A 228486-nucleotide genomic window follows, 5' to 3' on the forward strand; every position below is an offset into this window, starting at 1 on the left:
TCCGCGAACCCGGCCGCCACTCGCGCAGCCCCGCTCTCCACCGCGTCCAGCCCCGAGCAACACAATCGCGAAACCACCGCGCCGGGCACCGAATCCGGCCACCCCGCCCAGAGCAGCGAGGCCCGCGCGATATCACCGCCTTGCTCACCGACAGCGGTGGAGACTCCCACGATTACGTCGTCGACCGCCGCGGGCGGGCATCCCCGTGCCTGGAGCGCCCCCAACAACTGCCCGAGCAATTCGTACGGCGGCACCTCCGCCAATGTCCCCCCGCCCTTGCGTACCCGTCCACGCGGCGACCGCACCGCGTCGTAGACGAATGCCTCACTCACCGGCGTCATCCCGCCGCTCGGCGCGTAGTCCGGCCAGGGCGTCCAGCGTTCGATGTCCCGCCGGGTCCTCGGCAGTGGTCACGGGGACGATGACGACCTCGTCGGCACCGGCCTCGGCGTATTCGGCCAGTCGGGCCGTCACCGTCGGGAGGTCGCCGAACATGCCTACTGCCGAGGGCAATTCGTTCGGGATCGCGGCGAGCACGTCGCGGGGGTGTGCGCCGCTGTGTGCCAGTTGTACTACGTCGCCGAATCCGGCCTCGGTGAACATGGTGTCGTAGCCCGGGGCACGCAGGTAGCCCACGATCCCTTGGCGAACCGTGGTGAACGCGTCGTCATCGGGGTCGACGGCCGCGATCACCCATACCGAGACGGGTGGGGCATCGCACCCCGCCTCAGCGGCGAATTCTCGTATGGCGCTTACACATCGGGCTACCTGAGCCGGTGTCACCAAGTTGAGGACAACGCGGTCGGCGCATCGTGCGGCCACCTCGAGTGCCTTGTCGCCGAAGGCCGCCACGATGATCTCGCCACCGCTGACGGGTGCGGTCGCATGGTCGGGTGCATTACCTGCGGCATCGCCTCGGCCGTGAATCGCTCCGACGCTTTCGATTCCGGCGCTTCCCACCGTCGTTCCGAGCACCGCGGTGGACAGGGTCGCGCGCAGGGCGGGTAGTCGGAGGCGGAAGCCGCGCACCCGCTCGATCAGGCCGTCGTATTCGACCTTCTCCCCGGCCAGCAGGGCTCGGACGATGCGGGTCGTCTCGTCCAAATGTCTTGCGGTGCGGTGTCGTCGGCGGCCGTGCCAGTCACGCACGACAACGGTGCTCGAGGTGCCGATCGCGATATCGACCGGCCGCCCGGTGAGAGCGGCGACGCTGGCCGCCCCCATGGCGATGGTCGCCGGGCTGCGCACGCCGATCGGAACCGGGCCTATACACAACGGGATTCGGCCCGGCGATTGCCCGATGGCGGTGGCGAGGGCGAAGGCGTCGAAGGTGGCCATCTCGCCGATCCAGAGCCGGTGATAGCCGAGTTTGTCGGCGGCCTCGGCCACCTGAAGGGCGTCGAGGGGTTCGCGGCTCTGCCAATAGGGAAGACTGACACTCACTGTGGGAAAGGTCACTCGGACAACCTATTTCACGAGACGGGGCGGGCGGCAGCCCTCATTCGATCGCCACTGACCCAGGTGGCATGGAAACCGAGGGGAACCCGAACCGGCAGACCGAGGCGGCAGACCGGACCGGCGGTGAGGTCGGCGGCGTCGTAGATCCAGACTTCACCCAGGCCGGTGTGATTGTTGTGGGCGAACATGGTGAGCCAGGCGTCGTCCTCGGCGGTGCCGCCGGGGCGCGGCACCACGGTGAGTTCACTGCCGAAGATGCCGTCGCCGAAGGGCGCGGTTTCCTTTGCGCCGGTGAGGATGTCGTACTTGATGACGGCGTCGAAGATCATGGTGCGATCCACGGACAGCCGCATTTGATACGAATACCGCCCGCGTCGACCGGTGCCGCCCTGGTCGATGGCCGGGAATTCGGTGTTCACGTCATCCATGACCTCCTCGACGGTCGCACCGGTGCGCAGGTTGAAGCGGTACTTGTGCAGCTTCGCCTCGGGCCGCAGATAGGCCAGCAGCTGGGCGAGCGGGTGGGCACGGTCGGAGACGGGGCTGGGCTCGGAGACCCGGCAGACCACCAGGACGATCTCCTCGCCCTCCTCCCAGGAGTTGACGGTGTGATAGATGTAGCCCGACTCCGCCTCGAACCACTTCGCCTGCGCCCCTTCGCCATAACGCGGCAGCACCGCAAATCGACTGGGCAGGCTCCGATCGAAGTGGATCTTGAACCGTCCGGCGGCCGCGGCGCGCGGATCGTTGTACAGCGGTAGATCCATGAGAATCGAATGGTTCTCGGTGATCGCCATATCGTGCGGCAGGCGCGGGCCGGGCAGTTCGACGCCGGTGAAGTGCGTGACCGTGCCGTCCGGGTCCGCGACACCGTAGCGCAGGTACGGCGAGTGAATGCCGTAGTCGAAGAACAGCAGCTCCTCGGTGTGCTCGTCGACCTTCGCGTGCGCCGAAACTTCCCCGCGCAGAGTGCCATTGAAGGTATCGACGCCCCGGGTCTCCAGGCTGATCGGATCCAGCGCGTACGGCTTTCCCGCGCGGTACCACAGGGCCAGCAGATTGCCGTGGTGGTAGACGAGATCGGTATTGGCGGAGTTGCGTTCGCGGCGGTCGCCGGGCGGATTGTCGTCCCACGGTTCGATCACCCCGCGCCACAAGGCCGTTCCCGCCGCGTGTTCGGCCTCGAATTCGGCGGTGCGGATGAATCGATTCCGGTAGGTCGCCCGTCCGTCCTCGAAGTGGACCGCGTGCAGCATGCCGTCGCCGTCGAACCAGTGGTAGCGGCCGAGCGGCACGAACTGCGGATTCGGTCCGTTGCGCACGTACACGCCGTCGAGATCGACAGGCAATTCCCCCTGCAGCACAGTCAGATTCGCGGCGGTTGTCTCCTCCGCCACCGGCGAGTACGGACCTTCGAGATAGGGGTTGGTGAGCGCCTGTGCGGCGGGCGCGATGAGTTCTTCATTGAGCGGCATGACAAGCCTCCAGCGACCGGGCAGGCCGCACCCGGCATCAAATCACTACAGTTAATGAAGTGATACGCGTCTCAGTCGAAGCTGTCAAGAGCCCGGCCGGTCACTGGCGGCTCGAAGCGGACGTCACGCCGGGCCAGCGTCGAGTCGCATCCGCGACAGCGCAGCGCCGGGACCAGCACCGCACCACATTCCTTGTGCCGGATGAGCAATCCCGACTCCGGCGTCTCCGGATGCGCGCGCCGCGACCACGCCAGCAGAAAGGCGAAGACCCCGAACAGCGCTCGCCCGCGCGGGGTCAATCGGTAGTCGCGCCCGCCCGCGTCCGGCCGCCGCAGAATGCCCGCCTCGACCAGCCGCGACAGCCGCTCGGTGAGGGTGGTCGGCGACATGTTCAGCGCCGCACGGAAATCCGAGAACCGCCGCACCCCGGCCAGCGCCAACCCGGTGACCGCCGCACTCCACCGGTCGCCGATGGCCTCCATGATCTCGTCGAAGCGGGCGTCACCCCGGGCGGGTCCGGCCGTGCGGCCGGAACGCCGCCGCCCGGAGGTGAGGTGCCACAACGCATCCCGATCCAGCTCCACCTCGGTGTCGTGGGTGGTGACATCGCGCCCGCAGGCCCGGCACATGACCGTCGGCGGACCGCGATGCCCGCAGTCGGTGTGGGTGAACTCCGGGAGCAGCGCCCACTCACCGGTCCACTCGCGCTGCCACGACCAGACGCAGACCAGAATCTCCCAGCTGGCCAATCCCAGGTCGGTGAGCCGATATTCGTACCGCTCCCCCGTCCCCGGCCGCGGCACCCGCTCGAGTACCCCCGCATCGACGAGCGCCGCCAGCCGCGCGGTGAGCACGGCGGGCGGCGCTCCGGTGCGGTCGGCCCACTGGGTGAACCGGCGCGCGTGGTCGACGAAGGCGTGCCGCAGGATCGTCAGCGTCAGTCGATCACCGAGCAGATCGAAGGTCGCGGCCACCGGATTCGTCACTTCAATAACTGTACTTCATCCGGGTGGTCCGGCTCCCCCGCCATGGCCGCCAGCTCACGCTGCACCGCCGCGTCGTGCTCGGCCGCCTCCTGCGCCGCCTTCTTCGGGCTCCAGTGTCCGGCCATGATGAACACGAACGGAATGAACACGATCTGCGCGATCAGGCAGATCCACCACCAGCGCTTCCACTGCTTGGGCGAATCCGCCTGCGCCTGCTGCACTTCCTGACCGTGCGCGGACAGGTAGGCCAGATCGTCGGTGGGAATGGCGCTGACGGCCTTGAGCTTCGCGCTCGCGGTGGTCAGCGCCGGGCCGGTCTGCGAGGCGATCGCCAGCTGATCGACGGGCACCTTCTCCGCGGCGGTGATGCGGGCAACGGCCTGATCGGGCGGAATCTTGAACTTTTGCGCGACCTGCCCGACCGCGCTGGCCGCGGCGGCCTGATCGTTCGGATTGGTCAGCAGCTTCACCAGCGTCGACTGATCGATGGACTGCAAGGTGGCCAACTCGTCGGGGTACTTGGCATTCAGCTCGACCGTGGTCTTCACATTCGCCGCCGACTCACCGGTCAGCTTGACCAGCGCGTCGACCTGCGCCGCCTCGTCGTTCGGATTCTTCCCCAACGCCGTCAAGGTATCCGCGCCCACGGTTTGAATCGTCTGAATCTCGTTGTGGTACTTGGCATTGATGGTCTGCAACCGAGGCCCGTAGTTCACCAGCGTGCCCGCGGCCGTCACCACGAACAGCAGTCCCAGCAACACGAACGTCACCACGGTCCGCAACGTGCCACCCCACACCGCGAGCCCGACGGCCGTCGCGGCCGGATTCCGCTTCTCCACCGTCTCGGTGAAGCTGGCCATCCAGGTGGAGTAGGCGATGCCGCTGCCGACGGCGGTGAAGCTCATGACCACCGCGAAGGTGTAGTAGTCGGTGCCGGGGTGATCGGTGTAGCTGAGGAAGACGTAGCCGCCGATGATGCTGATGACCGCGCCGAACACCATGAACGGTTTGCGCACCTTCAGCGCGTCGGACACGATCCCGGTCAGCACCAACGAGATCGCGCTCGCGATCCAATACCAGTTGCCCAGCGCGTTGGCCTGCGCGGCGGTGAAGCCGAAGTTCGTCGCCATGTAGACCGGCAGGAACGACACGATGGTGTAGAAGAACGCCAGGAAGATGGAGATGGCCAGCGCCGACCCGAGGATGTCGAGGTGCATCATCTGCCGCCACTGATTGCGTTCCAGCGCATCCACATCCAGCCCGCGCGCCCGCGCCTCCACCAGCGCCTTGTCCCGCAGCGAGACCATGATCTGATCGCGCAGCTTGGGACTCAGCTCGCGCAGCCCGATCAGGCCGACGATCGAGATCACCGTGCAGATCACACCGGAGAGCCGGTAGTGGTACTGCCAGTCGGGGTGCGCGTCGAGGGTGTGCGTGGAGATCTCGGTGGTGACCAGTGCGCCGAGCACCGGCCCGAGGGTCCAGAAACCCATGGCGGAGGCGCGATCCAGCTGCGGCGAGAAGTCGCGCACCAGCGCGGGCGTGGCCACCAGCACCGCGCCCTCGACAATGCTGATCGCGCAGTACACCGCCAGGAACGCCTCCTTGGACGTGCACTGCGGTTGCGCGAACAGCGTGAGCAGCGAGGTGATGACCGTCCCGTACGCGACGATGTTCGCCCGCCCCCACCGGTCCAGCGCCCCGGTGATCACCGAGGCCACCGCCCCGAAGGCCGCGCCGATGATGAAGATCATGACGAACCAGCGGAAGGTCAGGTGGAAGTAGGCGATCAGCTGATTGCCCACCGCGCCCGAAACGAACAGCTGGTAGTACAACGCGATCGACACGACGACAACGAGGAACAGATACCAGGAGCGTGCCGGAGTCTCCGGATAGTGCGGCAGCTTGCGCTGCCACAGCCCGGTGACCAGCGTCGGCGGGGGAAATTCCGCGGCCGGTCTGGCCGCTGTCGGAGTGCTACTCATGTCGAGACGCCTTTCTCTCCACGGCATTTCGTGCGCCCTCGACTACCCTTCGCGTCAATCGCACGAGCAACCGGGTGAAAATAGGGTAGCGGGCATGAGTGATCCGAATCACTGTTACCGAAATCAGGACTAGATGTCCGCTACTACTCCGGATTGCGGAAATAGAGAATGTTCGAGCCGTGGGCGGCCAGCGGGCCCGCTTCGGCGGCCTGGCGGATGCCGCTGCCGGGGAGGCAGGTGAGTTTGGTGAACATGGTGGTGTTGCCGAAGGCGGAGCGGACCTGGGTTTCGGAGGCGTAGTCCGCGCCGTAGTCGGAGAGGGCCTTGAAATCCAGGGGGGCCAAGGGCTTTTCGAGGGGGATTTGGGCGGCGGGGAGACCCAGGGCGGCGTATTGGGTGGCCGCGCCGCTCTCGTACCAGCACAGTTCGTAGGCCATGTTCTCGGTGGTGGTCACGCTGACCACCGGCCATTCCTGGGACAGGCGCAGGGCCAGGGGGTGGCGGCCGACCGGGGCCACCTCCCAGTTCAGGCTCTTGACCGAGACCCAGTGTTCGCAGACCTTCTCGATGAGGACCACGTCCTCGCCGAGCCGTTCGGCGGTATTGACCTCGGGTTCGGGTGTGCTCCAATGCTTTTCGGAGACACCGAGGTAGGCCGAACTCGGGACCGGCTCGGCGCCGTCGGCGGTGTAGGCGGCCAGAATGGCGGCGCGCACCAGGGTGACGGCATTGCGCGAGGAGCAGCGGACGGCCAACGCTCCGAAGGAGTTGTTGATCTCCACCGGCTTCGACGGCTGATCGGGTAGCGCGCCCGCGGCGATCGGCTTGAGGCCGACCAGCGCGAGCTGCCAGTTGATCTCCTCGATGGTGGCCAGGTCACCGGCCGTCTGATAGAGGATCTGCTGCTGGGTCAGGTAGCCCGCGCGCTCGAGGGTGGCGCATTCCAGTTTCCGCAGCGCGGTGACGGTCTTGCTGGTGAATCCGATGTCCTCGACGCGGATTTCGCGCAGCCGCTGCGTCATGCCCGGGGAGGTGACGCTCGCATAGCACTCGCGGTACATGGCCAGCGCCTGCTTGCGCTGACGGCCCACCATCAGGGTCCGCAGCAGCGTGTTCAGCGAGGCGAGGTAGCGGTTGGCCTGGTCCGGGTCGGCGGCGAAGAGTCCGGCGCGAATGCGCACGGCGTCCTCACCGGCGGCGACGGCGGCCTTGGGATCCAGGCGGCACAGCCACACGCTGCACTTGGACAGTGCGTCGGCCGACGCGCCCGCCGCCAACGGATAGTTCTGCGCCACATGCCGATACGCCTGGCAGGCATTGCGGATCGTGGAGGTCGCCAGCTCGCGATGACCGATGGTGCGGGCCGCCTGCTCGAACAGCCGCAGCGCCTCGGTCACCTCGGCCGCGAACGGCGCGGTGACGTGTCCGGCGGTGAGCCAGCGCAGTCGGATGAGCACGGCCTCCTGCGCGGGTTCGAGCGCCGAGGCCGATCGATCACGCTGTGCCGGATCGGATTTGGTGGCCATGAGGGCGCGGGCCAGTTCGCACAGCGAGGTCGCCAGGGCGAGCTCCGCTTCGGGCGTACGGTCCCGCGCGGCCCCGCGCTCCGCGGCCACCCGACGCTCGATGGCGCTGAGATCCATTGCGACCTTCAAACTCCCGTGCCCGATATCCGAACGGACGCTGTCCAACCGGACCGTGCCCGACGCTGCTCACTCACCGCACCGATCGATGGACTCCGCCATGGATCGGCCAGCTTTGTGTTTGCGCCGAGTCTGCCACAAATTGGGAGCGCGGGTCACCCGGACGGCGGTATGCCCGGATTTACGATCACCGCCGCAACTGGGGAGCGATCAACTCGATTGGGTGTAGCGCAACTGCCGGGGTTTGCTGCGGTCGTAGTCGGCGCGTCCCGAGAGGTATTGCGGCACACCCACTTCCCACCAGGCTCCGGCCTCGGTCCAGGTCGACGGGCGGGTGCGCACGACGACCACGGCGGGCCGCTGTTCGGCGGTGGCCGCGGTGCGGGCGCGGGCGTAGGCGTCGCGGAACTCGGCGAGTTCGCCCGCGGTGAACACCGAGCAGCCCAGTGCCCGGGCGTGGGCGGCGAAGTCGACGCGGGGCGGGTCGGCGTGATTGGTGCGGCAGTCGGCGTAGAAGTTGTTGAACGGGTCCGCGCCCTGGCCCTCCTGCAGGCGGGCGATGACCGCGTAACCGTCGTTGTCGCACACCACGGCGACGAAGGGGTGCCCGGCGAAGGCGGCGGAGAACAGTTCGGAATTGAGCATGAGGTACGAGCCGTCGCCGAGCAGGGTGGTGACCAGGCCGCGGGGGTGGGCCATGGCGGCACCCCAGGCTCCGGCCAGTTCGTAACCCATACAGGAGAAGCCGTATTCGACGTCCATGGTGGGCGCGCCGCCGTGGGCGCGCCAGCCGCCGACGAGTTCGCCGGGCAGGCCGCCGGAGGCGGTCATGACGTAGTCGGTGGGGCCGCTGATGTCGTTGACGACGCCGACGATCTGGGCATAGCTGGGCGGGCCGGGGGTGGGGGCGCGCAGTTTGTCGATGTGGGCGTCCCACTCGGCGCGGACCGCGGTGGCGCGGGCCGTCCAGTCGGAATCGGCCAGCCAGTCCCCTAGTTCGGGTGCGAGGTCGTGCAGGGTCGCTTCGAGGTCGTGCAGGGTTGCTTCGGCATCGCCGACGAGTGCGAGCGCACCGTGTTTGACCGCGTCGAAGCGGGCCGTATTGATATGGACGATGCGGACTTCCGGGGAGAAGACCGTCCAGGACGCTGTGGTGAAGTCCTGCAGGCGAGTGCCGATGGCGAGGACCACGTCGGCCTCGGCGGCCAGGGTGTTGGCCGAGGCCGCGCCGGTAATGCCGAGCGGGCCCGCGTACAGCGCGTGGTCGTGCGGGATGAGCGTGCGGCCCGCGGTCGTTTCGGTCACCGGGATGCCATGACGCACGGCGAATTCCAGCGCGCTGTCACCCGCGCCGGAGTAGCGGACTCCGCCGCCGAGTACGAGCAGTGGGCGTTCGGCCTCGCGCAGTATCTGTGCGGCCTCGGCGAGGGTGCGCCGATCGGGTCGCGGGCGTGGGACTCGATGCACCACCGGTTCGAACAGGGCGTCGGGGAAGTCGTAGGTCTCGGCCTGCACATCCTGTGGCAGCGCGAGCACCACGGGCCCCGCGTCGGCGGGATCGGTCAGCACCCGGGCGACCTGCGGCAGGGTCGCGATGAGTTGCTCGGGCCGGGTGATGCGGTCGAAATACCGGCTCACCGCGCGGAATGCGTCGTTCACGGTGCGCGTCGGATCGTCGAAGTGCTCGACCTGTTGCAGCACCGGATCGGGTGCGCGGCTGACGAACGTGTCGCCGGGCAACAGCAGCAGCGGCAGCCGATTCGCGTGTGCCACACCGGCGGCCGTCACCATGTTCAACGCGCCCGGACCGATGGAGGAGGTCGCGATGCCGACCTGTCGCCGCTGGGTGGCCTTGGCCAGGCCGACCGCCGCGAGGGCCATGCCCTCCTCGGTGTGCCCACGCCACACCGGGATCTCGGCGCGGCGCTCGGACAGGGCGGTGCCGAGGCCGAGCACATTGCCGTGCCCGAAGATGCCGAAAACCGCTGGGAACAACGGGACTTCGCGGCTGTCGAGGGTTTCCGCCCGCTGCGCGATCAGCCAGGACACCAGCGCTTGCGCGGTCGTGAGCTTCATACGAGCCGTCCTTCATGGGAGGTGACCGGGCACCGCGGGTCCAATGGCTCCTCCGCCCAGCCCGCCCGTACCCAGGCGTGTGCGGGGTCGTCGCAGAAGGCCATGGATCGCTGCGGCGCGGGACCGGCCAAGACGTTCAGGTAGTACATGGGGTAACCGGGGGCCGCGATACAGGGCCCGTGGTATCCGTGCGGGACAAGGAAGACGTCGCCGTCCCTCACCGCGACATTCTCATCCAGTGCGCCATCGGCGGTGTAGGTGCGATGCATGCCGAATCCCTCACGGTCCGGCGTGATTCCGTCCCGCCCCGCGATCCGGAAGTAGTAGATCTCCTCGTTCACGACCTCGCACTCGGACGCCTCGTCATGCTTGTGTGGCGGATACGAGGACCAATTCCCGTCCGGTGTAATGAGTTCGCATGCATTGAGCTTGTCGGCGTGGTCCCATACCCCCGGCGTTCCGAAGTTCGTCACCTGCCGCGTCGCCCGGCCCGCACCCCGAACCTCGACCGGAACCTCCTCGGCCGGGCCATATTTCGCCTCCAGCCGTCTCCCGCAGCGCGCCATCGGCAACGCCACCTCGATCCCACCCGCGCTGGACAACTCCACCTCGGCATCGCGCGGCACATACGCGAAATCGGTCACCCGCGTGAAAACTGAGTCCCTACCGGCAAGTTCGAACACTGCTCCATCGACCCGAACTGTGCAGGCCCCGGCCAGCGGCAAGACGAACGCCTCGAACTCCCCAGTCTCTACGATCCGCCGCTCCCCCGCTTCGAGCCGCAACACCCGCAGCCCGGTATACGCCCAGCCCGCATCCTCCGGCGTCAGCAGCACCGGATCACGCGAATCCGCCAGCGTCCCGGCGGGCCGATGCAGATCCTTCATCGCGCCGCCTCCAATACTTGCGCCGCCGCCTGTACCGCGCCCGCGACGTCGCCGTCGGGTGGGTAGAGGAGGCTGCGGCCGACCACCAGGCCGCGGGCGACGTCGTGGCGGAGCGCGCCGCCCCAGGAGGCGAGGTCGGCGTCGGGGTCGCCGGAGGGTGCGCCGCCGAGGATGAGGACCGGGAGGGTGGTGGCGTCGAGGACCGAGACCTCCTCCGGCGCGGGGATTTTCAGCCAGGTGTAGGCCGAGGTGACGCCCAGACCGGAGGCCACGGTAATGGCGCGTTGGAGGGAGGCGGCGTCCTTGTGCATGATCAGTTGGCCGGAGGTGTCGCGGGCGTAGGGCAGGGGTTCGACCATGGCCATGAGGCCGTGCTCGGCGAGTTCGGAGACGGCGCGGGCGCAGGCTTCCAGCGTGGCGATGGTGCCGGGATCCGAATCCACCAGGCGGAGCAGCATTTTGCCGCCGTCGAGGCGGTATTTGACCAGGGATTCGGCGTCGTAGCCGGTGAAGCGGTCGTCGATCTCCCAGTCGGCCCCGGCCAGGCCACCGCGGTTCATGGAGCCGATGACGATCTTGTCGTGGACGGCGTCGAGCAGCAGCAGTTCCTCGACAATGTCCGGGGAACCGAGGACCCCGTCCACGGCCGGATTGGCCAGGGCAATGAGCAGGCGTTCCAGCAGGGTGCGCCGGTCGGCCATGGCGGTGCGGTCCGCGCCGACCCCGAGCGCCCCGCGCGCCGGGTGGTCGGCGGCGACGAGGAACAGTGTTCCCCTGTCCGACAGCAGGTTCGGCCGCCGACGCCGGTCGGCGTAAGCCCGCCGCACGGCCTCGGGGTCGGTGGCGCGGGTGTGGAGCAGGTCGTACCAGCGCGCGTCGGTCAGCTGCACAGCATCTCCTCGATCTCGGCATCGGTCGGCATGGCGTCGGCGCAGGCCAGCCGCGAGGCCACCAGCGCCCCGGCGGCATTGGCGTAACTGGCCAGCCGGTGCGGGTCCCAGCCCGACAGCAGCCCGTGAATGAGCGCGCCGCCGAAACCATCGCCCGCACCGAGCCCGCACACCACTTCGACGGGGCAGGGCGGCACGGTCCAGCGCTCGGATTCGGTGGCGATGAGCACGCCCTCCGCACCGCGCTTGACCACCGCCAGCCGCACACCGCGCGCCAGCAGCCGATCCGCGGCCTCGTCCGGATCGGCGGTGCCCACGGCCACCTGCACCTCGGTGCGATTGCCCACCACCACATTCACGTGATCGACCATCCAGCCGATCTCGGCGCGCGCGGTCTCCACATCCGGCCAGAACATGGGCCGATAGTCCAGATCCAGCACGGTGTGCCCGCGCCGGGCGCGGCGTTCCAGGATCGCCCGCTGGGTGGAGCGGCCGGGCTCGGCGCTGACGCCGGTCCCGGTCACCCACAGCAGCGGCACGGAATCCACCACATCCCAGGGTGTTTCGTCCTCGGTCAGCGTGAGGTCCGGTGCGATGGGCAGCCGATAGAACAGCAGCGGCGGATCCGCCGGTGGCTTCAATTCGCAGAAGACCACCGGCGTCTGCAGCTGCGCCGCCGTGCCCACGTACCGCGCCGAAACCCCGAACCCTTCCAATGCCTCCCGCACGAAGTCCCCGAACCCGTCCGGCCCCACCTTGGTGAGCACCGCGGCGCGCCGACCCAACCGCGCCGCCGCCACCGCCACATTGGTGGCCGTCCCGCCAAGGGATTTCGCGAACGTCCGCACCTCGGCGAGCGACACCCCGCTCTGCTCGGGATAGAGATCGACACCGACCCGGCCGATCGTCAACACCTCCAACGAATTCATTTACGACACAACCCGTTCCAGTTCGTGTTGCAGCGCCTCGAGTTCCGCGCCGCCGGACATTTGGCGGGTCAGTTCGGTGAGGTCGATCTGGGATTTCTCGTAGCTGCCGAGCATGGCTCCCCGTTTGAGCAGGAGGAAGCGGTCGCCGACCGGGTAGGCGTGATGCGGGTTGTGGGTGATCAGGACGACGCCCAGGCCGCGATCGCGTGCCTGGACTACGTAGCGCAGGACCACACCGGCTTGCTTCACGCCCAGGGCCGCGGTCGGTTCGTCGAGGATGAGCACCTTGGCCCCGTAGTGCACCGCCCGGGCGATCGCCACGCACTGGCGTTGGCCGCCGGAGAGCGTGCCCACCGGCTGCTCCAGGTCGGCGATGTCGATACCCATGTCCACCAGCCCTTTTCGGGTGATGTCCTGGGCCTGCCTGCGGTCCAGCAGCTTGATCGGGCCGTAGTTCTTGGTGGGTTCCGAGCCGAGCACGAAATTGCGCCAGACGCTCATCAGCGGCACCACGGCGAGGTCCTGGTACACCGTGGCGATGCCCAGGTCCAAAGCCTCACGCGGCGAGGACAATCGCCGTGTTTCGCCCTCGATGCGCAGTTCTCCGCTGTCGTGCTGATGCACACCCGCCAGGATCTTGATCAGGGTGGATTTGCCCGCGCCGTTATCGCCGAGGACGCAGGTGACCTCGCCCGGATTCACGACCGTCGACACGTCCCGCAGCGCCACCACGCCGCCGTAACTCTTTCCGATGCCGATCGTTTCGATCAGCGGCTGTGCCTTCTGCCCGGTCTGCTCGGTCATCGGCGTACCCTTTCCGCCCGCTTCTTGAATGCGTTGTTGACCAGCACGGCCGAGAACAGCAGCACGCCCAGGAACAGCATGAACCAGTCACTGTTCCAGCCCGCCAACACGATTCCCTGCCGCGCCATGCCGAAGATGAGCGCGCCGATGGCCGCACCCACCACCGAGCCGAACCCGCCGGTGAGCAGACAGCCGCCGATCACCGCGGCGATGATGTACTGGAATTCCAGTCCCACACCCTGATTGGCCTGCACGCTGGCGAAGCGCAGCAGATTGCAGGCGCCCACGATCCAGCCCGCGAAGGCCGTCGTCATGAACAGCAGGATCTTGGTGCGGTTGGCGGGCACGCCCACCGCCCGGGCCGTGGGCAGCGAACCGCCGACCGCGAAGATCCAGTTGCCGAACCTGGTGCGCACCAACACGATCGCGGCTATGGCGGTCACCACGATCCACCACACCACCGATGCCTGGATGCTCGCGCCGCCGATCTTGGTGGTGGAGGCGAAAACCCAACCGGCGGACTGATATCCCGAAGCGCTGCGCACACCCGACACCTGCACGGTGCCGGTGGCCCAGCGGGTCACGCCCAGGTTCAAACCCTGCAAAGCCAGGAAGGTGCCCAGGGTGACGATGAAGCTCGGCAGCCCGGTCCGCATCACCACCCAGCCGTTGAGCGCGCCGACCGTGAGGGCGAAGACCAGCGAAACCGCCAGTCCCAGCCACACATTCCAGCCCGCGTGCACCGCCAGTAGTCCGGTGATCAGCGCCGTCGAGGCGGTCATGACACCGGTGGACAGGTCGAACTCGCCGCCGATCATGAGCAGCGCCACGGCCACCGCCATGATGCCCAGCGTCGAGGCGTCGTCCAACCAGGTCGAAATGCCCAGCGGCTTCACGAATTTCGAGGTGATGATGGTGAAGAAGACGAACACCACCACCGCGCCCAGCAGCGCGCCCACCTCGGGGCGGGCCACCAGCCGATTGAGAATGGCCAGCCGGTCCGGCGGCGTCGGCGTCGGTGTCGTCTCGGATGTCGTTGTCGTAGCAGTCATGTCATTCACTCCCGGCCGCTCACCGTGTGCCCTGGCCGACCAGCGCGGCAATGGCTTCCACATTGGACTTGTCCACGAACGCCGGACCCGTCTGCACCGGATGGCCGCCGCCCACGATGTTCAGGTTCGACTTGTAGAGCTTCAACATGACCACCGGCAGATACCCCTGCTCGTACTGCTGCTGATCCACCGCGAACAACAGCGATCCGGCCCGAATCGCGTTCACCACATCGGAATTCAGGTCGAAGGTGGCCACGGTGGCCTGCGAGGTGGACTCCTTCACCGCGTCCACCGCGCGGGCGGCGATCTGCGAATTGAGGGTGAGCACGGCGTCGATGGAGCGATCCGCCTCGAGCGCGCCCTTGATGCGGGACTGCACATCGGTGGGGTTGTTGATATCGACCTGCAGGGTGGTCGCGGTGCCGAAGCCCTGGGTGGCACCGGCGCAGCGCTCGTTCGCGCCGACATTCCCGGCCTCGTGAATCACGCACAGCATCTTGTGTTTTCCGGCGTCGGCGAGGCGCTTACCGGCGGATTCACCGGCCATGCGCTCACTCTGACCGACATGGCCGATGGCGCCGAACTGCACGGATTCGGCCTCGCCGGAGTTGATGGTCACCACGGGAATGCCCGCGGCGACGGCCTTTTCGACCGACGGCTTCAGCGCATCCGGATTGGCCATGGACACCACCAGGCCGTCGACGCCCTGGGCCACGGCATTGTCGATGAGCTTGGCCTGCTGGGTCGGATCGCCCGAGGAGTTGTACTCGACCCGGACGCCGAGATCCTTCCCGGCGGCCTCCGCACCGTTCTTGACCACATTCCAGAAGGCATCACCGGGCGATCCGTGGGTCACCACGGCCACGGATTTCAGGGTGCCGACCGCGGCCGGGGCAGCCTGGCCGGGTCCGGTGACATCGGCGCCCGGGCCGCTACAGGCGGACAGCACCGCCGCCGCGGCCAGCCAGGGCGCGAAGCGCAACCACCGGGGGCGGCGCGCGTGGGGATTCGCGGACATCGTCGTCTTCACCTCCCCACTAAATCCGAGCCGAGGCGAGACCGGCGTCGATCTCGGCCAGGTGTCGCAGACTTTCTCGAGCATTCGCGGTGGGAACCTCGGCGGAATCGCCGGGGGCCAGCGCGGTGTCCTGCTCGATGACGTACCAGCCGCGATAGCCGCCCGCGTGCACCTCGCGGACCAGGGCGGCGATATCGACATCGCCCGCGCCGAGCGGGACGTAGATGCCGCGGCGCACGGCCTCGCTGTATTCGATACCGCCGCTGCGCACTTCGGCGGCCAGGGCCGCGCGGACATCCTTGAGGTGAATGTGGCCGATGCGATCGGCGTGGCGGCGGGCCAGCTCGACGGGGTCGGTGCCGCCGATCAGCAGATGCCCGGTATCGAGGCAGAGGTCCAGATCGGAGTCGGCGAGGAAGCGGTCCACCTCCGCGGCCGTCTCGACATGGGTGCCCACGTGCGGGTGCAGGGCAACGCGCAGACCGTGTTCGGCGGCGATATCGCCGACCGAGGCGGCGGTGTCCACGAGGGTTCGCCATTCGTGATCGGTGAGCGGGGTGCGGGTGTCGTAGCCGTCGTGTCCGGTCGCGGCGGCCAGCACCACGATCTCGGCACCGGCGGCGGCGAACAGCGCGGCGGCGGTGCGGGCCGCGGCCAGCGCGGCGCTCGGCGCACGATGCAGCGCGAGGGCGAGGAAACCGCCGATCGGTGCAATCGCGAAGGCGCTCAGCGCTTTTCGTAGCTCGACCCGGTCCTCGGGTAGATACCCCGGGGGCCCGAATTCGGTGGCCGTGATGCCGAGGCCCGCCATCTCGGCCAGGACCGTATTCGGCTCGAGCACGTGTCCCCACCCGGGGACTTCGCAGACTCCCCAGGAGATCGGCGCGGCAGCGATACGCAGTGAATGGAGCTGTTCGGTCATCGGCACTTCCCAGACCCGTCGTTTGCCCTCTTGCGAGGCGCCCGTCATTGGAGCGCTCCAACAATGTAACCTGGCTCACTCCGGTGTCAAGAGTCCAACATGCGTTGAAAAGTGCTGCGTATTCACGGAAAACACTGCCTTCCAGCGCAAATGACAGCCCGAAGTGGCGTCCTGAATATCCGATTAGAGCGCTCTATTGCTTCGCCGCATGGCAACGCTGTAGCGTGCGACACACACCGATCCGATCACCCCGACAGCCGCGCGGAGGCGAGCATGACCCGACCGACCATGGAGGATGTCGCCGCTCGGGCGGGCGTCTCCCGGGCCCTGGTCTCGCTGGTCATGCGCAATTCGCCCAAGGTGAGCGAGCATCGGCGGCGCGCGGTGCTGGCCGCGGCCGCCGAACTCGGTTATCAGCCGCACGCCATGGCCCGCTCGTTGGCCAGCCGCACCTCCAACATTGTCGGGGTGATGGTTTCGGACCTGCGCAATCCCTTCTTCGCCGATGTCGTCGAAGGCATGGACGAGGCGGCGCAGGAGGCGGGGCTGGAACTCATCCTCAATACCGGACGCCGCAGTGCCACAAGGGAACGCACCGCCTTGGAAAGTCTGCTGGCGTTCCGGCCCGGTGGGATCATCCTGCTCTCCCCGGTGCTGCCCGCCGCCGCGATTCGCGACGCCGCCAGCCGGTGCCCGATCGTGCTGGTCTCGCGGACCTCCACCAGCCCGGCGGTCGACACCGTCAATGACGATGGCGAGCTCGGCGCCGCGCTGGCCGTGGATCACCTTGTGGCCCTGGGACATCGGCGCATCGTGCACCTCGACGGCGGCGCGGCCTTCGCGGCACCGCCGCGGCGCAAGGGCTACACCGCCGCCATGACCCGATACGGCCTCGAGCCCATGGTGATTCCGAGCGAGCACACCGACGAGGCGGGTGCGGCGGCGGTGCGCAAACTGCTGAACATCTTCTCCCCCAGCAACTTTCCCACCGCACTCGTGTGCGGCAACGATTTCAATGCCGTGGGCGCGATGGCCGCGCTCGAAGAGGCGGGTTTGCGGGTGCCGGACGATGTCTCGGTCGTCGGCTACGACAACACCTCGCTGGCGGCGCTGCGGCACGTCGCCCTCACCACCATCGATCAACCGCGGAAACGCATCGGCGCCTTGGCCGTCGAGGCGCTGAACGAACGGCTACGCGCAGAGCGCACCGATCCGCTGCGCAAACGCCTGGAGCCGTCCCTGGTCGTCCGCTCGACCACCGCCCCACCCCGCGACTGACAGGAGCCACACCATGTCCTCGACCTCGGCCGCCCCGGTCACACCCTCGGTTTGGCCGGTACCGGCCGCATCGGTACCTCCCACGCCGAAACGTTGAAAGCCCTGCCCGGCGTGGGCCGGGTCATCGTCACCGACGCCGACGCCGAACGCGCCCGCGCCACCGCCGACAAGCTGGAGGTGGAGTTCGCGCCGGATATCGAAGCGGTGTTCGCGGCCGACATCGACGGGCTGGTCATCACCACCGCCACCGACTCGCATCCGGCGCTCATCACCGCGGCCGTGGATCGCGGTATTCCGGTGTTCTGCGAGAAGCCGATCGCCGCGGACATTCTCGGGACGCTGCGGGTGGTGCAGCATGTCGAGCGGTCGAATGTGCCGGTGCAGATCGGTTTCCAGCGCCGGTTCGATGCCGGGTATCGCGCGGCGCGGGCCGCCGTCGCCGCCGGTGATCTGGGGTGGATTCACACCCTGCGTGCGACCACGCTCGATCCCGCGCCGCCGCCCCCCGAATACATTCCGCGGTCGGGCGGGCTGTTCCGGGATTGCGGTGTGCACGATTTCGACATCATTCGGTGGGTCACCGGGCGGGAGGTGGTCGAGGTGTACGCGACCGGGGCCAATCGCGGGGAGCAGTTCTTCGCCGACGCGGGGGATGTCGATACCGCCGCGGTCATTCTGCGGATGGACGACGGCTGCCTGGCCACGGTCTCGCTGACCCGCTACAACGGCGCGGGTTATGACGTGCGGCTGGAAGTGTTGGGCTCCACCGGTAATGCGATCGTCGGTCTGGACGAGCGGGCCCCGCTGCATTCGGTCGAGCCCGGCTATCCGCCCTCGGCGCTGCCCGCCTACCCGGGGTTCATGGATCGCTTCCACGGGGCCTACACCGAAGAACTCGTCACCTTCCTGGGTGTCATCACCGGTGAGATGGCCAATCCGTGCCCGCCCGCCGACGCCCTCGAGGCCTTCTACATCGCCGAAGCCTGCGAACTGTCGCGGCATCGGGGCACACCGGTTCGGCTCTCCGACATCCGCCGCTGAAACTTCGGCTACCGCGGGGCGGCCTCCGCGTTTATTCTCCGATGGCCCGGTGATCACAGCGGGACCGCCGAACGAGAGCTATTGGGATGAACGGGAATTCGATACCTCCGGGCTATCGACCGAACGATCGGCTGTGGACGCAGGACACCGAGGTGTTCGAGGCGATTCGCGACGACGAGCCGGAAATCGACGGCGGTCGCCGAAAAGGCTCGCAGGCCAGCAAATACGCCATCATCGGACTGAGCGCGACCATTGTCGTGGCGGTGCTGGCCATCGGTTTCCTGCTCGTCTCCGGCCACGGTGGCTGGAACGCCGCCCCCAACGCCACCGGCCCCACCACGCCCCGCGTCGTCCTGACCCCGCCGCCGAGCTCGGCGCACGTCACCACCACGCCGAAATCCTCCGACTCCGGCTCCACCTCCGACCCCACCACCTCGGCCTCCCCCAGCTCGACCACGACAACCACCACCACGTCAATAGCCGCCCAAGCCGCCTGCGACCAACCCGGCCAAACCTCCGTCACCCCCGACGGCACCGTCCTCACCTGCGACGTGGCCGGAGACTCCCACACCCGCTGGCTCCCCGTCAGCCGCCCCTCGGTCGGCCTCCCCTGCAATACCGCCGAAGCCGGAACCTTCGCCTACTCCCCCACCGGCACCCAACTCGTCTGCACCCGCAAAGCCGGATCCACCACCCCCACCTACATCTGGGACACCCCCGCCACCCTGACGACCGGCACCCACGACCCCGGCTCCCTCTGCAACCTCAAAAAAGACGTGATCGCCAAGTCCTCCACCGGCCGAGCCGTCTACTGCCTCCCCACCTCGGGCACCAACGCCAGCAACTACCTCGGAGCCTGGCAATACGGCTCCTAACCCAAGTTGAACCCCCACCGCCCCAACAGCTTCCAGCCGCTCAGGGAGTGTCGCGCCGAGCAAGTCGAATGATCGGGATGCTGCGCCCCGCCAGCGCCGCCTGTCGCCGATAGGAGCTGTAGGCCGGAAACACCCGTTCGGCGACCGCCCAGAGCCGCCGCCGCTCGGCCTCGTCCTCTACCACGGTCGCCCGCATGGGTGTCCCGCCGAAAACGACGTCGGGATTGGCCCGAAGGTTGTAGTACCAGCCAGGATTGGTCGGACTCCCCGCATGGGATGCCACGATGACAACCCGATCGCCATCCTTGAAATAAATGACGGCGTTCCGCCGCCGAGCCTTCGTCTTGGCCCCCTCGGTCTCCAATACCGCGGTCGGAAAGACCACCGTCGTCGCCAGACGCCCACGTGTGACCCGCAACAGCACCGGATCGAGCTTCCACGCGAGGTGCCGAGAAACAAGCCGCGACCCCCGAGTAGTCGCCAACCTCGCAAACCCCCGCACAAACCAACCGGGCTGCTCGCCCCCACCGCGCTTCATTGCGCCCATCGTACGACCCACTCGAGCCGGGCATTGGAATCGCGGGATCAGCTGAGCAGTAGGCCGATTGCTAGGGCTGTCATTACCAGGGCGATGGTGGAGTCGAGGATTTTCCAGGCCTTTGGGTTGGCGAAGATGGGGGCTAGGAGGCGGGCGCCGAAGCCTAGGGAGAGGAACCAGATGAGGCTGCCTGCAATGGCTCCGGCGGTGAGGAACCAGCGGTCGGGGGTGGCGTAGGTGTTGGCGAAGGAGCCTAGGAGGACGACGGTGTCGAGGTAGGCGTGGGGGTTGAGCCAGGTGACGGCCAGGCAGGTGGCGATGGCCGCGCCGAGGGCGATGGGGGTGCCGCCGCCCGCGGAAAGGCCGGAGGCGGAGAAGGCGCGTTTGGCGGCGAGGAAGGCGTAGCCGAGGAGGAAGGCCGCGCCCGCGTATTTGGCGATGGTCATGATCATCGGGGCGGAGCCGACGATCGCGCCGAAGCCCGCGACACCCAGCGTCATCAGGATCACGTCGGAGGCGATGCAGACCGCGACCACCGGCAGGACGTGCTCACCTCGTATCCCTTGGCGCAGCACGAAGGCGTTCTGCGCGCCGATCGCCACGATGAGGGAGAGTCCGAAGCCGAGTCCTGAGATGGCCGCCAGGGCCGCCGATGATGCGTTCACCCGTCAGAAGTTAGGACAACCGTCCAGGACCAGGCCAGCTAAAGATTCTGAGGCACCATTACGATTTCTTAATATGGACCTGCAGCTCGACCAACTCCGCGCCCTCGACGCCGTCATCAGCGAGGGCACGTTCGACGCGGCCGCCCGCAAGCTCAGCGTGACCCCCTCGGCAATCAGCCAGCGCATCAAGGCGCTCGAGGATGCCGCGGGCCGGATTCTGGTGCAGCGCACCAAGCCGGTGCAGCCCACCGAATCGGGCCTCACCGTGCTGCGCCTGGCCCGCCAGATTCAGCTGCTCACCAGCGACACCGCCCGCGAACTCGGCGACGTGCATCAGCCCACCGATCGCCCGGTCGTGATTCCCATTGCCGTCAATGCGGATTCACTACAGACCTGGGTCATCGACGCCCTCGGTCGCGCGGCCGGTGGCGTCTGCTTCGAGGTCCATCGCGAGGACGAGGAGCACACCACCCGCCTGCTGCGCGACGGCACCGTCATGGCCGCCATCACCTCCACCGCGGCCCCGGTCCAGGGCTGCACGGTGCGCCGTTTGGGTGCGATGCGCTATCGACCCATGGCCGCACCGGAATTCGCGCGCACCTGGTTTCCCGACGGCGCGAACGCGAAATCCTTCGCGCACGCGCCGGTCGTCCTCTTCGACCGCAAGGATGACCTGCAGTTTCGGCTGATGCGCCACTACACCCGCAAGCCGGTCGATCCGCCGCGCCATTACATTCCCTCCTCGGCGGGATTCAATGACGCGGTCCGCGTCGGCATGGGCTGGGGCATGATCCCGGACGCCATGATTCGCCCCGAGGACAACCTGGTTCCCTTGGACGAGAAGGTATTCGTCGACGTCCCCCTCTACTGGCAGCAGTGGAAGCTGGATTCGCCCGCGCTGAGCCTGGTCGCCACGACCATTGCCGAGGCCGCCGCGCAAGCCCTCTTGTGATAGCCCACAAGCGGATTCGTTCCCTGTGACCGAAGGTAATAGATGACGTGGGCGGAGTCGGATGCCATAGTCGAGGCATTGCGGTCGGCCAGGAAGGAAATTCGTTGTCCCAAATCGTGCGCGGCGTCATCGCACGCTCCAAGAACGCTCCCGTGGAAGTCACCGATATCGTGATCCCGGACCCGGGCCCGGGGGAAGCCGTGGTGCAGGTGCAGGCCTGCGGGGTCTGCCACACCGATCTGCATTACCGCGAGGGCGGCATCAACGACGAATTCCCGTTCCTGCTCGGGCACGAGGCCGCGGGCATCGTGGAATCGGTGGGCGAGGGCGTCACCGATGTGGAGCCCGGGGATTTCGTCATTCTCAATTGGCGGGCGGTGTGCGGCTCGTGTCGCGCCTGTCGCAAGGGCAAGCCCTGGTACTGCTTCTCCACTTTCAATGCGGCACAGCCGATGACGCTGACCGACGGCACGCCGCTGACCCCGGCCCTGGGCATCGGCGCGTTCGCCGAGAAGACCCTCGTGCACGCCGGGCAGTGCACCAAGGTGGATCCGAGCGTCTCGCCCGCCGCGGCGGGTCTGCTGGGCTGCGGTGTGATGGCCGGTCTGGGTGCGGCCATCAATACCGGTGGCGTGAGCCGCGGTGACAGCGTCGCGGTGATCGGCTGCGGCGGCGTCGGCAATGCGGCCATCGCGGGCGCGAAGTTGGCGGGCGCGACCACCATCATCGCCGTCGATATCGATGAGCGAAAGCTGGAGTGGGCCACCGGATTCGGGGCCACCCACACCGTGAACGCCGCGAAAGAGGATGCGGTGGAACGGGTTCAGGAACTCACCGACGGCTTCGGCGCGGATGTGGTGATCGATGCCGTGGGCTGCCCGGAGACCTGGAAGCAGGCCTTCTACGCGCGGGACCTGGCAGGCACCGTGGTGCTGGTCGGCGTGCCGACGCCGGACATGAAGCTCGATATGCCGCTCATCGACTTCTTCTCGCGCGGTGGCGCTTTGAAGTCCTCGTGGTACGGCGACTGCCTCCCCTCGCGCGATTTCCCGTACCTCGTCGAGCTGTACAAGCAGGGCCGCCTGGATCTCGACGGATTCGTTTCCGAGACCATCGAATTGGGCGAGGTCGAACAGTCCTTCACCAAGATGCATCACGGTGATGTGCTGCGTTCGGTGGTGGTGTTCTGATGGCGCACATCGATCATGCCGTCACCGTCGGCACCTTCAGCCTCGACAACGAGACCTTCGACGTCGACAACAATGTCTGGGTCGTGGGCGACGATCTGGAGTGCGTCGTCATCGACGCCCCGCACAATGTCGAGGCCATTCTCGATGTCGTCGGCAATCGCACCGTCAAGGCCATCCTGGTGACGCACGCGCACGACGATCACATTCGGGTCGCCCCCGAATTGTCCAGGGCCACAGGCGCTCCCGTACTCATGCACCCGGACGACATGGTGCTGTGGCGGCATACGCATCCGGAGGTCGACCCGGACGGTGAGTTGGCGGACAAGCAGGTGATCGCGGTCGGCGGGACCGAATTGCACGTGCTGCACACCCCCGGGCACGCGCCGGGAGCGGTCTGCTTCTATTCGCCCGATATGGGTGCGGTCTTCACCGGCGACACGCTGTTCCAGGGCGGGCCGGGGGCGACCGGTCGGTCCTATTCCAATTACGGCACCATTGTCGAGTCGATTGCCGACCGGCTGCTCACCCTCCCACCGGAGACGCTGGTGCACACCGGCCACGGCGAATCCACCACCATCGGCGATGAGTCGCCGCAGTTGGACGAGTGGCGCAGCCGCGCCAGTTGAGGCCCTGAGCGTGGTCCGGTCCGGGGATTCGCCCCGGACCGGACCACTGTCAAATTCCCCAATCAACCCCCAAATACGGCGTGCCAGTGTCGGACACGCCGGGTTCGCCGGGTTTGCACGCTCATTCCGGGGATTTTCCCAGCGCACCCGCGCCTAGAGTTGTTCATGAAAAAGCTGACAGCCGCTCTGGCTTTGTTGTGTGTCCCCCTGCTCGCCGCGGGTTGCTCCTCGTCCAGTACCGGGTCGGTGAGCAAGAGCGACGTGCAGACCAAGGTCGGAAGCTTCTACAAGGACAAATCACACGAGGACGCCAAGAGCGTGTCCTGCGACGGGGATCTGCCCGCCAAGGTGGACGCCACCCAGACCTGCAGCGCCACCGCCGCCGACGGGCAGACGTGGCCGATCACCGCGAAGGTCACCAAGGTGGACGGCAAGGACGTCTACTACGACCTGAACTTCACCGACGACTTCGTCGCACCCGATGACGTGGCCTCCAACGTCTCGAACTTCTATCAGCAGAAGGTGGGTTCGGCCCCGAAGTCCTCCACCTGCAACGGCCTGCTGCGCGGGGCCACCGGTGCAAGCATTCGCTGTGTGATCACCGAAACCGACGGCACCCGTTGGGGTGTCACCGCCAAGACCACCAATGTCGAGGGCACGAAGGTCAATTACGACATGATCGTCGACGATCAGCCGATGCCGTAATCCCAGATGCTGGACGGGCGTCCCGGCTGGAATCTGCGGTTGTCACGGTGATGTGTTTCAATACGGCGGTTTCCAGCTTCACCCCAGGGGGATTTTCGGCCTTGTCCATGCAGGCTAATGGCATCTATTGCCGCTATTGCGGTTCCACGCCCGCGGTCGATCTCGATTTTCGCGCACACCGCGGCATGGTCTTCATCATGCAGTTCCGGAAACTGCCGGGGCCCTACTGCCGCGACTGCGGTCTGGCCTCGTTCCGGAAGATGACCGGCGACAGCCTGGTCCAGGGTTGGTGGGGTCCCATCTCCGGGTTCATCGCCAATCCGGTCACCCTGCTGATCAACCTGATCAATCGCGCGCGCCTGCAGCAGGTGGGGCCGCCGATTCCGGGTGCACCCTCGCTGCCGATGAATCCGGGGCGTCCCCTGTGGCAGCGGCCCGCGATCATCGGACTGTTCCTGCCCTTCCTCGTGCTCGGTCTGATCATCTACAGCGGCACGCACGGCAGTGGCAGCAGTTCGGCGAACAACTACCACTACTCGGGTCTGCCCTCGACCACCTACACCGTGCCGAATGTGCCGGTGATTCCGTCGATTCCGTCCGTGCCGACCACCCAGCCCGCGCACGACGCCAAGTCGGCCAAGGTCGGTGACTGCGTGTGGGACAAGAACGGTGATATCGCCAAGGACGACCACCCGAAGGTCGAGGTGGTGGCGTGCGGCGATCAGCGTGCGCAGGCGACCGTGCTGGCCAAGCCCACCGGCCCGACCGGCGATACCGAGTGCGACAACAAGTACCCGGCCACCGATGTGATCATCACGCACAAGACCAGCTTCAACGGCGGTCCGGAGATCGAGGATTTCGCGCTCTGCCTGCAACTCAAGTAGCGCTGCCGACAGCTCGAGTGATTACCGGCAGGAGGACACCGTCGCCTCGGCGAGCTCGCCGACCACATCGCCGAGCTCGCCGCGGGCCCTGAAGGCATTGAGCTGGCGTCGTGCCCCATTGCCCCGGCTCAGCAGCGCGGCCACGCCGTCGATGACGAAGTCGAGATCGTCCAATTGCTTCAGGGCGGGCCGGATTCGGTCGATGAGCCGGGTCAGCAGATCCTCGACCGGGACGGTGCTGCCGTCCACCGGGTCGATGGCGTCCCCGTCTATGCCCTGCTGCGCGGCCTTCCAATAGGCCGCGCGCAGTGTGCCGTCCGCGATGACCGGCACGGAATCGGTTGTGCGAGCGGTCATTGCGCAGGCACGCACCAGAGTGGCCAGCAGTGCGGATTCCTCCACCGTGGCGGGCACGTCGCTGACGCGCACCTCCACGGTCGGAAAAGTGTTGGAGGGCCGCACATCCCAGTAGACCATCTTGCGATCCAGGATGACGCCCAGCGACAGCATGGACTCCACGGCCGACTCGAACTCGTGCACCGACTCGAAATGCGGCGGCGGCCCCGCGCTGGGCCAGCGTCGCCAGAGAATGTTTCGCCAACTGGCATAACCGGTTTCGCCGCCGCGATAGATGGCCGAATTCGCGGTCAAGGCCAGCAGCAGCGGCAACCACGGCCGCAGGAAGTTGCTCACCCGCAGCGCGGCCGCCCGATTCGGCACCGAGACGTGCACATGGCACCCGCACAGCCCTTGCTCCCGCGCCAGCCGCCCGAAGTTCTCGGCGATCCGCTGATAGCGCGGCGTACGCGTGATCGAGAGCTCCTCGGGAACGTTCGGCGGCACCGCCGCGGCCAACAGCAGCGCGTCGTTCTTCTCCGCCGAGGCCGCCGCACCGCGCCGCAACTCCCGCAATTCCCGAAGCAGATCACCGGTATTCGTGTGCACCCGAGTATTGGTCTCGACCTGACACCGCATGATCTCCAACTGCAGATCCATGCCGAAATCCGCGGCCGTCCGCACCACATCGGCGTTTCTCCCGACAGGCGCACCGGTGCGCGGATCCACGAGGAGAAACTCCTCTTCGACACCCACGGTCGGCGGGGCTTCCACCCATCCTGTGTACCTCAAACGCCCCCGTCCAACACCTCCCGGAATGGTCTCTCCGCCTACCTCAGACGATCGCCTGTCCAATAGGCTCCGGTCGTGACTTCCGGTTCCACCTTCCGGTGCTCCTGCTGCGCGCAACCCCACGACGGACCACCGCTCGGCTATGCGGCTCCCGCGCCCGCGTATTGGCACGCCGATCTCGCACATCAGCCGGACAACATGCTCGAAGGCGAGCGGTGTGTGATTGCCGGAACGCATTTCTTCGTCCGCGCACGCCTGGTCCTGCCGATCGTGGAGACCGGTGGCGAGTTCGAGTGGGGCGTCTGGGTATCGGTCAGCGAGCAGAGCTTCGGTCGAATGTCGCAGCTGTGGGACAGGCCGGAACGAGTCGAGGAGCCACCGTATTTCGGATGGCTGGCCACCGAGCTAGCGCCCTACGAACCAACGACGTTGAACCTGAAAACCAACCTGCACACCCAACCCGTCGGCATCAGGCCACTCGTCGAACTGGAGCCGACCGACCACCCATTGGCAATCGAGCAACGCCACGGAATCACCCTCCCCCGCATCCAATCGATCGCCGAACGCCTCCTCCAACCGCCCATCCGATAGGACCGACACCAGGACGGGGACGAGGCTGGTCGTCGGCGAATACTTAATGCGGGTAGCCGATTTCGGCTATGTCCGGGTCCAGCGCGATGAGATCGACGTCAGGGTTTAGTTCAGCGACGACCGTGGGGGTCAGGGGGAGCAGGGCGTACACGTGGTGGACGGCCGCCAGGGTCGTCTCGATCTCGTAGTACTCCTGGGCCCATTCCCGGTAGGCCTCGGGCGTGCCGTCGATCAGCAGGTCGAACAAGCTATGTGCGCCGAGGTCGACGGTGGATACGGACCAGTTGGGGTCGCGGGATTCACGCCAGAAGCACACTGTGGCAAGGGGGGAACCGTCGTGGGCTGCGAAGGCGGGCTCGGTGACATAGGTGTCGAAGACGGCGGGTACGGCATCGAGTAGCTGTGGAGCATTGGGGGTTTCGTGGTTGAAACCACGGCCGTAGACACCGGCGGTGGAGAAGACGATGAACCAGTCGTCGCCAGAGCCGTTTCGCATCGAAGCCATCTCTTCGCCCTCACCCCAGCGGCAGTTGAACGAGTAGTAGCGGGCCTCCCAGTCCGGGCTGAGCACGGCATCGAGCATTGCCATTGCCCGGCACCGGTTGCGAAGGGTCGAAATGTCAGGGAGACGGTGCAGTTCGTTCACAGCGCCATCCAACACACCGCCACCGACACAGACCGCGATCTATCCGGCACCTGGGCAGGCCTCCACCCCACGAGCATGCAATTCAGCAGGCAAACGTCGAGAAGGGGCCTGCTGGAACGCATGTTCGTGGGCTTGGGTTATGCGGCCTCGGATAGGACGGTGAGGGTGGCTGCGGAGAGGGCGGTGGGGGTGGTTCCCGCCTTGTTCAGGATTTGGGATACCAGTTCGTCGTCGAGGCGCAGTAGGGCGAGGACCAGGTGTGCGGGGTGGACGCGGCGGTGGTGTAGTTCGGTCGAAACGCGTAGGGAGAGTTCGAGGGCGAGCTTGGCGGCATCGGTGAAGGGGGGTCGCTGATTGGCGGTCGAGGAGGCGCGTCGGTCGGGGGCCGAGTCCAGGGCGCCTACGCCGAAGGTTTCTTCGGCGGCTGCGCGGACCTGGTCGTAGTCGATGCCCACTGCGCGTAGTGCTTCGGGGTCGATGCCTGCAGGTGTCTGTCGGGGCGGATGGGGTAGCAGGGTGCGGATGAGCGCGGAGGTGATGCCGAGCTTGCGCAGGGCCGCGGCGGTTTCGGTTCGGACCTCGGCACATCCGAAGAGGAGGTGGCCTACGCCGATTTCGTTGGTGCCCAGTTCCTGTGCGAGATCTTGGGCCTCGACGAGGATCGCTCGTGAGGGCTCGGTGAAGAGTTCGTACATGTCCTCAGCCTCTTTTCGCTGCGGTGTCGCGCCCACCGTGCTTCTGGTGAACGGATTGTTTGGTTACGCCCAGCTCCGCTGCGATGCGAGACCATGACCAGCCCAGCTCGCGGGCTCGAGCCACCTGTAGCGCCTCCAGCTGTTCGGCGAGGCGGCGCAACGACGCCACCGCGCGCAGCCCGACAGCCGGGTCGGAGCTCCCGGCACCCGTTGCGAGATCCATCGACGAAGCCATATCGTCAGTCTATCCTGACGCACCGGATCGTCAAGACACCCTGACGAATCAACCGGCATCAGCTCGTGGGTCAGGGGTTTAGGGCGGCGGTGAGGGTGGAGAGGCAGGTGGTGCGGACTTGGTCTCGGGTGAGGGTGTTGTGTTCGAGCCATTCCAGGCAGAGGGTGTGGACGAACATGAGCCAGGCGGTCAGGATCGCGGACAGGGCTTTGCGGTCGGGGCCGGTGAGGTTGGTGGCGGCCAGCATGAGGTCGCGCATGGCGGCGTGATCGCCTAAGACGATCGCCTGGACGACCGGGTCACCGGCGAGGGCTCGGTTGGCCGCGAGGACGGTATTGCGATTCGCGGCGAAGTATTCGAGGTGGGCGTCGAGACCGGTCGCGACGAGTTCGGCCAGGGGGAGTTCGGGGTCGAGTTGGATCTGGGCCTGTAGCTGTTCGGCGGCGCGCTGGTAGATGGCGGCGAAGAGGGCGCTCTTCTTGGGGAAATGGCGGTAGAGGAGGGTTCGGGAGACTCCGGCGCGGTCGGCGACCTGGTCCATCTGCACCTGTTCGTAGGGCAGTTCGGCGAAGAGCTTCGCGCCGATGTCGAGGAGTTCGGCGCGGCGCAGTTCGGGGGTGAGGCGGCGGCGCGGTGGCATCGCTCCACGATAGTTGACGCGTGTGCACTAGCGGGCTTACGCTCGCAGGTGCCTAGTTGACACACGTACACTAGGCTCCGTCGAGCACAGTGAGGGGCCGGTTGTGAAAGCCGTATTGCGTTGGTACCTCATCATTTTCGGCATAGCCGACATCCTCATCGCCCTGGCGCATATCCTCATCGGCCCGAGCACGATCATCGGAGCGAACACCCCGAACGCGACGCTGGACGGTGACGTCCGCTTCTCGATGGTCCTGTTCCTGGCCTACGGCATCGCATGCCTGTGGGCCGCACGGGATCTGGACCGCCACGCCGGACTGATCCACCTATTGATGCTGATCTTCTTCCTCGGCGGCGTGGTGCGCCTGCTGACCGTCGCCTACGTCGGCTGGCCGCACTGGTTCTACATCGCCATGATCGCCGTCGAACTAGCGACGCCCCTGATCTATTCGGCCCTGCTGCAGAAGGTCACCGGCCGATCCATCCGCGCCGACCTGACCGAACTGACCCGCCAACCGACCCACAGCCCAACCCCAACCTCAGCAACGCACTGACCCCGCCTCCCGGCCAGATTGTCGGTGGGCTGGGTCACAATGCCGGGTATGGCATATGACGAGAAGCTGGCCGACCGGATTCGGGATGCGCTGGGCCCCGACTTGCCGCACGTGGTCGAGAAGAAGATGTTCGGGGGCTTGGCGTTCCTGGTGGGCGGAAACATGGCGGTGGCAGCCAGCGGGCAGGGCGGGTTAATGGTGCGGACGGACCCGAACACCTCCGCACCGCTCCTACGGGCAGGAGCGGTCGAACCCATGGAGATGCGCGGCAGAAAAATGCCGGGCTGGCTGCGAGTCACCAGCGAAACCGTCGCCGACGACGACGCCCTCGACGAGTGGGTCCAACGCGGCGTCGACTACGCCAAGTCCCTACCACCCAAGTAGCCAATTCGTCGCCACACGAACACGATCCCATCACCGCCCACGACGCCATCTCCGCCGGAGGCGAAGTCGTGGCGGACACTTGTTCATGATTCCGGCCGCCGGTTTGAGCACCGCTCCGGTGCAGTCGTGCCGCGATACTCGGTGGTCGGCGCGGTGCCCTCATAGATCAGCGTCGCTCTCGCGATGGTCTTTACGGTCCGTGGCCGAAGTAGGCGCAGGTGGGGCGGTAGAGATGCGGCAAATGGGTGTGGGGTGGGACACAGGGTGGGCGGGGTGTGGTTGGGTTCACTGAATAACCAAGGGGCGCAGGGGGTTTGTCGGGATCTGTCATGGCTTCTTTACGTGGCAGCACAGGGGGGGAAATGTGGGGCGGGCAGGGTGGTGAATATGAGGCAAACCGAGGTGCATGCGCTGGCGTGTGAGGTGTGTGGTCGTCTGCCCCACCCGAAGCGGACGCGGATGGCGTTGGCGAAGCTCGGGGCGGTGCTGCCGGTCGAGTTGGGGTTGCACGCGCTCGTCATTCATCTTGAATTGTCTTTTTGGGCAACGGTTTCGATTCTTGCCATTACGTCCACGATTCTCGTTATCTGGGTGGTCGAGCCCGGGGCCATGCGGTATCTGGCGCGGTGGTTGCACGGTCCGGAGTTGCGGCGTCGGCATCGGCTCGACAGTGCGGAGCAGTTGTGGCGGATTCGGGTGCGGCTGGACAACAAGCCGGGGCGGTTGGAATTGCTCGCGAAGCATTTGGCGGATCGGCGGGCCAATATTCTCGCCGTGCATGTGCATCATCTGGAGAATGGCGTGCTCGACGAGCTGGTGGTGTCCACGCCCGCCCAGGTCACCCCGCCGCGGCTGACCCATGCCATCTCCCGGGCCGGTGGCATCGCGGTCGGCATCTGGCCCGCCTCCGCGATGACACTGGTCGACGGCCAGACCCGGGCGCTGGGATTGGCGGCACGGGTGGCCGCCGATCCCGAGGAGTTGCCGCTGGTGATCGCCGAACTGCTGGGCGCGCAATATGTTCCGGACCCCGATCCCGACCGGGTCCCGGGCGGCACCCTGCTCGAGATCACCCTGCCCGACGGACCCATGACCTTCCTCCGCACCGGTGAGCCCTTCACCCCCGCCGAGATCGCCCGCGCCCATCGCCTCACCGACCTGGCCCTGGTCGCCGCCACTCAGCCCTGACCACCGGCTTCACCTCGCGTATCCCATTATTCGAGACCGCGTACCGAGACGTACAGTTTTTCGTACCGCAGAGTTTCACTTCGTGGCAGACTCCCTGATGCGCATGTCGACCGGTGCGCGCGCACAAGGGGTTGGTTGATCGATGAGTCTTCGGCGCGGCGGTGCCCGACGGGGGGATGGGGACGCGGGCGGAAATCCGCCCGCCCGCAAGGCAGTTCGTTCCGCGAAACTGGCGTCGGTGCCGCTGGCCTTCGCCGGACGGCAGGTCGCCGGGGCGAGCAAGCGGGCACTGGGACGACCGGCGGACGAGGTCGACCGCGAGATCCAGCTGCGCACCGCCGAGCACATGGCCGAGGTGCTGGGCGAATTGAAGGGCTGCGCCGCCAAACTGGGCCAGATCCTCGGCATCTACGAGCTGGGTCTGCCGCCCGACCTGGCCGAACCGTATCGAATCGCCTTGAGCCGCCTCCAGGATGCCGCCCCGCCCATGCTGCCGTGCACCGTGCACGGCGTGCTCGCGGAGTCGCTCGGCCCGGACTGGCGTGCCCACTTCCGCGAGTTCGACGACCGGCGCGCCGCCGCGGCCACCATCGGTCAGGTGCACCGGGCGATCTGGCACGACGGCCGCCCGGTGGCGGTCAAGGTCATGTACCCGGGCGCGCGGGCCGCGGTCGACAGCGATCTGCGCCAACTGCGCGGATTGGCCTGGCTGGCACCGGTCTTCCTGCCTCACGCCGACGGCCCCGCGGTGGTGGACGAACTGGCCGAATGCCTGCGCGCGGAACTCGATTTCGAGGCCGAGGCGCAGAACCAGCGCCGAATCGCCGAGGCCTATGCCGACGATCCCGATTTCCGAGTGCCGCGGGTCGTGGCGCAGCACGGCGACGTGATCGTCAGCGAATGGCTCGACGGCATCCCGCTCTCGCGCGTGATCGCCACGGGCGCACAGCAGGAACGGGACCGAGTCGGCATGCAGGTGATCCGATTCTTCTGGTCCTGCGCACCCCGCACCGGACTGCTCTACGGCGACCCGCACCCGGGCAACTTCCGCGTGCTCCCCGACGGTCGGCTGGGCGTGGTCGATTTCGGCGCCTGTCCCGCGTGGCCCCCGGCCCAGTTCCCGCTCCTGGTGCACGATATCGCCGACGCCCTGATCAATGGCGGCCCGGCAGAGCTGGACGCGGTCGCGCGCAGGCACGGATTCATCGACGGGAAGCGCGGATTGGACAGCGCCGGGCTGGCCGCCAAGCTCATGCCGTTCACCGAGATCCTGCGCGCGGACACCTTCCGCGTGGACAGCGCGTGGCTGCGCGGCCGCACGCTGGATGCCGTGAGCCCCAAGCTGAGCAATGCCTATCGACAGCTGGACGTGCCCCCGTATCTCATGCCGTTCCAGCGCGCGCTGGTCACCCTGCTCGGCCTGATCGCCCAACTCGGCACGACCGGACCCATGCGTGACGAGATCCTGCGCTGGTCACCGGAATTCCGCGAGGTCATGGAGCGCCATCGCGTCCGCACCGGCCAGCCCACGGATCTCAATGCCGTCCGCCTGCGCCGAGCGAGCACCCCGGCCAAGGGTTTCGCGGCGGGCTGACCCGCACTGAGATCACCGTTGCCCCACGGGTCTTGATCACTGTCCCAGACAGAACTACTCTGGTGGAGCGGGCGCAGCGCAGCGCCGGAATCCGCCCGGGAGGGTCCCCCGTCGTGACCAGTGCATCCAGAAACACATCGGCAGCGAAGCTTTCGGCTCCGGACCACGAGGTCGCCGTCATTGGCGCGGGACCCGGCGGAATCGCCGCCGGGGTCAAATTGAAACGAGCCGGGGTCGCCGATTTCGTCATACTGGAGCGGGCCGACGAGGTCGGCGGCAGCTGGCAGGAAAACCATTATCCGGGGCTGGAAGTCGATATTCCCTCGCTGGCCTACCAGTACTCGTTCGCGCGAAATCCCAACTGGAGCAGGCTCTTCGCGGCCGGAGCCGAAGTTCAGCGCTATCACGTGGCGGTGGCCCGGCGCTTCGGTCTGTATCCGCACATTCGATTCGGGACCGAGGTGGTCAGCGAGGAATGGGACGAGGATCAGCATTGCTGGCGACTGCATCTGGCCGACGGCACGGTCACGAGCGCACGGTTCGTGATCAGCGCGGTGGGTGCGTTCATCAGCCCGAAGCAGGATCCCGGAATTCCCGGACTCGCCGAGTATCAAGGCACAATTCAGCGTCCTTCGGACTGGGACGACGGCTATGACCTGACCGGTCGACGGGTCGCGATCATCGGGACCGGCGCGAGTTCGGTGCAGATCACCCCGTCCATCGCCGGAAAGGTCGGCCATCTGACGGTCTTCCAACGCACCCCGGTGTGGTGCCTGCCCAAGCCGAATCCGCGAATTCCCCGCGCGGTGCGCCTTGCCCTGCACGTCCCCGGTCTGACCGCCACCGTGCACGGCGCGGCCCTCGTGGCCGTCGACGCCGCGCTGCGGACCATGTCGGCCGCGCCGATGCCGGTGGTCCGACCGACCCTGCGCGCCCTGGACGCCGCGGCCATCCGCGGCTACCGCACCCTGCTGCGACTCATGGTGCGGGACCCGGAGATTCGGGAGGGCCTCACGCCCAATTACGGCCCCATCGCCAAGCGCCCGACCCTCAATACCGGCTACCTGCTGGCCTTCAACCGCGAGAACGTGGACCTGGTCACCACCCCCATCGAGCGATTCACCGCCACCGGCATCCGCACCACCGACGGCACCGAACGCGACTTCGACATGATCGTGCTGGCCACCGGCTATCACGTCTTCTCCGACCCGGAGACCTACACCCCGGGCATGGTGGTCGGACGCGAGGGCATGGATCTCGGCAAATACTTCGCCGAACAAGGTTTACAGGCCTATGAGAGCGTCGCGCTGCCCGGACTGCCGAATCGATGGACCCTGGTCGGCCCGTATTCGTGGACCGGCAGCGGCTGGCACGCCTTCGTGGAGATGACGGCCGACCATGCGGTGCGCGCGATTTCGGAGGCGCGGCGGCGCGGGGCCACCTTCGTGGCGGTCCGGCAGGAGGTGCACGACGCCTACCACCGCCGCATCTACCGCAATGGCGCGGCCATGCGCTATTACCTGAGCGAATTGAACGCGCACGTGCCGACGTACTACCGCAATTCGCAGGGCGACAGCACGTATATCCGGCCCACCGGATTCTTCTCGGCCCGCCGCGCGCATCACCGATTCCCGTTCTCGGACTACGAATTCGACCGCGTCACTGCTTGACCCCTTCCGCTCGACAAAGGAGTTGAGCCCATGTTCGAATTACCGAAATCGGTCCGCGTCGCACTGGGCGCGGCCGGATACGGCATTGGCGACCGACGCCTGGCACCGGCCGTGACGGGCAAGATCATTCTCGTGACCGGGGCGTCCTCGGGCGTCGGCCGGGCCACGGCGTGGCGATTGGCCGCCAATGGCGCGACCGTCATCGCGGTGGCCCGGCGCGCGGCTCTGCTCGAGGAATTGCGTTCCGAGACAGCCGATTTCCCGGGTTCCGTCCACCCCTATCCCACGGATCTCTCCGATCCCGACGCCTGCGCCGCGCTGATCCGGCGAGTGCTGGCCGACCACGGCCACGTCGATGTGTTCGTCAACAACGCGGGCAAATCCATACGCCGCTGGCTCTCCGACTCGCTGGACCGCTGGGACAACTTCGAGGACACCGCGCGCATCAACTATCTCGGCCCGGTGCGCCTGGTGCTGAGCCTGCTGCCGTCCATGCGGGCGCGACGGCAAGGCCACATCGTCAATATCAGCACCGCCGGTGTACATGGCCCGCCCGTCGGCTGGACGGCCTACATCGCCTCCAAGTCTGCGTTCAACTCCTGGATGCGCGGTGCCGCACCGGAATTGCGCGCCGACGGCATCACGGCAACGACAATCCACCTGCAACTCGTGCGCTCGGACATGCTGGGCCCGTACCGGATCTACCGCTATATGCCGAGCATGTCCACCGAGGAAGCCGCGAGCATGGTGTGCCGCGCGATCGTGGACCGCCCCTTGGCGATTCGGCCGTGGTGGGAGCGGGCGGCCGCGCCACTCTCGTACGCACTCGACAATTTCCCTGCGGCGCAACGCATGCTGACGCTGTACGCCCAGGCCGGGAATTGGAACAACCGGCCCGTCGACTGGGCCGGACCGATCGGGCGGGTGGAGCGCACGGCCAATCTGCTCGACGACGCGGTGACGGTCGCGGGGTGGATTCCCGCCAGTGGGGCACTGAACCTCTTGCCGCCCAGCAGGATTCCGCACCGGGCCTGGGCGCTCCGGAGCGGGATCGGGCTGTCGACCGCGCTGTCGAGCTTCGCGGCACGGTTTCCGGATCGCCCCGCCATGATCGACGACGACGGCTCCATCACCGCGGCCGAACTGGATCGGCAGGTCCTTCGTCTGGCCGCGGCGCTGCGCGCCCGCTGGGATGTGCGGCGCGGTCGGCGGGTCGGGGTGCTGTGCCGCAACCATCGCGGCTTCGTGATCGCCGCCTATGCCGCCGCGCGGCTGTCGGCGGATCTGGTCCCCTTGAACTACGGTTTCGCGGGCCCGCAGATCGGCGAGGTCCTCACCCGCGAGCGAGTGGAGGTACTGCTCTACGACGGTGAATTCCACACGCAGATAGAGAAGTCCGGCTACACCGGTCACCGCGTCGTGGTGCGGGGCGCGGCGGGCGGCCTGCCCACCGTGGCCGAATTGGTCGCGGCGGGCGGCCCGCCGGTGCGCGAGCCCGCCTCGGGCGGTTCGCTCATTCTGTTGACCGGTGGCACCACCGGCGTCCCGAAGGGCGCGCCGCGACAGTTGGGCGCGGCGGGACTCGCGCTGTCCGGACTGCATCCGCGCATGCTGTTGGCCCTCGAGGAGCTGGCCAAGGTCGAGCCCATTCCCCGGCTCGGGCATCCCATGGTCATCGCCCCGCCGCTGCATCACACCTACGGCTTCTTCGCACTGGCCGGAGCCTTCCTGCTCGGGTCGACCGCGCTGGTGCACGACAGGTTCGACGCCGAAACCGTTCTCGCCGACATCGAACGGCACAGCGTGCACATCGCCTGCCTGGTGCCGACCATGCTCAAGCGGATCATGGATCTGCCACCCCGGGATCGGCGCGGATATCACCTGGAAAGCCTGCAGATGGTGGTGTGCGGTGCCGCTCCCCTGCCGCCGTGGCTGGCCACCGCGTTCATGGACGAGTTCGGCGATGTGCTGTTCAACGGCTACGCCTCCACCGAAACCGGGGCCGGAACCATGGCCACGCCCGCGGATCTGCGCGCCGCGCCCGGAACCGTCGGGCGACCGCTCACCGGGATCGTGGACATCCGCATTGTCGACGCCGACGGCCGTCAGCTCCCGCCCGGCGTCACCGGCCGCATCATCAACAGAAACCCCAGCATGTTCCACGGCTACAGCGACGGCCGCACCAAGGACATGGTCGGAAAGTACATGGACTCCGGCGATCTCGGGCATTTCGACGCCGAGGGACGGCTGTTCGTCGACGGCCGCTCCGACGACATGATCGTCTCCGGTGGCGAGAACGTCTTCCCGCAGGAGGTCGAGGAGGCCTTGCTGGCGCATCCGGCGGTGGCCGACGCGGGGGCCATCGGGGTGCCCGACCCGGACTTCGGGCAGCGGCTGGCCGCGGCCGTGGTGCTCAAGGCCGGGTCGCGCACGAGTGCTGCCGCGCTGCAACGGCATATCAAATCCACCCTCGCCAACTACAAGGTGCCGCGCGATATCGCGTTCGTGCCCGAGTTGCCGCGCACCACCGCGGGCAAGCTGCGGCGGCAGCAACTTCCCGAGGTCATCGCGCAGGCCGTCGCGGCGACCACCGCCTTCGACACTGCGACGACCGCCGCCCTCGACAGTGATCAATCCCGGAAATGAGGCCAATCATGCCTTCCACCAATGGTTCTCGACCCGTACCGGCCCATGAGGTGGTGATTGTCGGCGCGGGTCTCGGCGGGATCGGGGCCGGTGTCGCGTTGCGGCGCATCGGGGTCGAGGATTTCGTCATCATCGACAAATGGCCCCGGGTCGGCGGGACGTGGCTGGCGAACACGTATCCCGGTGTGGCCGTGGATGTTCCGTCGCCGGTGTACAACTTCTCGTTCCAGCCGCGGTCGCGGTGGTCGCGGTTCTTCGCGCCCGGGGCGGAATTGCAGCGGTACGCCGAGGAGGTCGTGGATCGGCAGGGATTGCGGGGCAAGCTGCGTCTCGGGTCCGGGGCGGTGCGGGGCGATTTCGACGAGGAGCACGACCTGTGGCGGATCCGGCTCGAGGACGGCTCGGAGATCACGGCGCGCTATGTGATCGGCGCGGTGGGCGGGCTGGAGCAGCCGCACAATCCGGAGATTCCGGGATTCGACGACTACACCGGCAAGGTGATGCACAGTTCGCGGTGGGATCACGACTACGACTATGGCGGCAAGCGGGTGGCGGTGATCGGGACCGGGGCCACGGCGCTGCAGCTCATTCCCGAACTGGCCAAGGACGTTTCACATCTGACGGTGTATCAACGACGGGCCATCTGGATCGGACCCAAGGTGGACTTTCCCATGGGTCCGGTCGCCAACGCGATGCTGAATTTTGCGCCCTTGCAGCGGACGGTGCGGTTCCTCGGGAATGTCGGCGTGAACGCGGGATTAGGGGCCGGGCTGGCGATTTCCGACTATCCGCGGGTGACGTCGCTGGGAATGTCGGTGGCCGAGAATGCCATGAAGGCTTGGCTTTTCACCCAGGTGCGCGATCCCGAGCTGCGCAGCAAACTCACCCCCGACTATCGATTCGGATGCAAACGGCCCTCCATCTCGAACACCTATTTCAAGACCTTCACCAGGCCACACGTGGAGCTGGTGACCGATGCCATCGAGCATTTCACGCCGACCGGCATCGTCAGTGCCGACGGACGGGAGCGAGAATTCGATATGGTGGTGTGCGCCACCGGATTCAAGGTCATGGAGAAGGGCTATACGCCGCCGTACCCGATCTACGGCCGCGACGGGCTCGAGCTCGGCGAGTTCTGGGACGCCCATCGATTCCAGGCGTATCAGGGCGTCTCGGTGCCGAAGTTCCCGAACGCCTTCCTCATTGTCGGGCCCTACGCCTTCGCGCCCGGCTCCTATATTCCGCTGATCGAATCGACCTCGGCGCATGCCGCGCGGGTGATCAAGGAGGCGCGTCGCCGGGGCGCGACCCGTGTCGAGGTGCGGCAGGAGCCGCACGATCGGTATTTCGCGCGCATGGACGAGCGGGCCAAGAAGACCCACCTGTTCACCCAGGGCTGCATCACCTCGAACACCTATTACATCAACTACCAGGGCGACGGCGCGGCGTTCCGCCCCTCGACGCAACTCGAAATGTACTGGGAGAACCGGCATTTCCCCTTGGACGACTACCGGTTCACCACCGCCTCAGTCCGCGAGCTTCAGGAGGCGACCTCCTGAGAGCCGCCGAATTCGGGGACCCATTTCTCGACCAGTTCGAGGAATGGGCCCTCGGCGTCGAGTTGCGCGCAAATGCCGACAATGCCGCCGAAAACCCGGGTGAGCATGGCGTATTCGGGTTGGTCGGCCGGGGCCCGCAGGGCGCGGGCATTGACGAGGGAGATGTTCTCCGGCTCCAGTGATCGGGCCACTTCCCGCTGCAGGAATTCGCGGGTGAAGTGGAAACTATTGCCGTCGATGCGGGCGAGCACGGGATCGATGCGGCGCACAATGGGTCCCAGGTCGATGGGCGCGCCCGGCTTGACGAATCCTTCCTCCCGCAGGACCGTTTCCAGGCCGTCGTAATCCCGCGCGAGCGCGCAACGGGCCAGGCGGCCGACCGCGCGCGGAATACCGTGCGGGGTCTCGATGCACGCGCCGAAATCGATGACGCCCAACCGATTGTCGGGCCGCAGCTGGAAATTGCCCGGATGCGGGTCGCTGTGCAGGCAGCCGACGCGACTGGGTGAGCACAGGGCGAATTCGGCCAGCAGCAGCCCGGCACGATCGCGGTCGGCGCGGGCACCGTGGGCGATGATGCGGGACAGCGGGATGCCGTCCATCCACTCGGTGACCATGACCTTCGGGGCGGCGGCCACCACGCGGGGCACGAAGAATTGCGGATCGCCGCTGAATTCCTTGGCGAAGCGGCGCTGATAGGCGGCCTCGATGCGATAGTCCAGCTCGTCCTCGGTGCGGGCCAGGAATTCCTCGATGAGCTGACGGGCGTTGCTGCCCGCGAGCAGCGTATTGAACGCGCCCGAAACCATGTGCAGCATCTTCAGATCCGCGCGCAGCGATTCCTCGGCCTCGGGATACTGAACCTTCACCGCGACCTCGCGGCCGTCGTGCCAGATCGCCTTGTGCACCTGGCCGATGCTGGCGGCGGCGATCGGCTCGTCCTCGAAGCGCGCGAAACGCTTGCGCCAGCCGGTGCCCAATTGCAGGTCCAGCATGCGGTGGGTCTCGGCCACCGGCATCGGCGGGGCTTCCTGCTGCAGCCGGGTCAGGGCGTCGCGGAAGGGGTCGGCGTAGCGCGGCGGGACCCCGGCCTCGGCGACGCTGAGCGCCTGCCCGAGTTTCATGGCCCCGCCCTTGAGTTCGCCCAAGACCGCGAAGACCTGGTCGGCGGCATTGTCGAGCATCTCGTCGGTAATGGATCCGCGGTCGGCTCCGGACAGCAGGCTCTTACCGGTGGCGGCCACCCGTTGCGCCATGAGGTTCGCCGGAATGCTGGCCACCTTCGCCATGCGGGCGATGCCTTTTCTCCTGAGTCCGGCCACGTCGCCGTTCCTTCCTGCCGCGCCCCGACTGCGCTCGACCCCGTCCCAGACAGTCTAGGCGGGTTTGTGGGCGAGGTCGATCACACCGAGATCCCGATCAGGAGCGCGCGGAAGATCAGTCCTTTTCGGCCAGTGCCGCAAGCCGATCGACGGAAGCCATCAGTTTGTCCGCGGTGGTGGCGCGTGCCCGCTGCATGCGCTTCTCGTCGCGCAGGTTGGTCCAGTCGTAGGTGTGGGTGACCCGAGTCAGGTTCTCCCCCAAGGGTTCCAGCTCCCAGCGCCACAGATGCCCCGGCGGCTGCCCGCCGGGTTCCGAAGGCAGCCAGGCGATTCGCCGACCCTCCTCGAACTCCACCACGTGATTCTCGCGCACCGTGCCCTTGGTGAGCGTCATCCGAAACACGTCCCCGACCCCGCGCACCCGCTGACCCGCCTCCGCGCTGGCGAGATTGTCATTGCCGTCCCAGCTCGGCTGCTGCGCCGGATCGGCGATCAACTCGAATATCCGGTCCGCCCCCGCGGCAATCTCCCGCCCCGCCGTCGCCACCCGATCCGATTCCTCACTTTGGCTCATACCACCGATCGAACCATCCCGTCCTGCGATCGCGCTACGACCACACCCCACCTCGACCCCCGAAAACCAGGGTCCCCGAAACTCCTTGTGAAACATGGACGATTCAAAAATACTTCTCGGCCATGAACACCAAAAAGACCGTTCGCTACGCGGCGTTCGGGGCGGCACTCGCGGCGGCCGCCATCCCCTTGTCGTCCGGAACGGCCGCGGCCGCGGGCAGTATCGAGATCTGGGTGGGTCCGGGCGGCGGCGCGTACGGCTGCGAGGTCACCACGGTGGCGTGCAGCCTGACCGCCTATGTCGATGACATGTCGACCCCGGTCACCATCAGCGTCGACGGCAAAGCGCTGGCCACCGGCTCGCCCATCACGGGCCCGACCTCCCGCGGACAGTTCACGACGACGTGGACGCCGCAGGTCGCCGGTGCGCACACGGTGAGCGCGCAGCAGGGCAGCCTGAACCAGACGGTCAGCGTCCGAATCCTCGACACCAACTCGCCGGAAATGTGGATCAAGCGGGTCCAGGACTACCTGCGCGAACTCGCCTGTCAGCAGGGTGGTTCCGGCAGCGGAACCCTGCTCGGGTCCGGGGGCTGCATGAGCGGAGGCATCCATTGAGCACGATCACTCGCCGCGCCGCGATCGGCACCGCGGTGCTGGCCGCCGCGATCCCGCTGTCGAGCGGATCCGCCGACGCCGAAGCCGCCGGATTCGCCATCACCGCCATGAGCGCCAGCGCCGACATCTACGGCTGCGAACTGACCACCGAGTCCTGCCGCATCGACGTCGTCAAGCTGACCGACCTCACCACACCGATCAGCATCCAGGCCAACGGCACCATCCTCGGCACCGTCACCCCGCTCGGCACCTGCTGTTCCAGTACCGAATTGATCTGGACCCCACAGCAAGCGGGCCGCTACACCCTCTACGCCACCCAGGGCAAACAGACCGCCACCCTGGACGTCAACATCATCGACTACAACTCCACCGCGGGCGTTCTGAAGCGCTACTTCGGTATCAACACCGGCAGCTGACTCACCCGGCGGCTCGCCGAGCCGCCAATCCCGCTGCGCCGCAAGTCCGTTCAGGTTCGGCGGGAGATGATCATGAGGTATTCGCAGGGGGAGTTCGTTCGGTTGGCGAAGCCGTGGGGGGTGTCGGCTCGGAAGTAGAGGGAGTCGCCGGGGTGCAGGGTCTCGGTGACGCCGCCGATCAAGACCGTGAGGGTGCCTTTCAGGGCTATGAGTTGTTTCTCGGTGCCGGGGGGATACGCGGGCAGCAGGCCGGTGGAGATCTGCGCCGGGAGGTAGTGGAAGACCATTTCGCCCGATCCCGCGCCCGGAGCGGGTGAGACCATGTGCCGCTCGAAACCCGTTTCCGGGTCACGGAAGACGGGGCGTTCGGCCTTGCGCATGACGACGGCCGTGCCGGAGGCGGCGGCCGGTCCACCGATCAGATCCGAGAGGGATGTCTCGAGGGCGTGGGCGATTCTGGAGGCGACGCCGATGGTCGGACTCTTCTCGCCGCGTTCGACTTTGGACAGCATCGCCCGGCTGACCGACGACTGGGTCGACAGCTGTTCGAGCGTCAAACCGGCCTCCTCGCGGCGTCGCCGCACATTGCTGCCGAACGCACCGATCGTGTCGTCGCCGTGCTCTGGTTCATCCATGCCTGGAATTCTACTAAAGAAGATGTAGTCTTCTATCGGAGACGCGCGAGGCGTGTCCGCACCCGATGGAGGTTTCATGCGTTTGATCTCGAGCGGCCAGCACCACGCCCGGTTCGAATTCGGTGAGCTGCAGGTGATCTCGTTGCGCGACGGGTACATCGACATGCCGCCGACGCGACTGCGCGACGAGGCGGGGCGCGTGCTGTACCAACTGCCCGCGGTCGTGCCGCTGGTCGACGACAACCTGCGGCTGTCGGTCAACGCCTTCTACGTCACCGATGGCACGCGGTCGGTGCTCATCGACACCGGTTGTTCCGACAACTGGCACGAGCCCACCATGGGATTGATCTACGACGCGCTCGACGAAGCGGGCGTCGACCGCGCGCACATCACCGATGTGGCCATTACCCACAACCACGAAGACCATGTGAGCGGACTGATCGCGCCGGACGGTGCGCAGGCCTTCCCGAAACTCGAGCGCGTGTGGATCGGCGCGGGCGACACCTCGGTGTTCACCGGGCGGCTCGAACCGATCCGCGACCGCGTCGTACCCATCTCGGAGCGGACCGCGATCTACGACTGGACCACCGCTGTCCCGACGCCGGGCCACACACCCGGTCACACCGTCTACGAGATCGCCAGCGGCACCGGCCGTCTCCTGGTCTGGGGCGATACCGTTCACGTTCCCACGCTCCAATTCGAAAAGCCGGATGTGGCTTGGGAATTCGACAGCGACCAGTCCCAGGCCCGTGCCGCGCGAGCCGTTCTCCTCGAACAACTGGTCCAACCGGACCACTTCGTCGCCGGTGCGCACCTCGACTCCCCGGGCATTGCCCGCGTGACGCCGTCCGGCAATGGTTATGCGCTGGAATATCTCTCGTCGCCGATCGGTTGACCGGCGGTCCGGCGGGGTAGAGCGAGGATCAGCAGGGCTGCGAGGACCATGGCGGTGGCGGGCCAGAGGACGGTGAGGGGGCCGTACCGGTTGACCACCGCACCGCCGACGAGCGCGCCGAGCGCTATGGAGAGATTGAAGGTGGAGACGAACAGGGAGGAGGCGGGTTCCGGAGTAGCGGGGGCGGCGCGGAGGATGCGGGTTTGGAAGGTGACGGGGACCGCGCCGTAGCCGAGGCCCCACAGGACGAGGAGGGCGGCGGCGGTGACCGTCGAGGTGTCGAGAAGAACCAAGGATGTCGTGGCGGTGATCAGGGCGACGCCGATCGCGATCGTGGTGCCGCGCAAGGATTTCGCGACCAGGCTGCCCGCCAGGAAATTGCCGCAGATGCCCGCCACACCGAAGATCAGCAGGAGCGCGCCGGTGGCATGCTCGTCGATGCCGTGGGCGTGCAGGATCGGGCGCACGAAGGTGTAGGCCAGGAAATGGCCGGTGATCATCAGGAACGTCAGCGCGAGGGCCAGGCGCAGGGCGGCATTCGAGCGGAAAACCGTTGGGAGCTCACGGAGTTCGATTGATTGCTCGGCGGGCAGAGGTGGGAGCAGGAACACCATGCAGACCACCGACAGCAGGCCCAGCGCACCGACCGCCGCGAACGCGACACGCCAGCCGCTCAGGTCGCCGAGCAGGGTTCCGGCGGGAATGCCCAGCACCGAGGCGGTTTCGACGCCGCCGAAGATGACCGCGGTGGCCCGGCCGACCTGCCGCTCGGGCACCAGGCGAACCGCGATGCCACCGGCAATGGACCAGAAGCCACCGACGCTGAGACCGATCAGAAAACGAGCGACGAGAACCACCGCGAAACTCGTGGCGAAACCGGAGGCCAGATTGGCCGCGCCCATCAGCCCGATGAGGACGGCCAGCACGATCCGGCGATCGATGCGTCCGGTCACCACGGTAACGATCGGCGCGGAAAACGCGGCCACCAGCCCGGGAACGGTAACCATCAGCCCCGCAACGCCTTCGGACACGTGCAGCGCCGAGCCGACGGGAGTGAGCAGACCGACGGGCAACAATTCGGAGGTCATCAACGAGAAGATGCCGAGCGTCACCGCCAGGACGCCCAGCCAACCCTTGACCGGCGACCGTGCGGGAGCGATCGCGACTGAAGTAGACATGCCATGACCGTACGAGCCAAAAGACCCACTGTTATGGTGCATTTCCATGGCAGAAACATGGGCCAATTCCGAATTCGACGCGATGAAGGACGCCGCCCCCGAGGGACCGGTGGGTGCGGAGGGTGGGGCGGCGGGGGTCGATTTGTATTTGGCGGTCGCGAGCAGCGGTGGGCGGCGTGCGCAGGTGATGTCGGCGTTGCGCGAGGCCATTCGTTCTGGGCGGCTTGCGCCTGGGACGCGGTTGCCGCCGTATCGGAGTTTGGCCGCGGATCTCGGGATTGCGCGGAATACCGTGGCGGCCGCGTATGCCGAATTGGTGGAAGAGGGTTGGCTGACGGCACGGCAGGGGTCGGGCACGCGGGTGGCTCAGCGTGCGGCTGCCATGCCGGTCGAGCGCGGTGCCCCGATGCAGGTCGAGCGCACGGCCGCTATGTCGGTCGAGCGCAGTACCCCGATGCCGGTCGAGCGCACGGCCGCCATGCATGCCGATCGCAGTACCCCGAAACCGGTCGAGCGCGGCCCCTTTTCGGCGCGGCGCGGTTCGGGCCGGGTCCTGCACGATCTGCAACCCAGTTCTCCTAATGCCGCGGCCTTTCCGCGTGCCGACTGGGTTGCTTCGACCCGCCGGGCGATGGCGGCGGCTCCCAATGAGGCCTTCGGGGTGGGTGATCCGCGTGGGCGGCCGGAGTTGCGGGGCGCGGTGGCCGAATATCTGAGCCGAGCGCGCGGCGTCCGCGCCGATCCCGGGCGGATTGTGATTACGACCGGGTTCGCTCACGGGCTGCACCTCCTTGCCGACGCCCTCGACGGGCCGATCGCCATGGAGGCGTATAGCCTTCCCTATCACCGAGAGCTGCTGCGCGACAAGGGTGTTCGAACGGTTTCGATCGGCGTGGATACGCACGGGGCGGTGGTCGAGGAGCTGCGGGACAGCCCCGCCCGAGCGGTCCTCCTGACTCCCGCCCATCAGTACCCTACCGGTGGCCCCCTGCATCCGGAACGCCGTGTGGCCGTGGTCGATTGGATTCGCTCCACCGGGGCGTTCCTGCTCGAGGACGACTACGACGGCGAATTCCGTTACGACCGTGAGCCGGTGGGAGCCTTGCAGGGCTTGGATCCCGATCGCATCGTCTATCTCGGCTCCGTCAGCAAGAGCCTCTCCCCCGCCCTGCGCGTGGGCTGGATGGTGTTGCCCGACACGCTGATCGACCGGGTGCTCGCCGTCAAGGAGGACCGGGAGATGTGGGTCAGCGTGATTGCCGAGCTGACCCTCGCCGACTTCCTCTGCCGCGGGGCCTACGATCGCCACCTGCGCCGCACCCGAACCACCTACCGCCGTCGCCGCGCCCTGCTGGTCGAGACCCTCGCCCGCCGAGCGCCGCACATCCGGATCACCGGCATTGCCGCCGGATTGCACGCGGTCCTCGAACTCCCCACGGGCACAGAGGAATCCACCCTACGCGCGGCCCGCCGACTCGGCCTGGCCCTCGACGGCCTGCACCGCTACCGCCATCCGGACGCCACCGTGCCCGCACGCGACGGTCTGGTCATCGGCTACGGCACCCCGGCCGACCACGCCTTCGGCCCGGCACTCGAAGCACTCTGTCTGGCCCTCCCGCAACCCGATCGCTAATAGAATTGCTCCCCCGCCCGGGCTGTGCAGAATTAGCCCGGTGACGAATCGACAGAATGTTTCCTCGGGTGCGGTATGGGAGCCCATTGTGGGCTATTCGCGGGCGGTCCGGGTCGGGCAATGGGTGTCGGTCGCCGGGACCACCGCCGCGGCACCGGACGGCGGGGCCGTGGGCGGGGACGATATCGCCGAACAGACACGGGAGGCGCTGCGGCGGATCGCGGCGGCGCTCGCCGAGGTGGGAGCCGGTGTCGAGAACGTGGTGCGGACACGGATTTTCGTCACCGACATCAGCCGATGGGAAGAGGTCGGGAAGGCGCACGGTGAGGTGTTCGCCGACATCCGTCCCGCCGCGTCGATGATCGGCGTCAGTCAATTGATCGATCCGGCCCTGCTGGTCGAGATCGAAGCCGATGCGGTCGTGCCCGAAATCGATTAATCAGTGGGCCTGCGCGCGTAGCGATTCGATGCGATAGCGGAGGTGGTCGAGGAGCTTTTCGGGATCGTCGAAATCGGCGGGATCGATGGGCGTGCCGAAGTGCACGATGACCGGATGGCGGCGGTTGAAGGCGGGTCCGTCGCCCCGGGCGCGGCGCGGCGGGAGGACTCCGTCGGTGCCGGTGGTGGCGACGGGAACGATGGGAACGCCGGTCGCCAAGGCGAGTGTGGCCACGCCGGGTTTGTACGGCTCGGATTCGCCCGGGGCGACCAGGCGGCCCTCGGGGTAGATGATCAGGACGCCGCCGTGCCGGAGGACCTGTTCGGCCTGTGTCAGTGCGGTGCGGCCGGATTCGGGGTCGCGGCGGATTACCGGGATTTGGCCCAGGCGACGGACCAGCCAGCCGACGACCGGCCAGGTCCACAGTTCGGCCATGGCGATGGCGATCGCGCGGCGGCGCAGCGCACCCCAGAGGAAAACGGCGTCGAGCATGGAGATGTGGTTGCTCGCCACAATGACCGGGCCGGTCGCGGGAACGCGATCACGCCCGATGACGGTGACATCCACAAAATTGGACCAGGCCAGCGTGCGCAGCAGGCGGCGGACCAGGTGGGTTGTCAACCAAGCTCGCTTGCCCAGACCCCTTGGGCGGCGGGTGGATTCGGTCATCATGCTCCATTCGGCGGTGCGGCAACGGGATTCATCTTCGTCGCGCGTCCGCCGATCCGGCAGCGCAAAACTACTCGAGCCTACGAAGGTTCGAGAGCGTGGTGCCCGAGAGCGGTTAGTCCGCTTCGGGTTCGGGGGCGGTTCGGGTCCACGGGCCGCCCCGGGACTCACGGGTCGCGTGCTCGCCGGGTTGCAGATTCGCGACATCCATGAGGGTGGGGTCCTCGTCAATGGCGTGATACAGGTGGCCGATGTGGCCTTCACTACCGGCGTCGGTAGGCCCGATCAGCTGCCACAGGTCGTCGTCATCGTCATTGCTGACCAACAGGATCGGCTCCTGCTGCTCGAAGACCTCGGGCGTCTGAATACACCGGGTTCCCAGCAGCCAGTGGCGCATCCACCACGCGCGCGGATCGTTCTGCATCACATTGTCGACCACCCACCAGATGAATGGGAGATCCTGGTGCGCGCGGGCTTCGTCACGGGTCAGGTCGGGTCCGCCCTGCGGCACCTGCTCGAACGGATCGTCTACCAGCGAGAATGCATGCGCGTCGTCATGCTCGAACACCACGGCGTGGAAGGTCGCACCACCCGGATTCCCCACCCCGATACCCACACTGAACCGCCCAACATGCGGATCCCCGCCCGTCGTCCAGCCGAACGCGTACGACGCGAGTTCCCCATTCGGCCCGATGAACTCACCGAAAGCCCGCCTGTCCATCCCGGTCACGTCCGCCGTCGGAACCTCGATCAGCTTGCCCGGAATCACTTGCACATCCACCAGCGAACCCTAACCGAGACAACGCCGTGGGTCCCCGCGTCGGGGTCGGCGCGGGGACCCGGGGGCGGGGCGGCTACTCGCAGAGTGGGGCGGGATCGGTGGAGCTGTTGGGCAAGCCGTTCTGGTCAACGCCGCCTTGACCGTGCGGGCCGAGGGTGCCGTCGGGGTTGGCACCGGTGCCGCCCGACGAGCCGCCGACCCCCTTCCCGGCCCCGACACCGCCACCTCCATTGGTTTGGCAGCCGCCGGTTGGGGTGTAGCCGTCCTGACCGAAGCCCGCGAGCGCGGGCGCCGCACCACTGAATGTGGCGGCGAGGACGACCGCCAGTCCGATGGCGAATTTGCGAATCATGATGTCCGCCTTCCTGGGACCGTGGACATCTCCGAGCGAGATGCGCCCGGATCACGAGACCCAATCCACCCCCGGTTCGCCACCCCGCCCCGCCGTCATCCTTCCGTCACACCTGATCGAGAATGCGACCGCCGACGCCACCACGGGCTAACGGTTCCGTCGCCCGGCTCGTTGTCGCGCGGCCATCCGCACCCGACGTGTGCGGCCCTGGTCAGCGAGCAGGTCGAGAACGACCGAGGAGTCCAGGTCCCGATTGACGCTCCGGTAAGGAAAACAAGATCGCGCCATCCGAATTCTCGGTATGGATACCCATGTCCGCCAAGATTTTTGCGGCGCGATCGACGTGTGCTTCCGTTGGCACCACGCCCGCCCGGCCGTCGATGTCTTCGCAGGAGCAGACGGTGTCGCAGCCGTGCTCCCATAGCGCGGTGACGATGTCGGCGAGGGCGGTGTCGACGCAGGCTTGTTTGTCGGCTACGCGGATGTGCTGTTGGTGGTGGCGCACGGCTACCAGGCCGCCGTTGACGAGTTCGCAATGGGCGCAGAGGGGATAGGGACCCAGGACCACCTTTCCGGCCTGCTCCAATCGGTCCAGGAACAAGTCTCGGTTGTTGGTCGCCGCGCGCACGTGCTCGACGAACGAGCCTGGCCGTTCGTCCTCGAGGCGCTGGTAGAGCTGCAGGGCTTCGTCGGTGGCGCGCAAGGCGTCCGTGAGGCGGTCCGCGTCGTCGGCGTAGACGCCCAGCTGGTGCATCGCCGCGGCCAAGGAGCGGTTGTAGTCGGGCCGACGGGCGGTGAGACGCCGCAGGATTCGTACGAGTTCCATGCCGAGCGATAGGGCCTCGTGCGGGTTGCCGTGGGCGTTGAGGGCTCGGGCGAGGGTGTCGAGTGCGACCAGCAGGGCGGGCCCGAATCGCCGCGGGTTGTCCGTGAGATGGTCGCGGCACAGTGCGAGTGCCTCGCGTGCGCTGGCCAGGGCCTCGGGTTCGCTGCCCAGGCTTTGCAGGATGTCGGCGCGCACGCAGAGGGCGATCACCAACTCGGCGCGGTAGCGGCCGCGCCGGGCCGAGATTCGGCGGCGACAGATCCGCACCGACTCGTCGACGGCGGCCAGGGCTTCCGTTTGCTGTCCCGCTTCGAGCTGACAGCGCGCCAAGATTCGCAGCGCCCCGGCCAGACTCGCTCGAGTGCCGGGTGTGACCGCGCCCAGACTCCGGATGATTTGGACGGTGTACGTCATGGTTTCCAGATCGCTCTTACTCTCACGAATGAGGCTCGTGATCCAGAGAGTTCGTCGGCGCATCACGGTGCTCCCCCCTTTGTTCCCATTGTGCCCGCGCCGGATGAGGATTTCGTGAGGCGCTGGACAAGGCGGCGAACCAGGCCATATAGCTGATAGCTATCGCGACATTTCGGGCGTAGCGTTGGTGTTGCCACGGTCGTGGCGAACCCGGAGAACAATAGATAAAGGCTCGTGTGCTGCCATGTCTGGACGCTGGTGGCGTAATACCGTATTGCAACAACTGTTTCGATCGCCCGGAAGCGCGGCGGTCGTCTTTCTGGCCCTCGACGACGGCGATGAGGTCATTACCTTTCCCAGACTCAACTGGGGCGTGGTGGCGACCGCCTTCGCCCTGATCCTCGGTCTGGCCATCGGACTCATGGTGTTGGTGAGCTCGGCGCATTTCGATGCGCCGCAGACGCCGACACCGACCCCACCGGCGGCGTGTGACCCGTTCTGCCCGACGCCGACCTAGCCGCGACTCGGGAACGTGAGGGTGAAAGTGGTGCCGCCCGCGGTCGATTCGACCGTGGGGGTGGCGTCGTGGAGCGCGGCGACCTGGGACACGATCGCGAGTCCCAGGCCGTGCCCGGGAGTCGAGCGCGCCGAGGGGGAACGGTAGAAGCGGTCGAAGATGTGCGGGAGATCCTCGGCCGAGATGCCCGGGCCCGCATCGCGCACGGCGAGCTCGTGGTCGGCGACGGTGACGTGGACCGTGCCCTCGGCCGGGCTGAATTTCGCGGCATTGTCGAGCAGATTGGTGATCGCCCGCGACAATCGGGCCGGTGCGCCCGCCACGGTGACGGGGTGCAGATCGGCGTCGAAGGTGATTGCGGGCCAATGCCTTCGGGCGACGGCCAGGCATTCGGCGGCGAGCAGATCCAGGCGCAGATCCTCGAGGGATTCCCGCGCCGCGTCCGGCTCGTCGGCGCGCGCGAGGTCGATGAGATCGGTCACCAAACCCGACAACTCCTCGGACTGCACGCGCAACGCCGACACCGTCTCATCGAGGTCTGCGGCCGACATCCGATCGGCGCGGCGCAGCAGATCGATATTGGTGCGCAATGCCGTGAGCGGCGTACGCAATTCGTGCGAGGCGTCGGCGACCAGACGCTGCTGGGCGGCGCGGGAATCCCGTTCGGCGGTGAGCGCCGCGTCGAGTTCATCGAGCATGGTGTTGACGCTGACCGCGAGCCGCGCCACTTCATCGGATCCGGTGACGGTGATGTGTTGTTTGGGATCCCTTGTGCGGGCGACCCTTTCGGCCGCCTCGGTGAGCGTCGCCACGGGCGCGAGGGCACGCCGAGCCAGCACGGTGCTGAGGAGCGCGGCGAGCACCAGCCCCGCGCCCGCCGCCGCGAGCAGCGCGATGCCGACCCGGCGCTGTCCGGTGTCGACGGTGTCGGAGCGCTGGGCCACCTGCACCGCGCTGCCCGGCCGCAACTGCGTCGTGTACATCCGCATGCGATACCCGTCGAGGGTGAAGTCGGTGAAGAAGGCGTCGGTGGATCCCGCTGCCACAGCGCGGGTTTCGGCATCGACGGGCAGGGAGTAGTCGGGCAGATGCTCGGATTCGATGCGGCCGTCCGCCGCCACCACCTGCACACAGCTGGGCGCGGCCAGATATTGACACGGCCCCGAGATCGCCGCGACCGACGGCTCCGCCGGAAACTGCCGGGCGATCCGCGTGGCCTGGCGACGCAAACCCAGATCGAGGCTGCTGTTCAGTTCGTGCCCGACCACCACGTAGGCGGCCGTCGCCATCCCGGCCAATGCCAAACCCATTGCCAGCACAAAGAATACGGCGATCCGCCCGCGCAATCCGAGACGATCCCACACCCGCCTCACGACGGCCCCAACCGATATCCCACCCCGCGCACGGTGTGAATCAGCGCCGTCTCCCCCTCCACTTCGAGCTTGCGCCGCAAATACCGGATGTACACCTCCAGCGAATTCGACGTCTGCTGACCCCACACCCGCTCGATCAGCGTCTCGCGCGGCAAGGCCTGCCCGGCATTGCGCAACAGCACCTCCAGCAGCGCGAATTCGGTTCGGCTGAGGTCGATCTCGCGGTTCCCGCGCCGCACGGTGTGCGCGGTGGTGTCCAGCACCAGATCTCCGGCCGAGAGCACCGCCCCGTCCTCGGGGTAGGTGCGCCGCACCAGCGCGCGCACGCGGGCCAGCAACTCGTCGAGATCGAATGGCTTGACCAGATAGTCGTCGGCCCCGGCGTCGAGCCCCTCGATCCGATCGGCCACCGCGTCGCGCGCGGTGAGCATGAGGATCGGCGTGCGGTCGCCGCGCCCGCGCAGGGTGCGGCAGGTGGCCAGCCCGTCCATGAACGGCATGAGCACATCGAGCACCACGACCTCCGGCTGCCAGCGGGCAACCTCGGTGAGCGCGGTCGCGCCATCGCCGACGCCCCGGGTCTCATAGCCCTCGGTGGCGAGGGCGCGCACCACTGCGTCCCGCACCGCGGCTTCGTCGTCGACTACCAGTACACGCACCACACGGATCATACGGACGACACCACCTGGGATTTCTCATCCAACTCTCATATCGGTCCGCGAGCGTGGCGGCCATGAGACTTCGGATACCGCATCGCACCCCGGCCGTCCTGGCCATTCTCGGGGTGGCCGCCGCCGGACTCACGGCCTGCGGGAAGGACGCGACCGCACCGACGCCGACCATTGACGGCAATTACGTGGCTATCCCGATGGGCGGCGGCACGGCTCGGGTCGACACCAAAACCCTGGGTGTCACCGCGAACGCCGACGGCAAGTCCTATGAGCTCTCCGCACCGGCGGGCGACGCTCTCGGCGCGACCGGCCCGGTGCGCGTCACCGGCGCGACGGCGACCTGGTCGTATCCGGATCGGGCGCTGACCGTCTCCGCCACCGCGGAGGACGGTCGTCTGCGCGTCACCGTCCACAGCGACCGCGACGGCTCCCTGCGATGGCCCGTCACCGGCACCGACGCGGCGAGCTCGGCCCTGCAACTCCCGCGCGGCGAGGGCCTGTCCCTCCCGGTCCGCGACCCGTTCTGGAATGGCCCCGACACCGGTCTGATCGGCGAATCCCTTCCGCTCTCCTCCGCTTTGACCATGCCGTTCTGGGGTTACCGCGTGGGCGATCGCGGCGTCGGCTACATCGTGCCCACCGATATCGGCAGCAGCGTCACGGTGAATTCGGAGGGCGGCAGGCTGATCGCCGACGCCACCCACGATTTCGCCGCTCGCGCGGGCACCAGCGACTACACCGTCGACTTCGCCCTCACCGACGCCTCCCCCGTCGCGGCCGCCAAGGATTACCGCGCCTGGCTCATCCGGCACGGCGAATTCCGTTCCCTGCACGACAAGATCGACCAGAACCCCGAGATCGCCCGGCTCCTCGGCGCTTTCCACGCGTACCTGTGGGGCGAGGCTCGCACTCCCGAGGCCATCGCGCAGATGAAGACTCTCGGCCTGTCGAAGATGTGGCTCGGCTACGACTCCGGCAACGACCCGATGTCCGAGGCGGCCGTCACCGCGGCGAAGAACGCGGGATACCTTGCGGGCCCCTACGATTCGTGGGCCAATGCCCAGGATCCCGCCACCGCGGACAATCCGTCCTCCCGCTGGCTGGGCACCGTGTGGCCCGACGGCTGCGTCCACGACGCGAAGGGCACCCCGGAGACCGGCTTCGGCAATCGCGGCTGCTACCTGAGTTCTCAAGCGCTGAACCAGGATCCGGCGCTCTACCGGGACCGCTACGCCGCCATGACCGCCAATGGCGCGAACAGCTACTTCCTCGACGTCGACGCCGCGGGCGAGTTCTTCGACGACGCCACCCCCGCCCATCCCATGACGCAGCGGCAAGACCGCGACAATCGCCTGGCCCGCATGCGCTGGCTGTCCGAGGACCGCAAGACGGTCCTGGGTTCGGAGGCCGCGGGCTCCTGGGCGGCCCCGGTCCTGGCCTTCGATCACGGTGCCCAGAACCCGATTTCGGATCGCCTGTGGACGCTGCAGCGCGACCGTCAGGCCTGGGGTGCCTGGTATCCCGATACCGCGCCCAAGGTGTTCTTCCAGCCGGTGGATCTGCCCGCCGATCTGATCACCGCCATGTTCGATCCGGTGTACCGGGTGCCGCTCTACGAGACCGTCCTGCACGACTCGCTGGTCAATGTCGATCGCTGGGAGCTGTCGTATTACAAACTGCCGCAGCAGGAGACGATGCGGGCGCTGACCGCCATGCTCAACAACACCCCGCTCAACTTCGTGTTGGACGGCAAGACGCTGCAAGAGCACGGCCCCGAAATGGCCCGGCTGCAACAGTTCTTCGCACCCCTGCACGAGCGGGCGGCCACCCTGCCCATGAGCGATTTCCGCTGGCTCAGCGACGATCACCTGGTGCAGCGCAGCGTCTTCGGCGACGGTGAGCTCACGGTCACGGCCAACTTCGGCACCGCCGACTACCACGGCCTGCCCGGCGGCTGCGTCGACGCCCAGTTGAAGGGCGACGCCAGCCCCCGACGCCTCTGCCCCGCCCAATGAAATCCGGCACTCTCGTATTCGTCGCCGCCGCAGCACTTCTCACGGTGCTGCTGGCCGCGCACGACCGGATACCCGATGCCTTCGGCCTGGGTGTCGCCCTCGATACCGCCGCGCCGTGGCTCATCGCCCCGGTCCCGGTCCTCGCGGTGGTGGCGGTGCTGTGTCGCCGCCCGGCGGGTGCCGCGGCGTTCATCGCACCGCTGCTGGTGTGGGCCTACACCTTCGGTTCCTGGTGGGCGCCGACGGCCGCGGCCACCGCACCGTCGTCGTCGGGCACAGTGAAGGTCGTCTCGCAGAACCTCTTCGCCGACAACCCTTCCCCCGTGTCCACCGCCCGTGCCCTCGTGGCCACCAACGCGGACCTGATTGCCGTCCAGGAGTTCGCCGGTGCCGACCGCCCGCCGATTCAGCGCATCCTCGATGCCGCCTACCCCTATCACGAGGAGCGCGGCACGGTGGCCCTGTGGAGCCGCTATCCGACCTCCGACACCACCACCGCCGATGTCGGCATCGGCTGGCAGCGCGGGCTGCGCACCCACGTCGATACCCCGTACGGCGATCTGGTGGTCTACGTGGTGCACCTGCCCTCGATCCGCCCGGCCGACACCGCCACCCGCAACGAGGGCCTGAAAGTCCTATCGCGCCAACTGAGCACCGAGCGGGCACCGCACGTGCTCGTGGCGGGCGACTTCAATACCGCGACCACCGACCGCCACTGGGCATCGTTCGCCCCCGGCTACACCGACGCCCAGCTCATCCCGGGTTCGGGACCCGGATTCACCTGGCCCAGCACCTTTCCCCTCGCCCGCCTGGATCACCTGCTCGTGCGCGGTCTGCACCCCGTGACGGCCTCGGTTCAGCGCGTCCCCGGCCCGGATCACCGCGCCCCGACCGCGACCGTCGCCTTCCCGCGACGCTGACCCCGGCGCATACTCCCGTAGGTAGTGAAAACGGCGGTATGAAGAACAGGGTGGTGCGAGATGGCTCAGTGCGACTTGGTCATTCGCGGCGGCACGGTATTCGACGGGACCGGGAGACCGGGCGTGCGGGCCGATGTCGGGGTCAGCGACGGCAAGGTCGCCGCCATCGGCGCGGACCTGCCCGAGGGGGTGCGCACGATCGACGCCGTCGACAAGTGGGTGCTGCCCGGCATGCTCGATGTGCACACCCACTACGACGCCGAAGTGCTCGGCAATCCCGGCCTGGGCGAATCCGTCCGGCACGGTGTGACCTCGGTGGTGCTGGGCAACTGCTCGCTGTCCACGGTGTACTCCGAGGCCGAGGACTGCGCCGACCTGTTCGCGCGCGTGGAGGCCCTGCCGTGGGACGCGGTGCACGGGGCGGTCAAGGAGCACAAGGATTGGGACGGCCCGCACACCTACGCGAAGGCCATCGCCGATCGCCCGCTCGGCGCGAATGTGGCCGCGTTCCTGGGCCATTCGGACATGCGCGTCACGGTCATGGGCCTGGCCCGCGCCGTCGACGCCCACGCCGCGCCGACCGACGCCGAGCTGAAACGCATGTGCGCCATGCTCGAGGAGGCCCTCGACGCCGGATTCCTCGGCCTGTCCACCATCCGCAGCTCGTTCTCCAAGCTGGAGGGCGTGCGTTTCCCGACCCGCCAGCTGCCGTCCACGTACGCGACCTGGCGCGAATACCGGGCCCTCAACGCGATTCTGCGCCGCCGCGGCCGGGTGCATCAGAGCACCCCGAACCTGACCTCCCGCGCCGAGATCGGCCGCTACTTCGCCGAGAGCGCCGGGCGAATCCGCAAGCCGCTCAAGACAACTCTCATCGCGGGCATGGACGTCAAGGCCGATCGCACCACCGCGCGGGCCGCGACCGCGGCCGCCTGGATCGCGAATACCGTTGGCGGAGCCCAGTTCCGGTGGCAGCATCTGCCGGTGCCGTTCGAGGTGTACGCCGACGGCGTCGATCTGGTGGTGTTCGAGGAATTCGGCTCCGGTGTCGCCGCGCTCAATATTCGCGATGTCATGAAGCGCGGCGAACTGCTGGCCGACGAGGGCTACCGCCGACAGTTCCGCAAGGACCTGGCCAAGAAATACGGTCCGCGCGTATGGAATCGGGACCTCTACGACGCGGTCATCGTGTCCTGCCCGGAAAAGGAGGTCGAGGGCAAGTCGTTCGGGGCGGTCGCCGACGAGCGCGGCATCGATCCGGCCGACGCCCTGCTGGATCTGGCCGTCGCGCACGGTGCGCGGCTGCGCTGGCGCACGGTCATCGCCAATGACCGCGAGGAGGTCCTGGACCGGCTCCAGCGCTCACCGGTCATGCAGGTCGGTTTCGCCGATTCCGGTGCGCACCTGCGCAATATGGCCTTCTACAACTTCGGCCTGCGGCTGCTCGAACGCGCGCACCGGCGCGGGTTCCTGCCGATCGAGGCCGCCATTCACCGTGTCACCGGCGAACTCGCCGACTGGTACGGCCTGGACGCGGGCCGACTCGCGGTCGGGGCGCGCGCCGATATCGCCGTGGTCGACCCCGCGGGTTTCGACGGATCCAGCAGCGAATACGCCGAAGCCCCGTTCCCGGGTGTCCCGGGCCTGAATCGGATGGTCAATCGCAATGATCGCGCGGTGGCCGCCACCGTTGTGGGCGGCCACCCGGTCTACGAATACGGTGAATTCACACCGGGATTCGGCACCACACTGCACGCAGGCACGTTCCTGACCGCCACCAGTTGATCACACCGGTTCCGGCACCCGGGCCCGCAGCCCGCGGGCCCGGTATTCCTGTGGCGGACAACCCTTCCACCGCCGGAACGCGCGAATGAAGGAGGCGGCCTCGGCGTACCCGAGCCGGGCCGCCACCTGCTCGGTGGTCATATCGGTGTGGTCGAGCAATTCCTCCGACAGGGCCTGGCGCACCTCGTCCAGCAGCGCCCGGAACGAGGTGCCCTCCTCGTGCAACCGCCGCGACAGGGTGCGCGGGCTCACGAAAAGCTCGGCCGCGACCTCGGATTGATCGGGAATCTCCCCCGGATTGCGCACCAGCAGATCCCGCACCGCACCCGCCACCCCCGAGCGGGCGTGCCGCCGCGCCAACAGATCCCGGCACATCTGCTCGCAATTGCGCCGCGCCCACTCATTGGCCTGCGGCAGCGGCACATCCAGATACGCGGCGTCGAAGACCAGTTCGTGCTCGACCGCGCCGAAGCACGGTTCGAGCCCGAACACCGACCGGTAGCGCGCGGTATCGGTCGGCGACGCGTGCCGGAAACTCAAGCGCCGCACGGGAACTCCCACCGAGAACAGCTCCCGCCCGATCATCTGGATGCCGGTCATGACCCGCTCGGCCAGGAAGGCCCGCACGTCCTCGGGCACTTCGTGATCATCGAAGCGCAGCACCCCTTCGCCGCCGACCTCCACGAAACTCAACTGCCCGAACGCGAAGGCCAGCTCCACGTACCGCAGTGCCACCTCCACCGCGTCGCGCAGCGTCCGGCTGGCCAGCAGCGCCAATCCCCACGGCCCGTACACCGAAATGTGATACCGACTGCCCGCCTCCACCCCGAGCCCCGGCTCATCCCCGAAGCGCGCGAGCAGATTCCGCACCACGGCGAGTTCCTGCCGGGCGGTGACTTCGGTATTCGCGTCGGCCACGGCCGACGGCGAGAGTCCGGCCCCCGCCAGACAATCCCCCGTCCGCATTCCCCGTTCCTCCGCGAGCTGCGTCATGATGTGCACGCTGGAGGTATTCCTGGCTAGATCCCAGTCGAACATGTACGCGGTCCTCTTCGACTTCTCCCGACCCTCATCTGTTCCCCATCGGGTTGGCGAAACATATCAACGGCAGACCACCCGGTGTGGCGCATCGGACAGATTCGTCACGTAACGGCCGCGCGGTCAGCGCGATTCATGTAGGTCGGCCCGGACGACCAGCAATCGAGGTCACGCCACCATGAGTTCCACCGCCTTCCTGCTCATTCCCGCATTGGCGGTGCCCGCGTTCGGCCTCGGCATCTGGCTCGGCGTCCGCTCGGTAACCAGCGAATCCGCGGCCGAACGCCGACAGGCACGCTGCACCCCCGCGGCACCCGCACGCCGCACCCGATAACGTGCTGCCATGAGCAGTACAACGACTCGCACCGTTCTGGTCACCGGCGCGTCCTCCGGCATCGGCAAGGCCACCGCCGCCGCCTTCGCCGCCGCAGGCCACAAGGTGATCGGCACCAGCCGCAATCCCGACTCGCTGGCCGCGGCCGACCGCGTGCCCGGCGTCGACTATCGCGCCCTCGATCTGACGGACGCGGAGTCCATTCAACGGTTCGTCGCCGACCTCGGCCCGGTCGATGTGCTGGTCAACAATGCGGGTGAGAGCCAGGCCGGGCCGCTGGCGGAGCTGCCCGGCGAGGCCATCGAAAGACTGTTCCGGCTCAATGTGTTCGGGGCGATCACCCTCACCCAGGCCGTGCTGCCCGGCATGCGCGAGCGCGGGTACGGACGGGTCGTCATGGTCGGGTCCATGCTCGGCAGCTTCCCCATGGCCTACCGCTCGTCCTATGTGGCGACCAAGGCCGCCCTGCGCGGATTCGCCACCGCCGCACGGTTCGAGGAATCCCCGTTCGGGGTGTGGATCACCACCGTGGAGCCGGGACAGATCAATACCGGTCTGAGCGAACGCCGCAGCAAATACCTCGACGAGGGTTCGCCGCACACCGCCGAATTCACCAAGTTCATGGCCGTGCTCGACGAACGGATGAGCAAGGGCATCGCACCGGAGCAAGTGGCCGAAACGATTGTCGCGGCGGCGAACTCGCAGCGACCCAGGCCGCTGTACGCGGTGGGCAGCAACGCACCGGTCATGTTCGCGATTCGCCGCCTCCTGCCGCGCACGGTCATGGAGCGTCTCATCGCGTCCGCGCATGGCCTGAAACGCTGAACCGTACTGTCCTTTCGCTGGCAGCACTGTCCTTCCGGCTGGCGACACTGTACTTTTGCTGCCCCTTCGCGTGGTGGACGTAGCGAATCGCGTTCTCGTGACGAGAGGTTGGTCATGAGGGCACAAGCGATTGCCTTGACCTACATCGACCCCGACGTCTCGGGACGCGCGCTGGCCTGGGATATGGCGCAATGCCGCAGACTGGCGCGCACGCTCGGATACACCCTGCTGACCCCCTCGGAACTACCGGCGCTAGGGCTGCTCGCCCTGGTTCGCCAGACGCACGTGGACGCGGTGCTGGTGCCGACTCCCGAGCATGTGAGCCCGCACATCGTGTCGCTGCTCGCCGAGCTGGTGGACATCGAGTCGGTGCGACCGCGCCGGTCGATCACCCGGACGCGGGCGAGGCAGGCATGAGGTCCGGTCTCGCCGCGGAATACGCGGTGCTCGGCGTGCTCGCCCCGGGCGGGCTGCTCACCGTCGACCAGCTGGCGTCCAATGCCGGGATCACCACGTGGGCGGCGCGCGCGGCGGTGGCCCGGCTGGAGCGGCGCGGGTTGATCGTGGACGCGGGTCGCCGGGGTCGGTGGTCGATCACGGTGCGCGGGCGCGGGGCGTGGGTCGCGAAGGGCTCCCGGTTCACGCCGTAGCGGCGAATCACCGAGTGGCCGGGGCGAATTCCGCGCGGCCAGGGCGAATCTCCGCACGCCCGAGGCGAATTCCGCACGCCCAGAGCAAATCTCCGCACGCCCGAGGCGGACTGCCGCGACCGGGCTGAATTCCCGGCGGCCACAGGGCAATTATCGCGGCCCGTCGAGTTTCAGATCGCGTCCGATGATTTCGCGCATGATCTCGGAGGTGCCGCCGTAGACGCGGGTGATCCGGGCGTCGGCGGCGGCGCGGGCGATCGGGTATTCGCGCATGTAGCCGTAGCCGCCGAAGAGCTGTTGGCAGCGGTCGATACAGCGGAATTCCATTTCCGAGGCCCACAGTTTGGCCTTGGCCGCATCGGCGGGAGTCAACCGACCGGCATTGAGCTCGAGCACACACTTGTCGATGAAGGCCTCCGTCACGGCGATCTCCGTCGATACGTCCGCGAGGGTGAACTTCGTGTTCTGAAACGCCCCGACGGGCTGGCCGAAAGCCCGACGCGCACCGACGTATTCGATCGTGAGCTCCAGGGCGACGCGCGCCCGCGCCAGGCAGGCGACCGCGATCTGCATGCGCTCCTGCGGCAGATTGCCCATCAGGTATTCGAACCCCCGGCCCACCTCGCCCAGCACATTCGCCTTGGGGACACGGACGTCGGTGAAGGTCAGCTCGGCGGTGTCCTGCGACTTCAGACCCAGCTTCTCGAGATTGCGGCCGCGTTCGAAGCCCGCCATGCCGCGCTCGAGCACCAGCAGGCTCAGTCCGCGATGCCGTTCGGGCGAGGTGCGGACGGCGGTGATGACCAGATCGGCGTTGATGCCATTGGTAATGAACGTCTTCGCGCCGTTGACCAGGAAGTGATCACCCATATCGACCGCGGCAGTGCGGATTCCGGCCACATCCGAACCCGCGCCCGGCTCGGTCATGCCGATGGCGGCGATCGAGGTCCCGGCGACGAAGCCGGGCAGCCACCGCTCGCGCTGTTCCTCGGTGGTCAGGTTCACCAGGTAGGGCGTGCAAATGTCGTTGTGCAGCGCGAAATTCAGCCCGACCCCGGCGCAGTCGCCCGCCATGAATTCCTCGATGAGGATCTGATTGAACCGGAAGTCGTCGACCCCGAGCCCGCCGTAGTCCCGCGGCACCGCGAAGCCGAGCAGCCCCAACTCCCCCGCCCGCGCGAAGACCGAGCGCGGCACGATCCCGGCCGCCTCGAATTCCAGATAGTGCGGCGCGACCTCCTTGCGCACGAATCCCCGCGCCAATTCGGCGAATGCCCGATGATCGTCACCGTAGTGCCCGCGTTCCATGGACCCCATGGTCCGGGATCGTCGGCGTCCCGGACCAGAGAATCCCGGCCATGCTCAGCTGGCGGGCGGGGCCATGCTCAGCTGGTCGGCGGGTTCTTCAACAGCTGCTCGGCGACGGTCTTGCCCAGGGTGTACTGGTTCTCCAAGGCGATCTTGAAGCCGCCGCTGATCTGGTCCAGATGCTGGACCACGGACTGGCCCGGGTAGGGCTGGTCGAAATTGCTCATGGTGCGCAGCGACAGATAGCGGTTCAGGTAGCCGTGCGCCTTCAGGGCCGTGGCGGTGGCGTTGTCCTCCATCTGCGTGGTGCAGTAGGTGCCCGCGCCCTTGGTGCGGTCCTTCATGATGTAGCCCGCGGTGTCGGAGAGGAACTTGCCGGAGAAGAAGTCGTCGCCGGTCATGGTGTCGCACTTCATGACCGAAGGCGTGCGGCCCTCCTGCCCCGGGTACTGGGCGCGCTCGGCGGCCGCGTCCGGGCTATCGGCGAGCTTCGCGTCCTTGGTCCATTCGTACGCCTTGTCCACCAGCGCCCCGTCGAGTTCATAGGCGGCGGTGTTGTAGTCCTCCACCGGGCGGAAGCCGAACGGAACATCCGGTGCCGCGGCCGGTTCGAGGTGGTTGCCCAGATCGAAGTCCACCACCCACCGCGCCCACGCCGCACCGCCGAGAGTGCCCTGCTCGGGCGGCGTTCCGGCGATTCCGGCGGTGACGAAATAGGCCTTGGAGAAGTCGAACTTGTCACTGCCCAGAATGGCCATCATGGTGGTGGCCGCATTGGCCTTCCCCTGCCCGGTCTCGGCCACACACAGCTTGTCGGCATTGCACCGCACCGGCTTGAACGCCCCCGGCACATCCACGGTCGTGGGCAACTGCTCACGCTGCAACCACACCTCGTTCTCCGGGTCGAACATGGTGATGACCAGGACTCCAACATCGATCTTGTCCGAATCGCTCTTCGAATTCGAGGAGCAACCGGCGAGGGCCAGGGCGGCCACTCCCACAGCGACAGCGATCTTCTGGCAACGGGTGGTCATGGCGAAACAATAGCGACATTCCGCCCAAAACCCGGTATCCCGGCCCGAGCGCACGGCTCGGACCGGGATCGATTCGGCGGTACCGGCGGCGGGCTAGCCGACGGTGAGCACGGTGCCCGCGGCGACCGTGAGGTTGCCCTCGCGGACCGCGAAGCCGAGGCCCGGCTCCAGTGGGACCGCGCGGTCGAGGGTGACCGACAGCTCGACGGTGTCGCCCGGGTTCGCGCGGCCCTCCGGGAGGACCACGTGGCCGGAGACGTCACCGGTGCGCAGGAAGAACTGCGGGCGGTAACCGGTGGCGATGGGGGTGCGGCGGCCGCCCTGCGAGGCCGTCAGCAGGTGTACGCGGGCGGTGAACCCGGCGTGCACGGCGATGCTGCCGACCGCCGCGACCACCTGGCCGCGGGCCACCTGACCGCGTTGTACGCCGCGGAGCAGCAGGGCGACATTGTCGCCCGCCTCGGCCGATTCCATTGTGCGGCCGAAGGTCTCGACGCTGGTGACCACCGACTCCAGTTCGCCGCCGAAGCCCAGTACCGAGACGCGGTCACCGGCGCGGACGCGCCCGCGCTCCACCGCACCGGTCACGACGGTGCCGCGGCCGGTGATGGTGAGTACGTTCTCCACCGGCATGAGGAACGGGGCGTCCGTGTAGCGGACCGGCATCGGGACGTACTCGTCGACCGCGTCGAGCAGCCGCAGCAGCTGTCCGGCCCAGTGCTCGTCGCCGTGCAGCGCCCGCAGCCCGGAGACCGGGATCACGGGTGCGCCCTCGCCGTCGAAGCCATTGGCGGACAGCAGCTCTCGCACCTCGAGTTCGATGAGCTCGAGCAGCTCGCCGTCGGCGACGTCGGCCTTGTTGAGCGCGACCACGATGTGCTCGACACCCACCTGCTTGGCCAGCAGCACGTGCTCGCTGGTCTGCGGCATGACGCCGTCGTCGGCCGACACCACCAGGATCGCGCCGTCCAGCTGGGCCGCGCCGGTGATCATGTTCTTCACGAAGTCGGCGTGGCCCGGCATGTCCACGTGCGCGTAATGCCTTGTGGCCGTTTCGTATTCGACGTGCGCGATATTGATGGTAATGCTGCGCTCGATCTCCTCCGGGGCCCGGTCGATGCGGTCGAACGGGACGAAGGCGGTGCCGCCGCGCTCGGCCAGGACCTTGGTGATGGCGGCGGTGAGGGTGGTCTTGCCGTGGTCGACATGACCCATGGTGCCGATATTGACGTGCGGCTTGGTGCGGACATAGGCCTGCTTGGCCATGAGGAATCTCCGTCTGGGAGTCGGGGTTTCGAGGGACCTCAGCGGTGAGCCGACCTTCCCCGTCTGAGGTCCGGGACGTCCCGGAGAAGGTCAGCGTCGTGCGCCGTCGAACGCGGCGACCACAGCGGCGGCCGCGACACCCAGGGCAGCCGCCATCGCGCCCGCGACTGCGGGCGAAGCGACGATGGGCTGCGCGAACATGTCCGACATGCTGCCGGGACGAACCCGGCTCGCGCCACTTATTTTTCGGCGGGGACGGCCTCGGTATCGCGTCGGCCGCCGGTCGCCCAGGTGTGGATCAGCTCGGCCGCGAACAGCAGCCACACCACCGCGGCCACCACGAGCAGCGCCTTGCCCAGGGTCGCGATCCCGCCCAAATCCAGTGCGGCACCGGTGGACAGCGCGGCGACGGCCGTCATGCCGAGCGGGAACACCGTGGCCCAGCGGCGGACGTTGTAGCCGGGCCGGAATCGCACCACCTCGGCGATCAGGAGGATCACGTAGAAGGTGAGGTTGATGCCGACGAGCACCACGGTCAGTACACGCAGGGTCGAATGCGCCGTGCCCGTCCACCCGTGCCAGCCGACGAGTTTCGAGGCGGCCAGCGCGGAAATGGCGATCGAGCCGGTCATGACCCACTGGTCTCCGGCCCCGCGCCAGATCTGGGTGAGGTCGAAATGCGCGAAGGCCGCCAGATACAACAGCAATCCGAGCACGAAGCAGACCAGGGCCGCCGTGGCGAGCCAGTCGCCCACACCTGCTTGGGCGAGGGTGACACCGAGCACGGCCAGTCCCTCGGTAGCCACACAGACCAGGAACACCGCGCCGGGCATACGCCGATTCCAGTGGGCGATCACCAGCGTGAGCAGGACCGGCCAGAGGATAACCGCGATCACCAACAACGCGGTCGCCACGAAATCCCAACCGAGCAAGGCTATTCGGGCCCCGAGGACACAGGTGGCGGACACCGCCATGAGCGCGGGCGGCGTATCCGCCTCGGTCTCCCACCGGGTGTGCGTCCACAGCAGCCGGGACACGAAGTCGGTGGCCAGGGCCAGCCACACCATGGCGGCCAGCGCGAGCCCGGCCCGCGACAGCAGCTCGAATCCGGTGAGATGCAGTCCCACCGAGATGATTCCGGTCGCCATGACGAAAGCGCCCATGGCGGGCGGCAATTCGCGCCACCACCGTCCCGAATCACCCGAATCGCTGAGGGTGAGCACGGACAGTACCGCCGCCGCGAGGATCATGAGCGCCGAAACCACCAGGGCCACATCGAGTCCGTGGTGGAAGGCCACCGTCCCGGTCGCCAAGACCTCGGGCACCTTCGACGCGTATTTCAGCATGGTCCCCAGATCCACCCCGGAGGGAATGCGGCCCCGCTCCACCGCGTCGACGGCGATGGGCTGCAACTCCTTCGGCAAACCCAGCTCGGTCAGCTTCTGGTCCAAATCGGCGGTGAGGAAGCCGTTCACCAGCGAGCCGAGCACCGCCACGCCGACCGCGGCACCGACCTGTCGCATGGTGTTCGTCGCCGCGGCCGCCATGCCCGAATGCTCGGCGGGCACACCGGTCAGCACCGCGGAGGTCAAGGGCACCACGGCGATCCCGAAGCCGAGTCCGGCCAGCGCGAGCGTGGCCGACAGTTCGGCGAATCCGATCGAACCGGTCAGCGCGTGGCGGGTCAGCAGGATCCCGGCCGCGCTCAGCACGCACCCGATGATCATCGGGGTCCGCGCGTCGGTGCGCGCCACCCAGAATCCGGCCGCCAGCGAGCCCAGCATGATGGCCACGGCCATCGGCGCGAACACCCCGGCCGTGCGCGCGGCCGAATAGTGAATCATCACCTGCAGATACAGCGCGGTGAAGAAGAAGATCGAGAACACCCCGAAGTAGACGGCGAACGCCACCCCCAGCGCACTGCGCACCGGCGGCAGCCGCAGATAGCGGAAATCGAAGACCGGATTGCGCACTCGCGTCTCGACGGCCACGAATCCCAGGAACGCGAGCCCGCCGACCACGAACAGCGCCACCACCGAGGCCGCGCCGTAGCCGCGATGCTCGCCGCTGATGGCCGCGTAGATGATCGCGGCGAGACTGACCGCACCGAGCAGGGATCCGGCCCAATCCATCGGCCCCGGTTGTGGATCGGAGCTCTCCGGCACGAACCACAGCGCGGCCGCGCCCACCACCACGCCGATGATCAGGTTGAACCAGAAGATCGAACGCCACCCGTAGGCATCGACCAGCACCCCGCCCAGCACCGGACCGGCGGCCAGGGCCAGACCCGACACCGCCGACCACACGCCCAGCGCCTTGGCCCGCCGCCGAGCGTCCGGAAAGACCTGCCGCAGTATCGACAATGTCCCCGGCTCCGAGGCCGCCGCGCCCAGACCCATGACCGCGCGCCCGGCAATCAGCAGGGGCACGCTGGTCGCCAGCGCCGAAAGCACCGATCCCACACAGAAGATCGCCAATCCGGCGACCATCACGCGCTTGCGGCCCCACCGGTCGCCCAGTGATCCGGCGGCCAGCATGAGGCTGGCGAACACCAGCGTGTAGGCATTGACGACCCATTGCAGCAGCACCACATCGGTGCTCAGCTCCGAGCGAATATCGGCCAGCGCGACGCTGACGACGGTGGTGTCGAGGAAGGTGACGAACAGGACCGCGGTGACGGTGGCCAGGGCGATTCCCGGTCGCGCCGTGCCCTTTCCGCCCGCGCCCCCGGCCAGCGCCGCACCGCCGATCACCGCCACGACCTCAGGTTACGTCCCGAGTTGAACCGGCCTTCCGGTTTCCCGGCGTGGTGCGGCCGTGTCGCGCTCAACTCGACAGCACCGCGAGCATGCCGGGCTTCAACTGCGCCTGCAGCACGGTCCACGGAATGACGATGTCGACCGATCCGGCGGCCTGCGCAGCCACCTGCCCCTGCGGGAAATACACGTGCATCCCCTCGGGTATGGCGGTCCAGGCCTGGAAATTCTCGGGGGTGGGCGTGATTCCGGCCTTGATGAACGCCGCACCGGCGCGCGTGTCCGGGAGCAGCTTCGCCGACTGCTCCGACAGCAGTTGCAGACCCTTGGTCTCGTCGGCGAAGACATCCTTCAGGGTGAGCAGACTCGAGGTGTCGGCATTGATCACACAGGTGGCTTCCTTGTCGAACGGGTGCGCGCCACCGCTGTAGATCTGCACCGACAGCAGACCGCTCAGCACGTGCTGGCCGATGCGCTCGACCCGTGAGTTCTTGCCCTCGTCGCGCACCCACTGCGCGTCCTTGTAAGTGGTCAGGTACTTGTCGGCCACCATCGCCATGCAGTCGTTGAATCCCCGTGCCGCCTCGTAGTTCACGGCCTTGCTCGCGACGCCGAGGCCCGGGACCGGGAGATCGTAGGTCAGGGTTCCCCGGGTGCCCTTCAGCTCTTCCTGGGTGATGGCAACGAATCCGGGATTGGGCGGATACGGGGTGGTCAGCACCGTCGACCCCGCGGTGACCGGAGTCGCCGCGGCGGTCGTGGTGGTGGTCGCCGGAGCCGTGGGCGAAAAGGCCGGAGCCGTGGGCGTAATGGTCGGAGCCGTGGGCGTAATGGTCGGACCGGCCGGTGTTTTCGGCGCATTGCAGGCGGCCAGGCCGAAAGAGACGGCGCAGAGCGCCAGGACGGCGGTGGACTTGACCCGCATGGCTGCCTCCGGAGGATCGGGGGCATCCAATTCGGCCGGATGCCCGCGATCAGAGTCGGTCGGGCCCCTTGGAATTCACCAATGACCGGCCAATCGGCGGCCGCGCGGGTGCGAGGGTCGGAGGATCCTTCAGCGCAATCGATTGATGCTGCCGGACATCCGGGACGATCCTCCAGTGTGAGGGGTGGGGATCGGTGCAGGATAGTCGACGAGTCAATGCGAGATAGTCGACGAGTCGGTGCGGGCTCCGTCCCTCTACACTGCCGAACGGGGAGGTCGGTTTGTTGAGGTTTGCAGTACTGGGCGAGGTCCGTGCGTGGCGCGGGGACACGCCCTTGGATTTGGGTCCGCCCCAGCGGCGTGCCGTGCTCGCGGCGCTGTTGCTGCGCGAGGGCAAGGCGGTCACCGCCGCCGAACTCGTGGAGGGCATCTGGGGTGAGGACCCGGTCCTGCGCGCGGTCCCGGCCCTGCGCACCCACGTCGCCAAGCTGCGCCGCGAACTCGAACCCGAACGCGTCAATCGCGGGCCCTCCACCCTGCTGATCTCCATCGGCGACGGTTACGCGCTGCGGCTGCCCCAGGGCCACACCGATATCGACGAGGTCCACGAGCAGGTCGCCGCCGCCGAACGGCTGCGCCACGAGGACCCGGCCACCGCCCGCGAGACCCTGGAATCGGCGCTGGGCCGCTGGGAGGGCGCGGCCCTGGGCGGACTGCCCGGCCCGTACGCCGAACGCCAGCGCGCCCGACTCGAGGAGTGGCGGTTGTCCATTCTCGAGGACCGGCTCGCCCTCGATATCGAAACCGGCCGCAGCGCCGAGGCGGTCGCCGAACTCGGGCCCCTCATCGAGGAGCACCCGCTGCGGGAACGCTTCCGCGCCCTGCTCATGACCGCGCTGTATCACTGCGGCCGCCAGGCCGAGGCGCTCGAGGAATACGGCCGCGCCCGCCGCGCCCTGGTCGACGGGGTCGGTGTCGAGCCCGGCCCGGAATTGAGCGAGGTGCACGCGCGCATCCTGCGCGCCGAACTGCCGCCGGTGCTGCGACCGGCCCGCACCGTGGCCACCCCGGCCCAATTGCCGCCCGATATCGCCGATTTCACCGGTCGGTCCCAGGTCGCCGAGGAACTCGCCGCCCAGCTCACCGGCGGCGGGCCCGCGGTGGCCATCTCGGCGGTCGGCGGCATGGGCGGGGTCGGCAAGACCACTCTCGCCCTGCATGTCGCCCATCGGGTGCGCGACCGGTTTCCCGACGGGCAGCTGTATGTGAACCTGCGCGGGGTGGACCCGGAGCCGGTGACCACCGGGGACGCCCTGGGCGGATTCCTGCGCGGGCTCGGGGTGCCCGAGGGCGATATTCCCTCGACCGTCGACGATCGGGCCGCGCAACTGCGAACGCTGTTGAGCGACAAGCGGATTCTCGTGGTGCTCGACAACGCTCGCGACAGCGCCCAGGTGTCGCAGCTGCTGCCGGGCACGCCCGGGACGGCCGTGTTGATCACCAGTCGCTCCGCGCTGACCGAGCTGCCCGCCGTGCGGCGCACTCGGCTCGATGTGCTCGAGCGTGAGGAGGCCATGGCGCTGCTGACCCGTATTCTCGGTGCCGAACGCGTTGCGGCCGAACGGGATGCGGCCTACGCGGTGATCGATCAGTGCGCCTGCCTGCCGCTGGCCGTGCGCATTGTCGGGGCGCGACTGGCGGTGCGGCCGCAGTGGACGATCGCCTCACTGGTGGAACGGCTCGCCGACGAAGGCCGCCGACTGGAGGTGCTGCAGACCGGCGATCTCACCCTGGACGCCGCCTTCCGCCTCGGCTACGGACAGCTGAACACCGAGCAGGCCAGGGCATTTCGCACCCTCGCGCGCGCCGATGTCCCGGACTTTCCGGTGGACGGGGCGGCGGCGCTGCTGGGTGTGCCGGTGCCGCAGGCCGAGCTGGTGTGCGAGTCGCTGGTGGATCTGAGCCTGCTCGAGACGCCCGCGCCGGGCCGGTACCGCTTCCACGATCTGCTGCGCCTGTTCGGCGCGCGGCTGGCCGGGACGGCGTCCACGCGCAATGTCGCCGAGCGGGAGGCCGAGGTCGTCATCCGCCTGCTCGACTACTACCTGGCCAGCACCAAGAACCTGCTCGGCACACTGGATTACAGCAATACCACCCTGCTGCTGGTGCCGACCACCGTGCCCGGGCACACCTTCGCCGACGGCGCGGAGGGGCAGTGCTGGAACGATATCGAGCGGCCGGTGATCATCGCCCTGCACCGGCAGGCGGCGCGGCTGGGCGGGCGGGCCGTCGCGCTGGCCGCCGACCTGGCCTGGGTGATGGCCGAGCTCATGGACACCGGCAGCCGCGCCCGCGAGCTCGCCGACGCCCTGAAGGGCCTGCTGGACACCGCGATTCGCGGCGGCGATCACGCCAGTGCGCGGCGGATTCGGGTGGCGCTGGGCGCGATGATGCAGATCGGGCTCGGCGAGGTGGAGGCGAGTCTGGAGTTCCTGCAGCCGATTTCGCAGCCCGCCGACGACGCCGAACGCCGATTGCAGGTGCTGGCGGAGGTGCTGCTCGGGGTGGCGGATCGCCGGGTGGGCAATACGAAGGATTCGCACCGGCATTACGCCAATGCCATCGCCTGGACCCGCGCGCTCGACGATCGGTCGCTCGAGGCGTGGATCCTCGCGCTGGCCACCCGGACGCTGTGCGAGTCGGGCCAGTACGCCGAGGCGATCGCGGTGGCCGAACGCGCCATCGAACTGGCCAAGGAGTGCGCGAACGCGGTCGCCCTGGGCTGGGCCACCCATGAACTGGCCGCCACCCGATCCATGCTCGGCGAGCACGAGCGCGCGCTGGAATTGGCCGAGGAATCCGTGCGCATGGCCCATCGCAATGGGGTGCGGCTGTGGGAGGGCTGGGCCCGGACGCGGCTGGCGCAGATCCATTTGCGCGCCGGGCACGACACGGCCGCGGAATGCGAAGCGACCCAGGCGCTGCGCCTGCTCAGCAAGGCGGCCGATCCACTCGACCGGGCGCGGGCGCTGGCGGTGCGCGCCACCGCTCACGCCGCCCTCGGCGACACCGAGACCGCGGCCCGCGAGCACGCCGACGCCGCCGAAATCTTCCGCCGCGCCGGACTGCCCCCACCGACCCTCGCGACCCTCTTCGCGCCCGGACCCGCCGCCCAATAGCGAACGTTTATTCGCTTTTTATCGCCCCGTGGCACTGTGCGTCCACGTGGGTGCCCCGGGGCTGCAACACCCGGGGCATTCGCGTGAGGAGGCAAGACCCGCGTGCATACGAGGGGTGTGCACACGGCTCGTGCAGGTCCGGATGACCGTCGCCGCCGAAGGCGACGGTATCCGGCACTCACCCCCATTCACGACATTTGCCCGCGGATTCACTGTGCGCGACCACAATTCACGGCGCGCGCGACCATGAGTCACGGTGCGCGACCACAATTCACGGTGCGACCACATCCAGCCGGTCACCGAGGCGGCGGAGCTGGTCGGTCGCGCTGCCCGATTCGAATTCGGCCCGCTTGGCGGCGGTGAAGTAGCGCTGCATCGGATAGTCCAGATAGATGCCGGTGCTCGCGTGCACGTGCACGGCCGTGTGGGCGACCCGGTGCCCGGCCTGTGCGGCCCAGAACTTCGCGACGGCGATCTCCGATTCGGCGGGCAGGGCGTGGGCTTCGCGCCAGGCGGCCTGCCACAGGGTCAGACGCACGGCCTCGACGTCGATGTAGGCGTCGGCCAGGCGCTGCCGTACAGCCTGGAAGGTGCCGATCGGCTTGTCGAATTGCTTTCTCTCGCAGGCATATTCGCAGGTCATCTGCAGCGCGCGCTCCAGAATGCCCAGCTGCAGGGCACAGGTGGCCAGGGTTGCGCGGCGGCCAGCCCACGCCGCCGCCCCGGCTACCGCGATCACATCGTCGTCGGGGACGGCCGCGGCGCGCAGTTCGACCAGCGCCGCGTCGGTACCGTTCACCACCCGCTGTGCGGTGACCGCGAGGCCCTCGGTGTCGCGATCCACCAGCAGCAGTAGTGAATTCGCGCCCGCGCGGGCCTCGATCAGGAATCCGTCGGCGAAGGCCGCCGCCGCGACGGCCGACTGCGCACCGTCGACCCGCCAGCCCCGCCCGTCGCGACGGGCGTCGAAGGCGGCACTACCACCCGTCAGCACCGGGGTCACCCGCGACAGCACCGGAGCCACGGTGGTCTCACCGCGCAGCAGCGGTTGCACCCGGCGTTCGACCTGATGGTCGTCGCCGAATTCGGCGATGGTGGCCGCGGCGACGGCGATGCTCGTGGAATACGGTGCGGGAGCGAGGGTTCGGCCGATCTCGGTCAGGATGGCGCACTGTTCGAGCAGCCCGTAGCCGCCTCCGCCCGCCCGTTCCGGCAGCGCCGCCTCCAGTAACCCGCTGCCCGCCAGGGCCTTCCACAGCCCCGAGTCGAAGCCGCTGTCGTCGGGTCGGGGATGGCGGGCGGACCAGTCGGTGAGCAGTTCGCGGGCCAGCCCGGACAGTTCCCGCTGTGCCTCGGTGTAATCGAAATCCATTGTGCTACTCCTTGCTTCAGCGGGTGACGGGCAGTCCGAGCGCGGTCTTGGCGATGATGTCGCGCTGCACCTCGTTGACCCCGCCACCGAAGGTGAGAATGAGCGCGGAGCGGTGGAAGCGTTCGATCCGCCCCAGCAGCAGTGCGCCCGGCGAATCCGCGCGGATCACCGATTCCGCGCCGAGCACCTCCATGAGCAGCCGGTATCCCTCGAGGGCGAACTCGGTGCCGAAGACCTTGGTGGCGGAGGCTTCCGCGGGTCCGAGGTCACCGCGATCGGCCGCCCACGCGGTGCGCCAGTTGCGCAGCTTCAGGTATTCGGCGTGCGCGTGCACGCGGGCCAGATGCATGCGCACCCATTCGGCGTCCATGACGCGGGAGCCATTGGGCAGCACCGTATTCCGTGCCCATGCGGTCACTTGGCGCAGCGACTCCCGCAGCGGTGCGGCCGAGGCCAGCGCCACGCGTTCGTGATTGAGCTGATTGGTGATCAGCACCCAGCCCCGATTCTCGCCGCCGACCAGATTCGCGGCGGGCACCCGGACCTCGGAGTAGTAGGTGGCGCTGGTGCCGACTCCGGCCATGGTGTGCACCTTGGTCCACGAAAACCCCGGTGCCGCAGTCGGAACGATGAAGATGGACAGTCCGGCGTGCTTGCCCGCGCCCGGATCGGTGCGGGCGGCCAGCCAGATGTAGTCGGCGTATTCGATGAGGCTGGTCCACATCTTCTCGCCGGTGATCACGTAGTCGTCGCCGTCGCGGACCGCGCGGGTGCGCAGCGAGGCGAGATCGGTCCCGGCGCTCGGCTCGGAATAGCCGATGGAGAAGTGCAGGTCGCCGCAGGCGATCCTGGGCAGGAAGTGCGCCCGCTGCTCCGCGGTGCCGTAGCGCATGATGGTCGGCCCGACCGTGTTCACCGTCAGATACGGCAGGGGCACGCCCGCGGCGGCGGCCTCGTCCAGGAAGATCAGCTGGTCCAGCATCGATCGGCCCTGTCCGCCATGTTCTTCCGGCCAGCCCAGCACCAGCCAGCCGTCGCGGCCCAGTTGCCGGACGATGTCCTTGTAGACGGTTCCCTCGCCGTGTTCGCCGCCGGGTCCCGGCCGCAGGCTCGCGCGGACCTCCGGTGTGACGAGGTCGGCGAAGTACTCGCGCAGTCGCTTGCGCAGGCGGTCCTGGTCTTCGCTAAAACTGAGGTGCATGGGCCGAACGTACGGAGCGGCGGGGCTGTGGGCGGGCGGGTGGCAGGAAGCTGCCAGATTCGCCGGAGGGTGGCGGTTCGGGTGTCACGATCGGAGAAGTGATGGAGCACAAGCGGTTCGGGAGGCTTGCCACCGGGATTGTCCGGTTCAGTCAGGACGGGCATTGGGATCAGGATGTGCAACAACTGCTGCGGTTTGCGCGGCGGGAAGCGGTGGTGGCGGTGTCCAATCCGGCCAATTCGGTGGATCATTTGCGGCTCGGGCAGGTGGTGGTCGACGATCTGCTCAGTGCCGGGAAGCAGGTGCGGCTGCTGTACTCCCCCGACTATCTCGAACTGCGGGATCGGCGGCCGCTGCTGCGGCACTCCTCGCGCGGGGCGCAGATTCGGGTCACGGACAACGACTTCCACAATGCGCTGATCATCGATCGGCGGGTCGCGGTGCTGTGGAGTGGCGCGGGGGCCGATCAGCCGTATGCGTATCTGGTGCGGGAACCGGCGCTGCTGCGCGCATTGCACCAATTCGCGCTGTTGAGCTGGCAATCCGGGCACGGGCTGAGTGAACCCGCGGGGGGCCGAATCGTGCTCGACGACACCGCCCGCGCGGTACTGAACACCCTGAACCTCGGTCTCATCGACGAGGCGGCCGCGCGCCGCCTGGGTGTCTCGCTGCGCACCTATCGCCGTCACATCGCCGACCTCATGGCCCGCCTCGAGGTCCGGAGCCGATTCCAAATCGGCGTCCGCGCAGCCCAACTCGGCATGCTCGACGACAGCTCGGGCACGCACGGCATGTCCGGTTTCTAGGTCGACGGCGGCCGTTGCCGGGTCCTCCGCCCCCGGTGTGGTTAGATTGCGCGCAGTTTCGCCTGATGTTTGCTGTGCATCGAACCTATGTGGCTGTGATCAGCGGTGGAGGCGGGCCCGAAGTGACATTCCTGCGCGAGCGCAAAATCCTGGTGGCGAATCTGGCTCTCGTGGTGCTGCTCCTAATGGGCGCGGCCTATCTGGCCATCGACATCGCACGGGTGCAGCGGCCCGGCAGCAGCTACGCGGTGACCGTCCAACTGAATCAGTCGGGTGGTTTGCAGGCCGGTAACGACGTCACCTGGCGCGGGTATCGGGTGGGGTCGATCACCTCGATCGACCTCATCGACGGCGGGGCCGCGGTGTCGGCGACCGCCAAGATCGACGACCGCTGGAAGATCCCCGCCGACACCGATATCCATGTCGGCGCGCTGTCGGCCGCGGGTGAGCAGTACCTCGATTTCCGGCCGCGCACCGACAACCCGCCGTTCCTGCACGACGGTCAGGTCATCGCGTTCAATCCCGACCGCATCACCACGCCGGTCCCCGTCTGGGAGGCGCTGTCCAATAGCAACGAGATGCTCGCGCAGATCGATCCGGACAAAATCGGGGTCATTCTCGACAATCTGAACACCGCGCTGAGCGGCGGGCCCGATCAACTGCGCGGCCTCATCGACGGGTTGAGCCTGGCCACCACCGGTTTGGACAATCGGCTCCCACAGACCATCAGCCTCATCGAGAGTCTGCAGGTCATCGCGAGCACCAGTTCCCACGCGCAACCGGATCTCGGGACGCTGACCCGCAATTCGCAGTTGCTGGTCACCCAGGCCCGCAATGCCGACGGCGAACTGCGGCGCTTACTCGACAACGCGCCCGAGCAGTTGGCCGTCGCCAATGCCACGCTCGACCGGAACATGGATCCGATTCAGAGCCTGGTCACCACCATGAGCGCGATCGTTCGGGCCGCGCTGCTGCGACTGCCCGCGCTGCGGGCGCTGTTCCCGGCGCTGGTGATCGGCACCTCCGCCATGGGTGTGCCCGCGCACGACGGCGAGTTCTACACGATTGTCGATGCCTGGCCCCGGCCGTGGTGCCAGTACCGGACCCGGGCGCTCGCGGCGTACATCGTGACGATCCCGACCTTCTTCCGCTGGAATTACTGCGATGATCCGCAGGCCGACCAGCAGATTCGCGGTTCGGCCAACGCGCCGCGCCCGGATGTGCCCAACAATGGCGCGCACATGCCGACCGGCGTCGACCCGAACGAGCGCACCCTGCCGCCGGTTCGATGAGATGCCGCCTCGCCACGCCCGGGCGCGCGGTGATACCGGCGTGCCCATCGGATTCGGTGGGCGTGTCGGCGCGTCCGAGGCTGTTTATCCCGCGAATCTCCATTCACACCAGTCAGAATGATCTCCGGTACCCAGTGGTCCCATGCTCGTTCCAACAGAGAACTGTCCCTTCGCCCTGATAGGCGCATCGAACAGGGTGGCGGGCCAAGGCTAGGAGAGGGTCGAGAGTCGATGATGAGCAGAAGTTCCCTCGGCTTGGCGGCGAAATCGGCGGTCTTCGCCGGTGTCGCGGTCGCAGGACTCGCGGCGGTGCCCGCGCAAGCCGAACCATTGTGGCCCGGTGGCCCGGATGTTCCCGGTGTCCCGGCGATCGTCCCCGGCATCGCCCCCAGCGATGTCAACGCGCCGTGCACCACCGCGGGCGCACGCGCCTGCCTGAAGCTCGGCACCAATGAGGCGTGGCTGATGGACAACGGCAAGGTCGTCTTCGGCCCCACCCCGATCTCGCACGGCATGCCCGGCTTCGAGACCCCGCCGGGAGTGTTCCACGTGTCGTTCAAGAAGCCGTTCCACTGGAGCACCATGCACAACGCTCCCATGGAATACGCGGTGTTCTTCAACGGGGACATCGCCTTCCACATCGGGCCGGTGGACAAGAAGTCGCACGGCTGCATCCGGATGACACCGGACGGGGCGCGCGAATTCTTCAACTACCTGAACCCCGGCGACACCGTCGAGGTCGTGCCGTAGGCGAGGCAACCGCGGTACGAGCCCCGCGAGGGCGATTTCACGCGATCGTCGCAACACTCTCGATTCGAGAGGTTGCGGCGATCGCGTCGTTTTCGGTCTCGTTGGGCCGCACAGACATCAGGTCATACGCCCGGATGGGTTTCGAAGAACGGTCGCACTTCGACTCGGCCGCCGTGTTGCAGGACCGGACAGGCCTTGGCCAACTCGGCTGCGGCATCCAGCGTGTCGGCCTGCACGTTCAGGTAACCGCGGACGACGTCTGTACCTTCCACCAGCGGGCCGTCGGTGACGGTGTTGTCGGCGTTGATGACGCGCCCTTCGGTCTTCAGGGCCTTGCTCGCGTCGAGCATCCAGCCTTCCCGTGCGCCTTGCGCCCACCATTCCTGCCACTTCTGATTGAACATCCGAATCTGTTCGGGCGACATGGTGTCGAAGGTGTCCTTGTGGCTGCGGAAGACGATCAGGAACTTGGCCATGCGCTCACTCCCTTCGCGGTCACTGGGGGTTATGACCGCACCGGCCACGCCCAAACTTCAACCTCGTTCAGTTCGCGCGTGGGAACTCCCAGAACGCGCGCGGGGTGAGACCGACTGTGTAGGTTTTCAGTTGGCCGACAACACAGAGTTCGACGGTATCACCGGTGAGGTCCGATCGCGGGCCCGCGGCCTCGAGGAGCACGCGGTGATCCGATCCGGGTTCGCATTCCCGACCGCCCGCGGCGGCGATGTAGAGCAACCAATCGCGGTAGAGGCGGCGGTGCGCAACGGCCAACGTGACGTGCGTGGCAGGGCCGTCGGTGCGAATGTCGCCTATTTCGGTGTGAACCTTCGTCGAGACATGGTCGCCATCCGGGACATGGCCGCTGCCGCCGTACGAACTGACCTCTCCGCTGGCGAGATTGGTGACGATGGGTGAATCGATCGACGTGCCGTCGCCGATGTACGCACTGACCTGGCTCCACATCCGATCCGATCCGTATCGGGATGTGTTGATCGGCAAGCACACTCGCCCGGTCGTTTCGGCGCCGGGCGCGATCAGTCCGGTCCGGGGTAACGCGGGGACATCGCGGGCCGCGCAGTCCAGGCTGGTTTGCTTGTTCACATCCGTGAAGCCGTTGCGGTTGGTGGAGCCGCCGAAGAACCTCAGCCCGGCCAGATCCGCGGGGTCATAACTTTCATTGCGCGCGTTCACCGTTACCTCGTAGTGGTCCCCGGCGAGTGTGTAGTCGGACATAGTCAGCCGCCAGGGGCCCACCGGTGCAGAACTGCCGCTGGCCAACCCGGTAGGAATCTCAGGGTCCGGTGCGGCGGGGGTTCCCATCGCCAACTGGTAGGTGATGACATCGATGATGAGGAGCACCCCCATAATCAGCACTGCAACCCTGGACGGTTGTTCGGTCATCACGGCCCAACCTCAGCTGCTGCGAACGTCGATCCGCTCACCCGGACCTCTCACGTTCATCGTCAGCCGCGCAGCCCTATTACTATCCCTCCGAAGTCGGACCCGCGGCGGGCTCCGGGGCAGGCAGTGTCAGCGGAGGTAGGAGGCGCCGTTCGCGTCCAGGACTGTGCCTGAGCTCCAGATGGCTTCGGGGGAGGCGAGATAGCGGACGGCGGCGGCGATTTCGGCGGGGTCGGCTACTCGGCCGAAGGGGCTTTGGGCGCGGACGGCGTCGGTGACGCGGTCGGCTACCCGTTCGGTGGCGACGAATCCCGGTGCGACGGAGGCTACTCCGATTCCATAGGGGGCCAGCGAGACCGCGAGGGATTGCGAGAGTGCTTGGGCTGCGGCCTTGGTCGCGCCGTAGGCGGGATGGTCGGGCTCGCCTCGGAACGCGCCGCGCGAGCCGATGTTCACGATGCGGCCGGGCAGTGCGTTGTCGATCATGTGGCGGGCCGCGCAGTAGGAGACGTTGGCGGTGCCGAGCAGGTTCACGTCGACGGTCTGTCGCCAAACCCGTTGCCACTCCTTGTAATCGGTCGACGGCAGCGGATGTGGCAGATTAACGGCCGCATTGTTCACCAGCACGTGCACCTGCCCCAGGGCGGCGATCGCCTCGTCGACGATCCGCGCGGCCTCGTCGGCGTCGGACACGTCGCCGCCGATCAGCACATGGCCCGCACCGACCAACTCGCTCAGCGTTCGCTCCGCCTCCGCCCGCCGCGACGAATAATGCACCGCTACCCGATCCCCGTTGTCGGCGAACGCCTTCGCGATCGCGCGACCGATCCCCCGCGACGCCCCCGTCACCAGTACACCCCGACTCGTCTGCTTCTCCATGGGCTCCACTCTGCCATCGAGCAAGATCGGCTCAGCCATCGAGCCGTCGAACACCGCGGCGGCTGGCGCTGCGGTGCTCGACGGTTGCCGGGCTAGGCGGGGCAGGTATGGAAGGCGGTGAGCAGCCAGCGGCCGTCGCGACGAATCATGGTCCAGGTGGAGCGGACCCAGCGATCCTGCGGGGGCTCGGATTCGCCCGCCATGAGGATCGCGTCGCGGCTGACGACAATGGCGGTGTCGGGGATCGGGAAGCGGACCTGTTGCGGATTGCTCAGCACCTTCGAGCCCTCGAGCGGGCCTTCGAAACCGGCGGCCATGTGGGCACGGACCTCGTCGCGGCCGGAACGGAACTCGCCGGGCAACACGGAGGTGGAGTCCGGGTCGTAGTCGGCGATGAAGGCGTCGGCGTCATTGGCGGCCCACGCGTCGTAGACGCCGGTGAGGATGCCGAGGACGGCTTCGCGGTCGGCGGTCTGTACGGCGGTGTCGGACATGGTTTCCTCCTCGGGTGACGGCCGCGGGGTGCGGCTCGTGAGTACCTACCGGCGGGGCGTGCCGGATTCATCGGCGTCGGTGTAGAAAGTTCGGCAGGGTCGTTTCGAGGAGCTGAGCGCATGGCGGACGTGGACTTCGCGGCAAGCACCGACCGGTATCGGCGGGAGTTGCTCGCGCACTGCTACCGCATGCTCGGGTCGGTGCAGGATGCCGAGGATCTGGTGCAGGAGACGTTCCTACGGGCCTGGCGGGCGCGCGACAGCTACGACGAGAGCCGGGCGGGAATGCGGACGTGGCTGTATCGGATCGCCACCAACGCGTGTTTGACCGCGTTGGAGCAGCGGGGGCGGCGACCGATGCCGTCCGGACTCGGGCACGCGCCGGGAGACGATCCGCGCGAGGGCTTGCTGCACGGCGGGGAAATCCCTTGGCTGCAACCGATTCCGGATTCGCTGATCGCCGATCCGTCGGAAGCCGCACTGTCGCAGGGCAGTCTGCGGTTGGCGTTCGTGGCGGCCATGCAGCAGCTGCCTGCGCGGCAGCGGGCGGTGCTGGTGTTGCGCGAGGTGCTCGACTGGCCCGCCGCACAGGTGGCGCAGGCGCTGGACATGACTCCGGCCGGGGTCAACAGCGCGCTGCAGCGGGCGCGGAAAACATTGAACCAGAGCGGGATCCGGGAGGACGATGTCTCGGAGAGCGCCGAGCAACGCACCGTGGTGGACAGCTATGTCACCGCTTTCCGCAACGCGGACCTCGCGGCGTTGGAGAAGCTGCTGTCCGACGACGTGATTCTCGAGATGCCGCCCATGCTCAATTGGTACGTGGGGCGGGAGAATTACGCCGGATTCATCGGGCGGGTGTTCGACACGTCGGGCAGCGATTGGCGGATGCTGCCGGTGGGGGCGAACGGGCAGCCCGCGCTGGCGGCCTACGTCCGCGACGGCGAGGGCGGGTACCGGCTGCACAGCCTGCAGGTCTTCACCGTTAGAGACGGTCTGATCACCCACATGATCACGTACTTCCAATTCGAGGAGCTGTTTCGGATCTTCGGACTGGAACCCCGATTGCCTTGACGTTCAGTCCCTTTCGGCGGACTCACCGAGCAGCCCGTGCTGGTGAGCGAAGGCGGCCGCCTCGGTGCGGCTGGCCACGCCCAGCTTGGTGAGGATGCGCGAGACGTGGACACCGGCGGTATTCGCGCTGATGAACAGCTCCGCCGCCAAGCCCCGATTGCTCAGACCCTTGGCCACCAGCCGCAGCACATCGAGTTCACGCGGGGTGAGACCGAAGCTGCCGGAAGCATTGCCGCCCTGGGCTTTCGACGGCTGTCCCGCGGGATCGGCGAGCGGAATGCGCGCCCGCTCCGACACCGCCTCGGCGGCCCGGCGCAGCGGGACGGCTCCGAGTCGCGTGGCGATCTCGATCAGCTCCCACAGAGCCGAGGCGGACTGGGGTCGATTCCCCTCGGCCGCAGCGGATTCCGCCACACCGAGCAGGGCGATGGCCGTGTCGTAGGGCCGCTCGATCGCACGCCACGCGGTCGCCGCCGCGAGCCACCGGGCTGCCGAACCCGTCAAACGCGCGGTGAACACCGCCCGATGCGCGGAATCCACCGGCGAGGCCGTGGGCAGCGCATCACCCAGTGCGAGCAATTCCGCTGGCGCTCCGGCGGTTCGGGCCGCCAATACCACCAGCGGCCACGCCTCGTGCGGATGCGCGAACAGGGTCGCCGCGCCGTTCGGATCCGCGAACAGGCCCGCGAGATCGGCTGCCGCCACTTCCTCCGCACCCGCCTCGAGTGCCAACGCGCAACGCAAGGCGACGAGCTCCAGACGATACTGCGCGGCCCATCGACTGTCCCCCAAAAGCCGGGCAACCTCTTCGGCCGCATCCCGAGCCGCCCCGGAATCACCCTCCGCCAAGGAAATTCGCGCGAAGCACAGCATCATCGCCGCCCGACTCAACGGCGGCAACTCCCCGAACTGCGCCTCATCCACAACCGCCCGCGCCTCACCCCACCGCCCCAACGCGGCCAAGGCCTGCGCCCACTTCACATACAGAATCGGCGCGGATTCCCCGAACCGAAACGACTCGTGTGCCGCCCGCAACCCCTGGCGCACCGCCGCAATGGCGGCCTCGTACCGCCCCGCCGCCACCAGCAGGGCCGATTCCCACGTGGCCACATCCACCACGACCCGCGCATCCCCCGCCCCCGCCGCGGCCCGATGCGCCTGAGCGAAATGTGCCAGTGCCCAGTCGATTTCGCTCGGTCTCGTCACCACCGCCCGGCTCGCCGCCGACGTAGCCGCCGTGGCGGCCCCGGTGGCCGACACCCGACCTACCGCAGCCGTCTCGGCCGCCGCACTCGCCGCCGCCACCTCGGCCGCCGCCGCGCCCGCCAACCCCAAGTGTGCGTGCGCGCGTGCGACCAACGCGTCGACACCCAGTCGCTGCGCGATAGCCAGCGCTGCACGCGCATCCGCCGCCGACCCCACCGCGTCCCCTCGGAAGATCCGCGCCGCCGCCGACTGCACCAACGCTTCCGCCCGCTCCGCGCTCGGCGGCTCCACCGGCAGCAATTCCAGCGCCCGCACCAAATCCTTCCCCGGCCCGGCCCCGGTGGTCGCCCGCAAATACGCCCGCCGCCGATACAGTCGCGCCACCCGCTCGGGTTCGAATTCCCCGGCGTCGACCGCTCCTTCACCGCTCGGGTCGAGGAGGGTGAGGGCGGTGTCGGCGGCGGCGAGGCCGCGTTCGGTCGCGCCGGTGGCCAGGGCCACTTCGACGATCTGGTCGAGGATGGCGAGTTTCGTTGTGGGCACGAGGGATTCGGGGGTGGGGACGCGGTCCCAGAGGGTGAGGAGTTGTTCGAGTAGGCGTAGGCGTTCGGGGTGAGTGGGCGGGGCCATGGATGCGGCGGACCAGGTGGCGGTCAGGGCCGTGACGAGATCGCCTGCGGCATGGGAGTGGTAGGCCAGTTCGGCGAGGGTGTCGGCGGTGGGAAGGACGGTTTCGGCGCGGAGGGCCGCTACCACGCGGGCGTGGAGGCGGGTGCGCTCGACGGGGAGCAGGTCGTCGTGGATGGCTTGGCGGATGAGGACGTGGCGGAATTCGTAGCCGGTGTCGGTGGGGAGCAGCAGGTGGCGGTCGATCAATTCCCTTAGGGCACGGTGTAATTCGCCGGGCGGGAGGTCGGCCGTGGCGGCGAGCAGTTCGTGGCGGACCGGGGAGCCGATCACGGCGGCCAGCCGGACGGTGGCGTAGGCGTCCGGGGCGAGGCCGGACTGGAAGCCGAGCAGCAGATCCGACAGTTCGGCGGGCAGTTCCTCGGGCGATTGGCCGAGTGCCTCGACGAAGAGTGGATTGCCGCCGCTGCGTTCGAAAGCCTTTGTGATCAGCCGTGGTTCGGGCTCGCGCCCGAGCAGCGCGGCGAGCTGGCGACCGACCTCGTGCCGGGTCAGGGGAGCCAGGTCCAGCACCCGGACGCCCGGGTTGCGGCGCAGTTCGGCGACCAGCCCGCGCAGCGGCCCGGCCTCACCGGGCCGGTAGGTGCCGACCATCAGCGCGTCGGCGTCGGTCAGGTTGGCCACCAGGAAGGTGAGCAGATCCCGGCTGGCGTCATCGGCCCAGTGCAGATCCTCGAGGATCACCACCACCGGCCGGGCCAGTGCCAATTGCTCCAGCACCGTGAGGATTTCACCGAACAGCCGAATCCGATCGGCCTCGACCGCCGCTCCGCCGGTGTGCACGGCCAACTGCGGCAACCAGTTCGCCAGCGCCGGTCGCGGCGGCAGCAGCTCGGCCACCGCGGCCACCCCGAGCTGGCGCACCAGTCCGCGCAGCACCGCCAGAAACGGCGCGAACGCCACGCCACCGGTCCCGAGCTCGGGGCACCGCCCGACCACCACGAGCGATCCCGGGTCGAGCCGTCCGGTGAACTCCCCCATCAGCCGCGATTTCCCGATCCCCGCCTCACCGGCGATCAGCACCGCGTGCGTGCCCGCATCACCCACCGCCGTCACGAGCGCGGACACCTCAGCGGCCCGACCGACCAGGGCACTGCTGCCGGGAAAACTCACCACTCCACGATCATGCCGTGATCCCGGTCAAGCGCCCAGCCAAGCCGTCGAATAATGAATTCTCGTGATGTGGGGGCGGGGTCTTTATCGGAAAACTCGAGGTCATGAGCAGCAATGAGATCCGCCCCTTCCGCATCGACATTCCGCAGGCCGACCTGGACGATCTGCGTCAGCGCCTGATCCGCACCCGCTGGATCGATGAGGTCCCCGGCGTCGGGTGGGAGCGCGGGGTGCCCACGGCGTACCTGCGTGAGCTGGCCACCTATTGGGCCGAGAAGTTCGATTGGCGTGCCGTCGAGGCCAAGCTGAACGAGTACCCCCAGTTCACGACCACCATCGACGGCCAGAATCTGCACTTCCTGCACATCCGGTCCGAGCGCGCGGACGCCGTGCCGCTCGTGCTGATTCACGGCTGGCCCGGGACCCCCGCCGATTTCCTGGACCTGATCGGCCCGCTGACCGACCCGGCCGCCCACGGCGAGCCCGAGGCTCCGGCCTTTCACCTGGTGATTCCGACCCTGCCCGGGCACGGTTTCTCCGGGCCGATCACCGAAACCGGCTGGAACGACGGCACAGTCGCGGCGGCGCTGGGGAAGCTCATGGCGCGGCTGGGGTATGAGCGCTACGGCGTGCAGGGCGGGGATCACGGCGCGTTCGTGGCCCCGCGGCTGGGGCGCGCCGACAGCGAGCATGTGATCGGCGTGCACGTCAACGCCCTGGTCACCTTCCCGACCGGTGATCCGGCCGATATGGCCGCGTTGACCGAGGCCGAGCGGCAGCGGCTGGCGGCCATGAAGGAGTTCCAGGACAACGGGTCGGCCTATATGAAACTGGCCGGGTCGCGCCCGAATACACTCGCGCAGTTGCTGGCGGATTCGCCCGCGGGTCAGCTGGGTTGGATCGTGGAGAAGTACCACGAATGGACCGACCTGAGCCGTGAGCTGGAGCAGGCCATCGATCGGGACAGGGTTTTGACCACCGTGGCCATCTATTGGCTCACCGATACCGCGCGCAGCGTGGCGAACTACTACTACGAGCGATTCCACGACTACACGATGTTCGCACCCCAGCCGCGGGGCACGGTGCCGACCGGCGTCGCGGTTTTCACCACCGCGGACTTCGCCATCCGGCGCTTCGCGGAAAAGGCGCACAATGTCGTGCACTGGTCGGAGTTCTACTCCGGCGGGCATTTTCCGGCCTTGGAGGTTCCGGAGTTGCTGGTCGGGGATATTCGGGAATTCTTCGCCGCACTGAATCGCTGAGCTGGCCCCTATCGCCTAGTAGGCCTGGCCGCTCCTTGTTCAAGGGGCGGCCAGGAAACCCTCCACTACTCGGCGCACCTTCGATACCGCCTCGCTATCCCCCAGTCGCAGTGCGGTATTCGCCGCCCGGAGCACCGCGTCGATCTGGAATGCCGCCAAATCAGTATCCAGGTCGGCGATTTCGCCGTTTTCGACGGCATACGCCAATTCCCCCGCGACCAACTCGAGCCAGGCGCGCTGATTCTCCGCCAGCGCGTCGCGCACCGGCCCGGGGCGAGAGTCGAATTCGGCGAGATTGGCGGACTGGAAACAACCGCCCTCGAACATGGGTTGCGCGGCGTAGTCGATCCAATGCTCGATCAGGGCGCGCAGCCGCCGCACCCCACGGGGTTTCGCCAGGGCCGGGCGGGTGACGGTGTCGATGAACACCTCGCGGAAATAGTCGATGGTGGCCAGTTGCAGCGCTTCCTTATTGCGGAACAGCGTCTGGATTCCGGCCTTGCTCAGGCCGGTGTCGGTGGCCAAGCGGCCGAAGCTCAAGCCCTCCAGGCTGTCCAGCGAGGCGATGTCGACCGCCCGGCCGAGCACCAGCCGACGGGTGCGCGAACCGCGCAGCAGTCGCTTGTCGGTGATCTCGGATTCCGCACTCTCCATACGACCGATCGTACTCGTGGCCGCCCGCGACCGGCGCGAATGTATGGAGCATATTGCCGCGCAGGGTGACCCAGGCTACAGTTACGGGCCAGTAGGAACTCTGGCGTTCCCAGACGGCTGTGGAGGATTCGCGCATGATCAAGGCAACGCAACCCCTCACGGCCGCACCGATTTCCGGTCCGCTGCGCGATGTGCGCGGGCTGTCGACCGCCCTGGTCGCGCATTTCGCCGAGCACGTGGCACGCTGCGGCACGCTGCCCGGGGACGCGCTGCGCGGCGAGGTCACCACCGTCACCCGTACCTGTCTCGAGCTGGCCGCCGGGGTCCTCGAGGGCCGGGACGTGTCGGGCAAGATCGAACGGCTGCAACGGGCGGGCGCGGATTGGGCGCGCGAGGGCATTCCCATCGGGACCATTCACCGGGCCGTGCACGACGGGTTCGCCCTGGGCTTCGACCTCATCGTGGACGCCACGGGTCCGGAGGACTACGCCCGGCTCGCGGTGACCGCCCGCCGCTTGCTCGAAATTCTGGCCATGGTCGACTCCGCGTTCGCGGTCGCCTATGTGCGCGAACATCGCGCGGTGGTGGCCGAGCATCACACCGCCGTGCACACGGTGGCCTCGGCGCTGCTGGCCGGGCACCCCACCTCGACCATGGCGCGCGCCGGGGGCATCGAGATCGACGAGTCGTATTACATTCTGGCGCTGAGCATTCCGCCGCATCCGGGCGAGAGCGATCCCCGGGTGGACGGCGAGGTGGTGGCGCGGCGCAAGCTGCGGCGCACGCAGTCGGAACTGGCGCGCCGCGCGGAGGGCCGGGCGCTGTCCCTGCTCAGCGCCGACGGCGGGACGGTGCTGCTGCCCGCTCGCGACGTGCGCGCCGAGGACCTCGACCAGCTGGTGGCCGGATTGTCCATGGCCGCACAGGTTTCCATCACCGCGACGGTGATCCACGCGGAGACGCAACGCATTCCGGAGTCCGCCGAGCAGGCGCACGAGCTGCTGGACATGGTGCAGCGGCTGGAGTGCGCGCCCGGGCTGCACCGCTTCGACGAGCTGGCCATGGAATACCAGCTGACCCGCCCGGGCCCGGGCCGCGAATACCTTGGGACACTGCTGGATCCGCTGGACGAATATCCGGAACTGCTGGAGACGCTGCGCCGCCATATCGGCAACGACCTGAGCCGACGGCATACCGCGCGCCTGTTGGGCGTGCACACCAATACCGTCGACAATCGGCTCAAACGCATCGGACAGCTGACCGGATTCGATCCGGCGCAGCCGTCCGGGCTGTGGTATCTGCGCTCGGCGCTGGTGGCGCGCAGTTATCGGAAGGCCGACCGGGTGCGGATCGGGCGGCCCGACAGCATGGTCACCAGCAGCGCGATCGAGTGAGCGTGTTCGACGAGCGCGCGCGGTGAGACGGCGACCGACCACACCGTGCGCACCTCCGACGGGGGCAGCGGGCGGCCCGCGAGGCGATCGGCGAGCCAGTCGACCATGACCGGAATCGCCAAGAACTGCAACGGCAGATGCGTGCTGAGGCGGTCGCGCAGGTAGCGGACGTGCGCGCCGCGGTCGCGGTAGCGCTGGACGTGGGCGTCGACGTCGGCGACCGCGATCACCTCGTCATTGACGCCCTGCACGACGAACATCGGCATGGCGGGAGCCGTCGCGCCGGGCTCGATGTCGGCGAGGACGGTCCGCATTTCGGGTCGGGTCAGCAGCGCCCCGAGCCCACCGTGGATGTGCCGGTTGGCATTTCGACCGGCGAAGCGGGCCAGCAGCGGGAAGGTGGCAATGTGCTCGGCGCGGTCGAGCAGCTCCAGGTATTCGGCGGAGACGACGGCGCGGAGGGCCTCGTCCAGGCGCGGGTAGGCGCGGCGGAGTCCGGCGGTGAAGACCATGGCGAAACCCGCGAAGGGCGAACCGTTCAGGCGGACGAAGGCGGCGGCCGGATCGCCGACCGGTGAGCCCGCGACCGCGCCGACGATATCGAGTTCGGGGGCGTACTCGGCCGCGAGTTCGGCCGACCACGCGGTGGCCAGGCCGCCACCCGAGTAGCCCCACAGGCCGATTCGGGTGCGCGGGTGCAGGCCCAGGGGTGCGAACCGCAGGGCCGCGCGCAGGCCGTCGAGGGCGCGGTGACCCGGCTCCCGGGCCGCGCCGAAGTGTCCGTTGATGCCTCCGTGGTCGGGCACCGAGACCGCCCAGCCGCGCGCCAGCGCCGCGACGATGAGCGGGAATTCGATCTGCGGGATCGCGCCCAGTGCGCGCGAGCGGTGCTGTAAAGCGTAGGAGGGGAAGCATTTCGGCGCGACGGCGTCGATGGCGCACTGGAACGAGACGAGCGGGCGCTCCCGCGCCGGATCGGCGTCCCAGGGCAGCAGAACCGTGGTGACGGTCGCCTCGGGCCTGCCCTCCAGATCGGTGCTGCGGTACAGCAGCTGCCAGGCCCGCACGCGCTGCGGAATGCGTCCGAGCAGGGACACCGTCACCGGCCGGGAACGCAGGATCGTGCCCGGCGCGACCGATCCCGGGTCGATCGGCGATCGATAGAACGGGTCCATTCCGGGCAGCAGCGGAATCGTGCCCCGCGTGGCGAAATCCTCTGCGTAACCGCCGGTCTCGACCGCTTCGCTGATCGTCATCGTGTTCCTTCCAGGGCCTTCAATGATGGGAAACCGAAATTCGAGGCATCGCTAGATGTGGCCGCTGCCGCCAATGACCCAGGGGTTGAAGGTGCAGACCAGGGTGGGGTGGGCGGCCGGGTCCAGCGCGCGCAGGGCGATGGAGGCCGCGCGCGGCGAGTACATGATGGTCAGATGGTCGGAGAGATCCTCCGGGCAATCCTGTTGCAGCGTAATGTTTTCCACCGTCGCATCGGGTCCCGGCGTGAGAAAGGTCCAGTCGTAAGGGTTGGAGATCTCGTCGTGCGTAGTGCCGATCGCGGTGTACTCGACGCCCGGCACGGTATCGCCACCGGCATTGAGCTTGGCGTAGAACTCCGAGCCGACGACCTGCTCGGTATTGGCCTGGCCGATCAGCGGCTCATAGAAGCCGAGAATATCCAGGCCCAGATTGGTGATGAACCGGCCCAGGCTCGCGAGGCCGAGCAGCGAGGTGCCGTGGGTGGTCGCGCCGAAGCTGATCACCTTGCGCACCTTCCCCTGTCCGCCTTCGAATTTCAGGTACTGGCTGGTGACCGGGCCGCCCTGGGAGTGCGCGAGCACATCGACCGCGGGCGCGCCGGTGGCCGCCAGCACCCGATCCACGAACTGCGCCAACTGCTTCGCGGAATCCTCGAGCGATCCGACGCCGTAGCGTCCCGGCAGGATCGGGCCGATGCCGCCGCCGCCCAGCGGGGTCTCGCGGCCGAAATTGAAGGCGAACACACAGAATCCGGCGCGGGCGACCTGCGGGGACAGGAACGAGAAGCTGTCGTAGGTGTTCAGCCAGGTCCCGTGCACCAGCACCACCGGGCGCGGATGCTCGGCGCTCGGCTTGCAGTTCCAGTCATTGGAGCCCGGCGGCGCGGCATCCGGGTGCGCGAGTCCGAAGCCGAAAGCGGCCAGGAAGGCCGACATTTCGGGGCCGACGCCGACCGTGTCCGAGGCGGTGCTCACGATCGCCGAGCCCGAACTGCTTCCGGAATCGGCCGGTTCGGACGCGGCCACGCCGGTCGAACAGGCCACGGCCAGGGCGGTCGCACCGGCGAAGACGGCGCTGCCGAGCCTGCGGTTGGTCGAGCTCATGAAATCTCCTACTGCCTCACGCGGTCCGACCGAATGCGTCGAATCCGATTGCGACCGTAGGAGCCGGTTGTGGCCTGTGTCACCGGTGCTGTGTCAGGTGACAGTGGTCAAAGCCGTGTGCGCCGAGTAGTTGTGGCGACCAACAGCGGTCAGGTGGCGGGCGTGCTCGCGATGGCGATGGCGGTGCGGGTGAACAGCGGCACCAGTTCCGGCAGCGCCTGCGCGCCCTTCTGGTGCAGGCAGGCGCGCACCCGGTCGTCGATGCCGCCGAGCAACATGTCGATGAGTTGCCGGTCGGGCTCGGCGGGCAGATCGCCGTCGCGCACGCCGACCCGGGCCACCGCCATGATGTAGTCGGCGAACCGCTCGTGCACGCGCAGCCGGTGTTCCACCAATCCCGGTCCGGCCGCGAGCGTTTCGACATACAGCGCCCGTGCCGCCGCCGGTTGCAGGGCGAGCACATTGAGATAGATCTCGAAGGAAATCCGCACCCGCTCCGCGAAATTCACACCCTCCAAACCGGTGACGGTTTCCCGGAGTTGATCGAGGGCCGCGCCGACCGCGAGATCGTATGCGGCGGCAAAACATTCATCCTTGCCGCCGAAAACGGCGTAGAAGGTCCGCCGCGCCACCTGGGCGCGGCTCACGATATCGGCGACCGTGGTGGCCGCGAAGCCCAGCTCCCCCACCGCCTCCAGCACGGCGGTACACAGCCGCCGATACTGCGAAGCCTCCACCTGCTCGCGAGTCAGCCCGTGCCGCCCACGCGGCAACGGGCCCTGCTCACCGACAGTTTCCACACTCACGCCCCCAGAATAGGTTTCCACGTCACCGAGCGACTAACGGTCCGGCCAATACCATGGCGGTTCATCCAATAAACCCTGTCCCGCCACCGTCGTGGCGCCCTCCTGTTTCACCAATTCGATCATGGTCGGGGAATCGGCGTACTCCTCGATGACGCCGATCAATTCATCGGAATGAGTGACCACGACGACCTGGGTGTCCTCGGCGGCGCGGGCGATCAGGCGGCCCAGCGGGTCCAGGAGTTCGGGGTGCAGGCTGGTTTCGGGCTCGTTGAGGACCAGCAGCTGCGGCGGGCGCGGGGACAGCAGGGCGGCGGTGAGCAGCAGGTAGCGCAGGGTGCCGTCGGAGAGTTCGGGGGCGGCCAGCGGGCGGAAGAGTTTGGGCTGGCGCAGCAGCAGCTCGAAGCGGCCGTCGTGGTCGGCGATCTCGATGCGACTGCCCGGGAAGGCGTGGTCGACCGCCTCGGCCAGGGCCTTGGCATCACCGATTTCGACAATGGTGCGCAGGGCCGAGGCCACGTCCGCGCCGTCGTGCGCGAGAGCCATGGTGCGCGTGCCGATCTGGGGCGCGCGGGCCGGGGCGGCGACATCGGTGCGCAAATGGTCGTAGAAACGCCAGGAGCGCATGCGTTCCCGCAGCACCAGCAGGTCCGGGGCGCGCTGCGGGTCGGCGAGTTCGGAGAGCATGGAGTCGAAGGCCTTCACGGTGTGCGGCACCAGGCCCCAGCCGCCACCCTCGTCCCGCAGTCGCACCACCGGGCCGCTGCGTTCGGCGAGGACCGTGGAGGGCCGCAGCACCGGTCCGGCCCAGACGGCCTCGGTCTTGATCTCCGGATCGCGGCCGAACATGGTCTGGTCCGGGGGCAGCGGGCCGAGCTCGGCGGCGTACCCGAAGTCCTCGCCCGCGAAGCCGACACGCAGCAGCAAGGGCACGTTCGGGCCCGAGCGGCCGGGACCGGCGAACAGTGTCGATCCGAGTCCGCCTTCCCTTGCCAGCCCCGCGACCGCGCCGTTGCGGGAGAAGTCGGCCAGCAGCCGCAGCACGCGATACAGACTGGATTTGCCGCTGCCGTTCGCGCCGGTGATCACGTTCGTGCGGCCGAGGCGTACCCGCAGATTGCGCAGGGACCGGTAGTTCTCCACGGCCAACGTGGTCAGCATGGGGTCCAGGGTATAGCGACCAACTGGTCCGTATTAGTTGGTGTGGTGGGCACGCCACGCACGATAGGCGCTGCGCGAGCACACCGCGCACGGGCGATACCCGGTCGCTATGGCGGTGGCCTCGTCGGCGAAGAACACCCGATGCGGTGTATAGCCGCCGCGGGCGAGGGCGCGCAGGGCGGCCGGGCAGTCCAGGCGGCCGTAGATGCGCAGGCGGCGGTGACCGCCGAGGGTGCCCGGAGTCCGGCTGCGGTACGGGCCATCCGGGCCGAGCAGGGTGTACATGGCGTCAGGCGTCGTGGAAGACGAGGCCCAGGGTGTGGCGCTGGCCCGACCGGACGACGCTCACCCCGTGCCGCATGGGTGCGGCCGACCAGCCGCGGGCACCGCGCACCGGGCGGTCGCGGGTGGTGAAGATCAGGCCGTGGCCCTGCGGCAATGGCATTGCCGCGCCGCGGGATTGGGCGCGCGGGCGCTGCTCGACCATGAGGAATTCACCGCCGGTGTAGTCGACTCCGGGGGCGTCCAGGCCGATGACGACCTGGAGCGGGAAAACCATGTCGCCGAACAGGTCTCGGTGCAGGGCGTTCCAGTCTCCCGGGCCGTAGCGCAGCAGGATCTGTGAACTCTTCACCTGTCCCGCCCGGTGGCATCGGGCGATCCACTCGTCGAGACTCTCCGGCCAGGTGCCCGGGCGTCCGAGCCGTTCGGCCCAATCCCGGGCAATGGGCAGCAGTTTCGGATACAACGCGGCCCGCAGTTCGGCCACGAGGTCGGGGAGCTCATGCGTGAAGTACCGATACTCCCCCGAGCCGAACCGATGCCGGGCCATGTCGATCGTCGACCGAAACCTGTCTTCCTCGTCGTAAAGCCCTGCGAGCGCGCGGCATTCGTCGGCGGTGAGCAACGGCCCCATGAGTGCGTGCCCGTGCTCGTCGAGCTCGCGAGCCAGGGCCGCCCAGTCCTGCTGGGCGACCCGCCCGGCCCACACCGACAGGGTGGGGGCGCTCATCACGCGATCCGTTCCAGTTCCAGCAACCGCTGCTTGCGTTCCACGCCCCCGGCGTACCCGGTGAGCGAGCCATCGGCCCCGATCACCCGATGGCAGGGCCGCACGATCAGCAACGGATTCGCCCCGATCGCCGACCCCACCGCCCGCACGGCCGCCCGCGACGCGCCAATCCTGCGCGCGATCTCCCCGTAGGTAGTGGTGCCGCCATACGGGATCTCATCGATCGCCCGCCACACGCGCCGCTGGAATTCCGTTCCGCCGTCACCGAATCGAAGATCGAACCCGGTGCGCTCACCGGCGAAGTACGCCGCTAACTGCGGCACCACCGCCGCGAACGCCTCCGCATCGGCAACCCAGTCCGGTTCCACCAGCACGGCTTTCCCACCGGCCATCGACACGGCGGTCAACACCGTCTCGCCGTCGCGAATCTCCCCCACCAACAGCAGTTCCCCGACCGGGCTGGCCATGGTCGTGTAGACGGTCATCACTTCCTCCTTGATCGTTCCGTCTTCGTTCCCCACCCACTCTGCTCGCCCACCGACCCAATGCCCGGCGGAAATCGGCCATGGCATTAGCGGCATTCAGCCACCCGCGCCGACGAGCATGCAATCCAGCAGCGACACACCGAGAGACACCTGCTGGAATGCATGCTCGTGAGCTAGGAGATGCGCCAGGAGGGGGAGCGACCTAGGGCGGAGACCAGGCGGTCGGTGGGGGTGGCGGTTGGGGAGGTGGGGAGGGGGGCGGCGTAGCCGTGTGGGCCGCGTAGGGGGCCCTCGTTCGGGATGGCGGTGGCGATTGGGAGGGCTACGGCGAGAAGGTCTTCTGGCAGGGCGGGGTCTGCGGCGAGTGCTTTTGCGAGGTCCCAGCGGTGGGTCAGCATGTCGATGAAATGGACCTGGAGGAGGGACTGCGCGGGGAGTTCGGTGTCGAACTTCGGAAGGCGAACCAGCTGGTCGGCGGCGAGGCCGCCGAAGGCTTCGATCCATCGAGAAGCGGCTTGGGCGCACGCCTTCCTGGGATCCGCCTCGAGCACGACCTCAGCCTTCAGAATGACCTCACTGATCGCCTCATGTTCGGAATTCATGTGCCGCAACAAATCCCGAACCGCCCATCCCGCACACGGTGTAGGCCAATCGAGATCGGCATCGGTCACCCCATCGACCAGCGTGACGAGATCAGTAAGGGCACGGCGGTCGAGCTCGAAGATATCCACAACTCGACACTATACGCACGATCGTTCGTGCAGTTGTAGAACAAGTGTCGCCCATCCAACCTAATTCGACAGGCAAACTTGCAAGTTTGCCTGTGTTGATGGCATGCTGGGTGGGTGAGTTCGAATGGGAGGGGTCGGTCGGCGGCCGAGGTGGCGATTGCGGCGGGTGAGCTGCGGGTTGTTACCAGTCGGCTGTTGCGGCACTTGCGGGCGGCTCGGGGTGAGATCGACATGACGCCTTCGCAGGCAGTGGTTATCAGTCGGCTGGGGAGCGAGGGGGCGATGTCGGTGGCGGATCTCGCTCGGGCGGAGCGGGTTCGGCCGCAGTCGATGCGGACTACGTTGGCGGCGCTCGAGGAGCGGGGGCTGGTTTCGCGGGCGGCGCATCCGAGCGATCAGCGGCAGGTGCTCATGTCGCTGACGGCGGAGGGGCGGCGACTATTGCGGGTTGCGCACGACGCTAAAGAGGATTGGCTGGTTTCGGCCATTCGGACCAAATTGACGGCCGCCGAGCAGGATTCGTTGATCGCGGCGATTCCGCTGTTGGCTCGGCTGGTTGAGGACTGATGGAATCACTACTCTCAGAAAAGGATTGCCACTTGACGTCGAATTTGCTGGATCCCACGACAGCGCTGGTGCTCATCGATCTGCAGCGGGGAATCACGGCCGCGCCTACCGTTCCGCACACCGCCGACGAGGTGGTGGGGCGGGGTGCACAGTTGGCCAAGGCATTTCGCGAGCGGGGGCTGCCCGTTGTGCTGGTGCGGGTCTCCTTCGCCGCGGACGGCGGCGATATGCCGCCGGGTCGGACCATGCAGCCGGGCGGACAGTTCACTCCGCCGCAGGGGTGGGACGAACTCGTGAGCGAACTCGACGTGCAGCCCTCCGATATTCGAATCACCAAGCGCCAGTGGGGCGCGTTCCACGGCACCGACCTCGACGTGCAACTGCGCCGCCGGGGCATCACCACGATCGTGCTGGGCGGCATAGCCACCAGCATCGGCGTCGAATCCACCGCCCGCGCCGCCTACGAGCACGGCTACCACGTGGTCATTGCCACCGATGCCAGCGCCGACCGCGAGGCCGCCTCTCACACCCACTCGGTCGAAAAGATCTTCCCCCGCCTGGGTGTCACCGCCACCACCGACGAGATCCTCACCGCCCTCGACACTCTCGACACCCAAGGCTGACCGCCCGACGCCGCCGAATGCATCTCCCCCGGCGAGATGCATCGCCCGCCTCCGTCCGACCACCCCCAAGCTCCTCGGCCGAATGCCCATGTCGCCCATCCCCGCCGGGCGGCAGTGGGTTTCGGCCCCAAAGCTCAGGGAGCACCTGCTCGCGGCCTCGCGCCGACGCGGCCTCGAGTTCGTCAATCGAATGAGTGCGCGGGCGTGGGCAGTACATCGCGGATCCGCTTGCGCCCATGGCGCTCACCGCGGTCCGCCGCACAGCTATTTCGTATGGGCTCGGGACCAGAGGGTGGGCCAGCCGCCCGAGCCCAGCCAGGCGGCGGGGATGAGGAGGCCGTGGGTGGCTATGTGAGACCAGAAGACCTCTCGGTCTGTGTCGAGCAGGCCGAGGTCGTGGGCGGCGGGCCAGGCGGATTGCCAGGGGCCGTGGTGGTCGGAGAGGTCGGTAATGGGGAAGCCGGGGACGGTGACCGCGTGGGGGTCGCTGATCGAGGCGACGGGGACGGCGTGCGTGGGGGCGCACGTCGTCATCAGGATCAACGGGCACAACAGGTCGGCGGTGGGGTGGTGGGTGAGGGCGTGGGTGAAGGACCGGTCGCCGTGGCGGGCGAGACGGCCCAGGGCGGCGCGGACGCGCTGGGCCACCAGATCCATGGAACGGGCCGTGGCGATATCCGGATCTTTCACCAACACGCGCAGCACCTTCGACGGGAGTGGCGCGTCGGTCGGCAGGGTGCGCAGGCGCGGGTAGCGGTCCAGGAGGGTGGGTGCGAGAGTATCGAGGGCGGCGGCGAGCGGCCGGGTACCGGTGGCCGACCAGAGGCTCGGCAGTGCGGCGGGATAGGCCTCGAGGTGGTCCGCGCACAACCGGGTCAGCCGATCGGCGGTCGAACGGCGCAGGGCGGTCAGGGTTTTCGGGTCACCGTCGGTGTCACCGGCCAGGGCCACCAGCGTGCGCAGCGCGGGCTCGGAGTCGACCATCGCCTTGCGCGCGGCTTCGCGCAGCACCGGTTCGAGGTCACGAACCGGATTGTGGGTCCCCCGCCGAGCCCGCGCGGGCGGTGCGACGGTGTCCAGCTCGGCCGGTTCGGCCTCCGGCTCCTCGGCGCGCAGCGTCTCGACCCACACCCGAAACGCCTGTCGCAGTGCGGCATCCGGCTGATTGTTGAACCGTCCGGCGATCTCGCTCATGGCGTAACCGCCTGCCGCCCGGCGCAGTTCGGCATTGGCCGCGATCACGCCCGATTCGTCGCGCACCGCCACCAGAATGCTGAGCCCGCGCACCGCCTGGTCCTGATACCACGGTCCGGCAATGCAATTGCCCATGTAATCCGACCACTCCGCGAGATGCGCCGCGTTCCGGGCGATCTGGACGCGCAGGCTCGTCCCGGGCAGCACCTCGCCGTCGTGGGCGAGCACGCTCTCGGCCACCTCGAATTCGCTCGACAGCGCGGCGGCGACGGCACCGCTGCCCATCAGCGCACCGCACAGCTCGTCCCAGTCCCGGCACCGCGGCGGCGCGATCGCACCGAGCGCGAGCAACTGCGCCGCCCCGGCCACCGCGAGCGGAATCGACTCCGAGCGCGGGGTCAGCGGATGCGGTCGCGGCCGTGCCGGATCGGTGTCGAACTCGGGTACCCGGTAGTAGCCCTCGGCCGCCGCGGCCGCGTGCCCGCGCGCCTGGGCCATGGCATCGGCCAGTTCCGCGATCCAGACCAGATCGCACGCCCGCTCGACGGCGTCGGCACCCGCGGCCAGCCGGTCGGCCAGGCTCGGCCGACCGCGCCGCACCAGCGGCTCGTACCGCCAGTCGGTCGGCGCGATCCGCGCGGTGTGACCGGCCACCGCCCGCCACTCCCGCAGCGCGTCCGAATCCCACGCCTCGGGCAGCACTTCGCGCGGGATCTCCTGCCCCAGCAGCGTCTGGCAACGGTCCGCGATGATCAGCGCGTAGGCGAGTGCGGTGCGCAACCGGGTGCGCACGAATCGCTCGAAGGCGGCACCCTGCGCCTGCTGCCGCAGCCGGGCGTCGATCTCACGCACGTGGACGCCGGGCCGCGCGGGCAGGAGCCCCGAGGGATCGGACTGCGAGACGCTCCGCTGTGCCCGCTTGATCTCGCCCTTGGTGTACAGCGCCGAGACCGCCGCGATCTCCTCGCGCACCCGATCCAGGCCCGCGACCACGCCGAGCTCGTGCACCGCGACCGCCGCGCGCAACAGCACCGTCGCCGACACCGCGTCCTGGATCAGGCGCTCGACGGAGTGCCTCCAGAGGCCGCGCCACGTCGGCCGGAAGCGGATCGCCGACACCATCGTGAGCGGCCCGGCGTTCGCATCCTGGACGAGCTTGACGATTTCCGCCTCGTCGTACTCCCGATACCGTTCGCGCAGCGCGTCCAGCACCGTCAGATCGTGGCTCGCGATCAGACGATCCCGCCGCAGCTCGGCGACCTGCCACGCGCACACCCGCCGCCACAGATCCAGCACCAGCTCCAGGCGCCGCGGCCGCGAATACCGCTCGAGCACCTGCCGTAGGTTCGCGGCGAGCACCGACGGCACGACCTCGGGCACCGGGTCGACGCACTCGGGGGCCCGCAACTCCAGCACCCGCACCAGTTGCTCGGGACCCAGCAGCTCCGCGGCGGCCGACGCCAGAACCACGGCGGCCCAGCGGCCTTCGCCGATGGCCTGTTCCGCGGCGGCCCCGACCGGCTTGGTCGCGGTCACCCCGAACAGCGCGACCAGGGTGGCCGTGCGCTCCCCCAGCCGCCACGCGCCCCCGAGCTTGAGCACCCGCAGCGCGGCCAGCACCGCGTCGCGCCGGTCGCCGCTCGCCCCGGCCAGGCGGGCGGAGACGAAACCCTCCCCCAGATCGATTCCGGCACCGGCGATTACCGTGCCGCCGTGCTCGATGAGTCCGGCCAGGTCCGCGCAGGCGATCGCCACGCGGGCCGGATCGCTGTCGCGGTCCCCCAGCACGACGGCAGCGCCCTCGGGCCCGTCGTGGTCGATTTCCTCGCCGGTCTCGACCAGCCAGGCCCGCCGATTCCGATCGGCGACCACACCGAAGGCCAACAGCACTGCCAAACTCGAACTCCCACCGATTGATTCGCCCGATTCGCCGCCCGATCGCCAGGCGACACGACTCCCGCCCCGACCTTACGATCGAGGCGGGAGCTCGGCAACGAGTTTTCGAAGGTTCGAGGTTTTCGAGGATTCGGAGTCTTCGTGGGTTCGGTTCACAACCGCCGGGCGTCGATCATCCAGATCTGAATATTGGACGCCCGGTGGTTGGAGCCGATGCTCGCGATCATGCGGACCAGATCGGTGACATCCTCGGTGCGGGCCAGCAGCTCGACCCGCAGCCCGGCGGAGACATCGGTCTCGAAACGCTGTCCGCGATAGTTCTCGACGCGATTGTCCCGGTCGTCCACCCGATAGACCTGGGTGACCACCATGCGGCGGACCCCGAAGGCGGCCAGGGCCTGTTTGATCTGATCGAACAGGCCGGGCGGCACCACCAGCGTCAACAACTTCGCATCGGCGCCGCCGCCCGGGTCCGTCTCGTGGTCACCGACCATGCCGCCCAACTGCAGCGGCGACGACATCAGGATTCCTTGGCCGGAATCTCCGCTCCGTCCTGTTCCACCGGTGCCTGCGCGCGCACCGGCGGTTTCCGCAGCACGGGTGACTGCGCGTGCACGAGCGTGTCGTCCGGGTACGCCTCCTCCTCGTGCGCCCCGACATCGCCGGTCTCGAGCACCTCGTCCGGCATGCGCAGACTCATGAACAGGCTCAATATCTTCAGGATCGCGAAGGTGATGAACGCATCCCAGACGATGACCGTCCCGGCCGCGCCCGCCTGCCACAGCAGCAGTTTCGGATTGTGCCCGTAGAGCCAGCCGCCGTAGGTGGCGTCGGCCGCGCCACCGGTGCCCAAATACACCTTGATGTTCGGGTCGGCGAGCACACCGACCAGCATGCCGCCCGCCAGACCGGCCACGCCGTGCGTGTGCACCACGCCGAGGGTGTCGTCGACCTTGCGGAACAACCGCGTGCGCCCGAGCTTGTTCCACGACAGCCACACCAGCGTCGAGGCGATCAGGCCGATCACCATGGCGCCGAAGCTGTTCACGAAGCCCGCCGCCGGGGTGATGGCGACCAGACCGGCGATCATGCCGTTGACCGCGCCCAGGAAGTTGGGCCGCCGTGCCGGACCGGCCAGCATGTCCCAGATCACCCAGGTCAGCACCGCGACCGCGGTCGCCAGATTCGTATTGATCACCGCGAGTGAGGCATCCGAGCCCGAGAAGTACGGGTCGCCGCCATTGAAGCCGTTCCAGCCCAGCCACAGGATGCCCGCCCCGGCCGCGGCCATGGGCAGATTGTTGGGCACCGCGCGTTCCCGGTCGCGCGCGAGTCGCGGTCCGATCACCGCCGCCGCCACGAAACCCGTGGTGCCCGCGGCCAAGTGGATGACGTAGCCGCCGGAGTAGTCCAGCGCGCCCATCTGCGACCACCAGCCGCCGCCCCAGATGAGGAAGGCGTTGACCGAGTAGGCCAGCGTCGACCACAGCGGCACGAAGATCAGCCACACCTTGAAATTGATGCGTCCGATCACGCTGCCCAGGAACAACAATGGCGTGATCGCCGCGAACACGAACTGGAAGTAGGCCAGCGTGGTCTCGGAGAAGCGGAACTTCGGCATGAGTCCGTCGAGCAACGGAATCACGGCCTGCTCTTGATTGTTCGAGCTCAGAATTGTGTGCGGTTTGCCGATTGCGGCCCGCAGGATTCCTGGCCCTATTTTGATGGGCTCGCCGAACCCCATCTTGAAGCCCCACAGCACCCACACCACCAGGACCAGCGAGAATCCGGTGAATGCCATGAGCATGGTATTGACGGCCCATTTGCGTTGCACCAGACCGCCATACAAGATCGCGATTCCGGGTATGCTCATGAGTCCGACGAGAGTCGCGGCCACCAACTGCCAGGCATTATCGCCCGGGTTCAGCCAATCGGGATACGGTGACATGGTTCAGCGCTACCTCACCGCGAAGCGAGCAGGCACCAGACCCGCTTCAGCACTAAATTCTGTTGTGGCATAAGGTGTCTAGCGTCACATTGGGTGAACCAAGTGTTGTGCCGTAAGGTTTCCCGACGATTACGCGCGGTTAAATCTGGATTTCGCACTCCGCCTCGCGAATGCGCGTGCATTCGAAATGAACGGCTCACCAATAAATTCCGACCGGTTGGAACTCGATCGACAGCCCGCCATCGCTCCCGTACGATCTGGCTACGGGGAGCACCGGCCGGTTCGAAACGGGGGAATGGAGTTGAGGAGTCGTCTTCCGGCGACCATGCGCAATGCCGCGCAGTGGACGCGACGCTTCGCGCGCACCGCGCCCGGCGTCATCGGTGCGACGGGCGCCGCCCTCGCACTGCTCGCTCTGATCGCCGGACTGGTGTCGGCGAATGCCCAGGGCGCCAGGATCTCTCGCCACGACACCGTGCTGGCGCACACCGAGCCACTCGCCAACGCCGCGCAACGACTCTATGTCGCACTCTCCACCGCCGACGCCGCGGCCTCGACCGCCTATCTGTCCGGCGGCATCGAATCGGCCGAGGTGCGCACCCGCTACGAGAACGCGCTCACCGACGCCGCGGCCGCGCTGGCCGAGGCCACCACCGGCGCGTCGGACACCGAGACACGCGAGATCCTCGGCCGGATCTCGGCCGAATTGCCCAGCTACACCGGCGATGTGGAGGCGGCGCGGGCCAATAACCGCCAAGGCCTGCCGGTCGGTTCGGCCTATCTGCGGCAGGCCTCGGCGCTCATGCAGAGCTCGATCCTGAAGAACGCGGCCGAGCTCGAGAAGATCCGCCTGAACCAGTTGCACGATGACCAGAACGCCATCAAGGGCCTGCCGCTGTGGACCACGGGTCTGCTGCTGGTGCTGCTGCTCGCCTGCGGCGCGGGCTCCTGGATCCTGCTGCGCCGCACCAACCGCTGGGTCAACGCGGGCGTCGCCGCGGCGGCGGGATTGACCGTGCTCGCGCTGCTGTGGATCGCCGCCACCACGATCGCCGCATCGGCCGCCATCGACACCGGGGCCACCGCCCGCTTCGAAAAGCTCGCGCAGGCACGGATTCTCGCCCAGCAGGCCCGCACCGAGGAGACGCTGCAACTCATCACCCGCGGCAACCTCGACGACAGCGAGAAGCGCTTCGCCGCCAGCAGCGCGCAGCTGCGCTCGGACCTGAGCGGACTGCTGAGCACCGACTCGCCCGCCACCAAGGCCTTCTCCGGCTGGCAGGACGGGCATCAGAAGGAAGTGGCGGCCTACCTGTCCAACAACTATCGAGGCGCGGTCGACCAGTCGATCAAGACCGACGGCGCGGGGTCGGCGGCACAGTTCACCGCCCTGGACACCGCCCTGAAGACCGAACTCGAGCGCACGCGCCAGGAAGTGCGCGACGATGTGAACACGGCCGGAAATGCCCTCACCCTGAGCCCCATTGGCACGCTGGCGCTGCTGTTGGCCGCGGCGGCCGCCATTGTCGTCGGGGTGTGGCCGCGGTTGAAGGAGTTCCTGTGAAGACGCGCATGCGGATGCTGCTGCTGGGGGCGGTGGCGCTGCTGGCCGCGGCCTGCGGATCGACGCCGGACGCCGCGCCCTTCCAGCTGCCGAGCGAGAATCGGCTGCCGCCCGGCGCGACCGTGCTGCAACCCGGGCCCAGTGAACGCGGCGACCAATCCTGTAATCCGACCGCGAGCTTGCGGCCGGGGCCGCAGCCGCAACCCGGGGCCATGCCCGCCGGGTCGACAATGGCGGCGATCGTGGCCACCGGCAAATTGCGAGTGGGCGTCGACCAGAACCAGACCCACTTCGGCTACCGGAATCCCGCGACCGGGCAGATCGAGGGCTTCGACATCGACATCGCCCGGGAGGTCGCCCGCGATTTGTTCGGCGATCCCGACCGGATCGAGCTCAATCCCACGGAATCGGCCAATCGCGCACCGGTGCTGGTCCAGAACAAGGTCGACATGGTGGTGCAGACCTTCTCTGCCACCTGCGCCCGACGCAACGACGTCCAGTTCTCGACCACGTATCTGCTTGCCGATCAACGGCTTCTGGTCACCAAGACCTCGGGGATCCACTCGGCCACCGATCTGGTCGGCAAGAAGGTGTGCGGAGTTTATCGGTCCACCACCTTGGACGCGATTTTCGCACTGCCCCAGAAACCCACCGTGATTGGAATGGTCAACTGGCTCGACTGCCTGACCGCGTTGCAGCAGGGTGAGGTGGACGCCGCCAGTACCGACGCGCCGATCCTCGACGGACTGCGGGTGCAGGACCCCAATCTGGAATTGGTCGGTCCGGCCATGGATTCCGATGCCTTCGCGATTGGAATCCAGAAGCAGGCCACCGATTTCGTGCGCTTCGTCAACGGCGTGCTCGAGCGGATCCGCTCCGACGGCACCTGGCAGCGGCTCTACGACAAGTGGCTGAGCGGCTCCGGCCCGTCCACTGGTCCCCCGGCCGCCCGGTACAGCGATTGAGTCGGCCATGCACGGGAATCCTGGGCACATTCTCACCGTCGCCGAAATAGATCGCGAAATCGCCGACCGGGCACGCGAAATCGAGACCATTGCCGCGACCTTGGTCGAATTGGACAAGCATCCCGGGCTGGTGCTGTTGCGCCGGTTCCCGCCGACCGGGGTCACCGAAAAGCGGTGGGCCCCGGCGCGGGCGGCGTTGGAATTGATGTGGGAGGACTTCGGTCGGTTGGGGACCGTCTTGGATCGCGCCAAGGCGGCGCGGGCGCGGCGACGGCTGGACGCGCTGGATCGGGAAGAGATCACGCGCCTGCTGCGCGGGCAGCCGGTCGAGGTGGCGCGGCATACGATTCCCATGTCGCAGCGCTCGCTGAGCGGGCCGCGCGAACAGGTGGAGTTGATCGGCATTGTCGAGATGCTGGATCGGATGCGCGCCGCGTTCCCGACGGTGGTGCAGGTGCTCGACGCGGTCGAGGCGGTCAATCACCGGGTGATGTCGGATATCGCGCCGCTGCAGGCGGAATTGGACCGGCTCGGCACCTCGATTCCGGAATTGCGGGCGCTCGCCGAGGATATGGACACCCTCGCCGTGCAGGTCGCCACCGATCCGCTCGCGCTCGGGCCGGATGCGCTGGACCATCGGCTCGGTGAGCTGGCGCGGCGCATGCGTGAGGCGGCCACCGTGCTCACCGAATTGCGGGCCATGTCGACGGACTGGGACGGCGCGGTCGATCGGGTGCGCTCGCGGGTGGAGGCGCTGCACAAGACCTACGAGCGGGCCGACCACGCCCGCGTCGAGGTCGAGCGCACGATTCTGGCCGCGCCGCTGCCCCGGCATCCGGACGACAGTGCCGTCTACGGCGCGGAATTGACCGCCCTGGAAGCCAATTCGCCCGAGCCCGCCGCCCTCTGGGAGCTGCGGCAACGCCTCGCCCGCGCCCTCGACACCGCGACCCACCACGAGCGCCTCGCCCAGGGCCTGCTCGACCGCCGCCTCGAGCTCGAGGGCCGCTTCAACGGCTACCGCGCCAAGGCCGCCCGCCTCGGCGTCAGCGAGGACCACGATGTCTTGGCCGCCAGCCGCATTGCCGCGGGTCTGCTGTCCCGCCGCCCCTGCGACCTCGCCGCGGTCACCCGCGCCATCACGGACTACCGCCAGCTCATCGCGCAGAAATCGGGGAGGCGATCATGAACTGCACCGAACCCGGCTGCACCGGGACCATCGAGGACGGGTACTGCACGGTCTGCGGAACCGCGCCCGGCTCGAATACCGCGACCGCCTCCGGCAGCGACGCGACCCCGAGCGGCGCTGGCGGCACCGCGCTGGGTGGTGGCGCGACCTCGAGACCCGGTGGCAGCGCCACGCTGAGTCGCGGTGGCAGCGTCACCGGGCGTTCAGCGGCTGGCGGACCTGCCGCATCGGTGGCGGATCCGGGCAAGTGCGCCGAACCTGGCTGTACCGGAACGATTGTCGACGGGTACTGCGATGTGTGCGGCAGTGCGCCCGCGCCGGTGTCGGCGATGGCCACGACCGCGCGGGATACCGGGCGGTCGAGCGCAAGTACGGGGTCGACCATGAGTGCAGGGTCGACAACTCGGAGTGGGGCGTCGCGCAGTGGGCGGTCGGTGCGCACCGGGCGGTCGGGGTCCACCGGAGGTAGCCGCGGACGGCTGGGCGCGGGGATGGTGAAGGTGCCGTCCGTGCCGCGCAAGGATCCCAGCGAGGCCGTACTGGCCACCGCGGAAGTGCCGGAGAATCACCGGGATTGCGGAAAGTGCGGGCGGCCGGTGGGGCGCAGCCGCAATGGGCAGCCCGGGCGCACGGAGGGGTTCTGCCCGCACTGCGGCACGCATTTCTCCTTTACTCCCAAGCTGTCTCGCGGCGATATCGTCGGCGGACAGTACGAGGTGCTGGGCCCGCTCGCGCACGGCGGGCTGGGATGGATCTATCTGGCCGTCGACCACAAGGTCGACGACCGACCCGTGGTGCTCAAGGGCCTGCTCAATACCGGTGACGCCGACGCCATGCGGGCGGCGGTGGCGGAGAAGCGCTTCCTGGCCCAGGTCGATCACCCGAATATCGTGCGGATCTACAACTTCGCCGAGGACACCGGGCCGGACGGCAAGCCCGTCGGGTACATCGTCATGGAGTACGTCGGCGGCAAATCGCTGAAACAGCTGCTGCGCGAACAGCGCACGGCCGATCAGCAGTACCTGCCGCCCGCGCGCGCCATCGCCTACATCCTGGAGATGCTGCCCGCGCTGGAGTACCTGCACGAACGTGGGCTCGCCTACTGCGATTTCAAGCCCGACAATGTCATGCAGACCGAGGAGCAGCTCAAGCTCATCGACCTGGGCGCGGTCATCGGCCTGCACGATCAGACCGAAACCATCTACGGCACACCGGGTTATCAGGCCAAGGAGATCGCCGACACCGGCCCGACCGTCGCCTCGGAGGTCTACACCGTCGGCCGCACCCTGGCCGCGCTCATCATGCGCATCCCGCCACTCAACGGCGAACTCGGCCCGCTGCCCGGCCCCGACACCGAGCCGCTCATGGCCCGCTACGAGTCGCTGTACCGATTCCTGGTGCGCGCCACCGATATCGATCCCGACGCCCGCTTCACCTCCATGACGGAGATGAGCGACCAGCTCACCGGCATTCTGCGTGAGATCCTGGCCATCGACGACGGTCGGCCCCGGCCGGGCCTGTCCACCCGATTCGGCCCGCCCCGTGCGGTTTTCGGCGTCGGCGACCGGGTTCCCGAGGATCCGCGCGCGATCATCACCGCGCTCCCGGTCCCCCTGGTCGATCCCGCCGACAGCGGCGCGGCGCTGCTCGCCTCCACCAGCGCGGTCACCCCCGAGGATTTGGAGCGCGAGATCACCGCGGGTCTGGCCTCGGTGGTCACCGGCCGCGAGGAATCGGTGGAGATCCCGCTCCGATTGATCCGCGCCGCACTGGAATTCGGCGATGCCGAGGAGGCCCTGCGCCGCCTCGACGAGGTCACCGACGCCCTCTCCGGCGACTGGCGACTGACCTGGTTCGCGGGCCAGGCCCGCCTCCTGCAACGCGACTATCCCGCCGCCGCAGCCGAATTCGACGCCCTCTACAGCGCCCTCCCCGGCGAGGCGGCCCCCAAACTCGCGCTGGCCGTCACCGCCGAACTCATGGCCGCCGTCGCGGCCGGTGCCCTGGCTCCCGACGGAACCCCGATGTCACCCACCGGCATCGGCTCGGTGCCCGTGCTGAGCGGCAGCGCCACGGGCCAGCCCGGTGGAACGTCCACCGCTAGTCGGTCGGAACCGGTGACCGCCAATGGGAATGGCGCGGTGTCCGGAGCGGCCCGGGGGACGAGCGCCGATCCCGCTCCCGCACGCGAACGCGCCGCCCGGTTCTACGACATGGTGTGGCGTACCGACCGCACCTTCACCAGCGCGGCCTTCGGGGCGGCGCGGGTGCGGCGGGCGGTCGACGATCGGGCCGGGGCGGTCGAGGTGCTCGATCAGGTGGACGCCGCGTCGGCGGTGCACACCGAGGCCGGGGTGACCGCCGTGGAAACCCTGCTGGCCGTGGAGGATCCGGCTCAGCTCACCGAACAATTGGTTCGCGATGCGGGCAAGCGCATCGATAACCTCACGGTGGACTCGAAACGCCGTGCCGCCCGGGCACGGATGGGGGTCCTGGACGCGGCGCTGCGCTGGCTGCGCCTGGGCAGGGTGCCCGCCGACCACTCCCCGCTGCTGGGGGTGTCGCTCGATCAACAAGGGGTACGCACCGGTTTGGAACGCTGTTATCGCGACCTGGCGCACGAGACCGACGACATGTGGGAGCGCATCGCCCTGGTGGAGCAGGCCAATGCCGTGCGCCCGAGGACGGTGCTGTGACCACGCCTAACCAGGGCCGACAAATACGCTGCCCGAGCTGCGGCACCTTCGCCGCCGACACCGACCGCTTCTGCGAGGCCTGCGGCCGCAAGCTCGGCGTGCGGCTGATCGCCCTGCCGCCCAAGGAATTCCGGCCCGGCAACGGGTCCACGGTTCCGGTCGCCGAGGCCGCCCGCAATGCCCGGCTGGACCCGATCACGGGCACCACCGCCACCTTCGAAACCAGCCCCGCGCCGGACTGCACCGGCTGCGGCGCCAGCGAATTCGACCCCGACGGCTACTGCAGCAGCTGCGGTGAGCTCGGGCCGGAGCGCGATCGCTTCGAGGCCGATCTGGGCCCGGTGTGCGTGATCACCGATCGCGGACTACTGCACGCCCGCAATGAGGATTCCGTCGCCGCGGCGGTCGTCGAGGGCGGGAATCCGGAGCGTCCGGCCGCGGCCGTGATCGCGGTGTGCGATGGCGTGTCCACCTCCGAGGACCCGCAGGCCGCCTCGGGCGCGGCGGTGCGGGCGGGGCTGGACGCCTGCCTGTCCGCCTTGTCGGAGGACCGGTCGGCCGAGGACTGCGTCATGGCCGGATTGAACGCCGCGGCGGCCGCGGTCAAGGCCGTCGGCTCGCCGGACGGCAAATCCCCGTCCTGCACCTATGTCTCGGCCATCGTGCAATTCGACGGCGCGGGCGGCGCGCAGGTCACCGTCGCGAATGTCGGTGACAGCCGGGCCTATTGGCTGCGCGACGGCGACACCTCCCAGCGCCTGACGGTCGACGACTCGCTGGCCCAGGCCATGGTCGACAACGGCCTGCTGGACGCGGAAACCGCCATGGACGGCCCGCACGCCCACGTGCTGACCCGCTGGCTGGGCGCGGACAGCGAACACCAGTGGTCGCCCAGCTGTGTGCGCAGCCTGCACACCACCGAGCCCGGCGTGCTGCTGCTGTGCAGCGACGGGCTGTGGAACTACCTCCCCGAGGCGGCGGCCCTGTCCCGCTTCACCGGCAGCCTGCCCGCCCTCCCGGCGGCGCGCGCCCTGGTGGAGCACGCCCTGGGGGCGGGCGGGAAGGACAACATCACCGTCGCCCTCGTACCCGTACCGTCCCGAACATCAGGAGACACACCGTGACTTCCGCTGAGCACCAAGGCCTTTCGGTCGCCGTCGATCAGAACGAATACCTCGCCGAGGGGGCGCGCACGGTCGACGCCATCGTCACCGTGGAGGCCACCGATGAACTGGTGGTGGCCGCGCCGCCGCAGGACCGGGTGGAAATTCTCATTATCGACACCTCCGGGTCGATGGGGAGTGCCGACAAGTTCGGGGGTGCGCGGCGGGCCACCCTCGCGGCCCTGGATGTGATGCCCGACGGGACGCGGTTCGCCATCGTGGAGGGCACCGACAAGGCGCAGGTGGTGTATCCGCGGCTGGGCGCCTCGGCCGTGGCGAGCCGGACCGAGCGCGCGAATGCCCGTCGTGCACTGGACAAGTTGTCGCCGCACGGCGGCACCGCCATCGGCACCTGGCTGGGGCTGTCGCGGCTGATCGCACAGCAGCATCCGGGGGCGATGGTGCACGCCATTCTGCTCACCGACGGCAAGAACGAGCACGAGACGCCGGAACGGCTCGCCGAGGAGATCCGGCTGTCCAAGGGCATTTTCACCTGTGACTGCCGGGGCGTCGGGGCGGACTGGGAGCCGAACGAGTTGCGCGCCATCGCCTCCGCGCTGCACGGCACCGTCGATATCGTGAAAACCCCCGACCTGCTGGCCCAGGACTTCGCGGCCATGATGGAAACCTCCCTGGCGAAGGCGATTCCGGAACTCACCCTGCGGATGTGGACGCCGGTGGGTGCGAAGATCGTGTTCGTCAAGCAGGTCGCGCCGTTCATCGAGGATCTGACCGCGCGGCGCACCGAGGTGAACCCGCAGGTCGGTGAATATCCCTTGGGCGCCTGGGGTGCCGAGGATCGCGACTACCACGTGCAGCTGGAATTGGAGCCCGCCGCACCGGACCGGGAGAAGCTGGCGGCCCGGGTGAGCGTGCTCGCCGACGGGGAGATTCTCGGGCAGGGCCTCGTCAAGGCCACCTGGACCACCGACACCGACAAGTCGGCGCGCATCAGTCGCCGCGTCGCCCACTACACCGGGCAGGCCGAACTGGCCCAGACCGTCCAAGAGGGCCTGACCGCCCGCAAACAGGGCGACTTCGCCACGGCCACGGCCAAATTGCAGCGCGCCTACCACCTCGCCACCGAATCCGGCAATGAGAACACCGCCAAACTCCTACGCAGCGTCGTCGACGTGGTCGACGAGCGCACCGGCACGATCCGCCTGCGCAACAAGGTCGACCCCGTCGACGAGATGGCCCTCGACGTGCGGTCCACCAAGACCGCGCGGGTCCGCAAGGAGCCGTAATGGCGTACTGCACCGAGGGCCACGAATCCACCTCCACGGACTACTGCGACATCTGCGGCGCACCGGTCAACGGCCAATCCCCCACCGCCACCCCACTACCCACCCTGTGCCCCAACTGCGGCACCCCATCGGAAGGCCGCTTCTGCGAAAACTGCGGCCACGACTCCGCCCTCCCCACCCCACCCGAACCGAACCACTCCGAGCACAACCGACCGCCGGACGTGACAGAGATCAACCTGCCCAGCGGAGCTGATGGCGCGGGTGGTCCAGGCGGGGCGGGTGGGTCAGGTGCGGGGGTTTGGGTCGCGACCATTTCGGCGGATCCGGCGCACTATGCGCGGATGCGGGCGCAGAAGGGGCCGGATTTGGAGCGGGTGGATTTTCCGGACTATTACCCGGATCGGCGAATTGCGTTGGTGGGGCCCAATGTTTTGATCGGGAAGCGGAGTGTGTCGCAGGGGGTGCATCCGGATATCGATCTGTCGGTGGCGCCCGCGGATATCGCGGTGTCGCGGTCGCACGCCATCCTGCATCTGGATGCCGGGGGGGTGACCGTCACGGACCTGGGTTCGACCAATGGCACCTGCCTCAATGACAGCCCGGAGCCGATCGCGCCCAAGACGCCGGTGCGGCTGCGGCCCGGCGATCGGATTCATGTGGGCGGGTGGACCACGATCACGGTGACCATCGAATCCGAGTGATCGGCTATTCGGGCGAATCGGCGATCTTGGTCTCTCGTCCAGGTTAGGCTCCCCGCTCTATGAGCTTGTCCCGGAGAGACTTCGCCCGCACCACCCTGGCCGCCGCCGCGGCCACCGCCCTGACCGGCGTGACGGCCCAGGCCGTTCCGCACGCGCGGACCGTCGCCGCGCCGCCCCAGGCCTGGATGTCGGCGCTGCCCGACGCCACCTCGCTGCTGCGCATGACCATCCCCGGGACCCACGACTCCTGCTGCACCGATCCGGCCAATGGCACCGAGTGGGCGCACACCCAGAACTGGTCGCTGCCCGATCAATTCGCGCACGGCATCCGATTTCTGGATATCCGCTGCAATGGCCTGCAGGATCACACCGCGGATTCGTTCGGCATCTACCACAGCGGGTTCTATCAGGGCATCACCTTCGACGCCGTGCTCGACCAGTGCCGAATCTTCCTGTCCCACAACCCCGCCGAGGTGCTCATCATGCGGGTCAAGATGGAGGACGGCACCAATAACGACGTGGGCGCGAATTTCGAGCGAATCTTCAACGGGTACCTCGACACCAAGGGATACCGGTCTCTGTTCTGGATGGAGAATCGCATCCCCGCGCTCGGCGAGGTGCGCGGCCGCGTGATCCTCATCGCCCAATTCGCCAACTCCCTGGGCTGTCTGCAATGGCCGAGCGGCGACAATGGCGTCTTCACCAATGATCATTTCTATCTCCAGGACCGCTACAAGGATCACGGCCTGGCCGGACTCGATTCCGGCTCCTCGAATTTCGGCTCCTCGGGCGGCGACAAGTTCGGCTACGTCAAGGACTGCTTCGACAAGGCCGCCGCCGATCCGGCGAATACCTTGCAATACATCAACTTCACCAGCTTCGCCGACAGCGCCTGGCCCAAGGACAACGCGGGCGCGATCATGCCCAAGGTCGAGTCCTATCTCACCGCGCATCGCGGGCAGGCGAATCACTACGGCATCGTCCCCATGGACTTTCCGGATCAATATCCGAACGTGTTGAGCCTGCTGCTCGAAAAGAACGGCGGCTGAGCCGCGTCGGGTGTCACGATGCGGGGATGCGACCTGTCATTCGGGAATTCGAGAAATCCGATCTGGATGCCGTTGTAGCGCTGTCGCTTCGGGCGTGGGCACCGGTGTTCGCCTCGCTGGAGAACGTACTGGGCGAATCCGGCGTCTTCTCGCTCCTGCACGCCGACTGGCGCGCGGATCAGGAGCGAGCCGTGCGCGCGACCTGCCAGACCGAGGGGATGCGGGTGTGGGTGGCCGAGATCGACTCGGCCGTCGCGGGATTCGTCGCGGCGCGCCTGCATCCCGGGCTCGGCGAGGTCTACATGATCGCGGTCGACCCCGATCAGCAACGCCGCGGCCTCGGCGGCGCGTTGACCGAGGCGGCGATCGAGTGGTTCGAAGATGAGGAGGTGCCGGTGGCCATGGTCGAGACGGGTGGCGATCCGGGTCATGCCCCGGCCCGAAGAACCTATGAGCGTGCCGGTTTCACCCAGTTGCCCGTCGCCCGCTATTTCAAGAAGCTCTGAACCCATCCGGCCAAACTGAAACCCGTTCTAATTGTGGGCGGTATTGTGGCCACCCACAGATCGATGGGAGTCGGAGATGGCTGGCAGCGGGCGGTTCGAGGGCAAGGTCGCGGTGGTGACCGGCGCGTCCTCAGGTCTGGGGCAGGCGGTGGCGCGGTCGCTGAGCGCGGGCGGGGCCCGGGTTTTCGGGGTGGGCCGGGACAAGGAGCGGCTCGCCGCGGCGCTCGCCGGCACCGACAATGCCTGGCTGGCGGTCGATCTCACCGATCCCGCCGCCTGCGCCGAGGTGGTGGCGACCTGCGTCGAGCGCTTCGGCGGACTCGACATCCTGGTCAATGCCGCGGGCGCGCATACGATGCAGCACACCGCCAGGGTCACCGACGCCGACTGGCAGCACGATCTGGCCGTCAATCTCAGCGCGCCCTTCTTTCTGTCTCGGGCCGCCCTCCCCCACCTCCTCGATCGCCGCGGAGCCATCGTGAACGTCTCGTCCATCGCGGGTGTCGAGGGCCAGGCCTACTCGGCCGCCTACTGCGCCGCCAAGCACGGTCTCATTGGCTTGACCCGAGCCATGGCCCTCGAATTCGACAGCACCGGAATCCGTATCAATGCCGTCTGCCCGGGCGGCATGACCACCCCGATGGTCCAGAACTTCACCTTCCCCGAGGACCCCGACTACTCGCTCATCATGAAGATCGCGGCCGCCCGCGGGCTCATGGATCCGGCCCAGGTCGCCAATGTCATCACCTTCCTCTGCTCGGAGGAGGCCGCCGCCGTGCACGGCGCGATCTACACCGTCGACAACGGCAAGATGTCGCTCTAGGTGTCGATCGGCTCCGGGCGGGTATCGGAAAGTCGTGACCTTCGACTTGACGCCCACGGCGGCGCAGCACGACCTGGTCGAGCGGGTGCACGAATTCGCGCAAGACCGCATCCGGCCCGTCGCCGCGCAGTACGACCGGACCCAGGAGTTTCCGTGGCCGGTGCTGGAGGAGGCCGCCGAGCGCGGCTTCTACAGTCCGCTGTTCTATCGCGATCTCATCGGTGATCGGACCGGGTTGTCGCTGCCGATGTTTCTCGAGGAGATGTTCTGGGGCTGCGCGGGAATCGGATTGGCGATCGTCATGCCCGCCTTGGCGCTCTCGGCGATCGGGCAGGCCGCGACTCCCGAGCAGATGTTGCAGTGGGCGCCCGAATGTTTCGGCACGCCCGGTGATTTGAAGCTCGCGGCGCTCGCCATTTCCGAACCCGAGGGCGGCAGCGATGTGCGGAATCTGCGCACCCGCGCGATTCGCGATGGCGGGGATTGGATCATCGACGGTCACAAGATGTGGATCGGCAATGGCGGCATCGCGAATGTGCATGTGGTGAACGCGGTGGTGGACGAGGAGCTCGGGCACCGGGGCCAGGCGCTGTTCACCGTTCCCGGTGGAACGCCGGGCCTGGAGATGGTGCGCAAGCTGGACAAACTCGGCTGCCGGGCCTCGCACACCGCCGAGCTGAAGTTCGATCGGGTGCGCGTGCCGGGCGATCATCTGCTCGGCGGTACCGACAAGCTCGAGCACGACCTGGCCGAGGCGCACGCGCGGGCCCGCGGCGATGGCCGCGCCGCGTCGGCCACGCTCGGCACCTTCGAGCAGACCCGCCCGTTCGTCGCCGCGCAGGCGCTCGGAATCGCCAGGGCCGCACTGGAATACATGACCGACTACGCCACCCGCCGGGAAGCCTTCGGTGCGCCGATCATCGACCACCAGGGCATCGCGTTCCCTCTCGCCGATCTCGCCACCCGCCTCGACGCCGCGCGCCTGCTGACCTGGCGCGCCTCCTGGATGGCCGCCAATGGCGTGCGCCTCGAGCGCGGTGAGGGCTCCATGGCGAAGCTGGCCGCCAGCGAGGTCGCGGTGCAGGCCACCGAACGCGCCATCCAAACCCTGGGCGGCTGGGGCTACCTCACCGACCATCCGGTCGAGAAGTGGTATCGAGACGCCAAGCTGTACACCATCTTCGAGGGCACCAGCGAAATCCAGCGCATGGTCATCGCGGGCGCGCTCGGCGCGGCCACCACCAAACCACCCCTGCACGTCGAACTCACCCCCTCCGGCGGCCCCCTGAACCGAATGTTCGGCCGCGGCACTCCGGTCCGCACCCGCGCCGCCGCCACCGCCCTCGCGATGAAGGACCGCGTCCCCGCCCCGGTCAAGAACGCCGCGATGAAACTCCTGCGCCCACCTCGCTGAGGAGAGTCAGCGCATGAGGTTGACCAGTTGGCGGTAGGCGGATCGGGTGGGTGGGGCGAGGCGACGCCAGCTGATCGGGCCGCCCGCGCCGAGATGGGCGTCGTAGGGGATCTCGGCTACCGCGCGGACCACATCGCCGAGGTATTTGCGGACGTGGTCGGTGACGAGGGGGCCGTCCTTCGGGTGCTGGCGGGTGACGACGATGACCGCTTCCGCCAGGTGGTACTGGCTGTAGTTGTCGTCGAGCCAGATCAGGGCGGGCTTGAGACGATTGACCGCGTCGGGGCGGGCGGCGAGGGTGATGACCAGCGAGATGCGGGAGTCGCACAGCAGCGGGGCGACCATGCGGTTGGTGACCGGCGCGCCGCCGTCGTAGACGGGTAGGCACCCGGCTTCGACCAGGTCTCGATGGACGGAGGAGTAGGTTTCTCGGCGGGGTAGGGCCTCGGGCCCACGCGGGAGAACGCCCACGCCGGAACTGTTTTCGCCGCAGCTGTCGATGACGCTGGACGGCAGGCTGCGGTGGGTCATATTCAGCCACGATTGCACCGTGCCCGCGGCATCGATGGTGTCGCAGCCGCGGGCGGCGAGGTCACCGCCGGTGGTGGTGGCGTCCACGACGATCGGTGAATGTTCGCCGTAGTCGTAGGCGGCCGCACCGGCGATGCCGAGGGCGGTGGTGGTCGCACCCGAGCCGCCGGAGCTGCCGAGCACCAGCACCGGCGGCAGGTCGGCCCACAGCAGGAACCCATTGCGCGGATGCATGCGCACCATATCGGTGGGCGCGCCGGGCGGAGACGGACGCAAGAGCAGGGAAAGGTCCGTGGGCGTGGAGGAAAGAGCGGCGGGATGATCCGGGAAATTTTCGGACACTCTAGATTCCTTTTGTGCGAACGGCAGCCGAGGCTGCGGAATCCTGTGGTCACCACGTCGCGGAGGACGGCAACGGCGGCGTCATCCATCGCGTGCACGATCGGTGAAGTCCTCGAGCAAAGCCCCCCGAATACCCCCTACCGCCGAACCGTCGATCAAGAGTGCAAAAAGGTTGCTGGCCAGCCCCTTTCAGTGCCGCCAGATATTACATGATCTTGGCATGCGTGTACCGATATCCCCAGCCGGAGAACAAACTGCGGCACTGAATGTCAGCGGACGGCGCGAATCGGCAGCACCGCGGCCGCGCCCAAGACGGAAAGCAGTCCGCCCACCAGGAAAAGCGGCGGATACCCACCGAGGCTCACCACCGCCGACGCCACGAACGGCCCGATGATTTGTGGACCCGCATTGGCGATATTGAGGACACCCATATCCCGGGCCGCGTCTTCGGCCTTGGGCAGCACCATGGTGACCAACGCGGTGTCCACGGCCATGAAACAGCCGAAGGCCAGGCCGCTCACGGCGGCGAAAGCCAGCATGCCGGGCCAGGTCGGGGAAAGCAGCGGAATCAGCTGCGCGACGGCGGCGAGCGCGGCGGACAGGCCGACGAACAGTTTGCGGCGATCGAGACGATCGGAAAGCACACCGCCGACGACCGTCGAAACCGTCATGGCCACAGCCGAAATGGGTGTCAGGATCGCCACCGCTTTCGACGGCTCCAACCCGGACGGCAGGCCGATGTGATCCTGCAGGATATACAGCTGATAGCTCGTGACGGCGAAGTAGCCGAGAACCAGGAGCGCGCGGCCGATGAACGCCCAGCGGAAGTCGTGCTCGCGCAGCACATTCAGGAATGTCGCGAGCTGGGCGCGCAAGGGCATCGGCTGTTTCGGGGGCATGCGCTGTTCGCGGGCCGCCGAGGTGAAAAGGACGGCCGCGGCGGCGACCAAGAGTCCGAGTGCCAGATAGCCGAGCTGGTAATGATGTGAGAACGCCGAGGCGAGCAATACCCCGATGGTCGAGCCCACGGGCAGCCCGAGACCCACCGCGGCCGAGGCGACGCCGCGCTGCCGCAGTGGAATCCGGTCGGGCACAACGGAGGTCAGCGCCGCCTGATAGATGTTCATGACGGCCTGCCCCACGCACCACCCGATGGCCACCAGCAGCACGGTGCGCACACCGCCGAGCAAGGCCATGGCGGCGACCGCGGCCAGTCCGCCGCCGAGAATCCATGGATTGCGCCGCCCCGACCGGTCGGACAGCGCACCGGCCACCGGATTGAACACGGTCGCGAAGAGGGCGGCGACACCGCCCACCACACCGAGATTGGCGACTTTGGACGCCGCGTCGATGTGCTCGATCTGCAGGGGCAGCAGGACGCTGCCGACACCGACGTACAGCGCGTACATGGCGGCGTTCCCGGCGAACAGCAGCGGCAGCAGACGGCGGGAGGAGGGTGCGACGGGCGAGGACAGCTGGCCGACGGCGTCGGCTTCGAAATGAGCCACGGGAATCCAGAGCGTGTGGATAGCAACGGATTCCGGCCGTGGTCGACCGGAATCCGTTGCTGTCGAGGTGAATCAGCCGATGTCGGCGGTGAGGGGAAGGTCGGTCACCGAGGCGCCGACGTGCAGGGTGAAGGAGCCGGGTTCGATGGCCCAGCCCTTGTCGGTCCAGTGTTCGAAGGAGCGCTTCGGCAATTCGATGGTGGCGGTGACGGATTCACCCGCGCCCGCCTCGACCACGGCGAAGCCGGACAGCCAGCGCACCGGGCGGTCGACCGTGCTGTTCTCGCGCGAGAGGTAGGCCTGGACCACCTGGCGGCCGGGCCGGTCGCCGGTATTGCGGACGGTGACGGTGGCGGTGCGGCCGGAGACCTTCAGGTCCGAAAGCTCCCAGGTGGTGTAGCCGAGGCCGTGGCCGAAGGGGTAGGCCGGGGCCACACCGGATTTCAGCCAGGCTCGGTAGCCGATGTGGATGCCCTCGGGGTAGGGCAGGGCATTGTCGGGGCCGGGCTTGGTGTTCAGGACCGGGACGTCGGCCATGGTCTTGGGCCAGGTGGTGGGCAGTCGGCCGCCGGGTTCGGTCGCGCCGGTGAGGACGTCGGCCAGCGCCGCGCCGAACTCTTGACCGGGGAACCAGGTGAGCAGTACCGCGGCGACATCGTCGCGCCACGGCATCTCCACGGGCGCACCGGAATTCACCACCACGATGGTGCGCGGGTTCACCGCGGCGACCGCGGCCACCAGTTCGTCCTGGCGGCCCGGCAGGGCGAGGGTGGTGCGGTCGAAGCCCTCGGATTCGATCTGCTCGGTGGTGCCGACCACCACGATCGCCACCTCGGACTCGCGCGCCAATTCGACGGCGGCCGCGAACTCTTCGTCGGCGGGGCGGCGGGGACGGCCGATGGCGTAGGTGATGCCCATGGCGGGGAATCCGCCGCCGGGCACCATGCGCACGAGGACATCGACCTCGTCACCTGCCGCGAGGGTGCGGGTCACGAAGCGCTGCGGGGGATTCAGCAGCATCTCGACGGGGTCGGTGCCCTCGGGCAGCACTGTCTCTTCGAGGACCTGCGCACCGTCGAGGGACAGGGTCAGGGTGCCGACACCGGCGAAGCCGATGCGCCACTCCCCCGCCACATCGGCGCGCAGGCGGCCCCGCAGTTCGATGGCCTTGGCCCGCAGGGCATTCGGATTGCCGAACAGCATGAGGCTGCCCGCGGTGCGGTGCTCGGTGTCCAGGACGGTGTCGCCGTCGAGGTAGCGCAGCGACAGGCCCGCCGTGCCGGTCTCCGGATCGGTGACCAACTCGAGCGGGACCGGGATCATGGCGTCGCTCAGGTGCACGCCCGGGGTGTAGACCACCGGCAACACCTCGGACAGGCCCTGCAACGGCGAGGTCGTGTGCGCCGGGATCACCGTCGCGCTGCCGCCACCCATGAAACGCGGTTCGGCCGCGGCGGATCCGAGCAGGGCGACCCGCTGGGGCTTGTCCAGGGGCAGCACGCCGTCATTGGCGGCGAGCACCATGGCTTTGGCGGCGGCCGCGCGGACCACGCGCTGCGCGGCCTCGTCGGTGAAGGCCGGGACCGGTCGGGGCGTGCCGTTCAACGCGCCGACGCGGATCGCGAATCGCAGGATGCGCCGGACCTTGTCGTCGATGGCCGACTCGGGCACCTCGCCCGAGCGGACGGCCGCCTCCAGGGGCGCGCCCCACAGCTCCCACGGGCCGGGCATGGCCAGGTCATTGCCCTTGGCCGCGCCCAGGGTGGAGCGCACGGCGGTCCAGTCGGAGACGACGACGCCGTCGAAGCCCCACTCGCCCTTCAATGGCTCGTCGAGCAGGTCGTTCTCGGTCATGGTGACGCCATTGACGGAGTTGTAGGCCGCCATGATCATCCACGCGCCCGCCTCGACGGACCGCTCGAACGGGTACAGGTACAGCTCGCGCAGGGTGCGCTCGTCGGCGATGACATCGGCGGTGAAGCGCTCGGTCTCTTGATCATTGGCCACGTAGTGCTTCGGGCACGCGCTCACGCCGTGGGCCTGCACCGAGCGCACATAGGCGTCGGCGATCTCGGCGGTGAGCAGCGGGTCCTCGGAGAAGCATTCGAAATGCCGTCCGCCCAAAGGGGATCGATGCAGGTTGATGGTAGGGCCGAGCACCGCGTACACGTCCTTGCGGCGGGCCTCGGCCGCGATGAGCGCGCCGATCTCGGTGAGCAGGTCGCGGTCCCAGGTGGCGGCCAGGGCGGTGCCCGAGGGCAGGCTGACCGACGGGTCGCGCTCGTCCCACTGCTCGCCGCGCACGCCGGAAGGGCCGTCGGAGACCGGCATTTCGGCCAGGGCGATGCCGTCCTCGCCCGCGAAGCGGAAGAAGTTCGCGCCGGAGATGAGGCGGATCTTGGCCGGGAGGTCGAGCTTGGCGAGCAGATCGTCGATGTCGGTCACGGCAGTTCCTTCCAGAAGTTCACGAGCGCGGCGGAGAGCTGTTCGGGGACATCCTCGTTCGGGACATGACCGGAACCGGGGAAGACGACGGTCTTGGCATTGAGCTGTTTGGCGAACCGCTCGTGCACCTCGGGCGCCCAGAGATCATTGGTGTCGCCGTACGCGACCAGCAGTGGCACGCCCGAATCCCGCAGCGCCGCCGGATCTTTGAGCGGCGGCTCGGTCATGCAGTTCAGAATGCCGAGGATATTGGCCTTCTTGGTCTGGAGAATGCGTTTGTGCAGGAATTCCATGCGCTCGGGCGGCAGCGTCTGGCCCGCATCGAACATCGCCGCGCTCATCTGCTGCCAGATAAGTTCCTGCCCACCGGCTTCCACCATCTGCGCGACCAGCTGCGGTGGCGGGAAGTTGATGTCCTCGACCGAGGACGGGCCGGACGCGAGCAGGGTGAAGGAGCGGAAACGCTTGGGGCGCTCGGTGACCGCGACGCGCGAGACGTAGCCGCCGAAGGAATGCCCGACCAGGTGAATCGGCTCGTCCGGGGAGATCTGATCCACCACGCCCTGCAGATCGCCGACGAAATCGGCCATGGTGTAGCCCGACACGTCGTCCGGCCCCTCGGACTGCCACTGCCCGCGCTGGTCGTAGGCGAGCGCGCGATACCCGGCGGCGGCCAGCGGCGGCAGCACGCCCTCGAAGTCCTCCTTGGAGCCGGTGAAGCCCGGCACCAGCAGCACGGTGCCGCGCGGCGGTGCGTCAGCGGGTGGTTCGATCTGCCATCCGGCCAGCTGACCGGCGGCTCCGCGCAGCGTGATCGGCGCTATCGGGGCCTGACTCATCGGCAATCCTTCCCTCGTACTGCCCTGTACGGCTGGCACGAGTGTGCCAGCGGAACCCCAGTTTACCGAGTGGTCGTTAGGTACTGTTATCTATTCGTTATCATTGCTGGATTTTGCCTGATCAACCGCCTTGACTATGGTCCCATCACATGACGCCTCACCCTCGACGCCGCCAGCGGGGTGACGACCGCCGCGAGCAGATCATCGACGAGGCGCTGAAGGCCTTCGCCGACAATGGCTATCGCAGCACCTCCATCGCCGAGATCGCCGAACGCTGCGGGCTGTCGCAACCCGGACTGCTGCACTACTTCCCCAACAAGGCCGCGCTGCTGTCGGCGGTGCTCGACTATCGCGACCGGCTCGACTACGACCGATTGGGCTTCGAGCAGGAGTTGCGCGGCAAGGACGCGCTGCTGCGGTTGGCGCAGCTGGTCGATCACAATATGCATGTGCCCGGACTGGTCCGGCTTTTCACCGTGCTGACCAGCGAGGCCGTGACCGCCGATCATCCCGCGCACGAGTGGGCGCTGAAGCGCTATCGCAATCTCGAGATCTATCTGACGGCGGCGCTGCGGGCAGGCATGGCCGACGGCAGTATTCGCGCGGATATCGATCCCGCGATCGTCGCCCGGCAGGTGTGGGCGATGATGGATGGACTGCAACTGCAATGGCTCGTCGACCCCGAGCACGTGGATATGGCGACGCTGTTCCGGGCCTACATCGACGAACTGATTGCCTACATCTCGTAGCGGTATTCCGCTGCGTCAGTCGACCTTTCGCACCTTCGTCGTGGCAGCGGTGAGCCGCTCACCCTTTGGGCTCTCGGGCCGCAGTTCCGCCACCGGACGACCGTCGAGATCCAGCAGCGCGGATCGGGATTCATTGGCGGCGAAGGCATGTCGCTCCCCCCACTGCCGCAGCGCCACGATGGCGGTGAAGAGATCCGCACCGGCCGAGGTCAATTCGTAGCTGTGCCGCTTGCCGCCGGGTGCGGTGCTGGTGGTGAGAATGCCGTGCTCGACCAGCTTGCGCAGGCGGTCGGCCAGGATATTGCGCGCGATCCCGAGGCGCTGCTGAAACTCGGTGAAGGTGGCCGCGCCGTCCATGGCGTCGCGCACGATCAGCAGACTCCAGCGATCACCGACCAGGTCGACCGCGCGGGCGACCGGGCAGGTCGGATCGGTCCAGGCACGGCCCGCGCCGAGCGTCGCGGTCATCACCCCTCCTCGCCATCGGTTGCAATTCGAAACCGATCATACCTAAGCTCGCAATGGTTTCGTTTTGCTACCAATTGGGAGGCGTGGTGACGACAGGAATCTCGAGAGCGCAGCGAATCACCCTGGCACTGGTGTGCGCGGTGGCCGTCTCGACCATCTACGCGATTCAGCCGGTACTCGAAAAGGCGGGCGGGGACCTGGGATTGGCCGCGGGGTCACTGGGATGGCTGGTCGCGGCGGGGCAGATCGGGTACTTCACCGGGCTGGTGTTGCTGGTCCCGCTCGGTGATGTGGTGAACCGGCGTCGGCTCATCGGTGCGCAACTCACGCTCACCGGACTCGGCGCGGCGGTGGTGGCGGTCGCGCCCAACGCCGTGGTCGCGGTGATCGGACTCGCGACCGCGGGCGTGTTCGCGGTGGTGGTGCAGGTGACCGTCGCCTACGCGGCCGCCGTCTCAGCACCCGAGGAGCGTGGGCGCACCATCGGGGCCGTCACCTCGGGAGTGGTGCTCGGCATTCTCGGCGTCCGCATTCTCGCGGGCGCGCTCGGCGACACCATCGGCTGGCGCGCGGTCTACGCACTGCTCGCCCTGCTGTGCCTGCTACTCGCCGTGACCGCCCGCGCCACCTTGGTACCGGACCCGAGAACCGCTGGCGCGCAGTACTTTCGAGTGCTCGGATCGATGGTCCACCTGGTTCGCACCGATCGCCTGTTCCTGAGCCGGGGCCTGATCACGTTCTTCCTCTTCGCCGCCTTCGGAACCCTGTGGAGCGGCCTGGCCCTCCCGCTCGGTGCGGCCCCCTGGCATTTCGGCAGCACGGCCATCGGACTGTTCGGCTTCGCGGGACTCGCCGGAGCCCTGGGTGCGTCCCGCGCCGGACGCTGGGCCGATTCCGGTCGCGCCCAGGCAATCTCGGGTTGGTCCCTGGCGCTGCTGACCGTGTCCTGGTTGCTCATCGCCCAATCCGAGCCGACCCTCTGGTTCCTCATCGCGGGGATCGTCCTGCTCGACTTCGCGGTGCAGGCCGTCCACGTCAGCAGCCAGCACCTCCTGACCACCGCACACCCATCCCACGCCAGCACCGTCATCGGCGCGTACATGTCCTTCTACTCACTGGGTTCGGCACTGGGCGCACTCACCACCGCCTGGGCCTACAGCACTCACGGATGGTGGGCGTCCTGCGTCATCGGCGCCCTGTACTCACTGTGCGCGCTGACGATCTGGGGACTGGCGCGACGGAACACGCAGGTGGCCCAGTCCCAACGGCCGACCGATCACCGGGTCGTTTCGGAGTTGGGCTGAACAGCGATATTCACTCCGAACGCATCGAGGGGAGGTGGCGGTGGCCGCGATGCTCAGGCCGGGGGAATACTTCGCCGGATACCAGATTCTGCGGAAACTGGGGGCCGGGGGGATGGGTGCCGTGTATCAGGCGCGGGACCGGGATCTGCCGCGATTCGTGGCCTTGAAGCTGTTGAGCATACCCGATGGCGGGGAGTTCGATCATCGGGTGCGGTTTCGGCGGGAGGCCGATACCGTTGCGCGGCTGCAGCATCCGAATATCGTGACCGTGTACGCGCGGGGCGAGGACGACGATCGACTGTGGATCGCGATGACCTTCGTCGACGGCAGCGACGTTGCGCGGGCGCTGCGCCAGGGAGCGATGCATCCGGTGCGGGCGGTGCGGATCATCTCCGAAACGGCGGCGGCACTGGATCACGCGCACGAGACGGGGATCCTGCATCGGGATGTGAAACCGGCGAATATCCTGCTCGCCGAGGGTCGGCCGGAACGCGCGCTGCTCACCGACTTCGGGATCGCCAAGGCGATGGACGAGAGTCAGCAGTTGACGCGGTGCGGGGAGATTCTGGCCAGCTTCCAGTACGCGGCACCCGAGCGAGTGACGCGGCCGGGCGAGGTGGATCGGCGCGCCGACGTGTACTCACTGGGCTGCACGCTGTTTCACATGCTGACCGGCGAGCCTCCGTATCCGGGTCAGAATGTCAGCCGAATCATCCATGGGCACGCCTATGAACCGGTGCCCGTGCCGTCGCACCGAAATCCCACGCTGCCACGGGGTTTCGACAATGTCATCGCGCGCGCCATGGCCAAGGAGCCCGAACGGCGGTTCGACAACTGCGCGCAGCTGGCGTGGACCGCGGCGGAAGCGCTGCAGCGCACGGCGACCACCGCCCGGCGGAATACGACGACCACCGCGCGGCGGACCACCCAGCCGCAGCCGCAGCCCCCGACCGTCACCGCGCCGCCGACTCCGGAACCGAGACAAGCACCCACCATGCTCGCGCCGACCGTGCGGCCCGAGGCAACCGGGCATCGCGACATCGGCATCGGCCATCGCGACAGCGACACCGGGCGTCGCGACAGCAGCACCGACCTCGGCGCTGCCTCGGCCGTTTCCGTCAAGGGCGGCAGGACAATCCGGTTCGTCATCGGTCTGGCTTTGGTCGTGTCCCTGGCGTTGGTCGCGTACCTCCTGGCCCGAGCCGACGACGGTCACCCCAATACCTCCCCGCCGACCACGAGTGTCGTTCCGATCACCACGACGACAGTGCCGGTGACCACCCCGACGACACCGCCACCGACCACATCCGAACCACCGACCACCACGACGCCCTACACGACGACCAAGACCACCGAGCAGCCGCCGAAAACGGTTGCGGTGCCCGATGTGGTCGGCAGTCCGATCGCCACCGCGAAGGCCCAGCTCGAAAAGGACGGCTTCACCGTCAAGCAGGTCCAGCGTGACGACAAACGCACGAAAGGCACAGTGATAGAAACCGATCCGGCCGCCGGAACCCAACACGCGGTCGGTTCGACCATCACGGTCTACGTCTCCAACGGCCCGGCCCCCACCACCATCACCGTCCCGAATCTCGTCGGCCTCTCCTCCGGAACGGCCAGCACAACCCTGCAGGGACTCGGCTGGCACGGAACCCTGCAGCAGCTCTACGCGAAGGTGACCGACCCGGCCAAAGTCGGCAAGGTCGTCGAACAAACCCCGCCCGCGGGCACCACCTCCGCCCTGGATTCGATCGTCACCGTCACCATCGGCCAACTCACCTCCACCACCCCCACCAGCTGAGCCCCACGAGCATGCAATCGAGCAGGCGCCTTCTCGACGTTTGGCTGCGCGATTGCATGCTCGTGGATTTCAGCGGGGACGCTGGGTGAGGTACCAGTCCAGGAGGGAGGGGTCGTCTATGGCGGTGGGGTCGACTACCTGGGCGGGGGGCGCGCCTTGGAGTAGGCGCTTGAGGGGGACCTCGAGCTTCTTGCCGGTGCGGGTGTGGGGGATGCCGGGAGCCTCGAGGATGATGTCGGGGACGTGGCGGGGGGAGAGTTCGGTGCGGATTGCGGTGCGGATGCGGTGGCGCAGGTCGTCGGTGAGGGTTAGGCCGGGGGTGAGGACTACGAAGAGGGGCATCCAGTATTCGGCGTTGGGTTGTTCGATGCCGAGGACGAGGGCTTCGGCGATTTCCGGGAGCGCTTCCACGGTTTGGTAGATGTCGGCGCTGCCCATGCGGATTCCATTGCGGTTCAGGGTGGAATCGGAGCGACCGTGGATGGTGATGCCGCCGTGGGGGGTGCGGGTGATCCAGTCGCCGTGGCGCCAGACGCCGGGGTACATGTCGAAGTAGGCGTCGCGGTAGCGGGAGCCGTCCGGATCGTTCCAGAAGGCCACCGGCATGGAGGGCATCGGCTTGGTGATCACCAGTTCGCCGACGGTGCCGTACACGGGGTGGCCGGAGGAATCCCATGCCTCCAGTGCCACACCGAGATACGGCGCGGAGAGCTCACCGGGCCGGACGGCGACGGTGCGGACGCCGCCCATGAAGGCCGAGACGACGTCGGTGCCGCCGCTGATGGAGGAGACGGGAATGTCACCGACATTGTCGCGCAACCAGATCGACGAGCTCGCCGGGAAGGCCGAGCCGGTGATGCCGACCTGACGCAGGCGGGACAGATCGTGGGCGAGCGCCGGACGCGCGCCCGCCTTCTCGCAGGCCAGCACGTAGCCGGGACTGGTGCCGAGGACCGTGGTGCCGGTGCGGGCGGCCAAGGCCCACAGCGCATCCGGGGTCGCGTGGGCCGGACTGCCGTCGTAGCAGACGATGGTCGCGCCCGCGAGCAGGCCGGAGACCTGATAGTTCCACATCATCCAGCTGGGGCTGGTGTACCAGAAGAAGGTGTCCTCGGGTCCGATATCGGATTGCAGGGCAATCGCTTTCAGATGTTCGAGCAGGACGCCGCCGTGGCCGTGGACGATGCCCTTCGGCTTACCCGTGGTGCCGGACGAGTAGAGCACCCACAGCGGGTGTTCGAACTCGACCGGCACCGGGGCGAGGAGGGGTGGCTCCTCGGCAAAGAGGTCCTCGGTGGCGTCGTTCCAGTCGAGGACATCGGGCAGGGTGCGGCCCAGCCGCGAGACCAGCACGGTGGCTCGCAGGGACGGCAAACCTGCTCGTAGGGCGGCGATTTCGTCGAGCTTGTCGTGGGCCTTGCCGCCGTAGCGGTAGCCGTCGGCGGTCACCAGCACCGTCGGTTCGAGCTGGCCGAGGCGGTCGAGCGCGGCGGAGGCGGTGTAGTCCTGGCCGCACGCGCTCCAGAGCGCGCCGATGCTCGCGGTGGCGAGGAAGGCGATCACGGCCTCGGGAATGTTCGGCAGATAGCCGACCACTCGATCGCCGGGGCCGACACCGAGCTCACGCAGCGATCGGGCCAGAACCGCTGTGCGGGAGTGCAGTTCAAGCCAGGAGATGTCCCGCCGCGGCGTGTCTTCGCTCAGTCCGATAATGGCGGGACGGTCGGTGCGGGTGTGCCGGAACACCTGGTCGACGTAGTTGACGCGGGTGCCCGGGAACCAGCGCGCGCCCGGCATCTCGCTGGAGGCGAGTACCTCGGCGGGTGTGTCCCCCAGGTCGAAGTACTCCCACACCGCCCACCAGAAGCGGTCGATATCGTCGATCGACCACTGCCACATACGCATGTAGTCATCGGTGCGAATCCCGAAGCGCCGCTGCACGAATCGGGCGAAGTCGGTGATTCGGGCCGCCTCGATATCGGCCTCGCCGGGCACCCACTGCGGCGCGCCCGCCACCTCGGCCAGCTCGATCATCGGGCACTCCATCCGCCGTCCATGGTGTACGAGGCACCGGTCACCATGCGCGCCGCGTCGGTGGCCAGCCAGCCCACCAGGGAGGCCACCTCGTCGGGTTCGACGAGTCGTTTGATCGCGTTGTCGGTCAGCATGATTCGCTCCACCACCTCTTGCTCCGGAATGCCGTGCGCGAAGGCCTGATCGGCGATCTGCTTGTCCACCAGCGGAGTTCGCACATAGCCGGGATTCACGCAGTTGCTGGTCACCCCGAACGGCCCGCCCTCGAGGGCCGTCACCTTGGACAGCCCCTCCAGCGCGTGCTTGGCGGTGACGTAGGCCGCCTTGAACGCCGAGGCCCGAAGTCCGTGCACCGACGAGAGATTGATGATCCGGCCGAACCCCTGCTTGTACATGTGCGGCAGGGCGGCGCGGGTGAGCAGGAAGGGCGCCTCCACCATGAGCGCCAGCATGAAGCGGAACCGTTCGGGCGCGAACTCGGTGATCGGGCTGACCGTCTGCACCCCGGCGTTGTTCACCAGAATGTCGGTCTCGAGCCGGAGGTCCTCCAACGCCGTCACCTCCGACAGATCCACCTGCCAGGTCCGGCCGCCGAATTCGGCGGCCACCTTCTCCGCGCCCTCACCGTCGATATCGGCGACGGTCACCTCCGCCCCGCGGGCGGCGAGCTCGCGGGCGCACGCCGCCCCGATACCGCTCGCGCCGCCCGTCACCAGCGCCGTCCGCCCGGCCAGCTCGCCGAGCAGGGGTCCGGTCGTCCCCGTCATGCCACCGTCACCTTCGAATCGTCCTGCGTGGAGTGGTTCTTCGAATCATGCTGTGTTGCCGTGCTTTTCGCGTCGGCGGCGTCGATCGCCTCCAGGTCGACGCCCTTGGTCTCGCGGGCGAACAGGACCGCGATCGCGGTGATGGCCGCCGCGCCCGCCAGATACCAGGCGATCGGCACCGAGGACTTGTAGTCCTCCAACAGTCGCACCGCGATGATCGGCGCGAGCGAGCCCGCCACCAGCGAGGTCACCTGATAGCCCAGGGACACACCGGAATACCGCATGCGGGTGGGGAACATCTCCGCCATGATCGCGGGCTGCGCGGAGTACATGAGGCCGTGGAAGATCAGGCCGATCACGATGGCCGACAGGATCACCATATTGTTCTTGCTGTCCATCATCGGGAAGGCGAAGAAACCCCAGGTGCCCGCCAGCACCGCGCCCACCAGGTAGACGGGCTTGCGGCCGAAGCGATCCGAGAGCCGACCGACCTGCGGGATCACCAGGAAGTGCACCGCGTGCGCGACCAGCAGCCACCACAGGATCACCTTGGTGTTCGCGCCGACGTGCACCTTGAGATAGGTGATCGAGAAGGTGACCACCAGGTAATACATGATGTTCTCGCCGAAACGCAGGCCCATGGCGGTGAAGACGCCGCGCGGGTACCGCTTGAGCACCTCGAGGGCGCTGATCGAGGCCGCCTTCTCCTGTTCCGCGAGCTGTTGCGCGGCAACGAAAATCGGGGCATCGGCGATCTTGGTGCGCACGTAGTAGCCGATGAGCACGACGACGGCCGAGAGCCAGAAGGCGACTCGCCAACCCCACGACAGGAACGCCGAATTCGAGAGCCAGGAGGTCAGCGCGAGCAGCACGACCGTCGCGAGCATATTGCCGATCGGGACCGCCGCCTGCGGCCAGGACGCCCAGAAGGCGCGGCTGCGGCTCGGACTGTGTTCCGCCACCAGGAGAACCGCGCCACCCCACTCACCGCCGATGGCGAAGCCCTGGATGAAGCGCAGCACCACCAGCAGCACCGGGGCCAGATAGCCGACCTGGTGATAGGTGGGCAGGCAGCCCATCAGGAAGGTGGCCGCGCCGACCAGGACCAGGCTCAGCTGCAGCAGCTTCTTGCGGCCGTGCTTATCGCCGTAGTGGCCGAAGACGATGCCGCCCAACGGTCGTGCCGCGAAGCCGACCGCGTAGGTGACGAACGCCGCCAGGATGGCGTCCAGGTCATTGCCGCCCTGGGCGAAGAACACCTTGCTGAACACCAGCGTGGCGGCGGTGCCGTAGAGGAAGAATTCGTACCACTCGACCACGGTCCCGGCCATGGACGCGGCGACCACGCGCCGTAATCCGGCCAGACCGCCGCCCGCTTCCGGTGCGTTTTCCCGGACGCTCATCGCGCAACTCCTTCACGCTCGGGCCGCCTCACCCTCATCTGTGATGCGGCCCACAAACTTCGATGCCAAGGAGTATTCGTGCACATTGAGGGGTCAAGCAATGACCAGTTCCGCAGCCACAATCTGCAAGAATGCAGAAATGAGCGTGACCTCTGCCACAAGCCGTCCGAGCCCCGACGACCTGCTGGTGCTGCTGTCCGTGGGGCGGACCGGGCGCTACGTGTCGGCGGCGGAGGAGTTGGGGATCAACCACACGACGATCTCGCGGCGGATCGCGGCATTGGAGCAGGCGCTCGGCGGGCGGGTGCTGATTCGCGGCGCGGGCGGATGGGAGCTCACCGATCTGGGCCGGGAGGCGTTGACCGCCGCCGAGGCCATCGAATCCGCGGTGCGCTCGCTGACCTCGGACACCCCGACACTCGAAGGCGTGGTACGCATGTCGGCCACCGACGGCTTCAGCGCCTATGTCGCGGCACCGGCCATCGCCGACGTCCAGCGCCGCCACCCCAAACTCGCCGTCGAGATCGTCACCGCCACGCGCCTGGCCTCCCTGCAACGCTCCGGCTTCGATATCGAAGTGGTGGTGGGCAAACCGCAGCTGCGCCGCGCCCGCGCCATCCCGCTGGGCGACTACACCCTCGCCCTGTACGCCTCCCACGGCTACCTCGCCGACCACCCCGCCCCGACCTCGGTCGACGACCTGGCCCGCCACCCGCTGGTCTACTTCATCGACTCCATGCTCCAGGTCGACGACTTGGACCTGGCTCCCACTTTCGCGCCGATGATGCGCGAATCCATCTCCTCCACCAATGTTTTCGTCCATGTGGAGGCCACCCGGGCCGCCGCGGGCCTGGGCCTGCTCCCCTGCTTCATGGCCGACCAACACGCCGACCTGGTCCGCGTTCTCCCGGAAATCTCCGTCCGCCTGACCTATTGGCTCGTCGCCCGCGCGGAAACCCTCCGCCGCCCCGAGGTGGCCGCCATCGTCGAGGCCCTCCGTACCCAGGTCGACACCCACCGCGACATGCTCATGGGCTCGCCCGGCGCGGGAACGCCGCCCGCCACAATCGAACTCATCCAGCCCTGACGACGGCTTGATGGCTGTGGCGTGGGGACGACGCCGGGTGCGGCACGGCTCAGTGGGTGTGGGCTTTCGTGGTGTCGGCGAGGCGGGCGAGGAAGAGGCGGGTGGCGACCGCTTCGAAAGGTTCGGTCAAAGGGTCGGTGTAGGTTTGCGCGCCGGGGAGGCTGGCGGCGGTTCTGCGGGCGGCGGCGGAGAGTGCGCCCATGATGCCTGCTGAGTGTTGGATCGCGGATTTCTTGGCCCAGGCCAGGGATCGGGCTGGCGCGGGTAGTAGTTGTTCGCAGGCGATGCGGAGGCAGAGCTTGTCTACGGGATGACCGTCGTGGGTGCCGAAAAGTGCCGGGGGCGCGAAGGTTTCGGACAGTTCCCAGAAGCGGACGGTTTGGAAGACGTGGATGATTCGGTCGGCGTGATCGCCGAGAATGCGGGGGTAGAAATCCGGCACGAGGCGGGTTCGGGTCAATTCGAGTGCGGATTCCTTGCGCACGGCGTAATCGAGTTCTACTGCGGCCGCGGGTGAATCGATCGGGCTCGCAAGGGTTTTGCCGCCCGCGAAGAGCGCATCCGCCCCGCGTCCGGTCAGGATCGGGTCCATCGTGCCGAGACGCTCGAGCAGGGGCAGCATCGCGAGCATGGGGATGGCGTACGAAACCTCCCACAGCTCAGCGACTTCCAGGCGACGCACCGATTCCTCGGCCAACTCGACAACGGCGGGCCCGTCGAGCTCGATGATCTCGTGTGTGAGACCGAGCGCGGTCGCCGCGGCCGCCGCGTTCACACGATCGGTGCCATCCGCGGTCACCACGGTAATCGCACACGGGCGATACCCCATCTCGACGGCAACCGCGGCCACGAAGATCGAATCCACCCCACCGGAAAGCATCAGCAACGGATCTCCCGGCATCGCCTCGAACACCGCCCGCAACCGGTCCCGGGTCTCCTCGATGATCAAAGGGGCAAGGCGAACGGGATCGGTCTGCCTGCGAGCACCCGGGTCGGGCGTGGCAACGTCGCGCAGGTCGGCGACGAACTGCATGGGCTCATCACTCTGAGCGGCGAAAACTTTTGGATAGTCGGCCTGTTCTCCCACTCGGCCCACATTAATGGGGTCAACCGGATACTCGGTTCGGCCGAGCGGGGACTGGCGCAGTCGAGTGGAACCTGGCGCGGTCGAACGAAACCTGGCGCAGACAAGTGGGCCTTGGCGCAGTCGCGGCTTGGCTAATTCGGGGCCTGGCTGAGTCGGGGCCTGGCTCAGTCGTGGACCACTGTGATCGGTGGGTTTGATCCTGCCGCGCGGGGCTTTCCGATTCCCAGCTGGGACATAGGTGGGACCCATGCCCCGCTGAGGCCGCGCCTCTTTGATGGGTGGCCGGGCGGCCGAGTGGTCGCTCTTCCTTCCGAGAAAGGTTTGAGCGTTGAATTCCTCGTCTACGACCCCTTCCCGCCTGCGCCGTCTGACCGCCCGAATCGCCGTGGCCGGTGCCCTGGCCGCCGTCCCCCTCGCGGCGCTGGCAATCCCCGCCTCCGCCGCGACCGCCGCGACGGCCGACAATGCCGTCCCGGTGGTCAGCCAAATCGCCGACCCGGACTGGAACCACGACCACGACGGCGACCGTGACCACCGCGACCACCGCGACCACGACGGTGACCGCGACCACGGTCCGGACCAGCCGCAGCTGCCTCAGCTGCCGCAGCCCCTGCCGCTTCCCCCGACCGGCTCCGCATAGTTCGAGCCACGGTCGTTCGCGTCTGCGGGCCACCGATCGATTCCCCGTTCGGTCGGCGGCCCGCTCCGCACCCAGCTCAGTGGGTGGCGGGTAGATGGACGGTGAATTCGGTTCGGCCTGGGCTGCTTTCGACGCTGATGTCGCCGCCGTGGGCCTTGACCACGGCGGCGACGATGGCCAGCCCCAAGCCGGTGCTGCCCGCGCGGCGGGAGCGCGAGGAGTCGCCGCGGGCGAAGCGCTCGAAGACCTCCGGTTGGAGGTCGGCGGGGATTCCGGGGCCATTGTCGGTGACGTGCCAGCACGCGCCGCCGCGGCCGTCGTCGGTCAGGGCGGTGGTGACGGTGGTGCCGGGGCCGGTGTGGGTGCGGGCATTGGCGAGCAGGTTGGCCAGGACCTGGTGCAGGCGGGCCGAATCGCCGGTGATCACGATCGGTTCGGGCGGCAATTCCAGCTTCCAGCTCAGGCCGGGGCCCGCGACGTGGGCGTCGGCGACGGCGTCCACGGTGAGCTGGGTCAGATCCACCGGGGACTGTTCGAGTCCGCGCCCGGCGTCCAGGCGGGCCAGCAGCAGCATGTCCTCGACCAGCGTGGTCATGCGCCGGGACTCCGAATCGACGCGGCTCAGGGCGTGCGCGACCACCTCGGGGGACGTATCGCGTTCGCGCTGAGCGAGTTCCGCATAGCCGCGAATGGCCGACAAGGGAGTGCGCAGTTCATGACTCGCGTCGGCCAGAAAACGCCGGACCCGAGTCTCGCTCTCGTGCCGGGCGGAGAGCGCGCCCGCGATGTGATCGAGCATGCGGTTGATGGCCGCGCCGAGTTGACCGACCTCCGTGCGCTGGTCGGCGTCGGCGGCCGGAACCCGTACGGGCAGAGTCACTTCGCCGCGATCCAGGCGCAGATCGGCGACCCGGGCAGCGGTGGCCGCCACCCGGTCCAGGGGTGCGAGTGCGCTGCGGATCAGCCAGATGCCGACGGTGATCGCAATGGCCAGCACGCTCGCGGTGACGATGAGCAGGATCAGGAAGACCCGCATCAGAATGGCGTCGACCGACGCGAGCGGCAATCCGGTGATGACGGTCTGCCCCGACCAGGTGGTCGCGGCTTCCACTCGATAGTGGCCCTCTCCCGGAATATCCAGGGACACAGGATGTCCCGTGGCGACAGAGGCAAGCTGCTCGCGGGCGGCCGCCGAGAGCACCGATTGCGTGCCGTCGCCGCGCACCCGCGCCGCGCTCACCGACTTGTCGGTGCCGACCAGCGCGCCGACCGTATCCGGTTGAATATTGCGGCGATTCAGGAAATCCGGTCCGGGGCCGTAGTCCGGTTCGGACGGTGGCGGCGGGCCGGGCTGACTGTGCTGATCCAGCGGCCGCGGACCCAGACTCGGCCCGCCGCCCGAATCGACGAGGGCGCGCTTGGCCGTCTCGGCCAGGCTGACATCCACCTGATGCACCAGAAACTGTTGCAGCGCAAGCTCGGTCGTGATCCCGATGCCGACCACCACGACCACCAACAGCACGACCTGACCGACCAGCAACCGAGCCCGCAGCGACCAGCGGCGGCGGGCGGACGTCGACTCGACGGACTCCCTCTCGGGCGCGTCCGATGCGACAGCCGGATCGGCCACCGGCGTCGACTCCATCTCAGTCAGCGGGTTTGAGTGCATAGCCCGCACCTCGCAGTGTGTGAATCATCGGCTTGCGGCCGCTGTCGATCTTCTTACGCAGATACGACACATACAGTTCGACAATGTTCGACCGCCCCCCGAAGTCGTAGCCCCACACCCGATCCAGAATCAGCCCCTTGCTCAACACCCGTCGCGGATTGTGCACGAACAGCCGCAGCAGCTCGAATTCCGTTGAGGTCAAGACGATTTCGACGCCACCGCGAGTCACCTCGTGGCTGTCCTCGTCGAGCGTGAGGTCCCCGACCACGAACCGCGAGCCGGTCTCCTCGGCGGCCACCCCCGACCGTCGGAGCAATGCCCGCAGCCGCAACACCACTTCCTCGATGCTGAACGGCTTGGTGACATAGTCGTCCCCACCCGCCGTCAGCCCCGCGATCCGATCCTCCACCGCGTCCTTGGCCGTCAACAGCAGCACCGGCAGTTCCGGCCACACCCGTCGCATCCGCTCGAGCACCTCGAGCCCGGTCATATCCGGCAGCATCAGGTCGAGTACCACGACATCGGGCCGCACCTCCCGAGCCTTGGCCAGCGCGGCCCGCCCGTCCCCCGCCGTCTCCACCGTCCAGCCCTCATATCGCAACGCCAACGCCACCAACTCGGCCAGCGCGGGCTCGTCGTCCACGACCAGCACCGCAGGCGGCCCCCCGTCCGCCCGCCGCATCGCCACCCGCTCGATGGGCGCATTTCCCGAGGTCACCACAGACATTCGTCTAGATTCGGGGACCTCACTGGGTGCTGGCTGTATCGAACCTATGTGTCCGCTGTGAGCCGTGTGTGCGGCGATATCTACCCGGTCGGCAGCCCGGCCTAGGCGTCATCATCCGCTCAATGTCACGCACAGATCCTCGTACGGTCCGACCAGTGCCAGTAGCTGTCGAGTCGTGTGCCCATTGGTGGAGGTGACGCGCACCGACATGAAACCGTGTGCGAGATACCAATGATGTTGCGCCGCATCGGGTTGATCGCCGCCGTGTATGCCTGCCGACCAATCGTTGCCGCTGAGCACGAAATCGGCCGGGTCCAGCGTCGGGTACAGCAGGGTGCCCGAACCGGAGATATCTCGTTCGATCGTCGTGCCGGTGGACGTGTTGGTGGCGCGCAACACCAAAGCCCCTGTCTCCGTGCCGAAGACGGGGCGGCCAACCGCATCGTGCCACACGGTCACGGTCAGATCGCTGACCGGGAACTCGACATGTGTGCCGAATTCGCACACCTCTTCCACTGTGCGAATCCTCCGAACCGTGAAAACTATACGGCGGGAGGTCATCTCGAGGTCGAGAGTTCGCACGCAATGCGGCAGCTCCGGCCACGGCGGCTCAGTGCGCTTCGAGCACTCTGGTCAGGGCCGCCGTGCGGTCGGCGCTCCAACCGGGTGGTGCGGCGATGTCGACCCAGCCGGGCAGCATCGCGTCCTCGTAGCGATGCCCCTGCCCCTCGGGCACGCTGATGCCGACGAAGGTGTCGAAGGTGACCTGCCAGAAGGTGACGAACGGCGCCCAGAACATCTCCGGGGCGACGCCGCGTCCGCGCGGCTCCTCGAGCCAGTCGGGTTGCTCGAACAGCAGACGTGGACTCCACCAGGCGATCGGATCATTGGCGTGCATTAAATACAGCACCCGGGGTGAGCTCCATTCGACCGGCGGATTCGCCAGATCCTGTGGGCTGGAAGCGAATCGAACCGTGCGACCGCCCTCGTAGACCGGAGCGACCTCCGGTGTGCCCGGATCTCGGTGCTCGATGAACTCGCGGGCCAGCCGGTTGCTGTGCGTCGGACCGACCCACATGACCCCGTCGGTTCGCTTCCGAAGGTGGTCCAGATCCGCGAAGGCGGCCTCACCGCCCATCGACCCCAGGCTTTCCCCGAACACCAGCAGCTTCGGCCGCGAATCCGCGGGCAGCGCGGACCAGCGGTCGTAGACGCGGTCGAACAGCACCCGCCCGGCCCGGGTGGCGCGGCTGCGGTCGGTCACGAAGGAAATCCAGCTCGGAAAATAGGAATACTGAATGGCGACCTCGGCGGTATTTCCGCCGTAGAGATATTCGAGCGAATCCGCCGCCCGCTCATTGATCCAGCCGCTGCCGGTCGTCGTCATTACACACAGCGCCGCGCGATGGAACGCGCCCGTCCGCTCCAATTCCGCGACCGCGATATCCGCCTGTTCCTCGGTTGTCTTTCCGGATTCGATTCCCACGTACACCCGAATGGGATCGGCGGCAGGCTGGCCGGAAATCTTCCCGATCCTCTCCGCACTCGGCCCGCTGGCGACGAATTGCCGACCTTCCCGCCCCAGCGAGGCCCAACTCTGCGATGATCCGGGCCCGCCGGAGACAAAGGAACTCACCGGCTGCACGGTATTGGGCTTAGTCCCGCTATTGAGCGCGTGATACGTCTTGTCCGCGAACCCAACCAGCCCGTCCCGCGCCACCAACTGAATGACGAACCCCGCCACCACCAGCACGACCAGCGCGATCACCCCCGCCAACCGCGCCGGAACCCACCGCTCGAGCACCCGAGCGATCCGCTGAAAACACCACCGAATCCCCCGCCCAACACCCAGCAATACCCCGAACACAACCAACGAAATCACAAACACCGCGACATACCACAACCGGTTCTGCCCCGGTTCCCCAACAAGCTCCCGAACACGGTTCTGAAATGCCGACCCCGCCGCCAAAGCCGCAACGGCCACCACCGTCCCGCCAATCCCAAGCCCCCACCACGCCACCCGCTTCACCCGCTCCGGCAACTCCCGACGAACAATCTTCCGCACCGCCCAACTGACCCCCACCCCGAACGCATACCCCACAATCAACGAAACCCCACAAACCACCCCATCGAACTTCCACCCCCGAGGCAACAACGAAGGCGAAAGCGCACTGACAAAGAACACCAACGCCCAACAAATCCCCCCAAAATTCAACCGCAGCTGCTTGACCACCCCAGGCCGACCATCACCATCCGCCATCGCCATAACCCGAATCATGCCGCGCATCTCCCCACCACCCCCGCAGCCACCCCACGACGCGCCGCGAGCATCCCCACCCACCACCTCACCCCCAACCTCCCTCCCCGCCGCCCGCTCCCCGGATTCCCCTGCGCCAGAACAACCCTGAGCCCTCCCCCAAAATCGCGTCGATTCCACCGCCACACGCCGCCAACCAGCCGATTTGGATGTTCAGGGGGGTAGTGGGGTAATCTCGTCGAGCACGAGCGAGAGCGAATGCAACGGGCTGTGGCGCAGCTTGGTAGCGCACTTGACTGGGGGTCAAGTGGTCGCAGGTTCAAATCCTGTCAGCCCGACAAAAGAGCCGGTCTTCGGACCGGCTCTTCTTGTATCCGCGTCGGAGAGGATCCGTCGGCCGTCACCTATCTTCCTGAACCGCTACCCAAGGCTCGAACTCTCCTCTCCTTCAGAGGGTTTTGCGCTGGCGGCGCAGAGTCGGACTGTACATGGGCCGATACCTGCACTATGCGAGTGAAGTCGGCAGGAAACTGTCGGCCGGTTGCGGGTTGTGCAGGGATTGGCCCATGAGGCCCCGAGGCACGGTTCGAACCGAATGGTTTCTTTGGTAGTTTTGGGGCTGATCTTCGGGCGGTGTGGTGAGCCGGTTTCGAATGTTTGATCCGAGAGCTAGGAGTGGGGCCTTGGGGCTTCGGCGTATGCGGTGGTCACGGGCGGCGGGCGTGGTGGCGGCGTTGGTGGCTGAGGTCGCGGCGGTGGGAGTGTGGGGCATGGGTGCGCCGCAGGCCGTGGCGGCGCCCGCCGATTGTCCGGCGCTCAGTGTGATTGCGGTGCCCGGGACCTGGGAGACGTCCGACAGCGATCCGCGGGAGGGGATGTTGTCGCTGGTTACGCGGGGGTTGCCCGGGTCGGTGCGGGTGGACTATGTGAGTTACCCCGCGACGGCGCTGCCCTGGGAGGGGGAGGTTTATGGGCGGTCGGAGCGGGAGGGGGTCAATAACACTCGGGGGATGATCGCTGATTTGGCGGGGCGGTGTGGGGCAACGCGTTTCGCTTTGGTGGGGTACAGCCAGGGGGCGAATGTTGCGGGGGATGTGGCGGCGGAGATCGGGAGCGGGATCGGGGTGATTCCGCCGGACCGGCTGGTCGCGGTGGGGTTGCTGTCGGATCCTCGGCGGTCACCCACCGATCTGTTGATCGGGCCGCCGGTGGAGGGGGCCGGTGCGGCGGGGGCCCGGCCGGGTGGGTTCGGGTGGGTGAGTCCGGTGGTTCGGACCATCTGCGCGGTGGGGGACTTGTACTGCTCGGTGCCGAACGATGATCTCGCGGGGCGGTTCGCGGGGTTCGCGACCCAGTTGTCCGCGCCCGACCCGCTGCAGATTCCCAATTACGCCGCGACGTTGAATTCTATTTTGAGCGAAGCCCTGATTCCGGGCTGGCTGTCGATTATGTCGGCGCCGCAGGACGATCCGTCCAGTGAGCAGTGGAGTCGACAGGTTCAGGAGTTCCTGGCTTCCGGCGTGCACCAGTCGTATCCGCACTATGTCGTCGACGCCAATGGCACCACCGCGACCGCATGGCTGCACAACTGGCTGGCGGATATCGCGCGTTAGCGGTCAGCCCTGTTCCGGGACCGCGAAGAACCGAATGGACATCAACTGCGCGTCGGCGGGCGCGTCGGCGGGCAGCGGATGCCCGTGCTTGCGCAGTAGCTCCATGTAGTCGTCCATGAAGGCCTGCAACTCCGCGTGGGTCATGTAGGCGCTGTGGCGTTGCACCTGAGCCCAACCGTCGGGGCCGGTCCACTCCTTGTTGGCGCGGACGTAACGGTCGATGTCGGCGTTGATTTTCAGGGTCGCCAACTGTTCGGCGGCGGCGCGTTCCTCGGGGGCCATGGTGGCCGGGTCCGGCATGGTGTGGCTGAACGGGAGCGCGCGCCACCATCTTTCGCGACCCTTCGACTTTTCCGGGATCTCCGCGATCAGGCCGGATTCGGCGAGTTTGCGCAGGTGATAGCTGGTGGTCCCGGTGCTTTCGCCGAGGATTTCCGCGAGGGTCGTCGAGTTGGCTTCGGCGGTGGTGCCCAGGTGCTGCAGGATGCGGCCGCGGAGGGGGTGGGCGAGGGTCCGGTAGAGAGCGGTGCGTTCGGCACTCGTTGCGGGCTCGACGGCGCGTTTCTGCATGTCCACACGATAGCAGAGCGTTCTCTGCAAATTTTTCTTTGCAGAGATTTCTTTGCAGTTGTACCGTGGCGGCATGCGAACGAAACGGACACCGGCCGAATGGGTTTCGTGGGGGCTCGGCGCGGTCGCCGTCGGGTTGATCCCGTGGATGGTCCTGCTCGCGCGGACCCTGCCCGATGAGACCCGGGTGCGGAACTGGTCCCTGGCGTGGATCGGCCTCGATCTGCTGCTGGCGCTCGGGTGCGCGGCCACCGCGCTGCTGGCCCGGCGACGCGCGGAGCAGACCCGGGTCGCCGCGGCCGCGACGGGGTCGATCGCCGCGCTCGACGGCTGGTTCGACCTGACCACCGCCGCCACGGGCGCGGCCTTCGCGCAGGCCGCGCTGTGCGGCGTCGGGGAATTGTTGCTCGCCGCCGGATGCGGCTATCTGGCCCTGCGCCAACGGAATTGATCGAAGGGAATCATCATGCGAAGGAAGACAGTCGTTTCCGCCGTCGCCGCCGGGCTGGTGGCCGGATCGGCCTACCTGTGGTTTGGGGACTCCGCGCCGTTTCCCTATTCCCAACGGTGGATGCTGGATGTGCCGCTACCGGGCTTGACCACCAACAGACTCACCCGGGTATTGCGCCCGACACCCGGCGAGCGAATGCTCGAGATCGGCCCCGGCACCGGGTTGCAGACCCTCGCGGTCGCCGACCAACTCGGGCCCGCCGGACGCGTCGACATCGTCGATATCCAGCAGGAAATGCTCGATCATGTCGAACGCCGCGCCCGCCACCTCGGAACCGTCGTGCCCACCCTCTCCGACGCCCGTGAATTACCATTCCCACCAGCGACTTTCGATGCCGCCTACATGGTCACCGTGCTCGGCGAAATCGGCGACCCGGCCGCCGTCCTCCGGGAAATGACCCGCGTCCTCAAACCCGGCGGCCGCCTGGTCATCGGCGAATTCTTCGACCCCCACTGGATCCCGTTCGGCCGCCTTCGCGATTACGCCGAGGCCGAACACCTCCACATCGAAACCCGCATCGGCCCCACCACAGCCTATTTGGCCCGGTTACGCCCGTGCACCCACCACCGATACGCCACGTTGTAACCCGCTCTATCCGGACGGGAAAACCACCGGGAGGGATTCGAGGGCGCGGTGGAAGGGGCCGGGGCGCCAGGTCAGGTCTGATTCGGGGACAGCGAGTTTCATGTCGGGGACGAAGTCGAGGAGTTGATCGATGGCGTCCATGGCGATTTGGTAGCCGAGTTGACGGGCCGGGCATTGATGGGGGCCCGCGCCCCAGGACAGGTGGGCGCGGTTGCCGAAGCGGGGTTGGTTCTCGGAGTGGATGGCCGGGTCGGTGTTGCCCGCCGCCATGCTGATCAGCACCGGTTGGTGGGCGGGGAGCCAGACGCCGTCGATCAGGATGGGTTGGCGGGGGTAGGTCATGCAGAAGTTGGCCAGCGGCGGGTTGCTGAACAGGACCTCGTCGAGGGCGTCGCGGGTGGAGAGGCTGCCGCTGATCAGGTCTCCGGCGAAGCGGTTGTCGGTCATCATGAGCAGCAGCGTGTTCGAGATCAGGTGCGCCTGCGGCTCGCTGCCGCCGCCGTAGAGCGTGGAGAGCTGGTGGATGAGCTCCTCGGTGCTCAGATCGCTGCGGGTGATCAGGTGCGAGGTGATGTCGGCGCCGGGGCGGGCGCGTTTGCGTTCGATGTGCTCGCTCATGGCGGCGGTCATCATGGCATTGCCGGTCGCGGCGTCCGCGGCGGAGTCGAAGATCATCGCCATGCCCGCGCCGATCCGCTCACCGGTGTCGGCGTCGAAACCCAGCAGGAAGTCCAGCACGCGGTACACCAGCGGATAGATGTACTGCTCCAAGAGATCCGCGCCGCCCAGCGTGTGATGCGCCCCGCCGCGGGTGCCGAATTCCTCGATCAGCGGCAGCGCGATCCGCTCGACCACGGTGTGCATGCCGTGCAGGTCAACGGTTTCCAGCGCGGCGACCGTGGCCGACCGATACCGCTGATGCTCGGATCCACTGCTGTGCAACGCATTCGGCCGCCACTGCATCAAGGGCAGGACCGGGCACCCCGACGGTACCGAGGCCTGCCAGGTGCGCGGATCGGCCGGAAAGTTGCCCGGATCGTTCAGGATTCGCAGCGCGGTCGCGTATCCCAGCACCAGTGTGGCCCGCACCCCCGGCGTCAGCTCGACCGGCACCAGCGGACCGTGTTCTCGCCGCCACCGCTCGTAGGCCGCGTGCGGATCCTCGGCAAACTCGCGGGTGTACATCGACTCCGGCGACGCGGCCACGAATGATCCCTCACATGTCTGTGTCGACTTGCCCTGGAACACCTTTCACTAGCAACAGCAACCTTACAGACTCCGCGTGGAATCGCACGACCGAACAGCAATCGGGCCGTGTCCGAAGACACGGCCCGATTGCCGAGGAACTGCCCGAGATCAGCCGCGCTGGTGAGCGCGGATGGCCTCGATAATGCGCGGACGCATCTCGCTGGCCTGAATCACGGCGTCGACCGAACCCACCTCCACGGCGCGGTGGATGTTGTGGACGCGGTCGAATTCGGCCGCAACCTCGCTGAGCTTCTCCGCGCGCACCGAGGAACGAATCTCGTTGCGCTCCGCGGTAATCGTGGCCCGGTCGGTGCCGGACGCATTGGCCGCACGGGTCTCGAAGTCACGCACGCGCGGATCGGCCGCGGTGCGCGCGTCGACATCACCGGAGAAGACCACCGCGGCGGCCGGAGCGCCACCGAGGACCGACGCGAACGAGCCGTCCAGGGCCAGCACGGTCATGTTCTCGTTCAACGCCTTCGAGAACACCACGAACGCGCCACCGTGGTAGCGGGAGATGACGCAGAAGACGATCGGACCATCGAAATTGACGATCGCCCGGCCGATTTCGGCGCCGTACTCGAGCTGCAGCTTGCGCATCGACTCCGGCGAACCGTCGAAGCCCGACAGGTTTGCCAGCACCACCAGCGGGCGGTTGCCGCTGGCCGCGTTGATGGCCCGCGCGGCCTTCTTCGACGACCGCGGGAACAGGGTGCCCGCGGTGTAGGTGTCGGGTCCGTCGGTGGGCGGGAAGCCGTGGCGCACCACGCCACGGGATTCGATGCCCAGCAGGCAGACCGGGATGCCGCCCAGGTGCGCGTCCTGGACGACCGCGGTGTCGGCGTCGGCCATGGCCTCCCAGCGCTCCAGGACGGGGTGATCCTGGTCGGCGACCGCCCGCATGACCGTGCGAATGTCGAACGGCTTCTTGCGGTCGGGATTGGCCGCGGCGGAGAAGATCTCGCCGACGGTGGTGAAGTCGCTGCCCGCCAGGGTGTGCGGGTAGTCGGAGATGTCGCGGTCGATCGGGTCGCTGGTCGCCGACTCGCGCGGGGCCTGCTCGCCGGGGGCGATGTAGGTGTGGTCGTAGTGCGCCATCAGGATGTCGCGGGCCGCGGTCAGGTTCGGGGCCCAGTACTGCGCCTGGCCGTTGGGGCCCATGACGCGGTCGTAGCCGCCGATGCCGAAGTTGTCCTCGGCCGACACACCGCCGGAGAAATCGAGGGCCTGCTTGCCGGTGAGCACCATGGCCGAATCCGGGGTCATGATCAGCACGCCCTTGGTGTGCATGAGCATGGTGGCCTCGGCGTTCCAGTACGGCTGCGCACCGACATTGATGCCCGCGACGACGATATTGATCTCGCCGCCGTCCTGGGTGAATTCGACGATCCGCTTGAGCGCCGCGGCCACCCAGTCCATGTTCTCGGTACCCGACTCCATGGAGATGCGCGCACCCGAGGACAGCGCGTACCACTCCAGCGGCACCCGCATCTGCTCGGCCAGATCCAGGGCGGCGATCACCCGGCGGCATTCCGGCTCCGACAGCGCGCCAAGGGATTTCGTCGGATCACCGAGCAGCACGACCCGGCTGACACCCTCCGGGTACTTGCCGGTCGGCGTGGTGACCACACCGGCGACCAGCGCCGCGCTGTTGCGTCCCTTGGGCCGATCGACCGGCACCAGCTTGTGCTCGTCGTCGAGGTCGTATTCGCTGAACTGGCCGAGCAATCCGGTCAGCTCGTACGGGTAGACGGTGTTGCGGCTGCTGGCGCGCAACACCTTCTGGCGGTAGGCGTCCAGCGGCTCGACCGGTTCGTCGGTGCGCTGGCCGATGCTCACCTCGACACCGCCGGTGGCGTCGAACGAGATCCGGACCGCGATCTTGTTCAGCTCGCCGGTGTCCTTGTCGCGCTGGCGCGCGATGAGCAGGATCTCCTCGAGGCCCGCGCCCGCGGTCATCGGCAGCACGTGCCCGCCGATCACCGTCTCCAACTCCTCGAGGGTGACCTCGACCGGCGGCCAGATGTACATGACCACGCGGTTGGTGTTGAAGCGCTTGGCCGAGGGCCGCTGCGCGTGCGCGCGCCGGATGGAATCCAGGCAGGTGGCGATGGCGCTCTCCGCGGTGGGCAGCGCCAGCAGGCGACCCTCGTGATCGCGCAACGCCTCCAGGTCACGCACCTGCGCGAAGGCGATGAGCCGGTCGTCGGCCGGGTTCTCCTTGGCGACCGCGCGGAACAGGTACACCTCTTCGTCGTCCGAGGACGGCAGGCGGGTGAGGTCGAACTTGCGCAGCCGCTTCATCTGCATGCGCTGCGCGATGTAGGGGTGCAGGCCGCGGATGAGTCGTTCCTCGACCATGCCGGTCGTGGTCGGGCGGAAGGTGAAGTGGTGGTGCATGACCGCGCCGCCGCTGCCCGCCACCGTGCAGGTGATGCGGTGCACCTGGTTCGGAAGCGACTGCGTGGCAAGGACTTCCTGCAGGGCCGAGGCCATGGCGTCGAAGTCCTCGGGCTGGCGTTCCCAGCTCAGGTAGATGTCGGCCTCGACCGAGGAAGCGCCACTGGCCAATTCGCCCAGCCCGCGCACGACGGTGCCCAGCGAGTCGAAGCTCACCGCGGCCGACGCCAGGCTCACGCCCCGGCGCTCGGCGACCACGAACGAGCAGCCACCGGCCTCCTGGACCCGCACCGAGGCGAGATCCTTGTTGCCGTAGTAGCGGCGGGTCAGCACCTCGAGCATGACGGCGTTGTCGCGGCTGCCGCGCACCAGCCGCTGCCCCAGCAGCCGCACCAGCGGTTCGGTGCTGCGCACCATATCCGCGATGCGCTCGGCGCGATCGGGCGTATCCGGTTGCGCGTCGAGGAAACTCAGGTGCTTGCGGACATTGGTGTAGACGCGGGCGCGATTGCGACGCAGCAGCGGGTGGCCGAACCAGGCGTACACGACCCCGCGCGCGAGGTCGGCGATCACCGGGATGCGCACCTGGGTCGCGGCGACCAGACGCTCGAGCGCCAGGCCGACGGGCTCGCGCAGCACGCGGTCCGGGACCGGCTCGGTCAGCCACTCGCGCAGCAGCGCGGTAATGACGGTGACGGTGCCGGACGGACGCTGCTGGGCCAGGAAGATCCGGAAGACCGCGGCCTCGAGCTCGGGCGAGCGATCCAGCTCGGTGATGCCGTAGTGGCCCAGCGCCGCGGCGAGCTTGGTCTTGAACGATTCCGGCAGCCCGGCCCGCTCGACATCCAGGCTCTGCAGGTAGGTGTGGAAGTACTCGCGGGCACTGTGCACACCGGCCTTGCCGTCGTCGCCGGAGGGGCGATTGTGGCTGAGCTCGGCCAGATCGGCGAAGACCTGGATCAGTTCGACCTCTTCGGCCAGCGGGCGGCGGTTGTCCTCGATGGCGACCCGGCGCACGGCCAGGTAGTCGTCGAGCACGCGGCGCTCGTCGTGCGGGTCGACGTCGAAGCCGAGCAGCAGGCCGCGCAGATCCTCGAGGCAGCGGGCCAGACCCTCGTGCGGGCGGACCGGGGCCGGTGCGCCGGGCAGATCCAGTTCGACCGATTCGGTGGTCTCGGCGGCGGCGTCGTCCTCGTCATCGGAGAGCGGCTCCAGCCGCAGCAGCGGCGCACCGGTCTCCACCTGGGAACCGACCGATACCGCGATTTCCTTGAGGCGGGCCCGGAACGGTGCGCGCAGCACGGTTTCCATCTTCATGGACTCGAGCACCAGCACCGGTGCGCCCGCCTCGACCTCCGCGCCGACCTCGAGCGGGGTGGCGACGACCAGCGCGGGCGCGGGCGAGCGGACCACGCCGCCCGCCTCGAGACCGACGCGGAAGCGATCGGCGCCGATGCGGGCCACCCGCACCCGGTAGCCGACGCCGCGCAGCTTGAGGTCGAGCGGGCGTCCGCTCTCGTGCTGCACCTGCGGGCGGCCACCGGCGGCGGTGGACAGCAGCCGCAGCCGCTCGCTCTGCTCTTCCTCTTCGTAGGCGTCGATGGCGGCGACGATGAGCGCGATGGCGGAGTGGCGGTGCGAGACCAGTCGGCCCTGCGCGCGCACGCGGTCGATCCAGCCGGTGTCGGCGCTGCCGTCGATGACCTCGGGCTGGTCGAGCAGGTCGAGCACGAAGCTCTTGTTGGTGGCGCCGCCCTCGATGACCACGCGGGTCTGGGCCATGGCGCGGCGCAGTCGGCCCAGCGCCTCGTCGCGGTCGCGGCCGTAGGCGATGATCTTGGCGATCATGGAGTCGAAGTCGGCGGGGATGGTGTCGCCCTCGCTGACACCGGTGTCCACGCGGATGCCGGGCCCGGCGGGCAGGTCCAGTCGCGCGATGCGGCCCGGGGCGGGCGCGAAGTCGCGGTCGGGATCCTCGGCATTGAGGCGGGCCTCGATGGCGTGGCCGCGTTCGGCGGGCGGCTCGCCCACCAGCTTCTCCCCCGACGCCACCAGCAGCTGGGCGCGCACCAGGTCGAATCCGGTGGTGGACTCGGTGATCGGGTGCTCGACCTGCAGGCGGGTGTTCACCTCGAGGAAGGCGAACAGCTCCTCGCCGGGGTGGTAGAGGAATTCGACGGTGGCCGCGCCGCGGTAGCCGACCTTGACCGCGAGCCGCTCGGCCGACGCCTTGAGCTCGGCGACCTGCTCGGGACGCAGCACCGGCGAGGCCGACTCCTCGATGACCTTCTGATTGCGGCGCTGCACCGAGCAGTCGCGCACACCCAGCGCCCACGCGGTGCCCTGACCGTCGGCGATCACCTGGACCTCGACGTGGCGGGCGCCGGTGACCAGACGCTCGAGGAAGACGACGCCGCTGCCGAAGGCGCGCGCGGCCTCCTGGCGGGTGCGTTCATAGGCCTCGACGAGTTCGGCCTCATTGGTGATCATGCGGATGCCGCGTCCGCCGCCACCGGCGGTGGCCTTGAGCATGAGCGGGTAGCCGATCTCCGCGGCGGCGGCGACGGCGGCCTCGACGGTGTCGACCCCGCCGCGGCTCCACGGCGCGACCGGCACGCCGACCTCCTCGGCGATCAGCTTCGCGCCGATCTTGTCGCCGAGCTTGCGCATGGCGTCGGGGTCGGGGCCGATGAACGTGACACCGATCTGCTCGCACAGTTCCGCGAAGGCCGGATCCTCGGCGACGAAACCCCAACCGACCCAGGCGGAATCGGCCTTGGTCGCCTTGAGTGCCTTTTCGAGGACCTTCAGGTCCAGATACGGTCGTGCCGACGCGGGACCCAGGTCGTACGCGATATCGGCCTCGCGCACGAAGGTCGCGTTTCTGTCGACATCGGTGTAGAGAGCTACGGTTTCGATCGGGCGGCCAGTTTCTGCGGCCAGATCCCGGACCGCGTGGATGAGCCGCATGGCGGCCTCTCCCCGGTTCACGATGGCGATGCGACTGAACACTTGCCGGTTCCTTCCTCTTCCTAGCCCTGCGCCAGTCGCTTGCGGTTACGACTGCCGGTGCCAGGTAGTCTGCACGTCCGCTACGCGCAGGTACACCGCAGTAGGGGGTTACTGGCACGTATATCTTGAAAAACTATTGTCCGAGGCCACCGACAGCGTGGGAGGCGATCCGATTGGCCGACGTTCTCGACGTCCTGCACGCGCGCTGGGCCGAGGCCGCCGCCGAGGCGCTTCTCGCAGGTGAGGAGCATCCGCGGCTGGTGCTGACCACCCAGGAGGCGGCCGCGGTCATCGATCACATCACCGATCTGCGGCAGCGGTATTCCGATCTCGAGCTCGAGTACCACGAAATCGACTTCCAGCAGTCGGCATTGCGGCGCGCCGCCGCGGACGCGGGTGTCGCCTTCGACCGGATCCAGATCGCGCTGGCGCAGCGCACCGCCCATCCGGAGGCGCAGGTGCGGCAGGCCCAGACGATTGCGCGCCGGGCCGCCGAATCGCTCACGGCCGCGAGCTCGAGCATCGAGGGAACTCCGCAATAACCCGAGGCGACGGCACGGTAACTCCGCGTGACGCCCGGGTGGCCGATCGGATTCGGTTGACGGTGCAATCTCTGTGGGTTCTTTAAGGAAAAGAACCGCCGTCCGAAAAATCCGAATACGCGCCATACCCTTTCTCCGCGTTTCAGGTGCGCATTTACGAAATCCCTACGGCCACTGCCGGAAATCGTGTGACGGACCGTACACAATTGAAAACCGAAAGTAGTGTCGATCTTTCCGAAAACCTGTCCTAGATTCGGGATCTGCACCGGGTTCAATGTCGATCGGTCGCATTCACCCCCAACCATTCCGAATGCTCCCGGAGGACTCGGTATGTACAGCAATTCGAATTCGGTTATGTCCGCGGGTCTTTCCCCGCGGTTGGGCGTCGGGGCGTTGCGCGGGTTGCCGGAGGATGTCACCCGGCCGCCGTTCACCCCCGGCAGTTTGGGCACCGGCATCGTGCACCTGGGGTGCGGTGCGTTTCATCGCGCGCATCAGGCGCTGATCACCCAGCACGCCATGAGCGCGACCGGGGATCGGCGCTGGGGGATTTCCACGGTCGCCATGTCGCGGCCGGATGTGGTCGGGGCGCTGCGGGCGCAGGACAACCTCTACACCACCCTGCTACGCGATGAGGGCGTAGTGCGGGCGGAGGTGGTCGGCGCGATCACCGCGGCGGTACACGCGCCGTCGGATCGGATCGGGGTGGTGCGCAGGGTCGCCGATCCGCGGGTGCGGATCGTGACGCTCACCGTCACCACGGGCGGGTACTGCCTCGCGCCGAGCGGGCGGCTGGACTCGGGCAGCGATCCGGTGCGTCACGATCTGCGGTGCAGCGCCAAGCCGTGCACGGCCATCGGAATGCTGGTGGGCGGGCTGGCGGCGGTGCGGCGGCGGGGCGGGACGCCGCCGGTGGTGATCAGCTGTGACAACCTGACCGCCAATGGGCGGCAATTGCGCAGCGCGGTCCTGGATTTCGCCGCTTTGCGCGATGATCGACTGGCGAATTGGATCGGGCGCAATGTGCAATTCCCGTGCAGCGTGGTGGATCGCATTGTGGCCTCCGGTGAGGACACCGACGACGCGGCGGCGCGGACTCGGCTCGGCGGGGTCGACGATCGCGCGCAGGTGTCGGCCGAACCGTTCATGACCTGGACCATCGAGAATTTCGAGGGTGAGCGGCCGCGCTGGGATCTGGTCGGGGCGGAATATGTCGGTGATGTGACCGGGCACGAATTGGCGAAACTGCGGCTGCTCAATGGAACTCATCTGCTGTTGGCGTATCTGGGCGCACTGGCCGGATATTCGACCATTGCCGAGGCCAGCGCGGATCCGGCGCTGAGCGCGCTGGCGAAGCAGTTCATGCTGTACGAGCAGGGGCCGACCCTGACCCTGGTGGACGCCGAATTGCAGCGCACGGTTCGGGATCTGCTGCGGCGCTTCCGCAATCCCGATATTCGACACGAGATGACGCGGGTGGGCCGCAATGGCTCGGACAAAATGCTGCCGCGCGTCACGGCGGCCATGCGCGAGAATCTCGCCGCCGGACGCCCGACGCCCGCCGCGATTCTGTTGATCGCGGCCTGGATTCACTGGTTCGACCTGTGCGGAACGCCCCGGGCCCCCGGGGAGATCATCGATCCGCGGGCGGCGGAGCTGGCGCGCCTGGCGGCGATTCCCGATCCGCATCGGCGGGCCCGCGCGTTCCTGGCGCGCACCGATATCTTCGGTGTGCTCCCGCATCTGGGTCATGTGCAGCAGGAGGTGGGCGACGCCTTGACCGAGCTGATCCGTGACAATGTCTCCGAGGTGATCGAGCGGCGGCTGCGGCCGGAATTCCTGGGGCGGGTGGCATGAGCGTGGACGAGTACGAGAAGCCGGTTCGGGCGGTCGTTTTCGATATGGACGGGCTGTTGCTGGACTCCGAGCGGCTGGCGGTGGAATCACTGGCGGTGTCGGGGAGTGAATTGGGGTTCGAGCTCTCGCGCGAGTTCTGCCACAGCCTGATCGGCATGCCCGCCGACCGCTGCCGGGAACTGGCCGCCGCGGCCTTCGGGGCCGAGTTTCCGCTGGACGAGTTCTTCGCCAGGCACGAGACAGTCATTGCCCGGCTGGTCGATGACGGCCGTCTCACCACCAAACCCGGTGTCGCCGAACTGCTCGACGAGTTGGACAAGCGCGGGCTCCCGCGCGCCATCGCCACCTCCTCGAATCGGGACCGCACCCGGCATCATCTGCGGGCGGTCGGTCTGTTGGAGCGGTTCGACGCGATCGTCACCCGTCAGGATGTGCGGCAGGGCAAACCGCATCCGGAGCCGTATCTGACCGCCGCGGCGGCGCTGGACGCGGCTCCGGAATTCACCCTGGCCTGCGAGGATTCGCCCAATGGTCTGCGGGCCGCGCATGCGGCGGGCCTGCGCTGCATGCTGATTCCGGACCTGGTGCCCGCGACCGCGGAGACGAGCGCGCTCGCCCATCGCGTCTATCCCGATCTGCTGCACGTCATCGACTACCTCGCCGCCGCCAATGACGCTGTGCCGCAGCACTATCGACCGGTGCTGTGGTGAATGCCCGGCGTTGTGGTGAGAGGGCTCAGCGCACCGGGTTGATGCAGCTGGACGGCAGATCCTGCAGCGAGCACAGCGCGGGCGCGCGGGTCGGCACGTAGCCCGCGGGGACACCGCCGTTGGCGGTGATGTCGCGGTAGGCGCCGACCGCGTCGGTCGGATGCCGAGTCAGCGAGGGGTCGGTGGTGACATCGACGGTGTACAGGCCGAAACGTGGTGCGTAGCTGCCCCATTCGTAGTTGTCGGTAATGCTCCAGTAGTTGTAGCCCATGACGTTCATGCCGTCGGCCTTGGCGCGCTGGACCCAGTAGACGGTGTCGCGCAGGTCGTCGGCGCGGGTCATGCCGTCGGTGGTGAGTGAGCCGTTGAACGTGGGCATGCCGTTCTCCACGATGTAGAGCGGTCGTCCCGGGAACTTCCCGGCGTATCGGCGCAGCGCGTAGTAGATGCCCTCGGGCTCCATGATCAGCGGTGAGGCCGTGTTGGTGAGGGCCGCAATCAGATTCGGCGGATTGCTCAGCGAGCCGCCGTAGTAGTAGTCGATGCCGACGTAGTCGAGTTTGTCGGCGATCCGGTCGACGAACGACGAATCCGCCTGTGCCGCACCCAGGGCCGTGAAGGCGATATTGCTGGTGACCATCGCCCCGGGTTGCCGAGCGTGAATGTGGTCGTAGATCGCCCGGTGCGCCGCCACCATCCGATCGATCATGGGCGCGACGTCGAGCGCACCCAAATCCCCTATCTCCTGCTCTTTCCCGGCGTAGTTGAGCGGCTCGTTAAACGTCACCCACAGCGGATCGAACTGCGCGTACCGATCGACCACGGCCCGGGCATTGGTCAGCCAGTCCTCCACCATGCCCGGGTTCCGCCACCCACCTCGATCGACCTCCCACCCCGGAAACACCCAGTGATCCAAGGTGATCATCGGCCGCATCCCGGCCGCCCGAATCCGCCCGATCATCGCGTCATAGAACGAGAAATCCCACTCCCCCGGACTCGGCTGCACCCGCGCCCACTCCACACTCACCCGATAGACATCCACACCGAGATCGGCCGCATGCCGAATGTCCTCGTCATACCGATGAAGAAAGTCCACCGAGTTCAGATAGTCGTCGGCCCGCCCCGACCCCACGTATCGGCTCCAATTGCTGTCCGGCGCAAACCCTTCGCTCTGATACCCGGAGCTGGAAACGCCCCAAAGGAATCCCCCACCAACCGGCGGTAACCCAGGATCTGCGGCGGCACTCCCCGGCGTGGTGACCGCACACCACGCCGCCAGAACGATACATGCCACCAAGAACAGCGCACGTTGCCCCATCGCATCGAGAGTACCTGTCCCACCCGTCTTTTCGCGGCGGTACGGGTGAGATCGGGGCGACCGGCCAGGTGACTACTGGCTGGGTTGCGGGACGTTTACGTTGCAGTCGTGGATCTTTGGGTTGACGCCCATGTAGTTGAGCGGGCCGGCGAGGATGGTGACGGCGATGGTGCCGGTGCTGGCGCAGTTGGTGGGGGCGTTGTCGAAGTAGTGGCGTTGGCCCGCGGCTACGGCTCCGACTATGAGCCAGATGAGGAGCAGGAGGGTGAGGCCTCCGCCGCCGTAGCGGACGCCGCTGTAGCGGTAACTTCGGTCGTCGTAGATGCCCATCGTGTGGCCTCCGTTCAGTGTCGACGTGTGGGCCCGGGTGGGCCATTGATCGCGATACCCGGGCGCTACGTCGGTAAACAGGAGGTCCTCAGGCGAAGGCGGGTGGTGGGGTGAAGCCGCCGAAGTGTTGTTCGAGGAGTTCGGCGAAGCGCAGGGGCGTGCGGTCTTCGAGGTAGGGGCCGATGATTTGGACGCCGAAGGGCAGGCCCTCGGGAGAACGGCCGATCGGGGCGGCGGTGGCGGGCAGGCCCAGGGCGGTGGCGATGCTGGCCCAGACCAGGTGCAGGTTGTACGGGTACTCGGTGCCGTCGATGTCGAGGGTGCGGTTGTCGAGGACAGAATTGGTGTGGTTGTGCGGGAAGGCGGGGGTGGGGGTGATGGGGCAGACGAGGACGTCGAAGGCGGTGAACAGGTGGCGGAAGCGGTCGGCCAGGGACAGCCGGGTGCGGTCGGCCTTGACCCAGTCCCCGTGGGTGAGGACGAAGGAGCGGCGGATGAGCGCGTCGAGACTATCGTCCTCGGCAGGGATTTCGGCCGCGGCGGCCTGCAGGGCCTGGAAGCCCTCGGGCGGGATGTCCGCGCCGAACTGCGACATCAGCAGGGTGAGATAGGTTCTCGCGGTCAGCGTGAGATCGGGCAGCAGGTCGCTGTGGCGGGCGACGGTGGCACCGGCCCCCTCGAGATTCCGGGCCAGCGAATCGATGCCTTCCCGGACGACGGCCGAGGTCGGCAGCAACGGGTGCTCGTCGATGACCAGGACCCGGAACCCGGCGAGATCGGCGCTACGCGGGGGCGGCAGGGTCAATTGGTAGGCCGTCGCCTCGACCTCGTCGGGACCCGCGAGAAGCAGAGTGGCCAGGGTGAGATCGGCGGCGCTGCGAGCCATGGGGCCGACCACCGGAAGATCGATCGGGCCGGGTACGACCGGAACCCGGGGTGGGACGTGGCCGCGACCGGGTAGCAGGGTGCGGGACGGCTTGTGCGCGTACACACCGCAGAAATGTGCTGGCACACGCAAAGATCCGCCAATATCGGAGCCCAGGGCGAAGGAGACGTAACCCGCGGCGAGCGCGGCCGCCGACCCACCCGAGGAGCCGCCGGGCGAGCGGGTCAGATCCCACGGATTGTTGGTGGTGCCGTAGATGTCGTTGTAGGACTGCCAATCCTGCAGCCCCACCGGCACATTCGTCTTGCCGACGACGACCCCGCCCGCGGCCTTCACGCGCGACACCAGCACCGCGTCCGCGTCCGGCTGCCAGCCCTTGGCATCCGGAAAGCCCCAGGTGGTCGGCAGCCCGGCGACATTGAACGATTCCTTCACCGCCACCGGAACCCCCAGCAGCGGTGCCGATTCCCCGCGCGCGAGCGCCGCGTCGGCCTGCGCGGCGGCCTCGCGGGCGCGGTCGAAATCGCGCACCACAACGGCATTGATCTTGTCGTCGAACCTCTCGATCCGCTCGATGCTCAGCTCGAGCAGTTCGGTCGCGGAAATGGTCTTGGCCCGCAGTGCGGCCACCTGATCGCGGAGAGTCGCAAACTCCTGTCCCGGCATAGGTTCCGTTATACACGCACCGGTGACCTTGAAATCGGGTCGCGAATGCGCCGGGAACGGCCGGTCAGTGGCGGGCGCGCGGGGCCCGGCCGCGCGGTTGGGAGGCGGCGGGCGGGGTCGGGGCGGGTGGGTTGTCGAGGGTCAGCGGGGACTCGGTGAGTTTGTGGGTGGTGCCGTGGTGCGTGAATGCGACGGGATCGCCCGACAGCAGTCGGTAGGTGGTGGACGTGGCGGTGATGTCCACGCCGATGTGGCTGCCGCGCCAGCGAATCCGAAACGACAGGCGGTCGAGGACGTGCGGTATGCGCGGCGCGAAGGCCGGATGGTCGTCGTGATCGCGGAAGCCGCCGAAGCCGCCGACACAGCACAGCCAGGTCCCGGCCAGGGCGGCGATGTGCAGTCCGGCGTCGACATTGTTGTGCAGGTCGTGCAGGTCGGTGAGCGCCGCCTCGGCGAAATAGTCGTAGGCCAGTCCGAGATGGCCGATTTCCGCGGCGAGGACGGACTGCACACAGGAGGACAGGGACGAGTCGCGGACCGTCAATGCCTCGTAGTAGGTGAAGTTGCGTGTCTTCTCGTCCGGGTCGAAGGCATTGGGGCACAGGTACATTGCCAACACCAGGTCGGCTTGCTTGACCACCTGCAGCCGGTAGAGGTCGAAGTAGGGATAGTGCAGCAGCAGCGGATACTTGTCGTCCGGCGTTGCGTCGAAATCCCAACAGGCGTACCGCGTGAACCCCTCGGACTGTTCGTGGACTCCGAGCTCGGGATTGAACGGCAGCACCATCGCGTCCGCGTACCGCTGCCACCGGGTGATCTCCTCCGCCGACACGTCCAAGCTCCGGGCGACATCGAGGCGGCGTAGACACGCGGCGGCCGCCTCGCGCAGATTCCGTTGGGCCAGCAGGTTGGTGTAGAAGTTGTTGTCCGCCAGGGCCGAGTACTCATCGGGCCCGGTCACACCGTCGATGCGGAATCCATCCGATTCCAAGTGCCCCAAGCTCGCCCACAGCCGCGCGGTTTCGACGAGAAGCTCCACACCGCACTCGGTTTCGAACTCTTCGTCCCGGGTGGCGGTGAGATACCGGGCGGTGGCATCGGCGATATCCGCATTGACGTGGACGGCCGCGGTGGCCGTGGGCCAATACCCCGAGGCCTCGTCGCCATTGATGGACCGCCACGGGAACATCACCCCCGACTGCCCGAGTTCGGCCGCGCGGCGGCGCGCCTGATCGAGGGTGGCGTGCCGCCAGCGCAGGGCATCGCGCGCGGCCATCGGCATGGTGTAGGTGAGTACCGGTAGTACGTAGGTTTCGGTGTCCCAGAACGCATGTCCGTCGTAGCCGGGTCCGGTCAACCCCTTCGCGGGTATCGCCCGCGCCTCCCCGCGCGCCCCTGCCTGCAACACATGGAACAGGGCGAACCGCACCGCCTGTTGCAGCTCCGGATCGCCCTCGAGTTCGATATCGGCCTGCGCCCAGAAGTCGTCGAGGTACTCGCGCTGCCGCGCCAGCAAGCCCTCCCACCCGATCTCCATCCCCACCGCCAGCGCCGCCTCGACCTGTGCGCGCAGGGCGGGCGCGGACCGCCGCCCGGACCAGCCGTAGGCCAGAAACTTGGTGAGACACAACCGATCCCCGCGCGCCACATCGACGGCGATGGTCACCCGCCCGAGGTCGTCCTCCGCGTGCACGGTGCACCGCGGACTGTCGCGGACCTCGAGTTCGTGATTCATTCCGGCCGCCATGCGCAGCCCGGAGCGCTGGGTGCGGTGCACCAGCACCGCCGACAGATCACCGGTGGCGTACTGCTCGGAAGCCAATGGCCGATCCAGCGCGGCGGCCCGGCGCGGATCGCCCGCCACCGCCGCAATGGGTTCGTTCACCAGCAGATCCGATTGCACGACCAATTCGAGATCCCCGTCCAGGGGTTCGACGGTGTACCGGATGGCCGCGACCGCCCGCTCGGTGAACGACACCAGGCGCTCCGAACGAATCTTCACGCACCGACCGGTCGGCGAATTCCATACCGTCTCCCGCCGCAGCGTCCCGGACCGAAAGTCCAGTACCCGCTCGTGCGCCACGGTCCGCCCGTAGCGCAGATCCATCGGCTCGTCCTCCACCAGCAGCCGAATGATCTTGCCGTCGGCCACGTTCACAATGGTCTGCCCGTGCTCGGGATACCCGAATCCGACTTCGGCGTACGGCAGTACCCGCGACTCGTAGAACCCATTGAGATAGGTTCCGGGCAATCCGACCGGCTCCCCCTCCTCCAATGTCCCCCGCAAACCCAGATGCCCGTTCGACAGCGCGAAAATCGATTCGGTTCGCGGCAGCGCGTCGAGATCCAGTCCGCACCACCGCAATTCCCAGGGCGATACCTCGAATCCCGTGCCGCCCATCACGACTCCATCAGTTCCGCCAGATCCGGCACCACCACGTGCGCTCCCGCCTTCCGCAGGGCCTCGGCATGATCCGCATCGTCGTGCCGCTCGACCCCGACCACGAATCCGAACGCACCCGCCCGTCCGGCCTCCACCCCGGCGACCGCGTCCTCGAACACCGCCGCGTGCGGTGGCGCGACACCCAATTCCGTTGCCGCCACCAGGAATCCGTCCGGCGCGGGTTTGCCGCGCAGCCCGCGCCGAGCGAAGGTCTCCCCGTCGATGCGCACCTCGATGAACTGCGACAGGTCGGCGGCGCGCAGCACGGCGGCGGCATTGGCCGAGGACGACACCACGCCGATCCGCAGCCCGGCCGCGCGCACCGCCGACAGATAATCCACCGACCCGGGATACACGTGCACGCCATCGCGTTCGATCATCGACTTCAGCAATCGGTCCTTGCGCGCCCCGATCCCGTGCACGGTCCATTCCTCGGAATCGTCGTCCCGGCCTTCGGGCACACTGATGTCGCGCGCCTTCAGGAACTCCCGGACACCGTCGAGCCGCGGCCGCCCATCGACATGGGAGACGTAATCGCTCTCGGTGAACGGCCGAAATCCCGATCCGCAACGCGCTTCGAGGAATTCATCGAACACCTGTTTCCAGGCGCGCTCGTGCACTGCGGCGGTGCTGGTCAGCACCCCGTCGAGATCGAACAGCGCGGCCGAGATGGCCGCGGGCAATCCCAGGCGGATGGCTCCCGCGTCGGCGGTTGTCATCTCAGTGCTGACCGGTGTTACCCAGTTCCCCGGTCAAACGGCTTCGTAGCAAGGCTTTCCCCTGCTCGGCGCCCTTGCGGCTCTCGCCCTGCGCGCGGCGGAAGAACTCCGCCAGCTCGCTGTCCCCGGCCCGTTCGGCGTCGCGCGAGTACATCTCCATGCGCAGCGCATTGCTCAAGCAGGATTCGGTGAACCAGATGAGGTTGTAGTCCTTGTCCTGAGTCCCGGTGAACTGGCCGGTCTCCTCGGTGGTTGGCATCGTGTTCTCCTCACGATCGATTGTCCAGACATCGATCGCCTACCCGCGCCCCGACACGCCAAACCGCGCGCCGTCGGGAATGAGTCGGCCCCGAGACGGGTACCCCAGCTCTGGTGCACAGGCGGACACCCGGAGAACGACGGTCAGTCAGAGCTGGAGGAGTTCCCACCGATGAAGCACTGCAACACAATTCAGGAGGCCCCGGACACCGCTCCCGACACGGTTCTCGACGGGGTCGGCTGGCCGGGCCTGACCCTGCTGCTGGCGGGTGTCCTCACCCTCGCCTCGACCTTCGGTGATCTCGACACCGGACCGGACCCCTTCACCGGCACCGGATTGGCATTGATCGCGTTCGCGGTCGGCTTCACCTGGGTCGTCGTCGAACATCGCCGCTATCGCGCCTGGCAGGACACCCGGGAGGAATCCGAACGCCGAATGGCCGTCGGCGAGTAGCGTTTCAGCGGCTCGGGTGCGGTTATGCCCGGGCTATGAAACCTCTGTGGCACACCGATATACCGCGACCGGCCCGCCTGCGGCTCACCCCGGGCGGCCGGTTCGACGTCGTCGTGCTCGGCGGCGGGCTGACCGGTTTGACGACGGCGCTGCTGCTCGCCCAGAGCGGGATCGATGTGGCCGTCCTCGAGGCGCGCCGCATCGGCGACGGGACCACCGGGGCCAGCACCGCGAAGGTGAGCCTGCTGCAGGGCGTGCGCGGCCAACAGATCCGCCGCCGCCACTCCAATGACGCGCTGCGGCTGTACGTGGACGCGAATACCGTTGGGCAGCAGTGGCTTCTGAACTATTGCGAGACCAGCGGGGTACCGCTGCAATTCACCGACGCCTACACCTACGCGCAGTCCGACCGGGAGGTCGCGGCGGTGCACGCCGAGCATCATGTGCTGCGCGAGGCCGGTCTGCAGACGGAGCTGGTGGGTCGGCTCGACCTCCCGTTCCCGGTGCACGCCGCGGTGCGCCTGGCCGTGCAGGCGCAGCTGAATCCGATGACGCTGCTCGCGGCGCTGGCCGCCGACATCGAGTCGCACGGGGTGCAGATCTTCGAGTCCACCCGCGCGACCGGCGTGCGCTCCGGCAAGGACGGCGATCACCTCATCGATACCGAGCACGGTCCGATCAGCGCCGGAACGGTCGTCCTGGCCACCGGCACACCGATTCTCGATCGTGGCGGCTTCTTCGCCCGGTTGGTGCCGCAGCGGTCGTATCTGGCGGCGTTCCGGCCGTCCGCGCCGATTCCGCACGGCATGTTCCTCAGCGCCGGTGAGCCCACCCGCTCCCTGCGCCACGTCCCCGATCCCGACGGCGACATCCTGCTGGTCGGCGGCAATGGCCACGTGGTCGGCCGCGACGGCGACACCGCGGATCGGGTTCGCGACCTGATCGCCTGGACCGAGCGCCATTTCGATGCGGCCGAACCCCTGGCGACCTGGTCCGCGCAGGACTATCACCCGGCCGGGGAGCTCCCCTACGTCGGCCCGCTGCTGCCGGGTCAGGAGCGCATCCTCGTCGGCACCGGTTACGCGAAATGGGGACTGACCAACGCCGTCGCGGCCGGTCTGGCCCTCGCGGGTCGGATCACCGGCAAGACGCCGTACTGGGCGGGCGCGATGGCGAGCTGGCGGCTCGCCGACTACACCTCGCTGCCCGCCACCATCGCCGCCAATGGGTCTGTCGCCCTGCAGCTTTCCTCTGGTTGGGTCCGTGTCGCATTCGGTGGCGGTGAACCGTTCCCGCCGGAGGGCTCCGGTGTCGTGGACCGCCGCCCCTTCTCCCCCACGGCGACCTCCACCGTGGACGGCACCACCACCTCGGTCTCGGCGGTCTGCCCGCACCTCTACGGCATCGTGCGTTGGAATTCGGCCGAATGCACCTGGGACTGCCCGCTGCACGGGTCCCGCTTCGCCGCCGACGGGACCCTGCTCGAGGGACCGGCGACGAAATCTCTTCGCCGCCATCCCTGATGAGCCGACGGCGTCATCTTTTGAGCCGACAGAACACCTGATCAGTGGGCCACCGCCCGGCTCACCGCCTGCGGTCCCTCATAGTTGCGGTCCGGAATCTGTTGCAGCCGTTCGAGAGTGGTGGCGTCGGCACCATTGTCGCGGGCAATGCGCACGAGTTCGTCGCGCTTGCACGGATAGTCGGTGCCGCGCAGGTACTTCTGCAGCTGAATCGGATTGATCGTCGCCATGAGGCGCTCCCATCGTTGAGTCAACATTTTCCGGTCCCCGAGTCATGAGCTCCATCCACGGCGGCCTGCTGCTGTTCCGGCGTCAGCACGGACCAGTCCGCGGTGTTGGGGAAATTCGCGATGGCATCGGCGACCGCCTGATCCACCGCCTGCTGCCCGGAACTCGAACGCAGCCGGTCCATTCGGGGCAGCAGGTCCTCGCAGGTCTTGTGTCGCAATTGCGCCGGTGAGATCGCCGACGGCGCGGACACCGACCGCGAATTCTGCGGCGGCACGAGCTCACCCGGGCTGGTGGGAACGGCGCTGTGCGACACCGACGGTGGTGTGGACGAGGGTGCCAGGACTCCATCCTGGTTGCCGCACGCGGGCAGCGCGAGGACCGCGCCCGCCGCCAGCGCCCCGGCGAGGGCGGCGCGAGGACCGGTGAACAGCTGCAAGCCCATGGTGAACTCCTGGGAAGAGGTTGGCCGCGCGGGTGGCCGGTCCGCGCGGCCCCGATGGCCACGATCCGGCGGAGCAGGCGAGCGGGGAAGCCGGATCGTGGCGTCGTGAGGTATGTCGGCTAGGCGGGTACGACCGCGGTCCGGCGACGCCAGACCCGGTGGCGGGCGAGCACTTCGGCGAACAGCTCGACGAACTTCTCCGGCACCTGATTCCCGGCGGCCGAGGTGATGACCACCCCGTTCTCCACGGCCAGATCGGTGTCGCCGGGCACATGCCCGGCAATGCCCGCCGTGCGCAGCACCGTCAGCCCGGCCCCGAAGCCGCCGATCGGTTTGGCGTGCTTGAACGCCTCGAGCACGAAATGCACCGCGGCCCCGGCCCGAATCAGGGTGTCGGCGGCATCGGGCCCACCGGCCACGATCACCGCGTCGTAGAGCACCGACGACACCGTCGACAGGGACTTGTCCACCGTCAGCAGCTCATTGGTGTTCCCGTGCTCGGTCACCGAACCACCGTGTGGGGCAATGACTTCCGGCACCGCGCCGCGCCCGCTCAGCCAGGCGGCGACCGTGCGCACGCCGATGCCGTCGGCCCCGTCGGCGGTCAGGATCGCCACCTTGCGCGTGGCGACCGTGCCGACCGCCTTGGTCAGCTGCGACAGCGCGGGCGAGATCACCGCGTCGGAGGGGTCGGAACCATTGGCGATGGCCGGGATGCCGAGCTCGGCCGCCACCCGCACCGCCAGATCGGGATCGATACTCGCCAGCCGTTCGACCACCCGGGTCCGAATGGCCGGGCGCGTCACCTTGCCCAGTTCGAAGGCGAAGGCCGAGACGATATGGTCCGCCTCGGGCTCGGACATGCTGCGCCAGAACATGCGCGGCTGTTTGTAGTACTCGCGGAACGATTCGGCCCGCCCGCGCATCGGCATGCCGTACAGCGGTTCGGCAACGTGCCGCATGGCGCCCTCCGACGCGATCATCGGGCAGCCTCCTCCAATGGTGTTCTTGGTGTATGCGGCCTCGCCGCGCGGTATGGCGTGCTGGCCGTGGCCGTCCTGCTGATGGTTGCGCACCTCGGCGAGGGGCCGGTTGATCGGCAGCTGCGCGAAATTCGGTCCGCCCAAACGGATCAGCTGGGTGTCGAGATAGGAGAAGTTGCGCAGCTGCAGCAGCGGATCGTCGGTGAAGTCGATGCCGGGCACCAGGTTCGCGGTGTGGAAGGCCACCTGCTCGGTCTCGGCGAAGAAGTTGTCCGGATTCCGGTCGAGCACCATCGACCCGACGGCGCGCACCGGAACCTCCTCTTCGGGAACGAGTTTCGTCGCATCCAGCAGATCGAAGTCGTAGGCGAACTCGTGGTCCTCGGGAATCAGCTGCACACCCAGCTCCCACTCGGGGAACTGCCCCGCCTCGATGCTGTCCCACAGATCACGCCGATGGAAATCCGGATCGTGGCCCGCGATCTGCTGACATTCGTCCCACAGCAGCGAGTGCACGCCCAGCTTCGGCGTCCAGTGGAATTTCACGAAAGTGGCCGTCCCGGAACGATCCACGAGCCGGAAGGTGTGCACCCCGAACCCCTGCATCATCCGGAAGCTGCGCGGCAGCGCGCGATCCGACATCAGCCACATGATGGCGTGCAAGGTCTCGGGCTGCTCACCCACGAAATCCCACAGCGTGTCGTGTGCGGAGGCGGCCTGCGGAATCTCGTTGTGCGGCTCGGGTTTCACCGCGTGCACGAAGTCGGGGAACTTGATGCCGTCCTGGATGAAGAACACCGGGAAGTTGTTGCCGACCAGGTCGTAGTTGCCCTCGGCGGTATAGAACTTGGTGGCGAAGCCGCGCACGTCGCGCACGGTGTCGGCGGAGCCGCGCGATCCGGCGACGGTCGAAAACCGCACGAACACCGGGGTTTCCACGCTCGGATCGGTCAGGAAGCGGGCGGTGGTGTACCGATCGAGCCAGTTGCCGTAGGGCCGAAAGTGCCCGTATGCCCCCGCGCCACGCGCGTGCACGACCCGCTCGGGAATCCGCTCGTGGTCGAAATGCGTGATCTTCTCGCGCGCGTGGAAATCCTCGAGCAGGGTGGGGCCGCGTTCACCCACGGTCAGCGCGTCGTCGGTGCTGTCCACCCGGACGCCCTGCTGGGTGGTCAGGTAGCCGTCGCGGCGGTCGACCCGGTACGAGTCCAGTTGCCGCTGTTTGTCGTTCGATGCGCCAGCCATGTGGGCTCCTCTCCCGGCGTTCCTGCGGTCTCCGCACCGCCATACCCAGGACCGGGACGGCTACACGCCGGGAGAGGAAAACCTCAGTCCTTCAACGCCTCTTCTCGCAATCCGGTGAGGGTTTTGGTGAGGATGCGCGAAATGTGCATTTGGGAGACCCCGAGTTGCGAGGCGATCTGCGCCTGCGTCTTGCCCTCGAAGAAGCGCAGGATCAGCACCTGGCGCTCCCGGTCGGGCAGGTTCTCCACGTGGGGACGAACGGCCATGTATTGCTCGACCAGTTCGTATTTCGGTTCGTCCGTGCCGAGCGCGTCCAGCAGCGAGAGCGGGGCATTGTCGCCGCCGTCGGGCATCGCCGCCTCCAGCGAGGAGCTCTGATATCCGTTGGCGGCCAACATGGCCTGGGTGATCTCGGCGCGGTCCACGCCTATCTCCGCGGCGATCTCACCGGCAGTGGGCATGCGGCCAAACCGCTGCGACAGCTTCTCGATGGTGCTGCCGAGTCGCAACTGGATCTCCTTGATCCGGCGCGGCACCCGCACGGCCCAGGTGGCGTCGCGGAAATAGCGACGCACCTCGCCCATGATGGTGGGTACCGCGAAGGACAGGAAGCGCGACCCGCGTTCCACGTCGAAGCGGTCGATGGAGACGACCAGTCCTAACCGGGCCACCTGAAGGAGGTCCTCGTAGGGCTCGCCGCGACCGGAGAATTTACGTGCGATGTGCTCGGCCAAGGGTAGGCAGCGGTCAATGGCTTCATCCCGCAGCCGGTCCCGGGCCGGATCGTTGGTTTCTACCGCAATCGCCAGTTTCTTCAGCAGCGGTTCAATGTCGTCATAGCTGTCACCTGTCATCGTCCTCACTCCGTAGTCGGCTCAGGTGCACGACTACGGGGTACCCACCCAGGGCGTCATTGAACGCCTCGGCGGCAGATTCGATGGAATCTGTCAATGTCTCCAGAAAACTCCGGCCGAAACTGTTACCCTCCAGCGCCCCGTCGGATACGAGTACAGATGACACCTCCACCGCCACCTGGTGGCCGTCGTAACGGAAACGACAGTCCACACTCGCGCCGGGCACCGCGGACAGGATCATGGCAGTCGCCACCTCGTCCAGCGCGACGCGCACGTCCACCACGACGTCGATGGTGAAATCCGCTGTCAGCATGATGGTTTCGGTGACGGCCCGCAGCATCGACAGCTGTTCCAGGCGGGCCGGGACACGCACATCCAGCTCCCCGAACCGGGCATTCCACGCTGATTCGGACTCGTAGATGAACCTGTCCACCTCCCTATCGTGCAACACATCGATACGGGGCTGCCCGTTGCCCTGCGATCTCACGCGCCTCGGCAGTTCGGCCATCACTCACCACCATTGATGCCGCCTACATCCCGAATCCACTTCCGACCTCCGCATACCCGCCGGTGTGTGGAAGAAACATCGGCCAAATCAATTGCGTTGTACGCGTTCGTGAACCGTCAGCAGCAGATGGTCGAATTTGGTGCGCAGCGTGGCGGCGTCCTCGGCCAGGACGGGCAATTCCGCCAGCAATTGCGCGGCCAGGGCCCGCAGCTTGGTGTTGGTCTCCTGAGAACGCCAGGTCAGCACGCGAAACGCCTGGTCGGCGCCGATGCCGTAGATCAGCATGAGCGCGCCCTTGGCCTGTTCGATCACCGCGCGAGCGGCGTAGAGCTCCGGCAGGGTCTCGTCGAGCACCTCCTGGCGGTTCTCGGCGAGGGTGTCGGTGACATCTATGTAGTACCCGGCGGTCCCGACGACCCGGTCCTGTTCGTCGGTCATGGTGTCGCCGACCACGATGACCTCGTGCACCGCACCGCCGGTGTCCACGATGCGGTGGCGACTCGAGAACGGTTCGCCGTGCTCGCGCGAGCGCTCGATGATCGAGGCCACGTGCTCGCGATCGTCCGGGTGCTTGTGCGCGAGCAACAGCTCCGTGGTGGGATGCACCGCACCGGGCCGGTGCCCGTGCATCCGCGCCACCTCGTCGGACCATTCCCACCGCTCCTCGGCGAACCAGAAGCGAAAACCGCCGACCCGCAATGATGTACCCGCGGCGAACACCTGCTCGAATACCCGAGAGTCGTCCGCCGATGCGCCCGCACCTGTAGTCACGTCGGAATTATCCGCTTTTCAACCAGATGGACGCGACCGTAACGGCGAGAATCGACCGGATCTATTGCGCCGCTGCCTTTTCCCGTTCTCGACGCCGCCGTGTCACGGTGCGGTGGGCCCGCGCCCGCGCCCCGGTCACCTCGAGCGCCCGTTCGATCTGGCGACGACCGGTGAGCAGCCGGGTCTCGATGTCCGCGTCGAACGCGTCGTCCATGGCCGCGGCCAGCGCGCAGGCATTGCGCAGGCTCAGAAAACGCGTGCGCCGCAGATCCACCACGACGGTGGGCGCGCCACCGGCGATGGCGAAGGACAGCGCCCGCTGAAACGAGTCGAGCCCGGTGATGTCCAGCTCGCCGTCCACCTGCACGACCATGCAGTCCCCGACCCCGACCCGGTGGGCGTGATCCCCGTCGGAAGCGGACCCGGGAGGTGCCCCGGCCACCGGAATCTCATCGGCGAGCCGACTGGGCACGACGGAAATGGTTGGCATGCCTAACCTCCCAAAAGCGAGGACGGCTGCGGTCTCAACCTGTTCCCAGTCTGTCACCGCGCGGGCCCGACGGCCACCCCGCCGACGGGATCAGGGGCGGTGACCGCCGCGTTGACGCCACGGGTGCACCAGCCATACCCACACGAAAAGGCAGGCCACGACGCCACCTACGACAGTAGATGCGACAACACCGGCGACGGTTTCGAAAATCAGGATCGCCACGCCGGTGAGGGCCAGACCCAGCAGTCCCAGTCCGGCCAGCGCGTAGCGGTGCGCCGCGATCACCACCTTGCCGATGCGGTGGCGGCGAAACAGCATCCGGTGCGCGGCCACGGGTGCGATCAGGCAGACGGTCGCGCCGATCGAGGCGGCGACGATGCCCAGATACAGCCATCGCATGGGCGTGGGCAGGGTGGTGAAGCGGTTCTGGAACGGCAGGGTCAGCAGGAATCCGGTCAGCAGCTGCACGCCGGTCTGCACCACGCGCAGCTCCTGAATCAGGCTGTACCAGTTGCGGTCCAACCGTTCGGTATCGGTCTCGTCGCGGCCATCGTCGAGGGTCGGGGTGGTTGTGTGCTCGGCGGCGGGCATGGTTCGCGCTCCTTTCGCGGGTTCGGCTCGCATACCCGGGTTTCAGCACCGGTATGCCGGGAACTGCGGGATTGTCACAACCGCCCACACACATGGAGTTCTCATGATCATCCTGGGCTTGATTCTGCTCATTTGCGGCATCATCTTCGGCATCTCGATTCTGACCACCATCGGCATCATCCTGCTGATCGTCGGCGCGGTGCTGTGGATCCTCGGTGCCGCCGGACGTCCGATCGGAGGCCGCACGCACTATTACTGATCCGCCTCTCCCAGAAAGGAATTCACATGTTTCGACGTGTGGCATATCCACTCCTGGCAAGCGCGTTCATCGCCGACGGCGTGGAAACCCTGAGCAATCCGGAAACCCGCGTCAAGTCCACGGCCACCCTGGTGCAGCGCGGCCAGCGCGTGCTACCGGATCAGGTGGCCGCCAAGGTGCCCACCGACCCCGAGGTCGTGGTGCGCGCCACCGCGGCCATCCGGATCGGCGGCGGCGTGCTGCTCATGCTGGGCAAGGCGCCGCGGCTGGCGTCGATCGTGTTGGCCGCCACCACGGTTCCGGTCGCGCTCACCGAACACGATTTCTGGAACGAGCCCGACCGGGAACGGCGCGGCGCGTTGCGGACCGCGTTCCTGCGCGACGCGAGCCTGCTCGGCGGGCTGCTCATCGCCGCCTCCGACACCCGCGGCAAGCCCTCGCTGGGCTGGCGCGCGCGGCGCGCCGCCCGCCGGGTGAGCGACCACGGCAAGAGCCCGGTCGCGCAGCTCGCGGAGGGCGTCGCCGAACACGCGCCCGCGGTGTGGGAGACCGTCCGCGATCGTGGTGAACAGCTGGCCGAGACCGCACGCGAACAGGGCGGACATCTGGCCGAGGTGGCACGCGACAAGGGCGGGCAGGTGGCCGAGGTCGCCCGTGACCGAGGCGAACAGTTCGCCGAGGTCGCACGTGACAAGGGCGGGCAACTCGCCGACGTCGCGCGTGACAAGGGCGGACAGCTCGCCGAGACCGCCCGCGAGAAAGGCGGCCAGCTGGCCGAATTGGCCGAGGCCGCACGGCATCGGGGCGAGCACGCGGTCGATCTCGCCCGCGATCGGGGCGAGCACTGGGCCGATCGGACCCAGGACAACCGCGCGGCGCTGGCCGACCTGACCCGCGAGAAGGCCTACGCGACCCGGCGCAAGGCCAGGGCGGCACGCAAGCGCGGAGAGCGGGTTGCCGACGCCACGCGGGATATCGCCGCGCGGGTGCGGCCGGACTGAGTCTCGGCCGCACCCGCGTGCGCGGTGCCCGCTACCCGAAACACCGGGTCACTCCTGTGAAATCGCTTCCACGACTTCACCGGAGGCCCGGTGTTCCAGTGCGCGGGCGATGTCGGCCTGCGCGATGATGCCCACCAGCTCGTTGTGATCGATCACCGGCAGCCGCCGGACCTGATGGTCGGCCATCAACCGCAGCACCCGCTCCACATCGTCGTCGGCCTGGGCCACCACCGGGACGCCGTCGGCCAGATCGCCGGCGTCGATCCCGATCGGATCCTTGCGCTGCGCGACCACTTTCACCACGATGTCGCGGTCGGTCAGCATGCCTTTGAGCTTGTTGTCCTCCCCGCAGATCGGCAGTGCGCCGACATCGAGTTCGGCCATCTTCCGCGCCGCCGTCAGTACCGTGTCACTGGATCTGACGCATTGGCAGTCCGGGGTCATCACCTCGCGCGCTGTTGTCCCGCCGGTGATTCCGGTTGCTCGTGTGATCCCCGTATCGCTGATGCTCTCTGTCCCACCCGTGTCCTCGGGGTGTCCTGCGACGGTCATGGCGTCTCCTTTGTCTCGTTTTCCGCTTCAGATACGAACCAGGCCGGGTGGAAGTCCCACCCGGCCCGGCGATTTCGTATCGCTCACTAACTCTGGCGCCCACCGTGGCTGTGGTGCCCGCCCTCGGCCTTGGCCTCGGTCGGTTGTGCCTGGGCGCCCTTGCGGCCCGCCTCGCGCGGATCGGCGCCGTGCTCGGAGCCGAAGCTGCCGCTGCTGGCCTTGCCGCCCTTGCTGGCCTGTTCCTGGGTATCCGGGCGATTGCCGAACTGGCCCGGGTTCTTGGGATCGGGCATGGCGAAACCTCCTTCAAGGTCTTGGATTTCGGCTGCGGGAGGCGATCTGCGTGCCACCCACATCCCAGCCCTACCCGACCTCCCCCGGGCTATTCAGCCATCGGCCGACGAATTCGTTTCCGCGGGCCTGTGGTCCGGGACCGGACCCGGGCCGAACATGACGGTGTCCCACCAGTCCTGCAGCGGGCTCGGTTCGGGCCACACCGCCACCACCCGGCCCTCGACCGGGTGATGCTGGGAGCGCCGTCGCGTGGCGCGGGGTCGCACGGTATTTCTCATATGTAATCAATGCCCTTGTCTCACAGTATCGTTCGATCGCCCGCGCCGGTGGGTGCGGTGCCATTCGATCGCGAAGACCGCCGCACCGGCCGAACACAGGGCGACACAGGCGATTCCGGCCACCACCGCCCATCCGACGAATCCGTAGCCGCCTGCCACCAAGCCCAGTGCCAATGCCACGACGCCGAGCAGCCACAGCACGACGCCGATCATGTTGACCCCGTCCTCGATGCCCTCTCCGGCATGCGTGCGCGGTTTCTTGCGGTCCGAAGTCATGAGTGCCCTCCTCGTGGGTAAGCGGGTAAGGATCCGCGAAGTCCAGGTCAGGAGGTGAGGAAAGATGATGTCGCCCATGATGACCCAGCTGATCGACATGCTGCGGGATTGGTGGAACATGATGTTCCCGAACATGCCGATGTAGTGCCGAAGCACTGACGGAGGGGCCGGTGACGTCATTGGCAACCGGCCCCGTTCAGCCGTCAGGCGTCGCCACTCTGGCGACGCCAGTCGCGGATGGCGTCGCGAATGCGGTCGAAGGCCGCGAGCGGGGGACCCGCCAGCAGATTCGCGGTCGCGGACTCCCCGACCCCCGGATGGGGGCGGGTCGGCGCGAGCGCTTCCGCGAAGCGGACCACACCGGCCAGGCGCATCCGTTCCTCCGGTGACGCCTGCGTGATCAACTGGCCGAATTCCTCCTTCTCCTCCAATTCCGCGTGCTCGACCACCTTCTCGGCGAACTCACGGAACTTGGTGTCGAATTCGGCATGGCCGACGCCCATTTCGGCGAGCTGGGCCAGCACGTGCTTGGCTTCCTCCTCCTCGTGCAGTCGACTCTCGACGATCTCGTCGGCGACCGAGTGACGGCGGGCCGCGGGATGCACGACCTCCTCCTCGGCGCTCTCGTGGACCGCGAGCAGTCGCACCAGCTCGTCGAAGAAGCGCTGCTTCTCCGAGCCGGTGGAGGTGCGCACCAATTCCAGCGTGTTCTTGATCTGACCGTGCTGTGCGAGCAGCAGGTCGACCACGTCGGTGCTGTTCTGGGCAGGCATGACCGTGCCCTTACCGACGTTGCTGGGCGCGCTGCCGCTGTTCCTCGGCCTCGGCCACGGCGCGGTCCTTCTCGGCCTGGGCTTCCTTCTTGGCCGCATCGCGCTGGGCCTCCGCCTTCTGCTGCTGGGTGCGGCCCTCGTCGCGCAGGTCGTCGTTGCCGAGGACCGCGCCCGCGGCTTCCTTGGCCTTGCCCTTGACTCCCTCGACGATGCCTTCCGCACCTTCTCGGACGCCGCTCTTCTCGTGTTCGGACATGGGAACTACCTCCCGTATCGAATTGCAGGACATCCCGGACCTACCCGCGAGTTCGCACCCGAAACAGTCATCACCGACGAAACAGCCACCACCGCAGACGGTTTCGTCACACTGTTTGTTCAGCTCCGGACCGGGCATTGCAACGCGGAAGGAACCGTCCCCCGAGGAGGAACCCATGACGCGCCGATCCCGCCTGCTCATCGCGCTCGCGGCCGTGTGCACCACGGTCGCGCTCGGGGCCTGTGACCAGGCCAAGGAAGTCGTCAACAAGGGCGGCAACACGCCCTGCAGCGAATTCACCAAGCAGGACGACAACACCCAGCACATCACCGTGCGCAAATATCTGGAGCAGGACACCAAGGTGACCCCGACGCCCAACGCCGATCAGGTCGACGCGTCCATCGCCGCCATCACCCTGATGTGCCAGGCCCAGGCGAATCCGGACACTCCGATTCGCGACGCCGACCTCACCGGGATTCTCGTCCCGAAGAAGTGAGGGGCGGCTGGGTCAAGCGTCTGCTCATCATTGAGAAGGACGTCGCCGTTGACGTTGCCTCACCCGGCCGCCACTCCGGTAACGGGGTGCCGCGGCCCCTCGCGGCCGCTCATACCTCGCGGGTCGGAATGAATTCCTGCGCTTTGGTTTTCGTGCCCTGCGCCATGAGGTGCCAACCGCCGGGATCGCCGTGCAGGATCGCCTCGGCGGTCGCCTTCATCTGCTCCCAGGTGGCGTGCGGCGGAATCGGCGGCACCTCCGGATCGGTGTGAATGTCCAGCAGCACCGGACGATCCGCGGACAGGGCGGCCCGCCACGCCGGTGCGATCGCCTCCGGATCCTCGACGACCGTGGCCGCCAGCCCGGCGGCGCGCGCCACCTCGGCGTAGGAGATCTCCGGAAGCGTCTGGGAGGCCTCGAATTTCGGGGCGCCGCCCATGGCGCGCATTTCCCAGGTGACCTGGTTGAGATCGTTGTTGTGGAAGACGCAGATGATCAGGCGCGGGTCCGACCAGCGGTCGCGGTAGCGGGCGATGGTCAACAGTTCGGCCAGGCCGTTCATCTGCATGGCCCCGTCGCCGACCAGCGCGATGGCCGGGCGGTCCGGATGGGCGAACTTCGCGCCGATGGCATAGGGGACACCGGGGCCCATGGTGGCCAGGGTGCCCGACAGCGAGCCGCGCATCTGCCCGTGGAAACGCAGGCAGCGCGCGTACCAGTTGGTGGAGGAACCGGAGTCGGCGGTGATCATGGCGTCCTCGGGGACGCACTGCGACAGCTCCCACACCACGCGCATGGGGTTGACCGGCTTGGCCTCGAGCATGGACTGGCGTTCTATGACCTGCCACCAGCGCGCCACATTGTTCTGGATGTCCATGGCCCAGGTGCGGTCCTGTTTGGGTCGCAGCAGCGGAATGAGTTCCGCCAGTGTGGCTTTGGCGTCGCCGACCAGATTCACCTCGGTCGGGTAGCGCATGCCGATCATGGTGCCGTCGATATCGATCTGGACCGCGCGGGCCTGCCCGAAGGACGGCATGAACTGCGCGTAGGGGAAATTCGAGCCGACAATGAGCAGGGTGTCGCAGTCGCGCATCATCTCGTAGCTGGGGCGGGTGCCCAGCAGGCCGACCGCGCCGGTCACGTACGGCAGCTCGTCGGAGAGCACGTCCTTGCCCAGCAACGCCTTCGCCACGCCCGCGCCGGTCAGGTCGACCACCCGGGTGACCTCCTCGGCGGCCCCGCGCGCGCCCTGACCGACCAGGATGGCGACCCGAGCGCCGTCGTTCAGCACCCCGGCGGCCCGTTCGATCTCGGTGCGCGGGGGTATCACGGTCGGCGCGTTCGGCGGGCCCGGCGGGCTGGAGGGCACCTGCTTGAAATCGTGTGCGGGCTTCTCGTAGCGCTCCTCCTGCAGATCGGAGGGAATGATCACCGCGGTCGGGGCGCGCCGCGCGAGCGCGGTGCGGAAGGCCCGGTCCAGGGCATTGGGCAGCTGGCTGGACACGTTCACCTCGACCAGATAGTCCGAGGCCACGTCCTTGTAGAGGCTCTGCAGATCCACTTCCTGCTGGTAGCTGCCGCCCATGGCGCTGCGCGCGGTCTGCCCGACAATGGCGACCACGGGGACGTGGTCGAGTTTGGCGTCGTAGAGGCCGTTGAGCAGGTGGATCGCGCCGGGACCGGAGGTGGCGGTGCACACTCCCACCCGGCCGCTGAACTTCGCGTATCCGACGGCCTGGAACGCCGCCATCTCCTCGTGCCGGGCTTGAATGAAGGCGGGCTGGTCATCGGCGCGGCCGAAGGCGGCCAACAGGCCGTTGATGCCGTCACCGGGATAGCCGAACACCTGGTCGACGCCCCATTCCCGCAGTCTCTGCACGACATGATCACCGACTTGTCGCGTCATGGTCTCTCCTGTTCGTGTCCGGTTCTCGACAGCGGTCGGTTACCCGCGCACCTCGCCTCGAATCAGCCGCGTAGATCGTGCGCGAGGGGGTACCCGCGCGACAGCGGGGGCGCGAATGTCCGCACGCACCAACCCGAATGGAGGCCTCGATGCGCACATCGCTGCTGCTCGACACCGTCCGCGCCGAACTCGCCGAGCGGGTGGCCGGGGAAGTGCGCTTCGATCCCGGGACGCGGGCGGCGTACTCGACCGACGCGTCGAACTATCGGGGCGCTGCCGCTGGGGGTGGTGGTGCCGCGCACGCCCGCGGATGCGGCGATGGCGATCGACGTGTGCCGGGAGCACGATATGCCGGTGCTCTCGCGCGGCGGGGGCACCAGCCTGGCTGGCCAATGCTGCAATGCGGCCGTCGTTCTGGATTGGAGCAAGTACTGCCATCGGGTGGTGTCGATCGATCCGGAGGCGCGGACGGCGGTGGTGGAGCCGGGGATCAGCCTGGATCGGTTGAACGCGGTGCTGAAACCGCACGGGCTGATGGTCGGGCCGAAACCCTCGACCCACGTGAGCTGCACGATCGGTGGCATGATCGGCAACAACTCGTGCGGCTCGACGGCGCAGGCATACGGCAAGATGGCCGATTCGGTGCGCCGCCTCGAGATTCACACCTACGGCGGGGAGCGCATGTGGGTGGGGCCCGGGATGGCAGGGCTGACCTCGTCGCTGCACGACGGGCTGACCGACATCGTGACGCGGTATGCCGCCGACATCCGCAAGAGCTATCCCGATATTCCGCGCCGGGTGTCGGGCTACAACCTGGATTGGCTACTGCCCGAACGCGATCCCAATGCGGCGAAATTCCTGGTCGGCAGCGAGAGCACGCTGGTGACGGTGTTGCGGGCCGAACTCGAGCTGGTGCCGGTCCCGGCGGCGAAAGCGCTGGTGGTGCTGGGATTTCCGGATATCTACACCGCGGCGGACGCGGTGCCCGCCGTGCTCACGCACGGCCCGGCCGCACTCGAGGGTCTGGATCACCGACTGGTTCAACTCGAACATCTGCGGCATCTGGCGGATAGGGCGATCAAACAGCTGCCCGAGGGAAAGGCCTGGCTCATGGCGCAATTCGACGGCGAGTCCGCCTCGGACGCCGACGAGCGCGCCCACGCCATGATCGCCGATCTCACCGCGCGCCAGGACGTGACCGCCACGCTGCTCGACAATCCCGAGCGCGAGGCCGAACTGTGGGCGGCGCGCGAGGCCGGGCTGGGCGCGACCGCGTACCCGCCCGACGGGCCGGAAACCCATGAGGGCTGGGAGGACGCGGGTGTGCCGCCCGATCGGCTGGGTGACTATCTGCGGGACTTCGAACGGCTGCTGGACCTGTACGGCTACGAATCCAGTTCGCTCTACGGGCATTTCGGCCAGGGTTGTGTGCACACCCGGATTCCGTTCGATCTGCGCACCGCCGAGGGCATTGCGCACTATCGCGAATTCGCCAAGGACAGTGCGCATCTCGTCGTCGCGTACGGCGGATCGCTGTCCGGTGAGCACGGGGACGGGCAGTCCCGCGCGGAATTGCTGCCCATTATGTTCGGCGATCGGGTGGTCGAGGCGTTCGGCGAGGTGAAGCGGCTGTTCGACCCGAACAATCGGATGAATCCCGGCAAGATCGTCGATCCCCATCCCCTGGACCGTGATCTGCGACAGGGCGTTTCGTATCGGCCGTGGGAGCCGCGGACGCATTTCGCCTATCCCGACGACGGCCACCACTTCAGTCACGCCGCCAATCGCTGTGTCGGCGTGGGCAAATGCCGGGGCGATCACGGCGGGGTCATGTGCCCGAGCTACCGGGCCACCCGCGAGGAGGAGCATTCCACGCGGGGGCGGGCCCGGCTGCTGTTCGAGATGCTGCAGGGTGAGGTGATCACCGACGGCTGGCGTTCCACCGAGGTGCGCGACGCGCTGGATCTGTGCCTGTCCTGCAAGGGATGTCGCAGCGACTGTCCCGTCGATGTGGATATGGCCACCTACAAGGCCGAGTTCCTGTCCCATCACTATCACTGGCGGTTGCGGCCCATGGCGCACTACTCGATGGGCTGGATTCCGCTGTGGGCGCGACTGGCCACGAGTGCCGCGCCGCTGGCCAATGCCGTCACCCAGGCGCGGGGGCTGCGGCGGGTGATCGCGCGGCTGGGCGGGATCGATCCGCGTCGCGAACTGCCGAAGTTCGCCTCCCGCCGGTTCACCCGCACCTTCGTCCCGCCCGCCGACACCGAGCCCGGGCCGCTCGGGCGAGTGCTGCTGTGGCCGGACACCTTCACCAACAACTTCGACCCGCAGATCGCCGATGCCGCCGTCACGGTATTGACCGCCGCGGGATTCACAGTCGACATCCCGCGGCGCGCGGTCTGCTGCGGGCTGACCTGGATCTCCACCGGGCAGCTCCCGACCGCCAAACGGGTGCTGGCGCGCACCCTGCGGACGCTGGAACCGGCGCTGCGCGAAGGCATTCCGATCGTCGTGCTGGAGCCCAGCTGCGCGGCGGTGTTCCGGTCGGATGTGCCCGAGCTGCTCGACGGCGACGAGGACGCGCGGCGGCTGGCCGGTCAGACCCGCACGCTGGCCGAGCTGTTGGCCGAGCGCGCGCCGCAGTGGAGTCCGCCGCAGGTGCTGGGATCGGTTGTGGTCCAGCCGCATTGCCATCAGCACGCGATCCTGGGTTCCGAGCCCGACCGAGACCTGCTGTGCTCCACCGGGGCCGAGGTCGACCTGCTCGACGCCGGATGCTGCGGGCTGGCGGGCAACTTCGGCTTCGAACGCGGGCACTACGATGTGTCCATAGCATGTGCGCAGGACCAATTGATACCGGCCCTGCGCGAGGCGTCCCCCGACACGGCGATTCTCGCGGATGGGTTCAGCTGCCGCACCCAGATCCGTCACCTGCTTCCCGAGGTCCGGCCGCGGCATACGGCCGAACTACTGGCGCAAGCCCTGCAAGGCGGTATCCCATGAAGACCCCCGATATCGACGGCATCACCGTCGAGGTCTACCGATTCCCGACCCCCCAACCCGAGGCCGACGGCACCCTGACCTGGGATGCCACCACCGCGGTCGTGGTGACCGTGGCGGCCGAATACGAACGCGGACTGGGCTGGACCTACAGCTCACCGGCCGCGGCGACGGTCATCGAGCGGCATCTGGCCCCGCTGCTGCTGGGCTCCTCACCCGACGACATACCCGATACCTGGGACCGAATGCACAAGGCGTGCCGCAATATCGGCACCTCGGGGGTGGTCGCGCACGCCATCAGCGCGGTCGATATCGCGCTGTGGGATCTCAAGGCGCGGCTGCTGGAACTGCCGCTGCCCACGCTGTTCGGCAAGGTCCGGGAGGCGACGGCGGTGTACGGGTCCGGCGGCTTCGTCAATCTGTCCGACGACCAGCTGGCCGAACAGGTGCTGGCCTGGGAGTCGGCGGGCTGCACCGCGGTGAAGATCAAGATCGGCATCGATCGGCGGCGGGATCTGGAGCGAATCGCGCTGGTGGACAAGCTGACCGGCAACGACACCCAGATCATGGTCGACGCGAACGGCGCGTACAGTCCGGGCGAGGCCCGGCGGATGGGACACGAGCTGGACCGGCTCGGCGTGACCTGGTTCGAGGAGCCGGTCACCAGTGACGATCCGGCCGGGCTGCGAATGGTGCGCGACGCGCTGCGCTGCGATGTCACGGCGGGCGAATACATCTGTACGGCAGCCGAAGCCGTGCATCTCATCGACGCCGTGGACTGCCTGCAGCTCGATGTCACCCGCTGCGGCGGGTACACCGGATTCCGCTACGCGGCCTCGCTGGCGGCCTATCACCATCGCGATATCTCCGCGCACTGCGCGCCCGCGCTGACGGCGAGCATCGCGGCGTCCATGCCCCGGCTGCGGCACGTCGAATGGTTCATCGACCACGCCCGCCTCGAGCCCCTGCTGGTCGAGGGCGCGCCGCAGGTGCAGGACGGGCGAATTCCGCCGCGCGGCAATAGCGATGCCGACCCGTTCGGGCACGGGATGCGCCTGGCCGCCACCGCGGCGGACTACCGGATCTCAGTGCTTCCGCCCGATTGAGGTCAGCGCGCGGGTGAGCCAGGCCTGCGGGCTGTGCGCGTGGGCGCGATCGTCGAATTCGCCGTGCGCGCCGTAGTCGGGGCCCTCGAGGCCGTCGAGCGGGGACCAGAGGTTGCCGGTGCCGCGCTTGCTTTCGCCGTCGGTCTGCTGGGAGTCGTAGCCGGTGCGCGCCAGGTAGCGGTCCAGCAGGCGGGGGGCGAGGCGCTGCGCCACGATCGTGCCGACCGTGCTCGCGCCGACCCAATACTGTTTGTGCCGTGGATGATCCGCGGCGAACACGATGGCGTCGGCCAGCACCTCGGGCTGGTAGATGGGCGGGACGGGCTGCGGTTTGCGCGGCAGCCGGGACAGCACCCACGAGAACTGTGGAGTGTTGACCGCTGGCGCCTGCACGACGGTGATGTGGACATTGCTGTGGTCGTGCAGCAATTCCACGCGGACCGCCTCGACCACGCCGTTGACCGCGTGCTTGGCACCGCAGTAGGCCGATTGCAGCGGAATCGACCGATCCCCCAGCGCCGAACCCACCTGCACGATCGCGCCGCGGTCGCGGGCGCGCATGCGCAGCAGCGCGGCCCGAATGCCGTGCACCGAACCCAGATAGGTGACATCGGTGACGCGGCGGAACTCCTCGGGATGGATCTGATCGAAGGGCGCGAACACCGAGGTGAAGGCGGAGTTCACCCACACGTCGATGGGTCCGAGCTCGTTCTCGGCGCGGGTGGCGGCGGCATCGACCGCCTCGTAATCGGCGACGTCCGTGGGTATTTCGAGGGCGCGGCCACCGGCGGCGCGGACGTCCTCGGCGGCCGCGGCCAGGCCGGTGCGGCCGCGCGCCAGCAGGGCGATGCGGTCGCCGCGAGCGGCGAAACGGCGGGCGGCGGCGCGGCCGATGCCCGCGCTCGCTCCGGTGATCACCACGGTTTTCGGTTCGTCGGTCACGATTGATCCTTTCCTACGGGTGATTCGAAGTCCGGGTCCGCCCACTGGCCCGGCCGCGCCGCCCGATTCGACGCCTCGAACAGCAGTGCGTGGACGAAGGCCTGCGGCAGGTTGCCGCGCAATTGGCGCTGGGTGACATCGAATTCCTCGGCGAACAGGCCGGGGGTGCCGCACGCGGCGCGATTGCGTTCGAAGTAGCGGGCCGCGGTGACGGGCAGCCCGAGTTCGTCGGCGGCCATGGCCATGGCGAAGCCGCACAGCAGGAACGCACCCTCGGACTGTTCCAAAGGTCGCGAGTCGCGGCGGTATCGATAAACGTAGTAGTCGGTGGATAATTCACGGTGCACGGCGTCGAAGGTGGCGCGATTGCGGGGGTCCTCGATCGCCAGTGCGCCGCGCACCAGGGGCAGCAGCAGGGCGGCGTCGACCTCGGGATGCACGGGTGAGCGCTGCCAGCGTCCGGTGGGGTGCATGCCTACCTCGGCCGCCGCGGCGACCAGACGATCGGCCAATGCGGTGCAGAACGCGATATCAGCGCCGCTGGCCTTGGCCGCCGCCACCGCGCGCAGCCCCGCCGCGCACGCCAGCTTCGAATGTATCCAGTGTTCATCGTCCAGCTCCCATATCCCGGCGTCGGGCTGATCATGTTGTGCGGCAATCGCTTCCACCGCTATGCCGACGGCGCGGCGGTGGTCTTCGGTGAGACGGTCGTGGCGGGCCGCGGCGGCGAAGAGCAGCAGGGCCTCGCCGAAGACATCGAGTTGGAACTGATCGCGCACGCGATTGCCGACCAGGGCGGAGCCGCCGCCCGGATAGCCCTGCGGGGCAACGTCGCTCATGCGCGGCACCTGGCCGCCGGTCATGGTGTACGCGGGCGCGAGTTTGGGGCCGTCGGTGAGCAGCCGTTCGGCCGTGAATCGGACGGCGTCGTCGAGCAGCGGGTGCGGTCCGGCCGCGGCGACGGCCTGCCCGGCAATGCATTGGTCGCGGATCCACACGTAGCGGTAGTCGTAGTTGCCGCCCTGTTCGGCGCGTTCGGGCAGGCTGGTGGTGGCGGCCGCGACCATGCCGCCGGTGCGGCCGGTCATGCCGCGCAGGACCGCGTAGGCGTGGGCGGTATCGCGCGGGGCCGCGCTCTGGGCGAGCGCGGGCATTTCCCGCTGCCAGGTGAATTCCGTTGCGGTCCAGCATTGCTCGGCATCGGCCGGTTCCTCCGGCAGCTCGCGGTCGGACAGCTCGAGCACCAGGTCGTGGCGGTAGCCCGCGGGCACGCGTAGACGCAACCGCCAGACCGGGGACGCGCCGTCCTCGCACACGACGGCTCGCGCCGCCCCGCCCCAGCGCAGCCGGATCGCGCCGCTGCGAGCCTCCCAGATCTCGCCGGTATGGCGGATATCGGTGAGCGGTGCGGACCCGAACCGGGCCGACGGCGCGAGTTCCACCTCGACGTCGGCGTCGCCCCGCAGGGCGCGGATGCGCCGCAGCAGCACGGCCCGGTGCGGATCGCCCGGAAACGCCAGGGCCTCACGGCATTCGATGACGGCGGAGTTGGTGAGCCATCGCGAATTCCAGATCAGGCTGCCCTCGTCGTAGTGCCCGCCCCACACGTAGCGATCGACCGGTGTCACCGCGTACACGCCCGGCCCGCCCACCAGGGCGTGAAAGAGGGCGTCGCTGTCCCACCCGGGGACGCACAGCCACGAGATGTCTCCGCGCGGGCCCACCAGGGCCCCACGCTCACCGTCCGCCAGGAACGCGTACTCCCGCAGCACGTGCGGCTGGCGCAACACCGAATCCGCGACCACGATCGTCGAATACCACGCGATCGCGCGGGTAACCGCCCGGCATGGTCACCCTCGGATACTTCCTAGCCAGCGAACCGTTCGGGCCGCGTGAGCTCGTCGACCAGGCCGTTCGGGCCGAGCGGGCCGGTTTCGAGCGCCTGTGGATCTCCGATCACTTCCACCCGTGGAACGACGCGCAGGGCAACAGTCCGTTCGTGTGGGGCACGATCGGCGCGCTCTCGCAGGCCGTCGATCTGCCGATCACCACCGCGGTCACCTGCCCGACGGTCCGCATCCACCCCGCGATCATCGCCCAGGCCGCCGCGACGGCCGCGGTGCAGTGCGAGGGCCGTTTCATCCTCGGCGTCGGTAGCGGAGAAGCCCTCAACGAACACATCTTCGGCGACCCCTGGCCCAACGCGCCCATCCGCCTGCGCATGCTCGAGGAGGCCATCGGCCTGATCCGCCGCCTGCACCGCGGCGGCGTGGTCAACCACGACGGCGAGTTCTACCACATCGAAGACGCCCGCATCTACACCCTCCCCGAAGACCCGGTCCCCATCTACGTCTCCGGTTTCGGCACCCGCTCCACCCGCCTGGCCGCCCGCCTCGGCGACGGCTTCTGCACCGCCATGCCCGACCGCGACCTGGTGGACCTCTTCCGCGCCGAGGGCGGCGGCACCAAACCCGTCCAAGCGGGCACCAAGGTCAGCTGGTCCCAAGACGACACCGGCCTCGAATACGCCCAACGCCTCTGGTCCAACGAACTCCTCCCCGGCCAACTCAACCAAACCCTCCCCCGCCCAGCCGATTTCGAAGCCGCCATGCCCCTGATCAGCACCCGCGCCGTAGCCAACAATTTCGCCACCGGCGCAGACCCCGACATGCACCTAGCCCACCTCCGCCAGTACATCGACGCGGGCGTAGACGAGCTCTACATCCAACAGATTGGCCCAGACCTGGACGGCTTCTTCACCGCCTATGAGAAGGACATCCTCCCAGCCCTCCGCTGAGCGAGCCGCTACGGTGGCGGACGTGCATTTCACGAATGGGGGATCGGTGATCGATCAACGTCCGCTGTCGGGCTGGAGCCGTACGGCACCGACTGTCGCGCAGGTACTTTCCACTCCCGACATCGATACGGTCGCCAAGGCGGTGCGCGAGGCGGGACCGCGCGGTGTCATCGCGCGCGGGTTGGGGCGCAGCTACGGGGATCCGGCGCAGAACGGCGGCGGTCTCGTCGTCGACATGACCGCGTTCGGGCGCATCCACACGATCGACCCGGACAGCGGCGTGGTCGACGTGGACGCGGGAGTCAGCCTGGACGCGTTGATGCGCGCCGCTTTGCCGGTGGGCCTGTGGGTTCCGGTGCTGCCGGGTACCCGGCAGGTCACCGTCGGTGGCGCGATCGCGTCCGACATTCACGGCAAGAACCATCACTCGCAGGGCAGTTTCGGCAATCACGTGTTGTCGATGGATCTGCTGACCGCCGACGGTGAGGTGCGGACCCTCGAACCCGACGGGGTCGATGCGGAGCTGTTCTGGGCCACCGTGGGTGGGATGGGTTTGACGGGCATTGTCGTGCGCGCCCGAATCCGGATGAAGCGCACGGAAACCGCGTATTTCTACGTCGACAGCGACCGCACCGAGAATCTCGACGAGACAATGGAACTGCTGACCGGTGGCTCCGATGAGGGCTACGAGTATTCGGTGGCCGTACCGGACACGATCAGCACCGGCGCGAAATTGGGTCGTGCGGGGTTCAGTCGGGGCAATCTGGCGACCCTGGATCAGTTGCCTGCCAAGCTGCGTCGCGATCCGCTGTATTTCAATGCGCCGCAGCTGTTCACGGTGCCGGATGTCTTCCCGAACGGGATGGTCAACAATCTGACCACTCGGATCGGAGGTGAGGTCACGCATCGCACGTTCGCGAAGCAGGGGCGAGGGCTGATCCAGAACATCACGCAGTTCCTGCATCCGCTCGACCTGCTCGGTGAGTGGAACCGCGGGTATGGTCGACGCGGCTTTCTGCAGTATCAGTTCTCGATGCCCTACGGCGCGGAAGACCAGCTGGCGGAGGCGGTGCGCGCCATCGCGTATTCGGGGCATCGCTCCTTCCTGAACGTCTTCAAGCGCATGGGGCCCAGCAGTCGAGCGCCGCTGTCGTGGCCGCATCCCGGCTTCATGCTGAGCCTGGACTTCCCGCTGAAGGCGGGGCTGAACGAGTTCTGCGCCGACCTCGACCGCCGAGTACTCGATGCCGGTGGCCGTCTGTACTTCGCCAAGGAGTCGCGCACCACGCCGGAGATGATTCGGGCGATGTATCCGCGCCTGGAGGAATGGCGTCGGATACGAGACGCCGCCGATCCGGGACGGGTGTTCGTCTCGGATCTGGCGCGGCGACTCCGGTTGGTCGACGACGAGCTCGTCCCTGCCAACCGCTGAACAGGGTTGTGGCCCAGGTTATTTCAGGTGGCGGGCGAAGAAGCGGCTGGCGTCTTCGCCCGCGTAGGCCGGGACACCGGTGTGGCCGCCCATATTGGCCTGGAGCGTCTTCTCCTTGGAGCCGAAGGCGTCGAAGAGGTTGAGGGCCATTTGGCGGTCGTTGCCTTCGTCGTCCCATTGGAGGAGGACGTGGAGGGGGATGGTGACTTGGCGGGCCTCCTCCATGATCGAGCGTGGCACATAGCTTCCGGCGAAGAGACCGGCGGCAACGATGCGTGGTTCGACCACGGCCAGGCGGATGCCGACGGCGATCACGCCGCCGGAATAGGCGACCGGACCACCGATTTCCGGTAGAGCCAGGAGGGCGTCCAAGGTGGCCTGTAGCTCGGGGACCGCCTTGTCCACGAGGGGGAGGATCAGGCGGTCGATGACGTCGTCGGGGACGGGCTCACCGGCGGCTACTGCTCGGCGGAGGTCGGCTCCGGCCTGTTGGGCGTCAGGTGAGGCCGGACGGGTGCCACTGCCGGGGAATTCGATGGTGGCGCTGGCGAAGCCCTGGGCGGCAGCGCTGCGTGCTCGGGCCACCAGACGCGGGTACATCTTGGCGAGACCGAGGCCGCCGGGTTGACCGAGGAGGATGAGCGGGACCGGGGTCGACTCGGAGGCCGAGTCGGGGGTCCAGAGGAAGCCGGGGATGTCGGCGAGAAGGAAACCGCGCTCGCGGACGGCGTCGAGCTGCTGTTCGGAGGTGCCGTCGAAACGCTGGTCGGAAGTGAAGTGCATGGTCGTGCCTTTCGGGATGCGTCAGATGGCGCTCCCGGACGACCCTTATCGCCCGACCGTGACCCCGGAGGGGAGCACCCACGTCGAAACTGTGTTCACGGGTACCACCTCCTCGTTCTCTCGCACGGCCTCCGGAAGAGTAGCAGCGCCCCCGGCGGGGCGGCAAAGGATTTACGTACGGTGGAATGCGGGTCACTCCGTCGAGTCGGGAGGGAATCGTCGTGGCCAAGTCCGTTCGTGCGATCGGGGTGCTGGCTGTCGCCGGGGTGGTGCTGGGCGTCGCGGATGTGGTCGCGCCGTGGGTGGTGGCGGGGAGTGAGTTCTCCGATGAGAGCGGTGTGCGCAATGGTTTTCGCGGTGCGTTCCCCGGGTATTGGAATGCCGGGGAGCGCGAACTCACGCCGAGTCTGGCGCGGGTGGTCGACTATTGGTTTCGGTTCCACGTCGCCAAGGGGGCGATCGCGGCGGTGCTGCTCGTCGTGCTCATGATGCTCGCAGTGGTGCTATGGCGAGCGTTTCTCGGTGCGGAGGGACTCGGTTCGGTTCGGCGGACATCGATCGCGGCGGGCGGAGTCCTCGTGACAGCGCTCCTCGGCCCCGCGAACCCGCCGCGTCCTGGCCTCCTACGGCATTTTCTCCGCCCTACTGGCCGTCGCGCTGATCGTGGTCGTGATCGCCAATGCGACCACCGCCGCCCATCCCGACCCCGGCTTCGCCGCCCTCTTCGCGGGCAGTTGGTGACCCTCCATCCACGCGAAGCGACGGTGTTTGCTCCGAACGGGGTCGGGTACGGCGAGCGTGTAATGGCTTTTCGAGGAGCCGAGAGCTGCTCAGACCAGGAGGTTCGCCATGCCGAAGGAATGGAGCGATAAGCAGGAACGGCAGTACGAGCACATCAAGGAGTCCGCGGAGGATCGCGGTGAGAGCGGGAAGCGGGCCAAGGAGATCGCCGCGCGCACGGTGAACAAGAACCGCGCGCAGGCCGGTCAGACCAAGACCGCCAGCCGCACCTCGGTCAAGGACAAGTCGCCGCAGCAGCGCGGTGGACAGCGCTCGCACAGCGGGGCCAAGGGCCCCACCCGCGACCAGCTGTACAACGAGGCACGGCAGCGAAACATCAAGGGCCGCTCGGCAATGACCAAGGCTCAGCTCGCGCACGCCCTCGGCAAGGACTGAGGCTCGATCATGGCCGAGCTCAATGCCGTCGCCCTCGTGTGCACCTTGCAGCCCTCGCCCGAGGAGTCCAGCAGCGACCTCATCGCGAGCCAGATCCTGGCTCGGCTGTCGGCCAATGGCGTTGGCGGCGAAAGCATTCGGCTGGTCGACCACGACATCCGACCGGGCGTGAGCGTCGACGAGGGCGACGGCGACCAGTGGCCGATCATCCGGGACGAGATTCTCGCCTCGGAGATCCTGCTCGTCGCCACCCCCACCTGGCTGGGCCACATGTCCTCCATCGCCCAGCGGGCCCTCGAACGCCTGGATGCCGAACTGGCGCATACCGATAACGCGGGCCGCCCGGTCATGACGGGCAAGGTCGCCATCGCGGCCGTGGTCGGCAACGAGGACGGCGCGCACAAGATCGTGGCCGATCTCTTCCAGGGCCTCAACGATATCGGTTTCACCATCCCCGCCCAGGGCTGCGCCTACTGGAACGACCAGGCCATGGGCTCCACCGACTATCTCGATCTGCCCGAACAACCGGAATCGGTGGCGCGGACCATCGACACCCTGGCCCGCAATACCGCGCACCTGGCCCGGCTGCTGACCGGGCAGAACTATCCGGGCACCGAGTAGACGCGCATGGCCGCCACCATCGACGAACTGCTGCACGCGCTCACGCGTGCGGTGAACACCTTGTCGGACACCGACATTCGCTTCGCGGTGGCGGGCGGCTGCGCGGTCTACGCCCGGGGCGGACCCATCTCCGACCACGACGTCGACCTGTTCATCAAGCCCGAGGACATCGGTCGCGCGCGAACGGCCCTGGTGCGCGCCGGATTACGGCTCTCCGAGCCGCCGGAGGACTGGCTCACCAAGGCCTACGCGGGCGACACCCTGGTCGATCTGATCTTTCGCCCCAACTACCGCGAGGTCACCGACGAACTGCTGGATCGCGCCGAGGTCATGCGCATCGGCCCCACGGTCGCGCCGGTGGTCAGCGGCACCGATCTGATCGTCGACAAACTGCTCGTCTTCGACGCGCACCGGCTCGACCTGAGTCCGCTGCTGCGCATCGCCCGGGATCTGCGCGAGCAGGTCGACTGGGCGCAGGTCCGCGAGCAGACCAGTCATTCCCCTTATGCCCGAGCCTTTCTCGGCCTGCTGGCCGATCTGCGCGTGATCGAGGAGCCCACCCGATGAACAACAGCGCCGAATACCTCGTCGCCCGACTGCGCCGCGTCCTGCACGAGGACGCCCGCACCGCCGAACTCGGTATCGAGGTGACGGTCGAGGGCCTGGTGGTGTCGCTGGCCGGGCGGGTGACCAGTGACGAGGGCCGCGACCACATCGAAGAGGTGGTGCGCGAGACGCTGCCGGGTTTCGCCGTGCACAACGAGATCCAAGTGTCGCCGCCGACACCGCCGCACATTGTCGAGGCATTGGGCGAATGAGGGAGGCATTGGGCGAATGAGGATCGCCGCGGTCGGGGACGTCCATCTCGGGAGCGACTCCCGCGGCCTGTTCCGCCCGGCCCTGGCACAGTTGCCCGGCCGCGCCGATGTGCTGTTGCTGGCCGGGGACCTCACCCGGTGCGGCACCGTCGAGGAGGCGCGTGTCGTCGCCGACGAATTCGGCGATCTGGGCCTCCCGGTGGTGGCCGTCCTCGGCAATCACGACCATCACGGCGACGCACCCGAGGCCGTGGCCCGAACCCTGTGCGACAGCGGCATTCTCGTCCTGGAGGGGACGACCACCACCCTCACCGTCAAGGGCGTGTCCCTGGGCATCGCGGGCACCATCGGCTTCGGCGGCGGTTTCGCCGGACATTCCGGCAGCGCCTTCGGCGAACGCATGATGCGCGACTTCATCGGCCGCACCATGACGCTGGCGGAGTCGCTGCGCGCCGGTCTGGACAGCCTGCACACCGATATCAAGGTGGCCCTCACCCACTACTCCCCCACGCCCGACACCCTGCGCGGCGAGCCCCGCGAGATCTACCCGTTCCTGGGCTCCTATCTGCTGGCCGAGGCGATCGACAGCGCCGACGCCGATCTGGCCGTCCACGGTCACGCGCACGCGGGCACCGAGCACGGCGCGACACCGGGCGGCATTCGCGTCCGCAATGTCGCCCAGCCGGTGATTCGCGCCGCCTACGCCCTCTACCGCATCAATCCGCGGCGAGTTCAGCCTCCGCTGACCGCGGGTCGGGCCGGTCGTCGCGGGTCGACGGAATCCTGACCAGGGTCAGTGCACTGGCGGTGGCAGCCGAACCCAAGGCGATCGTCCATCCCACGGGTCCCAATGGCCTGCAACCGAAGTAGGTGCACAACCCCGGTGTCATGACCACCGCGCCGAGCACGGTGCCGCTGGCCACGGTGGTGAGCCAGATCAGCGGGCTGGTGCGCGCCGCCAGCAAGGTTTGACCGAGCTGGGTCGAAATGAGCGCGACCAGGCCGATGGTGGCGGCACGGCGTTGGGTGCCGGTATAGCGGCCGATGGTCCAGGCCACGGAAGCGGCTGTGCCCGTGGCAATTCCGCGCACCGCCAGCGCGCGCGGAAGATCGGCGCCGAGATTGGCGCGCGGGATCTCGGCGAGCTCCTGGGCCCGATGCCGCGCCCGGGTCTCCTCGTCGACGTCCGGGTCGTCGGCCGGGCCGGAACCGCTGCGCGACAACGCCAATGCCAAGGCCGGGAACATGTCCGTGAGCATGTTCACCAGTAGGAATTGCCGGGTGCCGATGGGTGCCTGCCCGCCCACCGCGGTGCCGTAGAGGGTGAATCCGACCTCCCCCGCATTGCCGCCGACGAGCACCCCGACGGCGTCGGTGACCCGCCGCCACATGCCCCGACCCTCGACCAGTGCGTCCAGCAATGCCAATGGCTCGGTGCGGGTGAGCACGAGGTCGGCGGCATTGCGGGCGGCGACGGAACCCTGTGCGGCCATGCCGATTCCGACATCGGCGGTGCGAATGGCCGCGGCGTCGTTGGAGCCGTCACCGGTCATGGCGACGGTGTGCCCGCGACGGCGCAGCGCGGACACGATGCGGACCTTGTGTTCCGGGTTCACGCGCGCGAACACCGCACTGCGTTCGATGAGTTCGGTCTGACCGGATTCATCGAGGCGATCGAGGTCGGCGCCGGTGGTGACACCGTCGGCGGGAATACCCAGCTGACGCGCCACGGCGGCGGCGGTGACCGGATGATCCCCGGTGATCATGCAGACGCGAATATCGTTGTCCTGCAGGGCATTGACCAGCGCGACGCTGTGCGGGCGCGGGGTGTCGGCGAGCCCGAGCAGCCCGAGCAGGGTCAGATCCCCGAAGGCCGTCTCGACATCCTCGGGTGCCGTGGAGAATTCGCGACGCGCCACGACCAGCACCCGCAGCCCCTGTTCGGCGAGCGCGAGCACGGCCCGCTTGGCCCGCTCCCGCTCCTGCTCGTCGAGTGGGCTCGTCTTCCCGTCGGAGGTGCGGAATCCCGTGCAGTGCGGAAGTACGATCTCGGGCGCGCCCTTGGCGAACAACCGCACCCGATGACGGGTCTTGCCCAGGGCGGCCGCGTAGCCGCGATTCGATTCGAAGGGCACCTCCTCGATGGGATCCCAGGGATGGGAGTCCGTGCCGAGAATCTCGTGCGCGGCATCGAGCACCGCGCGATCGGTCGCGTGATGCACCGGCCCGTCGTGCGGATCCGGACAGGCCCGGGCCGCCGCGCGCAGCAACCGGCGCGCGTCCGCGGAATCGGCGTCCGCCTCGAACTGCCGCTCCATGTCGGCGAGCGCGGCGAGCCGCAGTTTGCCATGGGTCAGGGTGCCGGTCTTGTCGAAGCACACGGTGTCCACGCGGCCCAGCGCCTCCACGGTTCGGCTGGCGCGCACCAGAACTCCGTAGCGGGAGAGCCGTCGCGCGGCCGCCAGCTGCGCCACCGTGGCCACCAGCGGCAGCCCCTCGGGCACCGCCGCCACCGCGACCGCGACGCCGTCGGCAATGGCCTGGCGCAGCACGCGGCCGCGCAGCCCGCCGAGCAGGGTGACCACTGAGCCCCCGGCGAGGGTGAGCGGCAGCGCGCGATCGGTCAGCTCGCGCAATTGCGCTTGCACACCAGTCTTCTCGGGTGGCCGCGCCCCGGCGGTGGCCCGTCCGGCCTGGGTGTCCGCGCCGGTGGCCACCACGACGGCCAGCCCGTCACCGTTGACCACGGTCGAGCCCTCGAAGACCATGCAGGCCCGATCCCCCAGTACCGCACCGGGTGTGGCGGCGGTCTGCTTGTCGACCGTCACCGATTCGCCGGTCAGCCCGGATTCGTCGACCTCGAGTTCATTGGCGCGCAGCAGGCGGCCGTCGGCGGGAATCACATCGCCCGCGTGCAGCGCGATGAGATCGCCGACCTCCAGCAGGCTTGCCGGTACCACGGTTTCGTCCGGGTCGAGCCGGTCGCGGTCCTCGCGTGCGATCAACCGTCCGATCGTCTGCTCGCGTTCCATCAGGCTGTGCAGCGCGCGTTCGGCCCGCTGCCGTTGCCGCGCGGAGACCATGGCGTTCACGGTGAGCACCGAGGACAGCAGCACGGCGTCCGAGGGCGACCCGAGAATCGCGGTGGCCAGCGCACCGACACCGAGTAGCGGCGTCAGGGGATCGGAGAGTTCGCGACGCATATGCCCGGCGAAGTCCGCGACGGACGCGAACGGCTTCAAAAGCCCTGTGTGAGAGGGGCTCTCCTCCTCGGATCGCTCCTCGATCGCGGGCGGAGCGGGCAACCGGTCCAATACCTCGTCACCGCCGAGGGCATGCCAGGGCAGCAGCGGTGCGACCGGACCGACCGGGGCACCCCGCGCCACCCGCCACCCGGTGACCGCACCGTTCAGCAGTCCGGCGACATTCGCCGCGAGCAGCGGCGCGGACGGTCCCCCGCGCGGCGTCACCGCCAACATCAACCCGCCCAACGCCGTCGCCGACAGCGCCAATACCCGGGCCCGCTCACTGACCTGCCGTGCCGCCGGGACGACCGCCAGAATCCGTTGCACCTGAGCCAGATCCCGGCACACCGCGTCCGCGCTCCACGGCACCCGCAGTTCCCCGTTCTCCCCGCGCGCCAGCCCGATCGACACATCGGCCCAATCCAACGCCTTGAACGACCGCGCCCCGAGCACCGCGACCACCTGCCCGTCCCGTTGCAGATCATCGACCAGCTTGCTGGTCGAGACCTCCCCCGGCACGAATTCATCGGCCAGCGACCGCAATTCCCGCAAATCCTGATGCGCGGACAAAATGACCCGAACCCCGGCGGCCCGCGCCGACTCCAACAACGCCTGCGCCCGCCGATCCATCTCCCGCCCGATCAACACCCGCCCGAGCACCCGCTCCCCGCGCCGCACCTCCCGCCACACCGGCCTGCGCGTCATCCCCCGATCCGGAGTACCACTCCCCGGATGCACCAGCCGAGGCGGTTCCTCCCCCGAACCCGCCTGCGTCACTTGCTGCTCGGAGCCCTCCCGCCGCGCTTCCTGATCCGAATCCGCCTGCCCCGGCTCCTGATCCGGGCCATCCGGCCCCGCCTGCCGACCCGCGCGCGGCTGCCTCGCGTCGTCGGCCGAGTCCCCACGCGCCCCATTGCCGACAGCATCCGCATGCCGTGACTCGCTACCCGAATCCGATTGCCGCTCGGTGCTTCTCAGCGCGCGTTGCGCGATCATCCACAGCTCCGCCGCCGATACCTCCGCCTCGGGTTCGGCTTCGAGCACCACGCGTCGATCGGTGAGCAGCGCCTCGCCGTCGATCACGACGGCGCTGAGCCGGTCCAGGCGCCGCCACACGCCCGGGTGCAGGGTGAGTACCCCGGCGCGCGAGAGCGCGGTCGAGACGGTCGCGGCGAAGGCCTCGCGGCTGGCGCGCGCCGCCTTGGGCGCGCCCAGTTCCAGGGCGTCGATGGCGTCGGAGAATCGGGTGCCGCCCGCGAAAGCCAGTGTGCCGAGCAGACTTCCGGTCGCGGTCTCGTCGGCGACGCGTTCCACGGGCCCCGCCGGAATGTCGACGGGCCGCTCGCGCCGCGGCAGCGGTTCGCGGACCGGGGACTGCGTCTGCCCGGCGAGCTCGGCCTCCCACTCACCCCAGCGGGTGTAGGAACTGCTGGCCTCCACGAACAGGAATCCGCGTTGCGCGGCATCGACCGCCAGCTTGGCCACGCTCTCCGCGGCCGCGCTCCCGATTGCGGTGGCCAGGGTCAGCACCACATCGGTGCGCACCCGGCCGAGCCGCGCCTCGAGCTGTTCGCGCAGCCGCGGCTGATTGTCGGCCAACAGCGCGACACCGCGCAGCAAGCGCGCGGGGCCGTCGAAGGGCAGCAGCGCGCCGGTGGCCGCCAGTCCGATGGCCGCGATATCGGCGGCCAGCTGAATTCCGGCCGCCAGCACCGGTTCCCGATCCGCCGGATGTTCGACCGACCGGTCCCATGTCTGCTCGGTGACCTCGGCGTCGTCCTCCACCGCCTCCACCGCGTCCAGTAGATCCGGCAGCTCGGCCTCGATATCGGACAGTCCCGCCACCACGCGCCCGGTCACGGCATTGACCCGCCACCATTGCACCGCGTCGGTCTGCTCCAGCCGCTCCTCCAGGGCGGCCAGCACCCGCCCGGCCTCCGGTGAGGTCAGCCCGCGCACCTCCACCGCGGCGCGATCGGTCCCGACCGCGACCCGCCGCTGCGTGCGCTCGGTCCGTAGATCCGCCAGCGTGACGAGATCGTCGCGCAGCCGCCGCACCGCCTCGGGCGCGACGGCCTCCAATCCCGCACCGGCGGTCTCGATTCCCGTACCCGCCAGTGAAACACCGGTCTCCAGCACACGAATCGGCAGTGCCAGAGTCGCTTTCGCGAGCGCCATACCATTGTTGATCAGGGAGGGGATCATGTTTCGCAGCTACCCGCGATGTGCGGCGGCAAACCGCCTCGACGCGGCGATCCGCCCCCGAACAGAGCGGTGCCCGGGCACCCTTCGGCGCCCGGGCACGCGATCACGGGATCAATCCCGGAAAGCGTCCTTGACCTTCTCGCCCGCGTCCTTGACCTGATTCTTGGTCTGACGGGCCTTGCCGGACTGCTCCCGGTCCTCGTCGCCGGTCAGCTTGCCGAGCTTCTCCTGCGCCTTACCGGCGAGTTCGTCGGCCTTGTTCTTGGCCTTGTCGGTTGCGCTCATGTCGTTTCCTTCCGATCGAGCGGCTCGAGGGGCCGTCGCCTCGACCCCGTCATCGCCTACCCGGGTGTCGGGCACCGAAACAGGCTGACAAAACCCGGGTTTGGCGCATGTTCGCGAAACGAGCGGGTAGGCGAGCGATAGGAGCAAGAACAAGGAGAGAGTTTCCTATGACAACCGCACTACAGCCCCGCGGCGGCGGTGGCGGAGTCGGCAGACCCAATGCCAGCAGCCTGGCCGAGGTGCTCGACACGATTCTCGACAAGGGCCTCGTGATCGACGCGTACGTGCGTGTGTCGCTGGTCGGCATCGAAATCCTGACCATCGACGCGCGCGTGGTCGTGGCCAGCGTCGACACCTACCTGCGTTTCGCCGAGGCCGTCAACCGCCTCGACATCTCGGCGCAGGACCAGAAGCCCGGATTGCCCGATGTCGTGAAGGATGTCGCCTCCGGCGGCAAGTCCTCGGCGGCCAAGGATGCCATCGAATCGGTCACCAAGCAGCTGTCCGAGGGCGGCAAGGACACCCAGCAGATTCTCGAGCAGGCCGGGCAGCAGATTCTCGGCGCGCTCGGGCAGGGCCAGGGCGAGCAGGAGCCCGAGGCCGAAGAAGAGAAGCCGAAGTCGCGGTCCACGTCACGCCGCAGGAGCCAGTCATGACCGAGTCACAGTCGGAAACCGCACGCACACAGGCGAGTTCGAATACCGCGCTGCTGCTGTACGGCATCGTGCCCGCGGATGCCAAGCCCAAGGGCCACGGCGTCGGGCGCGCCCCGGCACCGGTGCGCACCATCCCGCACGGCCGGATCGCCGCGCTGGTGAGCGAGGTGCCGCTGGACGAGCCGCTGGACCGGGCCGAGGATCTGCAGGGCTTCTCGCGGGTGGTGGACGAGATGGTCAGCGAGACCGCGATCATTCCCATCCGTTTCGGCGCGGCGCTCGAGGACGAGGCGGCCGTGGAATCCGGGCTGCTGGAACCCAATGAGAAGAAGTTCGGTGCCGCCCTCGAGGATCTGAAGGGTCTGGCCGAATACCTGGTGATCGGGCAGTACGTCGAGGAGACCGTGCTGCGCGAGATCCTGCAGGAGGACCAGCAGGCCGCCGCCTTGAGCGAAACCCTGCGCAGCGCACCGCCGGAAGCAGGCCGCGATGTGAGCCTGGCGCTGGGCGAGACCATCAATGCCGATCTCGAGCAGAAGCGCGAGACGGACACCACCGTCATGGTGAACGCCCTGAGCGAGTTGACCAATGAGCTGGTGCTGCGCCCGCCCACCCACGAACAGGAGGTCGCCGCCATCGCGGTGCTGATCCCCCTGGACAAGGAGAAAGAGCTGGTGCATATCGCCGATCAGCTGAGCCAGCAGTGGAACAACCGGGTGGTGCTGCGCGTCGTCGGACCGCTCGCGGCCTGGGACTTCATGTCGGTGGAAGCGACGGACAACCAATGATCGGCACCCTGCTGTCCCTCCCGCTGCTACCGCTCAAAGGCGTTGTGGCCCTGGCCCGGGTGATCGCCGACGAGGCGGACCGGCAGCTGTACAGCATGCCGTCGCTGCGGCGGGAGCTCGACGATCTGCAACGCCTGCGGGCACAGGGCCGCATCGACCCCGAGGAGTATCAGCGGCGGGAACAGCAGGTGCTCGATCGGGCGCTACATCGCGGAGGCGAGTCGCATGGCGGATGAACAACGTTCTCGGGCAAGGAGTTCGGGTTCGAAGAGCAGTTCGGGTTCGAAGAGCTCGGACACGTCCACCGAGGACGGCAGACTCTCGGCCGCCGACGCCGCCACCGTGGGCGTGCGCCTCATCGCCCAATTGACCGGACAGTCCGTGCTCGGCGCGACCGCCTCGCGGCCCGCCGAGCACGGCTGGACCGTCGAGGTCGAGGTGCTCGAGGAGACCCACATCCCCTCCTCCGCCGACGTCCTGGCACTCTACCGCCTGGACCTGTCGGAAACGGGGGATCTGCTGTCCTACAGCCGGATTCGACGCGGCCAGCGCTGCTCGATCGGGGATGATCGACGATGACGCTGCCGTCGGAGCGGTTCTCCGCGCGCCCGGCCGCGCGCAGCGGATCCGAACCCGCCAATCTCGGCGACATCCTCGAAAGGGTGCTCGACAAGGGCCTGGTCATCGCGGGCGATATCAGGGTGAACCTGCTCGATATCGAGCTACTCACCATCAAACTGCGGCTGGTCATCGCGTCGCTCGAGACCGCGCGCGAGGTGGGAATCGATTGGTGGGAACAGGATCCGTGGCTGCGCGGCGACCGCACGGTCGGGGGCAAGGACGGACAGCGGAGCCTCGACGGGGGCGCCGATGCCGAACTCCGTTCGGAGAACGAGCGATTGCGCCGCCGCCTGGCCGAACTCGAGGCGAAGCAACCGGAGCCAGATGCGAAGCAACCGGAGGCAGACCATGACTAGCGACACCGCGGCGCATATCGAGACCCCGGTGGATACCGGGACCGCCCTGTGGCTGTATGCCATTCGCGACGGCACCGCGCCCGCACCCGAGGTCACCGGCGTGCACAAGGAGCCGGTGGCTTGCGTCTACGCGGGCGGGCTGGCCGCGGTGGTCGGCTCGGTTCCATTGCGCGAGTTCAATTCCGCGACCCTCGAACTCAATCTCAATGATTTCGACTGGCTGGCCGACGCCGCGCGCGCCCACCACGCGGTCATCGGGGCCGCGGCGCAGGACCGTCCGGTCATTCCCATCCGGCTCGCGGTGCTGTGCCGTGACGAGGGCAGCGTCCGGCAACTGCTGATCGAGCGCCACAAGGAATTCCGCACGGCCCTGGCACTGGTCGAAGGGCGCGCGGAGTGGGGCGTGCGCGCCTATCTGCGCTCGCCCGGCGACAACAATGACCGGCCACGCCCCACCTCCGGTGCCGACTATCTGCGGCAGCGCCGAGATGCCCTGCAGCGCAACCGAACCGACCTCGCGGACGCCGAACTCGCGGCGTCGACCATGTTCCGCACCCTGTGCCGACACGCGGTCGCGGCCCGCTGCCGTCCGTCCACGGACTCCACCCTCACCGGGCGACGCGCCCACCTGGTGCTCAACGCCGCCTATCTGGTCGACATGTCCAAGGTGGCCGATTTCCTTTCGGCGGCCAAAGAATTCGACGACCACGAGCTGCTGGTGATCGAGCGCTCCGGCCCGTGGCCGCCGTACACCTTCGTCGGCGCGGCGGGTGAATTGTGACCGCCGTCCACGAGCCCGATCTACGCGACAACCGCGATGTCGCGCTCATCGACCTGCTCGATCGAGTGCTGGCCGGTGGCGTGGTCATCTCGGGCGATATCACCCTGTCCATCGCCGATGTCGAACTGGTGCGCATCTCCCTGCGCACCCTCATCGCCTCGGCCGCGGCCCTCATCGAACAGTGACCGACTCGCGCATCGAACTGGATCCCGAAGGGGTGGAACGCGGTCTGGCCACCCTGGTGCTGACCATTGTCGAGCTGCTGCGTCAGCTCATGGAGCGGCAGGCCGTGCGGCGCATGGAGGCGGGCGGGCTGACCGACGACCAGATCGACAAGGTGGGAACGACCCTCATGCGCCTGTCCGAGGCCATGGACGAGCTGCGCGAACATTTCGATCTGGCACCGGAGGACCTCAACATCGATCTCGGCCCGCTCGGCACCCTGCTCCCCCGCGATCTCTAGATCCCCGCGATCTCTAAATCTCGATGCGCGAGCCCATGATCACCGTGCGGTCGCGAGGCAGCCGGAAATGGTCGGTGGCATCGGCCGAGAGGTAGGTGGTCGCGATGAAAAGGTTTCTGCGCCACCGCGACAGGGCATTCTCCGGCCCCGGACGCAACTCCACCTCGGACAAAAAGTAAGTGGCACGATCCAGGTCGAGCTTGCCCTCGGTCTCCTCGGGATCGAGCAGGGCGAGCGCCGCGGGCACATCGGGCCGGTCCAGGTATCCGACCCGGACGGCGACGTGAATGATCCCATCGTCGCCGTATCCCAGATGATCGATGCGGACCCGGTCGGATTCCGGAATCCGCGGCACCGATTCGGTTTCCACCGACAGGATCACGATGTGCCGATGCCGGACGTGATTGTTCTCGACATTGGACCGTAGCGCCAGTGGCACGGTCTCCTTGCTGCGATTGAGGAAGATGGCGGTGCCGTCCACGATGGTCGGCGTCGAATCGCTCTCTCGCAGTTCGTCGATGAACTCACGCAGTGAGCCTTCCCGGCGTACCCGCTCGGCGTGCACCACCTTGCGCCCGCGCTGCCAGGTGGTCATGATCGTGAACGCGATGATCCCGACCAGCAGCGGCAGCCACGCGCCGCGGGCCAGCTTGGTGAGATTGGCGGCCACGAACGACAGGTCGACAATGAGCAGCGGCACCGCCGCACAGGCGATGAGCCACAGCGGTTTTCGCCACTTCGCGTGCGCCAGATACGCCAGCAGCAGCGTGGTGATGCTGATGGTGCAGGTGACCGCCATGCCGAAGGCGAAGGCCAGCGCGGTCGAGGAGCGGAAGGCGAGGACGAGGGTGAGCACCGAGACCATCAACAGCCAGTTGATCCACGGCACGTAGATCTGCCCGGCCGTCTCTTCCGAGGTGTGGACGATGCGCAGCCGCGGCAGATAATCGATCCGCGCCGCCTGCTCCGCCACCGAATACGCGCCGGTGATGACGGCCTGCGAGGCGATCACCGTCGCGACCGTGGCCAAGACCACGATCGGCAGCCGCCCCCAGCTCGGCACCAGCAGGAAGAACGGGCTCGACACGTGCTCCGGGTGGGCGGTCAGCAGCGCGCCCTGCCCGAAATAACTCAGCACGCACGCCGGGAAGACGAGGAAAAGCCAAGCGCGCGTAATGGATCGGCGGCCGAAGTGTCCGAGATCCGCGTACAGCGCCTCCGCGCCCGTCACCGCCAGCACGATCGCCGCCAACGCGAAGAACGCCACCCCGAGATGTCCGGCGAGAAAGCCTAGCGCGTACGTCGGCGACAGGGCCCGCAGAATCCCGGGATTGCGGGCGATCCCGGCCACCCCGCAGGTGCCGATGGTCAGGAACCACGCGATCATGATCGGCCCGAACAGGTGCCCGACCGTCGCGGTCCCGCGCCGCTGGAACAGGAACAGCGCCACGATGATCACCGCGGTGAGCGGGACCACCAGCCTCGACAGCGGCGGCGCGACGATCTGCAACCCCTCGACCGCGGACAGCACCGAAATCGCCGGGGTGATCATGCTGTCACCGACAAACAATGCCGCACCGAAGATTCCGAGCCCCGCCAGGGTCAAGGCCAACCTCCGCCGACCCGGCACCGCCCAGCGCCGCACCTGCGTGATGAGGGCCATGATCCCGCCCTCGCCGTCGTTGTCGGCGCGCATGGCCACCAGCACGTAGGTGACCGTCACGATGATCAACACCGACCAGAACACCAGCGACACCACGCCGAACACGCTCTCGCGATGAACCGGCACCGGATGGGGATCCGCGGGATCGAAGACCGCCCGCAGGGTATAGATCGGGCTGGTGCCGATGTCCCCGAAGACGACTCCGAGGGCACCGATCACCAGCCCCGGCCGCGCCCTATCGCGGCTCTCGGTCACGGTCTCGGCGCATCAGGCCCACCCGACACGAACTTCGCGGGTGTCGGCGACGAATCCGGATGCTGGCGCGAATCGGCCATCGCCCGGACCACCGCCGCGACGATCACCAGGACGACACCCACGATGAGCGCCGCCACCCACGCGGGCATTGCCAGCGCCAGCAGCAGGATCACGGTCGTGACCAGCGCGCCGCCGCCGTAGAGGCCGACGATGCCCGCGGTCACCTTCAGCTTCGCCGCGCGCCCGAACCGCGGCAGCCGACCGATGGCCTCGCTCAGCGCGAGGCGCACCTGTTCCCGCACCACCCCGGCCACCTGCTCGACCCCGAGTCCGGGTAACGGTGACCCGCCCGATCCCTGCGTACCTGGTATTTCCACCATGCTCGTACTTCCCTGTCGACAGCTTGATGCCATCGACATACCCGCTGCGCTAGGTGGAAACCGTTGGGTGCTCGTCCGTGGTTCTCCGTGGTGAGATCCGTGGTCGACACGGATGTTCCGAGGTCGCCGCGTCCCTAGCGTTATGGGCATGGAAATCACCACTGCCACCAACACCACGCTCACCGTCTCCCTCGAGGTCCCCGACGTCGAGGCCGCGGCCGCCACCTACGCCGCCGCCTTCGGACTCGGCGATCGATTGAGCTTCCGTCCGGCGCAGGGTCCCAGCACCGGATTCCGCGGATTCCTGCTCTCCCTGGTCGTATCCCAGCCCAGCACCGTCGACAGCCTCGTCGAGACCGCGGTCGCGGCGGGTTTCACGATCCTGGACCCCGCGAAGAAGAGCCTGTGGGGCTACGGCGCGATCATCGCGGCCCCCGAGGGCACGATCTGGAAGATCAGCACCTCCAAGAAGAAGGACGTCGGACCGTTCACCCGCGAGGTCGACAGTGTCGTGCTGCTGCTCGGCGTCGAGGATGTTAAGGCCAGCAAGCGGTTCTACGCCGAGCGCGGCCTGACCGTGGCGAAGAGCTTCGGCGGCAAGTACGCCGAGTTCGCCATGCCCGGCTCGCCCGTCGTCCTGGCCATGTACCCGCGCAAGGCCGCCGCCAAGGAGGCCGGTATCTCTCCGGAGGGCTCGGGCTCGCACCGCATTGTGTTGGGCGGCACCACCGGCACTTTCGTCGACCCGGACGGCTTCGTCTGGGAGGCCACGGCCTGACCGCCCTACCCGGCGATGGGTCGCGGGTACGGGCTGTGCATCGACAGGAAGCGAATCTCGAGGTCCCGCTCCAGGTAGTCCATGCGGTGTTCCCAGAACTCCCGCATGTGCGGAAGTTCGAGATGGCGGTCCAGGTCGGCCTTGGAACGCCAGACCTCGTAGAACACGAAGGTCGACGGGTCGTCGGCGTCCTCGTGGAAGTGGTATTCGAGGGCGCCGGGCTCGTCCCGGGTGGGAGCGACGAACGACAGCAGCAGGTCCTTCAGTTCTTCGGCGCGTTCGGGTTTGGGGTGGGCCAGGCCCATGAGGGCGAAGGGCGTCCGATCGGTAGGTACGAAATCTGTCATACCTCGGGACGGTAGCGACCGCTGAGGTACGATGCAAGTCGTACCTAGGAGGTGTGGACGTGGCCGACGACGAGCCGGACGTGGATCAACTGGAGCTCGGGCCTGTACTGGCGGCCCTGGCCGACCAGCACCGCCTGGAGGTGGTGCTGGCCCTGCTGGCCGATGCCGAAGGGGCCGAACGACTCTGCAGCTCCTTCGGCCTACCGGTGTCGAAAGCCACGCGGACACACCACTTTCGCGTGCTCCGCCAGGCCGGGCTGATCCGTCAGGTCAATCGCGGCAACAGCAATATGGCGCAGCTAAGGCGCGTCGACCTGGCGCAGCGCTTTCCGGGCCTGATCGAATTGCTCACCGCGGAGAACGAGCGCCGAAGCAACTGAGCGGCGATCAGCGTTGGCACTCGATCAGCAATTCGACCGTGCCGGATCTCCACGGAACCGAGATTCCACATAGCTCCACGCGTCGGCAAATCCGGCGACGGCGGCGGTCATGTGCTCCGCGATGTCGTACGGCCGGAAGACCAGGGGCACACCCGATTTGCAATACCGGTCGGCGACCTCGGCGACCGGCGCGAAGGCCGTGAGGGTGTCGTAGCGGCCCTGCCAGAAGTACGTCGGCACCGTCGGGATGCCGTCGAAGTCGCGCAGGCTGTTCTCGTGCAGGACGGCGCGGGCCTCGGGGCTGTCCATCAGGCTCTTGGAGGCGGCCATCTGGTCGGCGCTGCGGAACGCACCGTGGAAGAGCAGGAAGCGACGGCAGGCGTCGTGGGTGAATTCGCGGAACCAGAGGCCGTTTTCATTGAGCTGGTCCGAGATCGGCAGGCGATCCGGATACTCCCGTTCCAGGCCCATGGCCGCGGCGAAGGCCAGCCCGAAACCCGGGTGCGGATCGAAACCCAATGCCAGAGCCATCTGTTCCAGGTCCGCCGGAATCCCGCCCGCCACGACCGCGTCCAACTTCAGATCCGGGGCGTACTTCGGTTGCAATGCCGCCGCCCACGCGGTCGCCATGCCGCCGCCGGAGTAACCGGCCAGTGCCACAGGCGATTTCGTCAAGCCCAGCTCGGTGGCCTTTCGGACGGCCTTCACGCTGTCGAGGGTCACCATCCCGCTCAGCTTCGCGGCCCCGTACGCGACATTCGGGCCCAGGTAGTCGGGCAGCGAGATCGCCCAGCCCCGCCCGATGGGCAGCATCGCGCCCACGCCGTCCTGCAGCTCGCCATTGAACAGCGACCGCGACGGATTGCATTGCGCGCCCAGCGAATTGATCAGCGCCTGATAGGACACCAGCGGCGGATTGGACACCCCCGCCGGGAGCAGCACCGTCGTCATCCCGAGAATCGGCTGTCCCGCGGAATTCGTGCTGCGGAACGCGACCTGCCAGCCCTCGGTGCCCACGTACAGCCCGGTATCGATCCGCCGGGTCCGCACCACATCTCCCGGAGCCAGGCTCCCGAGGTCGGCGGGCGGACTGTAGAAGGGATCGGAATCCTGTGTCGGATAAAGGGGTTGAGCCGACACCGGGGCACACACCAGCCCCGCCGTCACCACACTCAACGCCAGCACCACCGCCCTGACGGACACCTTGAACAACGTCATTCCTCACACTCGGCCCGACCCCAGCAAATCACTCGCGAATCGCGTGGTGACGCTACAGCGAACCCAATCCACCCGTCCAGATAACCGGACAAATCAGGCACAAACTGTCATCGAGCCGCGGGCACAACAAGATCAGGGAGCTTTCGACGCGGGGAATCGGATGAATTCCCGCGGTGAGAGCTCCCTGATTTTGATCGCTCGTGTGGGTCAGCCCGGGATCTGGGCGCCGATCGCGCTGCCGATGCCCGCGCCGACCGACGCGCCGATGGCGACACCGGCCGCGCCGCCGAGGCCCGCGCCGATGACGACCGAGAGCGGGCAGACCGGTGCGGCGACCGTGCAGCCGATGGCACCGCCGATGAGGACGCCGACCGCGCCACCGGCGACACCGCCGAGCACCGAGCCGACCTGTTCGCCTGCGAGAGCTTGGGTTTGGCCCGCGGCGACCGGGACGACCGCGACGACCGGGGCGGCGGGGGCGACCACGGGTGCCGGTGCCGGATCGGGAGTGGCTGCGGCGGAAGCCAAGCCGGTTCCCGCGCCGGTGAGGGCGGCGGCGATGACGGCCGTGGCGGCTACTTTGCGAAACATGGGTAACTCCTGAATCTCGTGGGAAGGGGTGTTTCTCGGGAGATCGTCAGCACTTCGACTTGTAGAAGTACTGGTCGTTGGTCGACATGTTGTCCTGGGTGATGGCAATCATGTTGGTCTGAATATTGCGGGTGACGGGCTTGCCCTCCAGCGCGGCCGCCGCCTGGTCGACACCCTGTTTGCCGATGTCGCCGGGGTTTTGGGCAATGAGCGCCTGCACGGTGCCGTCCTTGAGGTCCTGTACCTGCTTGGGGCTGGCGTCGAAGCCGACGACCTTGACCTGACCGAGCTTGCCCGCATTGCGCAGGCCGGTCGCCGCGCCCTCGGCGGAGCTGAGGTTGGTGGCGAAGATGCCCGCCAGGTCGGGGTGGGCGGCCAGGGTGGCGGTCACGATGGACGCGGCCTGCGCCGCCTCGTTGTTGTTGTACTGCACGCCAAGGGAAGTCATGCCCGGGTGGCTTTGCTTCAGCTCGTCCTCGAAGCCCTGGGCGCGCTGATCGGTGGTGGAGGTACCGGCCTTGGTGTTGATCACCAGCACGGATCCCTTGTCCCCCACCAGTTTCGCCAGGGTCTGGGCCGCCAACTGACCGCCCTTGACATTGTCGGAGGCAATGGAGGACAGCGCGATCGAGGTGTCCTGCAGGGCGGTGTCCACCTCGATGACCTTGATCCCCGCGTCCTTGGCCTGCTTGATCGGGCTGGCCATGGCCTGGGCGTGGGTGGGTGCGATGAGGATCGCGCCGGGCTTGTTCGCGATCACGCCGGTCACGATCGGGGTCTGCAGCGAGGCGTCGAACTGCGACGGGGCCTGGGTGTCGAGGGTGTAGCCGAGCTTCTTGGCCTCGTCCTGGGCGCCGCACTGCATCGAGATGTAGAACGGCTCGTTCGCGACACCGGGGATGAGCACCAGTTTCTTGGCGTCGGTGCCGCCCGAATTACTCACCGAGCCACCGCATCCCGCCAATAGCCCGGCCACCGCCACCGTCACGGCGGCCAGTACGGCCGCCCGTCCGCTCCTCATCATCTTCGCCCTCGCCTTCGAACTGTGTTCTGTTATTTCCGGTCTCGGGACCGCCTGCGGATCTGGTCGAACCACACGGCCGCCACGAGCACGACGCTCACCGCGATGGGCTGCCAGAACACCGGCACCCCCACGATGACGAAGCCCTTGCGCAATACCGACGGGATGAACACCCCGATCACGGTGCCCAGCACCGACCCGACCCCGCCGAACAGGCTGGTCCCGCCGATCACCACGCCCGCGATGGCGTCGAGATTGTCGGTGCCGTGCCCGGCGATGGTGGTGGTGCCGAAGTAGGCGAGATTCATGAAACCGGCCAGGCCCGAGAGCATTCCGGCCATGAGGTAGACCAGCACCAGGTGACGGGTGACGCCGATACCGGCGCGGCGGGCGGCCTCGGCATTCGAGCCGATCGCGTAGGTGTAGCGGCCGAAGCGGGTGGTGTGCAGCAGCCAGGCACCGAAAAGGGTGACGACCGCCGCGACCAGCACCAGGTCGGGTATGCCGCCGAGGACGGTGCCGAAACCGAGTGAGTTGCGCAGCTTTTCGGGCACCGTGCGGGTATCGACGCCGCCGGTGATCAGCTGCGCGGACCCCAGGGCCGCGCCGAACGAGCCGAGGGTGACGATCAGCGGCGGAATCTTGGCCTTGGCCACCAGGAATCCGTTCACCAGACCCCAGACCGCGCCGCCCGCAAGCGATACCAGCAGGCCGAGCAGTATCAGCCCCCACCCGGCATGCGTGGCGTCCTCCCCCGGGCTCAGCCATTCCATGGTCTTGGAGGCGAGCACACCGGAGAAGATGAGCACCATGCCAACCGACAAATCGATTCCGGCGGTGACGATCACGAAGGTCATGCCGATCGAGAGCACCAGCAGCACCGCGGTTTCGATCAGCAGGGTCTGAAAGGTGAACCGAGTCGGAAACGCATCCGGCCGCGCAATGCTGAAGGCCAGATACAGCACCACCAACACCACACCGATCCAAAACGTCCCAGTCCCCGCCACCCGCCGAAAGACCCGCCCCACCGCCACCCCACCCACCCTCGCGGACTGCCCCTCCACGCTCTGCCCGTCTGCGCTCTGCGGGTCCGCGCCCTCCGCACCCGCCTCGCGACCACCCACGTTCTGCCCCTCCACGTTCCGCGCGTCCACACTCTGCGGGTTTGTGCTCTCCGTGCCCGCGTCGCCGCCGTCCACGCCCTGCCCGCCTACGTTCCGCGGGCTTGCACTCTCCGCGCCCGCGTCGGGGCCGTCCACGCTGTGCCCGTCCAGGTTCTTCGGGTCTGCGCTCTGCTTGTCCACGTTCGGCGCGTCCGCGTCGCGCCCGTTCGCCTTCTGCCCCTTCATGAGTCGTCCTCCGTGGTCAGCGCCCCCGTCATCGCGCCCACCAGCTGTTCCAGGGTCGCGTCGGCGGCGGTGAAGCGGGCCACCCGCCGTCCCAGCCGCAGCACCTCGATGCGGTCGGCGACCGCCAGCACCTCCGGCATGTTGTGGCTGATCAACACCACCGCGATGCCCTGATCCCGCACGCGGCGAATGACATCCAGCACGCGCTCGCGCTGCACCACGCCGAGGGCCGCGGTCGGCTCGTCCATGAAGACGACCTTGCTCGCCCACATGACCGCGCGCGCGACCGCCACCGCTTGGCGCTGGCCGCCCGAGAGGGAGCCGATCGGCACGTCATCGCGTGGGAGCACGACCCCGAGTCGTCGAAAATGCTCGGCGGCTTGGGTTCTCATGGACTTGCGGTCGAGCATGCCCAGGGCACCGGGCAATCCCTTGCGGAACACCTCGCGCCCGAGAAAGAGATTCGCGGCGGGATCGAGATCGGGCGCGACCGCCAGATCCTGATAGACCGTCTCCACCCCGAGCCGTCGCGCCGCGACCGGTGAGGCCATGCGAACCGGCTTACCGTCCAACAGGATTCGCCCGCCATCGGGCTGCTCGGCCCCCGAAAGGCATTTGACCAGCGTGGATTTCCCCGCGCCATTATCGCCGATGAGCGCCACCACCTCGCCGGGCCCGACCTGAAAGCTGGCCCCGCGCAACGCCTCCACGCCGCCGTAGCGCTTCTGAAGCCCCTCGGCTTCCAAAACCACGGCAGGCATCGGCGATCACCCCGGCGACATCGAGATAGACGGACGTCCGGTCCGCTCAACGAGCCTACGTTCGATCTCCCGGTGTCGTGGGCGATATGGGAAACACGGCTATCGTGAGGCCGTGACCCGTCTCGGAATTCGTGTGCTGAACGTGCTGTCGGCCGTCGCGGTGTGCGCCATGGCGGTCGGCTGCACCGAGAGTCCGCATACCGTGCCCGCGACTACTCGGCCGCAGTCGCCGGTCGGGTCATTGGATACTTTGGGAACCACGTCCGAGGTGCCCACGACCGTCGCGGCGACCCCGTCGCAAACCACGGTCGCGCCGCAATCATCCAGCGCACAGCCCGCTTTCACCGAGGACGACGCGCGCTACACGGTCCGCCGCTACCTCTCCCGCTGGACCGGCCAGCCGCTGCAGCCCGATGACACCGAGGGCCGGTATCCGCTGGTCTGCACGAATTCCGTGCTCGCGAACAACCCCGGAAAACTGACCGGCACAGTGTCGTTCGCCAATGATCGGATGACCGCGCGGCGCACCGGTGACAACGGCGCGGAAGTGACCGTCCCGGTGACGAATTCCGCCACCGTCACCCAGGTGGTCACGTTCACCCTGCGCGCTGCCGCCCAGGGTTATTGCATCGAGGACATCATCAACTGACTGCCCGGCTGACCCGAGCGGCTCAGGAATTCCTGCGCCAATTCCCGATACTGCTCGGCTCCACGCGATTTCGGATCCCATTTGGTGAGCGGTTCCCCGGCGATGGTGGAATCCGGGAAACGCACGGTCCGCGAGATCACCGTCTTGTAGAGCAGATCACCGAACGATTCGGCCACCCGATCGCGCACCTGGCGCGAGTGCAACAGCCGCGGGTCGTACATGGTGACCACGATGCCGGACAGTTCGAGTCCCGGATTCAGCCGCTCCCGAACCTTGTCCATGGTGTCGTTGAGCAATGCCAGGCCCCGCAGCGAGAAGAATTCGCATTCCATGGGAACGATGACGCCGTCCGCGCAGGCGAGCGCGTTCACGGTGAGCAGACTCAGCGAGGGCTGGCAGTCGATGAGGATGTAGTCGTAGCGATCCCGGATCGGATCCAGCACCCGGCGCAGGGAGTGTTCGCGGCCGACCTCGTTGACGAGCTGGATCTCCGCCGCCGACAGATCGATATTGCTGGGCAGCAGATGCAGATTGTCGACGGTGGTCTTCATGAGGACGTCATCGATCGACGGCGCGTTGCGGGTCAGGAGGTTGTACACCGTCAATTCGAGATCGTGGTGCGCGACGCCCAGCGCCGCCGACAACGCGCCCTGCGGATCGAGGTCCACCAGCAGCACCCGCAGCCCGCACTCGGCAAGCGCGGCACCCAGATTGACCGTCGACGTGGTCTTCCCGACACCGCCCTTCTGATTGCACAGCGCAATCACCTGGGCCTCGCGCGTGGCCGCCCCGGTCTTCGGAGTAGTGATGGCCTCCCCAGCAGGAATGTTTGCCGACATTTCGCCAGCGTAGCCTGTCATGTCCATGATCAGGGGGACCCCCGGCTGAGTCGTTTCTCACGCCGGGGATCACACCGGATTACCAGGGCTTTTCGCCCATAGCGGCCCGAACACACCTGTCGGACAAAGGACCGGCCGACGGTTAGCCAGTTAACTTTCCAGCTCGATCACGCACCCGTCGCGGCCGGTCCGTAGTAATCGGTGTGCGCCTTGGTGATAGCGGTGACCAACTGTCCGATCAACAGTTCCCGATTGTCCTGCGCGTATTGCAGGCTCGCCTCCCGGCCGCGATTGCGGTTCTTGAAATGCGGGATCACCTCCGAGGCGAACAGCTCGTAGCTGCGCTTGGTGTCCTCCCAATTCGCCATGTCCACGTGCAGGATCAGCATGGTCCCGAACCCGCCGGTCTTCTCGATGAGCCGCTCGATCCGCGCGATCGCCTCGTCCGGCGTGCCGATAATGGCCTGCCCGAATTCGCCGAGACTGTCATTGCGCCAATGGTCGATAATGCCCTCGGGCGTCCGCGCCCAGTCCGGATTGTCCCCGGTCTGGCGATTCACATACGCCGCCATGGATCCAATGCGCCGACTCACGGCCCGCTCGGCATCCTCGCGCGTCTCGGCCAGGAAGATCGGATTGACCAGCCGCCACCGCGCCCGATCCGCGGTGTGCCCGTGCTCGGCGCACACCTTCTCGTAGACACCCCAATTGCGGTCCAACACTTCGAATCCCATGGGCGAGCTGGCCGCCAGCGACAGCAGCGAAAGTCCGTGCGTACCCGCCAGCACCGAGCCGTTGGGTGAGATCGTCGACGCGGTCGCGACCTCGATTCCGGCCGGATCGTAGGTGGGCAGCTGGGCACGGGCATCCCGCAAGGTGAACCAGTCCGTCTTCATATTCACGACCTCGCCGCGCAACAGCGCCAGAATCGCCTCGAGGGCTTCCCCTTGGCGGCGACGCTGATCCGAGGGGTCGATGCCCATCATGTGCGCGTCGAGCGGAATCTTGCCCGGCCCGGTGCCGAAGATCAGGCGACCGCGAGTCTGCAGGTCCAGCTGGGTGATCCGATCCACGGTGACCAGCGGATGGTGATACGGCAGCGAGGTCACACCGGTGCCGAACCGCAGCCGCCGGGTGCGCTCGGCGGCGGCCGCGATGAAAACGTCGGGCGCGGGCACGATTTCGGCCCCGGTCGAGTGATGCTCCCCCATCCAGGCCTCGTCGAAGCCGAGATGGTCGAGGTGTTCCATGAGGTCGAGATCGCGGCGCAGCTGCAGGGCCGGGTCGGCGTCGAGGGGGTGATAGGGGGCGAGGAAGGCCCCGAACTTCATCGATTCAGCGGTCCACATCGTGGATCTCCTTACCCAGTGCGTCGGCTTCGTCGCCCGGCGCGGTACTCCGAGTAAAACTGGATCAGTTGATCCAGAAGTGTGGCTGTCCCGGTGAGTGGGAAGCGACGAAATGGCAGGTGATCGTGGGTAAGCGGGAGTTGGTGTGACAAGCTCGTCGGGTGAGTGTTCCGATGCAGAATCGCCAGGGCAGCGCGACCCGCGCCCGACTGGTGAAGACCGCCGAGCGGCTGTTCGCCGCCCACGGCGTCGATGCCGTCTCGGTCCGCGCGGTCAATGCCGCCGCCGGGCTAGGGGCGGCCTCGGTCAACTATCACTTCGGCACCAAGGACGACCTCATCGCCGCCGTCCTGCTCGACCTCGGCGCGACCGTCCGCGACCACATCCGCGCCAATACCGACGCCCTGGCCGCCTCCGAAACTCCGCCCACCGCAGAATCTCTCGTCCGCGCGGTCACGGAACCCTACCGAGACCTGCTGCTACGCAACCGAACCCGGGGAATGCGCTGGATCAAAATCGTCACCCAACTCTCCCTCCACTCCCACCCCGCCCTCACCGCCGCCGAAGCCGACCTCCCCGACCACCTCCACACTCAATTACGCCGTGCCTTCCCCCATTCCGACCCATCCCGCCTCGAAGCCCGCTGGGCCATCGCCCTCATGGGGTTCCTCCAGGCCCTGGCCCGAGCCGACGAATGGCAACCGACCTCTACCCCCTCTCCAGCCGAAGACCTGACCGCCTTCTACGAAGACCAGGTCAACTTCCTCATCGGCGGCCTGGATCGCCTCTTGAACAGCCCTGCCTCGGGATAACCATCATCCACTGCTGATTGCTCGCAATGAAGAGAACTTCCGATTCCTTTGCAAGGAAACATAATTAATAACCCGAATTCTGAAACACCTTACATCACAATGCAATTCGCCTTCTATTGCGATCGAATTCGCGGTAGAATTAGAGCATGAATTCGAAGGGGGAATCACTCGACAGCACCGGCATCAGCGCCCTGATGACCGCAGTCACCAACGTCACCGACACCGTCGTGCACGGCGGACTCAACCGCCTCACCGATACCGATGTCGTGGAATTCATGCGCCGCCTGGAAATCTGCAAACGCCAACTGGCCGCACTGGATTCGGTTCTGGTGATCGAGGTGTCGGAGCGGGATCTGCCGCGCAAGGCCGGAGTGAAGGATGCGGTGCCGTTCCTGCGTCAGACCCTGGGCCTGTCGCGGTATGACGCGGCGGTGCGGGTGAAGATCGCCGGGGCGTGTGGGGAGTTCCTGGGGGCCGACGGCAAGCCGCGCCCGATCACCCTGGCCGCCACCGCGAACGCCTTTGAGGCGGGTGTGATTTCGCGTGATCATGTGCGCGGCATCGTGGACATCATGACGCATCTGCCCGCCGAGGTTCCCGCCCCGGCGCGGGTCGAGACCGAGGCGCTGCTGGTCGAGCACTGCGTGACCGGCCAGCCCGATGACCTGCCCAAGATCGGGCGCGAGATCCTCGCGCGCCTGGACCCGGAGGGCACGGTGATCTCCGACGCCGACCGTCGTCGCCGTCGCGGGATCACCATCAGCCGCCCTGGGGTGGATGGGATGTCGAAGATCGAGGGCTGGCTGACCCCGGAGTTGCGGGCGTTGTTGGATGCGATCTTCGCCAAGCTGGCGCGGCCGGGCATGTGCAACCTCGACGACGCCGACACCGAAGTCCTCGCCGCCACCGCGCGGGTCGAGTCGAAGGTGCTGGAGGCGGCCGCGCGTCGCGATCGTCGCGACGCGAGCCAGCGCACTCACGACGCGTTGTTCGCGCTCGTTACCGCGTTGCAGCCGGTCACCGACTCCACCGATGCCGCCACCGATTCCGATGCTGCTGGCATCGCTGCCGCAGCGGCGAAGATGGGTAAGCCGGTGAAGCTGGGCAAGCACCGTGGCCTGCCCGTCGAAGTCGTGGTCACCATGAGCCTGGCCGACCTCGAGAAGGGTGCGGGCATGGCCACCACCGCCTCCGGTGGGCACCTGTCGATCAGCCAAGCCCTCAAGCTGGCCAAGGGTTCTCGCCCGGTGCTGGCGGTGCTCGACAAGGACGAGATCCCGCTCTACCTCGCTCACGGTGAACGCCTCGCCACCTCGGGTCAGCGGCTGGCGTTGATCGCCCGCGATCGCGGCTGCACCCACCCGGGCTGCGACGTACCCGCGAGCATGTGCGCCGCCCATCATGTGATCGACTGGGCCAAGGGCGGACCCACCGATCTGAACAACCTGGCCTTGGTGTGCGATCACCACCACGCCATGGTCAACGACAGCGAAAACGGGTGGCAGACAGTGATGTTGGGCAAAGACTCCGCCCACCCGGGCCGGGTCGGCTGGATTGCCCCGAAGGCGTTGGACCCCTCCCACACCCCGCAAGTCAACGACACCCATCACGTCGGCAAGCGGGTCGCCACGGCGGTCGATTCGAGTTGCCGGAGGTGGGGTTCACGGGCAGCGTGAAACCCGAGCTGCTCGTGTACGGCTGGCGTGCGCAGGGACGGGGAAGTGTGGTCACCTCGCCTGCCCTACCGCACTTGGGCTGACGCCAGGTTGGGAGCCGCCACCTCACCTCCCAGCCCACGGACTGCACGCATCACCTTCTCGAGACAACCCAACAACTCGAAACCGAATCGCTCGACAGCTTCACGGCTTCAAGTTCTTTGACAATTCCACAGAGACGATGAACGGCCGCACGGTGAGTGGGCTGGGACGTGAGTGAGGTTCGGTAGGTGAGGGGGCTGGGAGGTGCGGTTTTTGCGGGAGGGGGCTGGTAGGTGAGGGGGCCTCGCAAGCTCGGCCACCCTCTCTCCCTCCTCCTGGCGTCTTTTATCTTTTGTCTTTTTATCTTTTCTCTCTTTGGCTTTTCTTCTTTTGGGTTTTCCTCTTCCAGCTTTGGTTTCGTAACCTGGATGGGTGGCGGATGCGCGAGGGAGCGAGGCGGGGTGGGACTTCGCGGCGGCGGGTTCAGCCGCTCCGCGAGGTGGGGCGATGATCGGGTATCGGGATGTGGGTGGGGGTGGGTTGGATCTTCGGGTTGCGGGGACTTCGGAGGTCACCTTGTTGATTGGGTTTGGGGAGCGGGAGGTGGTGGTTGATGATGCGTTTGGGCAGCGGAGTATGGGCGGGTTTGTGGCTGGGCTGCCGATCGCGCCTATGCGGCTTCGGTGTGAGCGGGCCGAGTGTGTAGAGGTTCGGCTGTCGCCGCTGCGGGCGTATTCGGTTTTGGGTGTCGCTCCGAGCGAATTGGGGCAGGGGGCAGTCGATCTGGACGATCTGTGGGGAGCGTCGGTTCGGCGGTTGCGGGAGCAGCTTGCCGATGCGAGCAGTTGGGATGAGCGGTTTAAGCTGACGAGATCGTTTCTGGCGCAGTGTGATCGGGCCGCACACACGCCGGATCCGGAGGTGATCGGGGCGTGGCAGCGGGTTCTCGATTCCCATGGCGGGGTGCGGATTGGGGAGCTTGCCAGTTCGATGGGGTGGAGTAACAAGCGGCTGTGGGCTCGGTTCGAGTCGCAGATCGGGTTGACGCCGAAGCGGGCGGCGATGTTGGTGCGGTTTCGGTATGCGGTGGATGGGCTGTTGGCGGGTGGGAGTGCGGCCGAGGTTGCCGCTGTCAGTGGGTATTCGGATCAGGCGCATCTGTGTCGGGATGTGTCGATCTTCACGGGGCGCACGCCGGGGGCGTTGACCACGCACTATTCGCCCACCATCGCGCAGCATCGGTATCGGGCGTGGGGAAAATTCTTCCAATACGGCGGGGGTGCGGTCGCTCGATAGTGGTGTCCACCTTGGTCATCCATCGACACCGAGAGGACATCCGCCATGACCGGCACCCTCGATCCCGATCAGTTGCAGTCCGCCCTGGAGGCCGTGCATCACGCGGGCATGCCCGGCCTGTTCGCCGAAGTTCGTGACCACGACCAGATCTGGCGTGGGGCAGCGGGATTCGCCGATACCGCCACCGGCCGCCCGATCACCACCGATATGCGCCACCGGGTCGGCAGCCTCACCAAGACGTTCACCGCCGCGGCCGTACTGCTGCAGGTCGAGAACGGCGAAGTCGGCCTGGACACGGCCATTGGCCACTATCTGCCGAAACTCATTCCCGGCGAGCGCGGTAAGGCGATCACGGTGCGCCAGTTGATCAGCCACAGCAGTGGTCTCGCCGAATATTTGCAGTACGCTTACCCGTCCTTTGCCGGGTTCCCGCTTCCGGCCAGGACCACCCCGGAGAGCATGGAAGCCAACCGCTACACGCGTTTTCATCCGACCGATCTCATTGCAATGGGAGTCTCGGCCCCCGCGACCGGGTCTCCGGGCGGCACACCTGGCGTCTACTCCAACACCAATTACCTTCTCCTGGGCCAGCTTCTGGAGACGATCACCGGTGACCCGGCGGAGAAGTGCATCACCCGCACCGTCATCGAGCCCGCGGGCCTGAAAGATACCGAGCTCGCCATCGCGCCCGAGATCGCTGGGCCGCACTCGCTGCATTACGAGGCTTGGTTCACCATGATCGATCCGCCGCGCGACTTCAGCGTCTACGACATGTCTTTCGTGGGCCCGGCGGCCTCGCTCATCTCGACCGTCTCGGACCTCAACCGCTTCTACCGGCTACTCCTGGCGGGCGAGATCGTCAGCCCGGCGTCGCTGGCGGAAATGCAGCGGACGGTTCCGGTGATCGCCTTCGACGGCAAGACCCTCGATTACGGCCTCGGCCTGCAGAAGACGACCGTGCCGGGCCGCGTCTACTGGGGTCACGAAGGCTCGGCCTGGGGCAGTGGGGCGGTCGCCATGATCAGTGCCGACGGCACCCGACAGATGGCGCTCGCGGTGAATCTGCAACGCTGGAATCGACTCGATGCTGCGGGTATGCCGCAACCGCACCCTATCGACGCGGCACTCCAAGCACTCATTCAGCTGACCCTGTGTGGTTGATCTCTGGGCACCCCCTGCGGCCCGGGTCATGACTATCATCACGGCGTCATGCGTCAGAAGGGGTCCGGATGAGATTGTCGGTCGGTCTCGGGTTGCGGGCCGTGGTCGCGGGTTTGGTGGTCGCGGCCACGGTGAGCGGGTGCGGCGGGGGTGACAAGGCGGGGACGCCGGTCGCGTTCAGCGGGCGGACCGCGGAGGGCAGCATTCCATCGGCGGGGACCATGGATCAGGTCCGGCAGATCGTGGAGAAGCGGGCCGAGAGTCTCGGATTGAAGAAGACCACGGTGAAGGTCGATGGGGAGATGTTGACCATCACCGTGGCGGGGGACGACGGGTCGACGGCACGACTGCTGGCCAAGACCGGGCGGGTCCTGATGCGACCGGTGTTGTCCAGCAAGCCTTTTCAAGGCACCGGAGTGAAGAGCATGCCCGGCAAGGACGCGCGGCAGAGCACCGATCCGGCGGTGCAGGCGGCGACGATGGCCACGATCAATTGTCGGCAGCCCGATCCGCTGCAGGGCGGGGATGACGCCACGCTGCCGTTGGTGACCTGCTCCGATAGCGGCGATACCGTCTATCTGCTGGGGCCGACCGTAGTCGACGGGCGCGAGATCTCGGATGCCAAGGGCGCGATGGACACTCGGACGGCGCGATACGGGGTCAATATCACGTTCAGTGACACCGGGGCCCGGCAGTTCGGGCAGTACACGGCGACGAACATCGGCAAGCAGTTCGTGTTCGCGGTGGATTCGCAGGCGGTGTCGGCACCGATCATCCAGAGCGCGCTCACGGGAAATCAGAGTCAGATCGTCGGGAGCTTCACCAAGGAGGCCGCGGACAATCTCGCGGCCTCCCTGCGATTCGGTGCGCTCCCGGCGATCTTCACCGCGCAGGGGTAGATCACACGCGCGTGAGGGCGCGGTACTCCTCGACGGCGCGCCGCGTTTCCTCGGCCACCAGGTCCGCATTGATCTGGGCACCGGCCATGGCTCCGGCCGCCGCGGCGGCACCCACCTGGGCGGACAGGTCGGTGACATTACCCGCGGCCCACACGCCGGGGACCGTAGTGCGGCCGGTGGGGTCGGAGGGAATGTGTTCGCCTGCGCCCATCGGGTGTTCGGTCGGGTGCAGGCCCAGGTCCGCGAGGAAGCCCGCGCGGGCGACCATGCGGCTGGGGGCGGCGAGGATATCGCGGGCGACCACGGTGCCGTCGGTGAGGCGGACGCCCGTGATGCGGTCCTCGGTCCCCTCGACGGCGGCGATTTCACCGGTCACGACTCGAATTCCCCTGGCCACCAGCTGTTCCGACTCCTCCTCGGTGGGCGGGGTGCCGGTGTGGGCGAAGTACACGACGTCATCACTCCACCGACGGAACAGCGAGGCCAGGTGAATTCCCATGGGCCCCAGCCCCAGCACGCCGATCGGCCGGTCGCGCACCTCCCAGCCGTGGCAGTACGGGCAGTGGATGACGTCGTGGCCCCAGCGCTCCTCGAGACCGGGAATCGGGGGCAGTTCATCGACCAGCCCGGTGGTCACCAGGATGCGTCGGGCTCGCGTCGACCGCCCATCCGCGAGGGCGACGGTGAATTCCTCACCGTCCCTGGTGATTCCGCTGACCTCGCCGGAAACGACCTGGCCGCCGTACATCCGCACCTCGTCACGCCCCCGCGCCAACAGTTCGCTCGGCGGCGTGCCCTCCCGCGCGAACAACCCGTGCACCCCGTCCGCGGGTGCGTTGCGCGGGCTGCCCGCGTCAATCACGACCACCGAGCGCCGCGCCCGGGCCAGCATCAACCCTCCGTTCAAACCAGCGGCACCGCCGCCCACCACCACTACGTCATAGCTGCTGTTCAGCCCATCGGTCATGGATGACCACCTCCTCGATCACCACGATGCGGGCACGTCGGCGATCCTGGCAACCTTCTTTGCCGATATGGCAAACTGATCCCATGACCGAGGACATCGACCGGGCCCTGGACGGAGTCGGCCTACGGCTGCGTGAACTGCGGAAACAGCGAGAAACCACGCTGGCCGAGCTGTCGGCCGAGACCGGCATCTCGGTCAGCACGCTGTCCCGGCTGGAGTCGGGTGCGCGGCGGCCGACACTCGAGCAACTGCTCCCCCTGGCCCGCGCGCACAATGTCACGCTCGACGAGCTGGTCGACGCCCCGCCCACCGGCGACCCCCGCGTCCACATGCGCCCGATCAACCGCCACGGCATGCAGATGCTCCCACTCACTCGCCGAGTGGGCGGCATCCAGGCCTTCAAAATCGTTTTGCCCCCGAAATCCGGTCGCACCGAACCGAATCCGCAGACCCACGAGGGCTACGAGTGGCTCTACGTCCTCAATGGCAGGCTGCGGCTCATCCTCGGCCAGCACGATCTGATCCTGGAGCCGGGCGAGGCCGCCGAATTCGACACCCGCGAACCGCACTGGTTCGGCGCGATCGGGGACGAGCCGGTCGAATTCCTCAGTCTCTTCGGCAAACAGGGTGAGCGCGCCCACTTCCGCGCCCGCCCCCGCAACGGCTGACCGCTACGCCGAGAAGCGCGGCCCGACCAGCGCGAGCGCGGTTTCCACCGCGACACCGGTGATTTCGGTGACGTCCCCGCCCGCCTCCACGGTCGAGGCGATGAGCTCCCGGAACCCGCCGAAGAGAATGGTCGCCATCTGACGATTCGGCGGATGCATTCCGGCGGACTGGAATTCGGGCGTCGTGGTCAGCTCCTGGATCAACGTGATGAAGGCTTCCGCCGCGTCGCGGTGCAATTGCCGCGCCCGCTCCCCCAGTGCCGGAGTGTCGCGAATCCAGGCCAGCGTGATCGAGGTGTCGACCCGCGAGGCCTCGATCCACGCCTCGATGGCCTGTCGAATCTGGGTGTCCCAGGGTGCGGTCACGTCGACCGCCTCGTAGATCTGGCGGATCGTGTCATTGTTGCGCTCGGTCAGCAGGGCCACGAAGCAGTCCTGCTTGTCGGCGAAGTGCTCGTAGAAGGTGCGCCGCGAGGTGCGGGCGATGCGCACCACGTCGGCGACCGTGGCGTCCTTGTATCCGCGCTCGCGAACCGCGTCGGCCATGGCATCCAGCAGCCGCCGCCGGAAGACGGAGTCGACGGCGGGTTCGGTGCTGGTGTCCGGATCGGCGCGGGTCACGAGCATCAGAGTAGTTTCTCCGAATTCACCGGACGCCGAGGCGTGTCTCCGTGCGTTCGGCGGCGTGTCGCGGGACTCCGGCAAAGCGTATGGTCCCGTCCTCGATCTTGCCGTGCCGCAAGGTGATCACGTCCTGCGCGTAGTTCATGCCCAGCCGCCACGGCGCGCGCGATCCGGCCTTGGGGAACCGGTCGATGGACCGCAGCACGTATCCGGCCTGGAAGTCGAGCAGCGGCGCGGTGGACATGGTCGGGTCCGGCCACGGCGTGGCCTGGCGGTAGCCGTGGATGTCCATGTGCCGCAAGAGCCGACACACGAATTCGGCCACCAGGTCGGCCTTGAGCGTCCAGGAGGCGTTGGTGTAGCCGATGGTGAACGCGAGATTGGGCACCCCGCCGAGCATCATGCCCTTGTAGGCCATGGTGTCGGGTATGTGGATCTCCCGGCCGTCCACGGTCAGCGCGATGCCGCCGAGCGCGAGCAGGTCCAGGCCGGTCGCGGTCACCACGATGTCGGCGGGCAGTTCGGCACCGGATTCGAGTTCGATGCCGTCGGCGGTGAATCGTGTGATGCGATCGGTGACGACCGAGGCCCGCCCGTCGCGGATGGCCCGGAACAGGTCCCCGTCCGGCACCAGGCACAGCCGCTGATCCCACGGGTTGTAGGTGGGTTTGAAGTGTGTGTCGACGTCGTAGCCCTCGGGCAGTTGCTTGATGGCCAGATTGCGGAAAAACTTGCGCATCATGGTCGGCCGCCGCTGACTCAGCTGATAGATCAGCGTGCTGACCAGCACGTTCTTCCAGCGAGTAATGGCGTAGGCCCGCCGCGTGCCGAGCTTTTCGCGCAGCTTGGTGGCAATGCCGTCCACCGTCGGCACCGACAGGATGTAGGTCGGTGACCGCTGCAACATGGTGACGTGCCCGGCCGTCTCGGCCATGGCCGGAACCAGGGTGACCGCGGTCGCCCCGCTGCCGATGACCACGACACGCTTTCCGGCGTAATCGAGTTCGTCGGGCCAGTGCTGCGGGTGGATGACCTGCCCGGCGAAATCCTCGATGCCGGGGAACTCGGGGGTGTAGCCCTCGTCGTAGCGGTAGTAGCCGCTGCACAGGTAGAGGAAATCGCAGGTAATGGTCGCGGCCGCGCCGTTGTGCTCGTAGCCGACGGTCCAGCGTGCGTCCTCGGACGACCAGGATGCCCCGGTTACCTTGTGCCCGTAGCGAATTCGCCGATCGATGCCCGCCTCGGCCGCGGTCTCGCGAATGTAGCCGAGGATGGCGGGTCCGTCCGCAATGGCCTCCTCCGCCACCCACGGCCGGAACCGGTAGCCGAGCGTGTGCATGTCCGAGTCGGATCGGACGCCGGGATAGCGGAACAGATCCCAGGTGCCACCCATGGTCTCCCGCGCCTCGAGGATGGCGTAGCTGCGGTTCGGGAACGCGTCCTGCAGGTGATGCGCCGCCCCGATTCCGGATAGCCCGGCACCGACTATCAGCACGTCCACGTGTTCGGTCATCGTCTCGCTCCCTTCGCCGCCCGCCCGCGCAGTGCCCCGATGACGACCGAGAGCACATCGTAGTAGTGCGTCGGGGTCACCCGGGCCAGCGTGTCGAACAGGTATGCGTCCGGCCCGACCAGAATGCGCGCCTTGCCGTGTTCGACTCCACGGCAAATGATTTCGGCCGCCTTCTCCGGTGTCGTCATGGCGATGGCCTCGAATTCGGCGGCCATCTGCTCGTGGGTGCGACCGCGTCCCTCGGGATCCTTTCGGACGCGACCGTTGCGGGCGATATTGGTCTTGATGCCGCCCGGGTGCACGGTGACCGCGGAGACACCCGTGCCTCGAAGTTCCTGCCGCAGTGCGTCGGTGAATCCGCGCACCGCGAATTTCGCGGCACAGTAGGCACTTTGGTACGGCATGCCCGCCAGCCCGTACACGCTGGAGGTGTTGACGATCGCGCCGCTGTCCTGCTCCACCAGGATGGGCAGGAACGCGCGCGTCCCGTTCACCACGCCGTCGAAGTTGATCCGCCGCAACCATTCATCGTCCTCGGGCACGGCGTCGAGCACCGAGGAGGACACCGCCACACCGGCATTGTTGAACACCGCCGCCAGCGGCGCGGTCAGCCAGGCCCGCACCTCGTCGGCGAAGGCGAGTTGATCGGCCGCGTCGCGCACGTCCAGCACCCGGGTCAGCACCGGCCCGCTCAGCGAGGCGGCCGTCTGCTTCAGCCCCTCGGCATCGATATCCGCGATGGCCACGGGTGAGCCACGGCGAGACAGCAATTGGGCCAGTCCCCGCCCGATTCCGGAGGCCGCGCCGGTGATCATGACCGGGTGGCCGGACAGGGGCCTAGTGGTTCGGGGCATCGGTACTCCTGGATTCGACGGTGCTGATATGGGTGTCGATGAGGTCTGCGAGGGTGGGCCAGAGCGCCTCGGGCAGGTCGTGGCCCATGCCGGGGAGGGTGTGCAGGCGCGCGCCCGCGATGGCCGCGGCGGTGACCCGGCCGCCGGTCGGATGCACCATGCGGTCGCGGTCGCCGTGCAGCACCAGGGTCGGGGCGGTGATGGTGGCGATCTCGTGGGTCCGGTCGCCGGACTTCATGATTCCCGCGAGCTGGCGTCCGACACCGGCCGCCGGGCGCGGATCGCGGTCCCAGGTGGTTCCGGCGACGGCGCGAATCCTGGCCTCGTCCAAGGGATATCCGGCCGAGCCGATGTGCCGGTACATCAGGACCGCGGCGTCGGTGTGCTCCTCGCGGGTGCGGGCGGGCTTGCCGAACATGCGCGCCCAGGTGGACAGCGCGGGGCGACCCACCCGGGCCGCGCCGGTGGTGGAGAAGATCGAGGTCAGCGAGCAGACGCGATGCGGGTAGCGGGCCGCGACGGTCTGCCCGATCATGCCGCCCATGGACATGCCGACCAGGTGCGCCCGGTGCCAGCCCAGCGTGTCGAGCAGGCCCAGGGTGTCCAGGGCCATGTCGCCGAGATCGTATTGCCGTGGGTGCCAGCGCTTTCGGAGCATGTCCAGCGGGCCGGGCGGGCGGAATTCGAGATGGGTGGAGGTGCCGACATCGCGATTGTCGAAGCGCACCACGTCGTAGCCGCGGTCGGCCAGGAGCGCGACGAGACCGTCGTGCCATTCGTGCTTCTGCTGCCCGAGCCCAGCGATCAGCAGCAGCGGAACACCCTGCCCCTGCCGCTCATAAGTCAGCGTGATACCCCGCCCGACATCGGCGAACTGCTCTGTCATGCCGTCACCTGTTCGCCGCGCGCATCCTGGTTTTCGTCGCTCTCGGTGACCGCGGGTCGCGGGGGTCGCCGGTAGACGACGGCTCGCCCCTTCTTCGCGGGAACCAGTGCGACGCCGCGGAAATGGGCGCGCTCATCCGGAGCGTCGGTGGTCTCCAGGGTGAAGTCCCGCAGCAGGACCCGCAGGACCACATTCATCTCCATGGTCGCGAATGCGGCACCGATGCACCGGCGCGCACCGCCGCCGAAGGGAATCCAGCTGAAGGTCCCGGGTCGCTTGCCGACGAAGCGATCCGGGTTGAAATCCTTTGGGTTGGTGAACAATTCCGGATTCTCGTGCATGAGCCGAATGCTCACCATCACGTGCTGCCCGCGCGCCAGTGTCCACCGGCCCAGCTGCAACGATTCCGCGCGCACCTTGCGAGCGGTGGCGTCGATGACCGGGCGCACCCGCTGCGTCTCCAACAGCACCGCCTCCCGCAACTCCGAGCCGCCCGCATCCGCCTCGGCGACCAGCCGCTCCAGGATGTGCGGATGCCGACGCAGCCGCTCGATGGTCCAGGCCAGCGAGGTGGCGGTGGTCTCGTGTCCGGCGGTGAGCAAGGTGAGCAGCTCATCGGCGATCTCGTTGTGCGTCATGGCCGAACCGTCGTCATAGCGCGCCTGCAGCAGCATGGCCAGCACATCGTCGCGGTCGCTCAGGTTCGGGTCGTCGGCGGCGCGCTGGATCAGCCGCTGCACGATTCGGTCGTATTCGGCGCGATACGCGGCGAAGCGCGCCCACGGCCCGAAGCGCCCGAACAGCTTGCGCGGCACCGGAAGCGACGCGAGCGCGGACCCGACCAGCACCAATTTCGGCAGCAGCGCCCGCAATTGATCGAATTCCGCGCCCTCGGCCCCGAAGACCGCGCGCAGGATCACGTTCAGGGTGATCCGCATCATCGATTCCATGGTCGCGAACTCGCGCCCCGACGGCCATCCGGCCATCTCGCGGACGGCCTCCTCCTCGATCAGCGATTCGTACACCGCCAGCCGCCGCCCGTGGAACGGCGGGGTGAGCAGCTTGCGCTCCTTGCGGTGCTCCTCCCCGCGCAGCGCGAAAAGCGAGCCGGGACCGAGGAATTGGCCGAGGTTGGCGTCGATATTGTCGACCAGATCGGTGTGGGTGGTGAACAACGTCTTCACCTCGGCCGGATCCGAGAGCACCAGCGTCGGCCCGAAGCGCGGCATCTTGACCATGAACGCCGAACCGTAGCGCGCGTGCAGCCGCCGCCACGCGCGGGTGCGTCCGGCCAGGATCTCGACGGCCTGCACGAAGGCGGGCGTCTTCGGTCCATCGGGCAGTGTCACTGTGGTCATGCGCCATCTCCCAGCCTGGTACTTCTGCGTACCATTCGCACGGTACGCGCGTGTACCAGGCTGTGGCAAGAGTCACTATCCGAATCCGGCGAGTGCCACATCACTCGCCGGAAATCCGGTCGATGGGCCGCTACCGCGCCGCGCGCAGCGGATGCCGCGCGTCGAAAATGGAGATCGGCGGGCCGTCACCCGCCGGATGAACCTCGAGCTTACCGGTCTCGTCGATCAGGATGCGCCGCCCCGGATAGGTACGCGCCGCGATCTCCGCGTCCCGCTCGTCGAAGGCGTCGCAGCCGGTGAAAACGAGTACGCCGTAATGCAATTCGGTCGCGTACACGCTCGCGGGCCAGCGATGCAGCCAGACGTCCAGATCGAAGAGAGCTTCAGGTTTGGGCAGGTCGGTGCCAACCGTCATGCGGGCATGGTAGTCCCGCGAACCGGCGTTTCACAGCGGCTCGCGGAGTATAGGGGCTGAGGGTTTACGCGGTCTTCGCGCCGCCGACCAGCAGGGCGACGATGGCCTGCACGAAGGCCTCGATGCGCTCGCGCGGGTAGGTGTCCGGCTCGCTGACCGCCAGGCGGCCCAGCATCTCGGCAATGGTCAGCAGCGAGTTGGTGAGCAGGCCGGAATCCATTCCCTCCCACCGGGGATCGGCGATGAGACCCATGCGCACCAGCGCCTCGGCCTGGTCGAAGATGCCCGCGCGGGAGCTGCGAATGGCCTCGCGGTATTCGTCGGGCGCATTGCCGGGGCCCGCGAGCAGCAGCCGCCAGCGGGTCGGATTGCTCAGTGCCACATCCACGAACGCCTCGACCGTGGCGGAGGCGGCGACCACCGGATCAGCGCCGAGCAGATCGGTGGGCAGGGTGTCGGCGACCTGCTCCAGGGCGCGTTCCCGCTCGCGTTCGAGTAGTGCGGCGACCAGCTCGGCGCGGGTCTTGAAGACCGTGTACAGCACCGGTTTGCCGACACCGGCCTCGGCGGCCACGGCCTCCATGCTCAGCTCGTGAAGTTCGGACTTCTCCAGGACCGCGAACGCGGCATCGAGCAGCTGCGCTCTGCGCTCCTCGGGCGGCAGGCGGGGCGCGTAGCGCCGACGCGGCCGGTCTGCCTTCGCACGTTCGCTCACTGTCGCTCCGCCGTCACCAGGTCATTCTGCCATAAAGCTACGCACCCGTTGTATTCACCGCGCGCAATTGCTACGGTGGCGTTGTATTGCTTGGGATCGAGCCTGCTGAGGAGCCCCCGTGACCTTCGATCCGACCACCCTGCGCCGTGTCGACTACGGCTTCTTCGGCCCGGATTCACCGAGCTGGAAGGTCTGGACCTCGCCGACCGCGGTGATCGGCTTCCAGCGCGCGGTCACCCTCGAGTTCTTCGACCCGTTCCTGACCGCGTCGGTCGCCGACACCGGCAAGATCTACGCCGACCCGCGCGGCCGCCTGGACGCCACCTTCGCCTACTTCCTGATCGTGGCGATCGGCGACTCCCGCACCGCCATCCAGGCCTCCGAGCATCTGATGGACGTGCACGCCAAGAGCAGCGGCATCGAGCCCATCACCGGTCGGCGCTACAGCCCCAACTCCCCCGAGACCCAGCTGTGGATCCACATCACCGGATGGCAGTCGGTTCTGAAGGCCTACGAGATGTTCGGCCCCGGCCTGACTCCCGAGGAGGAGGCCCGCTACTGGCAGGAGTGTCGGATCGCCGCCGAACTGCAGACCTGCAAGCCCGAGGACGTGCCGGTGACCCGCGAGGGCATCCGCGAGTACTACGCGAATGTCCGTGCGCGCCTGTGCACGTCGGAGCGCGCGCAGGAGGGCATGCACCAGATGCTGTTCACCTCACCGAAGAACGGCGCGGGGTGGACCTACGCCCTCGGGGCGCGGCTGCTGTCCTTCGCCTCCATCGCGACGCTGCCCAAGTGGATGCGCAAGCTCGGGCAGTTCGACCGGCCCGGCATCGTCGATCTGATGGTCCGTCCGGTGGCGCGAATCCTGGTGTGGCTGTTCACTCTTTTCAACAAGGCGGGCTTGATCATGGCCGCCCCGCTCATCGCGCCGATGGCCGGGCAGATCCTGGAACAGCACCTGAAGGCCGAGGTACCGACGCTGCCCGAGACGGTGACCCCGGCCAAGGCCCGCGAGCTGTACGGCAGTCGAGGTCATCGAAGCGTTTCCGCCGCAAGCTGATCCGGCGGGCCTCACCGGCAGGTGAGATCCGACTCGGGGCGCGTGCCGTCGCGCAGGAACCGTTCGACGGCCTCGTTCGCGCAGGCGACCGGCGAGGGGTACGCGCCGTGCCCACCGGCGTCCACCGCGACCATGCGGGCGCGATCGCCGAAGGCCCGGCGTAGGTTCAGCGCGCCGCTGTACGGCGTGGCCGGGTCCCGGAGATTCTGCACCAGTAGCACATTCGAGGGGCCGGTCGCGTCCACGACGGTGCGCGGCTGGGCCGGATACGGCCAGGTCGCGCACGGTGGGTAGCCGCTGGGCAGGCCCGCGGTCAGTGGGTAGCGGGCCCGGTTCTCGGTGACGGCGGCCGCGTAGTCCTCGACCGCGGTCGGCCAGGCCACGTCATTGCACATGGTGGCGACCAGGACCGCGGCCGTGCGTTGCGCCTGGGACTCGGGCGGTGCGGGCCGGGCCGCGGGCAATGTCTCCGATCTCGCGGCGGCGTTCATCACCTGCGCCAGGAAGGGAAAGCGCTTGCCGTCGTACATTGCGTCGAGCAGGATCTGCCGCAATCCATTGCCGCTCAGGATCGACAGTTCCGCACCGGGCCACGGCAGCGGGTCGCGATCCAAACGCGCCGCGAGCGTGAGGAATTCATCGCGCACCGCCTCCGGCGTCGCCGCGACCCGATCCGGATTGCCGTCCGCCGTGGCCCAGCGAGCGAAATCCGGGAACCGGTCCTCCACGCCGACGGCGTAGTTCGCCAGCCAGCCGCGCTCGACCCGGTCGGGGTCCGGATCGTCATTGCTGTCGAGCAGCACGCGGTCGGTCCGCTCACCGAACAGCGTGGCGTACACCGACAGCACGTATGTCCCGTAGGACCTGCCCCACGCGGATATCGTGCTCTCCCCCAGTGCTTCTCGAATCCGGTCGATATCCCGCGCCTCGGTTCGGGTCCCGATGGACCGCACCAGCGCGCCGCCCTCGCGCACGCAGGCCGCAGCGACTCGCCGCTGTACCTCGACCGCCTGCGTGATCCCCCCGTCGGCATCCGGCCACGGCCGCAATCGCTCCAGCGCCAAATCCGCCTGCGCCAGATGACAATTCGCCTCCGCACTGGCGCCGATGCCGCGCGGATCGAAGCCGATCAGGTCGTACTCGTCGCGCACCGCCTCCGGCAGTGCCGCGCCCTCGGTGGAGGGCAGGTTCAGCCCGCTGCCGCCCGGCCCGCCCGGCACCAGGACCAGGACACCGCGGCGATGATCCGGATGCGCGCTGCGTATCCGGGAGATGGCCAGCGAAACCTGCTCTCCCCCAGGGTTCTCGTAGTCCAACGGTACCGAGATGGTCGCGCACTCCTGCCGGGCATCCAGCCCGCTGCCCTGGCAGGCCGTCCACGATGGCGTCGCGCCGGACGCTCCCTGACACGCCGCCACCGTGGACATCACCAGCCCGGCGAGCCCCAGCACCACTCCGAGACGAACTGTTCGCTTCACGCCTGAGACGTTAGGAACCGGGACCGCTCGCAGACCTCACCCCACGGTCCCGATCTCGACTACCCCTGTGGGACTAGACGCTCACGCCAGCGGCGTGAAGTCCCGGCTGGCGAGGTACTCCGGACGCGGATGCGGGGCCGCGTACGGCTCCAGCAGGGTGTTCTCCACGCTGTTGAACACCAGGAAGAGGTTCGAGCGCGGGAACGGGGTGATGTTTCCGGCCGAACCGTGCATCAGATTGGAGTCGAACAGCAGTGCCGAGCCCGCCCGGCCGGTGAACTGGGCGATGCCGTGCTTCTCGGCCAGATCGGTAATGGCGGCCTGGGACGGGATGCCAATTTCCTGACCGCGCAGGGAGACCCGGTGGTGGTCGGCGGGCGTCTCGCCCTGACAGGGGACGAAGGTGCGGTGGGAGCCGGGCATCACCATCAGGCTGCCGTTGAACGGGTAGTTGTCGGTCAGGGCGATGGACAGGCTCACCGCGCGGGGGGTGGGCATGCCGTCCTCCGCGTGCCAGGTCTCGAAATCGGAGTGCCAGTAGAAACCGGTGCCGGTGAATCCCGGCATGTAGTTGACCCGGGTCTGATGCAGATAGACCTCGGAGCCGAGCACCTGTCGGGCCAGTCCGGCGATTCGGCTCTCCCGCACCAGATCCGCGATGGGCTGGCTGAGCTTGTGGACATCGAAAATGGAGCGCACGCGGTGCGAATCGCGTTCGATGATCACGCGATCGTCGAGCACGAGATCGGGATCGCTTGTCATACGCTGGATTTCGCCCGCCACATCGGCGACCTCGTATGGGTCGAGCAGACCCTCGAGGATGGCGTAACCGTTCTCGTCGAAATCGGCGAGGGCGGGGGTGCCGATCTCGCCCCAGACGGTCGGGTCGTCGCGCACGATCGGCGGCGTGCCCGCCACGGTGCGGGTGCGGTAGCGATCGATACGTTCGGTGCTGGACACCGTCATTCGTTACCTCCTGTGTTATTCACCGACGGCGACAAGCGGATACACGCCGTTCTCGTCGTGCACCTCGCGCCCGGTCACCGGCGGATTGAACACGCACAGCATGCGCATCCGGGTGCGGGCGAACAGGCGGTGCCGTTCGTGGCCATTGAGCAGGTACATCGAGCCGGGGCCCAGTTCGTAGGTGGTGCCGTGGTCGAGATCGACCAGGGTGCCGTCGCCCTCGACCAGCCAGACGGCCTCGATGTGGTTCTGGTAGTGGAATTCGTGGACGGTCTCGGCGTCGATGGTGGTCTCGTGGAAGGAGAACCCGACGCCGTCGCCGCCGAGCACAATGCGCTTGCTGCGCCAGCCCGGGCCCGCGACATCGCGGTCGGTGCCGGTGATTTCGGCCGTGGTGCGCACGATCATGTCAGCGGCCTCCGCACACGACGTCGATCGAGGCTGCCAACAGCTCCAAGCCGTGGTCCAGTTCGCTGTCCGTAATAGTCAGCGGCGGAAGCAGTTTCACCACCTCGTCCTCGGGGCCGGAGGTCTCCACCAGCAGTCCGCGCTGGAATGCCGAGGCGCACACCTTCTCCGCCTGCGAGGCGTCGTCGAAGACAATGCCGTGCACGAGGCCGCGACCGCGCGAGCTGACGCCGTCGAAGGCCGAGACCATGCCGGTCAGGGCGCGCTCGATGCGGGCCGACTTGGCGAAGGTGGCGGTCTCCAGGGCATCGTCGGCCCAGTAGTTCTCCAGTGCCGCATGGGCGGTCACGAAGGCGGGGTTGTTGCCGCGGAAGGTGCCGTTGTGCTCACCCGGCTTCCACAGGTCCAGCTCCGGCTTGAACAGCACCAGCGCCATGGGCAGGCCGTAACCGCCGATGGACTTGGACAGGGTCACGATATCCGGTGTGATACCGGCCAATTCGAAGGAGAAGAACGGGCCGGTGCGACCGCAACCCATCTGCACATCGTCGACAATGAGCAGAATCTCACGGGCAGAGCACAATCCGGCCAACTTGCGCAGCCAGTTCACGCTGGCGATGTTCACACCGCCCTCGCCCTGCACGGTTTCCACGATCACGGCGGCGGGCTGGTCCAGGCCGGAGGAGGCGTCGTCGAGGACGCGCTCCATCCATTCGAACGAATCATCGTCCGGGCCGGAGAGATAGCCGTCGTAGGGCATCGAGGTTGCGTGCTGCAACGGCACACCCGCGCCCGCCCGCTTGGCGGCATTGCCGGTGACCGAGAGCGCGCCCAGGGTCATGCCGTGGAAAGCGTTGGTGAAGTTGAGGATTTCGGTGCGGCCGGTGGCTTTGCGGGCCAGCTTGAGCGCGGCCTCCACGGCATTCGCGCCGGTGGGTCCGGGGAACTGGACCTTGTAGTCGAGGCCGCGCGGGCGGAAGATGCGCTCGCGCAAGGACTCCAGCAGTTCGCGCTTGGCGACGGTGGACATGTCCAGGCCGTGGGTGAGGCCGTCACCGGCGATGTAGTCCAGCAGGGCCTGCTTCAGCACAGGATTGTTGTGGCCGTAGTTGAGCGCGCCCGCGCCCGCGAAGAAGTCCAGGTACTCGCGGCCGGTCTCGTCGCGCAGCCACGCGCCGGATGCGGTGTCGAAGACCGTCGGCCAAGAGCGGCAGTAGCCACGCACGTTCGATTCCAGTTCCGCGAAAACCGTCATGTCGGGGGTAGTCATCGCCAGTCCTCCTGAAGGGTGTTCGGTGCGATGCGCTGAGTAGCAATCGGTGCGATGCGGTAGAGGTCTTCGGGCTGATGTCCGCCCGGGAATTGGTCTGCCGTGAACAGCGGGGTGCGGGTCATGGCCGCACCGCGACGGCGCGCGAGCGAGGCGAACATGGCGACCGAGGCCGGATTGTCGGGGGAAATCGTGGTCTCGAGTTGCGTGACGCCCTGGGACGCACAGCTTTCCAGCAGCGCGTCGAGCATGTCCACGCCCAGGCCGTGCCCGCGATGGGGATGGTCGACCGCGACCTGCCAGACGAACAGCGTGTTCGGCCAGGCGGGTCGGGTGTAGCCGATGACGAAACCGGCTACCTCGCCGTCGATTTCGGCGACCATCGAGGTGTTCGGGAAGTCCCGACACCACAGGAGATAGGCGTAGCTGGAGTTGGTGTCGAGCACCCGGGAGTCCTCGGCAATGCGCCACATGTGCGCACCGTCGGAGAGCAGGGGCTCCCTGATCTCGATGGTTTGCTGGGATATCGCGTCAAATTTGCTGATTGGGATCTGCATGACGATCTCAGCCTGACGATCAATCTTTGAGGTCTTCCATGCGAACTCATTGCGATCTCATGACGATCCTATGACCGCCGTCATCAAGACGGGCCTATCGCGGCATGTCGAGGCGATATCCCAGTCCTCGGACCGTCACCACGATGCGGGGGTCCGAGGGATCGGCTTCGATCTTGGTGCGCAGGCGGCGGACGTGGACGTCGACCAGACGCTCGTCGCCGAAGAAGCCTTCGTCCCAAGCCCGTTCGAGCAGCAGGGTGCGGCTCAGGACGCGGCCGGGGTTGGCGGCCAGCTCGCAGAGCAGGCGAAACTCGGTGATGGTCAAGGGAATCTGTTCATCGCCACGACGGACGACGCCGCCGTCGGGCGAAAGCACCAGGGGCGCATCGTCATCGGGCTCCAGCACGATTTCCGCGGGCGGTTCGGCGATCGGCTCGTCCGGGAGCACGCCCAGGCGCGGACGGCGACGCAGCGCCCGCATGCGCGCGCTGATCTCCTTGATCTCGAACGGCTTGGTCACGAAATCGTCGGCACCGGCCTCCAGGGCGGCGACCACATCGTGGGTGTCCGCGCTGTCGCTGACCACCATGATCGGCACCTCATGGGCGCGTCGCACCTCGCGAATACAGGTGAAGGCGTCCATCTCGCCGACCAGGAGATCCACGATCATGACGTCGGGGGCTCCGTGGTTACGCAGCCGCTCCAACGCCGTCTCGGCGGCACCTGCCTCGGCGACCTCGTACCCTTCCTGCTCCATCGCCATCCGCAAGGTGTCGCGGACCCTGTCGTCGTCCCCCACGATCATCAGGCTCGCGCCCATTCATCCATATCCTTTCGCCCGGAGGACACCCCGACGCGTCCAGCGGACAATCACCGGACTACTACCGGCGATCGTGTATCGACAAAGTCGAATACCCGAACCTTAGTTCAGCGAAACATTGGCTACCCGCTTACCTTGGGCGCAAGTGCGACATTGTGAGAACGGGCACAAAAGGTTTCGACGTGGATTCAGCTGGTCGCGGACGTATTTCGCGCTGAGATATCGATAACCGGGCCGCGGGAGGGATCGAGCCAACGCATTACCGCGTCCAGATCCGAACTCGGGAGTGCCACACAGCCCGCGGTGGGATGGCCGTCGCCGACATGCAGGAAATACGCCGAACCCGCGCCGGGGACGACCGGGGAGCGGTTGTAATCGATGACGACGGCGTGAGCGTAGGCCGGACCCGCCAAACCCAGGTCCTCACCGGCGGATTCGTCGAACAGGCAAGTGCCGGGGGCGCAGGTGTGAAAAGTGTTGTAGTACTGCGACTTCGCGTCCGATACCCACCAATCCGACTCCGTCACTCGGCGATACGGGAGGCGGGTGCCATTGTTGGGCGCGATGCCGAAGGCCTCGGTGAGCGGCCAGATACCGGCTGGGGAACGGGTCGCCGACTCGCTGGCTTGGCCGACGCCTTCCGCGCCGATATCGGCTTGCAGTGGGCCGATTGCGCGGGACCAGTGGGTGCCGGTGCGATTCCAGGCGGTCAGTGTGGCGGTTGTGGCTGTGGGGGAAGCGGCGGTCACCGTGATCAGCTGTTCGGCCGGGCCGGAATAGCTCGGCTGCTCCTCCGGCTCGCTGTGCTGGCGCGCGCACCCGGCCGCGGCGAGGACCAGCGCGACCGTCAGCGCGACTACCAGGCGTCGGCGGGTGATGGGCATGGTGCTGCCAGTCTGCCGCACGGCGATAAGCTCCCTCTCTTATGGCCCTGAACTCGACCGTCTATACCTTCACCGTCCACCTGGCGGACGTGGACCGCGGCGTCTACGAGGAGCTCGAGCTCCGGGTCGCACGCCACCCCTCCGAAACCGCCGAATACATGATGACCCGCCTCCTCGCCTACTGCCTCGAATACCAAGAAGGCATCACCTTCAGCGACGGCGGCGTCTCCTCCACCGACGAGCCCCCGGTCCTCATCCGCGACCTCACCGGCCGCCTCACCCACTGGATCGACATAGGCGCCCCCGACGCCGACCGAATCCACCGAGCCAGCAAACTAGCCGACCACGTAGCCATCTACACCCACCGAGACCCCACAAAAGTCCTCGCCGCCCTCCCCGCCAAACGAATCCACCAATCCGACCAGATCCCGCTCCACTCCTTCCCCCGCACTTTCATCGACTCCGCCGCCGAAGCCCTCGACCGCCGAAACGTTCTCACCGTATCGGTCACCGACCGCCACCTCTTCCTCGAACTCAACGGCCAATCCTTCTCCACACCAATCGAAGAGCATCAACTCGCCAACTGAAAAACCAAGAGCCAAAAGAACAAAAGACAAAGAAAGAAAAGACAAAAGACGCCAGGAGGAGGGAGAGAGGCGGGTCGAGCTTGCGAGGCCCCCTCACCTACCAGCCCCCTCCCGCAAAAACCGCACCTACCAGCCGCCTCGCCTATAGCACCTCACTCACGTCCCAGCCCACTCACCGCTCGGCCGTTCATCGTCCCTGTGGAATTGTCAAAGAACTGACCAGCTGTGCTCGGGCTCGGGAAGCTTTGAGCCTTGGGATTTTTGGGCTTGGAGCCTTTCGGCAGGGTCTCGGTCGGCGGGGCTGTCGGTCGGCCAGGGTATCGGTCGGTTGGGCCTTAGTGGCTGGGGCGCTTGGTGGGTGGGGCAATCGGTGGGCGGGGCGATCGGTGGGCGGAGCAGTCGGCGGGCGGAACGGTCGGCAGGCGGAGCAGTCGGCAGGCGGAGGGATTCTTGAGTCTTTTGGTTTTTGGGTTTTGTCTTTAAAGGTGATGCGTGCAGTCCGTGGGCTGGGAGGTGAGGTGGCGGCTCCCAACCTGGCGTCAGCCCAAGTGCGGTAGGGCAGGCGAGGTGACCACACTTCCCCGTCCCTGCGTACGCCAGCCGTACACGAGCAGCTCGGGTGTCACGCTGCCCGTGAACCCCACCTCCGGCAACTCGAATCCACGAGACCGGCGACCCGCTTGCCGACGTGATGTGTGTCGTTGACTTGCGGGGTGTGGGAGGGGTCCAACGCCGCCGGGGCAATCCATCCGACCCGGCCCGGGTGGGCGGAGTCCTTGCCCAACATCACCGTCTGCCAACCGTTGTCGCTGTCGTTGACCATGGCGTGGTGGTGATCGCACACCAACGCCAGATTGGTCAGGTCGGTGGGTCCGCCCTTGGCCCAATCGATCACGTGGTGGGCGGCGCACATGCTGGCGGGTACATCGCAGCCGGGGTGGGTGCAGCCACGATCGCGGGCGATCAACGCCAACCGCTGACCCGAGGTGGCCAGGCGCTCCCCGTGAGCCAGGTAGAGCGGGATCTCGTCCTTGTCGAGCACGGCCAGCACGGGGCGAGAGTTCTTGGCCAGCTTCAGGGCTTCGCTGATGCTCAGGTGCCCACCCGAGGCGGTGGTCGCCATGCCCGCGCCGCGTTCGAGGTCGGCCAGGCTCATCGTGACCACGACCTCGACGGGCAGGCCACGGTGCTTGCCCAACTTCACCGGCTTACCCACCTTCGCCGCAGCGATACCCGTAGCGGTGGTGGCAGCAGCATCGGCAGCGGTGTCGGTGACCGGCTGCAACGCGGTGACGAGCGCGAACAACGCGTCATGGGTGCGCTGGGCGGCATCGCGACGATCGCGACGCGCGGCCGCCTCCAACACCTTCGACTCGACCCGCGCGGTGGCGGTGAGGATCTCGGTGTCGGCGTCGTCGAGGTTGCACATGCCCGGCCGCGCCAGCTTGGCGAAGATCGCATCCAGCAGTGCCCGCAGCTCGGGGGTGAGCCAGCCTTCGATCTTCGACATTCCGTCCACCCCCGGGCGGCTGATGGTGATGCCGCGACGGCGACGACGGTCGGCATCGGAGATCACCGTGCCGTCGGGATCCAAACGCGCCAGGATCTCACGCCCGATCTTCGGCAGGTCATCGGGCATGCCGGTCACGCAGTGCTCGACCAGCAACGCCTCGGTCTCGACCCGCGCCGGAGTAGGAACGTCGGCGGGCAGATGCGTCATGATGTCCACAATGCCGCGCACGTGATCGCGGGAAATCACGCCCGTCTCGAAGGCGTTGGCGGTCGCCGCCAAAGCAACCGGGCGCGGCTTGCCGTCGGCTCCGAGGAACTCCCCACACGCCCCGGCGATCTTCACCCGCGTCGCCGCGTCATGGCGCGACAAACCCAGGGTTTGGCGCAGGAACGGGACCGCGTCCTTGACTCCGGCCTTGCGCGGAAGGTCTCGCTCCGACGCCTCGATCACCAGAGCCGAATCCAGCGCGGCCAGTTGACGCTTGCAGATTTCCAGGCGGCGCATGAATTCCACGGCATCACCATCGGTGAGGCGGTTGAGCCCGCCATTGAGGACGGTGTCGGCGACGTTGGTGACCTCGGTCATCAGCGCGCCGATGCCGGTGCTGTCGAGTGTTTCCCCCTTCGAATTCATGCTCTAATTCTATCGCGAATTCGATCATAATAGAAGACGGATTACGTTGTGATGTAATGGTTTTCAGAATTCAGTTATCGAAACGACCGGTCGCAATTGCGGATTCGCGGAGTCGGGGTGGGAATCCTGGTCCGAGGCGGGCTGAAATATCCTCGTGGCGAAGGGGTTCCCGACAATGGGCGCATACGACTTCTGCGTGGGTGTCGTGGTCGCAGGTGGTGTGGTGGAGAATTACTGGTTCGCCGGATTCGGGGGCTAGGTAGCGGTCGCCCCACGCCATCATGGCCGCGATTACGGGGAAGAAATCGCGGCCTTGGGCGGTGAGTAGGTATTCGTGGCGGACTGGGCGGTCCTGGTAGGGGGATTTGGTCAGGAGGCCGGTTTCTACCAGGCGGTTCAGGCGCTGGGAGAGGATGTTGCGGCTGAGGCCCAGGGTGGATTCGAAATCGTCGAAACGCTTTGCGCCGTAGAAAGCTTCGCGCAGGATCAAGGGGGTCCACCAGTCACCCAGCAGGTCTACGGTGCGGGCGACGGTGCACGGCCAGTTCGCGAAACTCGTTCGTTTCATGCGGTCACGGTATCCAGGCGGGCGGGGACGTACTTGTGCCAGGGGGTGCCGACCCATTCGTCCCGGGAGTCGAAGGAGGTCAGCTCGTTCGGGGCGGCACCGGTGGTGACCTCGGTACCGTCCGTGCCCACCACCGACAGGCCGAAGCCATTGGGCAGGGACAGGTGGCCCGGGCGCATGCGGTCGGTGGGTTCCACCGGCACCCGGGCACTGCCGCGGCGAGTAGTGATCTGGACCAGGTCCCCCGCCGCGAGGCCGAGTCGGTCGGCGTCGGAAATGCTTATGCGCAGGGTGCCCGCCGCATCGCGCTTGCGCCAGGCGGGATCTCGGAAAATCGTATTGGCGGTGAAGGCGCGACGCTCACCGGCCGAGAGGATGAACGGCCAGTCGTCGGCGTCCTCGGGAGCGTCGGGCAGGGTGGCGATCACGTCGAGGAGTTCCGGAATCTCCAGGCGGATCGTCTTGTCGCGCACTCGATTCCACGTCTCGGCGTAGTCATCCTCCGAGATCACCACGCCGTGCTTGCCATGCAGAATGGCCTCGAACAGCCGCTCCCCGGCCTCCAAACCCGTTCCGTACCCGGCACGTTCGACACTCGCGGGAAACTTGCGCACCATGTTGTAGGCCGCCGCCCACAGCAGCGCGGCCGCGGCGGCACCGTCGGGGAGCGTCTCCCCCAGCGTGCGATACAGCAGCACGGGAGCGAGTTTCGAGCGGGCCGGGTCGCCGAGAATGCCCAGGAACGCCATGGCGAAGGCTTCCCGGCCCTGCGCGAGTGCTGCCCGTAGCGGCGCGTAGTCGGCTTCGCCCACCACACCGGCGGCCTCGGCCAATCGGGCGTGGATCTCGGGCTCGGGCAGCACGCCCTCCGGCGCGGGCAGTACCGGATGCCGCAGGTGGAAGATATTGCGGGGGAAGTCGAAATTGAAGAAGGTGGCTTCGTACTTCTCGAACTGGGTGGGCGCGGGCAGGACGTAGTCGGCCAGGCGGGCGGTCTCGGTCATGGCCACGTCGATGACGACCACCAGTTCGAGGGCCTGCAGCGCCTCACGCATACGCTCCGAATCCGCCAGGGAGTGAGCGGGATTCGCGCTCTCGATGAGCATGGCCCGGTATCGCGCGGGGTGGTCGGCGAGGATCTCCTCGCTGATCACATTGCACGGCACCAATCCGCTCACGATCTGCGCGCCGACCACCGGGCTCTTCGGCCCCTCCCCCGCCGGATGACCACGGTCGTGGCCGAGATTGCTCAAACCGGTGAAAGCGTATTGCGTGCCCGGCTTTCCGACATTGCCGGTGAGAAGCCAGACCAGCTTCTCGACGTAGCTGACCACGGTCGAGTACCGGTTCATCTGGACGCCGAGGTCCTCGAGGGCGGCCACCGAGCTGGCCCGTGCCAGACGATGGGTCGCGGCGGTGACCAGGTCGAGGTCGACATCGGCTATGGCGCAGTATTTTTCGATCGGTACGGCACGCAGGACCGGCAGCACCGCGTCGAGTCCCGTGGTGTGCTCGGCCAGCCACTCCTCATCGATGAGGTTGTCGCGCACCAGGATCGCGGCCATGGCCGACAGGAGGTAGACGTCGGTGCCTGGGCGGAGTTGGAGATGGAAATCGGCCAGTTCGGCGGTCTCGGTGCGGACCGGGTCGAGCACGATCATCGAGCGGCCCGGGTCCTTGGCGATCTCCTTCAGCACCGTGCGCGCCCGCGGAAAGCCATGCGACTGATACGGATTCTTGCCGATGAAGAACGCCACCTCGGCGTGCTCGACATCCGCGCGCATCGGGTATCCGGCCATGCGCGCACCCACCCAGAAGTCGCCGGTCTTCTCCTGCGCCAGCGCGCTCGACCGATACTTGATGCCGTAGGCGGCCATGGTGGCGGGGGCGTACGCGCCGCCCAGGTGGTTGCCCTGCCCGCCACCGCCGTAGTAGAAGATCGATTCACCGCCGAAGTGGTGCTTGACCTCCAACAGCCGCGCCGAGACCTCGGAAATCGCGGTGTCCCAATCGATTTCCTCGAAACTGCCGTCCGCGCGCCGCCGCAGGGGCGCGGTCAGCCGACCGGTGTGGCCGTTCTGGTACCGATCCAGCTGCAGCGCCTTGTTGCAGGTGTAGCCCTCCGACGCCGGATGCAGCTTGTCGCCGCGGATCTTCTCGAAGGACCGGCCGTCCGGCCCGAGCAGCACCTGGATGCCGCAATTGCACTCACACAGGATGCACGCCGTGGGCTGCCACTCCGTCATGTGAGGAGCGTAACCCTGTTAGTTCACTAGCGCTACCCACTAGAGGTCTTTGACCGTGATTCCGAAGGCGGCGGCGAAGACGGGGGCCAGCTCGAGCAGCTGCATATTGGTGACGGTGGCGCCCGAGAGCGACTCGACGCCGCTGGCAATCCCGAGCGAACGCGCCTCGCGCAGATCCACGTTCTTCAACTTGGCATTGCGCAGCATGAGCCCGCTGACCTCCGAACCCGGGAAGCTCACCCCGGTCAGCTTGGCGTCCATGATGTCGACATCGCGCAGCACGCAATCCACGAACGACACGTCGATGAGCGTCGCACCGCGCAAATTCACCGAGTCGAACTTGCAGTTGTGGAAGCTGACCCGCCGCAGCGTCGAACCGAACGCCTCGACCCCGGACAGCGCCGCCATCACGAATTCCGCGTCCATCCAATTGGTTTCGGACAGATCGGAGCGAATCCACCGAGTGCTCTGCAGCCACACATCGTTGAACCGCGAGTAACGGAAGGCCCCACCGGTGACCGTGCTGGCCGTGAACGCGCACTCGGTGAAGACGACACCCCGCACCTGCGGATCATCCAGCGACAACCCCTCGAAATGGGCGCAGTCGTACGCCCCTTCACTCTCGATCCCCTCGCGCGTCTCGAGAAATCGCGCGAACGGCAGGTCGGTCAACTCCCGTGGCATAGACAGGTCCCAATCAGTTCGAAGGGCGGCACATCGGATCGAAGATTCGCCCCCGACGCTACTCAACGCCCCCGACAACCCACCCCGCCCCGCCACCCTCCAGCCAACGCGCTCAGTCCTCCGCGGTCAGCGCCGCGAGAGCGTCGCGGAGGGTGCGGCGTTGGGCGGGGGTGAGGGCGGCGAACATTTCCTGGGCGGCTTCGCGGCGGGCCTGGGACATCTGGGTCAAGACGTGGCGGCCCGCGTCGGTGGGGGTGACGAGCATGGCGCGGCGGTTGGTCGGGTCTGGTTCGCGGGCAACCAATCCCGCGGTTACGAGGGCGTCGACGACTGTGGT

The 228486-nt window shown here is 67.7% G+C and carries 223 protein-coding genes and 1 tRNA gene (2 of these 224 only partly in view); 95 read left to right on the plus strand and 129 right to left on the minus strand.

What is annotated here, in order from left to right:
* The 14 genes from VMT40_RS29920 to VMT40_RS29985 all read right to left on the minus strand — a co-directional run.
* Positions 1 to 332: the start of a thiolase family protein gene (locus tag VMT40_RS29920; protein ID WP_326362361.1), read on the minus strand. It extends 853 nt beyond the left edge of the window; 332 of the gene's 1185 nt are visible here — the first part of the coding sequence; its start codon is at positions 330 to 332; its stop codon lies off the left edge, out of view.
* Positions 325 to 1443, minus strand: coding sequence for an LLM class flavin-dependent oxidoreductase (locus VMT40_RS29925; RefSeq protein WP_326362362.1), 1119 nt, complete (start codon positions 1441 to 1443; stop codon positions 325 to 327). The genes VMT40_RS29920 and VMT40_RS29925 overlap by 8 nt, the downstream gene beginning before the upstream one ends.
* Before the next feature lie 29 nt (positions 1444 to 1472).
* Positions 1473 to 2933: a carotenoid oxygenase family protein gene (locus VMT40_RS29930; RefSeq protein ID WP_326362364.1), complete on the minus strand. Its 1461-nt coding sequence runs from the start codon at positions 2931 to 2933 to the stop codon at positions 1473 to 1475.
* A gap of 71 nt (positions 2934 to 3004) precedes the next feature.
* Complete coding sequence (locus VMT40_RS29935) at positions 3005 to 3919, minus strand: winged helix-turn-helix transcriptional regulator (protein ID WP_326362366.1); 915 nt, start codon at positions 3917 to 3919, stop codon at positions 3005 to 3007.
* A complete protein-coding gene (locus tag VMT40_RS29940; RefSeq protein ID WP_326362367.1) occupies positions 3916 to 5904 on the minus strand; it encodes an MFS transporter in 1989 nt (662 codons plus the stop codon). Before VMT40_RS29940 ends, VMT40_RS29935 begins: the two co-directional genes overlap by 4 nt.
* A gap of 143 nt (positions 5905 to 6047) precedes the next feature.
* The gene (locus VMT40_RS29945; protein ID WP_326362368.1) at positions 6048 to 7547 is read right to left on the minus strand and encodes a hypothetical protein; all 1500 of its coding nucleotides are present in this window, start codon (positions 7545 to 7547) and stop codon (positions 6048 to 6050) included.
* A 210-nt stretch (positions 7548 to 7757) separates the two neighbouring features.
* The gene (gene iolD / locus VMT40_RS29950) at positions 7758 to 9623 is read right to left on the minus strand and encodes a 3D-(3,5/4)-trihydroxycyclohexane-1,2-dione acylhydrolase (decyclizing) (protein WP_326362369.1); all 1866 of its coding nucleotides are present in this window, start codon (positions 9621 to 9623) and stop codon (positions 7758 to 7760) included.
* The gene (iolB, locus tag VMT40_RS29955; RefSeq protein ID WP_326362371.1) at positions 9620 to 10510 is read right to left on the minus strand and encodes a 5-deoxy-glucuronate isomerase; all 891 of its coding nucleotides are present in this window, start codon (positions 10508 to 10510) and stop codon (positions 9620 to 9622) included. Before iolB ends, iolD begins: the two co-directional genes overlap by 4 nt.
* A complete protein-coding gene (locus tag VMT40_RS29960; protein WP_326362373.1) occupies positions 10507 to 11400 on the minus strand; it encodes a Cgl0159 family (beta/alpha)8-fold protein in 894 nt (297 codons plus the stop codon). The genes iolB and VMT40_RS29960 overlap by 4 nt, the downstream gene beginning before the upstream one ends.
* Positions 11391 to 12329, minus strand: a complete 939-nt coding sequence (gene iolC / locus VMT40_RS29965) for a 5-dehydro-2-deoxygluconokinase (protein ID WP_326362374.1) — start codon at positions 12327 to 12329, stop codon at positions 11391 to 11393. Before iolC ends, VMT40_RS29960 begins: the two co-directional genes overlap by 10 nt.
* Entirely contained in the window at positions 12330 to 13133 is an 804-nt protein-coding gene (locus VMT40_RS29970) for an ATP-binding cassette domain-containing protein (RefSeq protein WP_326362376.1), read from the minus strand. It lies immediately after the preceding gene.
* Positions 13130 to 14185, minus strand: coding sequence for an ABC transporter permease (locus tag VMT40_RS29975; RefSeq protein WP_326362378.1), 1056 nt, complete (start codon positions 14183 to 14185; stop codon positions 13130 to 13132). The genes VMT40_RS29970 and VMT40_RS29975 overlap by 4 nt, the downstream gene beginning before the upstream one ends.
* Before the next feature lie 19 nt (positions 14186 to 14204).
* Positions 14205 to 15203, minus strand: a complete 999-nt coding sequence (locus VMT40_RS29980; protein ID WP_326362380.1) for a sugar ABC transporter substrate-binding protein — start codon at positions 15201 to 15203, stop codon at positions 14205 to 14207.
* A gap of 19 nt (positions 15204 to 15222) precedes the next feature.
* On the minus strand, positions 15223 to 16125 hold the full coding sequence (locus tag VMT40_RS29985) for a TIM barrel protein (RefSeq protein WP_326362382.1): 903 nt from the start codon (positions 16123 to 16125) through the stop codon (positions 15223 to 15225).
* 273 nt (positions 16126 to 16398) lie between these two features.
* Between VMT40_RS29985 and VMT40_RS29990 the strand changes: the two genes are divergently transcribed.
* From VMT40_RS29990 to VMT40_RS30000, 3 genes are all read left to right on the plus strand, one after another.
* Positions 16399 to 17403 carry a LacI family DNA-binding transcriptional regulator gene (locus VMT40_RS29990; protein ID WP_326362384.1) on the plus strand — a complete coding sequence of 335 codons (1005 nt, stop codon included), beginning with the start codon at positions 16399 to 16401 and terminating at the stop codon, positions 17401 to 17403.
* A 51-nt stretch (positions 17404 to 17454) separates the two neighbouring features.
* On the plus strand, positions 17455 to 18444 hold the full coding sequence (locus tag VMT40_RS29995) for a Gfo/Idh/MocA family protein (RefSeq protein WP_326362386.1): 990 nt from the start codon (positions 17455 to 17457) through the stop codon (positions 18442 to 18444).
* Between the two features lie 86 nt (positions 18445 to 18530).
* Entirely contained in the window at positions 18531 to 19319 is a 789-nt protein-coding gene (locus VMT40_RS30000) for a hypothetical protein (protein WP_326362388.1), read from the plus strand.
* A gap of 40 nt (positions 19320 to 19359) precedes the next feature.
* On the opposite strand, the gene VMT40_RS30005 is transcribed toward VMT40_RS30000, so the two are convergent.
* Positions 19360 to 19743, minus strand: coding sequence for a nitroreductase/quinone reductase family protein (locus VMT40_RS30005; RefSeq protein ID WP_326362389.1), 384 nt, complete (start codon positions 19741 to 19743; stop codon positions 19360 to 19362).
* Between the two features lie 161 nt (positions 19744 to 19904).
* Entirely contained in the window at positions 19905 to 20522 is a 618-nt protein-coding gene (locus VMT40_RS30010; protein WP_326362391.1) for a LysE/ArgO family amino acid transporter, read from the minus strand.
* Between the two features lie 73 nt (positions 20523 to 20595).
* Between VMT40_RS30010 and VMT40_RS30015 the strand changes: the two genes are divergently transcribed.
* The 5 genes from VMT40_RS30015 (at position 20596) to VMT40_RS30035 (ending at position 24879) form a co-directional block, all read left to right on the plus strand.
* Entirely contained in the window at positions 20596 to 21474 is an 879-nt protein-coding gene (locus VMT40_RS30015; RefSeq protein ID WP_326362393.1) for a LysR family transcriptional regulator ArgP, read from the plus strand.
* A 104-nt stretch (positions 21475 to 21578) separates the two neighbouring features.
* Positions 21579 to 22664 (plus strand): S-(hydroxymethyl)mycothiol dehydrogenase, encoded by a 1086-nt coding sequence (locus VMT40_RS30020; RefSeq protein WP_326362394.1) that lies wholly within the window; start codon positions 21579 to 21581, stop codon positions 22662 to 22664.
* Positions 22664 to 23290: an MBL fold metallo-hydrolase gene (locus tag VMT40_RS30025; RefSeq protein ID WP_326362396.1), complete on the plus strand. Its 627-nt coding sequence runs from the start codon at positions 22664 to 22666 to the stop codon at positions 23288 to 23290. The genes VMT40_RS30020 and VMT40_RS30025 overlap by 1 nt, the downstream gene beginning before the upstream one ends.
* Positions 23291 to 23455: 165 nt before the next feature.
* On the plus strand, positions 23456 to 23995 hold the full coding sequence (locus tag VMT40_RS30030; RefSeq protein WP_326362398.1) for a DUF4333 domain-containing protein: 540 nt from the start codon (positions 23456 to 23458) through the stop codon (positions 23993 to 23995).
* A gap of 107 nt (positions 23996 to 24102) precedes the next feature.
* Positions 24103 to 24879, plus strand: a complete 777-nt coding sequence (locus tag VMT40_RS30035; protein ID WP_442790086.1) for an LppU/SCO3897 family protein — start codon at positions 24103 to 24105, stop codon at positions 24877 to 24879.
* 21 nt (positions 24880 to 24900) lie between these two features.
* Here VMT40_RS30035 and VMT40_RS30040 read toward each other — a convergent pair whose 3' ends face one another.
* The gene (locus VMT40_RS30040; protein ID WP_326362402.1) at positions 24901 to 25989 is read right to left on the minus strand and encodes a glutamate--cysteine ligase 2; all 1089 of its coding nucleotides are present in this window, start codon (positions 25987 to 25989) and stop codon (positions 24901 to 24903) included.
* A gap of 93 nt (positions 25990 to 26082) precedes the next feature.
* Between VMT40_RS30040 and VMT40_RS30045 the strand changes: the two genes are divergently transcribed.
* A complete protein-coding gene (locus VMT40_RS30045; protein ID WP_326362404.1) occupies positions 26083 to 26598 on the plus strand; it encodes a DUF2199 domain-containing protein in 516 nt (171 codons plus the stop codon).
* A 43-nt stretch (positions 26599 to 26641) separates the two neighbouring features.
* Here VMT40_RS30045 and VMT40_RS30050 read toward each other — a convergent pair whose 3' ends face one another.
* The 4 genes from VMT40_RS30050 to VMT40_RS30065 form a co-directional block, all read right to left on the minus strand.
* Complete coding sequence (locus tag VMT40_RS30050; RefSeq protein WP_326362406.1) at positions 26642 to 27187, minus strand: hypothetical protein; 546 nt, start codon at positions 27185 to 27187, stop codon at positions 26642 to 26644.
* Positions 27188 to 27381: 194 nt separating this feature from the next.
* Positions 27382 to 27939, minus strand: coding sequence for a Clp protease N-terminal domain-containing protein (locus VMT40_RS30055; RefSeq protein ID WP_326362407.1), 558 nt, complete (start codon positions 27937 to 27939; stop codon positions 27382 to 27384).
* 4 nt (positions 27940 to 27943) lie between these two features.
* Positions 27944 to 28174, minus strand: a complete 231-nt coding sequence (locus VMT40_RS30060) for a helix-turn-helix domain-containing protein (RefSeq protein ID WP_326362409.1) — start codon at positions 28172 to 28174, stop codon at positions 27944 to 27946.
* Between the two features lie 70 nt (positions 28175 to 28244).
* Entirely contained in the window at positions 28245 to 28814 is a 570-nt protein-coding gene (locus tag VMT40_RS30065; protein WP_326362411.1) for a TetR/AcrR family transcriptional regulator, read from the minus strand.
* Between the two features lie 103 nt (positions 28815 to 28917).
* Here VMT40_RS30065 and VMT40_RS30070 point away from each other — a divergent pair, with 103 nt between their 5' ends.
* The 7 genes from VMT40_RS30070 (at position 28918) to VMT40_RS30100 (ending at position 38408) form a co-directional block, all read left to right on the plus strand.
* Entirely contained in the window at positions 28918 to 29367 is a 450-nt protein-coding gene (locus VMT40_RS30070; protein ID WP_326362413.1) for a DUF4345 domain-containing protein, read from the plus strand.
* A 48-nt stretch (positions 29368 to 29415) separates the two neighbouring features.
* Entirely contained in the window at positions 29416 to 29751 is a 336-nt protein-coding gene (locus VMT40_RS30075; RefSeq protein ID WP_326362414.1) for a TfoX/Sxy family protein, read from the plus strand.
* A 387-nt stretch (positions 29752 to 30138) separates the two neighbouring features.
* The gene (locus tag VMT40_RS30080; protein ID WP_326362415.1) at positions 30139 to 30939 is read left to right on the plus strand and encodes an amino acid-binding protein; all 801 of its coding nucleotides are present in this window, start codon (positions 30139 to 30141) and stop codon (positions 30937 to 30939) included.
* 142 nt (positions 30940 to 31081) lie between these two features.
* On the plus strand, positions 31082 to 32533 hold the full coding sequence (locus VMT40_RS30085; protein ID WP_326362417.1) for an ABC1 kinase family protein: 1452 nt from the start codon (positions 31082 to 31084) through the stop codon (positions 32531 to 32533).
* Between the two features lie 113 nt (positions 32534 to 32646).
* On the plus strand, positions 32647 to 34203 hold the full coding sequence (locus tag VMT40_RS30090; RefSeq protein ID WP_326362419.1) for a flavin-containing monooxygenase: 1557 nt from the start codon (positions 32647 to 32649) through the stop codon (positions 34201 to 34203).
* A gap of 30 nt (positions 34204 to 34233) precedes the next feature.
* Entirely contained in the window at positions 34234 to 36849 is a 2616-nt protein-coding gene (locus VMT40_RS30095) for an SDR family NAD(P)-dependent oxidoreductase (RefSeq protein ID WP_326362421.1), read from the plus strand.
* Between the two features lie 8 nt (positions 36850 to 36857).
* The gene (locus tag VMT40_RS30100; protein ID WP_326362423.1) at positions 36858 to 38408 is read left to right on the plus strand and encodes a flavin-containing monooxygenase; all 1551 of its coding nucleotides are present in this window, start codon (positions 36858 to 36860) and stop codon (positions 38406 to 38408) included.
* Here VMT40_RS30100 and VMT40_RS30105 read toward each other — a convergent pair.
* Both VMT40_RS30105 and VMT40_RS30110 read right to left on the minus strand, forming a co-directional pair.
* Positions 38390 to 39697, minus strand: a complete 1308-nt coding sequence (locus VMT40_RS30105) for an ABC1 kinase family protein (protein ID WP_326362795.1) — start codon at positions 39695 to 39697, stop codon at positions 38390 to 38392. The two genes, VMT40_RS30100 and VMT40_RS30105, sit on opposite strands and share 19 nt — an antisense overlap.
* Before the next feature lie 148 nt (positions 39698 to 39845).
* Positions 39846 to 40304 (minus strand): SRPBCC family protein, encoded by a 459-nt coding sequence (locus tag VMT40_RS30110; protein ID WP_326362425.1) that lies wholly within the window; start codon positions 40302 to 40304, stop codon positions 39846 to 39848.
* 122 nt (positions 40305 to 40426) lie between these two features.
* Here VMT40_RS30110 and VMT40_RS30115 point away from each other — a divergent pair, with 122 nt between their 5' ends.
* Together VMT40_RS30115 and VMT40_RS30120 are read left to right on the plus strand one after the other, a co-directional pair.
* A complete protein-coding gene (locus VMT40_RS30115; RefSeq protein WP_326362426.1) occupies positions 40427 to 40921 on the plus strand; it encodes a hypothetical protein in 495 nt (164 codons plus the stop codon).
* Positions 40918 to 41337 (plus strand): hypothetical protein, encoded by a 420-nt coding sequence (locus VMT40_RS30120; protein WP_326362428.1) that lies wholly within the window; start codon positions 40918 to 40920, stop codon positions 41335 to 41337. Before VMT40_RS30115 ends, VMT40_RS30120 begins: the two co-directional genes overlap by 4 nt.
* Before the next feature lie 50 nt (positions 41338 to 41387).
* On the opposite strand, the gene VMT40_RS30125 is transcribed toward VMT40_RS30120, so the two are convergent.
* Complete coding sequence (locus VMT40_RS30125; protein ID WP_326362429.1) at positions 41388 to 41972, minus strand: helix-turn-helix domain-containing protein; 585 nt, start codon at positions 41970 to 41972, stop codon at positions 41388 to 41390.
* Positions 41973 to 42048: 76 nt separating this feature from the next.
* On the opposite strand from VMT40_RS30125, the gene VMT40_RS30130 reads away from it, so the two are divergent.
* Positions 42049 to 42867, plus strand: a complete 819-nt coding sequence (locus VMT40_RS30130) for an MBL fold metallo-hydrolase (protein WP_326362431.1) — start codon at positions 42049 to 42051, stop codon at positions 42865 to 42867.
* On the opposite strand, the gene VMT40_RS30135 is transcribed toward VMT40_RS30130, so the two are convergent.
* Positions 42831 to 44045, minus strand: a complete 1215-nt coding sequence (locus VMT40_RS30135) for an MFS transporter (RefSeq protein WP_326362432.1) — start codon at positions 44043 to 44045, stop codon at positions 42831 to 42833. The two genes, VMT40_RS30130 and VMT40_RS30135, sit on opposite strands and share 37 nt — an antisense overlap.
* Positions 44046 to 44127: 82 nt before the next feature.
* On the opposite strand from VMT40_RS30135, the gene pdxR reads away from it, so the two are divergent.
* Both pdxR and VMT40_RS30145 read left to right on the plus strand, forming a co-directional pair.
* Positions 44128 to 45678, plus strand: a complete 1551-nt coding sequence (gene pdxR / locus VMT40_RS30140; RefSeq protein ID WP_326362797.1) for a MocR-like pyridoxine biosynthesis transcription factor PdxR — start codon at positions 44128 to 44130, stop codon at positions 45676 to 45678.
* Positions 45679 to 45709: 31 nt separating this feature from the next.
* Positions 45710 to 46117, plus strand: a complete 408-nt coding sequence (locus tag VMT40_RS30145; protein WP_326362799.1) for a RidA family protein — start codon at positions 45710 to 45712, stop codon at positions 46115 to 46117.
* Here VMT40_RS30145 and VMT40_RS30150 read toward each other — a convergent pair whose 3' ends face one another.
* The 4 genes from VMT40_RS30150 to VMT40_RS30165 form a co-directional block, all read right to left on the minus strand.
* Positions 46118 to 46786 carry a lysophospholipid acyltransferase family protein gene (locus tag VMT40_RS30150; RefSeq protein WP_326362434.1) on the minus strand — a complete coding sequence of 223 codons (669 nt, stop codon included), beginning with the start codon at positions 46784 to 46786 and terminating at the stop codon, positions 46118 to 46120.
* Between the two features lie 115 nt (positions 46787 to 46901).
* Positions 46902 to 47567 carry a hypothetical protein gene (locus tag VMT40_RS30155; RefSeq protein WP_326362435.1) on the minus strand — a complete coding sequence of 222 codons (666 nt, stop codon included), beginning with the start codon at positions 47565 to 47567 and terminating at the stop codon, positions 46902 to 46904.
* A 73-nt stretch (positions 47568 to 47640) separates the two neighbouring features.
* Positions 47641 to 47919 carry a hypothetical protein gene (locus tag VMT40_RS30160; RefSeq protein ID WP_326362436.1) on the minus strand — a complete coding sequence of 93 codons (279 nt, stop codon included), beginning with the start codon at positions 47917 to 47919 and terminating at the stop codon, positions 47641 to 47643.
* Positions 47920 to 48130: 211 nt separating this feature from the next.
* Positions 48131 to 49222 carry a tetratricopeptide repeat protein gene (locus VMT40_RS30165; RefSeq protein WP_326362438.1) on the minus strand — a complete coding sequence of 364 codons (1092 nt, stop codon included), beginning with the start codon at positions 49220 to 49222 and terminating at the stop codon, positions 48131 to 48133.
* 181 nt (positions 49223 to 49403) lie between these two features.
* Between VMT40_RS30165 and VMT40_RS30170 the strand changes: the two genes are divergently transcribed.
* Positions 49404 to 49676: a hypothetical protein gene (locus VMT40_RS30170; RefSeq protein WP_326362439.1), complete on the plus strand. Its 273-nt coding sequence runs from the start codon at positions 49404 to 49406 to the stop codon at positions 49674 to 49676.
* Here VMT40_RS30170 and VMT40_RS30175 read toward each other — a convergent pair.
* Positions 49673 to 50986 (minus strand): sensor histidine kinase, encoded by a 1314-nt coding sequence (locus tag VMT40_RS30175; RefSeq protein ID WP_326362440.1) that lies wholly within the window; start codon positions 50984 to 50986, stop codon positions 49673 to 49675. The two genes, VMT40_RS30170 and VMT40_RS30175, sit on opposite strands and share 4 nt — an antisense overlap.
* A gap of 59 nt (positions 50987 to 51045) precedes the next feature.
* Positions 51046 to 51708, minus strand: coding sequence for a response regulator transcription factor (locus VMT40_RS30180; protein WP_326362441.1), 663 nt, complete (start codon positions 51706 to 51708; stop codon positions 51046 to 51048).
* 74 nt (positions 51709 to 51782) lie between these two features.
* Between VMT40_RS30180 and VMT40_RS30185 the strand changes: the two genes are divergently transcribed.
* Genes VMT40_RS30185 through VMT40_RS30195 form a run of 3 tightly spaced genes read left to right on the plus strand, consistent with a single transcriptional unit; the run spans position 51783 to position 56440 of the window.
* Complete coding sequence (locus VMT40_RS30185; RefSeq protein WP_326362443.1) at positions 51783 to 53735, plus strand: glycoside hydrolase; 1953 nt, start codon at positions 51783 to 51785, stop codon at positions 53733 to 53735.
* Entirely contained in the window at positions 53732 to 54655 is a 924-nt protein-coding gene (locus VMT40_RS30190; protein WP_326362444.1) for an endonuclease/exonuclease/phosphatase family protein, read from the plus strand. Before VMT40_RS30185 ends, VMT40_RS30190 begins: the two co-directional genes overlap by 4 nt.
* Positions 54656 to 54715: 60 nt before the next feature.
* Positions 54716 to 56440, plus strand: a complete 1725-nt coding sequence (locus tag VMT40_RS30195; protein WP_326362446.1) for an N-acyl-D-amino-acid deacylase family protein — start codon at positions 54716 to 54718, stop codon at positions 56438 to 56440.
* Here the strand turns inward: VMT40_RS30195 and VMT40_RS30200 are convergent, their stop codons facing one another.
* On the minus strand, positions 56441 to 57433 hold the full coding sequence (locus VMT40_RS30200; protein WP_326362447.1) for an AraC family transcriptional regulator: 993 nt from the start codon (positions 57431 to 57433) through the stop codon (positions 56441 to 56443).
* 223 nt (positions 57434 to 57656) lie between these two features.
* Between VMT40_RS30200 and VMT40_RS30205 the strand changes: the two genes are divergently transcribed.
* From VMT40_RS30205 to VMT40_RS30220, 4 genes are all read left to right on the plus strand, one after another.
* Entirely contained in the window at positions 57657 to 57812 is a 156-nt protein-coding gene (locus VMT40_RS30205) for a hypothetical protein (protein WP_326362448.1), read from the plus strand.
* A 9-nt stretch (positions 57813 to 57821) separates the two neighbouring features.
* Positions 57822 to 58637 (plus strand): SDR family oxidoreductase, encoded by an 816-nt coding sequence (locus VMT40_RS30210; RefSeq protein WP_326362449.1) that lies wholly within the window; start codon positions 57822 to 57824, stop codon positions 58635 to 58637.
* A 114-nt stretch (positions 58638 to 58751) separates the two neighbouring features.
* Positions 58752 to 59054, plus strand: a complete 303-nt coding sequence (locus tag VMT40_RS30215; protein ID WP_326362451.1) for a hypothetical protein — start codon at positions 58752 to 58754, stop codon at positions 59052 to 59054.
* A complete protein-coding gene (locus tag VMT40_RS30220) occupies positions 59051 to 59287 on the plus strand; it encodes a MarR family transcriptional regulator (RefSeq protein ID WP_326362452.1) in 237 nt (78 codons plus the stop codon). The genes VMT40_RS30215 and VMT40_RS30220 overlap by 4 nt, the downstream gene beginning before the upstream one ends.
* A 150-nt stretch (positions 59288 to 59437) precedes the next feature.
* Here VMT40_RS30220 and VMT40_RS30225 read toward each other — a convergent pair whose 3' ends face one another.
* From VMT40_RS30225 to VMT40_RS30245, 5 genes are all read right to left on the minus strand, one after another.
* Positions 59438 to 60595: an acyl-CoA dehydrogenase family protein gene (locus VMT40_RS30225; protein WP_326362454.1), complete on the minus strand. Its 1158-nt coding sequence runs from the start codon at positions 60593 to 60595 to the stop codon at positions 59438 to 59440.
* A 77-nt stretch (positions 60596 to 60672) separates the two neighbouring features.
* The gene (locus VMT40_RS30230) at positions 60673 to 61629 is read right to left on the minus strand and encodes a purine-nucleoside phosphorylase (protein ID WP_326362456.1); all 957 of its coding nucleotides are present in this window, start codon (positions 61627 to 61629) and stop codon (positions 60673 to 60675) included.
* Positions 61630 to 61722: 93 nt separating this feature from the next.
* On the minus strand, positions 61723 to 62895 hold the full coding sequence (tuf, locus tag VMT40_RS30235; protein WP_326362457.1) for an elongation factor Tu: 1173 nt from the start codon (positions 62893 to 62895) through the stop codon (positions 61723 to 61725).
* A 239-nt stretch (positions 62896 to 63134) separates the two neighbouring features.
* Positions 63135 to 65654, minus strand: coding sequence for an MFS transporter (locus VMT40_RS30240; RefSeq protein ID WP_326362458.1), 2520 nt, complete (start codon positions 65652 to 65654; stop codon positions 63135 to 63137).
* Between the two features lie 67 nt (positions 65655 to 65721).
* A complete protein-coding gene (locus VMT40_RS30245) occupies positions 65722 to 66576 on the minus strand; it encodes an RsiV family protein (protein ID WP_326362460.1) in 855 nt (284 codons plus the stop codon).
* A 335-nt stretch (positions 66577 to 66911) separates the two neighbouring features.
* Between VMT40_RS30245 and VMT40_RS30250 the strand changes: the two genes are divergently transcribed.
* Positions 66912 to 69755 carry an AfsR/SARP family transcriptional regulator gene (locus tag VMT40_RS30250; RefSeq protein ID WP_326362461.1) on the plus strand — a complete coding sequence of 948 codons (2844 nt, stop codon included), beginning with the start codon at positions 66912 to 66914 and terminating at the stop codon, positions 69753 to 69755.
* Positions 69756 to 70026: 271 nt separating this feature from the next.
* On the opposite strand, the gene VMT40_RS30255 is transcribed toward VMT40_RS30250, so the two are convergent.
* The gene (locus VMT40_RS30255) at positions 70027 to 71127 is read right to left on the minus strand and encodes an acyl-CoA dehydrogenase family protein (RefSeq protein ID WP_326362463.1); all 1101 of its coding nucleotides are present in this window, start codon (positions 71125 to 71127) and stop codon (positions 70027 to 70029) included.
* Between the two features lie 16 nt (positions 71128 to 71143).
* Positions 71144 to 72328: an acyl-CoA dehydrogenase family protein gene (locus VMT40_RS30260; protein ID WP_326362465.1), complete on the minus strand. Its 1185-nt coding sequence runs from the start codon at positions 72326 to 72328 to the stop codon at positions 71144 to 71146.
* A gap of 101 nt (positions 72329 to 72429) precedes the next feature.
* On the opposite strand from VMT40_RS30260, the gene VMT40_RS30265 reads away from it, so the two are divergent.
* From VMT40_RS30265 to VMT40_RS30275, 3 genes are all read left to right on the plus strand, one after another.
* Positions 72430 to 73134, plus strand: a complete 705-nt coding sequence (locus VMT40_RS30265) for a hypothetical protein (protein WP_326362466.1) — start codon at positions 72430 to 72432, stop codon at positions 73132 to 73134.
* A gap of 122 nt (positions 73135 to 73256) precedes the next feature.
* Entirely contained in the window at positions 73257 to 74426 is a 1170-nt protein-coding gene (locus VMT40_RS30270; RefSeq protein ID WP_326362468.1) for an MlaD family protein, read from the plus strand.
* A gap of 234 nt (positions 74427 to 74660) precedes the next feature.
* Entirely contained in the window at positions 74661 to 75176 is a 516-nt protein-coding gene (locus VMT40_RS30275) for a L,D-transpeptidase (protein WP_326312177.1), read from the plus strand.
* A 122-nt stretch (positions 75177 to 75298) separates the two neighbouring features.
* On the opposite strand, the gene VMT40_RS30280 is transcribed toward VMT40_RS30275, so the two are convergent.
* The 4 genes from VMT40_RS30280 to VMT40_RS30295 all read right to left on the minus strand — a co-directional run bounded on the left by VMT40_RS30280 (position 75299) and on the right by VMT40_RS30295 (position 77950).
* The gene (locus tag VMT40_RS30280) at positions 75299 to 75652 is read right to left on the minus strand and encodes a YciI family protein (protein WP_326362469.1); all 354 of its coding nucleotides are present in this window, start codon (positions 75650 to 75652) and stop codon (positions 75299 to 75301) included.
* Positions 75653 to 75719: 67 nt separating this feature from the next.
* The gene (locus VMT40_RS30285; RefSeq protein ID WP_326362471.1) at positions 75720 to 76577 is read right to left on the minus strand and encodes a hypothetical protein; all 858 of its coding nucleotides are present in this window, start codon (positions 76575 to 76577) and stop codon (positions 75720 to 75722) included.
* 129 nt (positions 76578 to 76706) lie between these two features.
* Positions 76707 to 77456: an SDR family NAD(P)-dependent oxidoreductase gene (locus VMT40_RS30290; RefSeq protein ID WP_326362472.1), complete on the minus strand. Its 750-nt coding sequence runs from the start codon at positions 77454 to 77456 to the stop codon at positions 76707 to 76709.
* A 92-nt stretch (positions 77457 to 77548) separates the two neighbouring features.
* The gene (locus VMT40_RS30295; protein ID WP_326362474.1) at positions 77549 to 77950 is read right to left on the minus strand and encodes an SgcJ/EcaC family oxidoreductase; all 402 of its coding nucleotides are present in this window, start codon (positions 77948 to 77950) and stop codon (positions 77549 to 77551) included.
* Between the two features lie 69 nt (positions 77951 to 78019).
* On the opposite strand from VMT40_RS30295, the gene VMT40_RS30300 reads away from it, so the two are divergent.
* Positions 78020 to 79024: a sigma-70 family RNA polymerase sigma factor gene (locus tag VMT40_RS30300; protein WP_326362801.1), complete on the plus strand. Its 1005-nt coding sequence runs from the start codon at positions 78020 to 78022 to the stop codon at positions 79022 to 79024.
* 3 nt (positions 79025 to 79027) lie between these two features.
* Here the strand turns inward: VMT40_RS30300 and VMT40_RS30305 are convergent, their stop codons facing one another.
* Positions 79028 to 82030 (minus strand): helix-turn-helix transcriptional regulator, encoded by a 3003-nt coding sequence (locus tag VMT40_RS30305; protein WP_326362476.1) that lies wholly within the window; start codon positions 82028 to 82030, stop codon positions 79028 to 79030.
* Positions 82031 to 82134: 104 nt separating this feature from the next.
* On the opposite strand from VMT40_RS30305, the gene VMT40_RS30310 reads away from it, so the two are divergent.
* Positions 82135 to 83292: an epoxide hydrolase family protein gene (locus VMT40_RS30310; protein WP_326362477.1), complete on the plus strand. Its 1158-nt coding sequence runs from the start codon at positions 82135 to 82137 to the stop codon at positions 83290 to 83292.
* Between the two features lie 39 nt (positions 83293 to 83331).
* On the opposite strand, the gene VMT40_RS30315 is transcribed toward VMT40_RS30310, so the two are convergent.
* Positions 83332 to 83946, minus strand: a complete 615-nt coding sequence (locus tag VMT40_RS30315; protein WP_326362479.1) for a TetR/AcrR family transcriptional regulator — start codon at positions 83944 to 83946, stop codon at positions 83332 to 83334.
* 134 nt (positions 83947 to 84080) lie between these two features.
* Between VMT40_RS30315 and VMT40_RS30320 the strand changes: the two genes are divergently transcribed.
* The gene (locus VMT40_RS30320; RefSeq protein ID WP_326362480.1) at positions 84081 to 85340 is read left to right on the plus strand and encodes a PucR family transcriptional regulator; all 1260 of its coding nucleotides are present in this window, start codon (positions 84081 to 84083) and stop codon (positions 85338 to 85340) included.
* Here the strand turns inward: VMT40_RS30320 and VMT40_RS30325 are convergent.
* The 8 genes from VMT40_RS30325 to VMT40_RS30360 all read right to left on the minus strand — a co-directional run bounded on the left by VMT40_RS30325 (position 85271) and on the right by VMT40_RS30360 (position 91892).
* A complete protein-coding gene (locus VMT40_RS30325; RefSeq protein ID WP_326362482.1) occupies positions 85271 to 86596 on the minus strand; it encodes a lipase family protein in 1326 nt (441 codons plus the stop codon). The genes VMT40_RS30320 and VMT40_RS30325 overlap by 70 nt on opposite strands.
* 51 nt (positions 86597 to 86647) lie before the next feature.
* Positions 86648 to 87700, minus strand: a complete 1053-nt coding sequence (locus tag VMT40_RS30330) for an esterase/lipase family protein (protein ID WP_326362483.1) — start codon at positions 87698 to 87700, stop codon at positions 86648 to 86650.
* 149 nt (positions 87701 to 87849) lie between these two features.
* Entirely contained in the window at positions 87850 to 88506 is a 657-nt protein-coding gene (locus VMT40_RS30335; RefSeq protein WP_326362484.1) for a TetR/AcrR family transcriptional regulator, read from the minus strand.
* Between the two features lie 33 nt (positions 88507 to 88539).
* Entirely contained in the window at positions 88540 to 89664 is a 1125-nt protein-coding gene (locus tag VMT40_RS30340) for an AAA family ATPase (protein ID WP_326362485.1), read from the minus strand.
* Positions 89665 to 89697: 33 nt separating this feature from the next.
* A complete protein-coding gene (locus tag VMT40_RS30345) occupies positions 89698 to 89949 on the minus strand; it encodes an Ada metal-binding domain-containing protein (RefSeq protein ID WP_326362487.1) in 252 nt (83 codons plus the stop codon).
* A 4-nt stretch (positions 89950 to 89953) separates the two neighbouring features.
* Positions 89954 to 90676 carry a 2OG-Fe(II) oxygenase gene (locus VMT40_RS30350; RefSeq protein WP_326362488.1) on the minus strand — a complete coding sequence of 241 codons (723 nt, stop codon included), beginning with the start codon at positions 90674 to 90676 and terminating at the stop codon, positions 89954 to 89956.
* Entirely contained in the window at positions 90676 to 91161 is a 486-nt protein-coding gene (locus VMT40_RS30355) for a methylated-DNA--[protein]-cysteine S-methyltransferase (RefSeq protein ID WP_326362490.1), read from the minus strand. Before VMT40_RS30355 ends, VMT40_RS30350 begins: the two co-directional genes overlap by 1 nt.
* Positions 91162 to 91334: 173 nt before the next feature.
* Entirely contained in the window at positions 91335 to 91892 is a 558-nt protein-coding gene (locus VMT40_RS30360) for a TIGR03086 family metal-binding protein (RefSeq protein ID WP_326362492.1), read from the minus strand.
* A 231-nt stretch (positions 91893 to 92123) separates the two neighbouring features.
* Here VMT40_RS30360 and VMT40_RS30365 point away from each other — a divergent pair, with 231 nt between their 5' ends.
* Positions 92124 to 92459 carry a MarR family transcriptional regulator gene (locus tag VMT40_RS30365; RefSeq protein WP_326362803.1) on the plus strand — a complete coding sequence of 112 codons (336 nt, stop codon included), beginning with the start codon at positions 92124 to 92126 and terminating at the stop codon, positions 92457 to 92459.
* 32 nt (positions 92460 to 92491) lie between these two features.
* Positions 92492 to 93082 carry a hydrolase gene (locus VMT40_RS30370; protein WP_326362493.1) on the plus strand — a complete coding sequence of 197 codons (591 nt, stop codon included), beginning with the start codon at positions 92492 to 92494 and terminating at the stop codon, positions 93080 to 93082.
* A 264-nt stretch (positions 93083 to 93346) separates the two neighbouring features.
* On the opposite strand, the gene VMT40_RS30375 is transcribed toward VMT40_RS30370, so the two are convergent.
* The 3 genes from VMT40_RS30375 to VMT40_RS30385 form a co-directional block, all read right to left on the minus strand.
* Positions 93347 to 96172, minus strand: coding sequence for a hypothetical protein (locus VMT40_RS30375; RefSeq protein WP_326362494.1), 2826 nt, complete (start codon positions 96170 to 96172; stop codon positions 93347 to 93349).
* 152 nt (positions 96173 to 96324) lie between these two features.
* Entirely contained in the window at positions 96325 to 96693 is a 369-nt protein-coding gene (locus VMT40_RS30380) for a P-II family nitrogen regulator (RefSeq protein WP_326312144.1), read from the minus strand.
* A complete protein-coding gene (locus VMT40_RS30385) occupies positions 96693 to 98120 on the minus strand; it encodes an ammonium transporter (protein WP_326362495.1) in 1428 nt (475 codons plus the stop codon). Before VMT40_RS30385 ends, VMT40_RS30380 begins: the two co-directional genes overlap by 1 nt.
* Before the next feature lie 301 nt (positions 98121 to 98421).
* Between VMT40_RS30385 and VMT40_RS30390 the strand changes: the two genes are divergently transcribed.
* The 3 genes from VMT40_RS30390 to VMT40_RS30400 are packed head-to-tail and all read left to right on the plus strand — an operon-like array spanning position 98422 to position 101838.
* Positions 98422 to 99684, plus strand: coding sequence for a hypothetical protein (locus VMT40_RS30390; protein ID WP_326362496.1), 1263 nt, complete (start codon positions 98422 to 98424; stop codon positions 99682 to 99684).
* Complete coding sequence (locus VMT40_RS30395; protein ID WP_326362497.1) at positions 99681 to 100649, plus strand: glutamate ABC transporter substrate-binding protein; 969 nt, start codon at positions 99681 to 99683, stop codon at positions 100647 to 100649. The genes VMT40_RS30390 and VMT40_RS30395 overlap by 4 nt, the downstream gene beginning before the upstream one ends.
* Before the next feature lie 7 nt (positions 100650 to 100656).
* Positions 100657 to 101838, plus strand: coding sequence for a hypothetical protein (locus VMT40_RS30400; protein ID WP_326362498.1), 1182 nt, complete (start codon positions 100657 to 100659; stop codon positions 101836 to 101838).
* Here VMT40_RS30400 and VMT40_RS39435 read toward each other — a convergent pair.
* Positions 101807 to 102385, minus strand: a complete 579-nt coding sequence (locus tag VMT40_RS39435; RefSeq protein WP_442790077.1) for a hypothetical protein — start codon at positions 102383 to 102385, stop codon at positions 101807 to 101809. The two genes, VMT40_RS30400 and VMT40_RS39435, sit on opposite strands and share 32 nt — an antisense overlap.
* On the opposite strand from VMT40_RS39435, the gene VMT40_RS30405 reads away from it, so the two are divergent.
* The 8 genes from VMT40_RS30405 (at position 102348) to VMT40_RS30440 (ending at position 111437) form a co-directional block, all read left to right on the plus strand.
* On the plus strand, positions 102348 to 104534 hold the full coding sequence (locus tag VMT40_RS30405; protein ID WP_442790078.1) for a tetratricopeptide repeat protein: 2187 nt from the start codon (positions 102348 to 102350) through the stop codon (positions 104532 to 104534). The two genes, VMT40_RS39435 and VMT40_RS30405, sit on opposite strands and share 38 nt — an antisense overlap.
* Positions 104531 to 105658 carry a protein phosphatase 2C domain-containing protein gene (locus VMT40_RS30410; protein WP_326362499.1) on the plus strand — a complete coding sequence of 376 codons (1128 nt, stop codon included), beginning with the start codon at positions 104531 to 104533 and terminating at the stop codon, positions 105656 to 105658. The genes VMT40_RS30405 and VMT40_RS30410 overlap by 4 nt, the downstream gene beginning before the upstream one ends.
* Positions 105655 to 106944 (plus strand): vWA domain-containing protein, encoded by a 1290-nt coding sequence (locus tag VMT40_RS30415; protein WP_326362501.1) that lies wholly within the window; start codon positions 105655 to 105657, stop codon positions 106942 to 106944. Before VMT40_RS30410 ends, VMT40_RS30415 begins: the two co-directional genes overlap by 4 nt.
* Positions 106944 to 107645, plus strand: a complete 702-nt coding sequence (locus tag VMT40_RS30420) for an FHA domain-containing protein (protein WP_326362503.1) — start codon at positions 106944 to 106946, stop codon at positions 107643 to 107645. The genes VMT40_RS30415 and VMT40_RS30420 overlap by 1 nt, the downstream gene beginning before the upstream one ends.
* A 59-nt stretch (positions 107646 to 107704) precedes the next feature.
* The gene (locus VMT40_RS30425) at positions 107705 to 108694 is read left to right on the plus strand and encodes a phosphatidylinositol-specific phospholipase C (protein ID WP_326362505.1); all 990 of its coding nucleotides are present in this window, start codon (positions 107705 to 107707) and stop codon (positions 108692 to 108694) included.
* Positions 108695 to 108720: 26 nt separating this feature from the next.
* Positions 108721 to 109200 carry a GNAT family N-acetyltransferase gene (locus VMT40_RS30430; RefSeq protein ID WP_326362506.1) on the plus strand — a complete coding sequence of 160 codons (480 nt, stop codon included), beginning with the start codon at positions 108721 to 108723 and terminating at the stop codon, positions 109198 to 109200.
* Positions 109201 to 109276: 76 nt separating this feature from the next.
* The gene (locus VMT40_RS30435; protein WP_326362507.1) at positions 109277 to 110023 is read left to right on the plus strand and encodes an SDR family NAD(P)-dependent oxidoreductase; all 747 of its coding nucleotides are present in this window, start codon (positions 109277 to 109279) and stop codon (positions 110021 to 110023) included.
* Positions 110024 to 110057: 34 nt separating this feature from the next.
* Positions 110058 to 111437, plus strand: a complete 1380-nt coding sequence (locus tag VMT40_RS30440) for an acyl-CoA dehydrogenase family protein (RefSeq protein ID WP_326362509.1) — start codon at positions 110058 to 110060, stop codon at positions 111435 to 111437.
* Between the two features lie 6 nt (positions 111438 to 111443).
* Here VMT40_RS30440 and VMT40_RS30445 read toward each other — a convergent pair whose 3' ends face one another.
* The 4 genes from VMT40_RS30445 to VMT40_RS30460 form a co-directional block, all read right to left on the minus strand.
* Positions 111444 to 112310, minus strand: a complete 867-nt coding sequence (locus VMT40_RS30445; protein ID WP_326362511.1) for a MinD/ParA family ATP-binding protein — start codon at positions 112308 to 112310, stop codon at positions 111444 to 111446.
* Between the two features lie 269 nt (positions 112311 to 112579).
* Positions 112580 to 113818 carry an MFS transporter gene (locus VMT40_RS30450; protein ID WP_326362513.1) on the minus strand — a complete coding sequence of 413 codons (1239 nt, stop codon included), beginning with the start codon at positions 113816 to 113818 and terminating at the stop codon, positions 112580 to 112582.
* 72 nt (positions 113819 to 113890) lie between these two features.
* Positions 113891 to 116263, minus strand: coding sequence for a beta-glucosidase (locus tag VMT40_RS30455; protein ID WP_326362515.1), 2373 nt, complete (start codon positions 116261 to 116263; stop codon positions 113891 to 113893).
* A complete protein-coding gene (locus VMT40_RS30460; protein ID WP_326362517.1) occupies positions 116260 to 117102 on the minus strand; it encodes an alpha/beta fold hydrolase in 843 nt (280 codons plus the stop codon). The genes VMT40_RS30455 and VMT40_RS30460 overlap by 4 nt, the downstream gene beginning before the upstream one ends.
* 149 nt (positions 117103 to 117251) lie before the next feature.
* Here VMT40_RS30460 and VMT40_RS30465 point away from each other — a divergent pair, with 149 nt between their 5' ends.
* Positions 117252 to 117851, plus strand: a complete 600-nt coding sequence (locus tag VMT40_RS30465; protein WP_326362519.1) for a TetR/AcrR family transcriptional regulator — start codon at positions 117252 to 117254, stop codon at positions 117849 to 117851.
* A 15-nt stretch (positions 117852 to 117866) separates the two neighbouring features.
* On the opposite strand, the gene VMT40_RS30470 is transcribed toward VMT40_RS30465, so the two are convergent.
* Positions 117867 to 118319, minus strand: coding sequence for a winged helix-turn-helix transcriptional regulator (locus VMT40_RS30470; protein WP_326362520.1), 453 nt, complete (start codon positions 118317 to 118319; stop codon positions 117867 to 117869).
* 86 nt (positions 118320 to 118405) lie between these two features.
* Here VMT40_RS30470 and VMT40_RS30475 point away from each other — a divergent pair, with 86 nt between their 5' ends.
* Both VMT40_RS30475 and VMT40_RS30480 read left to right on the plus strand, forming a co-directional pair.
* Positions 118406 to 119623, plus strand: a complete 1218-nt coding sequence (locus VMT40_RS30475; protein WP_326362521.1) for an MFS transporter — start codon at positions 118406 to 118408, stop codon at positions 119621 to 119623.
* A gap of 49 nt (positions 119624 to 119672) precedes the next feature.
* A complete protein-coding gene (locus VMT40_RS30480; protein ID WP_326362806.1) occupies positions 119673 to 121424 on the plus strand; it encodes a protein kinase domain-containing protein in 1752 nt (583 codons plus the stop codon).
* A 69-nt stretch (positions 121425 to 121493) separates the two neighbouring features.
* On the opposite strand, the gene VMT40_RS30485 is transcribed toward VMT40_RS30480, so the two are convergent.
* Genes VMT40_RS30485 through VMT40_RS30495 form a run of 3 tightly spaced genes read right to left on the minus strand, consistent with a single transcriptional unit; the run spans position 121494 to position 125628 of the window.
* Complete coding sequence (locus VMT40_RS30485; RefSeq protein ID WP_326362523.1) at positions 121494 to 123458, minus strand: acetoacetate--CoA ligase; 1965 nt, start codon at positions 123456 to 123458, stop codon at positions 121494 to 121496.
* The gene (locus VMT40_RS30490; RefSeq protein ID WP_326362525.1) at positions 123455 to 124225 is read right to left on the minus strand and encodes a 3-hydroxybutyrate dehydrogenase; all 771 of its coding nucleotides are present in this window, start codon (positions 124223 to 124225) and stop codon (positions 123455 to 123457) included. The genes VMT40_RS30485 and VMT40_RS30490 overlap by 4 nt, the downstream gene beginning before the upstream one ends.
* Positions 124222 to 125628 carry an MFS transporter gene (locus tag VMT40_RS30495; protein ID WP_326362527.1) on the minus strand — a complete coding sequence of 469 codons (1407 nt, stop codon included), beginning with the start codon at positions 125626 to 125628 and terminating at the stop codon, positions 124222 to 124224. Before VMT40_RS30495 ends, VMT40_RS30490 begins: the two co-directional genes overlap by 4 nt.
* A 139-nt stretch (positions 125629 to 125767) precedes the next feature.
* Here VMT40_RS30495 and VMT40_RS30500 point away from each other — a divergent pair, with 139 nt between their 5' ends.
* The gene (locus VMT40_RS30500; protein ID WP_326362529.1) at positions 125768 to 126715 is read left to right on the plus strand and encodes a LysR family transcriptional regulator; all 948 of its coding nucleotides are present in this window, start codon (positions 125768 to 125770) and stop codon (positions 126713 to 126715) included.
* A gap of 49 nt (positions 126716 to 126764) precedes the next feature.
* Here VMT40_RS30500 and VMT40_RS30505 read toward each other — a convergent pair whose 3' ends face one another.
* Positions 126765 to 127802, minus strand: coding sequence for an asparagine synthase-related protein (locus VMT40_RS30505; RefSeq protein WP_326362531.1), 1038 nt, complete (start codon positions 127800 to 127802; stop codon positions 126765 to 126767).
* 328 nt (positions 127803 to 128130) lie between these two features.
* Here VMT40_RS30505 and VMT40_RS30510 point away from each other — a divergent pair, with 328 nt between their 5' ends.
* Positions 128131 to 128442, plus strand: a complete 312-nt coding sequence (locus VMT40_RS30510; RefSeq protein ID WP_326362533.1) for a hypothetical protein — start codon at positions 128131 to 128133, stop codon at positions 128440 to 128442.
* A gap of 76 nt (positions 128443 to 128518) precedes the next feature.
* On the opposite strand, the gene VMT40_RS30515 is transcribed toward VMT40_RS30510, so the two are convergent.
* From VMT40_RS30515 to VMT40_RS30530, 4 genes are all read right to left on the minus strand, one after another.
* On the minus strand, positions 128519 to 130111 hold the full coding sequence (locus tag VMT40_RS30515) for a sensor histidine kinase (RefSeq protein WP_326362534.1): 1593 nt from the start codon (positions 130109 to 130111) through the stop codon (positions 128519 to 128521).
* On the minus strand, positions 130089 to 130838 hold the full coding sequence (locus tag VMT40_RS30520; protein ID WP_326362535.1) for a response regulator transcription factor: 750 nt from the start codon (positions 130836 to 130838) through the stop codon (positions 130089 to 130091). Before VMT40_RS30520 ends, VMT40_RS30515 begins: the two co-directional genes overlap by 23 nt.
* 111 nt (positions 130839 to 130949) lie before the next feature.
* On the minus strand, positions 130950 to 131354 hold the full coding sequence (locus tag VMT40_RS30525; protein ID WP_326362536.1) for a hypothetical protein: 405 nt from the start codon (positions 131352 to 131354) through the stop codon (positions 130950 to 130952).
* 94 nt (positions 131355 to 131448) lie between these two features.
* The gene (locus VMT40_RS30530) at positions 131449 to 133125 is read right to left on the minus strand and encodes an alpha/beta hydrolase (protein ID WP_326362537.1); all 1677 of its coding nucleotides are present in this window, start codon (positions 133123 to 133125) and stop codon (positions 131449 to 131451) included.
* 234 nt (positions 133126 to 133359) lie between these two features.
* Here VMT40_RS30530 and VMT40_RS30535 point away from each other — a divergent pair.
* Together VMT40_RS30535 and VMT40_RS30540 are read left to right on the plus strand one after the other, a co-directional pair.
* A tRNA-Pro gene (locus VMT40_RS30535) sits at positions 133360 to 133433 on the plus strand.
* 360 nt (positions 133434 to 133793) lie between these two features.
* Positions 133794 to 134708 carry a cutinase family protein gene (locus tag VMT40_RS30540; RefSeq protein WP_326362538.1) on the plus strand — a complete coding sequence of 305 codons (915 nt, stop codon included), beginning with the start codon at positions 133794 to 133796 and terminating at the stop codon, positions 134706 to 134708.
* A 3-nt stretch (positions 134709 to 134711) separates the two neighbouring features.
* On the opposite strand, the gene VMT40_RS30545 is transcribed toward VMT40_RS30540, so the two are convergent.
* A complete protein-coding gene (locus tag VMT40_RS30545; protein WP_326362539.1) occupies positions 134712 to 135278 on the minus strand; it encodes an ArsR/SmtB family transcription factor in 567 nt (188 codons plus the stop codon).
* A gap of 73 nt (positions 135279 to 135351) precedes the next feature.
* Here VMT40_RS30545 and VMT40_RS30550 point away from each other — a divergent pair, with 73 nt between their 5' ends.
* Both VMT40_RS30550 and VMT40_RS30555 read left to right on the plus strand, forming a co-directional pair.
* Positions 135352 to 135729, plus strand: a complete 378-nt coding sequence (locus VMT40_RS30550) for a hypothetical protein (protein WP_326362540.1) — start codon at positions 135352 to 135354, stop codon at positions 135727 to 135729.
* Positions 135730 to 135744: 15 nt separating this feature from the next.
* On the plus strand, positions 135745 to 136374 hold the full coding sequence (locus tag VMT40_RS30555; RefSeq protein WP_326362541.1) for a class I SAM-dependent methyltransferase: 630 nt from the start codon (positions 135745 to 135747) through the stop codon (positions 136372 to 136374).
* 6 nt (positions 136375 to 136380) lie between these two features.
* Here the strand turns inward: VMT40_RS30555 and VMT40_RS30560 are convergent, their stop codons facing one another.
* Together VMT40_RS30560 and VMT40_RS30565 are read right to left on the minus strand one after the other, a co-directional pair.
* On the minus strand, positions 136381 to 137580 hold the full coding sequence (locus VMT40_RS30560) for a cytochrome P450 (RefSeq protein WP_326362542.1): 1200 nt from the start codon (positions 137578 to 137580) through the stop codon (positions 136381 to 136383).
* Between the two features lie 150 nt (positions 137581 to 137730).
* Positions 137731 to 143034: an ATP-binding protein gene (locus VMT40_RS30565; protein WP_326362543.1), complete on the minus strand. Its 5304-nt coding sequence runs from the start codon at positions 143032 to 143034 to the stop codon at positions 137731 to 137733.
* Between the two features lie 173 nt (positions 143035 to 143207).
* Between VMT40_RS30565 and VMT40_RS30570 the strand changes: the two genes are divergently transcribed.
* The 3 genes from VMT40_RS30570 to VMT40_RS30580 all read left to right on the plus strand — a co-directional run bounded on the left by VMT40_RS30570 (position 143208) and on the right by VMT40_RS30580 (position 146143).
* Positions 143208 to 143576 (plus strand): hypothetical protein, encoded by a 369-nt coding sequence (locus VMT40_RS30570; RefSeq protein WP_326362544.1) that lies wholly within the window; start codon positions 143208 to 143210, stop codon positions 143574 to 143576.
* 354 nt (positions 143577 to 143930) lie between these two features.
* Positions 143931 to 145433: a mannitol dehydrogenase family protein gene (locus tag VMT40_RS30575; protein WP_326362546.1), complete on the plus strand. Its 1503-nt coding sequence runs from the start codon at positions 143931 to 143933 to the stop codon at positions 145431 to 145433.
* A complete protein-coding gene (locus VMT40_RS30580) occupies positions 145430 to 146143 on the plus strand; it encodes an HAD family hydrolase (RefSeq protein WP_326362548.1) in 714 nt (237 codons plus the stop codon). The genes VMT40_RS30575 and VMT40_RS30580 overlap by 4 nt, the downstream gene beginning before the upstream one ends.
* A 25-nt stretch (positions 146144 to 146168) precedes the next feature.
* Here the strand turns inward: VMT40_RS30580 and VMT40_RS30585 are convergent, their stop codons facing one another.
* The 6 genes from VMT40_RS30585 to VMT40_RS30610 form a co-directional block, all read right to left on the minus strand.
* A complete protein-coding gene (locus VMT40_RS30585) occupies positions 146169 to 147461 on the minus strand; it encodes a family 1 glycosylhydrolase (protein ID WP_326362549.1) in 1293 nt (430 codons plus the stop codon).
* A 72-nt stretch (positions 147462 to 147533) separates the two neighbouring features.
* Positions 147534 to 147791, minus strand: a complete 258-nt coding sequence (locus VMT40_RS30590; RefSeq protein WP_326362550.1) for a hypothetical protein — start codon at positions 147789 to 147791, stop codon at positions 147534 to 147536.
* 88 nt (positions 147792 to 147879) lie between these two features.
* Positions 147880 to 149343 carry an amidase gene (locus VMT40_RS30595; protein WP_326362551.1) on the minus strand — a complete coding sequence of 488 codons (1464 nt, stop codon included), beginning with the start codon at positions 149341 to 149343 and terminating at the stop codon, positions 147880 to 147882.
* Positions 149344 to 149407: 64 nt separating this feature from the next.
* Positions 149408 to 151744, minus strand: a complete 2337-nt coding sequence (locus VMT40_RS30600; protein WP_326362553.1) for a glycoside hydrolase family 65 protein — start codon at positions 151742 to 151744, stop codon at positions 149408 to 149410.
* Positions 151744 to 152505, minus strand: coding sequence for an HAD family hydrolase (locus VMT40_RS30605; RefSeq protein ID WP_326362555.1), 762 nt, complete (start codon positions 152503 to 152505; stop codon positions 151744 to 151746). The genes VMT40_RS30600 and VMT40_RS30605 overlap by 1 nt, the downstream gene beginning before the upstream one ends.
* Before the next feature lies 1 nt (position 152506).
* Positions 152507 to 152764 carry a hypothetical protein gene (locus VMT40_RS30610; RefSeq protein WP_326362557.1) on the minus strand — a complete coding sequence of 86 codons (258 nt, stop codon included), beginning with the start codon at positions 152762 to 152764 and terminating at the stop codon, positions 152507 to 152509.
* A gap of 171 nt (positions 152765 to 152935) precedes the next feature.
* Here VMT40_RS30610 and VMT40_RS30615 point away from each other — a divergent pair, with 171 nt between their 5' ends.
* Together VMT40_RS30615 and VMT40_RS30620 are read left to right on the plus strand one after the other, a co-directional pair.
* Positions 152936 to 153217: a hypothetical protein gene (locus VMT40_RS30615; protein ID WP_326362559.1), complete on the plus strand. Its 282-nt coding sequence runs from the start codon at positions 152936 to 152938 to the stop codon at positions 153215 to 153217.
* Between the two features lie 35 nt (positions 153218 to 153252).
* Positions 153253 to 154740: an FAD-dependent oxidoreductase gene (locus VMT40_RS30620; protein WP_326362561.1), complete on the plus strand. Its 1488-nt coding sequence runs from the start codon at positions 153253 to 153255 to the stop codon at positions 154738 to 154740.
* A gap of 41 nt (positions 154741 to 154781) precedes the next feature.
* Here VMT40_RS30620 and VMT40_RS30625 read toward each other — a convergent pair whose 3' ends face one another.
* From VMT40_RS30625 to VMT40_RS30660, 8 genes are all read right to left on the minus strand, one after another.
* Positions 154782 to 154970, minus strand: a complete 189-nt coding sequence (locus VMT40_RS30625; RefSeq protein ID WP_326362563.1) for a DUF2795 domain-containing protein — start codon at positions 154968 to 154970, stop codon at positions 154782 to 154784.
* A 20-nt stretch (positions 154971 to 154990) separates the two neighbouring features.
* Entirely contained in the window at positions 154991 to 155413 is a 423-nt protein-coding gene (locus VMT40_RS30630; RefSeq protein WP_326362565.1) for a hypothetical protein, read from the minus strand.
* A 119-nt stretch (positions 155414 to 155532) separates the two neighbouring features.
* On the minus strand, positions 155533 to 157641 hold the full coding sequence (locus VMT40_RS30635; RefSeq protein ID WP_326362566.1) for a catalase: 2109 nt from the start codon (positions 157639 to 157641) through the stop codon (positions 155533 to 155535).
* 83 nt (positions 157642 to 157724) lie between these two features.
* Positions 157725 to 158495 carry an RNA polymerase sigma factor SigF gene (locus VMT40_RS30640; protein WP_326362567.1) on the minus strand — a complete coding sequence of 257 codons (771 nt, stop codon included), beginning with the start codon at positions 158493 to 158495 and terminating at the stop codon, positions 157725 to 157727.
* Positions 158485 to 158928 carry an anti-sigma factor gene (locus VMT40_RS30645; RefSeq protein ID WP_326362568.1) on the minus strand — a complete coding sequence of 148 codons (444 nt, stop codon included), beginning with the start codon at positions 158926 to 158928 and terminating at the stop codon, positions 158485 to 158487. The genes VMT40_RS30640 and VMT40_RS30645 overlap by 11 nt, the downstream gene beginning before the upstream one ends.
* Positions 158929 to 159090: 162 nt before the next feature.
* Positions 159091 to 159774 (minus strand): PAS and ANTAR domain-containing protein, encoded by a 684-nt coding sequence (locus tag VMT40_RS30650; RefSeq protein ID WP_442790079.1) that lies wholly within the window; start codon positions 159772 to 159774, stop codon positions 159091 to 159093.
* Positions 159775 to 159835: 61 nt separating this feature from the next.
* Complete coding sequence (locus tag VMT40_RS30655; RefSeq protein WP_326362569.1) at positions 159836 to 160264, minus strand: STAS domain-containing protein; 429 nt, start codon at positions 160262 to 160264, stop codon at positions 159836 to 159838.
* A gap of 90 nt (positions 160265 to 160354) precedes the next feature.
* Entirely contained in the window at positions 160355 to 160855 is a 501-nt protein-coding gene (locus tag VMT40_RS30660) for a DUF6328 family protein (protein WP_326362570.1), read from the minus strand.
* Between the two features lie 103 nt (positions 160856 to 160958).
* Here VMT40_RS30660 and VMT40_RS30665 point away from each other — a divergent pair, with 103 nt between their 5' ends.
* Positions 160959 to 161114 (plus strand): hypothetical protein, encoded by a 156-nt coding sequence (locus VMT40_RS30665; protein WP_326312055.1) that lies wholly within the window; start codon positions 160959 to 160961, stop codon positions 161112 to 161114.
* Positions 161115 to 161152: 38 nt separating this feature from the next.
* The gene (locus tag VMT40_RS30670; RefSeq protein ID WP_326362571.1) at positions 161153 to 162115 is read left to right on the plus strand and encodes a DoxX family protein; all 963 of its coding nucleotides are present in this window, start codon (positions 161153 to 161155) and stop codon (positions 162113 to 162115) included.
* A 48-nt stretch (positions 162116 to 162163) separates the two neighbouring features.
* Here VMT40_RS30670 and VMT40_RS30675 read toward each other — a convergent pair whose 3' ends face one another.
* The 6 genes from VMT40_RS30675 to mbp1 form a co-directional block, all read right to left on the minus strand.
* On the minus strand, positions 162164 to 162667 hold the full coding sequence (locus tag VMT40_RS30675) for a CBS domain-containing protein (protein ID WP_326362572.1): 504 nt from the start codon (positions 162665 to 162667) through the stop codon (positions 162164 to 162166).
* Positions 162668 to 162753: 86 nt separating this feature from the next.
* Entirely contained in the window at positions 162754 to 162960 is a 207-nt protein-coding gene (locus VMT40_RS30680; RefSeq protein ID WP_326362574.1) for a hypothetical protein, read from the minus strand.
* Between the two features lie 93 nt (positions 162961 to 163053).
* Positions 163054 to 163239, minus strand: coding sequence for a hypothetical protein (locus VMT40_RS30685; protein ID WP_326362575.1), 186 nt, complete (start codon positions 163237 to 163239; stop codon positions 163054 to 163056).
* 6 nt (positions 163240 to 163245) lie between these two features.
* Positions 163246 to 163650 (minus strand): hypothetical protein, encoded by a 405-nt coding sequence (locus VMT40_RS30690; protein ID WP_326362576.1) that lies wholly within the window; start codon positions 163648 to 163650, stop codon positions 163246 to 163248.
* Positions 163651 to 163718: 68 nt separating this feature from the next.
* Entirely contained in the window at positions 163719 to 164288 is a 570-nt protein-coding gene (locus VMT40_RS30695) for a hemerythrin domain-containing protein (protein ID WP_326362578.1), read from the minus strand.
* A 10-nt stretch (positions 164289 to 164298) separates the two neighbouring features.
* Positions 164299 to 164544, minus strand: coding sequence for a microaggregate-binding protein 1 (gene mbp1 / locus VMT40_RS30700; RefSeq protein WP_326362580.1), 246 nt, complete (start codon positions 164542 to 164544; stop codon positions 164299 to 164301).
* A 175-nt stretch (positions 164545 to 164719) separates the two neighbouring features.
* Here mbp1 and VMT40_RS30705 point away from each other — a divergent pair, with 175 nt between their 5' ends.
* The gene (locus tag VMT40_RS30705) at positions 164720 to 165040 is read left to right on the plus strand and encodes a hypothetical protein (protein ID WP_326362581.1); all 321 of its coding nucleotides are present in this window, start codon (positions 164720 to 164722) and stop codon (positions 165038 to 165040) included.
* A 109-nt stretch (positions 165041 to 165149) separates the two neighbouring features.
* Here VMT40_RS30705 and VMT40_RS30710 read toward each other — a convergent pair whose 3' ends face one another.
* Positions 165150 to 166946 carry a thiamine pyrophosphate-requiring protein gene (locus VMT40_RS30710; protein WP_326362582.1) on the minus strand — a complete coding sequence of 599 codons (1797 nt, stop codon included), beginning with the start codon at positions 166944 to 166946 and terminating at the stop codon, positions 165150 to 165152.
* A gap of 318 nt (positions 166947 to 167264) precedes the next feature.
* On the opposite strand from VMT40_RS30710, the gene VMT40_RS30715 reads away from it, so the two are divergent.
* Both VMT40_RS30715 and VMT40_RS30720 read left to right on the plus strand, forming a co-directional pair.
* Entirely contained in the window at positions 167265 to 169955 is a 2691-nt protein-coding gene (locus tag VMT40_RS30715; RefSeq protein WP_326362584.1) for an FAD-binding and (Fe-S)-binding domain-containing protein, read from the plus strand.
* Positions 169952 to 171058 (plus strand): enolase C-terminal domain-like protein, encoded by a 1107-nt coding sequence (locus tag VMT40_RS30720; protein WP_326362586.1) that lies wholly within the window; start codon positions 169952 to 169954, stop codon positions 171056 to 171058. Before VMT40_RS30715 ends, VMT40_RS30720 begins: the two co-directional genes overlap by 4 nt.
* Here VMT40_RS30720 and VMT40_RS30725 read toward each other — a convergent pair.
* Together VMT40_RS30725 and VMT40_RS30730 are read right to left on the minus strand one after the other, a co-directional pair.
* Positions 171038 to 172000 (minus strand): SDR family oxidoreductase, encoded by a 963-nt coding sequence (locus tag VMT40_RS30725; RefSeq protein WP_326362587.1) that lies wholly within the window; start codon positions 171998 to 172000, stop codon positions 171038 to 171040. The genes VMT40_RS30720 and VMT40_RS30725 overlap by 21 nt on opposite strands.
* Positions 171997 to 173805, minus strand: a complete 1809-nt coding sequence (locus VMT40_RS30730; protein WP_326362589.1) for a glycoside hydrolase family 15 protein — start codon at positions 173803 to 173805, stop codon at positions 171997 to 171999. The genes VMT40_RS30725 and VMT40_RS30730 overlap by 4 nt, the downstream gene beginning before the upstream one ends.
* Positions 173806 to 173846: 41 nt before the next feature.
* Between VMT40_RS30730 and VMT40_RS30735 the strand changes: the two genes are divergently transcribed.
* A complete protein-coding gene (locus tag VMT40_RS30735) occupies positions 173847 to 174797 on the plus strand; it encodes a TIGR03557 family F420-dependent LLM class oxidoreductase (protein WP_326362590.1) in 951 nt (316 codons plus the stop codon).
* Positions 174766 to 176229 carry an FAD-binding protein gene (locus tag VMT40_RS30740; RefSeq protein WP_442790080.1) on the plus strand — a complete coding sequence of 488 codons (1464 nt, stop codon included), beginning with the start codon at positions 174766 to 174768 and terminating at the stop codon, positions 176227 to 176229. Before VMT40_RS30735 ends, VMT40_RS30740 begins: the two co-directional genes overlap by 32 nt.
* Positions 176230 to 176247: 18 nt before the next feature.
* Here the strand turns inward: VMT40_RS30740 and VMT40_RS30745 are convergent, their stop codons facing one another.
* Positions 176248 to 177012 (minus strand): alpha/beta hydrolase, encoded by a 765-nt coding sequence (locus tag VMT40_RS30745; RefSeq protein ID WP_326362593.1) that lies wholly within the window; start codon positions 177010 to 177012, stop codon positions 176248 to 176250.
* A gap of 221 nt (positions 177013 to 177233) precedes the next feature.
* On the opposite strand from VMT40_RS30745, the gene VMT40_RS30750 reads away from it, so the two are divergent.
* Genes VMT40_RS30750 through VMT40_RS30775 form a run of 6 tightly spaced genes read left to right on the plus strand, consistent with a single transcriptional unit; the run spans position 177234 to position 180414 of the window.
* Positions 177234 to 177884 (plus strand): hypothetical protein, encoded by a 651-nt coding sequence (locus VMT40_RS30750; protein ID WP_326362595.1) that lies wholly within the window; start codon positions 177234 to 177236, stop codon positions 177882 to 177884.
* Positions 177862 to 178188 carry a plasmid stabilization protein gene (locus VMT40_RS30755; RefSeq protein WP_326362597.1) on the plus strand — a complete coding sequence of 109 codons (327 nt, stop codon included), beginning with the start codon at positions 177862 to 177864 and terminating at the stop codon, positions 178186 to 178188. Before VMT40_RS30750 ends, VMT40_RS30755 begins: the two co-directional genes overlap by 23 nt.
* Positions 178189 to 178197: 9 nt before the next feature.
* Complete coding sequence (locus tag VMT40_RS30760) at positions 178198 to 178809, plus strand: flavodoxin family protein (protein WP_326362599.1); 612 nt, start codon at positions 178198 to 178200, stop codon at positions 178807 to 178809.
* A gap of 6 nt (positions 178810 to 178815) precedes the next feature.
* A complete protein-coding gene (locus tag VMT40_RS30765) occupies positions 178816 to 179376 on the plus strand; it encodes a hypothetical protein (protein WP_326362600.1) in 561 nt (186 codons plus the stop codon).
* Complete coding sequence (locus VMT40_RS30770) at positions 179373 to 179627, plus strand: BON domain-containing protein (protein WP_326362601.1); 255 nt, start codon at positions 179373 to 179375, stop codon at positions 179625 to 179627. Before VMT40_RS30765 ends, VMT40_RS30770 begins: the two co-directional genes overlap by 4 nt.
* Before the next feature lie 16 nt (positions 179628 to 179643).
* Positions 179644 to 180414, plus strand: coding sequence for a metallophosphoesterase family protein (locus VMT40_RS30775; protein ID WP_326362602.1), 771 nt, complete (start codon positions 179644 to 179646; stop codon positions 180412 to 180414).
* Here the strand turns inward: VMT40_RS30775 and VMT40_RS30780 are convergent.
* On the minus strand, positions 180344 to 185050 hold the full coding sequence (locus VMT40_RS30780; RefSeq protein ID WP_326362604.1) for a cation-translocating P-type ATPase: 4707 nt from the start codon (positions 185048 to 185050) through the stop codon (positions 180344 to 180346). The two genes, VMT40_RS30775 and VMT40_RS30780, sit on opposite strands and share 71 nt — an antisense overlap.
* 138 nt (positions 185051 to 185188) lie before the next feature.
* Positions 185189 to 185362 carry a CsbD family protein gene (locus VMT40_RS30785; protein ID WP_326362606.1) on the minus strand — a complete coding sequence of 58 codons (174 nt, stop codon included), beginning with the start codon at positions 185360 to 185362 and terminating at the stop codon, positions 185189 to 185191.
* Positions 185363 to 185529: 167 nt separating this feature from the next.
* Between VMT40_RS30785 and gvpJ (VMT40_RS30790) the strand changes: the two genes are divergently transcribed.
* Genes gvpJ (VMT40_RS30790) through VMT40_RS30825 form a run of 8 tightly spaced genes read left to right on the plus strand, consistent with a single transcriptional unit; the run spans position 185530 to position 189027 of the window.
* On the plus strand, positions 185530 to 186018 hold the full coding sequence (gene gvpJ, locus VMT40_RS30790; protein WP_326362608.1) for a gas vesicle protein GvpJ: 489 nt from the start codon (positions 185530 to 185532) through the stop codon (positions 186016 to 186018).
* Entirely contained in the window at positions 186015 to 186806 is a 792-nt protein-coding gene (locus tag VMT40_RS30795) for a GvpL/GvpF family gas vesicle protein (protein WP_326362609.1), read from the plus strand. Before gvpJ (VMT40_RS30790) ends, VMT40_RS30795 begins: the two co-directional genes overlap by 4 nt.
* Positions 186803 to 187042: a gas vesicle protein GvpG gene (locus VMT40_RS30800; protein ID WP_326362611.1), complete on the plus strand. Its 240-nt coding sequence runs from the start codon at positions 186803 to 186805 to the stop codon at positions 187040 to 187042. The genes VMT40_RS30795 and VMT40_RS30800 overlap by 4 nt, the downstream gene beginning before the upstream one ends.
* On the plus strand, positions 187032 to 187385 hold the full coding sequence (gene gvpO / locus VMT40_RS30805) for a gas vesicle protein GvpO (RefSeq protein ID WP_326362612.1): 354 nt from the start codon (positions 187032 to 187034) through the stop codon (positions 187383 to 187385). The genes VMT40_RS30800 and gvpO overlap by 11 nt, the downstream gene beginning before the upstream one ends.
* Entirely contained in the window at positions 187382 to 187783 is a 402-nt protein-coding gene (gvpJ, locus tag VMT40_RS30810) for a gas vesicle protein GvpJ (RefSeq protein ID WP_326362614.1), read from the plus strand. Before gvpO ends, gvpJ (VMT40_RS30810) begins: the two co-directional genes overlap by 4 nt.
* On the plus strand, positions 187776 to 188564 hold the full coding sequence (locus tag VMT40_RS30815; protein WP_326362615.1) for a GvpL/GvpF family gas vesicle protein: 789 nt from the start codon (positions 187776 to 187778) through the stop codon (positions 188562 to 188564). Before gvpJ (VMT40_RS30810) ends, VMT40_RS30815 begins: the two co-directional genes overlap by 8 nt.
* The gene (locus tag VMT40_RS30820; RefSeq protein WP_326362617.1) at positions 188561 to 188749 is read left to right on the plus strand and encodes a gas vesicle protein; all 189 of its coding nucleotides are present in this window, start codon (positions 188561 to 188563) and stop codon (positions 188747 to 188749) included. The genes VMT40_RS30815 and VMT40_RS30820 overlap by 4 nt, the downstream gene beginning before the upstream one ends.
* Positions 188746 to 189027, plus strand: a complete 282-nt coding sequence (locus VMT40_RS30825; RefSeq protein WP_326362618.1) for a gas vesicle protein K — start codon at positions 188746 to 188748, stop codon at positions 189025 to 189027. The genes VMT40_RS30820 and VMT40_RS30825 overlap by 4 nt, the downstream gene beginning before the upstream one ends.
* Positions 189028 to 189040: 13 nt before the next feature.
* Here the strand turns inward: VMT40_RS30825 and VMT40_RS30830 are convergent, their stop codons facing one another.
* Both VMT40_RS30830 and VMT40_RS30835 read right to left on the minus strand, forming a co-directional pair.
* Positions 189041 to 190945 (minus strand): potassium transporter Kup, encoded by a 1905-nt coding sequence (locus VMT40_RS30830; RefSeq protein WP_326362619.1) that lies wholly within the window; start codon positions 190943 to 190945, stop codon positions 189041 to 189043.
* Positions 190942 to 191325 (minus strand): phage holin family protein, encoded by a 384-nt coding sequence (locus VMT40_RS30835; RefSeq protein ID WP_326362620.1) that lies wholly within the window; start codon positions 191323 to 191325, stop codon positions 190942 to 190944. Before VMT40_RS30835 ends, VMT40_RS30830 begins: the two co-directional genes overlap by 4 nt.
* A gap of 148 nt (positions 191326 to 191473) precedes the next feature.
* Between VMT40_RS30835 and VMT40_RS30840 the strand changes: the two genes are divergently transcribed.
* Positions 191474 to 192103 carry a glyoxalase gene (locus VMT40_RS30840; RefSeq protein WP_326362622.1) on the plus strand — a complete coding sequence of 210 codons (630 nt, stop codon included), beginning with the start codon at positions 191474 to 191476 and terminating at the stop codon, positions 192101 to 192103.
* A 5-nt stretch (positions 192104 to 192108) separates the two neighbouring features.
* Here the strand turns inward: VMT40_RS30840 and VMT40_RS30845 are convergent, their stop codons facing one another.
* Positions 192109 to 192450: a putative quinol monooxygenase gene (locus VMT40_RS30845; protein ID WP_326362624.1), complete on the minus strand. Its 342-nt coding sequence runs from the start codon at positions 192448 to 192450 to the stop codon at positions 192109 to 192111.
* Between the two features lie 59 nt (positions 192451 to 192509).
* On the opposite strand from VMT40_RS30845, the gene VMT40_RS30850 reads away from it, so the two are divergent.
* Positions 192510 to 192830: an ArsR/SmtB family transcription factor gene (locus VMT40_RS30850; protein WP_326362625.1), complete on the plus strand. Its 321-nt coding sequence runs from the start codon at positions 192510 to 192512 to the stop codon at positions 192828 to 192830.
* Between the two features lie 24 nt (positions 192831 to 192854).
* On the opposite strand, the gene VMT40_RS30855 is transcribed toward VMT40_RS30850, so the two are convergent.
* The 5 genes from VMT40_RS30855 to VMT40_RS30875 form a co-directional block, all read right to left on the minus strand.
* The gene (locus VMT40_RS30855) at positions 192855 to 194048 is read right to left on the minus strand and encodes a lipase family protein (protein ID WP_326362626.1); all 1194 of its coding nucleotides are present in this window, start codon (positions 194046 to 194048) and stop codon (positions 192855 to 192857) included.
* 207 nt (positions 194049 to 194255) lie between these two features.
* Positions 194256 to 194639, minus strand: a complete 384-nt coding sequence (locus VMT40_RS30860) for a hypothetical protein (RefSeq protein ID WP_326362627.1) — start codon at positions 194637 to 194639, stop codon at positions 194256 to 194258.
* Between the two features lie 46 nt (positions 194640 to 194685).
* Complete coding sequence (locus VMT40_RS30865) at positions 194686 to 195660, minus strand: ABC transporter substrate-binding protein (RefSeq protein ID WP_326362628.1); 975 nt, start codon at positions 195658 to 195660, stop codon at positions 194686 to 194688.
* Between the two features lie 32 nt (positions 195661 to 195692).
* Positions 195693 to 197009 (minus strand): ABC transporter permease, encoded by a 1317-nt coding sequence (locus VMT40_RS30870; RefSeq protein WP_326362629.1) that lies wholly within the window; start codon positions 197007 to 197009, stop codon positions 195693 to 195695.
* Positions 197006 to 197770: an ATP-binding cassette domain-containing protein gene (locus tag VMT40_RS30875; RefSeq protein ID WP_326362631.1), complete on the minus strand. Its 765-nt coding sequence runs from the start codon at positions 197768 to 197770 to the stop codon at positions 197006 to 197008. Before VMT40_RS30875 ends, VMT40_RS30870 begins: the two co-directional genes overlap by 4 nt.
* Positions 197771 to 197882: 112 nt before the next feature.
* On the opposite strand from VMT40_RS30875, the gene VMT40_RS30880 reads away from it, so the two are divergent.
* Complete coding sequence (locus tag VMT40_RS30880) at positions 197883 to 198419, plus strand: hypothetical protein (protein ID WP_326362632.1); 537 nt, start codon at positions 197883 to 197885, stop codon at positions 198417 to 198419.
* Here VMT40_RS30880 and VMT40_RS30885 read toward each other — a convergent pair.
* Both VMT40_RS30885 and VMT40_RS30890 read right to left on the minus strand, forming a co-directional pair.
* Positions 198392 to 199258 (minus strand): ParA family protein, encoded by an 867-nt coding sequence (locus VMT40_RS30885; RefSeq protein ID WP_326362634.1) that lies wholly within the window; start codon positions 199256 to 199258, stop codon positions 198392 to 198394. The genes VMT40_RS30880 and VMT40_RS30885 overlap by 28 nt on opposite strands.
* A gap of 167 nt (positions 199259 to 199425) precedes the next feature.
* Entirely contained in the window at positions 199426 to 200607 is a 1182-nt protein-coding gene (locus VMT40_RS30890; protein WP_326362635.1) for an LLM class flavin-dependent oxidoreductase, read from the minus strand.
* 161 nt (positions 200608 to 200768) lie between these two features.
* On the opposite strand from VMT40_RS30890, the gene VMT40_RS30895 reads away from it, so the two are divergent.
* The 5 genes from VMT40_RS30895 to VMT40_RS30915 all read left to right on the plus strand — a co-directional run bounded on the left by VMT40_RS30895 (position 200769) and on the right by VMT40_RS30915 (position 206472).
* The gene (locus VMT40_RS30895) at positions 200769 to 201419 is read left to right on the plus strand and encodes a TetR/AcrR family transcriptional regulator (protein ID WP_326362636.1); all 651 of its coding nucleotides are present in this window, start codon (positions 200769 to 200771) and stop codon (positions 201417 to 201419) included.
* A gap of 146 nt (positions 201420 to 201565) precedes the next feature.
* Complete coding sequence (locus VMT40_RS30900; protein ID WP_326362638.1) at positions 201566 to 203095, plus strand: HNH endonuclease signature motif containing protein; 1530 nt, start codon at positions 201566 to 201568, stop codon at positions 203093 to 203095.
* A 528-nt stretch (positions 203096 to 203623) separates the two neighbouring features.
* The gene (locus VMT40_RS30905) at positions 203624 to 204412 is read left to right on the plus strand and encodes a helix-turn-helix domain-containing protein (protein ID WP_326362640.1); all 789 of its coding nucleotides are present in this window, start codon (positions 203624 to 203626) and stop codon (positions 204410 to 204412) included.
* Positions 204413 to 204457: 45 nt separating this feature from the next.
* Entirely contained in the window at positions 204458 to 205573 is a 1116-nt protein-coding gene (locus VMT40_RS30910; protein ID WP_326362641.1) for a serine hydrolase domain-containing protein, read from the plus strand.
* 68 nt (positions 205574 to 205641) lie between these two features.
* Positions 205642 to 206472 (plus strand): SecDF P1 head subdomain-containing protein, encoded by an 831-nt coding sequence (locus VMT40_RS30915; RefSeq protein ID WP_326362642.1) that lies wholly within the window; start codon positions 205642 to 205644, stop codon positions 206470 to 206472.
* A gap of 1 nt (position 206473) precedes the next feature.
* Here VMT40_RS30915 and VMT40_RS30920 read toward each other — a convergent pair whose 3' ends face one another.
* Positions 206474 to 207439, minus strand: coding sequence for an NAD(P)/FAD-dependent oxidoreductase (locus tag VMT40_RS30920; RefSeq protein WP_326362644.1), 966 nt, complete (start codon positions 207437 to 207439; stop codon positions 206474 to 206476).
* Positions 207440 to 207522: 83 nt separating this feature from the next.
* On the opposite strand from VMT40_RS30920, the gene VMT40_RS30925 reads away from it, so the two are divergent.
* Positions 207523 to 208107 (plus strand): helix-turn-helix domain-containing protein, encoded by a 585-nt coding sequence (locus VMT40_RS30925; RefSeq protein ID WP_326362645.1) that lies wholly within the window; start codon positions 207523 to 207525, stop codon positions 208105 to 208107.
* A gap of 3 nt (positions 208108 to 208110) precedes the next feature.
* Here the strand turns inward: VMT40_RS30925 and VMT40_RS30930 are convergent, their stop codons facing one another.
* The 7 genes from VMT40_RS30930 to VMT40_RS30960 form a co-directional block, all read right to left on the minus strand.
* Complete coding sequence (locus tag VMT40_RS30930) at positions 208111 to 208734, minus strand: TetR/AcrR family transcriptional regulator (RefSeq protein ID WP_326362647.1); 624 nt, start codon at positions 208732 to 208734, stop codon at positions 208111 to 208113.
* A gap of 19 nt (positions 208735 to 208753) precedes the next feature.
* Entirely contained in the window at positions 208754 to 210244 is a 1491-nt protein-coding gene (locus VMT40_RS30935) for a flavin-containing monooxygenase (RefSeq protein ID WP_326362648.1), read from the minus strand.
* Complete coding sequence (locus VMT40_RS30940) at positions 210241 to 211098, minus strand: SDR family NAD(P)-dependent oxidoreductase (RefSeq protein ID WP_326362649.1); 858 nt, start codon at positions 211096 to 211098, stop codon at positions 210241 to 210243. Before VMT40_RS30940 ends, VMT40_RS30935 begins: the two co-directional genes overlap by 4 nt.
* On the minus strand, positions 211082 to 211984 hold the full coding sequence (locus tag VMT40_RS30945) for an alpha/beta fold hydrolase (RefSeq protein ID WP_326362651.1): 903 nt from the start codon (positions 211982 to 211984) through the stop codon (positions 211082 to 211084). Before VMT40_RS30945 ends, VMT40_RS30940 begins: the two co-directional genes overlap by 17 nt.
* Positions 211981 to 213342 carry a cytochrome P450 gene (locus VMT40_RS30950; protein ID WP_326362653.1) on the minus strand — a complete coding sequence of 454 codons (1362 nt, stop codon included), beginning with the start codon at positions 213340 to 213342 and terminating at the stop codon, positions 211981 to 211983. Before VMT40_RS30950 ends, VMT40_RS30945 begins: the two co-directional genes overlap by 4 nt.
* A gap of 130 nt (positions 213343 to 213472) precedes the next feature.
* A complete protein-coding gene (locus VMT40_RS30955; protein WP_326362655.1) occupies positions 213473 to 213757 on the minus strand; it encodes a hypothetical protein in 285 nt (94 codons plus the stop codon).
* 64 nt (positions 213758 to 213821) lie between these two features.
* Positions 213822 to 214472 carry a TetR/AcrR family transcriptional regulator gene (locus VMT40_RS30960; RefSeq protein WP_326362657.1) on the minus strand — a complete coding sequence of 217 codons (651 nt, stop codon included), beginning with the start codon at positions 214470 to 214472 and terminating at the stop codon, positions 213822 to 213824.
* Positions 214473 to 214590: 118 nt separating this feature from the next.
* Here VMT40_RS30960 and VMT40_RS30965 point away from each other — a divergent pair, with 118 nt between their 5' ends.
* Entirely contained in the window at positions 214591 to 215535 is a 945-nt protein-coding gene (locus VMT40_RS30965) for an oxygenase MpaB family protein (RefSeq protein WP_326362659.1), read from the plus strand.
* 11 nt (positions 215536 to 215546) lie between these two features.
* Here the strand turns inward: VMT40_RS30965 and VMT40_RS30970 are convergent, their stop codons facing one another.
* From VMT40_RS30970 to VMT40_RS31000, 7 genes are all read right to left on the minus strand, one after another.
* Entirely contained in the window at positions 215547 to 217013 is a 1467-nt protein-coding gene (locus tag VMT40_RS30970) for an alpha/beta hydrolase (protein ID WP_326362660.1), read from the minus strand.
* 81 nt (positions 217014 to 217094) lie between these two features.
* A complete protein-coding gene (thpD, locus tag VMT40_RS30975) occupies positions 217095 to 217979 on the minus strand; it encodes an ectoine hydroxylase (protein WP_326362661.1) in 885 nt (294 codons plus the stop codon).
* Between the two features lie 15 nt (positions 217980 to 217994).
* Positions 217995 to 218387 carry an ectoine synthase gene (locus VMT40_RS30980; RefSeq protein ID WP_326362663.1) on the minus strand — a complete coding sequence of 131 codons (393 nt, stop codon included), beginning with the start codon at positions 218385 to 218387 and terminating at the stop codon, positions 217995 to 217997.
* A 1-nt stretch (position 218388) separates the two neighbouring features.
* Positions 218389 to 219657 (minus strand): diaminobutyrate--2-oxoglutarate transaminase, encoded by a 1269-nt coding sequence (gene ectB / locus VMT40_RS30985; RefSeq protein ID WP_326362664.1) that lies wholly within the window; start codon positions 219655 to 219657, stop codon positions 218389 to 218391.
* A complete protein-coding gene (gene ectA, locus VMT40_RS30990) occupies positions 219654 to 220214 on the minus strand; it encodes a diaminobutyrate acetyltransferase (protein ID WP_326362665.1) in 561 nt (186 codons plus the stop codon). Before ectA ends, ectB begins: the two co-directional genes overlap by 4 nt.
* Before the next feature lie 94 nt (positions 220215 to 220308).
* Entirely contained in the window at positions 220309 to 221034 is a 726-nt protein-coding gene (locus tag VMT40_RS30995; protein ID WP_326362667.1) for a response regulator transcription factor, read from the minus strand.
* A 188-nt stretch (positions 221035 to 221222) separates the two neighbouring features.
* Entirely contained in the window at positions 221223 to 221939 is a 717-nt protein-coding gene (locus tag VMT40_RS31000) for a L,D-transpeptidase family protein (RefSeq protein WP_326362668.1), read from the minus strand.
* A gap of 20 nt (positions 221940 to 221959) precedes the next feature.
* Between VMT40_RS31000 and VMT40_RS31005 the strand changes: the two genes are divergently transcribed.
* The gene (locus VMT40_RS31005; protein WP_326362669.1) at positions 221960 to 222505 is read left to right on the plus strand and encodes a YaeQ family protein; all 546 of its coding nucleotides are present in this window, start codon (positions 221960 to 221962) and stop codon (positions 222503 to 222505) included.
* A gap of 622 nt (positions 222506 to 223127) precedes the next feature.
* On the opposite strand, the gene VMT40_RS31010 is transcribed toward VMT40_RS31005, so the two are convergent.
* The 5 genes from VMT40_RS31010 to VMT40_RS31030 form a co-directional block, all read right to left on the minus strand.
* Positions 223128 to 224651: an HNH endonuclease signature motif containing protein gene (locus tag VMT40_RS31010; protein WP_326362671.1), complete on the minus strand. Its 1524-nt coding sequence runs from the start codon at positions 224649 to 224651 to the stop codon at positions 223128 to 223130.
* A 70-nt stretch (positions 224652 to 224721) separates the two neighbouring features.
* Entirely contained in the window at positions 224722 to 225219 is a 498-nt protein-coding gene (locus VMT40_RS31015; RefSeq protein WP_326362673.1) for a winged helix-turn-helix transcriptional regulator, read from the minus strand.
* Complete coding sequence (locus VMT40_RS31020) at positions 225216 to 227465, minus strand: molybdopterin-dependent oxidoreductase (protein WP_326362675.1); 2250 nt, start codon at positions 227463 to 227465, stop codon at positions 225216 to 225218. The genes VMT40_RS31015 and VMT40_RS31020 overlap by 4 nt, the downstream gene beginning before the upstream one ends.
* 39 nt (positions 227466 to 227504) lie before the next feature.
* Positions 227505 to 228149: a pentapeptide repeat-containing protein gene (locus VMT40_RS31025; RefSeq protein WP_326362677.1), complete on the minus strand. Its 645-nt coding sequence runs from the start codon at positions 228147 to 228149 to the stop codon at positions 227505 to 227507.
* 112 nt (positions 228150 to 228261) lie between these two features.
* On the minus strand, positions 228262 to 228486 hold the end of the coding sequence (locus tag VMT40_RS31030; RefSeq protein WP_326362678.1) for a MarR family winged helix-turn-helix transcriptional regulator. The gene runs 261 nt beyond the window's last position; 225 of the gene's 486 nt are visible here — the last part of the coding sequence; its start codon lies beyond the right edge, outside the window — the gene reads right to left on this strand; it ends in the stop codon at positions 228262 to 228264.

Source organism: Nocardia sp. CDC160 (genome assembly GCF_035818795.1).
Classification (GTDB): domain Bacteria; phylum Actinomycetota; class Actinomycetes; order Mycobacteriales; family Mycobacteriaceae; genus Nocardia.

Coding starts and splice junctions, on each gene's coding strand:
- VMT40_RS30025 (WP_326362396.1), top strand. CDS start 22,664: ATGGCGCACATCGATCATGCCGTCACCGTCGGCACCTTCAGCCTCGAC.
- VMT40_RS30915 (WP_326362642.1), top strand. CDS start 205,642: ATGAGATTGTCGGTCGGTCTCGGGTTGCGGGCCGTGGTCGCGGGTTTG.
- VMT40_RS30615 (WP_326362559.1), top strand. CDS start 152,936: ATGAAGCACTGCAACACAATTCAGGAGGCCCCGGACACCGCTCCCGAC.
- VMT40_RS29930 (WP_326362364.1), bottom strand. CDS start 2,933: ATGCCGCTCAATGAAGAACTCATCGCGCCCGCCGCACAGGCGCTCACC.
- VMT40_RS30675 (WP_326362572.1), bottom strand. CDS start 162,667: ATGACCGTCGCAGGACACCCCGAGGACACGGGTGGGACAGAGAGCATC.
- VMT40_RS30470 (WP_326362520.1), bottom strand. CDS start 118,319: ATGACCGCGACGCTCGGCGCGGGCCGTGCCTGGACCGATCCGACCTGC.
- VMT40_RS30380 (WP_326312144.1), bottom strand. CDS start 96,693: ATGTCGTCGCCGCTGCAGTTGGGCGGCATGGTCGGTGACCACGAGACG.
- VMT40_RS30900 (WP_326362638.1), top strand. CDS start 201,566: ATGAATTCGAAGGGGGAATCACTCGACAGCACCGGCATCAGCGCCCTG.
- VMT40_RS30600 (WP_326362553.1), bottom strand. CDS start 151,744: ATGGGCGGCACGGGATTCGAGGTATCGCCCTGGGAATTGCGGTGGTGC.
- VMT40_RS30030 (WP_326362398.1), top strand. CDS start 23,456: ATGAAAAAGCTGACAGCCGCTCTGGCTTTGTTGTGTGTCCCCCTGCTC.
- VMT40_RS30260 (WP_326362465.1), bottom strand. CDS start 72,328: ATGCACCTCAGTTTTAGCGAAGACCAGGACCGCCTGCGCAAGCGACTG.
- VMT40_RS30595 (WP_326362551.1), bottom strand. CDS start 149,343: ATGCCGGGACAGGAGTTTGCGACTCTCCGCGATCAGGTGGCCGCACTG.
- VMT40_RS30845 (WP_326362624.1), bottom strand. CDS start 192,450: ATGACAGATTTCGTACCTACCGATCGGACGCCCTTCGCCCTCATGGGC.
- VMT40_RS31010 (WP_326362671.1), bottom strand. CDS start 224,651: ATGAATTCGAAGGGGGAAACACTCGACAGCACCGGCATCGGCGCGCTG.
- VMT40_RS30265 (WP_326362466.1), top strand. CDS start 72,430: ATGGAGCACAAGCGGTTCGGGAGGCTTGCCACCGGGATTGTCCGGTTC.
- VMT40_RS30460 (WP_326362517.1), bottom strand. CDS start 117,102: ATGAGTCAGGCCCCGATAGCGCCGATCACGCTGCGCGGAGCCGCCGGT.
- VMT40_RS30085 (WP_326362417.1), top strand. CDS start 31,082: ATGAGTCTTCGGCGCGGCGGTGCCCGACGGGGGGATGGGGACGCGGGC.
- VMT40_RS30225 (WP_326362454.1), bottom strand. CDS start 60,595: ATGGAACGCGGGCACTACGGTGACGATCATCGGGCATTCGCCGAATTG.
- VMT40_RS30065 (WP_326362411.1), bottom strand. CDS start 28,814: ATGCCACCGCGCCGCCGCCTCACCCCCGAACTGCGCCGCGCCGAACTC.
- VMT40_RS31005 (WP_326362669.1), top strand. CDS start 221,960: ATGGCCCTGAACTCGACCGTCTATACCTTCACCGTCCACCTGGCGGAC.
- VMT40_RS30925 (WP_326362645.1), top strand. CDS start 207,523: ATGACCGAGGACATCGACCGGGCCCTGGACGGAGTCGGCCTACGGCTG.
- VMT40_RS30105 (WP_326362795.1), bottom strand. CDS start 39,697: ATGGCGAAGGTGGCCAGCATTCCGGCGAACCTCATGGCGCAACGGGTG.
- VMT40_RS30435 (WP_326362507.1), top strand. CDS start 109,277: ATGGCTGGCAGCGGGCGGTTCGAGGGCAAGGTCGCGGTGGTGACCGGC.
- iolC (WP_326362374.1), bottom strand. CDS start 12,329: ATGAATTCGTTGGAGGTGTTGACGATCGGCCGGGTCGGTGTCGATCTC.
- VMT40_RS30920 (WP_326362644.1), bottom strand. CDS start 207,439: ATGACCGATGGGCTGAACAGCAGCTATGACGTAGTGGTGGTGGGCGGC.
- VMT40_RS30540 (WP_326362538.1), top strand. CDS start 133,794: ATGCGGTGGTCACGGGCGGCGGGCGTGGTGGCGGCGTTGGTGGCTGAG.
- VMT40_RS30980 (WP_326362663.1), bottom strand. CDS start 218,387: ATGATCGTGCGCACCACGGCCGAAATCACCGGCACCGACCGCGATGTC.
- VMT40_RS30585 (WP_326362549.1), bottom strand. CDS start 147,461: ATGGGGCAACGTGCGCTGTTCTTGGTGGCATGTATCGTTCTGGCGGCG.
- VMT40_RS30865 (WP_326362628.1), bottom strand. CDS start 195,660: ATGAGGAGCGGACGGGCGGCCGTACTGGCCGCCGTGACGGTGGCGGTG.
- VMT40_RS31015 (WP_326362673.1), bottom strand. CDS start 225,219: ATGAAACGAACGAGTTTCGCGAACTGGCCGTGCACCGTCGCCCGCACC.
- VMT40_RS30205 (WP_326362448.1), top strand. CDS start 57,657: ATGAGTTCCACCGCCTTCCTGCTCATTCCCGCATTGGCGGTGCCCGCG.
- VMT40_RS30095 (WP_326362421.1), top strand. CDS start 34,234: ATGTTCGAATTACCGAAATCGGTCCGCGTCGCACTGGGCGCGGCCGGA.
- VMT40_RS29970 (WP_326362376.1), bottom strand. CDS start 13,133: ATGACCGAGCAGACCGGGCAGAAGGCACAGCCGCTGATCGAAACGATC.
- iolB (WP_326362371.1), bottom strand. CDS start 10,510: ATGAAGGATCTGCATCGGCCCGCCGGGACGCTGGCGGATTCGCGTGAT.
- VMT40_RS30425 (WP_326362505.1), top strand. CDS start 107,705: ATGAGCTTGTCCCGGAGAGACTTCGCCCGCACCACCCTGGCCGCCGCC.
- VMT40_RS30355 (WP_326362490.1), bottom strand. CDS start 91,161: ATGACCGTCTACACGACCATGGCCAGCCCGGTCGGGGAACTGCTGTTG.
- VMT40_RS30620 (WP_326362561.1), top strand. CDS start 153,253: ATGAAACCTCTGTGGCACACCGATATACCGCGACCGGCCCGCCTGCGG.
- VMT40_RS30015 (WP_326362393.1), top strand. CDS start 20,596: ATGGACCTGCAGCTCGACCAACTCCGCGCCCTCGACGCCGTCATCAGC.
- VMT40_RS30485 (WP_326362523.1), bottom strand. CDS start 123,458: ATGATCGAGCTGGCCGAGGTGGCGGGCGCGCCGCAGTGGGTGCCCGGC.
- VMT40_RS30280 (WP_326362469.1), bottom strand. CDS start 75,652: ATGGCCAAGTTCCTGATCGTCTTCCGCAGCCACAAGGACACCTTCGAC.
- VMT40_RS30310 (WP_326362477.1), top strand. CDS start 82,135: ATGAGCAGCAATGAGATCCGCCCCTTCCGCATCGACATTCCGCAGGCC.
- VMT40_RS30940 (WP_326362649.1), bottom strand. CDS start 211,098: ATGCCCCGAACCACTAGGCCCCTGTCCGGCCACCCGGTCATGATCACC.
- VMT40_RS30870 (WP_326362629.1), bottom strand. CDS start 197,009: ATGAAGGGGCAGAAGGCGAACGGGCGCGACGCGGACGCGCCGAACGTG.
- VMT40_RS30400 (WP_326362498.1), top strand. CDS start 100,657: ATGCACGGGAATCCTGGGCACATTCTCACCGTCGCCGAAATAGATCGC.
- VMT40_RS30350 (WP_326362488.1), bottom strand. CDS start 90,676: ATGAGCGCCCCCACCCTGTCGGTGTGGGCCGGGCGGGTCGCCCAGCAG.
- VMT40_RS30080 (WP_326362415.1), top strand. CDS start 30,139: ATGAGGCAAACCGAGGTGCATGCGCTGGCGTGTGAGGTGTGTGGTCGT.
- VMT40_RS30780 (WP_326362604.1), bottom strand. CDS start 185,050: ATGGCGCTCGCGAAAGCGACTCTGGCACTGCCGATTCGTGTGCTGGAG.
- VMT40_RS29990 (WP_326362384.1), top strand. CDS start 16,399: ATGACCCGACCGACCATGGAGGATGTCGCCGCTCGGGCGGGCGTCTCC.
- VMT40_RS30165 (WP_326362438.1), bottom strand. CDS start 49,222: ATGCGCCGACGAACTCTCTGGATCACGAGCCTCATTCGTGAGAGTAAG.
- VMT40_RS30245 (WP_326362460.1), bottom strand. CDS start 66,576: ATGCGGGTCAAGTCCACCGCCGTCCTGGCGCTCTGCGCCGTCTCTTTC.
- ectA (WP_326362665.1), bottom strand. CDS start 220,214: ATGCAGATCCCAATCAGCAAATTTGACGCGATATCCCAGCAAACCATC.
- VMT40_RS30690 (WP_326362576.1), bottom strand. CDS start 163,650: ATGTTCGGGAACATCATGTTCCACCAATCCCGCAGCATGTCGATCAGC.
- VMT40_RS30550 (WP_326362540.1), top strand. CDS start 135,352: ATGCGAACGAAACGGACACCGGCCGAATGGGTTTCGTGGGGGCTCGGC.
- VMT40_RS30000 (WP_326362388.1), top strand. CDS start 18,531: ATGAACGGGAATTCGATACCTCCGGGCTATCGACCGAACGATCGGCTG.
- VMT40_RS30520 (WP_326362535.1), bottom strand. CDS start 130,838: ATGTCTGTGGTGACCTCGGGAAATGCGCCCATCGAGCGGGTGGCGATG.
- iolD (WP_326362369.1), bottom strand. CDS start 9,623: ATGAAGCTCACGACCGCGCAAGCGCTGGTGTCCTGGCTGATCGCGCAG.
- VMT40_RS30755 (WP_326362597.1), top strand. CDS start 177,862: ATGCCGAAGGAATGGAGCGATAAGCAGGAACGGCAGTACGAGCACATC.
- VMT40_RS30365 (WP_326362803.1), top strand. CDS start 92,124: ATGACGCCTTCGCAGGCAGTGGTTATCAGTCGGCTGGGGAGCGAGGGG.
- VMT40_RS29985 (WP_326362382.1), bottom strand. CDS start 16,125: ATGACCGAACAGCTCCATTCACTGCGTATCGCTGCCGCGCCGATCTCC.
- mbp1 (WP_326362580.1), bottom strand. CDS start 164,544: ATGTCCGAACACGAGAAGAGCGGCGTCCGAGAAGGTGCGGAAGGCATC.
- VMT40_RS30220 (WP_326362452.1), top strand. CDS start 59,051: ATGAGGTCCGGTCTCGCCGCGGAATACGCGGTGCTCGGCGTGCTCGCC.
- VMT40_RS30905 (WP_326362640.1), top strand. CDS start 203,624: ATGATCGGGTATCGGGATGTGGGTGGGGGTGGGTTGGATCTTCGGGTT.
- thpD (WP_326362661.1), bottom strand. CDS start 217,979: ATGACGGTGTCCAGCACCGAACGTATCGATCGCTACCGCACCCGCACC.
- VMT40_RS30745 (WP_326362593.1), bottom strand. CDS start 177,012: ATGCACTTCACTTCCGACCAGCGTTTCGACGGCACCTCCGAACAGCAG.
- VMT40_RS30930 (WP_326362647.1), bottom strand. CDS start 208,734: ATGCTCGTGACCCGCGCCGATCCGGACACCAGCACCGAACCCGCCGTC.
- VMT40_RS30160 (WP_326362436.1), bottom strand. CDS start 47,919: ATGATTCGCAAATTCGCCATCGGACTGGCGGTCGTCCTCGCCGCCACA.
- VMT40_RS30695 (WP_326362578.1), bottom strand. CDS start 164,288: ATGCCTGCCCAGAACAGCACCGACGTGGTCGACCTGCTGCTCGCACAG.
- VMT40_RS30275 (WP_326312177.1), top strand. CDS start 74,661: ATGAGCAGAAGTTCCCTCGGCTTGGCGGCGAAATCGGCGGTCTTCGCC.
- VMT40_RS30430 (WP_326362506.1), top strand. CDS start 108,721: ATGCGACCTGTCATTCGGGAATTCGAGAAATCCGATCTGGATGCCGTT.
- VMT40_RS30855 (WP_326362626.1), bottom strand. CDS start 194,048: ATGACGTTGTTCAAGGTGTCCGTCAGGGCGGTGGTGCTGGCGTTGAGT.
- VMT40_RS30100 (WP_326362423.1), top strand. CDS start 36,858: ATGCCTTCCACCAATGGTTCTCGACCCGTACCGGCCCATGAGGTGGTG.
- VMT40_RS30775 (WP_326362602.1), top strand. CDS start 179,644: ATGAGGATCGCCGCGGTCGGGGACGTCCATCTCGGGAGCGACTCCCGC.
- VMT40_RS29975 (WP_326362378.1), bottom strand. CDS start 14,185: ATGACTGCTACGACAACGACATCCGAGACGACACCGACGCCGACGCCG.
- VMT40_RS30195 (WP_326362446.1), top strand. CDS start 54,716: ATGGCTCAGTGCGACTTGGTCATTCGCGGCGGCACGGTATTCGACGGG.
- VMT40_RS30605 (WP_326362555.1), bottom strand. CDS start 152,505: ATGACAACCGCCGACGCGGGAGCCATCCGCCTGGGATTGCCCGCGGCC.
- VMT40_RS30555 (WP_326362541.1), top strand. CDS start 135,745: ATGCGAAGGAAGACAGTCGTTTCCGCCGTCGCCGCCGGGCTGGTGGCC.
- VMT40_RS30765 (WP_326362600.1), top strand. CDS start 178,816: ATGGCCGCCACCATCGACGAACTGCTGCACGCGCTCACGCGTGCGGTG.
- VMT40_RS30840 (WP_326362622.1), top strand. CDS start 191,474: ATGGAAATCACCACTGCCACCAACACCACGCTCACCGTCTCCCTCGAG.
- pdxR (WP_326362797.1), top strand. CDS start 44,128: ATGAAGGACGCCGCCCCCGAGGGACCGGTGGGTGCGGAGGGTGGGGCG.
- VMT40_RS30175 (WP_326362440.1), bottom strand. CDS start 50,986: ATGGGTTTGGCATTGGCCGGGATGGCGACGGCCGCCTACGTGGTGGTC.
- VMT40_RS30545 (WP_326362539.1), bottom strand. CDS start 135,278: ATGCAGAAACGCGCCGTCGAGCCCGCAACGAGTGCCGAACGCACCGCT.
- VMT40_RS30575 (WP_326362546.1), top strand. CDS start 143,931: ATGTCCGCGGGTCTTTCCCCGCGGTTGGGCGTCGGGGCGTTGCGCGGG.
- VMT40_RS30150 (WP_326362434.1), bottom strand. CDS start 46,786: ATGACCGAATCCACCCGCCGCCCAAGGGGTCTGGGCAAGCGAGCTTGG.
- VMT40_RS30055 (WP_326362407.1), bottom strand. CDS start 27,939: ATGTACGAACTCTTCACCGAGCCCTCACGAGCGATCCTCGTCGAGGCC.
- VMT40_RS31025 (WP_326362677.1), bottom strand. CDS start 228,149: ATGCCACGGGAGTTGACCGACCTGCCGTTCGCGCGATTTCTCGAGACG.
- VMT40_RS30210 (WP_326362449.1), top strand. CDS start 57,822: ATGAGCAGTACAACGACTCGCACCGTTCTGGTCACCGGCGCGTCCTCC.
- VMT40_RS30740 (WP_442790080.1), top strand. CDS start 174,766: ATGAGAAGGACATCCTCCCAGCCCTCCGCTGAGCGAGCCGCTACGGTG.
- VMT40_RS30610 (WP_326362557.1), bottom strand. CDS start 152,764: ATGCCAACCACCGAGGAGACCGGCCAGTTCACCGGGACTCAGGACAAG.
- VMT40_RS30835 (WP_326362620.1), bottom strand. CDS start 191,325: ATGGTGGAAATACCAGGTACGCAGGGATCGGGCGGGTCACCGTTACCC.
- VMT40_RS30185 (WP_326362443.1), top strand. CDS start 51,783: ATGAGACTTCGGATACCGCATCGCACCCCGGCCGTCCTGGCCATTCTC.
- VMT40_RS30885 (WP_326362634.1), bottom strand. CDS start 199,258: ATGTCGGCAAACATTCCTGCTGGGGAGGCCATCACTACTCCGAAGACC.
- VMT40_RS30230 (WP_326362456.1), bottom strand. CDS start 61,629: ATGACCACCCGTTGCCAGAAGATCGCTGTCGCTGTGGGAGTGGCCGCC.
- gvpJ (WP_326362614.1), top strand. CDS start 187,382: ATGACGCTGCCGTCGGAGCGGTTCTCCGCGCGCCCGGCCGCGCGCAGC.
- VMT40_RS30255 (WP_326362463.1), bottom strand. CDS start 71,127: ATGGATTTCGATTACACCGAGGCACAGCGGGAACTGTCCGGGCTGGCC.
- VMT40_RS30640 (WP_326362567.1), bottom strand. CDS start 158,495: ATGACAGGTGACAGCTATGACGACATTGAACCGCTGCTGAAGAAACTG.
- VMT40_RS30385 (WP_326362495.1), bottom strand. CDS start 98,120: ATGTCACCGTATCCCGATTGGCTGAACCCGGGCGATAATGCCTGGCAG.
- VMT40_RS30910 (WP_326362641.1), top strand. CDS start 204,458: ATGACCGGCACCCTCGATCCCGATCAGTTGCAGTCCGCCCTGGAGGCC.
- VMT40_RS30215 (WP_326362451.1), top strand. CDS start 58,752: ATGAGGGCACAAGCGATTGCCTTGACCTACATCGACCCCGACGTCTCG.
- VMT40_RS30655 (WP_326362569.1), bottom strand. CDS start 160,264: ATGCCAACCATTTCCGTCGTGCCCAGTCGGCTCGCCGATGAGATTCCG.
- VMT40_RS30035 (WP_442790086.1), top strand. CDS start 24,103: ATGCAGGCTAATGGCATCTATTGCCGCTATTGCGGTTCCACGCCCGCG.
- VMT40_RS30110 (WP_326362425.1), bottom strand. CDS start 40,304: ATGAGCCAAAGTGAGGAATCGGATCGGGTGGCGACGGCGGGGCGGGAG.
- VMT40_RS30320 (WP_326362480.1), top strand. CDS start 84,081: ATGATCAAGGCAACGCAACCCCTCACGGCCGCACCGATTTCCGGTCCG.
- VMT40_RS30710 (WP_326362582.1), bottom strand. CDS start 166,946: ATGACGCGACAAGTCGGTGATCATGTCGTGCAGAGACTGCGGGAATGG.
- VMT40_RS30495 (WP_326362527.1), bottom strand. CDS start 125,628: ATGAGCGTCCGGGAAAACGCACCGGAAGCGGGCGGCGGTCTGGCCGGA.
- VMT40_RS30050 (WP_326362406.1), bottom strand. CDS start 27,187: ATGGCAATGCTCGATGCCGTGCTCAGCCCGGACTGGGAGGCCCGCTAC.
- VMT40_RS30890 (WP_326362635.1), bottom strand. CDS start 200,607: ATGTGGACCGCTGAATCGATGAAGTTCGGGGCCTTCCTCGCCCCCTAT.
- VMT40_RS30935 (WP_326362648.1), bottom strand. CDS start 210,244: ATGACCGAACACGTGGACGTGCTGATAGTCGGTGCCGGGCTATCCGGA.
- VMT40_RS30770 (WP_326362601.1), top strand. CDS start 179,373: ATGAACAACAGCGCCGAATACCTCGTCGCCCGACTGCGCCGCGTCCTG.
- VMT40_RS30795 (WP_326362609.1), top strand. CDS start 186,015: ATGACCGAGTCACAGTCGGAAACCGCACGCACACAGGCGAGTTCGAAT.
- VMT40_RS30995 (WP_326362667.1), bottom strand. CDS start 221,034: ATGGGCGCGAGCCTGATGATCGTGGGGGACGACGACAGGGTCCGCGAC.
- VMT40_RS30580 (WP_326362548.1), top strand. CDS start 145,430: ATGAGCGTGGACGAGTACGAGAAGCCGGTTCGGGCGGTCGTTTTCGAT.
- VMT40_RS30530 (WP_326362537.1), bottom strand. CDS start 133,125: ATGCGCGGCATGATTCGGGTTATGGCGATGGCGGATGGTGATGGTCGG.
- VMT40_RS30635 (WP_326362566.1), bottom strand. CDS start 157,641: ATGGCTGGCGCATCGAACGACAAACAGCGGCAACTGGACTCGTACCGG.
- VMT40_RS30285 (WP_326362471.1), bottom strand. CDS start 76,577: ATGACCGAACAACCGTCCAGGGTTGCAGTGCTGATTATGGGGGTGCTC.
- VMT40_RS30760 (WP_326362599.1), top strand. CDS start 178,198: ATGGCCGAGCTCAATGCCGTCGCCCTCGTGTGCACCTTGCAGCCCTCG.
- VMT40_RS30480 (WP_326362806.1), top strand. CDS start 119,673: ATGCTCAGGCCGGGGGAATACTTCGCCGGATACCAGATTCTGCGGAAA.
- gvpJ (WP_326362608.1), top strand. CDS start 185,530: ATGACAACCGCACTACAGCCCCGCGGCGGCGGTGGCGGAGTCGGCAGA.
- ectB (WP_326362664.1), bottom strand. CDS start 219,657: ATGACTACCCCCGACATGACGGTTTTCGCGGAACTGGAATCGAACGTG.
- VMT40_RS30325 (WP_326362482.1), bottom strand. CDS start 86,596: ATGACGATCAGCGAAGCGGTCGAGACCGGCGGTTACGCAGAGGATTTC.
- VMT40_RS30735 (WP_326362590.1), top strand. CDS start 173,847: ATGGTCACCCTCGGATACTTCCTAGCCAGCGAACCGTTCGGGCCGCGT.
- VMT40_RS30680 (WP_326362574.1), bottom strand. CDS start 162,960: ATGCCCGATCCCAAGAACCCGGGCCAGTTCGGCAATCGCCCGGATACC.
- VMT40_RS30075 (WP_326362414.1), top strand. CDS start 29,416: ATGGCATATGACGAGAAGCTGGCCGACCGGATTCGGGATGCGCTGGGC.
- VMT40_RS30515 (WP_326362534.1), bottom strand. CDS start 130,111: ATGCACTCAAACCCGCTGACTGAGATGGAGTCGACGCCGGTGGCCGAT.
- VMT40_RS30660 (WP_326362570.1), bottom strand. CDS start 160,855: ATGCCCGCCGCCGAGCACACAACCACCCCGACCCTCGACGATGGCCGC.
- VMT40_RS30705 (WP_326362581.1), top strand. CDS start 164,720: ATGACGCGCCGATCCCGCCTGCTCATCGCGCTCGCGGCCGTGTGCACC.
- VMT40_RS29980 (WP_326362380.1), bottom strand. CDS start 15,203: ATGTCCGCGAATCCCCACGCGCGCCGCCCCCGGTGGTTGCGCTTCGCG.
- VMT40_RS30860 (WP_326362627.1), bottom strand. CDS start 194,639: ATGTTTCGCAAAGTAGCCGCCACGGCCGTCATCGCCGCCGCCCTCACC.
- VMT40_RS30340 (WP_326362485.1), bottom strand. CDS start 89,664: ATGCTGACCACGTTGGCCGTGGAGAACTACCGGTCCCTGCGCAATCTG.
- VMT40_RS30130 (WP_326362431.1), top strand. CDS start 42,049: ATGCGTTTGATCTCGAGCGGCCAGCACCACGCCCGGTTCGAATTCGGT.
- gvpO (WP_326362612.1), top strand. CDS start 187,032: ATGGCGGATGAACAACGTTCTCGGGCAAGGAGTTCGGGTTCGAAGAGC.
- tuf (WP_326362457.1), bottom strand. CDS start 62,895: ATGGCCAAGCAGGCCTATGTCCGCACCAAGCCGCACGTCAATATCGGC.
- VMT40_RS30720 (WP_326362586.1), top strand. CDS start 169,952: ATGAAGACCCCCGATATCGACGGCATCACCGTCGAGGTCTACCGATTC.
- VMT40_RS30190 (WP_326362444.1), top strand. CDS start 53,732: ATGAAATCCGGCACTCTCGTATTCGTCGCCGCCGCAGCACTTCTCACG.
- VMT40_RS30875 (WP_326362631.1), bottom strand. CDS start 197,770: ATGCCTGCCGTGGTTTTGGAAGCCGAGGGGCTTCAGAAGCGCTACGGC.
- VMT40_RS30665 (WP_326312055.1), top strand. CDS start 160,959: ATGATCATCCTGGGCTTGATTCTGCTCATTTGCGGCATCATCTTCGGC.
- VMT40_RS30625 (WP_326362563.1), bottom strand. CDS start 154,970: ATGGCGACGATCAATCCGATTCAGCTGCAGAAGTACCTGCGCGGCACC.
- VMT40_RS30500 (WP_326362529.1), top strand. CDS start 125,768: ATGAGCGTGACCTCTGCCACAAGCCGTCCGAGCCCCGACGACCTGCTG.
- VMT40_RS30715 (WP_326362584.1), top strand. CDS start 167,265: ATGGCGATCGACGTGTGCCGGGAGCACGATATGCCGGTGCTCTCGCGC.
- VMT40_RS30630 (WP_326362565.1), bottom strand. CDS start 155,413: ATGGGCTTGCAGCTGTTCACCGGTCCTCGCGCCGCCCTCGCCGGGGCG.
- VMT40_RS30060 (WP_326362409.1), bottom strand. CDS start 28,174: ATGGCTTCGTCGATGGATCTCGCAACGGGTGCCGGGAGCTCCGACCCG.
- VMT40_RS30950 (WP_326362653.1), bottom strand. CDS start 213,342: ATGACCACAGTGACACTGCCCGATGGACCGAAGACGCCCGCCTTCGTG.
- VMT40_RS30420 (WP_326362503.1), top strand. CDS start 106,944: ATGGCGTACTGCACCGAGGGCCACGAATCCACCTCCACGGACTACTGC.
- VMT40_RS30315 (WP_326362479.1), bottom strand. CDS start 83,946: ATGGAGAGTGCGGAATCCGAGATCACCGACAAGCGACTGCTGCGCGGT.
- VMT40_RS30465 (WP_326362519.1), top strand. CDS start 117,252: ATGACGCCTCACCCTCGACGCCGCCAGCGGGGTGACGACCGCCGCGAG.
- VMT40_RS30685 (WP_326362575.1), bottom strand. CDS start 163,239: ATGAGAAATACCGTGCGACCCCGCGCCACGCGACGGCGCTCCCAGCAT.
- VMT40_RS30785 (WP_326362606.1), bottom strand. CDS start 185,362: ATGAGCGCAACCGACAAGGCCAAGAACAAGGCCGACGAACTCGCCGGT.
- VMT40_RS30170 (WP_326362439.1), top strand. CDS start 49,404: ATGTCTGGACGCTGGTGGCGTAATACCGTATTGCAACAACTGTTTCGA.
- VMT40_RS30955 (WP_326362655.1), bottom strand. CDS start 213,757: ATGACGGTTGGCACCGACCTGCCCAAACCTGAAGCTCTCTTCGATCTG.
- VMT40_RS29945 (WP_326362368.1), bottom strand. CDS start 7,547: ATGGATCTCAGCGCCATCGAGCGTCGGGTGGCCGCGGAGCGCGGGGCC.
- VMT40_RS30815 (WP_326362615.1), top strand. CDS start 187,776: ATGACTAGCGACACCGCGGCGCATATCGAGACCCCGGTGGATACCGGG.
- VMT40_RS30800 (WP_326362611.1), top strand. CDS start 186,803: ATGATCGGCACCCTGCTGTCCCTCCCGCTGCTACCGCTCAAAGGCGTT.
- VMT40_RS30200 (WP_326362447.1), bottom strand. CDS start 57,433: ATGACGCAGCTCGCGGAGGAACGGGGAATGCGGACGGGGGATTGTCTG.
- VMT40_RS30290 (WP_326362472.1), bottom strand. CDS start 77,456: ATGGAGAAGCAGACGAGTCGGGGTGTACTGGTGACGGGGGCGTCGCGG.
- VMT40_RS30125 (WP_326362429.1), bottom strand. CDS start 41,972: ATGGATGAACCAGAGCACGGCGACGACACGATCGGTGCGTTCGGCAGC.
- VMT40_RS30345 (WP_326362487.1), bottom strand. CDS start 89,949: ATGTACACCCTGCTCGGCCCGGATGGCCCGTACCGCAGCCGGACTCCG.
- VMT40_RS30945 (WP_326362651.1), bottom strand. CDS start 211,984: ATGACAGAGCAGTTCGCCGATGTCGGGCGGGGTATCACGCTGACTTAT.
- VMT40_RS30295 (WP_326362474.1), bottom strand. CDS start 77,950: ATGTCCGACACCGCCGTACAGACCGCCGACCGCGAAGCCGTCCTCGGC.
- VMT40_RS30135 (WP_326362432.1), bottom strand. CDS start 44,045: ATGTCTACTTCAGTCGCGATCGCTCCCGCACGGTCGCCGGTCAAGGGT.
- VMT40_RS31020 (WP_326362675.1), bottom strand. CDS start 227,465: ATGACGGAGTGGCAGCCCACGGCGTGCATCCTGTGTGAGTGCAATTGC.
- VMT40_RS30330 (WP_326362483.1), bottom strand. CDS start 87,700: ATGAGCTCGACCAACCGCAGGCTCGGCAGCGCCGTCTTCGCCGGTGCG.
- VMT40_RS29940 (WP_326362367.1), bottom strand. CDS start 5,904: ATGAGTAGCACTCCGACAGCGGCCAGACCGGCCGCGGAATTTCCCCCG.
- VMT40_RS30115 (WP_326362426.1), top strand. CDS start 40,427: ATGAACACCAAAAAGACCGTTCGCTACGCGGCGTTCGGGGCGGCACTC.
- VMT40_RS30590 (WP_326362550.1), bottom strand. CDS start 147,791: ATGGGCATCTACGACGACCGAAGTTACCGCTACAGCGGCGTCCGCTAC.
- VMT40_RS30490 (WP_326362525.1), bottom strand. CDS start 124,225: ATGACGGGGACGACCGGACCCCTGCTCGGCGAGCTGGCCGGGCGGACG.